Annotated in this window: 207 protein-coding genes and 10 pseudogenes (2 of these 217 running past the window's edge); 76 read left to right on the top strand and 141 right to left on the bottom strand. The window is 62.2% G+C overall.

The window, feature by feature from the left end:
• The 3 genes in view from QA640_RS19480 to QA640_RS19470 are tightly spaced (at most 4 nt apart) and all read right to left on the bottom strand, a layout consistent with a single transcriptional unit that may run on beyond the window.
• Positions 1 to 404, bottom strand: partial view of an NAD+ synthase gene (locus QA640_RS19480; RefSeq protein ID WP_283042200.1) — the 5' end (the start) only. The gene continues 1,354 nt to the left of window position 1, outside the view; the window shows 404 of its 1,758 coding nt (coding positions 1-404); the start codon lies at positions 402 to 404; the stop codon falls past the left edge of the window.
• A 4-nt stretch (positions 405 to 408) separates the two neighbouring features.
• Positions 409 to 762, bottom strand: coding sequence for a diacylglycerol kinase (locus tag QA640_RS19475; protein ID WP_283042199.1), 354 nt, complete (start codon positions 760 to 762; stop codon positions 409 to 411).
• 4 nt (positions 763 to 766) lie between these two features.
• The gene (locus QA640_RS19470) at positions 767 to 2,155 is read right to left on the bottom strand and encodes a 3-deoxy-7-phosphoheptulonate synthase class II (RefSeq protein ID WP_283042198.1); all 1,389 of its coding nucleotides are present in this window, start codon (positions 2,153 to 2,155) and stop codon (positions 767 to 769) included.
• A 216-nt stretch (positions 2,156 to 2,371) separates the two neighbouring features.
• Here QA640_RS19470 and QA640_RS19465 point away from each other — a divergent pair.
• Positions 2,372 to 2,512, top strand: a pseudogene (locus tag QA640_RS19465) (alpha/beta hydrolase); the annotation flags it as partial.
• Between the two features lie 93 nt (positions 2,513 to 2,605).
• Here QA640_RS19465 and QA640_RS19460 read toward each other — a convergent pair.
• The 5 genes from QA640_RS19460 to QA640_RS19440 all read right to left on the bottom strand — a co-directional run bounded on the left by QA640_RS19460 (position 2,606) and on the right by QA640_RS19440 (position 5,205).
• On the bottom strand, positions 2,606 to 2,869 hold the full coding sequence (locus QA640_RS19460; protein ID WP_283042197.1) for a hypothetical protein: 264 nt from the start codon (positions 2,867 to 2,869) through the stop codon (positions 2,606 to 2,608).
• A 218-nt stretch (positions 2,870 to 3,087) separates the two neighbouring features.
• Positions 3,088 to 3,684, bottom strand: coding sequence for a TIGR00645 family protein (locus QA640_RS19455; protein ID WP_283042196.1), 597 nt, complete (start codon positions 3,682 to 3,684; stop codon positions 3,088 to 3,090).
• A gap of 41 nt (positions 3,685 to 3,725) precedes the next feature.
• Positions 3,726 to 4,370: a TerC family protein gene (locus QA640_RS19450; RefSeq protein WP_283042195.1), complete on the bottom strand. Its 645-nt coding sequence runs from the start codon at positions 4,368 to 4,370 to the stop codon at positions 3,726 to 3,728.
• Entirely contained in the window at positions 4,367 to 4,729 is a 363-nt protein-coding gene (locus QA640_RS19445) for a hypothetical protein (RefSeq protein ID WP_283042194.1), read from the bottom strand. The genes QA640_RS19450 and QA640_RS19445 overlap by 4 nt, the downstream gene beginning before the upstream one ends.
• Positions 4,730 to 4,731: 2 nt before the next feature.
• Positions 4,732 to 5,205: a TerB family tellurite resistance protein gene (locus tag QA640_RS19440; RefSeq protein WP_283042193.1), complete on the bottom strand. Its 474-nt coding sequence runs from the start codon at positions 5,203 to 5,205 to the stop codon at positions 4,732 to 4,734.
• Between the two features lie 361 nt (positions 5,206 to 5,566).
• On the opposite strand from QA640_RS19440, the gene QA640_RS19435 reads away from it, so the two are divergent.
• Positions 5,567 to 5,941: a winged helix-turn-helix domain-containing protein gene (locus QA640_RS19435; protein WP_283042192.1), complete on the top strand. Its 375-nt coding sequence runs from the start codon at positions 5,567 to 5,569 to the stop codon at positions 5,939 to 5,941.
• A 337-nt stretch (positions 5,942 to 6,278) separates the two neighbouring features.
• Positions 6,279 to 6,827, top strand: a complete 549-nt coding sequence (locus QA640_RS19430; protein ID WP_283042191.1) for an NUDIX hydrolase — start codon at positions 6,279 to 6,281, stop codon at positions 6,825 to 6,827.
• 137 nt (positions 6,828 to 6,964) lie between these two features.
• Here QA640_RS19430 and QA640_RS19425 read toward each other — a convergent pair whose 3' ends face one another.
• On the bottom strand, positions 6,965 to 7,324 hold the full coding sequence (locus QA640_RS19425) for a hypothetical protein (protein ID WP_283042836.1): 360 nt from the start codon (positions 7,322 to 7,324) through the stop codon (positions 6,965 to 6,967).
• On the opposite strand from QA640_RS19425, the gene QA640_RS19420 reads away from it, so the two are divergent.
• Positions 7,247 to 7,447: a hypothetical protein gene (locus QA640_RS19420; RefSeq protein ID WP_283042190.1), complete on the top strand. Its 201-nt coding sequence runs from the start codon at positions 7,247 to 7,249 to the stop codon at positions 7,445 to 7,447. The genes QA640_RS19425 and QA640_RS19420 overlap by 78 nt on opposite strands.
• Positions 7,356 to 7,556 carry a hypothetical protein gene (locus QA640_RS19415; RefSeq protein WP_283042189.1) on the top strand — a complete coding sequence of 67 codons (201 nt, stop codon included), beginning with the start codon at positions 7,356 to 7,358 and terminating at the stop codon, positions 7,554 to 7,556. The genes QA640_RS19420 and QA640_RS19415 overlap by 92 nt, the downstream gene beginning before the upstream one ends.
• Positions 7,557 to 7,562: 6 nt before the next feature.
• Here QA640_RS19415 and gor read toward each other — a convergent pair whose 3' ends face one another.
• From gor to rpiA, 3 genes are read right to left on the bottom strand one after another with little or no spacing between them, the layout of a single operon-like run.
• Positions 7,563 to 8,951 (bottom strand): glutathione-disulfide reductase, encoded by a 1,389-nt coding sequence (gene gor, locus QA640_RS19410; protein WP_283042188.1) that lies wholly within the window; start codon positions 8,949 to 8,951, stop codon positions 7,563 to 7,565.
• Positions 8,952 to 8,984: 33 nt separating this feature from the next.
• Positions 8,985 to 9,530 carry a DUF2059 domain-containing protein gene (locus QA640_RS19405; protein ID WP_283042187.1) on the bottom strand — a complete coding sequence of 182 codons (546 nt, stop codon included), beginning with the start codon at positions 9,528 to 9,530 and terminating at the stop codon, positions 8,985 to 8,987.
• Between the two features lie 2 nt (positions 9,531 to 9,532).
• Positions 9,533 to 10,246, bottom strand: coding sequence for a ribose-5-phosphate isomerase RpiA (gene rpiA / locus QA640_RS19400; protein WP_283042835.1), 714 nt, complete (start codon positions 10,244 to 10,246; stop codon positions 9,533 to 9,535).
• Between the two features lie 182 nt (positions 10,247 to 10,428).
• Here rpiA and gph point away from each other — a divergent pair, with 182 nt between their 5' ends.
• From gph to QA640_RS19375, 5 genes are all read left to right on the top strand, one after another.
• The gene (gene gph, locus QA640_RS19395; protein ID WP_283042834.1) at positions 10,429 to 11,124 is read left to right on the top strand and encodes a phosphoglycolate phosphatase; all 696 of its coding nucleotides are present in this window, start codon (positions 10,429 to 10,431) and stop codon (positions 11,122 to 11,124) included.
• 130 nt (positions 11,125 to 11,254) lie between these two features.
• Positions 11,255 to 11,749, top strand: coding sequence for a hypothetical protein (locus QA640_RS19390; RefSeq protein ID WP_283042186.1), 495 nt, complete (start codon positions 11,255 to 11,257; stop codon positions 11,747 to 11,749).
• Positions 11,750 to 11,857: 108 nt separating this feature from the next.
• On the top strand, positions 11,858 to 12,892 hold the full coding sequence (moaA, locus tag QA640_RS19385) for a GTP 3',8-cyclase MoaA (protein WP_283042185.1): 1,035 nt from the start codon (positions 11,858 to 11,860) through the stop codon (positions 12,890 to 12,892).
• A 284-nt stretch (positions 12,893 to 13,176) separates the two neighbouring features.
• Entirely contained in the window at positions 13,177 to 13,716 is a 540-nt protein-coding gene (locus QA640_RS19380) for a TRAP transporter small permease subunit (RefSeq protein ID WP_283042184.1), read from the top strand.
• Positions 13,713 to 15,317, top strand: a complete 1,605-nt coding sequence (locus QA640_RS19375) for a TRAP transporter large permease subunit (RefSeq protein WP_283042183.1) — start codon at positions 13,713 to 13,715, stop codon at positions 15,315 to 15,317. Before QA640_RS19380 ends, QA640_RS19375 begins: the two co-directional genes overlap by 4 nt.
• A 58-nt stretch (positions 15,318 to 15,375) precedes the next feature.
• On the opposite strand, the gene QA640_RS19370 is transcribed toward QA640_RS19375, so the two are convergent.
• The 6 genes from QA640_RS19370 to QA640_RS19345 form a co-directional block, all read right to left on the bottom strand.
• Positions 15,376 to 16,830 carry an ATP-binding protein gene (locus QA640_RS19370; RefSeq protein WP_283042182.1) on the bottom strand — a complete coding sequence of 485 codons (1,455 nt, stop codon included), beginning with the start codon at positions 16,828 to 16,830 and terminating at the stop codon, positions 15,376 to 15,378.
• Between the two features lies 1 nt (position 16,831).
• Positions 16,832 to 17,506 (bottom strand): response regulator transcription factor, encoded by a 675-nt coding sequence (locus QA640_RS19365; RefSeq protein WP_283042181.1) that lies wholly within the window; start codon positions 17,504 to 17,506, stop codon positions 16,832 to 16,834.
• A gap of 888 nt (positions 17,507 to 18,394) precedes the next feature.
• Positions 18,395 to 19,483: a TRAP transporter substrate-binding protein gene (locus QA640_RS19360; protein ID WP_283042180.1), complete on the bottom strand. Its 1,089-nt coding sequence runs from the start codon at positions 19,481 to 19,483 to the stop codon at positions 18,395 to 18,397.
• A 167-nt stretch (positions 19,484 to 19,650) separates the two neighbouring features.
• Positions 19,651 to 20,739 carry a TRAP transporter substrate-binding protein gene (locus QA640_RS19355; RefSeq protein WP_283042179.1) on the bottom strand — a complete coding sequence of 363 codons (1,089 nt, stop codon included), beginning with the start codon at positions 20,737 to 20,739 and terminating at the stop codon, positions 19,651 to 19,653.
• Between the two features lie 191 nt (positions 20,740 to 20,930).
• Positions 20,931 to 22,061 (bottom strand): Mrp/NBP35 family ATP-binding protein, encoded by a 1,131-nt coding sequence (locus QA640_RS19350; RefSeq protein WP_283042178.1) that lies wholly within the window; start codon positions 22,059 to 22,061, stop codon positions 20,931 to 20,933.
• 143 nt (positions 22,062 to 22,204) lie between these two features.
• Positions 22,205 to 22,642, bottom strand: coding sequence for a VOC family protein (locus QA640_RS19345; protein ID WP_283042177.1), 438 nt, complete (start codon positions 22,640 to 22,642; stop codon positions 22,205 to 22,207).
• A 213-nt stretch (positions 22,643 to 22,855) separates the two neighbouring features.
• Here QA640_RS19345 and QA640_RS19340 point away from each other — a divergent pair, with 213 nt between their 5' ends.
• The 5 genes from QA640_RS19340 to QA640_RS19320 all read left to right on the top strand — a co-directional run bounded on the left by QA640_RS19340 (position 22,856) and on the right by QA640_RS19320 (position 27,556).
• Positions 22,856 to 23,725 carry an NAD(P)-dependent oxidoreductase gene (locus tag QA640_RS19340; RefSeq protein ID WP_283042176.1) on the top strand — a complete coding sequence of 290 codons (870 nt, stop codon included), beginning with the start codon at positions 22,856 to 22,858 and terminating at the stop codon, positions 23,723 to 23,725.
• A 24-nt stretch (positions 23,726 to 23,749) separates the two neighbouring features.
• Positions 23,750 to 25,027, top strand: a complete 1,278-nt coding sequence (nhaD, locus tag QA640_RS19335; protein ID WP_283042175.1) for a sodium:proton antiporter NhaD — start codon at positions 23,750 to 23,752, stop codon at positions 25,025 to 25,027.
• Positions 25,028 to 25,178: 151 nt separating this feature from the next.
• Complete coding sequence (locus QA640_RS19330; RefSeq protein ID WP_283042174.1) at positions 25,179 to 26,774, top strand: HAMP domain-containing sensor histidine kinase; 1,596 nt, start codon at positions 25,179 to 25,181, stop codon at positions 26,772 to 26,774.
• Positions 26,775 to 26,817: 43 nt separating this feature from the next.
• Positions 26,818 to 27,021, top strand: coding sequence for a DUF1289 domain-containing protein (locus tag QA640_RS19325; protein WP_283042173.1), 204 nt, complete (start codon positions 26,818 to 26,820; stop codon positions 27,019 to 27,021).
• 22 nt (positions 27,022 to 27,043) lie between these two features.
• Positions 27,044 to 27,556: a TIGR02281 family clan AA aspartic protease gene (locus QA640_RS19320; RefSeq protein ID WP_283042172.1), complete on the top strand. Its 513-nt coding sequence runs from the start codon at positions 27,044 to 27,046 to the stop codon at positions 27,554 to 27,556.
• Positions 27,557 to 27,678: 122 nt separating this feature from the next.
• On the opposite strand, the gene dusA is transcribed toward QA640_RS19320, so the two are convergent.
• Positions 27,679 to 28,638, bottom strand: coding sequence for a tRNA dihydrouridine(20/20a) synthase DusA (dusA, locus tag QA640_RS19315; RefSeq protein ID WP_283042171.1), 960 nt, complete (start codon positions 28,636 to 28,638; stop codon positions 27,679 to 27,681).
• 841 nt (positions 28,639 to 29,479) lie between these two features.
• Entirely contained in the window at positions 29,480 to 30,727 is a 1,248-nt protein-coding gene (gene dinB, locus QA640_RS19310; protein WP_283042170.1) for a DNA polymerase IV, read from the bottom strand.
• A 322-nt stretch (positions 30,728 to 31,049) separates the two neighbouring features.
• Between dinB and QA640_RS19305 the strand changes: the two genes are divergently transcribed.
• From QA640_RS19305 to QA640_RS19295, 3 genes are all read left to right on the top strand, one after another.
• Positions 31,050 to 31,376: an AraC family transcriptional regulator gene (locus tag QA640_RS19305; RefSeq protein WP_349253737.1), complete on the top strand. Its 327-nt coding sequence runs from the start codon at positions 31,050 to 31,052 to the stop codon at positions 31,374 to 31,376.
• A gap of 134 nt (positions 31,377 to 31,510) precedes the next feature.
• Positions 31,511 to 32,245 (top strand): TetR/AcrR family transcriptional regulator, encoded by a 735-nt coding sequence (locus QA640_RS19300; protein WP_283042169.1) that lies wholly within the window; start codon positions 31,511 to 31,513, stop codon positions 32,243 to 32,245.
• 404 nt (positions 32,246 to 32,649) lie between these two features.
• A complete protein-coding gene (locus QA640_RS19295) occupies positions 32,650 to 34,131 on the top strand; it encodes an NCS1 family nucleobase:cation symporter-1 (RefSeq protein WP_283042168.1) in 1,482 nt (493 codons plus the stop codon).
• An 80-nt stretch (positions 34,132 to 34,211) separates the two neighbouring features.
• Here QA640_RS19295 and QA640_RS19290 read toward each other — a convergent pair whose 3' ends face one another.
• Positions 34,212 to 34,586 carry an acyl-homoserine-lactone synthase gene (locus tag QA640_RS19290; protein WP_283042167.1) on the bottom strand — a complete coding sequence of 125 codons (375 nt, stop codon included), beginning with the start codon at positions 34,584 to 34,586 and terminating at the stop codon, positions 34,212 to 34,214.
• On the opposite strand from QA640_RS19290, the pseudogene QA640_RS19285 reads away from it, so the two are divergent.
• Positions 34,482 to 35,133, top strand: a pseudogene (locus QA640_RS19285) (ATP-binding cassette domain-containing protein); the annotation flags it as partial. The gene QA640_RS19290 and the pseudogene QA640_RS19285 sit on opposite strands and share 105 nt — an antisense overlap.
• A gap of 22 nt (positions 35,134 to 35,155) precedes the next feature.
• Here the strand turns inward: QA640_RS19285 and QA640_RS19280 are convergent.
• Positions 35,156 to 35,655 (bottom strand): annotated as a pseudogene (locus QA640_RS19280) (Lrp/AsnC family transcriptional regulator).
• Between the two features lie 42 nt (positions 35,656 to 35,697).
• Here QA640_RS19280 and QA640_RS19275 point away from each other — a divergent pair.
• Both QA640_RS19275 and QA640_RS19270 read left to right on the top strand, forming a co-directional pair.
• Entirely contained in the window at positions 35,698 to 36,918 is a 1,221-nt protein-coding gene (locus QA640_RS19275) for an IS701 family transposase (RefSeq protein WP_283042818.1), read from the top strand.
• A 367-nt stretch (positions 36,919 to 37,285) separates the two neighbouring features.
• Positions 37,286 to 38,611, top strand: coding sequence for an FAD-binding oxidoreductase (locus QA640_RS19270; RefSeq protein ID WP_283042166.1), 1,326 nt, complete (start codon positions 37,286 to 37,288; stop codon positions 38,609 to 38,611).
• A gap of 177 nt (positions 38,612 to 38,788) precedes the next feature.
• On the opposite strand, the gene QA640_RS19265 is transcribed toward QA640_RS19270, so the two are convergent.
• From QA640_RS19265 to QA640_RS19240, 6 genes are all read right to left on the bottom strand, one after another.
• Entirely contained in the window at positions 38,789 to 39,520 is a 732-nt protein-coding gene (locus QA640_RS19265; protein ID WP_283042165.1) for an aspartate/glutamate racemase family protein, read from the bottom strand.
• Positions 39,521 to 39,538: 18 nt separating this feature from the next.
• Positions 39,539 to 40,261, bottom strand: a complete 723-nt coding sequence (locus QA640_RS19260; RefSeq protein ID WP_283042163.1) for an ABC transporter ATP-binding protein — start codon at positions 40,259 to 40,261, stop codon at positions 39,539 to 39,541.
• 2 nt (positions 40,262 to 40,263) lie between these two features.
• Positions 40,264 to 41,043: an ABC transporter ATP-binding protein gene (locus QA640_RS19255; protein WP_283042162.1), complete on the bottom strand. Its 780-nt coding sequence runs from the start codon at positions 41,041 to 41,043 to the stop codon at positions 40,264 to 40,266.
• Positions 41,040 to 42,026 carry a branched-chain amino acid ABC transporter permease gene (locus QA640_RS19250; RefSeq protein WP_283042161.1) on the bottom strand — a complete coding sequence of 329 codons (987 nt, stop codon included), beginning with the start codon at positions 42,024 to 42,026 and terminating at the stop codon, positions 41,040 to 41,042. The genes QA640_RS19255 and QA640_RS19250 overlap by 4 nt, the downstream gene beginning before the upstream one ends.
• 4 nt (positions 42,027 to 42,030) lie before the next feature.
• On the bottom strand, positions 42,031 to 42,897 hold the full coding sequence (locus tag QA640_RS19245; protein WP_283042160.1) for a branched-chain amino acid ABC transporter permease: 867 nt from the start codon (positions 42,895 to 42,897) through the stop codon (positions 42,031 to 42,033).
• A 161-nt stretch (positions 42,898 to 43,058) separates the two neighbouring features.
• Positions 43,059 to 44,261 carry an ABC transporter substrate-binding protein gene (locus QA640_RS19240; protein WP_283042159.1) on the bottom strand — a complete coding sequence of 401 codons (1,203 nt, stop codon included), beginning with the start codon at positions 44,259 to 44,261 and terminating at the stop codon, positions 43,059 to 43,061.
• Between the two features lie 272 nt (positions 44,262 to 44,533).
• Between QA640_RS19240 and QA640_RS19235 the strand changes: the two genes are divergently transcribed.
• Both QA640_RS19235 and QA640_RS19230 read left to right on the top strand, forming a co-directional pair.
• Entirely contained in the window at positions 44,534 to 45,229 is a 696-nt protein-coding gene (locus QA640_RS19235; RefSeq protein ID WP_283042158.1) for a GntR family transcriptional regulator, read from the top strand.
• Between the two features lie 217 nt (positions 45,230 to 45,446).
• Positions 45,447 to 45,782, top strand: a complete 336-nt coding sequence (locus tag QA640_RS19230) for a GYD domain-containing protein (protein WP_283042157.1) — start codon at positions 45,447 to 45,449, stop codon at positions 45,780 to 45,782.
• Between the two features lie 595 nt (positions 45,783 to 46,377).
• Here QA640_RS19230 and QA640_RS48340 read toward each other — a convergent pair.
• Entirely contained in the window at positions 46,378 to 46,527 is a 150-nt protein-coding gene (locus tag QA640_RS48340) for a hypothetical protein (RefSeq protein ID WP_349253736.1), read from the bottom strand.
• Here QA640_RS48340 and QA640_RS19225 point away from each other — a divergent pair.
• Positions 46,526 to 46,825, top strand: coding sequence for a hypothetical protein (locus QA640_RS19225; RefSeq protein WP_349253735.1), 300 nt, complete (start codon positions 46,526 to 46,528; stop codon positions 46,823 to 46,825). The genes QA640_RS48340 and QA640_RS19225 overlap by 2 nt on opposite strands.
• A 404-nt stretch (positions 46,826 to 47,229) precedes the next feature.
• On the opposite strand, the gene QA640_RS19220 is transcribed toward QA640_RS19225, so the two are convergent.
• The 3 genes and pseudogenes from QA640_RS19220 to QA640_RS19210 form a co-directional block, all read right to left on the bottom strand.
• On the bottom strand, positions 47,230 to 47,421 hold the full coding sequence (locus QA640_RS19220) for a hypothetical protein (protein WP_283042155.1): 192 nt from the start codon (positions 47,419 to 47,421) through the stop codon (positions 47,230 to 47,232).
• Positions 47,422 to 47,594: 173 nt separating this feature from the next.
• Entirely contained in the window at positions 47,595 to 47,756 is a 162-nt protein-coding gene (locus QA640_RS19215) for a Flp family type IVb pilin (RefSeq protein ID WP_283042154.1), read from the bottom strand.
• A 541-nt stretch (positions 47,757 to 48,297) separates the two neighbouring features.
• A pseudogene (locus tag QA640_RS19210) lies at positions 48,298 to 48,905 on the bottom strand (winged helix-turn-helix domain-containing protein); the annotation flags it as partial.
• Between the two features lie 125 nt (positions 48,906 to 49,030).
• Here QA640_RS19210 and QA640_RS48335 point away from each other — a divergent pair.
• The 3 genes from QA640_RS48335 (at position 49,031) to QA640_RS19200 (ending at position 51,692) form a co-directional block, all read left to right on the top strand.
• Positions 49,031 to 49,327, top strand: coding sequence for a DUF1127 domain-containing protein (locus QA640_RS48335; protein ID WP_349253734.1), 297 nt, complete (start codon positions 49,031 to 49,033; stop codon positions 49,325 to 49,327).
• Between the two features lie 679 nt (positions 49,328 to 50,006).
• Complete coding sequence (locus QA640_RS19205; protein ID WP_283042153.1) at positions 50,007 to 50,249, top strand: hypothetical protein; 243 nt, start codon at positions 50,007 to 50,009, stop codon at positions 50,247 to 50,249.
• 813 nt (positions 50,250 to 51,062) lie between these two features.
• The gene (locus QA640_RS19200) at positions 51,063 to 51,692 is read left to right on the top strand and encodes a phytochelatin synthase family protein (protein WP_283042832.1); all 630 of its coding nucleotides are present in this window, start codon (positions 51,063 to 51,065) and stop codon (positions 51,690 to 51,692) included.
• Positions 51,693 to 51,844: 152 nt separating this feature from the next.
• Here the strand turns inward: QA640_RS19200 and QA640_RS19195 are convergent, their stop codons facing one another.
• The 11 genes from QA640_RS19195 to QA640_RS19145 form a co-directional block, all read right to left on the bottom strand.
• Positions 51,845 to 51,985, bottom strand: a complete 141-nt coding sequence (locus QA640_RS19195; protein WP_283042152.1) for a hypothetical protein — start codon at positions 51,983 to 51,985, stop codon at positions 51,845 to 51,847.
• A gap of 42 nt (positions 51,986 to 52,027) precedes the next feature.
• Positions 52,028 to 52,294, bottom strand: coding sequence for a lysozyme inhibitor LprI family protein (locus QA640_RS19190; RefSeq protein WP_283042151.1), 267 nt, complete (start codon positions 52,292 to 52,294; stop codon positions 52,028 to 52,030).
• Positions 52,295 to 52,349: 55 nt separating this feature from the next.
• On the bottom strand, positions 52,350 to 52,520 hold the full coding sequence (locus tag QA640_RS19185) for a hypothetical protein (RefSeq protein WP_283042150.1): 171 nt from the start codon (positions 52,518 to 52,520) through the stop codon (positions 52,350 to 52,352).
• A gap of 134 nt (positions 52,521 to 52,654) precedes the next feature.
• On the bottom strand, positions 52,655 to 53,830 hold the full coding sequence (locus tag QA640_RS19180) for a Gfo/Idh/MocA family oxidoreductase (protein ID WP_283042148.1): 1,176 nt from the start codon (positions 53,828 to 53,830) through the stop codon (positions 52,655 to 52,657).
• A gap of 14 nt (positions 53,831 to 53,844) precedes the next feature.
• Entirely contained in the window at positions 53,845 to 54,900 is a 1,056-nt protein-coding gene (locus QA640_RS19175; RefSeq protein WP_283042147.1) for a sugar phosphate isomerase/epimerase, read from the bottom strand.
• A 156-nt stretch (positions 54,901 to 55,056) separates the two neighbouring features.
• A complete protein-coding gene (locus QA640_RS19170) occupies positions 55,057 to 56,217 on the bottom strand; it encodes a Gfo/Idh/MocA family oxidoreductase (protein ID WP_283042146.1) in 1,161 nt (386 codons plus the stop codon).
• 12 nt (positions 56,218 to 56,229) lie between these two features.
• Positions 56,230 to 56,991 (bottom strand): sugar phosphate isomerase/epimerase, encoded by a 762-nt coding sequence (locus QA640_RS19165; protein WP_283042145.1) that lies wholly within the window; start codon positions 56,989 to 56,991, stop codon positions 56,230 to 56,232.
• Between the two features lie 26 nt (positions 56,992 to 57,017).
• Positions 57,018 to 58,103, bottom strand: a complete 1,086-nt coding sequence (ugpC, locus tag QA640_RS19160) for a sn-glycerol-3-phosphate ABC transporter ATP-binding protein UgpC (RefSeq protein ID WP_283042144.1) — start codon at positions 58,101 to 58,103, stop codon at positions 57,018 to 57,020.
• Between the two features lie 6 nt (positions 58,104 to 58,109).
• On the bottom strand, positions 58,110 to 59,003 hold the full coding sequence (locus tag QA640_RS19155) for a carbohydrate ABC transporter permease (protein ID WP_283042143.1): 894 nt from the start codon (positions 59,001 to 59,003) through the stop codon (positions 58,110 to 58,112).
• Entirely contained in the window at positions 59,000 to 59,878 is an 879-nt protein-coding gene (locus tag QA640_RS19150) for a sugar ABC transporter permease (protein ID WP_283042142.1), read from the bottom strand. The genes QA640_RS19155 and QA640_RS19150 overlap by 4 nt, the downstream gene beginning before the upstream one ends.
• A gap of 76 nt (positions 59,879 to 59,954) precedes the next feature.
• Entirely contained in the window at positions 59,955 to 61,190 is a 1,236-nt protein-coding gene (locus tag QA640_RS19145) for an ABC transporter substrate-binding protein (protein WP_283042141.1), read from the bottom strand.
• 164 nt (positions 61,191 to 61,354) lie between these two features.
• Here QA640_RS19145 and QA640_RS19140 point away from each other — a divergent pair, with 164 nt between their 5' ends.
• Positions 61,355 to 62,437 carry a LacI family DNA-binding transcriptional regulator gene (locus tag QA640_RS19140; protein ID WP_283042140.1) on the top strand — a complete coding sequence of 361 codons (1,083 nt, stop codon included), beginning with the start codon at positions 61,355 to 61,357 and terminating at the stop codon, positions 62,435 to 62,437.
• Positions 62,438 to 62,526: 89 nt separating this feature from the next.
• Positions 62,527 to 63,466, top strand: a protein-coding gene (locus QA640_RS19135) for an IS630 family transposase (RefSeq protein ID WP_283038893.1) whose coding sequence is annotated in 2 segments (ribosomal slippage) — positions 62,527 to 62,873 and positions 62,872 to 63,466 — 942 coding nt in all. Because the reading frame shifts where the segments join, the coding sequence is not laid out codon by codon here.
• A 202-nt stretch (positions 63,467 to 63,668) separates the two neighbouring features.
• On the opposite strand, the gene QA640_RS19130 is transcribed toward QA640_RS19135, so the two are convergent.
• The 4 genes from QA640_RS19130 to QA640_RS19115 all read right to left on the bottom strand — a co-directional run bounded on the left by QA640_RS19130 (position 63,669) and on the right by QA640_RS19115 (position 67,874).
• Positions 63,669 to 63,992 carry an antibiotic biosynthesis monooxygenase family protein gene (locus QA640_RS19130; RefSeq protein ID WP_283042139.1) on the bottom strand — a complete coding sequence of 108 codons (324 nt, stop codon included), beginning with the start codon at positions 63,990 to 63,992 and terminating at the stop codon, positions 63,669 to 63,671.
• Between the two features lie 353 nt (positions 63,993 to 64,345).
• Positions 64,346 to 65,842: an FGGY family carbohydrate kinase gene (locus QA640_RS19125; protein WP_283042138.1), complete on the bottom strand. Its 1,497-nt coding sequence runs from the start codon at positions 65,840 to 65,842 to the stop codon at positions 64,346 to 64,348.
• Positions 65,827 to 67,032 carry a M20/M25/M40 family metallo-hydrolase gene (locus tag QA640_RS19120; RefSeq protein WP_283042137.1) on the bottom strand — a complete coding sequence of 402 codons (1,206 nt, stop codon included), beginning with the start codon at positions 67,030 to 67,032 and terminating at the stop codon, positions 65,827 to 65,829. Before QA640_RS19120 ends, QA640_RS19125 begins: the two co-directional genes overlap by 16 nt.
• Positions 67,033 to 67,052: 20 nt before the next feature.
• Positions 67,053 to 67,874 (bottom strand): BtpA/SgcQ family protein, encoded by an 822-nt coding sequence (locus QA640_RS19115; RefSeq protein ID WP_283042136.1) that lies wholly within the window; start codon positions 67,872 to 67,874, stop codon positions 67,053 to 67,055.
• A 471-nt stretch (positions 67,875 to 68,345) separates the two neighbouring features.
• Here QA640_RS19115 and QA640_RS19110 point away from each other — a divergent pair, with 471 nt between their 5' ends.
• Positions 68,346 to 68,555, top strand: a complete 210-nt coding sequence (locus tag QA640_RS19110; RefSeq protein ID WP_283042135.1) for a hypothetical protein — start codon at positions 68,346 to 68,348, stop codon at positions 68,553 to 68,555.
• Positions 68,556 to 69,409: 854 nt separating this feature from the next.
• Entirely contained in the window at positions 69,410 to 69,532 is a 123-nt protein-coding gene (locus QA640_RS19105; RefSeq protein WP_283042134.1) for a hypothetical protein, read from the top strand.
• A 26-nt stretch (positions 69,533 to 69,558) separates the two neighbouring features.
• On the opposite strand, the gene QA640_RS19100 is transcribed toward QA640_RS19105, so the two are convergent.
• The 10 genes from QA640_RS19100 to QA640_RS19055 all read right to left on the bottom strand — a co-directional run bounded on the left by QA640_RS19100 (position 69,559) and on the right by QA640_RS19055 (position 78,757).
• Positions 69,559 to 70,572, bottom strand: coding sequence for a formate dehydrogenase subunit gamma (locus tag QA640_RS19100; protein WP_283042133.1), 1,014 nt, complete (start codon positions 70,570 to 70,572; stop codon positions 69,559 to 69,561).
• A 43-nt stretch (positions 70,573 to 70,615) separates the two neighbouring features.
• Positions 70,616 to 71,212 (bottom strand): formate dehydrogenase FDH3 subunit beta, encoded by a 597-nt coding sequence (fdh3B, locus tag QA640_RS19095; protein WP_225704254.1) that lies wholly within the window; start codon positions 71,210 to 71,212, stop codon positions 70,616 to 70,618.
• Positions 71,213 to 71,224: 12 nt separating this feature from the next.
• Positions 71,225 to 74,167 (bottom strand): formate dehydrogenase subunit alpha, encoded by a 2,943-nt coding sequence (locus QA640_RS19090; protein WP_283042132.1) that lies wholly within the window; start codon positions 74,165 to 74,167, stop codon positions 71,225 to 71,227.
• Positions 74,168 to 74,169: 2 nt separating this feature from the next.
• Positions 74,170 to 74,388 carry a twin-arginine translocation signal domain-containing protein gene (locus tag QA640_RS19085; protein WP_283042131.1) on the bottom strand — a complete coding sequence of 73 codons (219 nt, stop codon included), beginning with the start codon at positions 74,386 to 74,388 and terminating at the stop codon, positions 74,170 to 74,172.
• Between the two features lie 29 nt (positions 74,389 to 74,417).
• On the bottom strand, positions 74,418 to 75,197 hold the full coding sequence (locus tag QA640_RS19080) for a Cro/CI family transcriptional regulator (protein ID WP_283042130.1): 780 nt from the start codon (positions 75,195 to 75,197) through the stop codon (positions 74,418 to 74,420).
• Positions 75,198 to 75,344: 147 nt separating this feature from the next.
• Complete coding sequence (locus QA640_RS19075; protein WP_283042831.1) at positions 75,345 to 75,941, bottom strand: DUF3306 domain-containing protein; 597 nt, start codon at positions 75,939 to 75,941, stop codon at positions 75,345 to 75,347.
• 11 nt (positions 75,942 to 75,952) lie between these two features.
• Positions 75,953 to 76,468: a DUF3305 domain-containing protein gene (locus QA640_RS19070; RefSeq protein WP_283042129.1), complete on the bottom strand. Its 516-nt coding sequence runs from the start codon at positions 76,466 to 76,468 to the stop codon at positions 75,953 to 75,955.
• A complete protein-coding gene (locus tag QA640_RS19065) occupies positions 76,465 to 77,472 on the bottom strand; it encodes a DUF6352 family protein (protein WP_283042128.1) in 1,008 nt (335 codons plus the stop codon). The genes QA640_RS19070 and QA640_RS19065 overlap by 4 nt, the downstream gene beginning before the upstream one ends.
• Entirely contained in the window at positions 77,469 to 78,005 is a 537-nt protein-coding gene (locus QA640_RS19060; RefSeq protein ID WP_283042127.1) for a DUF6505 family protein, read from the bottom strand. Before QA640_RS19060 ends, QA640_RS19065 begins: the two co-directional genes overlap by 4 nt.
• Entirely contained in the window at positions 78,002 to 78,757 is a 756-nt protein-coding gene (locus QA640_RS19055) for a biotin/lipoate--protein ligase family protein (RefSeq protein ID WP_283042126.1), read from the bottom strand. Before QA640_RS19055 ends, QA640_RS19060 begins: the two co-directional genes overlap by 4 nt.
• 149 nt (positions 78,758 to 78,906) lie before the next feature.
• Here QA640_RS19055 and QA640_RS19050 point away from each other — a divergent pair, with 149 nt between their 5' ends.
• Positions 78,907 to 80,877 (top strand): 4Fe-4S binding protein, encoded by a 1,971-nt coding sequence (locus tag QA640_RS19050; RefSeq protein ID WP_283042125.1) that lies wholly within the window; start codon positions 78,907 to 78,909, stop codon positions 80,875 to 80,877.
• 23 nt (positions 80,878 to 80,900) lie between these two features.
• Here the strand turns inward: QA640_RS19050 and QA640_RS19045 are convergent, their stop codons facing one another.
• Positions 80,901 to 82,154: a c-type cytochrome gene (locus QA640_RS19045; RefSeq protein ID WP_349253733.1), complete on the bottom strand. Its 1,254-nt coding sequence runs from the start codon at positions 82,152 to 82,154 to the stop codon at positions 80,901 to 80,903.
• Positions 82,155 to 82,392: 238 nt separating this feature from the next.
• Between QA640_RS19045 and QA640_RS19040 the strand changes: the two genes are divergently transcribed.
• Positions 82,393 to 82,605: a hypothetical protein gene (locus QA640_RS19040; protein WP_283042830.1), complete on the top strand. Its 213-nt coding sequence runs from the start codon at positions 82,393 to 82,395 to the stop codon at positions 82,603 to 82,605.
• A 69-nt stretch (positions 82,606 to 82,674) separates the two neighbouring features.
• On the opposite strand, the gene QA640_RS19035 is transcribed toward QA640_RS19040, so the two are convergent.
• Positions 82,675 to 82,884: a hypothetical protein gene (locus QA640_RS19035; RefSeq protein ID WP_283042122.1), complete on the bottom strand. Its 210-nt coding sequence runs from the start codon at positions 82,882 to 82,884 to the stop codon at positions 82,675 to 82,677.
• Positions 82,885 to 83,613: 729 nt separating this feature from the next.
• Between QA640_RS19035 and QA640_RS19030 the strand changes: the two genes are divergently transcribed.
• The 3 genes from QA640_RS19030 to QA640_RS19020 all read left to right on the top strand — a co-directional run bounded on the left by QA640_RS19030 (position 83,614) and on the right by QA640_RS19020 (position 87,830).
• A complete protein-coding gene (locus QA640_RS19030; protein WP_283042121.1) occupies positions 83,614 to 85,479 on the top strand; it encodes a caspase family protein in 1,866 nt (621 codons plus the stop codon).
• Positions 85,480 to 85,648: 169 nt separating this feature from the next.
• The gene (locus QA640_RS19025; RefSeq protein WP_283042120.1) at positions 85,649 to 86,560 is read left to right on the top strand and encodes a hypothetical protein; all 912 of its coding nucleotides are present in this window, start codon (positions 85,649 to 85,651) and stop codon (positions 86,558 to 86,560) included.
• A gap of 94 nt (positions 86,561 to 86,654) precedes the next feature.
• Entirely contained in the window at positions 86,655 to 87,830 is a 1,176-nt protein-coding gene (locus tag QA640_RS19020) for a hypothetical protein (RefSeq protein ID WP_283042119.1), read from the top strand.
• Between the two features lie 76 nt (positions 87,831 to 87,906).
• Here the strand turns inward: QA640_RS19020 and QA640_RS19015 are convergent, their stop codons facing one another.
• The 3 genes from QA640_RS19015 to QA640_RS19005 all read right to left on the bottom strand — a co-directional run bounded on the left by QA640_RS19015 (position 87,907) and on the right by QA640_RS19005 (position 92,177).
• Positions 87,907 to 88,554: a DUF4384 domain-containing protein gene (locus QA640_RS19015; RefSeq protein WP_283042118.1), complete on the bottom strand. Its 648-nt coding sequence runs from the start codon at positions 88,552 to 88,554 to the stop codon at positions 87,907 to 87,909.
• Between the two features lie 18 nt (positions 88,555 to 88,572).
• Positions 88,573 to 90,168, bottom strand: a complete 1,596-nt coding sequence (locus QA640_RS19010; RefSeq protein ID WP_283042117.1) for a caspase family protein — start codon at positions 90,166 to 90,168, stop codon at positions 88,573 to 88,575.
• A 284-nt stretch (positions 90,169 to 90,452) separates the two neighbouring features.
• Positions 90,453 to 92,177 (bottom strand): hypothetical protein, encoded by a 1,725-nt coding sequence (locus QA640_RS19005; RefSeq protein ID WP_283042116.1) that lies wholly within the window; start codon positions 92,175 to 92,177, stop codon positions 90,453 to 90,455.
• Between the two features lie 158 nt (positions 92,178 to 92,335).
• On the opposite strand from QA640_RS19005, the gene QA640_RS19000 reads away from it, so the two are divergent.
• Both QA640_RS19000 and QA640_RS18995 read left to right on the top strand, forming a co-directional pair.
• The gene (locus QA640_RS19000) at positions 92,336 to 92,617 is read left to right on the top strand and encodes a hypothetical protein (protein WP_283042115.1); all 282 of its coding nucleotides are present in this window, start codon (positions 92,336 to 92,338) and stop codon (positions 92,615 to 92,617) included.
• Positions 92,618 to 92,654: 37 nt separating this feature from the next.
• Entirely contained in the window at positions 92,655 to 93,683 is a 1,029-nt protein-coding gene (locus tag QA640_RS18995) for a DUF4424 domain-containing protein (protein WP_283042114.1), read from the top strand.
• Between the two features lie 9 nt (positions 93,684 to 93,692).
• Here QA640_RS18995 and QA640_RS18990 read toward each other — a convergent pair whose 3' ends face one another.
• Genes QA640_RS18990 through tssI form a run of 9 tightly spaced genes read right to left on the bottom strand, consistent with a single transcriptional unit; the run spans position 93,693 to position 107,281 of the window.
• Entirely contained in the window at positions 93,693 to 95,507 is a 1,815-nt protein-coding gene (locus QA640_RS18990) for a serine/threonine-protein kinase (RefSeq protein WP_283042112.1), read from the bottom strand.
• The gene (locus QA640_RS18985; RefSeq protein ID WP_283042111.1) at positions 95,504 to 96,280 is read right to left on the bottom strand and encodes a protein phosphatase 2C domain-containing protein; all 777 of its coding nucleotides are present in this window, start codon (positions 96,278 to 96,280) and stop codon (positions 95,504 to 95,506) included. The genes QA640_RS18990 and QA640_RS18985 overlap by 4 nt, the downstream gene beginning before the upstream one ends.
• 5 nt (positions 96,281 to 96,285) lie before the next feature.
• Positions 96,286 to 96,987 (bottom strand): type VI secretion system-associated protein TagF, encoded by a 702-nt coding sequence (gene tagF / locus QA640_RS18980; protein WP_283042110.1) that lies wholly within the window; start codon positions 96,985 to 96,987, stop codon positions 96,286 to 96,288.
• On the bottom strand, positions 96,984 to 100,526 hold the full coding sequence (tssM, locus tag QA640_RS18975; RefSeq protein WP_283042109.1) for a type VI secretion system membrane subunit TssM: 3,543 nt from the start codon (positions 100,524 to 100,526) through the stop codon (positions 96,984 to 96,986). Before tssM ends, tagF begins: the two co-directional genes overlap by 4 nt.
• 31 nt (positions 100,527 to 100,557) lie before the next feature.
• Positions 100,558 to 102,072, bottom strand: coding sequence for a type VI secretion system protein TssL, long form (gene tssL / locus QA640_RS18970; protein WP_283042108.1), 1,515 nt, complete (start codon positions 102,070 to 102,072; stop codon positions 100,558 to 100,560).
• Positions 102,069 to 103,406 carry a type VI secretion system baseplate subunit TssK gene (gene tssK, locus QA640_RS18965; RefSeq protein ID WP_283042107.1) on the bottom strand — a complete coding sequence of 446 codons (1,338 nt, stop codon included), beginning with the start codon at positions 103,404 to 103,406 and terminating at the stop codon, positions 102,069 to 102,071. Before tssK ends, tssL begins: the two co-directional genes overlap by 4 nt.
• A 48-nt stretch (positions 103,407 to 103,454) precedes the next feature.
• Positions 103,455 to 104,831 (bottom strand): type VI secretion system-associated FHA domain protein TagH, encoded by a 1,377-nt coding sequence (gene tagH, locus QA640_RS18960; protein WP_283042105.1) that lies wholly within the window; start codon positions 104,829 to 104,831, stop codon positions 103,455 to 103,457.
• Positions 104,832 to 104,843: 12 nt separating this feature from the next.
• A complete protein-coding gene (locus QA640_RS18955; RefSeq protein WP_283042104.1) occupies positions 104,844 to 105,356 on the bottom strand; it encodes a hypothetical protein in 513 nt (170 codons plus the stop codon).
• A 56-nt stretch (positions 105,357 to 105,412) separates the two neighbouring features.
• Positions 105,413 to 107,281, bottom strand: a complete 1,869-nt coding sequence (gene tssI, locus QA640_RS18950; protein WP_283042103.1) for a type VI secretion system tip protein TssI/VgrG — start codon at positions 107,279 to 107,281, stop codon at positions 105,413 to 105,415.
• Positions 107,282 to 107,624: 343 nt separating this feature from the next.
• Between tssI and QA640_RS18945 the strand changes: the two genes are divergently transcribed.
• The 9 genes from QA640_RS18945 to QA640_RS18905 all read left to right on the top strand — a co-directional run bounded on the left by QA640_RS18945 (position 107,625) and on the right by QA640_RS18905 (position 119,657).
• A complete protein-coding gene (locus tag QA640_RS18945) occupies positions 107,625 to 108,938 on the top strand; it encodes a type VI secretion system ImpA family N-terminal domain-containing protein (RefSeq protein ID WP_283042102.1) in 1,314 nt (437 codons plus the stop codon).
• Between the two features lie 121 nt (positions 108,939 to 109,059).
• A complete protein-coding gene (tssB, locus tag QA640_RS18940) occupies positions 109,060 to 109,587 on the top strand; it encodes a type VI secretion system contractile sheath small subunit (RefSeq protein ID WP_283042829.1) in 528 nt (175 codons plus the stop codon).
• A 17-nt stretch (positions 109,588 to 109,604) separates the two neighbouring features.
• Positions 109,605 to 111,107, top strand: coding sequence for a type VI secretion system contractile sheath large subunit (gene tssC, locus QA640_RS18935; protein ID WP_283042828.1), 1,503 nt, complete (start codon positions 109,605 to 109,607; stop codon positions 111,105 to 111,107).
• A gap of 50 nt (positions 111,108 to 111,157) precedes the next feature.
• Entirely contained in the window at positions 111,158 to 111,643 is a 486-nt protein-coding gene (locus tag QA640_RS18930) for a type VI secretion system tube protein Hcp (protein ID WP_283042101.1), read from the top strand.
• 138 nt (positions 111,644 to 111,781) lie between these two features.
• Positions 111,782 to 112,330 carry a type VI secretion system baseplate subunit TssE gene (tssE, locus tag QA640_RS18925; RefSeq protein WP_283042100.1) on the top strand — a complete coding sequence of 183 codons (549 nt, stop codon included), beginning with the start codon at positions 111,782 to 111,784 and terminating at the stop codon, positions 112,328 to 112,330.
• Position 112,331: 1 nt separating this feature from the next.
• A complete protein-coding gene (gene tssF / locus QA640_RS18920) occupies positions 112,332 to 114,299 on the top strand; it encodes a type VI secretion system baseplate subunit TssF (RefSeq protein WP_283042099.1) in 1,968 nt (655 codons plus the stop codon).
• Positions 114,263 to 115,327 carry a type VI secretion system baseplate subunit TssG gene (gene tssG, locus QA640_RS18915; RefSeq protein ID WP_283042827.1) on the top strand — a complete coding sequence of 355 codons (1,065 nt, stop codon included), beginning with the start codon at positions 114,263 to 114,265 and terminating at the stop codon, positions 115,325 to 115,327. Before tssF ends, tssG begins: the two co-directional genes overlap by 37 nt.
• Before the next feature lie 98 nt (positions 115,328 to 115,425).
• Positions 115,426 to 118,065 (top strand): type VI secretion system ATPase TssH, encoded by a 2,640-nt coding sequence (gene tssH / locus QA640_RS18910; RefSeq protein ID WP_283042098.1) that lies wholly within the window; start codon positions 115,426 to 115,428, stop codon positions 118,063 to 118,065.
• A gap of 5 nt (positions 118,066 to 118,070) precedes the next feature.
• Positions 118,071 to 119,657 carry a class I SAM-dependent methyltransferase gene (locus QA640_RS18905; protein ID WP_283042097.1) on the top strand — a complete coding sequence of 529 codons (1,587 nt, stop codon included), beginning with the start codon at positions 118,071 to 118,073 and terminating at the stop codon, positions 119,655 to 119,657.
• A gap of 93 nt (positions 119,658 to 119,750) precedes the next feature.
• Here the strand turns inward: QA640_RS18905 and QA640_RS18900 are convergent, their stop codons facing one another.
• Together QA640_RS18900 and QA640_RS18895 are read right to left on the bottom strand one after the other, a co-directional pair.
• Positions 119,751 to 120,293: a hypothetical protein gene (locus tag QA640_RS18900; RefSeq protein ID WP_283042096.1), complete on the bottom strand. Its 543-nt coding sequence runs from the start codon at positions 120,291 to 120,293 to the stop codon at positions 119,751 to 119,753.
• Between the two features lie 244 nt (positions 120,294 to 120,537).
• Positions 120,538 to 121,095 (bottom strand): hypothetical protein, encoded by a 558-nt coding sequence (locus QA640_RS18895; RefSeq protein ID WP_283042095.1) that lies wholly within the window; start codon positions 121,093 to 121,095, stop codon positions 120,538 to 120,540.
• A gap of 358 nt (positions 121,096 to 121,453) precedes the next feature.
• On the opposite strand from QA640_RS18895, the gene QA640_RS18890 reads away from it, so the two are divergent.
• On the top strand, positions 121,454 to 122,737 hold the full coding sequence (locus QA640_RS18890) for a hypothetical protein (protein WP_283042094.1): 1,284 nt from the start codon (positions 121,454 to 121,456) through the stop codon (positions 122,735 to 122,737).
• A 164-nt stretch (positions 122,738 to 122,901) separates the two neighbouring features.
• On the opposite strand, the gene QA640_RS18885 is transcribed toward QA640_RS18890, so the two are convergent.
• The 4 genes and pseudogenes from QA640_RS18885 to iolC form a co-directional block, all read right to left on the bottom strand.
• Positions 122,902 to 124,176 (bottom strand): IS256 family transposase, encoded by a 1,275-nt coding sequence (locus QA640_RS18885; RefSeq protein ID WP_283037679.1) that lies wholly within the window; start codon positions 124,174 to 124,176, stop codon positions 122,902 to 122,904.
• A gap of 124 nt (positions 124,177 to 124,300) precedes the next feature.
• Positions 124,301 to 125,098, bottom strand: a complete 798-nt coding sequence (gene iolB, locus QA640_RS18880) for a 5-deoxy-glucuronate isomerase (protein ID WP_283042093.1) — start codon at positions 125,096 to 125,098, stop codon at positions 124,301 to 124,303.
• Positions 125,099 to 125,175: 77 nt separating this feature from the next.
• Positions 125,176 to 125,355: pseudogene (locus QA640_RS18875) on the bottom strand (hypothetical protein); the annotation flags it as partial.
• Positions 125,352 to 127,274 carry a 5-dehydro-2-deoxygluconokinase gene (iolC, locus tag QA640_RS18870; protein ID WP_283042092.1) on the bottom strand — a complete coding sequence of 641 codons (1,923 nt, stop codon included), beginning with the start codon at positions 127,272 to 127,274 and terminating at the stop codon, positions 125,352 to 125,354. The gene iolC and the pseudogene QA640_RS18875, both read right to left, overlap by 4 nt.
• Positions 127,275 to 127,900: 626 nt before the next feature.
• Between iolC and QA640_RS18865 the strand changes: the two genes are divergently transcribed.
• Positions 127,901 to 128,404: a MarR family transcriptional regulator gene (locus tag QA640_RS18865; RefSeq protein ID WP_283042091.1), complete on the top strand. Its 504-nt coding sequence runs from the start codon at positions 127,901 to 127,903 to the stop codon at positions 128,402 to 128,404.
• Positions 128,405 to 128,446: 42 nt separating this feature from the next.
• Here the strand turns inward: QA640_RS18865 and QA640_RS18860 are convergent, their stop codons facing one another.
• From QA640_RS18860 to QA640_RS18830, 7 genes and pseudogenes are all read right to left on the bottom strand, one after another.
• Entirely contained in the window at positions 128,447 to 130,081 is a 1,635-nt protein-coding gene (locus QA640_RS18860) for an ATP-dependent acyl-CoA ligase (protein ID WP_283042089.1), read from the bottom strand.
• 26 nt (positions 130,082 to 130,107) lie between these two features.
• The gene (locus QA640_RS18855; protein ID WP_283042088.1) at positions 130,108 to 131,265 is read right to left on the bottom strand and encodes an ABC transporter substrate-binding protein; all 1,158 of its coding nucleotides are present in this window, start codon (positions 131,263 to 131,265) and stop codon (positions 130,108 to 130,110) included.
• Between the two features lie 57 nt (positions 131,266 to 131,322).
• Positions 131,323 to 132,105, bottom strand: coding sequence for a cyclase family protein (locus tag QA640_RS18850; protein ID WP_283042086.1), 783 nt, complete (start codon positions 132,103 to 132,105; stop codon positions 131,323 to 131,325).
• Positions 132,106 to 132,139: 34 nt separating this feature from the next.
• Positions 132,140 to 133,381 carry an SDR family NAD(P)-dependent oxidoreductase gene (locus tag QA640_RS18845; RefSeq protein ID WP_283042085.1) on the bottom strand — a complete coding sequence of 414 codons (1,242 nt, stop codon included), beginning with the start codon at positions 133,379 to 133,381 and terminating at the stop codon, positions 132,140 to 132,142.
• The gene (locus QA640_RS18840; RefSeq protein ID WP_283042083.1) at positions 133,378 to 134,556 is read right to left on the bottom strand and encodes a thiolase family protein; all 1,179 of its coding nucleotides are present in this window, start codon (positions 134,554 to 134,556) and stop codon (positions 133,378 to 133,380) included. Before QA640_RS18840 ends, QA640_RS18845 begins: the two co-directional genes overlap by 4 nt.
• A 24-nt stretch (positions 134,557 to 134,580) precedes the next feature.
• A complete protein-coding gene (locus tag QA640_RS18835; RefSeq protein ID WP_283042826.1) occupies positions 134,581 to 135,006 on the bottom strand; it encodes an organic hydroperoxide resistance protein in 426 nt (141 codons plus the stop codon).
• A gap of 303 nt (positions 135,007 to 135,309) precedes the next feature.
• Positions 135,310 to 135,777: pseudogene (locus QA640_RS18830) on the bottom strand (aspartate/glutamate racemase family protein); the annotation flags it as partial.
• A gap of 678 nt (positions 135,778 to 136,455) precedes the next feature.
• Between QA640_RS18830 and QA640_RS18825 the strand changes: the two are divergent.
• Genes QA640_RS18825 through QA640_RS18810 form a run of 4 tightly spaced genes read left to right on the top strand, consistent with a single transcriptional unit; the run spans position 136,456 to position 141,168 of the window.
• Complete coding sequence (locus tag QA640_RS18825) at positions 136,456 to 137,607, top strand: ABC transporter substrate-binding protein (RefSeq protein ID WP_283042082.1); 1,152 nt, start codon at positions 136,456 to 136,458, stop codon at positions 137,605 to 137,607.
• A 41-nt stretch (positions 137,608 to 137,648) separates the two neighbouring features.
• Entirely contained in the window at positions 137,649 to 138,692 is a 1,044-nt protein-coding gene (locus tag QA640_RS18820; protein WP_283042081.1) for a branched-chain amino acid ABC transporter permease, read from the top strand.
• Positions 138,689 to 140,458 (top strand): branched-chain amino acid ABC transporter ATP-binding protein/permease, encoded by a 1,770-nt coding sequence (locus QA640_RS18815; RefSeq protein WP_283042080.1) that lies wholly within the window; start codon positions 138,689 to 138,691, stop codon positions 140,456 to 140,458. The genes QA640_RS18820 and QA640_RS18815 overlap by 4 nt, the downstream gene beginning before the upstream one ends.
• Positions 140,455 to 141,168, top strand: coding sequence for an ABC transporter ATP-binding protein (locus tag QA640_RS18810; RefSeq protein WP_283042078.1), 714 nt, complete (start codon positions 140,455 to 140,457; stop codon positions 141,166 to 141,168). Before QA640_RS18815 ends, QA640_RS18810 begins: the two co-directional genes overlap by 4 nt.
• 262 nt (positions 141,169 to 141,430) lie before the next feature.
• On the opposite strand, the gene QA640_RS18805 is transcribed toward QA640_RS18810, so the two are convergent.
• The gene (locus tag QA640_RS18805; RefSeq protein ID WP_283042076.1) at positions 141,431 to 142,096 is read right to left on the bottom strand and encodes an SGNH/GDSL hydrolase family protein; all 666 of its coding nucleotides are present in this window, start codon (positions 142,094 to 142,096) and stop codon (positions 141,431 to 141,433) included.
• A 622-nt stretch (positions 142,097 to 142,718) separates the two neighbouring features.
• Entirely contained in the window at positions 142,719 to 143,333 is a 615-nt protein-coding gene (locus QA640_RS18800; RefSeq protein WP_283042074.1) for a hypothetical protein, read from the bottom strand.
• Between the two features lie 626 nt (positions 143,334 to 143,959).
• Between QA640_RS18800 and QA640_RS18795 the strand changes: the two are divergent.
• Both QA640_RS18795 and QA640_RS18790 read left to right on the top strand, forming a co-directional pair.
• Positions 143,960 to 144,241: pseudogene (locus QA640_RS18795) on the top strand (septal ring lytic transglycosylase RlpA family protein); the annotation flags it as partial.
• Positions 144,242 to 144,592: 351 nt separating this feature from the next.
• Positions 144,593 to 144,916 carry a hypothetical protein gene (locus tag QA640_RS18790; RefSeq protein ID WP_283042073.1) on the top strand — a complete coding sequence of 108 codons (324 nt, stop codon included), beginning with the start codon at positions 144,593 to 144,595 and terminating at the stop codon, positions 144,914 to 144,916.
• 140 nt (positions 144,917 to 145,056) lie between these two features.
• On the opposite strand, the gene QA640_RS18785 is transcribed toward QA640_RS18790, so the two are convergent.
• Positions 145,057 to 145,374, bottom strand: coding sequence for a cytochrome c (locus QA640_RS18785; protein ID WP_283042072.1), 318 nt, complete (start codon positions 145,372 to 145,374; stop codon positions 145,057 to 145,059).
• Positions 145,375 to 145,533: 159 nt separating this feature from the next.
• Entirely contained in the window at positions 145,534 to 146,127 is a 594-nt protein-coding gene (locus QA640_RS18780) for a hypothetical protein (RefSeq protein WP_283042071.1), read from the bottom strand.
• Between the two features lie 55 nt (positions 146,128 to 146,182).
• Here QA640_RS18780 and QA640_RS18775 point away from each other — a divergent pair, with 55 nt between their 5' ends.
• From QA640_RS18775 to QA640_RS18755, 5 genes are all read left to right on the top strand, one after another.
• Positions 146,183 to 147,175 carry a hypothetical protein gene (locus QA640_RS18775; RefSeq protein ID WP_283042069.1) on the top strand — a complete coding sequence of 331 codons (993 nt, stop codon included), beginning with the start codon at positions 146,183 to 146,185 and terminating at the stop codon, positions 147,173 to 147,175.
• A 43-nt stretch (positions 147,176 to 147,218) separates the two neighbouring features.
• Positions 147,219 to 147,416, top strand: coding sequence for a hypothetical protein (locus QA640_RS18770; RefSeq protein WP_283042068.1), 198 nt, complete (start codon positions 147,219 to 147,221; stop codon positions 147,414 to 147,416).
• 591 nt (positions 147,417 to 148,007) lie between these two features.
• A complete protein-coding gene (locus QA640_RS18765; RefSeq protein WP_283042066.1) occupies positions 148,008 to 149,153 on the top strand; it encodes a fructose-1,6-bisphosphatase in 1,146 nt (381 codons plus the stop codon).
• A 65-nt stretch (positions 149,154 to 149,218) separates the two neighbouring features.
• Positions 149,219 to 150,406 (top strand): 6-phosphofructokinase, encoded by a 1,188-nt coding sequence (locus QA640_RS18760; protein WP_283042064.1) that lies wholly within the window; start codon positions 149,219 to 149,221, stop codon positions 150,404 to 150,406.
• Between the two features lie 279 nt (positions 150,407 to 150,685).
• Positions 150,686 to 151,105, top strand: coding sequence for a hypothetical protein (locus QA640_RS18755; RefSeq protein ID WP_283042063.1), 420 nt, complete (start codon positions 150,686 to 150,688; stop codon positions 151,103 to 151,105).
• A gap of 159 nt (positions 151,106 to 151,264) precedes the next feature.
• On the opposite strand, the gene QA640_RS18750 is transcribed toward QA640_RS18755, so the two are convergent.
• The 5 genes and pseudogenes from QA640_RS18750 to QA640_RS18730 form a co-directional block, all read right to left on the bottom strand.
• Positions 151,265 to 151,987, bottom strand: a complete 723-nt coding sequence (locus QA640_RS18750) for a hypothetical protein (protein ID WP_283042062.1) — start codon at positions 151,985 to 151,987, stop codon at positions 151,265 to 151,267.
• A pseudogene (locus QA640_RS18745) lies at positions 151,987 to 152,419 on the bottom strand (thioesterase family protein). The gene QA640_RS18750 and the pseudogene QA640_RS18745 overlap by 1 nt, the downstream one beginning before the upstream one ends.
• Positions 152,419 to 153,327, bottom strand: a complete 909-nt coding sequence (locus QA640_RS18740) for a fumarylacetoacetate hydrolase family protein (protein ID WP_283042061.1) — start codon at positions 153,325 to 153,327, stop codon at positions 152,419 to 152,421. The pseudogene QA640_RS18745 and the gene QA640_RS18740 overlap by 1 nt, the downstream one beginning before the upstream one ends.
• Positions 153,328 to 153,375: 48 nt before the next feature.
• Positions 153,376 to 154,482 carry a cupin domain-containing protein gene (locus tag QA640_RS18735; RefSeq protein ID WP_283042060.1) on the bottom strand — a complete coding sequence of 369 codons (1,107 nt, stop codon included), beginning with the start codon at positions 154,480 to 154,482 and terminating at the stop codon, positions 153,376 to 153,378.
• Between the two features lie 111 nt (positions 154,483 to 154,593).
• Positions 154,594 to 155,616 carry a carbon-nitrogen hydrolase family protein gene (locus QA640_RS18730; RefSeq protein WP_283042059.1) on the bottom strand — a complete coding sequence of 341 codons (1,023 nt, stop codon included), beginning with the start codon at positions 155,614 to 155,616 and terminating at the stop codon, positions 154,594 to 154,596.
• A gap of 127 nt (positions 155,617 to 155,743) precedes the next feature.
• On the opposite strand from QA640_RS18730, the gene QA640_RS18725 reads away from it, so the two are divergent.
• The 4 genes from QA640_RS18725 (at position 155,744) to QA640_RS18710 (ending at position 160,595) form a co-directional block, all read left to right on the top strand.
• A complete protein-coding gene (locus QA640_RS18725; protein WP_283042058.1) occupies positions 155,744 to 157,903 on the top strand; it encodes an indolepyruvate ferredoxin oxidoreductase subunit alpha in 2,160 nt (719 codons plus the stop codon).
• Positions 157,900 to 159,465, top strand: coding sequence for an indolepyruvate oxidoreductase subunit beta family protein (locus QA640_RS18720; protein WP_283042057.1), 1,566 nt, complete (start codon positions 157,900 to 157,902; stop codon positions 159,463 to 159,465). Before QA640_RS18725 ends, QA640_RS18720 begins: the two co-directional genes overlap by 4 nt.
• A gap of 153 nt (positions 159,466 to 159,618) precedes the next feature.
• The gene (locus QA640_RS18715) at positions 159,619 to 160,113 is read left to right on the top strand and encodes a MarR family transcriptional regulator (protein ID WP_283042056.1); all 495 of its coding nucleotides are present in this window, start codon (positions 159,619 to 159,621) and stop codon (positions 160,111 to 160,113) included.
• A complete protein-coding gene (locus QA640_RS18710) occupies positions 160,113 to 160,595 on the top strand; it encodes a MarR family winged helix-turn-helix transcriptional regulator (protein WP_283042055.1) in 483 nt (160 codons plus the stop codon). Before QA640_RS18715 ends, QA640_RS18710 begins: the two co-directional genes overlap by 1 nt.
• A gap of 6 nt (positions 160,596 to 160,601) precedes the next feature.
• On the opposite strand, the gene QA640_RS18705 is transcribed toward QA640_RS18710, so the two are convergent.
• The 10 genes from QA640_RS18705 to QA640_RS18660 all read right to left on the bottom strand — a co-directional run bounded on the left by QA640_RS18705 (position 160,602) and on the right by QA640_RS18660 (position 172,072).
• On the bottom strand, positions 160,602 to 161,330 hold the full coding sequence (locus tag QA640_RS18705; protein ID WP_283042053.1) for an SDR family oxidoreductase: 729 nt from the start codon (positions 161,328 to 161,330) through the stop codon (positions 160,602 to 160,604).
• Between the two features lie 2 nt (positions 161,331 to 161,332).
• Positions 161,333 to 162,949 (bottom strand): ATP-dependent acyl-CoA ligase, encoded by a 1,617-nt coding sequence (locus QA640_RS18700; RefSeq protein ID WP_283042052.1) that lies wholly within the window; start codon positions 162,947 to 162,949, stop codon positions 161,333 to 161,335.
• A 7-nt stretch (positions 162,950 to 162,956) separates the two neighbouring features.
• A complete protein-coding gene (locus QA640_RS18695) occupies positions 162,957 to 163,433 on the bottom strand; it encodes an aromatic-ring-hydroxylating dioxygenase subunit beta (RefSeq protein ID WP_283042051.1) in 477 nt (158 codons plus the stop codon).
• Positions 163,430 to 164,770 carry a Rieske 2Fe-2S domain-containing protein gene (locus QA640_RS18690; RefSeq protein WP_283042050.1) on the bottom strand — a complete coding sequence of 447 codons (1,341 nt, stop codon included), beginning with the start codon at positions 164,768 to 164,770 and terminating at the stop codon, positions 163,430 to 163,432. The genes QA640_RS18695 and QA640_RS18690 overlap by 4 nt, the downstream gene beginning before the upstream one ends.
• Before the next feature lie 16 nt (positions 164,771 to 164,786).
• On the bottom strand, positions 164,787 to 165,737 hold the full coding sequence (locus QA640_RS18685) for a PDR/VanB family oxidoreductase (protein WP_283042049.1): 951 nt from the start codon (positions 165,735 to 165,737) through the stop codon (positions 164,787 to 164,789).
• 304 nt (positions 165,738 to 166,041) lie between these two features.
• Positions 166,042 to 166,749: a fumarylacetoacetate hydrolase family protein gene (locus tag QA640_RS18680; protein ID WP_283042048.1), complete on the bottom strand. Its 708-nt coding sequence runs from the start codon at positions 166,747 to 166,749 to the stop codon at positions 166,042 to 166,044.
• Positions 166,742 to 167,818, bottom strand: a complete 1,077-nt coding sequence (gtdA, locus tag QA640_RS18675) for a gentisate 1,2-dioxygenase (RefSeq protein ID WP_283042047.1) — start codon at positions 167,816 to 167,818, stop codon at positions 166,742 to 166,744. The genes QA640_RS18680 and gtdA overlap by 8 nt, the downstream gene beginning before the upstream one ends.
• Positions 167,819 to 167,832: 14 nt before the next feature.
• Positions 167,833 to 169,188: an MFS transporter gene (locus tag QA640_RS18670; RefSeq protein ID WP_283042046.1), complete on the bottom strand. Its 1,356-nt coding sequence runs from the start codon at positions 169,186 to 169,188 to the stop codon at positions 167,833 to 167,835.
• 62 nt (positions 169,189 to 169,250) lie between these two features.
• Positions 169,251 to 170,876, bottom strand: coding sequence for a benzoate-CoA ligase family protein (locus QA640_RS18665; protein WP_283042825.1), 1,626 nt, complete (start codon positions 170,874 to 170,876; stop codon positions 169,251 to 169,253).
• Between the two features lie 41 nt (positions 170,877 to 170,917).
• On the bottom strand, positions 170,918 to 172,072 hold the full coding sequence (locus QA640_RS18660; RefSeq protein WP_283042045.1) for an FAD-dependent monooxygenase: 1,155 nt from the start codon (positions 172,070 to 172,072) through the stop codon (positions 170,918 to 170,920).
• 168 nt (positions 172,073 to 172,240) lie between these two features.
• On the opposite strand from QA640_RS18660, the gene QA640_RS18655 reads away from it, so the two are divergent.
• Positions 172,241 to 172,639 carry an acyl-CoA thioesterase gene (locus tag QA640_RS18655; RefSeq protein WP_283042043.1) on the top strand — a complete coding sequence of 133 codons (399 nt, stop codon included), beginning with the start codon at positions 172,241 to 172,243 and terminating at the stop codon, positions 172,637 to 172,639.
• Complete coding sequence (locus QA640_RS18650; protein WP_283042042.1) at positions 172,636 to 173,481, top strand: IclR family transcriptional regulator; 846 nt, start codon at positions 172,636 to 172,638, stop codon at positions 173,479 to 173,481. The genes QA640_RS18655 and QA640_RS18650 overlap by 4 nt, the downstream gene beginning before the upstream one ends.
• Positions 173,482 to 173,552: 71 nt before the next feature.
• On the opposite strand, the gene QA640_RS18645 is transcribed toward QA640_RS18650, so the two are convergent.
• From QA640_RS18645 to iolG, 5 genes are all read right to left on the bottom strand, one after another.
• Complete coding sequence (locus QA640_RS18645; RefSeq protein WP_283042040.1) at positions 173,553 to 174,557, bottom strand: substrate-binding domain-containing protein; 1,005 nt, start codon at positions 174,555 to 174,557, stop codon at positions 173,553 to 173,555.
• Between the two features lie 55 nt (positions 174,558 to 174,612).
• Positions 174,613 to 175,716, bottom strand: coding sequence for an ABC transporter permease (locus QA640_RS18640; RefSeq protein WP_283042039.1), 1,104 nt, complete (start codon positions 175,714 to 175,716; stop codon positions 174,613 to 174,615).
• Positions 175,706 to 176,446: an ATP-binding cassette domain-containing protein gene (locus QA640_RS18635; RefSeq protein WP_283042038.1), complete on the bottom strand. Its 741-nt coding sequence runs from the start codon at positions 176,444 to 176,446 to the stop codon at positions 175,706 to 175,708. The genes QA640_RS18640 and QA640_RS18635 overlap by 11 nt, the downstream gene beginning before the upstream one ends.
• Positions 176,447 to 176,798: 352 nt before the next feature.
• Positions 176,799 to 177,608, bottom strand: coding sequence for an SDR family oxidoreductase (locus QA640_RS18630; protein ID WP_283042037.1), 810 nt, complete (start codon positions 177,606 to 177,608; stop codon positions 176,799 to 176,801).
• Positions 177,609 to 177,686: 78 nt separating this feature from the next.
• Positions 177,687 to 178,691 (bottom strand): inositol 2-dehydrogenase, encoded by a 1,005-nt coding sequence (gene iolG, locus QA640_RS18625; protein ID WP_283042036.1) that lies wholly within the window; start codon positions 178,689 to 178,691, stop codon positions 177,687 to 177,689.
• Positions 178,692 to 178,990: 299 nt separating this feature from the next.
• Between iolG and QA640_RS18620 the strand changes: the two genes are divergently transcribed.
• A complete protein-coding gene (locus tag QA640_RS18620; protein ID WP_283042035.1) occupies positions 178,991 to 179,863 on the top strand; it encodes a MurR/RpiR family transcriptional regulator in 873 nt (290 codons plus the stop codon).
• A gap of 4 nt (positions 179,864 to 179,867) precedes the next feature.
• Here the strand turns inward: QA640_RS18620 and QA640_RS18615 are convergent, their stop codons facing one another.
• The 4 genes from QA640_RS18615 to iolD form a co-directional block, all read right to left on the bottom strand.
• Positions 179,868 to 180,938: a Gfo/Idh/MocA family oxidoreductase gene (locus tag QA640_RS18615; protein WP_283042034.1), complete on the bottom strand. Its 1,071-nt coding sequence runs from the start codon at positions 180,936 to 180,938 to the stop codon at positions 179,868 to 179,870.
• 49 nt (positions 180,939 to 180,987) lie between these two features.
• On the bottom strand, positions 180,988 to 181,926 hold the full coding sequence (locus QA640_RS18610) for a Gfo/Idh/MocA family oxidoreductase (RefSeq protein ID WP_349253732.1): 939 nt from the start codon (positions 181,924 to 181,926) through the stop codon (positions 180,988 to 180,990).
• Positions 181,927 to 182,044: 118 nt separating this feature from the next.
• Positions 182,045 to 182,944: a myo-inosose-2 dehydratase gene (iolE, locus tag QA640_RS18605; protein WP_283042032.1), complete on the bottom strand. Its 900-nt coding sequence runs from the start codon at positions 182,942 to 182,944 to the stop codon at positions 182,045 to 182,047.
• Positions 182,945 to 182,950: 6 nt separating this feature from the next.
• On the bottom strand, positions 182,951 to 184,822 hold the full coding sequence (gene iolD / locus QA640_RS18600; RefSeq protein WP_283042030.1) for a 3D-(3,5/4)-trihydroxycyclohexane-1,2-dione acylhydrolase (decyclizing): 1,872 nt from the start codon (positions 184,820 to 184,822) through the stop codon (positions 182,951 to 182,953).
• A 168-nt stretch (positions 184,823 to 184,990) separates the two neighbouring features.
• On the opposite strand from iolD, the gene QA640_RS18595 reads away from it, so the two are divergent.
• Positions 184,991 to 186,121, top strand: a complete 1,131-nt coding sequence (locus tag QA640_RS18595; RefSeq protein WP_283042029.1) for a Gfo/Idh/MocA family oxidoreductase — start codon at positions 184,991 to 184,993, stop codon at positions 186,119 to 186,121.
• Between the two features lie 364 nt (positions 186,122 to 186,485).
• Here the strand turns inward: QA640_RS18595 and QA640_RS18590 are convergent, their stop codons facing one another.
• From QA640_RS18590 to QA640_RS18480, 22 genes and pseudogenes are all read right to left on the bottom strand, one after another.
• Positions 186,486 to 186,629 carry a hypothetical protein gene (locus QA640_RS18590; RefSeq protein WP_283042028.1) on the bottom strand — a complete coding sequence of 48 codons (144 nt, stop codon included), beginning with the start codon at positions 186,627 to 186,629 and terminating at the stop codon, positions 186,486 to 186,488.
• A 156-nt stretch (positions 186,630 to 186,785) separates the two neighbouring features.
• Positions 186,786 to 187,181, bottom strand: a complete 396-nt coding sequence (locus tag QA640_RS18585; protein WP_283042026.1) for a nuclear transport factor 2 family protein — start codon at positions 187,179 to 187,181, stop codon at positions 186,786 to 186,788.
• A gap of 106 nt (positions 187,182 to 187,287) precedes the next feature.
• Positions 187,288 to 187,581 (bottom strand): DUF1330 domain-containing protein, encoded by a 294-nt coding sequence (locus tag QA640_RS18580; RefSeq protein WP_283042024.1) that lies wholly within the window; start codon positions 187,579 to 187,581, stop codon positions 187,288 to 187,290.
• Between the two features lie 63 nt (positions 187,582 to 187,644).
• Positions 187,645 to 187,806, bottom strand: coding sequence for a hypothetical protein (locus QA640_RS18575; RefSeq protein WP_283042023.1), 162 nt, complete (start codon positions 187,804 to 187,806; stop codon positions 187,645 to 187,647).
• 217 nt (positions 187,807 to 188,023) lie between these two features.
• Positions 188,024 to 188,446: an OsmC family protein gene (locus tag QA640_RS18570; RefSeq protein ID WP_283042022.1), complete on the bottom strand. Its 423-nt coding sequence runs from the start codon at positions 188,444 to 188,446 to the stop codon at positions 188,024 to 188,026.
• Between the two features lie 595 nt (positions 188,447 to 189,041).
• A complete protein-coding gene (phaC, locus tag QA640_RS18565; protein ID WP_283042021.1) occupies positions 189,042 to 190,757 on the bottom strand; it encodes a class I poly(R)-hydroxyalkanoic acid synthase in 1,716 nt (571 codons plus the stop codon).
• 125 nt (positions 190,758 to 190,882) lie between these two features.
• Positions 190,883 to 192,259, bottom strand: a complete 1,377-nt coding sequence (locus tag QA640_RS18560) for a sigma-54 dependent transcriptional regulator (protein ID WP_283042020.1) — start codon at positions 192,257 to 192,259, stop codon at positions 190,883 to 190,885.
• The gene (locus QA640_RS18555) at positions 192,249 to 194,075 is read right to left on the bottom strand and encodes an ATP-binding protein (RefSeq protein ID WP_283042019.1); all 1,827 of its coding nucleotides are present in this window, start codon (positions 194,073 to 194,075) and stop codon (positions 192,249 to 192,251) included. Before QA640_RS18555 ends, QA640_RS18560 begins: the two co-directional genes overlap by 11 nt.
• Positions 194,072 to 194,425, bottom strand: coding sequence for a cytochrome d ubiquinol oxidase subunit II (locus QA640_RS18550; protein WP_283042018.1), 354 nt, complete (start codon positions 194,423 to 194,425; stop codon positions 194,072 to 194,074). The genes QA640_RS18555 and QA640_RS18550 overlap by 4 nt, the downstream gene beginning before the upstream one ends.
• Before the next feature lie 158 nt (positions 194,426 to 194,583).
• The gene (locus QA640_RS18545) at positions 194,584 to 195,906 is read right to left on the bottom strand and encodes an NAD(P)/FAD-dependent oxidoreductase (RefSeq protein WP_283042017.1); all 1,323 of its coding nucleotides are present in this window, start codon (positions 195,904 to 195,906) and stop codon (positions 194,584 to 194,586) included.
• Positions 195,907 to 195,954: 48 nt separating this feature from the next.
• Entirely contained in the window at positions 195,955 to 198,231 is a 2,277-nt protein-coding gene (locus QA640_RS18540) for an NADP-dependent malic enzyme (protein ID WP_283042016.1), read from the bottom strand.
• A gap of 76 nt (positions 198,232 to 198,307) precedes the next feature.
• Positions 198,308 to 198,648, bottom strand: a pseudogene (locus QA640_RS18535) (SDR family oxidoreductase).
• Positions 198,649 to 198,853: 205 nt separating this feature from the next.
• On the bottom strand, positions 198,854 to 200,173 hold the full coding sequence (locus QA640_RS18525; protein WP_283042014.1) for a dicarboxylate/amino acid:cation symporter: 1,320 nt from the start codon (positions 200,171 to 200,173) through the stop codon (positions 198,854 to 198,856).
• A gap of 46 nt (positions 200,174 to 200,219) precedes the next feature.
• The gene (gene lpdA / locus QA640_RS18520) at positions 200,220 to 201,971 is read right to left on the bottom strand and encodes a dihydrolipoyl dehydrogenase (protein ID WP_283042013.1); all 1,752 of its coding nucleotides are present in this window, start codon (positions 201,969 to 201,971) and stop codon (positions 200,220 to 200,222) included.
• Positions 201,972 to 201,989: 18 nt separating this feature from the next.
• The gene (locus QA640_RS18515) at positions 201,990 to 203,552 is read right to left on the bottom strand and encodes a dihydrolipoyllysine-residue acetyltransferase (RefSeq protein WP_283042012.1); all 1,563 of its coding nucleotides are present in this window, start codon (positions 203,550 to 203,552) and stop codon (positions 201,990 to 201,992) included.
• 23 nt (positions 203,553 to 203,575) lie between these two features.
• Complete coding sequence (gene aceE, locus QA640_RS18510) at positions 203,576 to 206,263, bottom strand: pyruvate dehydrogenase (acetyl-transferring), homodimeric type (RefSeq protein ID WP_349253731.1); 2,688 nt, start codon at positions 206,261 to 206,263, stop codon at positions 203,576 to 203,578.
• A gap of 491 nt (positions 206,264 to 206,754) precedes the next feature.
• On the bottom strand, positions 206,755 to 207,333 hold the full coding sequence (locus QA640_RS18505) for a histidine phosphatase family protein (protein ID WP_283042009.1): 579 nt from the start codon (positions 207,331 to 207,333) through the stop codon (positions 206,755 to 206,757).
• 3 nt (positions 207,334 to 207,336) lie between these two features.
• Entirely contained in the window at positions 207,337 to 208,428 is a 1,092-nt protein-coding gene (gene ugpC, locus QA640_RS18500; protein ID WP_283042007.1) for a sn-glycerol-3-phosphate ABC transporter ATP-binding protein UgpC, read from the bottom strand.
• 9 nt (positions 208,429 to 208,437) lie between these two features.
• On the bottom strand, positions 208,438 to 209,271 hold the full coding sequence (locus QA640_RS18495; RefSeq protein WP_283042005.1) for a carbohydrate ABC transporter permease: 834 nt from the start codon (positions 209,269 to 209,271) through the stop codon (positions 208,438 to 208,440).
• Positions 209,272 to 209,280: 9 nt separating this feature from the next.
• Positions 209,281 to 210,198 (bottom strand): sugar ABC transporter permease, encoded by a 918-nt coding sequence (locus tag QA640_RS18490; RefSeq protein ID WP_283042824.1) that lies wholly within the window; start codon positions 210,196 to 210,198, stop codon positions 209,281 to 209,283.
• A gap of 177 nt (positions 210,199 to 210,375) precedes the next feature.
• Positions 210,376 to 211,638: an ABC transporter substrate-binding protein gene (locus QA640_RS18485; protein ID WP_283042004.1), complete on the bottom strand. Its 1,263-nt coding sequence runs from the start codon at positions 211,636 to 211,638 to the stop codon at positions 210,376 to 210,378.
• Position 211,639: 1 nt separating this feature from the next.
• Positions 211,640 to 212,566: an N-acetylmuramic acid 6-phosphate etherase gene (locus QA640_RS18480; RefSeq protein ID WP_283042002.1), complete on the bottom strand. Its 927-nt coding sequence runs from the start codon at positions 212,564 to 212,566 to the stop codon at positions 211,640 to 211,642.
• A gap of 111 nt (positions 212,567 to 212,677) precedes the next feature.
• Here QA640_RS18480 and QA640_RS18475 point away from each other — a divergent pair, with 111 nt between their 5' ends.
• From QA640_RS18475 to QA640_RS18455, 5 genes are read left to right on the top strand one after another with little or no spacing between them, the layout of a single operon-like run.
• Positions 212,678 to 213,556 carry a BadF/BadG/BcrA/BcrD ATPase family protein gene (locus QA640_RS18475; protein WP_283042001.1) on the top strand — a complete coding sequence of 293 codons (879 nt, stop codon included), beginning with the start codon at positions 212,678 to 212,680 and terminating at the stop codon, positions 213,554 to 213,556.
• Complete coding sequence (locus QA640_RS18470; protein ID WP_283041999.1) at positions 213,547 to 214,302, top strand: GntR family transcriptional regulator; 756 nt, start codon at positions 213,547 to 213,549, stop codon at positions 214,300 to 214,302. The genes QA640_RS18475 and QA640_RS18470 overlap by 10 nt, the downstream gene beginning before the upstream one ends.
• Positions 214,299 to 215,324: an SIS domain-containing protein gene (locus tag QA640_RS18465; RefSeq protein ID WP_283041997.1), complete on the top strand. Its 1,026-nt coding sequence runs from the start codon at positions 214,299 to 214,301 to the stop codon at positions 215,322 to 215,324. Before QA640_RS18470 ends, QA640_RS18465 begins: the two co-directional genes overlap by 4 nt.
• A complete protein-coding gene (nagA, locus tag QA640_RS18460; protein ID WP_283041996.1) occupies positions 215,324 to 216,463 on the top strand; it encodes an N-acetylglucosamine-6-phosphate deacetylase in 1,140 nt (379 codons plus the stop codon). Before QA640_RS18465 ends, nagA begins: the two co-directional genes overlap by 1 nt.
• Before the next feature lie 48 nt (positions 216,464 to 216,511).
• Positions 216,512 to 217,609, top strand: a complete 1,098-nt coding sequence (locus QA640_RS18455) for a Gfo/Idh/MocA family oxidoreductase (protein WP_283041995.1) — start codon at positions 216,512 to 216,514, stop codon at positions 217,607 to 217,609.
• Between the two features lie 33 nt (positions 217,610 to 217,642).
• Here QA640_RS18455 and QA640_RS18450 read toward each other — a convergent pair whose 3' ends face one another.
• From QA640_RS18450 to QA640_RS18430, 5 genes are all read right to left on the bottom strand, one after another.
• Positions 217,643 to 220,000 carry a TIM-barrel domain-containing protein gene (locus QA640_RS18450; RefSeq protein ID WP_283041994.1) on the bottom strand — a complete coding sequence of 786 codons (2,358 nt, stop codon included), beginning with the start codon at positions 219,998 to 220,000 and terminating at the stop codon, positions 217,643 to 217,645.
• Between the two features lie 51 nt (positions 220,001 to 220,051).
• Positions 220,052 to 221,125, bottom strand: coding sequence for a sn-glycerol-3-phosphate ABC transporter ATP-binding protein UgpC (ugpC, locus tag QA640_RS18445; RefSeq protein ID WP_283041993.1), 1,074 nt, complete (start codon positions 221,123 to 221,125; stop codon positions 220,052 to 220,054).
• Between the two features lie 16 nt (positions 221,126 to 221,141).
• Complete coding sequence (locus QA640_RS18440; RefSeq protein ID WP_283041992.1) at positions 221,142 to 222,191, bottom strand: carbohydrate ABC transporter permease; 1,050 nt, start codon at positions 222,189 to 222,191, stop codon at positions 221,142 to 221,144.
• Positions 222,188 to 223,105: a sugar ABC transporter permease gene (locus tag QA640_RS18435; RefSeq protein WP_283042823.1), complete on the bottom strand. Its 918-nt coding sequence runs from the start codon at positions 223,103 to 223,105 to the stop codon at positions 222,188 to 222,190. The genes QA640_RS18440 and QA640_RS18435 overlap by 4 nt, the downstream gene beginning before the upstream one ends.
• 147 nt (positions 223,106 to 223,252) lie before the next feature.
• Positions 223,253 to 224,557 carry an extracellular solute-binding protein gene (locus QA640_RS18430; protein ID WP_283041991.1) on the bottom strand — a complete coding sequence of 435 codons (1,305 nt, stop codon included), beginning with the start codon at positions 224,555 to 224,557 and terminating at the stop codon, positions 223,253 to 223,255.
• 110 nt (positions 224,558 to 224,667) lie between these two features.
• Between QA640_RS18430 and QA640_RS18425 the strand changes: the two genes are divergently transcribed.
• Both QA640_RS18425 and QA640_RS18420 read left to right on the top strand, forming a co-directional pair.
• Positions 224,668 to 225,660 carry a LacI family DNA-binding transcriptional regulator gene (locus QA640_RS18425; protein ID WP_283041990.1) on the top strand — a complete coding sequence of 331 codons (993 nt, stop codon included), beginning with the start codon at positions 224,668 to 224,670 and terminating at the stop codon, positions 225,658 to 225,660.
• Between the two features lie 401 nt (positions 225,661 to 226,061).
• A pseudogene (locus QA640_RS18420) lies at positions 226,062 to 227,561 on the top strand (AAA family ATPase); the annotation flags it as partial.
• A 21-nt stretch (positions 227,562 to 227,582) separates the two neighbouring features.
• Here the strand turns inward: QA640_RS18420 and QA640_RS18415 are convergent.
• Both QA640_RS18415 and QA640_RS18410 read right to left on the bottom strand, forming a co-directional pair.
• The gene (locus QA640_RS18415; protein ID WP_283043156.1) at positions 227,583 to 227,813 is read right to left on the bottom strand and encodes a hypothetical protein; all 231 of its coding nucleotides are present in this window, start codon (positions 227,811 to 227,813) and stop codon (positions 227,583 to 227,585) included.
• Between the two features lie 45 nt (positions 227,814 to 227,858).
• Positions 227,859 to 228,422, bottom strand: coding sequence for a hypothetical protein (locus QA640_RS18410; protein WP_283043155.1), 564 nt, complete (start codon positions 228,420 to 228,422; stop codon positions 227,859 to 227,861).
• Here QA640_RS18410 and QA640_RS18405 point away from each other — a divergent pair.
• On the top strand, positions 228,408 to 230,686 hold the 5' portion of the coding sequence (locus QA640_RS18405; RefSeq protein ID WP_283042822.1) for an ATP-binding protein. It continues 949 nt past the right edge of the window; only the first 2,279 of its 3,228 coding nucleotides appear in the window; the start codon lies at positions 228,408 to 228,410; its stop codon lies beyond the right edge, outside the window. The two genes, QA640_RS18410 and QA640_RS18405, sit on opposite strands and share 15 nt — an antisense overlap.

Raw genomic sequence — 230,686 nt, 5'->3', positions numbered from 1 at the left:
CCGTGCGCAAACAGCCGCTTCTCGTCGAACACGCCGTAGTTCGGCAGGTTGGCCTTGAAGCGCAGGCCCGCGATGCGGCCGCCATCGAGCAGCGCGCAGGCATTGCAGAGCCTGCCGTCTTCGACCCAGGGCGTGCCGACCAGCATGGCGGGGCCGCCATCGGCGGTCTCGCGCGCGAGCTTTTCGATCGCGGAGCGGCAGGCGGCCTGGAAGGCTGGCTTCTGCACGAGATCTTCGGGCGGATAGCCGGCGATGAACAGTTCCGGAAACAGCACGAGATCGGCGCCGGCGCCCGCGGCGTGCGCCCGCGCCGCGCGCGCCTTCGCTGCATTGCCGTCGATATCGCCCACCGTCGGATTGAGCTGGGCGAGCGTCACGGCAAACTGGTTGACGCGTTCGGTCATCTGGCTAGATCAGCCCTACCCGCTCAACAATGGCGAAGATCCAGAACGCGCCCGCCATCAACAGCGCGACACCAACGGCGGCCGAGCCCATGTCCTTGACCTGACCGATCTGTTTGTCGTGATCGAGCGTCAGGCGATCGGCGAGCTTCTCGACCGCCGTGTTGAGCAGTTCGACGACCAGCACGAAGGCGACCGCACAGACCAGCTCGACCGAACGCATCGCGGTCGCGCCGATGAACCAGGCGAGCGGCAGCGACAGCAGGAGTGCAAAAATCTCCTCGCGGACGGCCTGCTCCGAGCGAATGGCGAAGGCCAGACCGTTGCGCGAATTGATCGTGGCCTTCCAGAGCCGCAGCAAGGTTTTAAAGGCCCGCTGCGGCCGGCATCGGCCTGGCCTTGCCGGCGCGATCCTGCTTGAGCAGCTCCGCGATCAGGAACGCCATGTCGATCGATTGCTCGGCATTGAGGCGCGGATCGCAGACCGTGTGGTAGCGGTCGTTGAGATCCTCGTCCGTGATCGCACGCGCGCCGCCGAGACATTCGGTGACGTCCTTGCCGGTCATCTCCAGGTGCACGCCGCCGGCATGGGTGCCTTCGGCCGCGTGGATCGCGAAAAACGACTTCACCTCCGACAGGATGCGATCGAACGGCCGCGTCTTGTAGCCGGTGGTGGAGGTAATGGTGTTGCCGTGCATGGGATCGCAGGACCAGACCACCACCCTGCCCTCGCGCTGCACCGCGCGGATCATGTTCGGCAGATGCTCGCCGACCTTGTCGGAGCCGAAGCGGCCGATCAGCGTCAGGCGGCCGGGCTCGTTGTCGGGATTGAGTACGTCGATCAGCTTCAACAGCTCGTCGGCCTTGAGTGACGGGCCGCACTTCAGCCCGATCGGGTTCTTGATCCCGCGGAAATACTCGACATGGCCGTGATCGAGCTGGCGGGTGCGGTCGCCGATCCAGATCATGTGGCCTGATGTCGCGTACCAGTCGCCGGTGGTGGAATCGACGCGAGTCATGGCCTGCTCGTAGCCGAGCAGCAGCGCCTCGTGGCTGGTGTAGAAATCGGTGGCACGCAGTTCGGGATGGCTCTCAAGATCGAGGCCGCAGGCGCGCATGAAGTTCAGCGCGTCCGAGATGCGGTCGGCCAGCTCCTTGTAACGGCGGGACTGCGGCGAATCCTTGAGGAAGCCGAGCATCCACTGATGCACGCTGCCGAGATTGGCGAAGCCGCCGGTCGCGAAGGCGCGGAGCAGGTTCAGCGTCGCCGCCGACTGGCGGTACGCCATCAGCTGCCGCTGCGGATCCGGCACGCGCGCTTCCTTGGTGAAGGCGATGTCGTTGACGATGTCGCCGCGATAGCTCGGCAGCTCGACGCCACCCACCTTCTCGGTCGGCGAGGAGCGCGGTTTTGCGAACTGCCCGGCGATGCGGCCGACCTTCACCACGGGGACGGCGCCCGCATAGGTGAGCACGACCGCCATCTGGAGCAGCACGCGGAAGAAATCGCGGATGTTGTTGGCGCCGTGCTCGGCGAAACTCTCGGCGCAGTCGCCGCCCTGGAGCAGGAATGCCTCGCCGGCCGCGACGCGTGCCAGCGCCTTCTTCAGATTGCGCGCTTCGCCCGCGAACACCAGCGGCGGAAAGCTCGCAAGCTGCGCCTCGACGTCGGCGAGCGCCTTGGCGTCGGGATAATCCGGGACCTGCAGCACGGGCTTGCTGCGCCAGCTCTCGGGTGTCCACCGCTCGGACATCGCAAATCCTCTTTCTAAAAGCAAAAACCGCAACCTGATCTGTGCGCGAGCCGCCTTATACACAGGCTAGCATCGCCTCGCCAGTTGTAAATCCATTTCCGCATGCAAGCGCTTGCGGGCAAAGCCGAATTCGCATTTGCTGGGGACCGTGGGAGAAATCTTGGGGCGTGCGCTGCTCATGGACGCGGCACGCGCGACGACGTCTTTACCGACGACATCAGCTTTCCGGCGGTCGACGGCTATTCGCTGACCGGCACCCTGTTCCTGCCGCGCGGGGCCAAGCGCCACGCCGTCCTGATCAATTCCGCAACCGCCGTTCCCCGCAAAGTCTATCGGGGCTTTGCCTCGTACCTCGCCAACCTCAAGGGTATCGGCCATTTCGGCTTCTTCCCCGACCACCGCGACACGCTCTGGCGCGGCATGGCGGAGTGGATCCAGGGGGAATGACGGCTAGCGCACCATGGTCGTCAAAGACGAGTAACGCTTGCCCGGCCGTGCTTCACCCGGCAAGAACTGCGCGAAGGCGTCGCTCACGCGGACCGCCGGCGGCGTATCGCTTGCGAAGCGAAACTCCTTCGGCCGCGGCGCGTAGAAGTCGCGGCTATAATAGGCGTCGTCGAAACGCGTCTCGTTGATGCCGAACAATGCGTCGCAGACGAACAGGAGTGCGTAGACTCCCGCAATCGCAACGACGATCTCTTTGAGAACAGACATGATGCCCCACCCTTTTCCGGGAAGAGTGCCCGCGGGTTCCAAAGGCCAGGTTTAAGGAAGCGCAGCACTTGTCGGGAGGGTTGCCCGCGGGTCGGCAAATTGCAGACAATTTGAACGAATGCGTACCATTGGGGTGCCGCGCCGGGGCTGCTCGGGCGCTGGGTTAGCTAGCTGCGTAGCCTCGCGCGCGCCACCTCTGAGCGAGGCCCAACGCCGGCTCAATGGCCCGCGGCTTTCGCGCGATCCGCCGCCTTGCGAGGTGCGGCCTCGCTGAGGCGATCGACCCAGGCGATCCCGATCGCGGAGACGATGAAGGTGATGTGGATGATGACCTGCCACATCACACCGCTCTCCGTGAAATTGCTGCGCGTGGTGCCGAGATTGCCGGCCTCGATGAAGGTCCTGAGCAGGGAGATCGAGGAGATGCCGACAATTGCCATCGCAAGCTTGATCTTGAGCACGCTGGCATTGACGTGGCTCAGCCATTCCGGCTCGTCTGGATGGCCGCGCAGGTTGAGGCGCGAGACGAAGGTCTCGTAGCCGCCGACGATCACCATCACGAGCAGGTTGGAGATCATGACGACGTCGATTAGTCCGAGCACGGTGAGCATGATCTGCTGCTCGTTGACGTCGGACCAGTGCGCGGCGAGATGCCAGAGCTCCTTCAGGAACAGGAGGACATAGACGGCCTGCGCGACGATGAGGCCCACATAGAGCGGCAATTGCAGCCAGCGCGAGCCGAAGATCAGGCGCGGGAACAGGCCGAGCTGCGGCGAGGCCGCGCGGCTCAAAGTTGCTTGAGATTCAGGCGTCATGGATCACTCCGGATGGCAGGCGAAGTCAGAAAGGCTTGGGATCAGAGGCTGGCGATGACCGGCGCGAGTTCGAGCGAGCCGCGCCAGATCATCTCGAAGGCGACGTAGACGATGATGGCGAGACCGACATAGGCGATCCAGCGCTGCTTCTGGAGCACGCGGCCGAGCAGATCGGCGGCAACGCCCATCAGCGCCACCGACAGCAACAGGCCGAAGGCCAGGATGAAGGGATGCTCGCGTGCAGCGCCGGCAACCGCCAGCACGTTGTCGAGCGACATCGAGACGTCGGCGGCGACGATCTGGAGCGCCGCCTGCCGAAACGTCTTGCGCGGCGCCAGCGTGCCGGCCGAACTGCCCGTTCCCGAGTGACCGAAGGCCAGCTCGCCGCGGCTCGCAGCCTGCTCACGCAGCTCGCGCCACATCTTCCAGCAGACCCACAGCAGCAGCACGCCGCCGGCAAGCAGAAGGCCAAGCAGCTGGAGAAGCTGGGTCGCTACCCCGGCGAAGATGATGCGCAGCACGGTCGCAGCCGCGATGCCGACGATGATGGCGCGGCGGCGCTGGCCAGTAGGCAAGCCCGCCGCGGCAAGGCCGATGACGACGGCATTGTCACCGGCGAGCACGAGGTCGATCAGCACGACCTGAAACAGCGCAGTCAGTGCCTCGGGGGTGATGAATTCGGTCATGTCTTGTCATTCGGGCGCGAGCCGGCGTCGAGCCAGTGCGGCTTGCGGCGCTCGATCCAGCCCAAAACTTTCGAGCGCTGCGAGCGCAAGCCGGGTACGTCCTCGGCGAGCAATGCGAGGCCGAGCGGCAGCATCCAGATGCCGAGCACTGGCAGGAACGACAGCACGCCGCCGACGACGAGCAGCACGCCGGCGGGCATCCTCACCCAGCGGTTTGAAGGCTGCAGCAGATAGGTGACCGTGCCGCCGACGCGCGGCGGCAGGCGGCCGATCAGCGCGTCAAGGCGCGGATCGCCGCCGGCGGCCTCACCGGCGGCGCGCTCGCGCGATCTCGCGTGATCGTCGGACGCCACGCTCATTCTCACGCTCCGGAGACGACGCGGCCTTCGCTGCGCGCTGCGACCGACGCGACCTGCTTCGATCGCGGCAGCACCAGCGTCAGCAGGCGCAACAGCTTGATCGCCTGCACCTCATGCGGATGCACGTCTTCGTCCGCCGCGGCGACACGTTCGGAAATGTCGACCAGATGCGCGGCCAGCGGCAGGTCCGACACCGGGCGCAGCGTGTCGATCACGACGCTGGCGAAATCAGGCTGCTCCAGCCGCTCGGCCAGCTCGTCGAACATCTCGGCCAGCCGCGCTTCGCTGACATGCGGGGCGAGCCCGCGTTCCCGGATGAAGCGGATCACCTCCTCGCGCTCGACTGCGGCGACGCGGCGGTCGGCGACGGCGACCAGCGCGCCGGCAATCACGAGCGCGGCGGCGGCCTGCTCGTGCAGGCTGGACGGTTCGGTGATCTCGCCCTGGATCGGGCTCAAAGGTTCTGCGTCAGTCATCATAGCTCCTCAAGCTTACGGTTGTGACCGCACGCGGGGGGCGATGAGGATGGCTGGTCGATGAGAGCAGGTGCGCTGGGCCCAACGATCGTCCAATCCAAACGCATTCGCGCGCGGGACAGGTCATCCGACATCACGAGGTTGGCCGAGGGATCGGCGGCCTCGTCAGAGGGGCCCGGATTCTGTTGAAGACAGAGATAAAGTTCGCTCCGACCAAATCAAGCCGGCCGAGCTGCGACCAGCAGCCGCGGGAACGGGCGTGCCGTTCATAAAATCGCCATAAGGGATATACCGCCCGTTTACCTTGTTCGCCGGCCTGCCCGGTGGCAATCTCGCAAACCGAGACCGAAGAGAGCCAGTCATGTCGCGCGCGGGCGCCAAATCGCTTCCCCAATTGAGCGTCCGTATCGATCTGGATGCCGAGGACCGGATCGGGCCAGGCAAGATCCAGCTCCTGGAGAACATCAGGGAGCACGGCTCGATCTCGGCGGCGGGACGCGCGATGGACATGTCCTACAAGCGTGCCTGGGATCTCGTCGACGAGATCAACCGCATCTGCGGGCACGCCGCGGTCGAGCCCCAGACCGGCGGCAAGAACGGCGGCGGCGCGATGCTGACCCCGTTCGGCACCGCCCTCGTCGCGCGCTACCGCAAGATCGAGCGCGACGCCGCGCGCGCCGTGCGCAAGGAGCTGATGGCCCTGAAGACGGACATCAAGCGCTCGCGAAAGGCGTGAGCGGTTCGAACGCGCATGGATAGCCCCCTCATCGTCCGCCCCGCCTTTCCCATCGATCTCCCACAACTCCTCGCGCTTTATCCGCACCTCGATCCCACCGATCGCATTCCCTTCGCTCAAGGCGCCTTATCGCTCAATTCATTGCCGCACAGGATGGAGCCAAAAATGGACGTGATCGCCGGAGCTCCACGCAAGCTCGTTAAATGCTGCTTCATGGACCGACGCTCTTGCTCAGGCGTTTGAATTTGTTATGGGCCGCGCGCGACGAACTGGAGTTGCCCGTGCGGGAACTGGCCAGTTAACCCAAACAACCATCTCACCAAGTGAGGAGGGTTTCTTGATTCAGCCCTGGACACTGTTGTCGAGCGAAATGGCCTTCGACCACCGTTGGTATAAGCTCCGGCGAGACACCGTCAAATTGCCTGATGGGCGCGTTGTTGACGACTACTTTGTCTCGGAGCGGCCCGGTGTGGCTATTGCGGTCCCGCTCACAACAGAAAACAATGTCATCCTCGTTCGGCAATATAAGCATGGCGTTCAGGCAATTACGTTGGAATTTCCGGCCGGCACCTTTCGGTCGGAATCACCGGCGACGGCAGCAGCGCGGGAACTTGAAGAAGAGACCGGCTATTCGCCGAACAGCATGATCGACTTAGGAACTTGCTTTGACGATTCAAGCAAGAATTCGAATCTCGTGCATATTTTCCTTGCAAGCGGATGTGTGCTGACAGGGAGGCAACGGCTTGACGAATTGGAAGCGGCGTCAGGAATCGAAGTTGTATTAATGTCGCTGCAGGAAGTAACTCAAGCGCTGGAAGACGGAGAAATAAAATCCATGTCTTCGGTTGCCGCGGGCTATAAGGCGCTCCGCGCAATCGGCGCATAAGGACGCGAACGATCAGGCTTTGGGCCGGCCCATCGATTTCAACTTGGTTTAAGAACGCATAAAACCTGCTATCGCACGAGGGGCACAGCGGGCCTCATCGATACTCTGATCTGCGGTGGGAATACGAGTACACGTCCCTAGTTCGGCCGTACTGTGATCTCGGGAGCCGGCTGAATCAGCGCCTCACCAAGCAGGCTTTGCTCGGCCTTCGGAATCGAGAAGCGGACCTTGAAGCCGTCCTCCGTCTCCAGCGTGATGATGCGCTGGGTCGCGTCGGTCGATTGCTCGACCACCCAGCCCGCCAGCGGATAGGCATAGCGCAGGCTCTGGTCGCCATAGCGGGCCTTCAGCGCGGCTTCGAGCAGGCCCGGCAGCGTCATGATCAGCGCGCGAACGCCGGCCAGCGGATCGCCGAGGCGATGGCACGCGGTGCTGACCTCGTCATCATCAACCGTTTCGGCATATGGGAGCGCGACGGAAGGGCTCGCGCACCTGATCGCGCGGGCGCTCGAGGCCGACATTCCCGTGATGATCGCGGTTTCCGGCGACCACTTCGCCGACTGGATCAAGTTCGCGGGTGGCAGGAGCGTCAAGCTCCGCTGCGACCGCCACGCGCTTGACACGTGGTCGGATCGTCTCGCGACGCGCGCCATGCCCGGTCGGGGCCGAGCATTCCACGGTCTGCGCCGTGCTGAAATGAACCTTGATCGCGGCAAGGTCGGCGCGTAAGGCGCCCTACTCCGCCGCCTGCCGCACGTGGCGCGCGGTCGGCGTGCGCATGGTGACGAGCTCTTCGGCCGCCGTCGGATGCAGCGCCATCGTGGTGTCGAAATCGGCCTTGGTCGCCTTCATCTTCACCGCGATGGCCACCGCCTGAATGATCTCGGCGGCGGCATCGCCGACGATGTGGCAGCCGAGCACGCGGTCGGAGGTGCCGTCGACGACGAGCTTCATCAGCACGCGGGTGTCGCGGCCGGACATCGTCGCCTTGATCGGGCGGAACGTCGTCTTGTAAATGTCGACGTGGCTGAATTGCGCGCGCGCTTCGGTCTCGGTCAGGCCGACGGTGCCGACCTCCGGCTGCGAGAACACGGCGGTCGGGATGTTGGCGTGGTCGACCCGCACCTCGCGCTTGCCGAATACGGTGTCGGCGAAGGCGTGGCCCTCGCGGATCGCAACCGGCGTCAGGTTGAAGCGATGGGTGACGTCGCCGATGGCGTAGATGCTGTCGACCGAGCTTTTCGAGAAACCATCGACCGCGATGCCGCCGTTCTTCGGATTGATGGCAACGCCGGCCTTCTCGAGGCCCAGATTGGCGACGGCGGGATGGCGACCGATCGCGAACATCACCTGGTCGGAGGCGACGCTCGATCCGTTCGACAGGTGGGTGGTGAACTCGTCACCGTGACGATCGACCTTGCTCACCGTACAGCCGGTAAGGATGGTGATGCCCTGCTTCTCCATCTCGCCGCGGACGTGGGCACGGACGTCGTCGTCGAAGCCGCGCAAAATGTTGTCGCCGCGATAGATCACGGTGACATCGGAGCCGAAGCCGGCAAAAATCCCGGCGAATTCCAGTGCGATATAGCCGCCGCCCTGGATCACGATCCGCTTCGGCAGCTTTTTCAGATGAAACGCCTCGTTGGAGGAGATCACATGCTCGATGCCGGGGATCGGCGCACCATGATTGGGCGCGCCGCCGGTGGCGATCAGAATGTACTTAGCCGTGAGCGTATTGTCGTTCTCGAGCAGGCGGATGGTGTGGGCATCCTCGATCACCGCGCGGCTCTTGACGATGCGCGCGCCCGACTTCTCGACGTTGGTGGTGTAGGCCGCCTCGAGCCGCGCGATCTCCTTGTCCTTGTTGGCGATCAGCGTCGGCCAGTCGAAGCTCGCGGGAGGAACGGTCCAGCCGAAGCCCGCGGCATCCTCGATCTCCTGGCGCACATGCGATCCGATCACGAACAGCTTCTTCGGCACGCAGCCGCGAATCACGCAGGTACCGCCCATGCGATACTCTTCCGCGACCATCACGCGCGCACCATGACCGGCCGCGATGCGAGCGGCGCGCACGCCACCCGAACCGCCACCGATGACAAAGAGGTCGACGTCGAATTCAGCCATTGTCCACTCCGACCTCCTTGCCTCTCGCCCGCGTCACATGTCCTTGCCGCGCTTCTTCATCTCGGCGCGGAACGCGGCCGCGACGATCTCGGAGAAACTCTGCGCCCATGAATTCGTGAAGGCCATGCCCTGTTCGATCGCGCGCGGCTCGGCGTTGATCAGCTTCTGTCCCAGCGGAGACTTGTAGAACGCCACGAGATCCTTGAGCTCCTGCTCGGTGAACTGGGCAGCATAGGCCTGCGCCATGCCCTCGCCGATTTCCTTCTCGCGGCCGGCGAGCTGCTGCGCCACCACCGGTGCCAGCTCGTTGAGGTCCTTCTGGTAGTTGAGGTTCTGCCCGATCAACGCGCCTTTGACCTTCTCCACCATGCCGGGAACGGCGTTGGCATACAGCGCATTGGCGTTCTTCATGGTCAGGATTTCCTTGGCCGCCGCCATCGCCGCGGGCGACGCCTTGGGCGCTGCCGCCTGCTGCGCAGCCGCGGGAACGGCGCCAAAAGCCGATCCCAGGCCAGCCAGTCCCAAGGCCAGTCCCAAGCCGAGTCCGGCCACGGGCACCATCTTCAAAACGCACTTCATTCCTAGTCTCCTTTCGGCTTTCGCCGTTCAATCACGCGGATTCCCTCGCTGCCCGCCAGAACGGCCGAGCCGGCCAAGCCGATGAACAGTCCATGCTCCACCACGCCGGGGATCGCACTCAACGCGACCGCGAGCCGCGCGGGGTCCTCGATCCGTCCGAGATGGGCATCGAGGATCCAGTGGCCACCATCGGTGACGAAAACGTGGCCGTCCTTGGCCTTGCGGAGCGCCATTTGCCCGGAAACGCCGGATTGCGCAAATGCCTTCTCGATCGCCCGCCGTGTCGCGCCAAGCCCGAACGGAATGACCTCCACGGGCAGCGGGAAACGGCCGAGCGTCGTGACCCATTTGCTGTCGTCGGCGATGACGATCATGCGATCTGAGGCCGCGGCGACGATCTTCTCGCGGAGCAGCGCGCCGCCGCCGCCCTTGATCAGGTTGAGCTCGGGATCGATTTCGTCAGCGCCGTCGACGGTGATATCGAGGTGGTCGATCTCGTCCAGCGTGGTCAGCGGCACGCCGCAACGGACCGCGTCGGCACGCGTGGCTTCCGAGGTCGGCACGCCGATCACCTTGAGGCCGGCGCGCACGCGCTCGCCGAGCAGCTCGACGAAATGCTTGGCCGTCGATCCGGTGCCGAGACCGAGCTGCATGCCATTGCGCACCTCCTCGAGGGCGCGTGCAGCCGCCTGTCGCTTCAACTCGTCCATGTCCACGTTCGGGCCTGCCCTTTTTGTCACTCTCGAAGGTCTCAACTGGAGGGACCGCCGGAAATAGGTCGTTTTCGGCGGCCTATCTAGCCTTGTTTTGGCCCGGAGAACAGGCCTGCGGAACGAGGTTATAAACTGATCTTATGGCTGCTCCGCTTGCAGAAGCTCCACCTTGTCGGTAGCGCATGATCATGATCGCTCACACCATCGTCTTCGATCTCGACGGCACGCTCGTGGATACGGCGCCCGACCTGATCACCGCGCTGAACCATGTGCTCGACCGCGAGGGCCTGCCGCCCGTGCCGCTGCAAACGGCCCGCAACATGATCGGCGCCGGCGCCCGCAAGCTGATCGAGCGGGGCTTGGAGGCCGAAGGCCGGATCGTCGGCGTCGAGGACATCAACCGGTTGACGGCGGATTTCATCGCCTATTACGCGGACCATATCGCCGATGAATCGCGCCCGTTCGAGGGGCTGGAGGCCGCGCTCGACCACCTCGCGGAGCGTGGCCACCGGCTCGCGGTGTGCACCAACAAGCTCGAATGGCTCTCCAGGCGGCTGCTCGACGCGCTGGGCCTCAGTCCGCGCTTCGCCGCCATCTGCGGCGCCGATACCTTTGGGGTGCAGAAGCCCGACCCGACCATCCTGCGCGAGACTGTGGCCCGGGCCGGCGGCCAGCTCGCTGCCAGCATCATGGTCGGGGACGCCGGAACCGACATCGGGGTGGCCCGGCGCGCGGGGGTTCCCGTGATCGGCGTCAGTTTCGGCTACACCGACGTGCCGATCGAGGAACTCAAGCCGGACCGCCTGATCCATCATATGCGCGACCTGCCGGCGGCGGCAACGAGCCTGATGGAGCGCCTGAGCGCTAAAGCAAGCGCCTGAGATCGTTGCGAAAAAAGACCGCATTAACCATCTATTAACTATGCGTGCCCGGCCCATTGCCTGGGCAAACCGGCGTCACTAAGGTTCGCCCGGAGATTGTGGCTGTTCGTCGCAGTGAGTTGTGATTGTCATGCGTCGTGTGATTGCGATTGCGTTTGCGGGGGCGAGCCTGGCCGGCTGTTCCCCCATCTCGTGGGACATGTTCAAGTCGACGCCGCCCGCCGTCCAGGTCCGGCTCGAATCGAACCCGCCCGGCGCCGAGGCCGTCACCTCGCTCGGGCCGGGCTGCAAGACCCCCTGCGCGGTGTGGGTTCCCGCGCCGGATGCGCCCTTCACCGTCAGCTACACGCTGAACAAGTACCTGCCGGCCTCATTGCCGGTGAACGTCATCAAGCTGCCTGGCGATTTCTCCACACCTGCGTCTGCGACGACCGATCCCAATCCGGTCTTTGTCGAGTTGCAAGCAGCCTTGCCGCCGAAACCGGCGAAGAAGCCGCGTCGGCCGAAGAAGCCGAAGGCGCCGAAGGTAACGGCGCCCGCCGCGGCAGGCTCTCCGTTCCCCGACCCGAACTCGGGCCCGCCTCCCGCCACGCCGCCGCCCACAGCCCCCGCGCCTACGCGCTAATTGGGTGCAGCGCACGATTGTCGGCAATGGCAGGGATGCTTAGATTGCATCCAATGTATTTACCAGCGCGCAAAGCGCGGTGATGGCGATCGTGATAAGGCTTGTTGAATGAACGGACCCGCTGTGAGTCCCCTGTCCCCGCTGGCCAGCCCGATGACCGACCCGTTCGGCCGGACCATCACCTATTTGCGGGCCTCCGTCACCGATCGCTGCGACCTGCGCTGCTTCTACTGCATGTCTGAGGACATGACCTTCCTGCCCAAGGCGGACCTGCTGACGCTGGAGGAGCTCGACCGGCTCTGCTCGGCCTTCATCGCCAAGGGCGTGAAGAAACTGCGGCTAACCGGCGGCGAGCCCCTGGTCCGCCGCAACGTGATGTCGCTGGTGCGCTCGTTGTCGCGTCACCTCGCGAGCGGGAGCTTGCGCGAATTGACGCTGACCACCAACGGAACGCAGCTGGCGAAACACGCCGCGGAACTCGCCGATTGCGGCGTCCGTCGCATCAACGTCTCGCTCGATACGCTCGATCCGCAGAAATTTCGCGAGATCACCCGCTGGGGCGAGATCGACAAGGTCCTGGAGGGCATCGAGGCGGCACGCGCGGCCGGGCTCGCGGTGAAGATCAACGCGGTGGCGCTGAAGAACCTCAACGAGGACGAGCTCCCCTCGCTGATGCGGTGGGCGCACGGCAAGGGCATGGGCCTGACGCTGATCGAGGTGATGCCGATGGGCGAAATCGGCTCGGGCCGAATCGACCAGTATCTGCCGCTCTCGCTGGTGCGCGCGCGGCTCGCCCAGCAATTCACGCTGACGGACTTGAACGAGACGACTGGCGGTCCGGCGCGCTATGTCAGCATCGCCGAAACCGGCGGCAAGCTCGGCTTCATCACGCCGATGACGCACAACTTCTGCGAATCGTGCAACCGGGTGCGCATCACCTGCACAGGCACGCTGCACACCTGCCTCGGTCACGAGGATGCCTCCGATTTGCGCAAGCCGCTGCGGGAGTCCGCCGGCGATGCGCTGCTTGCGGCCGCGATCGACCGTGCCATCGGCCTCAAGCCCAAAGGGCACGATTTCATCATCGACCGCCGGCACAACCGCCCGAGCGTCAGCCGGCACATGAGCGTCACCGGCGGCTAATGGAATGCCGGTAACCTAACCCCCTGACCGTACGTCAATTTGCCCATTTTCCGATTGACGGCGCGCCAAGCCGCTGAAATGGTGCCTCCGCCTTGGCTTGCCCGGCAGCATAAACCGGCGCGACCCTCGATGGTCGCGGTCAAGACGGCAAGGCATCAGGGGGAGGACTATCGCTGCAATCGCTACGGACGATGAGCCGTCAAGTCGCGTGCATCCGCACGCCGGCTGAGCGATGCACGTGAAATGCACCCCAATGAGTAAGGGCCGCGGCGGAGAAAAGTAAGATGCGTCCATTGTTGGCGGTGAGCAACGCCATCGACCTCCTCAATGAAAAGATCGGCAACATCTGTAACCTGCTGGTGCTGCTGGCGTGCCTGGTCAGCGCCGCCAACGCGATGATCCGCTACGCCTTCAGCTACTCGTCGAACGGCTGGCTCGAACTGCAATGGTACATGTTCGCCGTGCTCGTGATGTTCGGCGCGTCCTATACCTTCAAGCGCAACGAGCACGTCCGCGTCGAGATCTTCTATCTGATGCTGTCCGAGCGCGGCCAGCTCTGGCTCGACCTGATCGGCACGCTCTTCTTCCTGATCCCCTCCTGCCTCCTGCTCGCAAAACTCTCCTGGCCGTTCTTCATGCAGGCCTATGACGTCGGCGAGATGTCCGGCAATGCCGGCGGCCTGATCCGCTGGCCGATCAAGTTCGTGATCCCCGCAGGCTTCGTGATGCTGGCGCTGCAGGGCGTTTCCGAAGTCATCAAGCGTATCGCGGCTCTCAAGGGCTATGTGACGATCGACGCCAAGTACGAGAGGCCGACCCAATGACGATTACGCTGGAGATGATGCCGCCGATGATGTTCGGCGGCCTGGTTCTGGCGATGCTGATCGGTTACCCCGTCGCCTTCACCTTGGCGGCGCTCGGCCTCTCGTTCGGTTTTCTCGCGATCCATCTCGGCTTCTTCGACCTGAATTTCCTTCAGGCGATTCCGGGCCGCGTGTTCGGCAGCGTGCTCGCCAACGAGCTGCTGCTCGCGATCCCCTTCTTCACCTTCATGGGCTCCGTGCTGGAGCGATGCGGGCTGGCCGAGGACATGCTGGATTCCATGGGCCAGCTGTTCGGTCCGATCCGGGGCGGCCTCGGTTACTCCGTCATCATCGTCGGCTTCATCCTCGGGGCCATCACCGGCACGGTAGCGGCGCAGGTCATCGCCATGGCGCTGATCTCGATGCCGGTGATGATCCGCTACGGCTACAATATCCGCTACATCACCGGCGTGCTGGCGGCCTCGGGCACCATCACGCAGCTCGTGCCGCCCTCGCTGGTGCTGATCGTGCTGGCCGACCAGCTCGGCAAGTCGGTCGGTGACATGTATCTCGGCGCCTGGGGCCCATCGATCTTCCAGATCATCCTGTTCGCCGGCTACACATTTGCGCTCGGCATCATCAAGCCGAGCCATGTTCCGGCGGTGCCGAAAGAGGCGCGCACGCTGACCGGCTGGGCGCTGTGGAGGAAGTGCCTGCTCGGCATCATCCCCTCCGCGGTCCTGATCTTCGTCGTGCTCGGCACCATGATGCTGGGCCTTGCGACGCCGACCGAGGCCGGCGCGATGGGCGCGGTCGGCGCCATCGTCCTCGCCGCGATCCACCACAAGGACTTCTCCTCCACGGGACGCAAGATCCTGATCATCGGCGTCATCACCGCCGGCATCGGCACGATCGTCGCGATGCTGTTCAGCGAGAATATCGTCTTCAAGATCGCCTATGCGATCACCTACCTCGCGGTCGCCTGGATCTGCATCGAGGCGGCGCGCATCCCCGACCTGCGCGACCTGATCAAGCAGGGCTACGAGACCACCATGCGCATCACCTGCATGGTCACCTTCATCCTGATCGGCTCGACCTGCTTCTCGATCGTGTTTCTCGGCTGCAACGGCGGCGTCTGGCTCGAGCATCTGCTCACCTCGCTGCCCGGCGGCGTCTGGGGCTTCCTGGTCTTCATCAACCTCTTCATCTTCTTCGTTGCGTTCTTCCTCGACTTCTTCGAGATCGCCTTCATCATCCTGCCGATGATCGCGCCGATCGCGCAGAAGGTGCTGGCGCCGGTGGTTGGTCCCGACGCCGCGCTGATCTGGTTCGGCGTCATGCTCTGCGTCAACATGCAGACCTCGTTCCTGCATCCGCCGTTCGGATTCGCGCTGTTCTACCTGCGCGGCGTTGCGCCGCGCTCGGTGAAGAGCTCGGACATCTACTGGGGCGCGGTGCCCTGGATCGGATTGCAGATGATCATGGTGCTGCTCGTGATCGTCTTCCCGTCCGTGGTGACGGGCCTGCTCGACAAGCCGGTCAATGTCGACCTGGACAAGGTGAAGATCGAGGTGCCGCAGATCGACCTGCCCCCGCTCGACCTCGGCCCGCCGCAGAAGTAGTCCGGGCGGGCCGACACGGACCACATTGACCAGCGGACGTTCATGACGATGGGCCTCGTCATGAACGCGGTTGTGGTTGGCCGGTGCCATCGCTGTACCAGTCGCGGCCTTTGCGATGCGCTTGCCGGAGATCGCTGACGCGGCGATCTCGTCCCTCCTCGGACGAAGGAAGATGCCGCCGGTCGGCCTCGCTATCTTTTGCCAGCTTGAAGCACAATGTGAACTGCGCGCCGCCGCCAGGGAGGTTTTCGACGGCGATGCTGGCCGCATGATCCTCCGCGACGCCGCGCACGATCGACAGCCCAAGGCCCGCGCCGTCGCTGCGCTGGCGGTCGGCGCGCCAGAAGCGCTGGAAGATCAGCTCGCGCTCGGCCTCCGCGATGCCCGGGCCGCAGTCGCGTACCCGCACCACACCATCGCCGCTGACCTCGACGTCGACGGCGGTATTTTTCGCCGTAAACTTGATGGCGTTTTCGGCGAGGTTGAAAATCGCCCGTTGCAGCATCTCGGAATTGCCGTGGATCAGGACCGGCGCATCGGTGCCCCGCAGCGCGATATCCTTGTTCTGGGCGAGCGCCAACGGCGCGATCGAGCCGATCACCTCGGCGCAGACGGCGCGCAGGTCCGCGGTCTCGCCGGGATCGAGCACCAGCGTATCGAGCTCGGCGATCTCCAGCAGCTGCGCGACGATCCGGCTCATGCCCTCGATATCGGCATGCAGCGCCTCTCTGGCCACGCCATCGCCCAACGTCTCGATCCGTGTGCGCAGGATCGCAAGCGGTGTGCGCAGCTGATGCGCGGCGTCCGCGGTGAACTGGCGTTGCACGCGAAAGCCGTCCTCGAGCCGGTCGAGCGCCTGGTTGACGGCGGTGACCAGCGGCAGGATCTCGCGCGGGATCTGCTCCGTCGGAAGGCGGATATCCGTGCGCGCCGGGCCGATATTGCTCGCCTCCTGCGATGCCTTCAGCAGCGGCGAGATGGCGCGGCGGAAGATGATGATGTCGGTGGCGAGCAGGACCAGGAGGATCGGAATCGTGATCCAACCGACGCGGCGGAAGAAATTGGCAACGATGTCGTCGATGATGACGTCGCGATGGGCAAGATCCTCGGCGACCTGGATGCGCACGGTCTTGCCGTCGACCTCGCGGGTGACGCCTGCGCCGGATATGGTCTCCGAGGCCGCGGCGCCGGTCTTCTTGTGCGAAGAGAACAGCACGCGGCCATCGGCGTCGCTGATGTCGTATTGATAGCGGCCATAGGCCTCCGAATAGAGGCCCCGCAGGCTGTCAGGCAGGTTGAACGTGATCCTGCCGTCCGGTTGAACCGCGATGCGCTCGCCCAGTACCTCGGCCTGCGCGCGCATGGCGGCGCGATGCAACTGCCCGATCTCCGAGTTCAGCAGCCAGAACAGCACCAGCGGCAGGAAGATCGCGACCACGGCGATCGCGACGATGTGCAGGAAGACGATGCGCCAGATCAGCGATTTGAACGTCGGCGATCGCAGGCGCGCCACGCTATTTCTCCTCGGCAATCAGATAGCCGACACCGCGGATGGTGTGGATCACCACCCTCGCGCCATGCTCGGCGAGCTGCTTGCGCAACCGCGATACGTAGACCTCGACCGCATTGGAGGCGACCTCGCCCTCGAGCCCAAAAATGTGGTCCTCGACGTTCTTCTTCGGCACCACCCGCCCCTGGCGCCGCAGCAGGATCTCCAGCACCGAGGTCTCGCGCGACGAGATGATCCGCGGCTGGTCGTCGACGAAGATCTGCCGGCTCTCGGTGTCGTAGACGAGATTGGCAAGGCGCAGCGAGCGGCCGAGCAACTGGCCGGGACGCCGCAGGATCGCCTCCAGCCGCGCCACCAGCTCCTCCAGCGCGAACGGTTTTGCGAGGTAATCGTCGGCGCCGCTGCGCAGGCCGTTGACGCGATCCTGCAAACCGCCCCGCGCGGTCAGCACCAGCACCGGCAGCGGGTCCATATGGCGGCGCAGCTCACGCAGCACCGCAAGGCCGTCGCCATCGGGCAGGCCGAGATCGAGGATCATCGCGGCGTAGCTGACGTTGCGGACCGCCTCGCGCGCTTCAGTCGCGGTGCTGACGATGTCGCTCTCATAGCCAGCCGCCGTCAGGCCGTTCGCGACGAGCCGCGACAGCTCGACATTGTCCTCGACGATCAGAAGGCGCATTCGTCCAATCCGCGATTGCGAGAGGCGCAGCCGAGTGGTCCACGCCACGTGGCCGATGTCTCTCATCATTCGCTGGCTTCGGCCAGCAAAAAAGCGTGAGCCGGCCATCGACCGGCCTGCGGCTACCCGTAAGGTAAGCGTCAGCCAAGGCTGATAACAGGGTTCCGCCTTTTGCCACGACGATTGCCTCGCTGTGCCCCTGCCGCACGGTGAGCGGTGGGTTGTGCGCAAATGCATCCGAAACCAGGGTGAAGAGGTCATGCATTTCGCATCAAGCATGCGGGCTTTGCGGCGAGCGTTGCTGCCGTAGCCGTCCTCGTCGCCAGCGCCTGGCTGCACACGCGCACGAACGAGGTGCGCTCGGCCAAGGCGGCCCAGTCGGCCGCCGAGGCCGCTCGTCCTCCTGTCAGGCTCGTGTAAGGGGGCGCAACCGGAAATCCGCGATAGGTCGAACATCACCGCTCTGCCTCGAAGCGAACGTCAACGTCCGGCGAGAAGACTTGCGCGCCGTCCACAGCCTTTGACGCGCCTCTCAGCGGCCCCGCTATCGGCCCAATTCGGATGACGAACGATCTCCCTCTTGCGCGGCTGTCGGGGCGATAGCGGGTACCGGAAGCGGGGATCTGTGGATTTGTGAGGGACGCCCCGTCGGGGTGTCACCACGGGACGATCTCTCGATGATTGCATTTTGCCACTGATTTGCCCGACGTGTCAACCAATTTCGGGAAATGCGCAGCTCGCGTCGCGGCAACGCCCCTCCTCCTTTGCATGGGGTTGTTTTTCAGATTTTGGTCGGCGCCCCGCCAGGGAACGCAAAAGCCCGGCCTCGCATCGCAAGACCGGGCTTTCGTGCTCGACGGGAGATCGTGCCGCGGCGCGCGGGTCACGTCAGCTCTGCGAGTGACGCGCCATGAAGATGTCGTAGCCGACCTCGGCGACCTGAAACCAGGCGTAGCTGTCGTTGGAGAACTTGGTCAGGGACTCGTAGACCTTCTTGAAGTTGGCGTTGCCCGCGCTGACCTCGCTATGCAGTTCCTTGGCCGCCTTGTAACTGGCATCCATGATCGGCGGCGGGAAGGCATGCAGCTTGGCGCCATTTGCGAGCAGCTTGCGCAAGGCCAGCGGGTTGGCGTGATCATAGCGCGCCATCATCCAGTTGTTGGCGTAATGGCCAGCCTGCTCCAACACGCTCTGATAGAATTTCGGCAGCGCGTTCCATTTGTCGAGGTTGACGAAGGCGAGCAGCATCGGACCACCTTCCCACCAGCCAGGATAGTAATAGTGCGGCGCGATCTTGTAGAAGCCGAGCTTCTCGTCATCATAAGGACCGACCCACTCGGCACCGTCGATGGTGCCCTTCTCCAGCGCCGGATAGATGTCGCCGCCGGCAAGCTGCTGCGGCACCACACCGAGTTTTTGCAGGACGCGGCCAGCGAATCCGCCAATGCGGAATTTCATGCCCTTGAGATCGTCGGGCGTGGTGACCTCTTTCCTGAACCAGCCGCCCATCTGGCAGCCGGTGTTGCCCGCAAGCAGCGAGATCACGTTGTAGCTCTTGTAGAACTCGTTGAGCACCTCGCGGCCGCCGCCCAGCATGTACCAGGCCTGGTTGATGCGCATGTTGGGGCCGAACGGCACGGCAGAGCCGAAGGTGAAAGTCGGATCCTTGCCGAAGTAATAGTAGGACGCGGTGTGGCCGATCTCGCAGGTCGCGTTCTGTACGGCGTCCAAAACCTGCAGGCCCGGCACGATCTCGCCGGCCGCGAAGATCTGGATCTGGAATTTGTTGTCGGTCGCCTCCGCAACCATCTTGCACATCATCTCGGCGCCGCCATAGAGCGTGTCGAGCGATTTCGGCCAGCTCGTCGGCATGCGCCATTTGATCTCCGGCATCGATTGCGCGATGGCGGGAGCGGCGAGTGTGGCGGCGCCGGCAGCGCCAAGTCCGGTAACTTTGATGAAGTCTCTTCTTTTCATGTTTCCCGCCCTGATGGTTGCGATTGCGAGCCTTCTTGCCGAGGCTTGCGGGCAGCATGGAACATCCTGGTACCGATTTCCATCCCGGTAATCGCGGGGAAACGCAAAAAGCCCGGTCTCGCGAGGAGATCGGGCTCATGCAGTCTTACGACCTTTGGCTTAGGTGATCAGCCGCGGGTACGCGAGCGGATCATGAAGCTGTCGTAGGTGTATTCGGCGACCTGCCACCACAGATATTCATCCGAGCGGTAGGCCTGCATGGCGTCGATCGACTTCTTGAAGTCGGGGTTCTTGGCCGAGATCTCGGCCCACAGCTCATTGGTCGCCTTGAGGCAGGCTTCGAGCACCTCGTTGGTGAACGGACGAAGCTGGGTGCCGCCGGCCACCAGGCGCTTCAGCGCCGCCGGGTTCTGCATGTCGTAACGCGCCGCCATCCAGGTGTTCGCGTTCGCGGTCGCGTTGGTCAGGATCGCCTGATAGTTCTTCGGCAGCGCATTCCACTTGTCCAGGTTGGCGAAGGCATGCACCATCGGACCGCCCTCCCAGAAGCCCGGATAGTAGTAGTACTTGGCGACCTTGGCGAAGCCGAGCTTCTCGTCGTCATAGGGACCGACCCACTCGGCCGCGTCAATGGTGCCCTTCTCCAGCGCCGGATAGATGTCGCCGCCGGCGAGCTGCTGCGGCACCACGCCGACCTTCTGGAGCACCTGACCGGCGATGCCGCCGATGCGGAATTTCAGGCCGGAGAGATCGGCGACCGTCTTGATCTCCTTGCGGAACCAGCCGCCCATCTGGGTGCCGGTGTTGCCGCAGGGGAAGCCGATCACGTTCGACTTCTTGAAGAACTCGTTGCCGAGCTCGGCACCGCCGCCCTGGTACCACCAGGAGTTCTGCTGGCGCGCGTTGAGGCCGAACGGCACCGAGGCGTAGATCGCAAACGTCGGGTCCTTGCCGACGTAATAGTAGGACACGGTGTGGCTCATCTCGACCGTGCCGTTGGAGGTCGCATCCAGCGCCTGCAGGCCCGGAACGACTTCGCCGGCCGCGAACACCTGGATCTGGAACTTGTTGTCGGTCATCTCGGCGACGTACTTCGCCACCTGCTCGGCGCCACCATAGATGGTATCGAGCGATTTCGGAAAGCTCGACGTCAGGCGCCACTTCACCTCGGGCGAGGACTGCGCAATCGCCGGCGAGGCCACCGCGGTCGCCGCCGCGCCTGCTGCCGACACTTTCAAGAAATCACGACGCTTCATCTTCAGGTCTCTCCTTGCTGGGGCGTTTTCCCCGACGTGTCTTTTGCCGCCGCTTGTCTCGGCGATCCGTGATGGCCTCTTCGAACCAAAGGCGCTTGACTGCCGGGGCCTTTAGCACGGAAGCCCGGCTTTCGGAACGCGACAATGGCATGACGGGAGTGTACGAAAGTCGCATTCCTCGGCAGGAAGGCTCAGCCTGTGGAAATTACGGGTTTGAGCTGGTCCCGGATCTGGCCCGCGATGGCGCGATAGATCGCCGCATGGGGCCCATCCGGCTCGCTGTCGACCACCGGTTTTCCGGCGTCCGACGTCTCGCGAATCGCCATGTGCAGCGGAATTTCGCCCAGGAACGGGACGGCGAGTTTCTCGGCCTCGTGTCGCGCCCCGCCATGGCCGAAAATGTCCGATTTCGTGCCGCAATGCGGGCACTGGAAATAGCTCATGTTCTCGACGATGCCGAGCACGGTGACATTCACCTTCTTGAACATGGCAAGGCCCCGCCGCGCGTCGATCAGCGACAGGTCCTGCGGGGTCGAAACGATGACGGCGCCCTTCAGGGGTACGTTTTGCGCGAGCGTGAGCTGCGCATCGCCCGTCCCCGGCGGCATGTCGACGACCAGGATGTCGAGCTTGCCCCACTCGACGTCGCGCAGCATCTGCGTCACCGCCGACATCACCATCGGACCACGCCAGATCATCGCGGTCTCTTCCTCCACGAGGAAGCCGATCGACATGATCGAGAGGCCGAAGCGCTTCAGCGGAATCATCTTCCGCTCCGCGTTCAGCGCTGGCTTGTCGCGCAGGCCCGTCAGCCGCGGCACCGAGGGACCGTAGATGTCGGCGTCGAGCAGCCCGACCTTCAGCCCGAGGTCGCGCAGGCCGAGCGCCAGATTGAGCGCGGTGGTCGACTTGCCGACCCCGCCCTTGCCGGAGGCGACTGCGATGACGGCGGAGACGCCGGGAATCTCGGCCTGGCGCGACATCGGGGAGGTGCCGCCCTGCGGCGGCCGGTGGGCATGGGCCGGCTGCACCCCCGGCGCGCCGCGGCTCGGCGGCTGCGGCGGTACGGTGCCCGGCTTGCGCTCGGCAGTTAGCGCCACCATGGCCGTGGTAACGCCCGGAATGGCGCGCACGGCGGCCTCGGCCTCGGCACGGACCTGCTCCCAGGCCCGCGCCTCGGCGGCATCGACATTGATCGAGAAGAACACCTTGCCGTCACTTGCGCTGATCGCGCTCAACACATTGGCATTGGTGAGCGCGACCCCGCGCGGCGATTTGATCCGGCTGAGGCTGTCGAGAACCTGCTGCTGCGTCACGCTCAAAGCGCATCTCCTGAACGACGCATGATCCGGAAAAGTGTGTAGCGGTTTTCCGGGAAGATCATGCTCAACTATGAGGCCCGAAAGCGCGATCCTGATCACGCTTTCGGGCGATGCGCCCCATTAGAGCGGAAACGCCCAAAAGGCTACTGCCTGCCAATGTCGCCGGCTGTCTCGACCGGGGCCGCCGCCCCCTGCTCCTTGGCCGCCTCGTAGTTCAACTCGATCATGACCCCATTGGGGTCATGCACGAAGATCTGCCAGAGGTCGCCACCCGGCACCTGCCGGGAGTCGAATTTCATGCCCTTGCCGCTCAGGCGCTGCCTCATGCCGTCGAAACCGCGGCTGACGAAAGCGACGTGATGGACAACGCCTGAATCGGGCTTTTGAGCCTCATCCGTCACGGAAATATCAACGAGGTGCACCACCGGCTTGCCCTCGCTGTACATCCACGCACCCGGGAAAGCGAAATCGGGCCGCGGGCCCTTTTCGAGACCCAACACGTCCTCGTAGAAGCGGACGGTCTCGGCCAGTTTCCGGGTCCGGATGTTGAAATGATCGAGCACGCCAACGCTCACAGCCATGCCTTGCACTCCCTTTTTTTATGTCCTTATTCGTTCATCCTAGCACAGGAGACCATCAAACGAAGCCGTTGCCCTCCGGCCTCAAGGGTTTATGGTGCGCCTCCGATCCGCCCCCTCCGGGGGGAACCGCCAAAACCTCTTGAGACTATGGCCCGGCCGGCTCAAGGCCGGTCAAGCCCGCAAGAACACCCAAGCACAGGCAAGGTCACCCATATGGCTAAAGTCGCTTTCCTCGGTCTCGGCGTCATGGGCTTCCCCATGGCCGGCCACCTCGTCAACAAGGGGGGCCATGAGGTCACCGTCTACAACCGCACCGCGGCCAAGGCGAAGGAATGGGCGGATAAGTTCGGCGGCAAGACCGCAGCGACACCGAAGGCGGCCGCCGAGGGCCAGGATTTCGTGATGTGCTGCGTCGGCAACGACAATGATCTGCGCGCGGTGACGATCGGCCCCGACGGCGCGTTTGCCGGCATGAAGAAGGGCGCGACCTTCGTCGACCACACCACCGCCTCTGCCGAAGTCGCGCGCGAGCTTGATGCGGCCGCCACCAAGGCCGGCTTCAAATTCGTCGATGCCCCCGTCTCCGGCGGACAGGCTGGCGCCGAGAACGGGGTGCTCACCGTGATGTGCGGCGGCGCCGCGGACGCCTATGCCGGTGTCGAGCCCGTCATCGCGGCCTATGCGCGGATGTGCAAACTGCTGGGACCTGCGGGCTCCGGACAGCTCACCAAGATGGTCAACCAGATCTGCATCGCGGGTCTCGTGCAGGGACTCTCCGAAGGCATTCACTTCGCCAAGAAGTCGGGCCTCGACGTTGCGGCCGTGATCGACACCATCTCCAAGGGCGCGGCGCAGTCCTGGCAAATGGAGAACCGCTACAAGACCATGAATGACGGGAAGTACGATTTCGGCTTCGCCGTCGAATGGATGCGCAAGGACCTCTCGATCTGCATAGCGGAAGCCCGCCGCAACGGTGCCAACCTGCCGGTGACCGCGCTGGTCGATCAGTTCTATGCCGAAGTCGAGAAGATGGGCGGCAAGCGCTGGGATACGTCGAGCCTGCTCGCGCGGTTGCAACGCTGATGGCCGCTTGAGCCCGGACCCGTCTTGCTGATCGCGATCGCCGCCATCTTCGTCGTTGCCTACGCGGCGATCGCGCTCGAACACCCGCTCGGCATCAACAAGAGCGCGACCGCGCTCGTCGGCGCCGGCCTGCTCTGGACCGCCTACGCGGCCATGACCGGCGATCACGCGCTGATCAGCCGTCAACTCGACGAATCCGTCTCCTCCACCGCGCAGATCGTGTTCTTCCTGATCGGCGCCATGACTATCGTCGAGGTGATCGACGCCCATGACGGTTTCGAGATCATCACCTCGCTGATCCGCACAACGAGCCAGGCAGCCCTGATGTGGCTGGTCGGCTTCGTAACGTTCTTCTTAAGCTCGATCCTGGATAATCTGACGACCACCATCGTTATGATCTCGCTGATCCAGAAGCTGATCGGCAAACGCGCCGACCGGCTGCTGTTCGCTTCCCTCATCGTCATTGCGGCCAATGCGGGCGGCGCCTGGACCGTGATCGGCGACGTCACCACGACGATGCTCTGGATCGGTGGGCAGATCTCGCCGCTGAGCGTCATGGGGGCGGTCTTTCCGGCGTCCCTCGTCAACCTTCTCGTTCCTCTTCTCGTCATCAGCATTTCAGTGCGCGGCAAGGTCATCGCACCGCCCCCCAGGGAAGACCGGTTGCAAGGGGTCGAACTGTTTGAGCGCAATCTGATGTTCTATCTCGGGCTCGGCACGCTGATCGCGGTGCCCGCCTTCAACGCGGTCACGCATCTTGCGCCCTTCATGGGCGTCCTGTTTGGGCTCGGCATCCTCTGGATGGTCGGCGAGATCATCCATCGCCACAAGGACGAGCACGTGCGACGTCCCCTTACCCTGGTGCATGCGCTGACCCGGATCGACTTGAGCTCGATCGTGTTCTTCGTCGGCATCCTGCTCGCCGTCGCCTGCCTCGAACATGCCGGCCTGCTGGCGAGGCTCGCAAGGTGGCTGGATACGACCATCGGCCGGCAGGACATCATCGTCATCCTGCTCGGCCTCCTCAGCGCCATCATCGACAACGTGCCGCTCGTCGCCGCGACCATGGGCATGTACGACCTCGCGCGCTACCCGCCCGACAGCTTCATCTGGGAGTTCATCGCCTATTGCGCCGGCACCGGCGGCTCGATCCTGATCATCGGCTCGGCCGCGGGCGTCGCCGCCATGGGACTCGAGAAGATCGAGTTCTTCTGGTACGCGCGCCGCATCGCAGGACCCGCGCTTGCCGGGTATCTGGCCGGGGCGGTGGTCTATATCGCGCAGCACGCGGCGATGCACTGAGCCAGCCACTCGCGCCGCGGTTCCCGCGACCGAATTAACTCCCCGTTAACGTAATTCTTTAGCTCCTTAAGTCAGCTCTTAAGGATTTGTTGCCAGAGATAGAGAATGCAGAAGGCCCGCGTACGGCGTGGGCAGGAATTCGTGTTGCTTGATGAGTAACCCCGCTGAAAAGCCCGAGGTCGTGCAGCTTCCGGCCGAGCCGGCCAGCGTGCCATCGGCGAGCAATCGCCGGGCTGCGGCGCAACGGGTGCGCGAAGCGCGCGACAAGTTAACGTCGACCAGCGGAACACGGCCCGCCTTTGACAGCGAAATGCTGCGCCAATATGCGCAGACGCGGCTCTCGGCATCCTACGTCGTGATGCTGCTGGTGGTCGCGACCGGCTTGCTGTTCGGGCTCTGGATGCAGCCGGTTCCAGCGGCGCTCTGGACGATCGGCATGCTCTGCATCCACGCCGCCATGATCCGGAGCTGTCGCCGCTATCTCGCCGAGCCGGCCTTGCCCGCCGTCACGCGCAAATGGCGCACGCGATTCGTCGTGCTCGACCTGCTCTATGGCCTGTGCTGGATGGCGATACTGATCCACCCCGTGCTCGACGTCGTCACGGAAACGCTGATGATGTTCCTGATGCTGCTGGTGATCGCAGTATCGAGCATGCTGGCGGCCAATCTGCCGATCGCAGCGCTTGCGGCCACCGCGCCCGTTGCGGTCGCGATGGCGCTGAGCTTTGCGATGAGCGGCTCGCTGGACAATTACATCCTGGCGGCGCTGTCGCTCGCCGCCGAAGGCTATTTCGTGCTTTTGGCGCACCGGCTGCACTCCTCGACTTTTGCAACGCTGGAAGCGCGCGCGGAGAAGGACGCTCTGATCGGCGAACTGGAACAGGCCAAGGCGATCTCGGACGAGGCGCGGCACCGCGCCGAATCCGCCAACGTCGCCAAGTCGCGCTTCCTGGCGCAGATGAGCCACGAGCTACGCACGCCGCTGAACGCGATCCTCGGTTTCTCCGAGGTCATGAAGAGCGAGATCTTTGGCCCGCATCAGGTCGCCGTCTACAAGGAATATTCCGCCGACATCCATAATTCCGGCGTACATCTGCTGAATCTCATCAACGAGATCCTCGACCTGTCACGGATCGAGGCCGGCCGCTACGAGCTCAACGAGGAAGCGGTGTCGCTGGTGGGCATCGTCGCCGACTGTCATCATCTGATGAAGTTGCGCGCCTCGAGCCGCGGGATCACCATCCACGAGGTCTATGAGCAGGCGATGCCGCGGCTGTGGGCCGACGAGCGCGCGATCCGCCAAGTCGTGCTCAATTTGTTGTCCAACTCCATCAAGTTCACGCCACAGGGCGGCGAGATCTGGCTGAAGGTCGGCTGGACCGCTTCAGGCGGGCAATATCTCTCGGTGAAGGATACCGGTTCCGGCATCCCCGAGGATGAAATCCCGGTCGTGCTCGCCTCCTTCGGCCAGGGCTCGAACTCGATCAAATCGGCCGAACAGGGCGCCGGACTTGGCCTTCCCATCGCCAAGAATCTCGTCGACCTGCACGGCGGTACGTTCACGCTGAAATCGAAGCTGCGCATCGGCACCGAGGTGATCGTCACCTTCCCGCCGGAGCGCGTGATGAGCGCGCTTGCGCCGATGGCGGAGGAAGCTCCACCGTTGCAGCCCGACGGTTCCGGTGTCGCGGACGAGAAACGCCGGCCGCGCCACAAGCCGATCATGAGCGCAGGCACGGGTTCGTAAGAGATGCTTGCAGAACTGCCCAGCGATCCTTCACGATGCGGGAATGAGCAAAGATACGCCGTGCATAGCCGTCTGCATGATCGACCCCAAGACAAAACTGTGCTTCGGCTGCGGTCGCACGCTGCCGGAAATCGCGCGCTGGCACGCCATGGAGCGTGCGGAACGGCTCGCCCTCATGGCGCAGCTTCCCGCACGCATGGCGGATGCAGGATTGATCCCGATCAGTTCGGCGTCGAAATCCGCCTGACGCTGCCGAACGGAGGCGTGCGATGAGCCGCCTCTTCCTGGTGCTGCTCCTGTTGACCGCGACCGCGGGCGCCGTGGTCGCCTACAGGGATCCCGAGCAGGTCGCGCGCGCCAGCGACACCGTCTCCGATCTCATGCGCCACCGCACCAGCCTGAAGACGCGCGCCGTGGAGGTCCAGCGCGGCCGCGGCGGCGAATTCGCGCTCCAGGCGCGGATCAACGGCGTGCCTGCACCGATGGTGGTCGACACCGGCGCGACCTCCGTCGTGCTCACCTACGAGACAGCGAAGGCGGCGGGCCTGCCGCTGGAGCTGCTCGACTACGACGTCGACGTCGAAACCGCCGGCGGCCGCACTAAGGCGGCGCGCCTGACGCTGGATCGGCTCGCGATCGGCAAGCTCGTCGAGCGCTCGGTGCCAGCGCTGGTGGTGCCGCACGGCACGATGAAGACCAACCTACTCGGCATGACCTTCCTCGACCGCCTCGAGCGCTGGGAAGTCCGCGCCGACCGCCTGATGCTGCACGGCTACCCCTAAACATAAGTGAGCCCGGCGCCTCGAAAGATCGCGGACGCCCTGGTTCATGACGGGTCGTGCCCGCGCCGGCATCGCGACGATGGATTCGCGACTGCTGTTCTTCGGGACTGCGGAGCGTGTCGCTATTCCGCGGCTTCCGCCATTGAGCGATCGCTAACGCGTGCAATCGCATCGCGAAGAACGTCGAGACCGGCGCCCGGCCTCACGCCATGCTCAGCCAGATGCCGGCGGAAGGCACGCGCGCCGGGCACGGCATGGAACGCGCCGACGAAATGCCTGGTGACGGCGTGCAGCCGCGTGCCAAGCGCAAGCTGCTCGGCAATGTAGGGCATCATGGCCTCGAGCGCGGCCTGCAACGTCGCATGCGGTGCAGCCTCACCGAAGAACTCCGGATCGACCGCGAGCAGCCGCCACGGATCATGATAGGCGGCGCGCCCCAGCATCACGCCATCGACATAGGCGAGATGGGCTTTCGCCTCGCCGATGCCGGGAATCCCGCCATTGATGATGATGGGCACCTCGGGCATCGCTCGCTTGAGGCGATAGACGCGATCGTAGTCGAGCGGCGGGATGTCGCGGTTCTCTTTCGGCGACAGGCCGTTGAGCCAGGCTTTTCGGGCATGCACGATCAGCGCATCAGAGCCCGCGGCGACCACCGCGCGCGCCAGCCGATCGAGCGCGACTTCCGGATCCTGGTCGTCGATGCCGATGCGGCATTTCACCGTCACGGGCACGCGGACCGCTCGCTTCATCGCATCCACGCACGAGGCCACCAGTTCGGGCTCGGCCATCAGGCACGCGCCGAAGCGGCCGTCTTTAACCCGGTCGGACGGACAGCCGACATTGAGGTTGATCTCGTCGTAGCCGAAATCGGCACCGATCTGCGCCGCGAGCGCAAGCTCGCGAGGATCCGACCCGCCGAGCTGGAGCGCCACCGGATGCTCGCACGCATCGAAGCCAAGCAGCCGCGCCCGGTCGCCATGGATGACGGCGCCCGTCGTCAGCATCTCCGTATAAAGCAGCGCCCGACGCGTCAGGTGACGGTGGAACACTCGGCAATGCCGATCGGTCCAATCCATCATGGGCGCCACAGAGAACGTCCAAGTCTTTGAACTTGAATACTTTTCTTCCATTTCAGCGGCTTATGTGTTGCACTTTAACCACCGATTTTGACCGATTTTTCTAACTAAGTACGACAATGTTGCACCGACATGTTGTGCCCGCGGTGGACGGCTTTTAGACTAGGGGCAAGTAATGAGAACCATCGTCGCCCGCAAGCGCAAAGACGGCACCACAGCAAATCTGGCGCAGCTCCCCGTAAAGCGCGCTGGCGCAATTGTTCATCGCGAGGACGTTTGATCGGAAACAAGCGGCCGCAGCCTGGCTCGAAAAAAGAGAGCGAGAGCTCGCCGTGCCAGGCGCGTTGGAGCGAGAAGGAATCTCCGATCCTCCACTCGCAGACGTCATCGATCGCTACATCGCCGAGTCTAATAAGGAGATCGGCCGCACCATGGCGCAAGTGCTCGCTGCGGCAAAAGCTACGACATCGCCGAACGTCAGTGCTCAACCATTACAAGCACCGAGATCGTGGCTTTCGCGAACCAGCTCGTGGCGAAGATGCAGCCACAAACTGTAAGCAATTATCTCTCTCATTTGGCGGCCGTCTTTGCAATCGCTCCTCCAGCGTGGGGATTCAATCAGACGGCCGTGAAAGACGCCGAGCGCGTGCAGGTTCAAGTAGCTTTCGACGCCAAGGGACAAGTATGGATCCTCACACGACGGAATTTGCTTCCGGAACGAGTCTCGGCCGGCGGTCGGGATAGCCCATCGCGGTCTGGTACCGCTCCAAAGATGCGGTGTGCTCTGCTGAACGGCGGACGCTTCGTCCCTGGTTGCACCACGCATCTCGGACGCACAAAGCGGTCACAGGTTCTTTTCGGCGAGCTCCCGAAACTCGTCGGGAACGGAACGAGAAATGCCCAGTGCCACCGAGCCGTAGCCAATCGCATTCCATCCGAAGCGATGTCGGATCTTGTCGACGGCGCAGTCGGCCGCCCATCGTGCCATGCCGATTTTTGTGCCGGGGCGGCGACGTTCATCTCGAAGTCCAAGCGGAAGTTCAAGCTCCAGATCCCAATGCTCTTCGAGATGCGACACAGAGATCGCAAGCAGCGAGATGATCTTCTCATCAGGGTGTTCTTCGAGGACCGCGCGCACGAGATTCTCAGCAGTCTCGGCGAGGATCACGGTCGCGGAAATCGGTGCGTCGAGCGTCACCGAGCGCGTCGCCGAATTCAGATTGGCGAACCGAACGCGGACCGTCACGGTTCGGCCAGGCCTGGATTTCGCGCGGAGCCGCGTGCCGATGCGGTCAGCGAGGTGACGCAGTGTTGGTCGAAAAACATCTTCTTCGGCGGGCTTCCGGCCAATCGCCGATTGCGCTCCTGCCGATCCGGCCCTGCGGTGAGTCCTGATTTCCCGTGGATCGCGATTCCACGCCAGCGCCGCAAGTCTCTCTCCGGCCGCCGGACCGAGCAGCTGCTCAACCGACCATCCCGGCGTCTTTGCCAGCTGCCCAATTGTTAGCACGCCTATCTCGGCGAGCCGCGCCTTCGTGACCTGCCCCACCCCCCACATCAGCTCGACAGGCAAGCGGTGAAGAAATTCCAGCTCGGAGTCGGGATCGACGACCACCAGCCCGTCGGGCTTGGCCACTTGCGAGGCAATTTTTGCCAGATGCTTGGTGCGCGCCACTCCGACCGAGATCGGAAGACCAAGCTCTGCCCTCACACGCTGGCGGATTGCCCCCGCGATTTCGGCCGGCGGACCGAAAAGATGAGTGCAGCCCGCGACGTCGGCAAAGGCCTCGTCAATGGAAATCCGTTCCACCAGTGGAGTGAAGTCGCCGATCACCTTGATGGCGGCATCGCCCAACCGCTGGTATTCCCTGAAGTGCCCGCCGACAAAAGTGATTTGCGGACAGAGCTCGCGCGCTTGTCGTCCTGGCATGCCCCCGCGCACTCCGAACGCCTTCGCCTCGTAAGAAGCGGCAAGCACGACCCCACCGCCGACGGCGATTGGCTTGCCGCGCAACGAAGGATCAAGCAGTTGCTCTACTGAGGCATAGAAGGCGTCCAAGTCCGCATGCAGGATAGTGGCAGTCGTTGCCATCCCGATCGTTCGCCCGTGACGTTTCGAGGACGTTCCAGCGTCAAGAACATAATGAGAACGTTTGCGGTGGGTGTCAAGCAGAGAGTGCCGCCACACGAAACAATCCACGCGGACCGCTGCCTCGGCGTCTCGAGTGGAAGGCATGGACGACATTGCTCGCCGCACTATTCCCGATGATCGAGCAGCCCCTCACGGGGCCGGCGCTCGAGAGGCCGAATGAGGCAAACGAGCTGTTTGTCGGCTATGTTGCGCTGGCCCTCACACCCACTTCCTTCGCACGTATACCAGCATCCTGCCACCCGATCGCCTGCGCCGCAGCGGATTGACAGCCTGGCAACTTCGGACCGCGAAAGACATCATACGCGCCAATCTCGATGGTGAGGTTTCCCTCGCGCGCGTCGCTGGCGAATGCGGCTTGTCGGCAGCGCATTTTGCCCGCGCTTTCAAGGCTAGTACGGGGACGCCGCCACATCGCCGGCTGATGGATCAGCGCATTGAGGAAAGCAAAAGCCTGCTCATTGGATCTTCATTTTCGCTCTCGGAGATCGCGATCAAGTACGGTTTTTCCGATCAAAGCCACTTCACGAGAGCGTTCTCCGCGAGGGTGGGGACGACTCCAGGACGCTGGCGCCTGGCTCGAGGAGGCTGACCTTGGCGTATGCACAGCTTTAACCGCTTGAAAATGCTGGATAGGACGGGCACTTTGCGTTTCTGACTCGCCAATCGCGCTCCGAACCTCTCCTTCGGCCCTCCTTGCGGAGGCGAAGTTTCCCATGAGGCCCTATGGCTGCCACGTCCGCCGACAAGCTCAAGCTTTTTCGTATCCGCCGCGCACCAAAAGGCGGCCGCAAGGCTGCTGCGCCCGGGCCCGACGTCGAAGAGAAGATCCTCGATGCGGCGGAGTTCGTATTCGGGCATTTCGGCTTCCGGGGAGCGACGACGGCTCTGATCGCCAAGAAGGCATCGATCGCGAAACCCCACATCTACTACTATTTTGAGGACAAGGAGGATCTGTACCGCGCAGTGCTGGAACGCGCGATGAACATGTGGGCGCGAGACATGGATAATCTGGACATGACGTCCGACGTCCAGACTATCCTCATTCGATATATCCACAAGAAGATCGATTTCTCGCGAGACCACCCTCATCTATCGCGCATCTATGCGAACGAAATCATCAGCGGCGCACAATTCATCGGCAGCTTCATCGAGAAGGTCTCAACTCCATTGCTGCTCGACAAGGTCGCGACGTTGGAGCAATGGACGGCGAGCGGGTCCATTCGCGCGATCAGCGCAGTGGATCTCTTCTTCTGCATCTGGGCAATGACGCAGGCTTATGCCGATTTCTCGAGCCAAATGATTATCATGAAGGGCAAGAGGCAGCTGGAGGATGCGGACTTCGATTCCGCAAAAGCGACCATCGTCCAGCTCGTTCTTGGCGGCCTCGGGCTTGAAGGGAGCGACAAGCCGACGAACCGGCTCCCCGCCAAGCGGGGCACGGCAAAGCCGGGCGCCTAGGCACGATGAGATCTGGATGAATCGTCATCGCGCTTTGGGTTGTTTTCTGCGCACGACGTCCGAGCAAGCGCATTCCGCGTTTATCGCGAAGGAAGATTGCTTCGCACCTTTCGGGATCATGCTTTAGGCCCTTGTTCGGCCGCGCGTATCCCGGCCCCTCAAGACTTTCCCCCGACAAATCAACGTCACTTTCCGGCGCTCGCGGCCGGCCGGATGGCTCTACCTTTAGTTGTTCGTGCGACTTGCGTCAAGGACAGGACGCGGGTGCGAAAACGTCATTGTAAAATAATTTTATCGAACGTAAAACTATTTTATCGATCGTTACAAAGATGGCATGTCGCTTGCTTCAGTCCGATCGCCTCGCATGGTGCGGGCCTTCGCCAAACAAACATTGGAGAGAGGACATGTCATCCAAGAGCGGCGACGTTCCCGCGCTGGTCATTGTCGGTGCCCATCCCAAGCTCTATAATCACGACCTTGCTCCGACTGCGCCCGAGGGACGAACCTGGGGAGTATTCAGCCTCTTTGCGATGTGGATGTCGGATGTCCACTCGGTCGGCGGCTATACGTTCGCCGCAAGCCTGTTCTTCCTCGGCTTGACCGGATGGCAGGTTCTGATCTCCATGACCGTCGGCATCACGGCAGTCTATTTCCTGATGAACCTCATTGGCCGCCCCTCTCAACGCTACGGCATCCCCTTCCCGGTCATGGCGCGCGTGTCGTTTGGCGTGATGGGAGCCAATCTCGCCGCCATCGTGCGAGGCGTCGTCGGCATCGTCTGGTACGGCGTACAGACCTACTTCGCGTCGAGGGCGGTTCAGGTCCTCATCATCACCTTGGCACCTTCGGCAATCGATCTTACCCACAACAGCATTATCGGCCTATCCACCCTCGCCTGGCTCAGCTTCCTGTTCATGTGGCTGTTCCAGCTGATTATCTTCCTGAGCGGCATGGAGCGCATCCGGCGCTTCATCGACTTCTGCGGACCGGTGGTCTACGTCGTCATGCTGGCCCTTGCGGCCTGGATGTTGTGGCAGACCGGCCTTTCGAGCCTGTCGCTTCAGCTCAGTCCGCCCGCCGCATCCAACGCGGCAACTATCGGCGTGATGGCCAATGCCGCAATGCTGATCGTCGCCTACTTCTCGGCCCTCCTGCTCAATTTCGGTGACTTCGCCCGCTTCGCCAAGAGCGAGGACGCCATGAAGGCGGGAAATCTGCTCGGCTTGCCCGTCAATTTCCTGGTGTTTTCGATCATCACCGTGATCGTCACGGCCGGCACCCTCAACGTGTTCGGCGAGGCGATCATGGATCCGGTGCTGATCGTCGAGAAGATAGGCAATCCGATCGTCGTCATCGTCGGTTCGATCACGTTCATCGTTGCGACCATGGGCATCAACATCGTCGCCAACTTCGTTTCACCCGCCTACGACATCTCCAATCTCAATCCGGAGCGCATAAACTTCAAAATGGGCGGTCTGATCACGTCGATCCTGTCGGTGCTCGTTTGTCCCTGGCTGTTCGTGGCGAGCCCATCGGCGATCACGCTTTTCGTGAGCGTCTTCGGCTCCACTCTCGGGCCGATGTTCGGCATCATGATCGCCGACTACTACCTCGTCAGAAAGCAGATCGTGCCGATTGACGACCTCTATACGATGTCGCCCAGCGGCGCGTTCGCTTACGACGGCGGCTGGAATCACAAGGCGCTGATCGCGCTCGCACTATCCGGCGTTCTGTCGATTGGATTGTCGCTGCTAGGTGCCTATGGGCTGATCTTCAACGTCGGCGACTGGGGCTGGCTCATCGGAGCGTGTGCCGGAGGAACGATCTACCGGGTGCTGTCGAAAGAGCAGAGCTCGGTTTCCATCGTCGTCGGGGCAGGTGAATGACGGTCGTCTGCGCGGGTCCGCCGCCATGCCGGCGGCCTTCGCGCACCAGTCTCAGAATGCGCGTTCGACTGAGCGCGCATTCAAGATTGAGACGAGCTCGCGATCACCTCAGCGGCTACTGCCGATTGTCTGCCCGTTCTGCGGTCTAGAGGGGATGCAAATCGTTGACCGCTTCTTCCAATGTGGTTGCGCCCCCCAGCGTTGGCTGGCATGGCAGCTTCGGACCGCGAAGTCCTGTTGCCCATAAGATTGGCAAAGGTGTCGGCGAGCATGTTTGGACCGGTCGTTGGCAGAAGCCTGGCGCAGCCCAGAACCTCGTTCTCATCTGAGACGAAAGGAAGATAGGTCGGCCGGCCCGTGCCGGAGAGATCATGTTCAACGGTCGCGAATTGGGGAAAGCCGGCCGCAGCCGCACGCGCGACGAGCTGCGCCAGATTCAGATCGTGTTTCAGCATGCCGACACAGCACTTAATCCAGCGAAGTCCGTGGAAGACATCCTGGGGCGTCCCCTCACCTTCTACCACGGCATGAAGGGGCAAGATACGTGATGCGCGCGTCAGCGAGCTCCTTGATCTTGTCCATCTACCCAAATCGGTACGCCATCGGCGGCCAGGAGAGCTTTCAGGCGGGCAGAAGCAACGCGTGAACTTTGCTCGCGCGCTCGCTGCCGAACCTACCTTTATCCTGTGCGATGAGATCACGTCGGCACTTGATACTGTGGTGGCGGCCGCGGTGATCCAGCTCTTGAAGGACTTGCAGCGAGAGCTCGGGCATTCCTACGTCTTTATCAGCCATGATCTTTCCGTCGTTCAGGCGATCTGCGACGAGATTATCGTCATGTATCGCGGTCAAATGGTCGAGGAGATCGCGCCGGCGCTGTCGAAAGCACCAGAGCACCCCTATAGTCGGCTTCTCTTCTCTTCGGTACCCAAGCTAGACCCGCGATGGCTCGACAGATTGCATCAGGACTCGGAGCAGGTGCGGACCTATTGCCACCACTAAAGACGACCCGTGAAGGTAGCAATCAAGGCGGAAAGAGGCTCGTCAGCGGCATGTGGAAGCGTACGATGGGTGACTTCAGCACGACGAAACTGAAATACTTGTCGATGCCAATATCCATGTCCGTCAGGCGCTCCATGATCGTCTGGTACTCGCCGATATCAGCGGTGACGAATTTAAGCATGTAGTCGTAACCTCCCGAGACCAGATGGCATTCGATGAGCTGGTCGACCTTCTCGACCGCACTCAGGAAGCGCGCAAAGTCCATCTGTCGGTGGTTCTTCAACGTTACTTCCGTGAATACGGTAATCGTCTGCCCTAGCTTGCGCATGTTGATCTGGGCGGAATAGCCCTCGATATACCCCTCGGTCTGCAGCGGCCTTACACGCATAAGACAGGGGCTGGGCGACAGGTTGACCAGTTCGGCAAGCTCGACATTGGTGACGCCCCGTTCTTCTGGAGCTCGTGCAGGATCTTGATGTCCGATCCAGCTTCATTGATCCCTCCATTGACCCCTCCTAGCATTACAGTTGCTATTTTCGGTGAGTTCTGAATCCATGGGTGACCATGATTCGGGATCTGATGATTGGTGGTGCGTCGGTTGAAGATACGCTGACGCTATGGGCTTCCTCGGTGCGAGATGCCAAGCAACGCATCCGTCCGCTGTTTACGCAGGAGCGGGTCGCGGCCTCGGCGTGGCAGTTTCTCGACGGACTGTTGGGCAACGAACCGCGCAAGACGGGTTGGATGCGGGCGGAGGCGGCTGGCGATCCAGGCCCGTGGCGCCAGCAGGCGATTCTGGGCCGAGGGCATTGGGACGCCGACGCGCTGCGCGACATTGTGCGCGAGTACGCGCTGGAATCGCTTGGCGATGAGGACGCGGTCCTGGTCATCGATGAGACCGGCTTTTTGAAACAGGGCAAGGCCTCGTGCGGGGTCGCGCGCCAGTACACTGGCTCGGCGGGCAAGATCACCAATTGCCAGATCGGAGTGTTCGCCTCCTATGTGTCGCGGCATGGCCATGCCTTCGTCGACCGGGCGCTCTACCTGCCAAAGGAATGGACGGACGACCCCGCTCGCCTGAAGGCAGCGCATGTCCCGAGCGGTGTGGGCTTTGCGACGAAGCCCAAGATCGCGCGTCGAATGATCGCTCGCGCGACCGCCGCAAAGGTGCCGTTCTCGTTCGTGGCGGCGGATTGCGTGTATGGCACGGGCGAGATCGAAACCCTGCTGCGCAAGGCGGGCAAAGGCTATGTTCTGGGTGTTGCGTCCAATCATGTGTTCCGTTCCTGGGGCAAGCAGCAGCCTGTCGCCGGCACCGCCGCCGCGATCGCGCAGAGTCTTCCCAAGAAGGCCTGGCACCACCTGTCGTCCGGCGAAGGGACCAAAGGTCCGCGCTGGCACGACTGGGCCTATCTCGAGTTGGCCGATCTCGAAGCCAGTGAATACAACGACGACCTTGCCGGGGAATGGACGCGGGGTCTTCTGATCCGCCGCAACATTGCCGACGGCAGCTTGGCCTTCTTCTCCACATGGTGCCCCAAGGGCACCTCCATCCAGAAGCTGGTGTCGGTGGAAGGCCATCGCTGGGCCATCGAGGACAGCTTCGAAACTGCCAAGAACGAGTTCGGTCTTGATCACAACGAAACTCGCTCCTGGCATGGCTGGCATCGCCATGTCTCACTCGTCATGCTTGCCTTTGCCATGATGGCCGTCATCCGTCATCGGGCCAACGCTGAGCCAGCACTCAAAAAAACACGACGCCGGCGCACCAAACATCGTTCCTGATCCGCTGGTCGATCCAGGAAATCCGTCGCATCGCTATCAAGCTCGCTCAACGGCGCATCTCGATCGACCGTGTTCTCGCATGGTCGCTTTGGCGGCGAGCTCACCAGGCCGACGCTCGCCGCGCTCACCTCAGACGAAAAATGCAACTGTCATGCTAGTGCAACGCACAGCAGAAAATTTGGTAACGTGAGCTAAAAGCTTATCTCTGCTTCGGCCCCTATCCATCACTGAGGAGTATCGTTCGGGCAGAACGCCATTTTGCAGCACACAGAGGATACAGCATAAAATGCTGGACCACTATCGAATCCAGGTGCCGTCCGCGCCGACGCGCGGCTTAGGATGCAGCTACCGAAATCAGGAACGCAGGATGCCCGCACCACTCAGCCACATTGAGACATCGCCGGATCTCCCCGACAGCGCCGACGCGGTGATCATCGGAGGCGGGATCGTCGGGGTCTTCGCCGCCTACTATCTCGCCATGCGGGGCCTCAGGGTCGCTCTCGTGGAGAAGGGTCGGATCGGAGCCGAGCAATCCAGCCGAAACTGGGGCTGGTGCCGGCAGCAAAACCGCGATGCCCGAGAGCTGCCGATGGCGACCAAAAGCCTGGACCTGTGGGAGAGGTTTGGCGCTGAAAGCGGTGAGAACACCGGTTTCTCTCGCTGCGGCCTCCTCTACCTCAGCAACGACCAGACCGAACTTGAGGGCTGGGCGCACTGGCGCGACTTCGCTCGGGGCGTCGGCGTCAGCACTCGCATGCTCGATGCGACCGAAGCGACTTCCCGTGGGGCAGCTACCGGGCGGGCCTGGAAGGGCGGTGTCTTCTCGGCGAGCGACGGCATCGCCGATCCCGCCAATGCGGCACCTGCGGTCGCGCGGGCCATTCTCAAAACTGGAAGCATAGTGCACCAGATGTGCGCGGCACGTGGACTGGAGACCCAAGGCGGTCGCGTGAGTGCGGTCGTGACCGAGCGCGGCACGATTCGCACGAAGGTCGCCATACTGGCAGGCGGGGCGTGGTCCTCCTCCTTCTGCCACCAGTCCGGCATCCGCCTTCCACTCGCGTCGATCCGCTCATCCATCCTTTCGGTATCGCAGGGTGTGAAGGGCTTACCTGATGCAATGCATACTTTCAGCGTTTCGGTGACGAAACGCGGCGATGGCGGATATACGCTCGCCATCAGTGGTCGAGGGCGCGTCGATCCGACTGCGCAGCAACTCCGCTTCGCCCCGCAATTCCTCCCAATGTTCCTGCGGCGCTGGCGCAGCCTGCTCCCCGGCGGCCTCGAGGGCGTAAGATCGGGACATGAAACGCTCCGCCATTGGCGGCTCGACGGCCCGACGCCGATGGAGCGTGTTCGCATCCTGGATCCGGCTCCCGATCGAAGCACGATTCAACTCACGCATCGGCGCGCCCTCGAACTTTTGCCGGCACTGAGGGACACGAAAATCACGGCTGCATGGGCCGGCTACATCGACTCGACGCCCGACGGCGTGCCGGCCATCGGAGAGGCCTCGAGCCTGCCCGGCTTGATAGTAGCCGCGGGCTTCAGCGGCCACGGCTTCGGTATCGGCCCAGGCTCCGGGCACCTGGTCGCGGATATCGTGACCGGAGCGGCGCCGATCGTCGATCCGAAGCCCTACAGGCCAGATCGCTTCGCCGGCTTTGCGGTTGGTAGGGTTTCGGATTTTTAGGCGCGATCGGCTGATCCAAAAGAAGACGCTCACAAGCTTGAATTCCAGCGCTACAGCCCGGCACGACGGAAGGGACGGCTCGCCGCCGCGATCCTGTCGAGGTTGGCAACCCGGCTCGCTGGCCTATCACAGCGACCGCGCTTGCTACCGGGCACCGCAAACCTCGGCGGCTTCACTTCACCCGCGTGGCGAGAAGGGTGCGAAGGAACCCGAATAGTTCTTCGCGAGCGGCGGGGCATAGGTGTTGCGCTTGGAGGTGCGCAGCCCCAAGCGCGCAACGCCTTCGGCAAGCGCCACAGCGCAGGCCACGCCGTCGAGAACCGGGACACCAACCGCCCGCTCCAGATCACGCGCGAGATCCGTCATACCGGCGCAACCAAGCACGATCGCTTCGGCGCTATCCTCGGCGAGCGCGCGTTCGATCTCGTCCTGTATGGTGCGGCGCGCCTGCGAGCCCGGCTCTTCGAGCGCGAGCACCGGCACGTTGGAGGCCCGCACCCGCGCGCAACGCGCCGCGAGTCCGTATTTGACGAGGTTGTGCTCGATCGGCGCGAGCGAGCGGGCAAGTGTGGTGACGACGCTGAACTTGTGGGCTATGAGGCTCGCAACGTGGAACGCAGCCTCACCAATGCCGATGACCGGCACATCCGCGACACAGCGCGCGGCTTCGAGGCCCGTATCGTCGAAACAGGCGATGATGAAGGCGTCGGCGTCGCGGCACTTGCCGATCTCTTCAAGAAGGCCCGGCAGCGAAAACGCCTCGTCGAAATAGCCCTCGATACTGGGCGGGCCATAGGTTGGGTTAGCGGCCAGGATATCAACGCCAGGCGAAGCTGCCGTGCGAGCCGCGGCCTCAATCTTCCGGGTCATCGAAACGGTGGTGTTGGGATTGATGATGTGGATGCGCATGGGATGAAGATCGCTTTCTCAGAGGTCGCCACCAAGATAGAGGTGTTTGACGCGCTCATCCGCGATGAGGTCGGCTGAGGCGCCGGAGAGCGCCACCTTCCCGGTCGTCAAGGCATAGGCGCGGTTGGAAACACGCAGCGCCATGCGCGAGTTCTGCTCGACGAGAAGCACGCTCACCTTTTCGTCTCGATTAATGGTCACGATCGAGCGGGCGATGTCCTGTACGATTTTCGGTGCGACGCCCAGCGAAGGCTCGTCGAGCAGTAGCAGCTTCGGCTTGGCCATCAGGGCGCGAGCTATCACCAGCATCTGCTGCTCGCCGCCGCTCATCGTGCCCGCCGGCTGGGACAAGCGCTCCTTCAACCGCGGGAACCGTTCCAGTGCGCGTTCCAGCGAGTTGCGCACCTCGGCGCGGTCGCTGCGCGAAAATGCGCCCATCATCAGATTGTCGCGCACGCTCATGAGCGGGAAGACCCGCCGTCCCTCTGGAACCATGACGATACCCAGCTTGACGATCGCCTCCGGCCCCAGGGCGTCGATACGTCGTCCCTCGAATTCGATCTTGCCCTTCGCTATCTTCCGCAGGCCGGTAATGGCGCGCAGGATCGAAGACTTACCTGCGCCGTTGGCGCCGATGAGCGCGACGGTTTCGCCCTCCTGCACCTCCACCGACACGGTCTTAAGCGCATAGACATGGTCGTAATAAAGCTCGACCTCGCTCACGGACAGCAGCGCGCGCATGCTCAGAGCCCTATGCTTTCGTCTTCGATGCCGAGATACGCCTCAATCACCCTATCGTTCTGCTGAATCTGCGCAGGAGTGCCTTCGGCGATCTTCGAGCCGAAATTGATCACGACAATACGGTCGGAGATCTTCATCACCGCAGCCATGTCGTGCTCAACCAAAAGCACGGTGACGCCGCGCTGGCGCACGGCGCGCACAAGCTCGACGGCGTGGCGCGTCTCCTCGTGGTTCATGCCGGCGAAGGGTTCGTCGAGCAGCAGCACCTGCGGGCTGGCAGCGAGGCCGATTGCTATGCCGAGGGCACGCAAATGCCCGTGAGGCAGGTTGCTGGCAATCTCGCTTTTCACCTCACCGAGGCCGAGGAAGTCGAGAATTTCGTCGCTGGAGCGGCCGAACGCCTCCTCGTCGCGACGCGCGAGGCTGGTCTCGAAATAATAGCCGATGAGGCTGGCACGTGAACGCAGATGGTGGGCGACGATGACGCTATCACGAGCCGTCAGTCCCTTGAAGATCGTCGTCTCCTGGAAGGTACGGACCACGCCCTTTCGCGCCACGATGTGCGGGGCAAGACCGGATATGCGCTCGCCCTTGAAGAGGACTTCACCGCGCGTCGGCTTCAGGAAGGATGAGATCAGTTTGAAGATCGTCGACTTGCCGGCGCCGTTCGGACCGATGACCGAGAGGATTTCGTTCGGCTGGACGTCGAAGCTGACATCGTTGACGGCAACGAGGCCGCCGAACTGCTTGGTCAGGCCTTTGACCTGGAGGATCGGCGTCATGTCTTGTGCCAGCTCCGCCGCCGCGAGTGAAAACGGATGCTTAGAAGCCCGTTCGGCAACACCAGCATCAAGACGACCATCACGCCCGAATAGATCAGAAGCTGATATTGGCCGATCGCGAAGAGAAGATCCCATCCGAAATACAGAACCAGCGTACCGAGCATCGGCCCAAAGACATAGCCGAGGCCGCCGACGAAGCAGTTGAGCATGAAATTGATACTGTCGTTGACAGTGAAGCTCGAGGGGTAGATCGATTGCGCAATGGCGATGAAGATCGCACCGGCCACGCCGCCGAGAAACGAAGAGATAGCGTAGGCAAGAATGCGCATCGCCGGCACGTTGATGCCCATCGAGGAGGCCAGCTCCTCATTCTGCTGCATGGCGACGAAGATCCTGCCAATGCGTGAATGTACGAGACGGTAGAGCGCCGCAAAGCACAGGGTCATCATGATCGTCGACAAATAGTAGAAAGCGATGTTGCGTTCGGCGAAGGCATCGAAGGCCGGAACGAGCGTGACGCCGAAGGCGGCGATCCCGCCGGGAGCGGGAATGCTGGTGATACCCTTGGCGCCATTGGTGATCGGCAGCGCCAAAGCGAGGAGCCGCGCGACTTCGGTGAGCACCAGCGTCACCATGGCGAAATAGACGCCGCGCAGTCTTAGGATCGGCAGGCCGACAAGGACGCTAACGGCGGCGCAGAACAGGCCGGCAAGCGGCAGGCTGAGCCAGAAGGAGATGCCTGCAGAGGCGACCAGGATGGCAGAAACATAACCGCCCATCAGTGCAAAGGCGCCCTGGCCGATGTTGATGCGGCCGATATAGAACATCAACCAGACCCCGCTGCTGGCGATTGCCAGAAGGGCGACGGAGCTCAGGGTGTAGTAGAAATCGGTGCGGCCTGCCGCCTTGATCGCCAAGGGAACGGCGAGGAAGACCACCAGCATGAAGACCGCAATGGCGACCAGGCGCAACGGGCGAAACATCGGCTCAGCCCCAAGGCTTGCCCATCAGGCCATTCGGCCGGATGGCGAGGAAGATCAGCAGAGCCGCGAAGATGACGAGATAGGTGATGTCGCCATAGGCGTGCAGGACGGTCAAGCCGACCGACTCCAGCATGCCAAGGATGAAGCCGCCGGCGATGGCTCCGCCAACGACGCCGGCGCCGCCGATCATCACCATCAGGAATGCCTTGAGCGATATCGGCCCTCCGATGCCGGAATTGACGCCTGTGATCGTCACCAGAAGCCCGCCAACAAGACCGGCAAGCATGGCTCCGAGCGCGAAGCCAAGAAATGAGTAGAACTCGACCGGCACGCCCATGAGTTGCGCGGCGATGCGATCCTGGGCAAGCGCGCGCATCGCCCGCCCCGGCTTGGTGTATTGCATCATCAGGATGAAGCCGACGATGAAGAGAACGGCCAAGCCCCCAACGACGATGCGGTCATAGGGCATGATGATATCGCCAGCCCGCAGCACGCCATTGACGATCTTCGGGACGCCACGCTGCTTCTCGCCGAACAGCAGGAGGATGACGGCATCGAGGAAATAGGCGATGCCGGCCGCCAGCAGCATCGTACTCTCCTCCCGGACGCTGCGTCTGATGACGGTTCGAAACAGGAACCGCTCGATCAGCCCGCCGAGAACTGCCAACGTAATCGCCGAAGCAAACAGCGCAACGACGAAGGGCAAACGCAGTTGGCCGTAGATTTCATAGGTGACGAAGCCACCGAGCACATACATCTGCCCGTGCGCAAAATTGAGCACGTTCATCAAGGCGAAGATCAGTGTCAGACCCAGCGCAATCAGCGCATATTGTGCGCCGAGATAAAGCCCGTTGGCGACGACTTGCTCCACGACCGCTCTCCGCAGGAGGGACTTCGTTCAGACGCTCGTGCCGTCGCCGCCGACCACCCGGGGCAAGTCGCATTCAGATCAGACGCAACTCGCCCCGGCTTGTTGTTCAGGCGCATGCCCTCGGGCGTCGACGGACCGGATGAAGACGCCAGCAGGCGTGTTCAGTCGACATTCGCAACAAACAGGGTCTCGAACTTGCCATCCTTGTATTGGTTCACGACCAGCGGCACCGCGAGCTGGCGCTTCTGCCCGAAGGACGTCGTTCCGACATAGTGCAGGGTCGCCGAACTGTCCTTAAGATAGGGATTGGGCGCTGAAAACGTGTCCATTTCCTTCTTGAACTCATCGACGTTGTCGATTGCCTTCGGATCTGCCTTCAGCGTGTCGACAATATACTGCAGCGCATAAACCTTGGTGTTCGACTCGTCGTTATACTCGCCGAATTTCTTGGTATAGCGGTCGATGAATTCTTCCATCGTTTTCGAGCGGATTTCCGGCGTCGAGGCGCCACCCACCGAGATGAAGCCGTTGGCCAGCTCGCCCGCGCCTTCCTCAAGCACCTTGGCATCCTGCGCAGTTTCGGTCGAGATAATCCCTTCAAAGCCGAGCTCGCGAGCCGAGCGGATCAACAGCGGCGCGTTCGCCGGTGCCACACCCGACAACACCAGGAGATCCGGCTTCAGTTTCACGATCGGCGTCAGCACCGGCGTGAAGTCGCGTGTGTCGTTCTCATAGGTGTCCTTGTCGGCTACCACATTCAGGCCCAGCGCCTTGGCCGCGAGGACGCCGCCGTCGCGCTGACTGATGGGATCGGATTCGTTCGCGCAGACGAACGCTACCGTCTTCACGCCCTTGTTTTCTTTCAGATACTTGTAAATGGAGGGAGCCGACTGGTAGTTCGCCACCATGCCCAGGACTGCATTCGAAGCGGGTTTAGTGTAGAGCGCCTTCGGGAAGGCATAGGGAAAATAGATGATGCCAGCCTTTTCGGCCACTGGCCGGACCGCTGCGGCGCCGTCATCGACGTTCGGCCCGACGACATAGTGGATGCCTTCCTGCGCCATTTTCTCCATGCCGGCGATGGCGCGCTTGGGATCCTTCTGGTCGTCGAAGGTAACGACGTTGATATCGTACGTCTCGTTACCGATCTTGACCCCGCCCTGCTCGTTCCACCAAGCGGCAAGCGTCTGCATCGAACGAACATTCGAGGTGCCCCACGCGGCAGCGGGACCGCTGGTCACACCGACAAAGCCGACCTTGAGAACCTTGTTCGCAGCTTCAGCGGTTGTGACCGCCGTAGCAACGCCGAGCGCAGAAACTAGACCCAATAGGGCGGCACGAGACAAGGATGCGCTATGTTTCATGGTCTTTCCCTCCCTCTGGTGGCCGACGGGCGCGCCGGTGCCGGCGCGCGAGCGGAGTTTTGCTTGGCGACGACGATGCATGAAGGCAGTGGGATTATCAACATGAAAAAGGTTGATTGTTGACAATCTTGGATACTTCGTACACACAATGGAGAGATGATCATCACTTTTCGGTCTCGCCCCCAAGAGCGGGCGCGGACTCTCGTCCCCAGACCGAGCGCCGAACGATGCGCGACGGTGCGCGAGCAAGTATGGGAAGGCATAGCGGACGAATGACGGTCCAGCTCACTCACCTTCCCCGGCCCCTTGCCGACAGCGCGATTGTCGAACGCGTCTTTGCTGCGGTGATGGAGCACAAGCTTCCCCCTGGTGCGAAGCTTGCCGAAAATGCGCTTTGCGAGGCGTTCGAGGCCAGCCGTGCGCAGATCCGGCGCGTCCTGGTGGTGCTGGCGGGTCGGGGCGTAGTGACGCTACATCCCAATCGTGGAGCCTATGTCAGCAGCCCTAGCGCAACCGAAGCGCGCGAGGTCTTCGAAGCACGTCGCTCAATCGAGCGCTCGGTGGTGCTGTCCGCAGCGAACCGGATTGACGTGCGCGCCCTTGACGAATTAAGGGCGAACTCCCGCGCCGGAGCCGCAGCGGAGGCCCGCGGCGACCGGCGCGAGTCCATACGGCTATCCGGGCAATTCCACATTCGGCTCGCAGAAATCGCCGGCAATTCGGTGTTGACCAAATACCTCGAGGAACTGGTAGCACGCACTTCGCTGATTATTGGCCTCTACGGATCGAGCCGTGCGCGCACTTGCTCGGAAGCCGAGCACGACACCCTGCTCGACGCGCTCGCTGTCGACGACAAACTACGTGCTGCTGACCTGATGGAAGAGCACCTGCACCACATCGAAGAGGCGCTCGACGTGCGCGACGGCCCTGCGGAACCAGTCGACATACGGCAAATCCTGCAGACCTGAACGTCGAATTGGCTCAGAAGGTACCCTGACATCGGGGAGCTCTCCTCTTCAGGAGCTCTGGGCGTGGAATCGAGGCCCCGTGCGCTGTTCGACGGATGGGATTTCCCCTGTTGGATTGATCCATCTCAATAAACCTCCCGAGGCGAGACTAAAATCTCTGGGTCGATGAGATGAATTGTATCGGTTGCAATAAGCTCAAAATCAATGGAGGAGCGTTATGATCAGGCTGGTCACGCGTGGTTGCTTCACCGAGAGTTATGCCAAGGGATTGGTTAGCGCACCCGAGGACAGAGAGCCGGCTGTACGCAAGCTGATTGAGGGTGCTGGTGGCGAGCTCATCAGCTTTTACTTCACGACCGGCGACAGCGACTTCATGGTCATTTCTGAGGCGAACGAGTCCGAATCCATCATCGCCGCAATGTTGGCAGCGGTGGCGGCAGGCACAATATCTAACGTGAAAACTGCAAGAGCTTGGACCGGCGCTGAATTCAAAAATGTGGCCGAAAGGGCTTCCAAAGCAGCGAGCCACTATCGAGCCCCCGGCAAGAGCTAAGCGCGATCGCTGGCCTGACTCGGGCATCGAGCCCGTGCAGGACGGCCGCATCCATATCGACAAGATCAACGCGCCGTTCCTCTACTCGCTCAAGGCCAGCGGCCCAAAATGAGCGGGCCCGGCGCCTAGGAGGCCGGGCCCATAACCTCAACAGCGGCTACACCGTCGCTCGGCTACGAGTGACCAAAGTGCTAGGTGGCCACTAGTTCCAGTGAGCCTGTCAACTGAGGCGGCCTTGCTTCATTTGGCACTAGGCGGCTGTAGTTCGCTGTGCATTAGGTTTTGGATATCCGCGCGCCCTATCGGGTCCTGTTCTGGAAACGGCTCCTGAGTCTTCCGACCCAAGAACGTGTCCGCCGTAGCTGTCCTAAGAACTTCACGGGATCGCGCTGACATCTCGCGCGCTTGCTTGGCAAGCTCCTCAAACCAAATGTGGATTGAAGGTTGGTCCATGACCGGCTCCCCCTTTTCTATGCAGGCGGGAGCGCAATCGGTCTCTCAGCCACCGACGCCTACGGAACAGAGCCTCGGCCGGTGATGTATGACAATACCTCTTTCGCGAATGGGCTACTATCGAAAAATGCCCGAGGAGTGCCTAAGCTTCGGCTAATGGGACGCGCTGAACTTCCGGCAAAAGCATGAGGCCGTGGTGCTCGGCGTCGACGGCATCTCCGATTTCAACGCGTTGCACTGCCGCAAGCACGATCACGAGGTCCAGCTCTACGCCTTCGACATTTTTGGCCATGGGTGGCGACGACCTGCGCGCCCTGCCCTTGCACATGCGCAAGACCAACTTGGAGCAGCTTCCAGCGAGCCGGCCGGCCGGTATCACCGTGGCGCCCTTCGAGCGCGGCGAGATTGGCCCAGATCTATTCCGGGCCGCGTACCGGATGGGCCTCGAGGGTCTGGTCTCGAAACATCGCGATCGGCCTTACCGCGGCGGCCGGCAAAAGTTCGGGATCAAGGTCAAGAACGCAACCGTCCAACGATGGACCGCGAACTATGATGGAGGCCCGGTGACGACACCCGTGCCGGCAAATTAGGACCGGCATTTGGCAATTAAGTGTAGGTGAGAGGCTGCCATGCTCGACTGCCGGTTTTTCCCGATACAGTGAATACGCCGCGAGGGAACGAAAAGACCCCCGCCCGGGGCTGACCGGCTGAGGCCTTCTGCTGCCCGCTCCGGAAGCGTGAAATCAGATGCGCTTCGACCAGACGAAGTCCGCCGGCTCGGCCACTGCCCTTCAGCGCCCAGTTTGAGACAAGGCGCTGCCGGGGGGATTGGCATTTCGAGCCCGGCAGCGTCCCGTTTCGAGAATATCGAGACAGTCGCCGACGATGCGTCGCCACCACTGGCGGTTGCGCTCCCTGTGCGATTTGCTTTTCCACTGGCAGTAGCTCGTGCGCGGTCCGGCGTCTACACACGGCGCCTTTGCCGCGCGATGGCTCAGTGTCCACGTCCCAAGTCGTGCTCAAGGAGAGTAATCGCCGCCTTGATGCGCCGGATTTCGGTCGCCTGCTCCTCGGCGCTATATGGGTCGGCATGGTTGCTGCCCCAGACTTCGCCTCGTTCGATGCGAACAAGACGGTCCTTGAAGGTCGCGAGAAGCTGCTCTTGGTATTCACGGACGCTGATCATCGACGCGCCCTTAAGTTCCGACCATCCTGTTAACGCAGGGGCGGCTGAGATCCACTTGATGCGCTTCCTTTACTGGCTGCGCCGCAATAGACGGCATCGTCCAGCAGCGCAAAGGGCGAACGGCGTATGACCGTTCACCGGCGCGCAGGTGCTATTCCGGGCGGCTAGGCCGATTATTTCAGCGAGCTACTGATCGAGCCAAACTTGTCGTTTAGGCTCGTGCCAAGACCGTTGACCACCGTGATGATCGCCAGCGCGATACCGGCTGCAATCAGCCCATATTCAATCGCCGTGGCACCGTTTTCATCTGCAATGAAGCGCTTTACCAAAATCATTTTCTACCCCTGTGGGTTGTAATCCCAGGAGCCTTTGTAGCGGACCGCGCTTTCGATGAGGTAAATCGACTAGCGCGAATGCGGTTAACGGCTGTTAGCCAACCTTCTCTCGCCTACGCTGGCGCTCCCCATGCCTCATTTGGAACCGAATCGCAGACTTCTGTAGGTCGATTGAAAATGAGGTAGCTTCCGTAGCCGATGTCGCGCGATCTCTCGAGCCCAAGCCACTGGCTGCAACGCGCAGCCCAGACGCGCGCCAAAGCGGAACGCACCAGAGCCTCGGCTACCAGAGCCCGGCTGATCAAGATGGCCGAGGAATACGATCTTCTTGCCGAACAGGCCGAGCGGCAACTGGAAGATCAAATCAGGGATCGAGACCAATTAGAACCTGAGTTGGCCGGGCATCGACCACACGATCCAGCTTCAGGGCGCTATGAGTGAGCCTTATCGCCTCGGCTAACCCTTCGCGGGTCGACGCATAATAATTCGGCAAAGCCCGAAGGTAGAAATCATAGGCCGTCAGGTTCTCCGGCCGCCCCGACGACTTGCGCACAGACCCCTCAAGGCCATAGCGGACGCCAAGGCTGCGCCCGACCTCCTTGATATCGACCGCCCTGCCCTTGAATGTGAAGCTCGAGTTTCGGACAATGACAAACAACCATTTGAACCGTGAAAGAGCCGTGATGATCTCTTCGACCATGCCGTCAGCAAAGTACTGCTGCTCGGCATCGCCGCTCATATTCTCGAACGGCAATACGGCGATCGAGGGCTTGTTGGGAGGCGCAAGTGCGGGCTCTGATGAAGCCGTAGGTGCGGCCGTCCCGACAGTAGGCGAGCGATCCTCCTCGTGGACGACGCCGACGAAACGAAAGCCCTTTCGTGGCAACGTCTTGATGAGGCGCTGTTCCTCGCCGGAATCGCCGATCGCGCTTCGGCCGCATTGAGACGGGTCGTCAGCGCCATGTCGGAAACGATACGTCCATTCCAGACGGCATTCACGAGGTCGTCCTTGCTGACGACCCGCTCCCGGTTTCGGATCAGATAGTCGAGCAGATCGAAGACCTGCGGCGCGGTCGGGACGACATTAGAACCGCGATGGAGCTCGCGCCGATCGGTGTCGAGGGCGTAGTCCTCGAAGAAATAGCGCACGATACCGCTCCTTGAGCCACCTCACAGATCGCCTGACGTAATTCAGCACCGTTGGAAGCCGAAAGAATAAGCGGCCGGTAAGGAAAACGTAAGCGGGATATCAAGCGCATCCTGCTGGGCCTGGCATGCTTGCCTTTTCGGAGGCCGATACCGGGAAGATTCAGATGGCTACAACCTACGACTTGTCCGCGTCGAGAACGACCTTCGCGCCGGTTCGACTTGTGCTGAGCCTGCTCGCCAGTTGCCGCGCTGCCCTTCGCGAATCGCACGAACGCCGACGGATTCGGGCCGGGCTGTCAGACCTGAGCGACATGGCGCTCCAAGATATCGGTATCTCGCGCGGCGAGATCGACTACGTCGCCGCGAACCGAGATGTCGATCCACGAGGCGTCCGATCCGCGGGATGCCCAACGATCCAATAGTCTTCGACGAAAAACGCCTGCCGGGTGGGCTAATGGCCCAACTGCCGATCAAGGCTCCAAGCCTTGCTCATGAAATGCAGCCGTACTGACCTTTATCGAGTGCGCGATCGGATGAACCTTTTGCCGAATTTTCAGGACCCATAGTGAACAGCTTCACATGGTGCGTCGGGGGCCCCGGGCTAACGTGAGCTTGGAATTCGCAGTGGGAATACCTCCAATTCAAGAGGGTGAGTCCCATGAAAACCCTGTTCTTAATGATGACTGCCATTGCCGCCGTCTGTGGCGTTGCGACCACTCACGCCGACGCGTGCGCATTACGCCTCCCAACTTTTGAACTTACGGGCTTCCCGATCTCGCGGCATCAAGTAGCACTGCTGGGCTCGGCCCACGTGGAGGAGAGCACGGTTGCGCCGACGCTAACGTTAGACGGAATGCCGGCTTCTCCCCATCAGATCGCGGTTCTAACTCCACGTGCGAAAACACTGAAAATTGCTGAGGCTTCGCTGGATCCAAGTCAACTCACCGTCGGCTTGACAAGGCCTAGCTCGCAGAGAAGCACTTGGCAGGCCTTGTGTGCCTCTGAGTGATGTGCGCGGTGTGAAGAAGTGATGCCGCGGCGAACTACTTTCCGAGTTGTCGGAAAGTAAGGGCTTTCGAACTAACTCCAGCGGGCTTCCCTATGGACTATTTTAGTGAGGATTCCGCACACGTTACCCATGGCTTTTCGCTGAACGACCCTTCTGCGAGCACTTGCGAAGACGGGATCACTCGCAAGCGTTGGGCGAAAGCCGTGCTGGCCTTCTACATCTGCTTATTCTTCCTGGGTGGCGCGACCTCCATTGGTGTCTACCAGAGCATGACCATGTCAGGCGGCATAGAACAACACGCCACCTTGCGCACCGACATTCGATCTACCCACTAACATCCGACACATCTCACAGTCGAGAGTGCCATTCGCCGTCATCTCAATACGCCGAATCTCGGAGGATTCAGGTCATGGCAACGACAGCATATACCCACACCACCTCATGAGTGCAGGCGACGCGAAACTAGGAGGGATGGATCACCGCTGGTTATGGCGTCTTGGCAGCAATCGCACTTGCTGCGTTCTATTTTGCGTCAGGCGGTCCGGGAAACGGCGAGACTGCCCTTGCCGTCATGGTGGCTATGCCCTGATTTGACGGCGCGCGATGCGAAAACTTCTGATTCTCTTTGTCGCTTTTGCGCTCATGTTGGCCGCACGAGGCCAGCACCAAACCGATTTCGTGCCGCGCCCGACCGCACCTATGCCACCAGTCAACGTGCCCTAGGTCGGTTCTCCGCTGCGCCGGCCCGTCGAGGCATGGCGGCCGGCCTGGATCGGGACGGAACAAGTTCGCTTCTTCAAAATAGAAGGCGAAATCCTGTCTGCCGTGTCATCGTTCCGAGAAGATCCGAAATATCCGGGACGGCGCATCCGTGGTGTGGCGATTTGGCGGAAGGACCAGACTTGGCCGAGCCCTTCACCAGCGCTGCACGCCCCATTGAGCTGACCTCAGTGAGGGGCGTCGCCACTTCGCTGATGGGCCACGAGCCGCTATATCCTGTCGCCGCGTCGCGCAACTGATGTACCCTATACACCAGCTGCCTATCAGGACATTAAGGCCAATTGTTTTAGGCCGGAAACGATCCGGTATTAGGGGCTCGCGCCGCAATGAGGTTAGAAACCAAGGTTACAGCCGCATTCGCCGCCGCGATGATCTCGATCGTCCTCGCCCTGGGCTGTGTGGGAATTGTCGTAAGCCGGACAAAGGTCAGCCCAGAGGCAATTGAGTTATCGGTGATCCACACAGAGAATGCTGTCGAACGGGCATGGAGGTTGCCGGCTGCCGCATCATTTGGGCATGAGATTTCTTGGCAGGCCAACGCTTCTCTTTGCGGCCCGTCCAGTCTAGCCAACGTATTTCGTTCGTTCGGCGAGGATGCCACAAGCGAAAGGTCCGTTTTGGCCGGAACAGGACTTTGCTGGACTGGTTTCTGCATCATGGGCTTGACGTTAGATGAGCTTGCTGGTCTCGCGCGCGCTAAGACACGTCGCAGCGTGACCGTACTTCGGGACATGAGTGCAGAAGAATTCCGAGAACATCTGAAGCGCTCCAATGATCCAGCCCGCCGTTACATAGTTAATTTCGATCGGAAGGTGATCTTTGGAGCGGGGGCCGGCCATCACTCTCCGATAGGCGGATATCTAGAAAAGGAGGATCTGGTTTTCGTTCTGGACGTCAATCGCGATTACCGTCCATGGCTTGTGAAGCGCACGCGCTTGTTCGATGCAATGAATACTTTGGATGGGCATAACAAGCGTGGCATGTTGCTGATCGAGTAACGCTCAGCAGACTCGACTTCGGTTTCGGGTCAATCCCGACATTCTTGCAGTTGGCCAGCCATGTCCCTCTGCCCCCAGCATTAGACCTACTCCTGCACTGTGCCAATTGAAGCGATGGGCCACTGCCGGACTCATGCGCTGCAATAGGTGACCTATTCGATCACCTCGTCAGCTTGGGCAACGAGAAAGGCCGGCATTTCAATACCGAGCGCTCTTGCGGTTTTGAGGTTCACAGCAAGTGAGAACAGCGTTGGTCTTTCGAACGGGAGATCGCCCGCCTTTGCCCCATGCAAAATCTTGTCGAGTAGCGAGGCTTGACGGTCAGACGGTGGGTCTCACTCAAATGATGTTTGAGCCAGGTCCTCCTCTTGCTGCAGTTGCGCTCGCATCTTGTCCGCGGACCCATGCAGAAGGGTCTGATAGGCGGCATTCAGCCTCACATCCCACTTACCGATTTCGGCTTTGCCGCACTCCAACATTTTTGAGGAAACGCCGTCGGCTTGGGCCATGCACGCGTCGAACTCCGCGCTCTGCTGCGCGCTTGAGAAAATGCGGCGATATAGATGGCGGCTCCCAAAACGAGGGACGATTTTCCAGAACATCGTAGCGGTCCCATGCGTCTTTCTGACTGAGGCAGACCTAGCCCGCCTGTTGTGGCTATTTCGCGATGACTTTGAAAGGCAACGACACTATTTGGACATCCCCGTGCGTCTCCTTGACCGTGCCTTTCAACAAGCCATAGCAGAAGACGTTGGATCCACGTTTGCGGATCGCCAGGCCGTCGCGGACGCCCACGTCTGTGACAAAGCCGACGATGCCCTTCGCCATGCAGGCCGTCGTCAACAAAGGAGCGGACTGTGCTAGACGAAGGGTCTGGTTCGCGTCCTCCGCATCAGATCCAGCGCGTCATCGCTATTGGTACGATCGCCCTGACCGACTGCTCGTGGCCGACGCGTCGGCAGTTACGTCATCCGGACCCAGGCGTTTTTGCATGTCGCGGACTTCACAGCGGCGTCGATGAACTTCACGCCTGCTAGGCCATCCTCTACCGTGGGGAAGATCACCTCAGGATCCGGCTTTTGGCCGGCCTCTGCCGCGCGGATGGCGCGCGCCGCCTCGGCATAGATTGTCGCGAAACCTTCAAGGTAACCCTCGGGGTGGCCAGAGGGGGCACGGGTTGCCCGACTCGCCTCGCCCAAAACGCCGGCGCCGCCCCTGGTCAGGAGCTGCTTCGGCCGGCCGTAGGGCGTGAACCAGAGCTGGTTCGGATTCTCCTGCGCCCATTCGAGGCCGCCTTTGGTGCCGTAGACGCGCAACGTGAGGCCGTTCTCATTGCCGACGGCGACCTGACTCGCCCAAAGCATGCCCTTGGCGCCGCCTTTCCACCTGAGGAGTATCTGAACATCGTCATCGAGGCGCCGCCCCTCAACGAAGGTCGACAGTTGTGCGAGCAATTCGTCGAGCTCGAGCCCGGTGACGAAGCAGGCAAGATTGTAGGCGTGTGTGCCGATGTCGCCGATGCACCCACCGGCGCCGGACCGGGCCGGGTCCGTACGCCACGCCGCCTGTTTGTGGCTGCTTGCCTCCAACCGCTCGGTCAGCCAATCCTGGAGATATTCGGCATGGACCAGCCGGATCTCGCCAAGGTCGCCATTCGCGACCATGGCGCGTGCCTGCCGGACCATGGGATATCCCGTGTAGTTGTGCGTCACCACGAACACTTTGCCGTTCTTCCTCACGAGCGCCACCAGTTCCTCGGCCTCCGCGACGGTCGTCGTCAGCGGCTTGTCGCAGATGACGTGGATTCCGGCTTCAAGGAAGACTTTCGCGACCGGGCTGTGCATGTGGTTTGGAGTTACGATCGAGACCGCCTTGATGCCGTCCGCTCGCGCGGCTTCAGCCTTCGCCATCTCTTCGAAGGAGCCATAGGCGCGATCGTCGGCAATGCCGAGCTCCTTCGCCGAGGCCTTGGCCCGAACCGGATCGGATGCGAGCGCGCCGGCAACGAGTTCAAACTGGTCGTCGATACGGGCCGCGATGCGGTGTAAGGCACCGATAAAGGCTCCTTGGCCGCCACCGACCATGCCGAGCCGGATACGACGATGACCGCCAGCTTCATTGCTTGCTTCGATAGCCATATTGTCCCCCTCGCTCAGGAGATGCCGAGCATCTTGCGGTTCGCTGAGTCGTCGGTGCCGGCGCTTGCGTAATCGTCGAAGGCTTTCTCTGTGACTCGGATAATATGGCTCTTGATAAACTCGGCACCCTCGCGTGCGCCCTGCTCGGGATGCTTCAGCGCACATTCCCACTCAAGCACCGCCCAGCTGTCGTAATCGTATTGCGTGAGCTTCGAGAAGATGGCACCGAAGTCGACCTGGCCATCGCCGGGCGAGCGGAAGCGGCCGGCACGCTCGACCCAGCCCTGGAACCCGCCATAGACGCCCTGGCGGCCAGTCGGATTGAACTCGGCGTCCTTGACGTGGAATGCCTTGATGCGCTCGTGGTAGACGTCGATGTAATCGAGATAGTCGAGCTGCTGCAGCACCAAGTGCGACGGGTCGTAGAGGAGGTTCGCGCTCTTGTGGCCATTGACCCGCTCAAGAAACATCTCATAGGAGACGCCGTCGTGAAGGTCCTCACCGGGATGGATCTCATAAGCGAGATCGACACCGTGTTCGTCGGCATAGTCGAGGATCGGCCGCCAGCGCCTGGCGAGCTCATCGAATGCTGTCTCGATGAGACCGGCCGGGCGCTGCGGCCAGGGATAGACATAGGGCCAGGCAAGTGCACCGGAGAAGGTCGCAAGTGCAGTGAGCCCGAGACGCCTGGAGGCCAAGATCGCGCGCTTGACCTGGTCGACGGCCCACTCCGTGCGGGCCTTGGGATTCCCGCGCACTTCCGGCGCGGCGAAGCCGTCGAAAGCGGCGTCATAGGCCGGGTGAACGGCAACGAGCTGGCCCTGGAGATGGGTCGAGAGCTCGGTGATCGCAAGCCCGTGGTGGGTCGCGATCCCCTTCACCTCGTCGGCGTAGTCCTGCGACTCCGAAGCTTTCCTAAGGTCGAAGAGCCGCCCATCCCCGCTCGGAATCTGAACCCCCTCGTAGCCGAGTGAGGCGGCCCATCCGCAGATCGAGTCGAAGGAATTGAACGGCGCCGCGTCGGCAGCGAACTGAGCGAGGAATATCGCCGGTCCCTTGATCATCTTCATCGAATACTTCCTTCTACCCTGGACGCTCCAGCAGCACGCGCCCGCTAAGTTCGATACCACACCAAAACCCGCCTCCCCTTGCCGGTTCCAGGAGACAGAGCGGGCATTTCAGCCCTGCCCAGACCGGGCAATCATATTTGGTCGGACAGTCCCGCTTCAGAACGTCTCGCCGGCCCACAACGCCATCGCATCGACGTCGGACAGCGGCGCCGGTCGCTCGACGCGCGAGCGCACTGCGATCTCACCGCCTTCGACGCTGGCCTTGAGGATCGCGTGCTTCACCTCCAGCGCGTGGCTCGCCAGCGCTCCGGAGGAGCGGTGTGGCGTGCCGCGCAGCACCGCACTTGCGAGTTCGGCGACGCCCAGGCAACGATAGTTGGCTTGGTTCGGCATGTGATCGGCCCAATTTGGCGAGCGCCAGTTGGGCTTGCCGAAGGGCCGGTCGTCGGCAGGGACCGAGATCCAGTCGCCACCCTTCTCGGTGTATTGCACCGCGCCGCCGAAGAAGTTGGGGTCCGGCACACGCAGCGAGCCCTCGGTGCCGTAAAGCTCGATCGGCGGATGTCCGTGTTTCCAGACGTCCCAGCTCATCGCAAAGATGATGTCGGCGCCTGATTCGAAATGCAGCAGCGACATGACAGTCGTCGGGGTTTCAACCGCGACCGTCTTGCCGTTCATCGGCCCCTTCGAGGTGACGAGCCGCGTGGCGAAGCCGGCGCTCGCACGCCCCTGCACCAGCGCAACGGGACCCAACAGATTGATGAGGGCCGCAAGGTAATAGGGCCCCATGTCGAGGATCGGCCCGCCGCCCGGCTTGAAGAAGAAGGTCGGATCGGGATGCCAGTGCTCCATGCCATGCGACATCAGGAAGCAGGTGCCATAGAGCACTTTGCCGATCCGCCCCGTATCAACGAACTCGCGCGCCGTCCGTCCGCCGCCGCCAAGAAACGTATCCGGTGCGCAGCCGAGCTTCAGGCCGCGACGCGCCGCCTCCGCGACCAAGGTCGCGGCGTCGTTGGCTTCCACCGTGATCGGCTTTTCGCCAAACACGTGCTTGCCGGCGTTAAACGCCGCGTGGCTCACGCCGTAATGCGCGTTCGGCGTGGTGAGATTGACGACGATCTGGATATCGGGGCGCGCCAGCAGCTCCTCGATCGACAATGCCTCGATGCAGAACTGCGCCGCCTGGGCTTGCGCGGCCTCAGGCCGCAGGTCAGCGCAGGCGATTAGCTTGAGATCGCGGAATTTGGGCATGTTGTGCATGTAGATCGTCGAGATGTTGCCGCATCCGACGACGCCGACTCCGAGCTTGCTCATGATCGCTCCCCGTTACGCCCAGGCGGCCACCGTCTCGCGCGCCCGGCGCGCGAAGCGGGCGACGTCGTTCGGCTTGTCGTGTTCGGCGACGAACAGGGAGACCCCGGCCTCCCTCATCGCCGCGCGCAGCGCCGACCAGTCCATGATGCCGTGCCCGGGATCGGCCCAGCCGTCCTCGTCGGCGCACTGTCCCGAGGGCGCGAGATCCTTGATGTGGCAGGCGACCAGGCGCTGCGCATGCTTCTTGATCTCGGCGACCGGATCGCCGCCACCGCGCACAATCCAGGCGAGATCGGCCTCCCAGACGAGATCGGGGGCCTCCTCGAACAGGCATTCGAGATAGGTCCTGCCGCTCTCGCTGCGGCCATATTCCCAATGATGGTTGTGCCAGCCGAATTTGAGACCCTCGCCGGTCACTGCTCTTCCGAGGTCAGAAAGCTCGCGCCCGATGGCGCGCCATTCCTTTTCTCCGCCCTCGCGCTCGCCCAAGGGTGGGGCCGGCGCAAAGATGGTCTCGATGCCGAGCCCTTTGCACATCTTCGCCGTGCCGACCGCGTCCTCGCGCAGCCGGTCGAGGCCGACATGAGCGCTCGGCGCAGTCATGCCGTGGAGTTCGAGCAGACGCCTCAGCGTTTCGGGATCGCTGAACAGCGCGCCCCAAGGTTCGACCATCGTGTAGCCGAGACTGGACAGCAGGGCGAACTGCGCCTCGATCGGGGTGATGGAGCGGGCAGAATAGAGCTGGATGGAGAACCGGTCGATGGGCTTGGTCATGTCTTGCTTTCGGCTGCATGGAGGATCTAGAGGCGCTGTCCGCTCGTCTCATCAAACAGCGACAGGGCATCGGCGGGGAATCGGACGGTGACTGTGTCCCCGACACGCACCTGCGCGTCGGCGTCATAGCGGAAGGAGAAGGCGGTGCTGTCGGCAAGGCGACACCAGATCAACGTGTCCGCGCCCATCGGCTCGATCATCTCGACGCGCGCGGAAACGGAGGATGGATCGTCGGACGCGGTCACCTCGATATGCTCCGGCCGGATGCCGAGAACGGCCGGTGCGTCGGTCGGCTGGGTGCGAAAGACGTAGCCGTTCAGGCCAAGCCGGTTTACGCCGGCGATGAATCCGACCTCGCTGCCACGCGCGATCCGGCCGGAAATGAAATTCATCGCGGGCGAACCGACGAAGGAGGCGACGAACCGGTTGACCGGCTCGCGATAGATCTTCTTCGGCGTGTCGAGCTGCTGGATCACGCCGCCCTGCATCACCGCGATCCGGTCCGCGAGCGTCAGCGCCTCGATCTGGTCGTGCGTCACGTAGATCATGGTGGCGCCGAGCCGTGCATGCAGCCGCTTGATCTCGACCCTGAGCTCGGCGCGCAGTTGGGCGTCCAGATTGGAGAGTGGCTCGTCGAACAGATAGACGCCGGCATGCCGCACCAGCGCTCGGCCAATCGCGACACGCTGGCGCTGGCCACCGGACAGCTCGCTGGGACGGCGGTCAAGGAGGCTGGTGAGCCGCAGCATCTGCGCGGCCTCGCCGACGCGGCGCTCAATCTCGTCCTGCGGCGTGCCCGCGACCTTCAGCCCGAACGACATATTCCGCCGTACGCTCATGCGCGGATAGAGCGCGTAGCTCTGGAACACCATCGCGATGCCGCGATCCTTTGGTTCCGCCCAGGTGACATCGCGGCCACCGATATGGATCTCGCCACCCCTGACGTCGATCAGCCCTGCGATCGCGTTGAGCAATGTCGACTTGCCACATCCGGAGGGCCCAAGCAGCACGAGGAACTCGGACGCCCCGACGTGGAGATTGAGATTCTCCAGTACCTTCAGGCCGCCAAAGCCGATCTGAAGGCTCCTGATGTCGACATTCGATTTCTGCATGCTGCGTCAGCCCTTCACTGCGCCGGCGGCGATGCCGCGCACGAACCAGCGGCCGGAGCCGAAATAGACGGCAAGCGGCAACAGCGCGGTCAGCAGCGTCGCCGCCATGTCGACGTTGTAGGCGCGCTCGCCTTGCGTCGAATTGACGATGTTGTTGAGCTGCACCGTCATCGGTAGATTGTCGCGGCCGGCGAAGACGAGGCCCAGGATGAAATCGTTCCAGATGCCGGTGGTCTGCAAGATCACCGCGACCACGATCATGGGAGTGGCCATCGGCATCATGATCCGCGCATAGATCTGGTAGAAGCCTGCGCCGTCGACGCGGGCGGCCTTGAACAACTCGACCGGCAGCGATGCGAAATAGTTGCGGAACAGCAGCGTCATGGTGGGAAGACCGAAGATGGTGTGGACGGTCACGATGGTGATGAGCGACTGTCCGAGGCCGGTGAAGGAAAACACACGCACCAAGGGATAGAGGAACACCTGATAGGGAATGAACGCGACCACCATCATCGCGCCGAACAGGATGTTGGCGCCGCGTACACGCCATAGCGACAGCGCATAGCCGGTGAGCGAGCCGATCAGGATGGAGATGGCGACCGACGGCACCAGGATGCGCAGCGAGTTGAGAAAGCCGATCTTGATGCCCTGGCAGGTCAGACCGGTGCAGGCCGAGGTCCAGGCCTTGACCCACGCGTCGATGCTAGGAGCTGCCGGCAATGCCAACAGATTGCCCTGCCGAATCTCTGCCATCGGCTTCAGCGAGGTGACGACCATCACGTAGAGCGGCAGCAGGAAGTAGAGCGCGGTTATGAAGATGAAGGCATAGAGGCCCCAGCGCGCTGGGCTCCTGCGCTTCGTCCGTCTTGCGGCATGCAACGCCTGCGCCTCCGCGGTCATCGCATCTCTCCTTTGCGCGCGCGCCAGTAGAGATAGGGCGCGACCACCGCGATCACTGTGATCAGCATGGTGGTGGCCGCCGCTGTCGCAAGGCCGATATTGGCGCGTTCAAAAAGATGATCCATGACAAACTTGGCAGGCACCTCAGAGGCGATGCCGGGCCCGCCATTGGTCATCGCTACCGAAAGGTCGTAGAGACGCACCACACCCGTCGACAGCAGCACTGCGGCAGTCGCAAAGCTCGCACCCATCATCGGAATGATGATCCACACATAGACCCGCCATTTCGGCAGGCCGTCGACCCGCGCCGCCTTCCAGATCTCCTCGTCGACGCCGCGCAGGCCTGCAAGCATGATCGCCATCACCAGCCCGGAAGCCTGCCAGACGCCGGCGATGACCAGGCAATAGATGGCGGTCTCCGGCCGCACGATCCAATCGAAGGCTGCGCCTTCGAAGCCCCAGCTGCGCAGCACATGCTGGATGCCGAGCGCAGGGTTGAGCAGCCATTGCCAGACCAGGCCCGTAACGACGAAGGACATCGAATAGGGATAGAGATAGATCGAGCGGATCGTGTCCTCGGCCCGTACTCGCTGATCGATCGCAACCGCCAGCAGGAAGCCGATCAGAAGCGCGAGCGAAACGAACAGCACGCCGTAGACAAGGATATTGTGGACCGAGGTGATCCAGCGATCGTTGCCGAGCAGCATCTGATATTGCCGGAGCCCGACGAAATTGTTGTTCGGCAGCATGCGCGAGTTGGTCAGCGACATCCAGACGGTCCAGCTGGTGGCGCCGATATAGACGACGAACATCACCAGCAGCGCCGGCAAGAGCGCGGAGACCGCGGAGAGTCGTGAAGCCAGCGAAAGACGCATCGTGTCACGGGAACAAGGGCGGATCTGATGATGGTCCGGGGCGGCCGACAAGTCAGCGGCCCCTTGGTCGGGCGCGTCAGTACTGTGCCTTCAGCACGCCACCAACCTTGGCGGAGAATTCGTCCGCGTTCATGTTGGTGTTCCAGTATTGCGAGATCGCATCCTCCAGCGCACCAATGAGCGCAGGAGGGGCCAGCATGTCGGCCGACGGCAATTGCTGCGCGGCATTGGAGACGTAACGCATACCCTTCTGGGCGCAGGCGTCGAGTTGGGAGGCATCGACGTCACTGCGCACCGGGATCGATCCCTTCCTCAGCGAAAACTGGATCTGAGTCTCTGGCGTCAGCATCAGCCGGGCGAGCGTCATCTGCGCCGTGGTCGTCAAGCTGTCCTTCGCCTTCGGGAACACGAACACGTCCCCACCCATCATGTATCCGCCGCCATGGTTGGACAGCACGGTGCAGCCATAGTCCTTTTCGGGGATCTTGCCGGCGGCGACGAATTCGCCCTTGGCCCAATCGCCCATGATCTGCATGCCGGCCTTACCCTGGATGATCAGGTTGGTGGCATCGTTCCAGTTGCGCCCGGGCGCACCGGCGTCGACGTAGTCCTTGAGCTTCTTGTAGGCGACCGCGACGGCCTTGAACTCGGCACTTTGCGCCAGTGCCGCGTCGCGCTTGCCCATGATCCCAACCCACATCGGTCCGCCACCGACGCCGATGAGCACCGCGCTGAACAGGTTTCGTTCCCATATCTTCTGACCCGAGAAGGCCAGCGGGATCACCTTACCGTCGACTTTCAGCTTGTCGAGAACAGCAAAGGCATCGTCCCAGGTCTTCGGCTCGGCGGCGCCGACCGAGGCGAGCACAGCCTTGTTGTACCAGAGCCAGTTCTGGCCATGGATGTTGATCGGCACCGCGAACATCTTGCCGTTGCGAGTTGCAGCCGCAACGAACGCCGCTGGCATCACGCCCTTCCAATTGCCCTCGGTGGCGACCGCATCGACATCGGCGAGCAGATCGCCTTCCACCAGTTCGTCGAATTGCTTGCCGGTGTTGAGCTGCATCGCGGTCGGAGGATTGCCGGCGACGGTGCGGCTGATCGCAGCATTTCGCGCGTTGGCGGCACCCGCCACGGCGCTGTCGATCCATGTCCCACCCGCCTTGGCGAACTGATCGGCAAACACCTTCACCGCGGCGGCCTCGCCGCCTGAGGTCCACCAATGGATGACCTCGGCCTTCATCTCTTCTGCGGAGACAGGCACCGAGGCTAAGGTGGCAATCGCCACTGATGCGAACAGCGCACGCTTCATCATTCCCTCCCATATCCGCCTTTGCAGGCTTGTATTTCGGCTTCCGGCCCTTAACGGGCTCGTTATGGCTTTACTTGCCGCATGTAATCGATTACATTTTTTACCTTAGCAGAACTTCATGATTTTGCAAGTCCCGATATGACGCCGAGATGGCGAGCCTCAACATGGCCAAGCGAACCAGAGTGACACGCCAAAAGGCGACCAAGATCGCCGACGTCGCGCGGCTGGCGGGAGTCTCGGTTGCGACCGTCAGCCGGACGCTGGCGCGCCCCGAGGTCGTAATTGAGGAAACCCGCACACGTGTGCTCGCTGCCGTGCGCGACACCGGCTACACGCCGAACATTTCCGCAAGGAACCTGCGCGTCCGGAAGACCATGATCGTGCTGGTGGCCGTGCCGGACATCGCCAACCCGTTCTTCGCTGAGGTTCTCCAAGGCATCGACGACACGCTGTCGGCCGCCGGCTACGGACTCATCATTGCCAATCTGGCCGGCTCACCGGAGAAGGAAGCACGCTACGTCGATCTGGTCTGCGCCGGACAGGCCGACGGCGTGCTGCTCTTGTGCGGTCATGTGATACGCAGCCCCCACCGCGACTTGCGCGACGCGCGCGTGCCGCTGGTTGCCGCCTGCGAGTACATCCCGCGAGAACGCTTCCCGCAGGTCACAATCGATAATGTCGAGACTGCGCGCGAGGCGGTGCGACACCTGATCGAACTGGGCCACACAAGCATCGCTTATCTGTCCGGGCCGCCCCCCAACATCCTCGAGCAGCAGCGTCTCGAAGGTTATCGGCAGGCCCTGCGCGAGGCGGGAATTGCGGCCGATGCGGGATTGATTCTATCCGGCGATTTCACCTTCCGCACCGGTGTCGAGGCCGGCCAGGCGCTGCTTGCACTCGAGCCGGCGGCGCGCCCGACCGCGCTGTTTGCGGCCAATGATGAAATGGCGATCGGCCTAATCAAGACCGTGCACGCGGCCGGACTCCAGATCCCGGACGATCTCTCCGTCGTCGGGTTCGACGGCATCGCCTACGCCGACTATTGCGAGCCCACCCTGACGACCATCGTCCAGCCCCGCCGCGACCTCGGGGCCATCGCCGCGGCCGAACTGATCGCGCTGATGACGACCGGCAAGGCGGGGCTGCGGAAGGACATTAAGCTTCCCGCCACGCTAACCCTGCGCGACAGCACGCGCTCGCCGCGCAAGAGTCCCGGCCATTTATCCGGGGGCGCGAGGTCCGGCTAAAGCGGGATGGGGTTAAGTTGAATCGATTTGGGATTCCCAAATCAGCTTGTTTCTGATTCATCATGCTGGCTGGACGGAGGCCAGCATGGATGGGCAAGCCGTATTCTCTGGATCTTCGCAAGCGTGTCGTGGCTGCGATCGAGGGCGGGATGTCCCGCAATCAGGCGGCCAAACAGTTTGGAGTAGCGATCAGCACGGCTATCGGCTGGATGCAGCGGGTCGAGCAGACCGGCAGCGTTGAACCCGGCCAGATGGGCGGTCACAAGCCGAAGGCTGTTTCGGGAGACCACGCCGTCTGGCTGTCGCAGCGGATCAAGGACGGCGATTTCACCATACGTGGTCTCGTTACCGAGCTTGCCGGTCGCGGTCTGAAGGTCGACTACCACTCGGTCTGGGACTTCGTACATGCCGAGAAGCTCAGCTTCAAAAAAAAGCGTGGCGGCTGGCGAACGGGATCGACCCGAGGTGGCGCGGCGACGAGCCCAGTGGGCAAAGTATCAAAATCGCGTCGAAGCTGAGCGCCTGGTCTTCATCGACGAGACCTGGACCAGGACCGATATGGCACCCTTGCGGGGATGGGCGCCGCGCGGGTGTAGACTTCACGCCAAGGTTCCCCACGGCCGCTGGAAGACTATGACCTTCCTGGCGGCCCTGCGCCACGACCGGATCGATGCTCCATGGTTCATCGAGGGGCCGATCGACGGCGTGAGCTTTCGCGCCTATGTCGAGAAGGTTCTTCTGCCCGTCCTTCGACCCGGCGATATCGTCATCTTGGACAACCTCGGCAGCCACAGGAGCAAAGCAGTTCGCCAGCTCATCCGTTCGGTCGGGGCCAAGCTCTTCTTCCTGCCAAAATACTCGCCCGACCTGAACCCGATCGAGCAGGTCTTTGCCAAGCTCAAGCACCTGCTTCGCAAAGCTGCCGCGCGAACTGTCGACGCAGTCTGCACCGCAATCGGCAACGCACTCGATGCCTTTACCTCAGAGGAATGCGCCAACTACCTCAAAAATTCAGGCTATCGAACTTAATGCCATCACGCATAGGAAGGCACAATTCTCCTAGATCCAGCCAGAAACTTATCGGAAGCGGCGGTCGCTACGCGACCCTGCACTACGCCCAATTTTTGGTCCTCTAATCTCTCGCCCCAATCCATCATGGGGGCCACAGAAAAGCGATAGGAAGCAATCGTCAGAGCTTCCGTGCAGGATCTCAATGCAAATGCGAAAATGCCTAGCCTGCGTCCAGAACCTGGACAACTTCGTAGAGATGTGGATCGATTTGATCCGTCAAGTCGTCAAACTTGCCCCACTCCTTACGAAAGTCCGGCGATTGGTGGGCAGACTGCAGCAGTTCGCGGCTTTGCCATTGGACGTAGTTGACGATGCGTCGGCCGTCGACGCTTCGATGCAAGCTGATCGAGACAAAGCCAGGCTGGCGAGCCATAAATCGTGCTCGATCGGCCATCAGCGCGAGCGCTTCATTCTGTTTATCCGGCTCGGCTTCGATTACGGTGATCTGCGTCACTATTCGACCACCTATTTGAATGTGGGTCATGGAGCCACTCCTTTTCAAGTGCGCTCAGGTTCCCTCTTAGAGCTCCCTCGGCTTCCAATAATGCTCTTCCGACGGATTGAACTCCCAAGCGTGATAACGGTTCAAATCGGGCACCATTTCACTTCGTGCTCGGATCTCGCATCCCGGTATAAGCGTTTTTGAGGAGCGACAACACGAAGCAAGACCTCCTCGAGGAATTTTCTACCAGGTCGATTGGCTGGATTCTGCTCGAGACGCACAACGCGAGTGCCGCCCCGCTGAGCGACCAGCAGCATGACGGCACGCTTCGGCATTGTCGTGCCTGTTGAACCGAGCAAGCGCAATACCGTGGTGTCGCACTTCGATGCCGAGCACTAGCTCACCGTGGACCGTCGCATCGCGGCTCTGTTGTTGGCGTAAAGCGCTTTGAAGGCCGCGTGATCGGCGTCGTAGCGATTGCGGTTGGCCTCGTTCGGCGCGATTTTGGACTCGATCGGGTTAATGCGGTCGATGTCTTCCGGTGCGAAGATCCCGCAGCCTATGCCTGCGAGAAAAGCAGATCCGAGCGCAGCACCCAGCGTCTGCCGACGCACATTCTGACGGATGCCCGCAATGTCGCTGACGCATTGTGTCCAGAATGGATTCTGCACGCCGCCTCCAGCCGCATAAATGCTGCGGGCCGGCTGTATTTCGGCAAAGCCATCGAGATTATGCCGGGTCGCGTGTCCGATCCCTTCGATCAGCGCACGATAGATATCGCCGCGCCGGTGCGCGAGCGTCAGCCCGAAGATCAGGCCCTTGGCTTGCGGATCATTAATTGGCGTTCGCTCACCACTGAAATAGGGCAGCATCAGAATGCCGTTTGCGCCGGGCGGGCTTTTGAGTGCCTCTTCCATCAGCGCCTGGAAGGATGAATCATCGTCGGAAAGTCCCGTCATTTCCTTGCGAAACCACTGGGTGAGGCCGCCTCCGGTCGCAAGCCCGCCCATGACGCTCCAGGTGTTCTCGAACAGAAACGGCGCAGCCCAGAACCGGGGGTCGACGACGAGATCGGCATTGACCTGGATGAAAAAGGCCGTGGTACCATACATGATCATCAAGTCACCCGGCTTTTGCACCCCGACGCTCATCGCTTCGCTCGCCGCATCGATGGTGCCAGCGATCACGGGCGTGCCCGCGGCAAGTCCGGTTTCTGCTGCGGCCTCCCTGCTCACATGGCCGATAATCTCCGTTGTCCAGGCGATTTCGGGTAGCCAGTCGACAGGGCAGATCCGTTCGATCGTCTCGCGATGCCAGTCTTTGGCGGCAAGGTCATAAAATGGCGTGTAGCAGGACGCGCCGTAATGATCGACGACCCACCGTCCCGTCAATCGGTGCACGATAAAGCTAGGGCACCCGACGATCCGCGCAGTTTTGCGGAAAGTGTCAGGCTCGTGCTTGGCCAGCCATCGCACCTTCGGGCCGACAGATTGTGTCGTCAACGGATTGCCGGTGCGGGCCAACACGGCCGCTGCGCCGAGTTCGACGTTGAGCTCTGCGATTTCAGCTTCGGCACGTGTATCCACGCCATATAAAATAGCCGGGCGCAGGGGCTCGCCCACTTCCGTCACAGGCAGCGCACAGGGGCCAATCCCGCTGCATCCAACTGCCGCGATCGCAGCCGGGTTGATCCCATTCTCCCGGATCAGCTGCTGGCTCAGCGTGCGAAAGCCTTCCCACCAATCCTGCAGGGCATCATGTTCGGCGAGTCCTGGCCCTGGCACGCGCATATCGTGCTTGCGCCGCGCGGTTGCCCGAAGAGTACCGGACTCCTCGAGCAGGACGCCTTTGCTGGAATAACTGCCGATATCGATGCCTAGGAGATAGCGCATCTATATCTCCTCCGTTCGAAGGAGAAACCCGCTTTCATATCACGCAGAGCCAAGGCCAGCAGCGCCGCTATCTGTTCCAGATCGGCCAGATCGCAGGTTTCGATCGGCGCATGCGTGTAACGCGTCGGATAACCGATATCGATGGAGGGAATTCCTTCGCCCACGAGCTGCACGTAGGAGGAATCCGTGAGGCAGCCGGTATGAGCGCTGCGCTGGATCGGTATGCCGACACGGCTTGCCGTCTCCACAAGATGGTTGAGCAGCGCGGGATGAGCAAGCGTGCCATTGAGCGTGCCGCGCCCGTGGAAGCTGTAAAGGCCAAGCGCCGGCCCGCTGCCAAGCTGCAATTCGCCGCGCTCCGCGAGATCAGGCGTATCGGAGGCGACCATGATGTCGATCGAAATGGCGGCATCCGGCCTCAGACGCTGGGCCGCAAGCATGGCGCCGCGCAGGTTGAACTCCTCCTGGACCGAAAAGACCGCATGCAGCGTCGCCGGAACGGGTTCATCCAAAACTCGCTGCACGAGGTCCATTAGTGCGGCGCAGCCGGCGCGGTCGTCGATCGCCGTTCCGGACACACGCGTGCCGGCCAGCCGTTCGAAACAGGGGCGGTAGGTGACGGGCGCCCCGATTTCGACGCCGAGGGCGCGCACCTCTTCCGCCGATTGGGCGCCGAGATCGAGGAAGAGCTTGTCACAGCCGAGCACCTGGCTCTTTTCGTCCTGCGGCGTGGCGTGGTGCGCCTTGATGCCGACGACGCAGGGAACCTGCTTGCCCTCTTTGTTCGTGATGACCACGCGCAGGCCCGGCAGCACACGTTCTGGCACCCCCCCAAGCCGCTCCACCCGAACGAAGCCGTTCGCTTCAATCCGCCGTACCAAAAGGCCAAGCTGATCGGTATGGGCGAAGACCATCACTGATGGAGCTGCGGGGTCCGTCCCCTTCACCGTCAGGGTCAGATTCCCGAACGCATCGCCGTGACTCTCGACGCGGCGGTCGGAATAGACGGCCCGGATATAGTCGCTCACCGGATCTTCGTAGCCGGAAAGACCGGATATCAGGCAGAGTTCTTTGGTCCATGTCTCGATGCGGGCGAGGCTGCGTTGGTCAATCGTCACTTGGATCCAATCCGGTCCGCCAAAGGACCTTTGCTGTTCATCAATCTGGATCGAGCCGGCGCCGTGGACCACCGGATCGGGCTGAGCGTTTCTCAAACGACCGCGCGCGCGGCAGAGCGGATCGCCCTAACCTTTTCCATGAAGACCCTAACACGCGCCGGATCGACCGGATTTTCGAAGACGCCGTCGACCTTGAATGTCGATCCCACGACTGCCCCGTCCGAAACAGCGAGCTGGCGTTCGATATTGTCGAGCCGGCAACCCGTATTGCAAAGCACGGCCGTACCCGGCACGGCCTTCTTGACCGTGGAAACGACGTGGGTATCCGTTTCGGCACCAGCAGTGAGGCCCGATACGCAGATGGCGTCAGGCCGGTTGTTGAACGCAGTCGAGCGGGCGATATCTGCAATCGAGCGATCGCCCAGATAGGCGGCGGCTTCGGGCACGATGTTGAATAGAAGCCTGAGCTTAGGGGCGAGCCTTGCCTTGTGACGCGCCGTTTCACCGACATTGGTGTTCCAGAGCCCGAAATCGCTGGCGTATACCCCGCTCATGATCTCGCGGATGAAGCTTGCGCCGGTGGCGGCCGCGAGATCGATCGAAGCAATGGGATCCCACAAGACGTTGACGCCAAATGGCACTTTGATGAAGCGCCCGAGCTCACCGATGACGCGTGCCATGGCCACTGTGGTTTCGGGGCGTACCTTGGTCAGGTAAGGCAGACTGAATTCGTTGGAAAACATTACTGCGTCGACACCACCGTTCTGAAGATGGTCGAGATCGGCAAGGGCCATTTCGATCACTTTCCTCATGCCGCCGGCCGCATCGTATCCGGGATCGCCCGGCAATGCCTGCAAGTGGCACATGGCGATGATCGGCTTGTCGACATGAAAGGTTTCCTCGAGCCACTGCATGAGCGCGTCCTCTTTTGAATTTTGTTCGGCTAAGACATCTCGTCGCGAGATAACAGGGCGAAAGATGGCCCCTCACCATAATCTGCTGTAGATGAACGTCGGCCACGACCACCCTACCATATACGTCCGGCTCTCAGCGCTCCCTCGTTCGCCGGGCCGAAGACAACGGAATGCGTTCCTCTTTGCCCCATTTTAATCGATAACGGCAACGAAATCGTCGAGAGGCGGAGATCCGCCCCACTGTTTGACCCTGTCCCTACTTAGCTGCGCCCCAACGACAGGTCGTTCGCGACGCACGATCGGTGACGCAACCGTGCCCAACACTCTGGTTCAATTGGTCGGCTTTGCGAAGGCCGCCGATCCGCGTGCGCTCATTGCAAAGGCTCGCATGTCGACCTTTGCTGCGCTTCAGAGCTAGAGCCATCTCCTCGGGAAAAGTCGCCGATTGCCCATCGCAACAAGGCCGGTGACGTGCTTTGGCTTGCCAACCTGTCAGGCGAGCCTCAGCGCCTGAAGGTCAAGGGCTTCGATGGCCCTGCCAGACTAGATGTTCTCGACGAAAAAAGCTTTGAAGCCGCCGTGCACGATCCCGCTTGGCTCGACAGCGACAGCACGTTCATCCGCAAGGTCGGAACCTTTGAGCTTCCGTCCTACGGGATAGTCCGAATCAAGAGCGCCTGATCTCCCATTGGTACTATCTGCGCGCCAATCATCTCAGAAAGGTTGCGCGATAGCTATGATACAGCACCCGTTGCAATGTAGTTTAGCTGAAGGTGCTTAAAGCGCTCAAGATTTCCCTCGAGCCTGTAAACTTTAAGGACATGACCCGAGAGAGAATGATCGAGTTCGTGCGGAAGCGAGCCGAACGTGCAACCGACGGGCCAATAAGCAGTCATTGCGATCCGGGGCCGCAGCAGGCATGCTGCAAATTGCGCTGCAATACCGCACCGGCGATGAGATCATTTCGATAGGCACAATGTAGGATATGCAATGCAGCGCGGGGTTTTGTTCGACCTCGATGATACTCTTCACGATCGTGCCGCCACCATTCCAATGTTCGTATCGTCTCGGGCCCGCAGGCTTCTGGCGATGCAAGCACCCGATGCCGTGCGGTTCGCAGAACGCTTTGTCCAACTCGAAAAGCGCTGGCGGATCTGGAAGGATCGGTCAATGCAGTCGAAAAAGAGCTTGAGAAACCGAGCGAACAGTAATTCCTGCTTAAGAGGCGGCAGGAGGGTCGACGATGATGGGGGCGGGATCGCGCTGTCCTGTGGCGGCAATCTGGACCCATCGCTCACGCGCAACACAACGCACCGGCGGGTCGACCGACTAACGTCGATTTCGTTCCAGCCATGGTTCCGGTACAGCGTCTTGTTATTTTTCGACTTACCGACCGAGCCTTTCGAGGATATCCTTCCACCGATCAGAAGAGGTGGTCGGGCCGCTATGACCACCCGTGGACTGGACTGCCACCTCGATTCGTCTGCGAGACTTTCGGGCGATGATCGCACCATCCCGGATTGTGGAGGATTCGGATGAAAGCCTTCTTGCTCGCCTGCGTGGCGGCTGTCGTAATCGCGGCAGCCTCGGCTGTGGTGCTAAGCAGCATCCAAGAGCCCGTCGCACAGGCCTTTGCGACCACTGGCGTACGCCTCTAGGGATCGGCAAAGGCCGCTCTCTGCTGCTACTCCGCCGCGGAGGCTGCGTGGCGCGGCTGTCTTTGACTGCCGTTCGGACCCGTGCGCGCCAGTTCCTCGTCCGCCCACAGGCTGTGATGCTCGCGTGCCCAATTGACGTCTACCTCGCCCGATCCCATCGCCTCGAAGGCACCTTCCATGCCGAGGGTGCCGATATAGATGTGCGCCAGCATCGCGGCGATAAACAGAACGGCAATGACGGCGTGAACGATCTGAGCCATCTGCATGCCCTCAATCCCCGTGGTGTAGAACGGGAACATGAGGACATAGCCGCTCGCGGCGACCAGACCGCCGCCTATCACCACGATCCAGTAGATTGCCTTCTGGCCGGCGTTGAACCGATAGGCCGGCGGATGATCATGCCCGACGATGCCGCCACCTCGTTTCATCCACTCGACGTCCACCTTGTTCGGGATGTTGCCGCCGATCCACATCAGAAAGATCAGCACGACTCCGATGGTGAACGGGAAGCTCAGGTAATTGTGGGCATACTTCGCCCATTGCGACCATTCGGAGAAGCCTTCGAGACCGATCAGCGGCAAGAGCAGTGGTCGCCCGAAAGTGACGTTCAGGCCTGAGATCGCCAGAATGATGAAGCAGGTGGCGGTCATCCAATGCACGAAACGCTCAAAGGCGTTGAAGCGCACGATGGAGCGGCCCGACCGGCCGCTTTCGAGACGAACCATGCCGCGCGTGAGATAGAAGATCACGAGCACGGCGAGCATGCCGATGATCGCAACGCCGCCGATCCAGCGCAGTATCACGGTGCGGAATTCGCGCCATTCGCGCCCCTGCGGCTGCACGAGCACGCTTGACCGCTGGTCCGGGATGCTGACCCGGCCCTGGATGCGGTCGAATTCCTGCAACAGCTGCTGCTCCTTCACCGAGCTCGCGGTCGGATTGATCTGCTGGGCGCTCACCGGGACAGGCGCCGCCATGACGAGCAGGAGCAGAGCCCAGGCGCCGAAGGCCGGCCGAATGAACTTTCCAAATGACGCCATGAACTCCTCCTGGATGTTCCTCCGCCCTAGCTCGCGACCCGCATCAGGACTCGATCGTCTCACGATAGGCCGTCTTCCAGCCCCATGCGCCCGATCCGTAGCCGCGCTTCATCACGCGCTCCTTGTAGATCTGCGCTATGATCTCGCCATCGCCGGCGAGCAGCGATTTCGTGGAGCACATCTCGGCACACAGCGGCAGCTTGCCTTCGGCGAGCCGGTTGGCGCCGTACTTCTCGTACTCCTCCTTGCTGCCGTCGGCCTCGGGGCCTCCGGCGCAATAGGTGCATTTGTCCATCTTGCCGCGCGAGCCGAAGTTGCCGACCTTGGGATATTGCGGCGCGCCGAACGGACAGGCGTAGAAGCAATAACCGCAGCCGATGCAGAGGTCCTTGGAGTGCAGCACCACGCCATCGGCGGTGGTGTAGAAGCAGTTCACCGGGCAGACCGCCGCACAGGGGGCATCGGTGCAGTGCATGCAGGCCATCGAGACCGATCGTTCGCCAGGTTTGCCGTCATTGATGGTGACGACACGGCGTCGGTTGATGCCCCAGGGCACCTCGTGCTCGTTCTTGCAAGCGGTGACGCAGGCATTGCATTCGATGCAACGGTCGGCGTCGCAGAGAAATTTCATACGTGCCATGGCCGTTGCTCCTTATGCCGCCGCGATCTGGCAGAGAGTGACCTTGGGCTCCTGCATGCCCGTCGCGGGATCGTAGCCGTAGGTGGTGATCGTGTTGGCGCTTTCGCCGAGCACAATCGGGTCGGTGCCCTTCGGGTAGTTGCTGCGCAGATCCTTGCCCGCGAACCAACCGCCGAAGTGGAAAGGCATCCAGGCCACGCCCTTGCCGACCCGCTCGGTGACGAGCGCCTTCATTCGCGCCCTGGAATTGTTCTCAGCGCCGGTGACCCAAACCCAGCCGCCGTCCTTGATGCCGCGATCGGCGGCATCGCCAGGATTGATCTCGATGAACATGTCCTGCTGCAATTCGGCGAGCCACGGGTTGGTGCGTGTCTCCTCGCCGCCGCCCTCATATTCGACCAGACGGCCGGACGACAGGATGAGCGGAAATTGCTTGGCGATACCCTTTTCCACCGCCGCCTTCTGCACGGAGAAACCGATATTGGGCATGCGGAACTGCTTGGCGTCCGGCAGCGTCGGATATTTGGCAACGAGGTCGACGCGCGGCGTGTAGATTGGCTCGCGGTGAACCGGAATCGGATCGGGCAAGCCGAACGCATTCATGCGCGCCTTGCCGTTGCCATAGGGAACGCAGCCATGCGCCAGCGCGACGCGCTGGATGCCGCCCGACAGGTCGAGCGACCACGACACCGTGTCCGGATTGGCCGGACTGATCTTGTTGATCACGGCCACTTCAGCTTCGGTGAGCTCGGTGTCCCAGCCGAGCTTCTTCAGAACCGCCAGCGTAAATTCCGGGTAGCCATCCTGGATTCCCGACCCTAGCGAGTATGAGCCATCCGCGAGCAGGCTCACTTTCCGCGTCGTGCCGTCCGGCAGCTTTTCCTCGCGCTCGAGACCGAAGCGTGGCCGGAACGTGCCGCCACCGTCCATCACATGCAAATTGGTATTGTACAGCAATGGCGTGCCGGGATGCTTGACCTCGGGTGCTCCCCAGCACGGCCACGGCAGACCGTAATAATCGCCGCCGACCTCGGGATCGTCCTTCGGCGCCCGCATGGTCAGCATGTCGAACTTGGCCTGGTTCTTCATGTGAGCCTTGAGGCGCTCGGGCGATTGCCCGCAATAGCCGGTCGACCAGCTGCCGCGGTTCATCTCGCGTAGGACATCCTCTGCTTCAGGAAGATTGTTCTCGACCTTGATTTTCTTGAACATTTGGTCGGCGAAGCCGAGCTTCTTCGCCATCAGATAGATGACCTCGAGATCGTCCTTCGATTCGAAGACCGGCTTCACGATCTGCTCGCCCCATTGCAGCGAGCGGTTTGAGGCCACGCGCGATCCCTTGCACTCGAATTGAGTGGCAACCGGAAGAATGTAGACGCCGTCCTTGCGTCCGGCTTCGACCGCGAGCGAGGCCCAGGTCGTCGGATGCGGGTCCGCGATCACGAGCAACTCAAGCGCCTTCAGGCCATTGAGGGATTCAGGAATGCGGGTGATGCTGTTGGAGGCGTGTCCCTGCACGAACACCGCCTTCACATTGTCCTTCTGCGCGACCTGATCCTTCGGCAGCGTCACCGCCTCAAACCAGCGCGTCAGCGGGATGCCGGGGGTTTCCATGATCTGCTTGGAATCGAAGCGCGACTTCAGGAATTCGTAGTCGACCTCCCAAACCCGCGACCAATGCTTCCAGGCGCCTTCGGCGAGGCCGTAGTAGAACGGCAACGTGACGATATCGAGCCCGACATCAGTCGCGCCCTGCACGTTGTCGTGGCCACGGAAGATGTTGGCGCCCTTGCCCGCACCGCCGACATTTCCGGTCATCAGCAGTGCGATGCAGCTCGCCCGAACGTTGGCGGTACCAACGGTCTTCTGGGTCTGGCCCATGGCCCAGATCAGCGTAGCCGGCTTCTCCGTGGCAAACATCTTGGCGACGCGCTTGAGCTGCTCGCCGGGAATGCCTGTCACACGCTCGACTTCTTCCGGAGGCCACTTCTCAACCTCTTTCTTCAGGTCGTCGAAACCGTAGACGCGCTGCCGGATGAATTCCTTGTCCTCCCAGCCGTTCTGGAGGATGTGCCACATCATGCCGTAGAGCACTGGGATGTCGGTGCCAGGCCGCATTCGCACATATTCCGTCGCGTGTGCAGCCGTGCGCGTCAGGCGCGGGTCAATGACGATGAGGTTGGCCTTTTGCAGCTCCTTGCCCTCGAGCAGATGCTGTAGCGAGACCGGATGCGCCTCGGCCGGATTGCCGCCCAGGATGACTTGCGTCTTCGCATTGCGTATGTCGTTGTAGCTGTTGGTCATAGCACCGTAGCCCCAGGTGTTGGCCACGCCGGTGACGGTGGTTGAATGACAGATGCGCGCCTGGTGATCGGTGTTGTTGGTTCCCCAGAACGCACCGAGCTTGCGGAACAAATAGGCGCCTTCGTTGGTCATTTTGGCCGAGCCGAGCCAATAGACGGAATCGGGGCCCGACTTCTCACGCACAGCTTGAAGCTTGTCGCCGATCTCGTTGATCGCGGTCTCCCAAGATACCCGCGTCCACTGCCCGTCCACGAGCTTCATCGGGTAGCGCAGCCGCCGCTCGCTGTGCACGAGCTCGCGCACGGAGGCTCCCTTGGCGCAATGCGAGCCACGGTTGATCGGGGAATCCCAGCTCGGCTCCTGGCCGATCCACACCCCGTTCGAGACTTCCGCCGTCACCGTGCATCCGACCGCACAATGCGTGCAAATGCTCTTGCGGACGGTTGCACCCGCGGTGAGCGGACCGGCCATCGCCGCCTCCGCCTTGCGGACGCTGCCGAGCGGCAGGGTGCCAAGTGCTGCGAGCGCGCCGCCCGCAAGTCCGGATTTGCGCAGGAAACTACGGCGGTCGAGGCCGCCGGCCTGAGTTGCAAGGGAGACGGCAACCGAGCCGTGGCGCAGGGAATGCTGGTGTGTTCGCTTGATCAGCACGGTCAGCCTCCCTTAGCCGGATAGCGATTGACGCGGTAAAAGGCCTTGACGTGATCGGATTCCTTGTAGCGTGCCTTGCGCTTCTCATCGTTGGTCTCGCTGTCGGCCTGCGCGGACCCGACCAGCGGTGTCGCGAGCGTCGCGCCGGCGCCCACCGTGCCGACGCCCACCTTGCGCAGGAAGCCGCGGCGCCCGACTAAGGTTTTCCTGTCTTCACTCATCGCATCTCTCCTGGACCTGCGCGTGCAAGTCAGTTGGCGAATGTGAATGCTTCGGTCTCAATCTCGACAAAGGCGCGACCGAGTGCGCCGACCGCACGATAGAAGTTGGCGCTCTCCGCGCTCTCGATATCGGCGAACAGCCGCCCCATCCAGGGCGCGACGTGTTTCTCGAAAAAGGCGCGCTGCGCTTCGGACGACGCCTCGAAGCGGCCCCCGGCAAGACCTGCCATGATCTCGCAAAGGATGGCCGCGTGATCCTCCGGCTCCGAACCGTTCGCAACACGCTGGATTCCGAGCGCGGTGAGGTCGGCACGCAGGCGCGACAGCGGCCGCTCGTTGAGAAAGCCGGTCAGATAGTAGGAGGCATAAGGTAAGAGCTCGCCGCGGCCGAGACCAACGAACAGATCGAAATATTCGCGTTCGACCTTCGCTGCGACCGCCCCGGCAGCGGCCACGGCCAGTGCAGCATGCGCCCGCCCAAGCTGCGTCGCGTCGCCGGTCAACGCAGCCAGTTGATCAAGCAGCTTTTCTGACGGCGCCGCGGATAAGAGCGTGGCCAGCAGCAAATATTCGCGCGAGCGCGCCGCGTCGACGGGATCAATCAGCTCTTCGGACACGAGCGGCTCGCTGTATAGATCCGGCCGCAAGTCATTGCGCGAGACGCCGGTAGCGGCTTCGACCGCAATCACCCGTTGTGCAGGAACCTTGCTCCAGTTCGAGACGGAGGGTTGGCTGATGCCGATTTTGCGCGCGAGCTTGGCCACGCCGCCGGCGGCGTCAATGGCGCGATCGAGACCATCATCTCGCACGTGGACCTCCCATCAAGTCCGCGTCTGCAAAGTCCCCGGCCGCCTGATTATTGCTTTTGTTACAAAGAACTAGCGAATCCTAGTCTTGGCTCCGCGGGTGGTCAACGCCTGTCCATAGCCTGACGCTATAGCCTTTGGTCTGAGCATCTAGATTGGCAGCGCACCGCCATGCGTGCGACGCCGCACGGGCGCGGCTTCATGCTCCCTCTCCTCGGTCACCGCCGGTTGCGCTGCAACAGGAGCGGACTCAATCACAGCAGGCTCGGCCGCATTGGCAACGGGTTCGGCTGAAGAATCCTCGGGTTCGACCGATCTCTCCGGCAACGTTTGAGCCGCCTCGCGCACGACGCCAACGATCCGGTCAATGAGTGCCGCCAGTTGCTCGTTGGAACAGTCAAGCGGTCCAAAACCCGGCATCGCGTTCGGGTCGTTGAAGTCCCACGCGTTCTCCGCAAGTCCGACGAACTCTCGGATGGCAGGATCTGCGCTCCAGGCGCGACGAAGCGCCGCACGTGTCAGCTCCGGCGGAATCCCCCTGCGCAGGAATGCCTTGATGTCGGTTGCTGATGTGATCGTGTCGATCGATGGCAGGCTCGATAGGTCGAATTCGGCCTGGTCGTCGCTGGTGGCCGGCGGCGGTGCAGATTGCACGTCCTCGTGAATTGCCGTGGCCGGCGGCGCGGCATTCGCCTTCGCCGCCTGCTTGCGGCGAGACCAGCGCGCCAGGAATTTGTCCTCGTCCAGCTTGTCTTCGCTCATTCGTGTCCGCCTTGATGTTGGCGGCGCGCCAGCGCCTCCGGATCGGCCTGGCGCCGCTTGCGCTTGAAGAACTCCCGTTCCACGTGGTGCTCGGCAACAAAACTTTCAATCGCCTCGCGCAGCACCTCGGGCATCGGCACCGCCTCGACGAGATTGGCGCCGGCCTCGGTGAACGCCTCGCCCTCCGCAGGATCGGCCGTGGCAGCCGCCAGCGAATAAGGCCACGCACCTTCAGCCGGCGACAAGACGGTCCAGATGCTCGGAGCGCCCGAGGCGAGATTGTCACGATAGCGCGCCGTCTCGGACGTGTAGAGATCGACTGTGGCGCTACCGGCATAGAGCAGGGTTTTGCTGTCCTCTTCGCGGAGCACCGTCCAGGGTTTTGTCTCGGGCTCATCGGGCAGCACGGCGACAGCGCGCCAGACGAAGTCGGTCCAAGGCGAGTCCGCCTTGCGCCGCTCGACGACGATGCCGATGGGAATGCGCAGGAGTGGGAGCGCGGCGGGGCTCACGTCACCATCTCCAGGCGCTTGATCGGCAGCCCCGTCAACAGATTCTGCGGCTTCATCCCGAGCTTCCGATCGGACGTCATCGCCAGGATCAAATAGATCGACTCGCCCCGCATATCCTCGGTGGCCGCGCTCGCGTCGGCAAACGTCAGGCGAAACAACGACAACACTCGTCCGGCACTGGGTTCATCGAGCTGCTCGCCATGCCAGAGACGGTCGCCGAGACTGGTGGCGTCGGCGTCGAGCCCGACATACCAGCTGAGCCGCGCTTCATGCAGCTCCCGCAGCGGCTCGATCGCGACGTCGATCGCGAGCAGATGGGAGATCCAGCGCGCCATCGCCTGCGCCAGCGCAGCCGGTCCGCGGCCGCCTGAGGTGAGGTCGAAAGCCATGTCGAAATGGTCGCTACGCCGCCAATATTCCTCGGCATTTCCGTCGCTCAATACGTCCAGCTGGGCGTCGGTCACAGCTCCCAGCATCGACATCAGCGAAAGCACGGGAGCTGGGTTGCGTCCGCCGACGACCTCCTCATCCCCCAGCAGCAGGGCCTGATCATGCGGCAGGATGCGCTGGGGACGGAAGAACAGTTCCGCAGCGCGCAGCACGTACGCGTCGTCGCAGTCATCGAGAGCGTTGCGCAGGATCACCTGCACGAGCTGATTGACGAACAGCGGCGGCAGGTTGCTGGCCCGCGAATGGACGGTTGCGAGATAGGCAGCCTCAAGTGTCGAATGCCGGAGGAGGAGATCGCGAAAGGCGAGCACGAAGTTCCAGTTTTCTCGGGCGTCCGCATCTGCGATCACAGCGATCTCGCCTGCGCTGACGGGCTGGCGCGGATCGGCGAGCAACTCACGATGCAACCGCCGCTCGACCGGGCATGCGTCGTCCGGCGGCATCAGCTCGGGACGGGCAAAATAGGCTTTCAGGAACTCGTCGGTGACGCAAAGCCCGCCGCTCTCGTCGCGATCGAGCAGATGGTGACCGCACGCGATCCAGAAATCTTTCATCGCCGCCGCTCCTCGCCCATATCGGCAAGGTGGAGATCAAGGTCAGGCTCGACATCATCCTCCATTTCCATGAACGAGAATGCCTTGCCATGGCCCTGCGCTTTCCGCAGTTGCAGCCTGCGGAACGCCTCCCGGACTTCGCCATCGCTCGCCGATCGGTGGACGGCAATGAGCGAGCTGATCGGATGGGTGCAGAGCGATTGCACAAAAGCGACTTCCTCCTCCGCAGCCGTCCGCGCGGTTGCCAGATCCGGCGCGCCGAAGCGATCGACGAGCTGCCTGGCAAGGAGTTCGATCAGCGCCCGGCAATCATCCTCCGTCGCCGGAACGATCTGCGCTAGCGTCGACCAGCCCCAGGATTGCGCGCCGAGAAAGCCGCTGCGAAAGGCCGCGCGCGCCTTGCCCCTGAGCTTGGCAGGGTCCTGATCGCAGAAGCGGAAGGCGCCGGAGACGGCCCACTCGCCTGATCCGGCGGCAAAGTCGAACACGAAGGTGTCTGAGGGATCGAGCGCGATGGTCCGTAGCAGCTTCACAAGCGCGGCCCTCCAAGCTTCGGATCAAGCCAGGATGGCGTGGCGAGCGCCTTAGCGAGCTCACTCCGCCCAGCCCGATCAGTGTTGATGCGGCGCGTGAGGAGATCGCCGCAATCGTCGATCCGCAGAATGGTTTCCCGTTCGCGGGCCAAGCGACTGAGATAATCGCGCGCGATGCCGTCAAAGCCATCAACCTGCCAACTGTCGATCGCCCGCATAAGGTGCCGCGCAAAGCTTTCCGTTACTTGCGCTGCGCCCGCCTCGCCAAACCCCTCCTCATCCAGCGCGGACGCCAGCGGGTGAACACCGGCCCCCTGCTCGGTCATTGTGACGGTCCGGATCATGGCACCGAACACGAGCCATGCCGGCGGCTTGTGCTCGCGCGCGGACGATGGCCATCCCATCCGCCCGCCGCCGACAAGGCCGCCGTCAATCCGGACCGCATCTGGCCAGTCGATCGCAACCGTCTTGCTCGGCGGCGCATAGGCACGAAGAGCGTCGGTGAGCGCGACCATGCCGGCGTAGAAGGCGCGCCTAGCCGTGCTCAAGGCTTCGCCCGGCTCGAGCACCACGGCGAATTCGGCGAGATCGAACCGCCCGACATAGGCCAGCGTGCCGGCACCCCTCTCGGGTGCAATGCGGCAAGCGTGGGCAAAGGCATCTCCGCTCTCGCGCAACCGGACGAGTGTGAACGGCGGCGGCAGATGGATGGGTTCCGCCAGGGAAACGTGGCTGGCGGGCGTCGACGGCAAGTCGGCCTCCACATTCCTTTTCTTCCCGATTGGAAATATCTATACGAGGCAATAGGTCGGCGCGAGTCCGTCCTCCGCGCCGCACTGACGGAGGGCTCAACCTGGAGCAACCAGCAAAGACCGTCCTGATCTGCTCGTGCGAAGACACGATGCGCCTCGACACGGCCGCGATCCGACGTGGATGCCCCAACTGTGACATCAAAACCTTTCGTCATCTCTGCGGTGCGGAACTCGACGATTTCCGCAGTGCCGCAAAGGCGGACGGCGCGCTGACGGTCGCCTGCACGCAGCAGGCGGCGCAGTTTACCGACGAGGCCGGCGAACGCCCGGCTGGGATCAGCTTCGTCAACGTCCGCGAAACCGCGGGCTGGTCGCGCGAGGGCGCTAATGCGGGCGCGAAGATGGCCGCGCTGCTTGCGGCCGCTACGATCTCCGCACCGGACTATCCGCTGGTCACGCTGTCGAGCGACGGCATCATCCTGATCTATGGGCGCGATGAGGCGGCGATCGAAGCAGGCAGGCTCCTGGCAGGCCACCTCGATGTAACGGTGATGCTCAAGCAGCCGACCGACATCACGCCGCCTGCGACGACAGTCTTCCCGATCGTGAAGGGCACTATCCGCAACACGCGGGGACATTTTGGTGCCTTTGAGCTCACGATCGACGACTACGCGCAGCCCCGCCCGTCGTCGCGCGATCGCTTCGTGTTCGAAGCCCCGCGCAACGGAGCGACCTCGCGCTGCGATGTCGTGCTCGACCTCTCCGGCGAGGCGCCGCTGTTTGCCGCGCACGAGCTGCGGGACGGCTATCTCCGCGCGGATCCGAGAGATCCCGCAGCCGTGCTGCGTGCGGTACTCGCCGCTCGCGATCTCGTCGGAAGTTTCGACAAGCCGAGATATGTCGATTTCACGCCCAGCCTGTGCGCACATTCGCGCTCGAAGTTGACCGGATGCCATCGCTGCCTCGATCTCTGCCCGACCGGTGCGATCACGCCAGACGGCGACCATGTGGCCGTCAACGCAGAAGTCTGCGCAGGGTGCGGTCAATGCGCGGCTGCTTGCCCCACAGGAGCTGCATCCTACGCGCTGCCGCCAGCCGATACTCAGCTGCAGATCCTTCGCGCCATGTTGCTCGCCTATCGAGCGGCCGGCGGCGCTCATGCAGTGCTGTTGCTGCATGACAGCCCGCACGGCACGCCACTGATCCATGCGCTCGCCCGTCATGGCGGCGGATTACCGGCTAACGTACTTCCCCTCGCCGTCAACGAGCTGACGCAGGTCGGGCTCGAAGCGGTCATCGGCGCATTCGCCCATGGCGCATCCGCCGTACGGTTCCTGCTGCGTGAAAAACCACGGCACGAGGTGACCGGGCTATCGCAGACGATTGCCATGGCCGAAGCCATTCTTATCGGCCTTGGATTTGACGGATGCCGCGTCGCGACGATCGAAACCGACGATCCCGACGCGCTCGGTGCGCAACTGGGGGGGATCGAGATGCTTGCGGCGGTCGAGACGCCCGCAACCTTCAAGACCGTCGGCAAGCGGCGCGACCTGCTTCGATTTGCCTTGAGCGAATTACACCGCCTGGCGCCAACGCCGGTCGACGTGGTTGCTCTGCCGCAAGGCGCGCCCGTCGGCGCGATCAGCGTCAACACGGATGGATGCACCTTGTGCCTGTCCTGCGTCTCGGTGTGCCCGACCGGCGCGCTCCGCGACGATCCCGAACGGCCCGTGCTCAAGTTCGCCGAAGACGCCTGTGTGCAATGCGGCCTGTGCCAGAGCACGTGTCCCGAAAAGGTCATCAGTCTCAGGCCGCAGATCGATTTCCGCGCGGCCCGCGCACCCGCGGTCGTGATCAAGGAGGAAGAGCCCGCGCTGTGCGTCCGCTGCGGCACGCCGTTCGGCGTCAAGAGCACGATCGACCGGATCGCGGCAAAGCTCGAGGGCCGGCATTGGATGTACCCGGTTGGCGACAAGCGCCTCGACGCCTTGCGGATGTGCGCCGACTGCCGCGTCATCGTCATGAGCGAACAGCAATTCGATCCGTCCGCCGGTGTGCCCGAGAGGGCCCCGCCGCGGACGACCGATGACTATTTGCGCCAACGTGACCACAAGAACTAAGAGCATAGCATTCGCGCAAATGGCTACTTCGCGGTAACGCGCGCCAGAAACGCCGTGAGTGCGTGGCGATCTTCCGGCGAACCGATACGCTGCTCCGGCATCTTGGTGCCGGGTGTATAGGCAGTCGGACCAATCTCGAACAGTCTTGCAACCGTCTCGGGCGTCCAGACGATATCCATGGTCTTGAGTGCATCGGAAAAGCGATAGCCCGGCAACGACGCGATCTTCCGACCGTATAATCCCGCCAACGTCGGGCCCGCGCGCTGCGTTTCCTTGTCGGACAACGTGTGACAGGCGACGCAGGCCCTGAAGATTTCGGCGCCGTGATCGCCGGCATAGGCGGCGAGCGGGTCGGCTGGCGTGCCCGACAGCTTCGAGCCGACGGCGTCGCCTGTCAGCGCATTCCAGCGACTGATCTTGCCGTCGGCGCCGCCGGTCAGAAGCGTCGCGCCGCCATCGGGCAGGAACGCCACGGACCAGACCGGCCTGCCGGGTCCGACGAGCGTGCGCAACACGCTGCGCGCCTTACGATCGATGATCGCCACGTTGCCGCCAATGCCGGCCGCGGCAATCAACGCGCCGTCATGCGAGATCGCAAGGGCAACGATTGGCGTGGCGTCGGCCACGACGTTGCCGCTTTCCTTGCCATCGGCGGCCATCATGCGCAACTTTCCGTCCGCCGCGCCCGTGACGATCTCGCCATCCGGCGCAATCGCCACTGCGTTCAATGGCGCAGGGAACGTGGCAATCTCGGACGTGCCGTCCGCCAAACGCCAGATCCGCGCCGTTAGGTCGTAGCCCACGCTCACGAGCGATTGTCCGTCCGGCATGAACGCCACGCCGTTGACGTTTTGCGAATGCCCTTCCAGCACGCGCGACGTGCCGTCCGATAGGGACCACAGCCGCACGGTGCGGTCCCACGAGGCCGACGCGAGTGTCGACGCATCCGGCGAGACAGCGAGCGCGACGATAGGCCCCGTATGACCTTCGAAGACTCGGTCAGGTTGCTGTCGGCCAGCGGTCCAGATCGCGATGCGTCCGTCCGCGCCGGCCGTTGCCATTCTTGTCTCGCCCAGGAACACGACCGCATTCACCGCATCCGCATGCAAGCGCAACACCTGCTCGGCGGATTCAGTTGCCAGCGACCATCGGATCGCCGCGGTGTCGAAGCTTCCCGACAGCACCGTCTTACCGTCCACCGAGACGGCGACCGCCCGCACGGGGCCACCATGCCCGATCAATTGCGCATGCACGGGCCCGGCTAGCGGCGCAGCCATGAGGAGCACAACGGAGAGACGCAAACCTAGGTTCATTCACCGTCCAGGCGATTATGAGGCGGGATCGACCATCCCATTCTGCTTGAATTTTGCTGCGCAGCCAAAACGATGGCCCTGTATGTTCCGTTCCACAGTGCGACGAGCAGCGTCTTGAGCACCGCAGCACGGGGGCCTAAGCTCCACTTAGGACCTCAAAGCTGGGGCCAGCCATTACATACGACCGAAAGCGTATTTGCAGGTGTTATCGCGACGGCTTCACACCTGGCTATCGCATCTTCCTAGTCGGACCAACCAGGAAGCGTCTCCCCTGCTCATCTTCATCGCGGTCGTGCTGGCCCTGCTGCTGGCGATTCTGGAAGTCGACCGGCTCGGTGCAACGCTCCAGTTCCTGGGACTATCCGGCAGCCTAACCGGCATGCAACCCGGTCTCACCAATTTCATGGGCCCTTGACGGTTCAAGGATGCCGTTGTTGGCGCGCCCGGTGCCTGACGGCGGCCTATTGCCCCGCGTGTGGGGCCCTCATTTTTCGCGGGGAAACACCAACGATCGATCATCGAAGTCTTGAACCGGAAGTTTGTCCGCCTGCGATCCGGTTTGGTGCTCTTGCACGCCGGCGAAACGGGCCGCTCCGGTTGTCCAGACAACTGGCCACGTGTGTGATCGCAAGATAGTCGTTGCGGCAACGAGCGACGCAACGGCAATCAGTCCACAAATTGTCAGGCGCTTCATGAGACTCTCGGTTGATTTTCGGGAGCGGAAGGCCTGAATAGCGCCTCATCCGAGTTCCTGATGTGTGCTGCATCACATCTCTCGCAACGGTGATCGGTGAGAGCGATTACTTCGCCGGTACCGTGGACATTGGCACCGTCGACCACTCGAGTCAGTTGACACCTTGTTTGGACAAATTCCAAAGGTGCTTGGAAGATTCCAAATCAGTGCTGTAGACAATTGGCAGGAAAGATAGATGGGAGTCTCTCGACAGCCGCCATGCCTTTCCTTCACGCGGCAACGCACTAGCCACGCGTTTTCAGGAACGCACCAGAATTCGTCACCGACCGACTGTTGTGCGTGTCAGGCGGGCGGCGCACAGCAAATGACGATGGACAGCAATTCCCCGAACTAAGCTTCTGAAATCACGATACTATTTCGCCATGCCCCGTCGATCGCTCAGCGGAATCGCGCGCACACCGCTTCAGCGGCACCGACGAGCAAGGACCATCTCGCATCGCAACAAACCGCCAATAGACGCGGTTATCCTCATGCGAACCGAGCAACGCTTTTGGCCTCTACAATCTTCCGTGCTTTCTTGAACGTCTTCACTTCACAGAACGACAACATCAGGAATGGATCGGGGTTACTGTACGGAGATAAGCGGCCGCCAGTAGCGTGCGGTGGGATTTTGCGCGGCCATCTTCGTTGACGCTATCCCTCTTCGGGGCAGATGCTGGACGTTGCGCCATGAGCTTGTACACGCACCTCAGATTTTTTGTTCTTCTTGCTGCTTCGCTATTCCTCGTTTCTCAGCCAGCCTGGGCGACGAAACGCGTGGCTCTGGTGCTCGGCAATTCCAGTTATCAAAACGCACCGCTGCTTCCAAACCCGGCCAACGACGCTGCGGCCATCGCTGCGACGTTAAAAGGCGCAGGATTCGATGTGGTTGACTCAAGGCTCAACCTTTCCTTCACCGACATGCGGCGGGCACTGAGAGATTTCGCCGATCAGGCCCGCGATGCCGACATCGCCCTGGTTTACTATGCAGGTCATGGGATCGAGATCGATGGCACAAACTATCTGATCCCGACAGACGCCAGACTTGAACGCGACACAGATATCTATGACGAGGCGTTCTCGCTCGACCGTGTCTTGCTGGCAATCGAGCCGGCGAGGCAGCTACGGGTCGTGATCGTCGACGCCTGCCGTAACAATCCTTTTGCCGACTCGATGAAACGAACGATCGCCTCGAGATCGATCAGCCGCGGGTTGGCCCGGGTCGAACCCACAGTATCCAATACGCTGATCGCATTTGCCGCTAAGGCTGGATTGACAGCGCTCGACGGCAACAGCAAGAACAGTCCATACGCGACGGCCTTGATCAAGTACATTGCAAAGCCTGGGCTCGACTTGCGCAGGGCCTTCGGCTTTGTCCGCGACGATGTTTTGCAGGCCACGGGCAATCGACAGGAGCCTTACGTCTACGGCTCGCTTGGCGGCGAAGATTTTGCGCTGGTGCCTGCCCCCAAAGCGGCGGAAACAGCGCCGCCAGCTAACCCGCAGTCGGAGGTCCGTCGTGACTACGAGCTAGCGTTGCAGCTCGGCAACAAGGCCGCCTTGAGCGCTTTCCTCGCCCAGCATCCGGATGGATTCTACGCTAGCCTGGCCAAGCTTCAGCTTGCCCAAATCGACGCGGAGGACGCACGCGTTGCAGCGACCGAGAAGGCACGGCAGGCCGAACAGCAGCGAGCTCGGCTTGCCTCGGATGGGGCGCAGCGCGCCGACCAGGAGAAGGCGGCTGCGGATTTGAAGGCTGCGGAAGAGGCCCGCATTGCTGCCGAAAGGACAAAACAGGCGGCGCAGGAGCAAGCAGTCGAGGCGGAGAGGAAGCGCAGGGAATCCGAAAGCTCGGCAGCCGGCATCGCATCGGGGAATAAGCTTGCCGCTCAGAATGCAGCCTCAAACAATCCTGCAGGCGCTACGCCCGCTGAGGACGAGAAGGGCGCGAAGATCGCCGCCCTGAGCACCGAGCCACCCCAGACCGATCTCGTCAAGTCGGTACAGAACGAATTGAGTCGCGTTGGCTGTTTCACCGGGGCCGTCGATGGCAAATGGAATGCGGCTTCGCAGCGCTCACTGGCACTCTTCAACCGGCACGCGGGAACCAAATTGGACGCCAAGCTCGCAAGTCTCGATGCGCTTGACGCGATCAAGCTCAGGCCGTCGCGAGTTTGCCCGCTGATCTGTGACCACGGCTACCGGCCCGACGGCGACCAGTGCAGCAAAATCACCTGTGCCGAGGGCTCGTTCCTCAACGACGACAATGAATGCGAGAAGCGGCGCGGGAAGAAGCCGGTTGCAAAGCGCAATATGGACGACCGCCCGTCGCGTGCAGATCGTGCTGCCCGTGAGCCGGAGCCCACAGCGGACGTTCCGCGACGACCGGCGAGCCCGAAGCCGCAGGCGGATAATTCGAGGCGCAGCGCCTCGGGCGCAGCAGGGCAGATCTACTGCAACGACCTGACATGCCGTCCCGTGAAGCGCGGCTGCCATCTCGAATACCGCGGCGGAGGCGGTTACGGCGCCGATCCCAATGCCGAGGTCTGCAACTAGCGCGGCGGGACCTGGACAGCGTCGTCGCAGGCCGTTGATTTGGTATCATGAGCGTGTCGAGCGAGCCCCTGGCCGAAGCGGAGCGACCTGCGTGCCATGTGAGCTGGAGCAGAAGGATATTGGCACCTTCCCAGGGGTGACATTGTTCACGAAGCGAACCGCGCCTTGCATGAAGCCAACCGCGGTCTACCTTCCGCCGAAGCACATAACTTCGGCCACCAAGCTCGACCTCGTGATCTGGCTGCACGGATTCTATGTCAAAGATCATGAATTCCTATTCCACAACGATCCTGCGCGATTGCGTGAACAAGTTCGGGATTCGGGTAAGGACGTGGTGCTGATCGCGCCATTCCTCGGTTACGAATATGCCGTTGGCGAAAGCTTTGCCGGAAATTACAGCGTGAAGGACCTGGCGACCCCAAACTGGGGCGAACGCTACCTCGAGGAGGTTCTTGCGGGACTTGCAAAGTTCCTGGGTTCTGTCTCGAGCTCTCCTCCTCTGCTCCAAATCGGCAAGCTGATCATCGCATGCCATTCTGGCGGCGGGAACGCCATGCGCAATCTTGTCGGCAGCTTGGGAAAATATCAGTCGAACCTCAGGGCATGTTGGGGCTTTGACTGCCTTTACGGGGCGAAAGCGCAGCCTGACGACGCTACATTCTGGTATCAATGGTTGTCGGGACAGAACGGATGTTCGCTGGAGATTATCTATGGTCCGTCAACACTCCCGCAGTCGGTGAAGTTGGACCTGATGGGACGTGGGCTGGCGACGACCGAGGGCGACAGAACTCAGTCCCAGCGCCCTGCGCTCAAGAATCTCAACGTGAGCTTGGGTCACTACGACGTATTTCCAGCTTTTGGCCAGTTGGTCAGGGTCAACGATCTGGACCCGGCTTTCGTGGATCAATTCATGATTCCGCAGGTCGCCGACAATGCTCCATTGACGCACAAACCGAAGCCTCAGCACGGAGAATTCCTCCGACAGGCAATTTCCAACGTTCGAGATGCGTTTCCCTTTCCGAAGGACATTCATTACATGATCGCTCGGGGCGGCTTCTTCAGTCGGCTGAGCAAGCTGTAGCATTGCCTGGATGCACTCAGTGGCGGGCGCCAACTAGCCGATCACCCGATCGGATGCTAGTCTTGCTTGCGGGTGCGAGGAGGACTTCGCGGACATGACGGAAGGACCTTTCAACCCAAACACCGCGCCGAGGGCCGGAAGTACGGCCCAAGACCGCTCCGCGATGCGTGCGGACATGAACAAGGTTGCGCTGGAACTCCGCGAGGCCGGAATTCAGCTCTACGGCTTCTACAAGATCCACGACCTCGTGCCGTACTGGAATCCACTCGGCTTTGATTTCATGTGCGATAACTGGCGGCAGTTGCTGGACGCCGCCGGAAAGGCCCCGCGGCTGGGATCCGATCAGATCGACATGCCGGGCTATGATCCGTGGCTCAAAGCCGGCGTCAAGAGCGTCGGATTCACGCAGACCGGCAAACCTCCGCACGTGCACCTCGACATTGCGATCGATCGGCCCGGCTTGTGCCGTATCTACATTCTGGAAGAAGACAACGCGCGACGTCTCGATGTCCTGCGGCGCGCCCGAATCGTCACCGCGAAAGACTCCGATGTCTTCAAGACGATCTACCGGCGAATGGAGGGCCTTGGCGTCGATCTCAATAACCACATCGGCCCGCATCTGGAAGCGGGGCGGCTCGTACTCGACGGCATCAATTTCGTCGCCCAGGACCACAAGCGCCTGCTGGATGTACTCACCAACCTGAAATATCCCGGCGGCAACAATGTCTTCTTTCGCGGAGAGAAATCTGGCCGAGGCCATTTCTTTGGGATGGCCTCATTCCTGGCCACCGATGGCATCGGCTTTCGGCAAATCTGGCAGACCTTTGCGGCGGAAAGACCCAGTGCAACCGGCGACTCGCGGACCCCAGCGATGGATCCCAAGGCTTCCGCGCGGTTCGGTGATTCCCAGAACCTGCCTGATCTCACCTCGGTGCATTGCGCCGTATCAAAGCGGATTTGCAACTTCCACATCGACGAGATGGGATTCGTGGTCACGGATGCCAAGGGCACCATCATCGTCGATCCCGATGCCCTGCGACATATCTTCGTTGAATTGCTCTGGAAGACCGACTTGCAGGGTAAGCTGCCGTTCTGGGCGCTCGATAACGTCAATTTTGTCATCCCGAGTTCGCCGAACGATTTCTCTCGCGTCGGAGTCAGTGTCGACGTCGCGCGGTTCGGACGCGTGAAGATTGCGCTTAACGGGAGTTGTTCGGCTGACGGCAAGATGGAATCATCTGGCACTCTCACGCTCGGGTTCAGGTTCTGAGGCAACCGGCCGCCGGCCGTGATGGTGGTGTTTCGAAACAGGTTCGCGTACGTGACCTGGCTCTAACGGGCCTTGATCACCTGATGGAATACGATTTGGCGTCGAACGACCAGCTGTTCGACATCAGCCTTCCACTGCCGACGTCCGGCACGCGTAACTCACTGGTCCAAGCCGATAGGTAACTCAACGCGTCGGACTGGCTTTGCGGCTTGCGCGCCAAGTCGGGTAAATCGAGCAATTGCACGCGCCGCTCGCTCAGGATCGCAACAATCACAGCGGACCCGCTCGGCGGAGCAACAACATACTCAAAGCCACGTTGCCGTGCCGCCGGGGTTGGAACAACGAACTCGACACCGGGCTTGACGAAATTGATGTCGCGTTCGCCCGACTGTGCCAACAGTTCGGGAGTCGGAAAGATCTGGGACATCCGTCCTTCGGCATCAACATCCACTAGAATGAGGTATCCCGCCTTTCTGGTCGTCACACCAAACGACACCTTGCTGCCGACGGCAACGGTCTCGCCTGGCAATATCTGCAAGGACAGGCTTGCGCCGTTGGTCTGCCCAGGGGCGGTCTGTACGCGCCGAAGCCACGGCGCATTCATCGTGCTTGGATCTGGCGATGCCGATGGCAGCGGTGCTGCCAGGGCGGTCCCGCTTCCCGCCAGCAACAGCACGAATGTTCGCCATGGTCGCTCGCGGCGGATGGGCTCCGGTGGCGGCATGGCCGGCTTCCCAAAACGTCAGGGAACGCTAAAGAAACTGATGGACGCGATGCGCGCGTCCGCAGGCAAATAATGCTCAAGGCCCTTGATCAGCTGACCTGAGGCGCGACGCCGGTTGAGCTGCGTCAGGACCGTCTCTAAATCCACCATGCGTTGCTGTGAGGTTACCGCAACGATCTGCTCCGCACCGAACGGCTCCTGCACTTTCAGCGGCAGTCGCAGATTCGTCGATCGGGCGAGCGACGCATCGGAGCCCACCGGATACAGCATCTGGATCGTACCATCGCCGGACACATTGAACAGCAGCACCGCCCTTGAGGCTACGTCCGACAGGTCAACTTCGACGGTCTGTCCGCTGCGCTGCTGTCGATCGTCCGGCCACATTCGCATGATCTGCGGCGACCGTGTCGCCATGCGCTTGAGTTCACGAATTGCTGCGGCCCGATCAACGACCGTCGGCAAGTTGGCGACGTCCACCCCATAGGCGACCACATCACCCCAGGCGATGACGTCGTGGGACACAGGATCCCAGATCAGGTCGGGATTGTCCGTCGGCTGAACGGCCTGCACCGTAACATCCTGCGGCTTCACGCTCGCGAAATAGCTCATCTTGCCGTCAAGCGCTGCCAGACGGATCGGCGCCGCGAGGCGGAGCGCCGTCGGCGCGGCGCTGGCCGGAGCGGTCGGCGCCGTCGCCGTGACAGGCGGCGCAGGTGCCTGTCCCTCGGCAGGCGCCGCTGCTCCGGACTGACCTGAGGCTGCTCTCGCGGTCGGCCCCTGGATCAGCACCACACCGCGCGTCAATTCAAAGGCGACGTCGGTCTCCGGTGTTTGCGCCGGCGATGATATCGTCACGACATTCTGCCGCTGGTCTGACAGCTGATAGACCACCTGCCGAACATTGCTGAAGAGTTCCTTGAGCGTCACCTTCCCATCATGGTTGATGTCCGCGCTGCCTTCCACTGCCCGTGCGATTGCATAGCTTAGAGCCCCGCGCAGGCCATCGATCCCGGGGATTCGCACTTCCGGCGCCTTGGTGTAACGATCAACCGCAGCGATGAACGCAGTGTGATCGAGGTCGAGTTCGGACTTCGGATCATCGCTGTCTGATACCGGCTTCAGTTCATCGACCAGGAGCGTATAGCGCGGCACCTGACGAAAGCTCATCTCCGCGGCACGTGGATCGATATCGCGCACCATGCCGCCACCATGGCAGGTATCCACTACGAAAATCACCTTCGCCCCACGCAGCTCAAACTGCCGGATGAAATGATTGAATTCGCCACCCAGAATTCTCTGAACAGACCCGGCCGGCGTGGTTTCGAAGCCAGGAAGCAGGAACACATTCTCCATCCCGTCCGGTTCCGAACCCTTGACGCGCTCCGGCTCTTGCGTGCCATGACCGGCGATTGACAGGAAAATCAGGTCATTGTTCTTTGTCCGCTGCACCAGTGCGCTGATCTCACGCAAGATGGTTTCCCTGTCGGCCTGGGCGTTGGTGAGTTCGGTGACATCACCGACTCCCATCGTCCTCAAGCTCGACACAACGTCATCGGCGTCGGCTACCGCGCCCTTCAGCTTGCGCACATGCTGATAATCGTCGATCCCGATCACGAGTGCACGCACGGCCCCCCCGTCTGGATTGCTGATCGAGAGTCCTCTTGCAGCATGCGCGCGCGGAAGTGGCAGTCCGATCAATGTCGCGAGCAAAATAGCGGCGCAGAACCGCCCGATCTTGTGCTCAAGTCCTCTGGGCCTTCGCATCGTGATCCACCTTCAGCTCATCAAGGTCTACCCCCAAAACACGCCGGTGGCGCCGGCGGCATGCCATCCACGTGCCTGGAGCAGCCTGCGAGCAGTATTCCATACCCATCTGTAACGCCAACAAGACGCGCGGTTCATCGCCTCTTATTTGCGGAGCTGCGGCCCGTCCGCGCATCGGTTTCCTGATAGGCATTTGCTGAAACGGTCGTCTGATCATCTGCGAAAGCGCGAAAGCGGACTGGAGCGTAGCCGCGCGCGAGCAGGCTCGCCAACGGATAGACGTTGCGGCAGACACGCCCGTTGCAGCCACCAGTCGAGGATTCCATCACCTCCGCTTTGCGATCGGGAGTGAACCGCAGGAACAACATGACGTGGGAGCCTGGCTTGTTCAGCGCGTCGCCCGGCTTCAGGTCCCAAGGGTTTGCCACAGGCCCCGCGATCGAGGGGATCGCGGCCGTCGTGTAGTGTACGGAGAGGCCCCATGCGGCGCTGACGAATGCAGAACAATCAACACCGGCCACGTCCGGCCGCGGCGCATTGCGGGTGCAGACATTGCCAGCCAGCGCTCCGCTCTCAATCCGCTGCCTGAAGTTCGCGAGCGAGCCGTGGCAGCCCCAGCAATAGGGCACACCACGCACTTCCTGATTTACCTTGCCTTGGAGATACCAAGGCCGGCGAACGCGCTCGAAGCCACTGCATTGAGTGTCGGGATCGCTGCCATAGTTCGCGGGGGTCAGCTTCCACTGGATGCCCTCGAATGCAAACGCTGTCTCGATCGCCTGCTGGCGATTGGACGGACGCACGGCGGTTATCGCGTCGAACTTGGTGTCGGGCTGCCGCGCCGGCGCGCCGGCCGCGTTCGGCGACGGTCGCGCGTCGATCACCGATACCTTGCCCAAGGGGCGGAAGCCGACACCCACCACATCGACGCCGTCCGTCTTGGTACGCAGAAAATAGACCTCGCCATCGCCGGAAACCGTGACGAACCGCCTGGTGAGCGGCGTATTCTCCAGAGGTAGCTCGTAGATTCCTTCGAGGCGCCCGTTCGCGGCATAGCGTGCGACGAATGTGGAAGCGTTCTTCGCCGACGTCGGAATGTCCTCGGCCAACACATAGAAGCGGTCGCTGTTGTCGATCTCGAGAAACTCCACTGTGCCAAGCTGGTTGCGCACGCGCAGGCTGAGCTGGCCAATGGTCTCGTTGGTGACCATGGTTTGGATCTCAATCCGTACGCTGGCATTGCTCTTATCTGGAATGATATCGGCGATGATCGATCCCTTACCGCGGGAAGCAATGTACTGCCGGTCGGGCTGCCGCGTCGTCCGGATGATGGCCGCGCGGGTGTTCTTGTCGAGCAGGTCGGTTGCGCTGCTGGGCAGCTGCGACCCCATCTGGGCGAAGGCCGAGGCGGCGACCTGGTCGTCAGTGCCACGGGTCGAGACCTCCTCGAGCTGGATCACGTCTCCACCGAGACCGCGCGTAGACTGACCCGGCGCCGCCCTCAACGTGCGCACGCCGCCGTCCCAAACCATGATGTCGTCATTGCGCACAACGAGGTCGGTCGGCTGGACGTCGTTCGGCATCTTGAGGATGTCAGGATCGACACTCGATTGTTTGGGATCGAACTGGAGAATGCGTCCGTTGACTTGATCGAGCATGAACAGGTTGCCCCGCCCGTCGGTGCCGAGCGCCTGCGGGCCTGCCAGCTCGACGTCCTCGCTGGCGGGAACGATCCCAACCATGGAGGCAGCTGAACCGCCGGCAAAGCTTCGCACAACTGTATCGTCGGCATACGCCCCGGTGGCGAGACTGGCTACGCCGAAAACGAATATCCAGATCCACCTAGTTCGACGAAGCATCTTCGCCTCAATGTCCCCGAACCGTTTGCCGCGTCGGATCGACCAATCCAAGACTGCGTCAGTGCGGCGCATCAATTAGTGGCAAGCCATCTCAATCGCGTTCAATTCTATCACTGGACGGTGATTGTTCGAACCTCCTCATCTTGCGATGCAAAATCATGGCTAGAAACAGATTTGAGCAGGTCAACGAAATTCAGCCTGACGCGATCACTCTGATCCTGAAGCGCGACAATGGTGGCAATTCCGGATCGATCGTGTTCCCAGCCACGGCCAGTGGGGGTCGGCTGACCACGGACCAGGTCAGCGGTCAGTTGCCCGCCCAGGACGCCTTTCGCGGCGCCGTCCGGCTTGCCAACGACATGAAGGTCGCGATTGTGGTCTGCGACCCAGACGGTATCTGGAAGTCTGAGTGGGGCGATCTTTATCGGGCGATCGACTGACCTTCGCCGGAGCCGGCGACGTTGAATGGAGGATATCATGGTGATGGGACCGTCAACCCTGCCACGGTTCCGGTCGGGGGCTTTGATGGTCGCGCTGTTGGCTGCGACCGGTTGGCCGGCGCAGGCCAACGACTCAGCTGCAGAATTGTCGATCGGCGGGCTCCAGTTCGTTCGTACCAATGACGTGGCGATGCAGAGCGAGGACCTTCATATCGCGCTCGACAGGATCAGCGTTCGCTACCAATTCGCCAATACCACCACCAAACCGGTCACGCTCACTGTTGCCTTTCCGCTGCCCGATATCGACCTGTCGGAGGCTGAGAACGTTGCACTGCCATCGAGCGACCCGCTCAACTTCGTCGACTTCGAGACCAAGATCGACGGCAGCCCGGTGCAGCTGACCATTCATCAGCGCGCCATGGTTGGCAGCAAGGACGTCACGGCCCTGCTCAATCAGCTCAAGCTGCCGCTGCTGCCGATCGGTGGCCGCGAGATGCGGATGACCGACCTTCCGGCGGCGACCGGAACGCGGCTCGTGGACGACGGTCTTCTGATGCCTGCTGGTATGAGCGACAACGGTCGCCAGCAATATGCTCCAGGCTGGGTAACCAAGACGTCGGCGGTGCGCCAGCAGGTGTTTCCGCCGACGCGCACAGTCGTTGTCGAACATCAGTATCGCCCGAGCGTCGGGTCCAGCCCCGACACCATCCTGCGCTCGAGTCTGCGCCACAGTAGCGCACTCGCTCCGGAGGTCGAGCGCTACCGGAAGGAGTATTGCATCACGGATGCATTCCTCGCCGAGCTGGACAAGCGCGCTGGCAAGAGCGAGACCAACGACGCGAAGCTGCAGGAGCGGCGTATCTCGTACATACTCAAGACCGGCGCGAATTGGGCCGGGCCGATCCGGTCATTTAGGCTGGCCATCGATCCAGGCAACAGCGATCATCTGGTCAGCTTCTGTCCGGGACGGCTCAGCGCGTCCTCCACCGGCAATTCGCTTGAATATAAGGCAAGCGACTTCAAGCCGGATGCCGACCTGAAGATCCTGATGATCGGTAGGTTCTGAGCAAACAGCTCAGTTCGTGAGCAACACATAGCGTGCAGCCGCGGTAATCGTCGTGTTGCCGCGCTGAGCCTCGCTCAGCGCCTGCAGGAAGAACGTGTCGGCAGCCATAGGTCTCGGCTGGCGCAACGAGTCAAGAACTCGCGGGGCCGCCACGACCAACAACAGTTGCGGGCCGGTCGCGCGCGCCGTCGGGAGAGTAAACGAAAGCGAGTCAGTGCCCGGCTTTAGAAGATAGGACAGGCTCTGGACCTCGCCGCGATCCGATACCATGAGCAGTTCCACCACGCGGTTGGCGAAGTTCTCAATGGTGCCGGTCAGGGTTTCGCCGGCTTTCAGCTCTGTCGCTGACAGGTTGATGCGCGGCGCTCGCGCCTGATCGCTCCCGACCTGACTCAAAAACTTGACGGCCGGACATTGCGCTTGGGTCACCTGCCTCACGCCGACGGAAGCCTCGAATCCCTGCTCCCGCCGAAACGCCTTGTCGAAGGTGTCGAACGGGGCGGTCGAGGCGCCGAAGCCCTCGATCACGGCGGCGCTTGGGCTCACTGCAACCGGCAGGATGAAGAAGCAGTCGCCACCGGCATATTGGGCCACATATCTGCGGATGCGCTCCGCTCGCCCTGGCGCATCGAGTGCCGGAGACGGCGTCACCGTCGGCTGTGACGGCAGCTTTGGCGGCTCCTGGCTGCCGGGCTGTGGCGGAGCGGGCTCGATCCTCTGTGGTGTCATTGTCCCGGCGAGCTTCGGAGGTGGCGGCAAAGCCGCCACACCCGGCGCCGACCAGACCAATTTGTAGAAGGCATATCCACCGCCCAGCAGGAGCAGCAGCCCCGCCACGCCTGCTCCCAGCCAGAGGCTGTGTGGCCGCTGCGCGGTTGATGGTGTCCTGTCTGTCCTGTCCCGCAGCGCCGACGGCCCGGTTTCCGGCCGCGCCAGCGGATCGAAGCCGTACAAGGGCGTGGCGGACGCCTGAACCGGAGCGGTCGGCGTCCAGTTGGCAACCTCCGCCATGGTCGGACGCAAGGCCGGATCAGGTTGCAGCATCCGCTCCAGCAGAGGCCGGATCCGCAGGTCCACCGCACCGAGATCGGGCACACGCCGGCGTTTCTCCACCAATTGAAACTGGCTGCCGCCCATGTCGAGCTTCTGTCCGGTCAACGCATGGAACAGCACGAGGCCCAGGCTGTAGACGTCGGACTTCGCGGTGACATCGTTGCCGTACAACCCTACCTGCTCCGGCGACGCGTAGTTGTCCTTGCCGGCGAAGCCCGAGCCGATGATGGTCTTGTCACCCAACTGGGTCGACCGGGCGATGCCGAAGTCGATGATCTTCGCCCGCCTCACATCGTCGAGCGGCACGATGATGTTGTCCGGAGAGACGTCGCGGTGGATGATGCCATGCTCGTGGGCGGCTTGCAGTCCCGATCCGACCCGATGCATCAGCTTAAGCAGTGCCTCGAAACTCAGTGGCCCTTCGTCGAGCATGTTCGAGAGCGAGCGGCCGTTCACGAACTCCATCGCGAGATACGGCCGCTGCAGCACCGGCTCCACAGTGAACAGGAAGTAGCGAACGATCGCGTCATGCGGAAGATTGTGGAGCGCCGCGGCCTCTCGACGGAACAGCCCGAGCGCCGCCTCGTTGTCGACCATGTCAGGCAGCAGCATTTTCACCGCAACCGGCGCTCCGGTCTGGATCTCGCGGCACTTGTAGACCTCGCCCATGCCGCCTGCCCCGATCATCGCTTCGATCTCATAGATACCATTTAACCGCGTGCCGGGCGGCACACCGCGGTAGGACGATCGGATGGGATCATTCGGAGTCATGGTTGCGGCTCCGGATCGAGCGGCGATCTCGTCGGCTCCGAGGACCGCAGCGTCAGCAGCCGCACGATCACGATCGTCACATTGTCGAACCCTCCGCGATCGAGGGCCAGTGCGAGCATGTCATCGCAGGCCGCCTGGGCACGGCGCGTGGCCACGTGCTGCAAGATCTCTTCGTCCTGCAGGTGCCTGGTCAGACCGTCACTGCAGATCACGAAGATGTCTTCCGGCTCAACCGGACCGGTCACCACCTCGAACTCCGGATCAGCAGCAACGCCGACGGCCCGGGTGATGGCGCTGTTCGGCCAATCCTTGACTTCCTCGCGCGATATCGAGCCGCCTGCGATCAATTCCTCCAACTCGCTATGATCGTGCGACACCTGGCTAATGCTGCCATGGTTGATCCGGTAGACGCGGCTGTCGCCCGCCCATATGCAGGCATAGTAGCCGTCGCGCACGAGCAGAACTGCCGCCGTGGTGCCGACGGTGGCTCCATCCAACGCACGGCTGAGAGCCAAGATCTGCTGGTTCGCACTGAACAGCCGTTCCTCGCACTGCGCCAGCAGGTCAACGGCGGAGGCTGGCGCACCGATCGCGTCGAGCGACTCGACTACAATGCGACTGGCAAGATCGCCAGCCTCATGGCCGCCCATACCGTCGGCGACCGCCCACAGGCCGACGTCGGTCCGCACCAGGCACGAATCCTCGTTCCGCGTCCGCACCCGCCCGATATGCGTGACGCTGCCAACATCGAACAGAGACGGGATGTGGACCATCGCGATCACCCCGTGCCGGACGCCGCCCGGCCCAGATCGCCGGTCAGCAGGGTGGAATAGTGAAAAGGATCCGGTAATCCGCGGCAGCAGAGCGCTATTGATGGGAAGCCTTCGCCTCCGGCGGTCCACCAGAAACTTGCCGCGGCATAGACCTGTGGATTCGCAGTGCAAAGTGCACCAAAAGACTCAGCGAACGTATCGGCCGCTGAAACCATTCCCAACGTCGCCGTGCCCGACGACACGATTGGCGGCCCCTCAGCGCCGGGCGCCTGCAGCTGCGGCACCGCGAGCCGATCCAGCGCATCGGAGATCTGCTCATAGGTCGCAGCTCGATCCAGGGTCGAGAGCAGGAACGTCTCGGCTTGTCCAAACCATGCGTCCTGCGGGTCGATGCTTGGCGGCGGCAGCAAAGCGCCGGCATCCATCACCGCGTGAAGCGTCAATGGATAATACCGCCCCACCCCGTCGAGCGAGGGCATCATTGCACCCATGACAGTGCTGCCGCAGATTGCGTCGCCGAGCCAGAACCGCCAAACTGGCGCGGTCAGGAAGGCCCGCTGCCAGTTCGAGCCGAGCTGATGCCGGCTTGCCGACAGCGCGGCCTGCACCCATGGCTCCCAGATTTCCAGGAAACTGCGCGGCGTCGCGATCGCGATGAAATCGCGCTTCGCGCCGATCTTGCCGAACAGCCCGCAACGCATGGTCATATTCCACTTGGGCAACGAAACTCGCGGAGCACCGTCAGGTTCAGCGGATTGCGCATCGAGCCCGTCGAAATCTGATAGTTGAGCTCGCGCCCGGCGACGATGAAGGTCGCGCTGGCGGTTTCCGCCTTCGCAACCAGCGAACCGGCCTCCAGCATCCGGAACAGCGACCATGGGCCGTTGCGCTCAAGCACGGATGGCGGGCCGGAGTCGTTGCTGACTGAAATCGCGGTGCGCGGCGATGGGCCCGGCCAGAGCACGGTGGTCGGTGCATTGCTTTGTGGCGGTGATGGCGGAGGTTGAGGCGCGCCGAACATGGAAGAAGTGGCCGGCCCGGGAGTGGTCGGACTCGTAATCGTGGTGCCACCGATCTCCGTCTTGATGGTAACGCCGGGGCCGGCTGCGCCGGGCGGCCGGATCGCAAGCGATACCGCCGGCACACCGCCGCCTGTCTGGAAGAAGGCATCGCGGATATAGGCCGCATTCTGGAACTGTTTCAGCGTGTCGGGTGAAAACGACCGGCCAACGGGGCTCTCCTTTCGCCAGACCCACTCGGGTCGCGACGTGTCGGCGTACGGCGAAAGGAACTGAGCGAAGAACTTGTCCATAATGCCGTTTGGACTGAAAAGTTTGGCGAAGTCCGCGAGCGGCACCTCCTGATTGCTGCCGCGCACAAACGGGTAGCGGTTGGTCACTGCCTGCTGGCAGACCGGCGTGACCTGATCGCGCAACGACTGCAGGATCTGTCCGGCGGTCGAAGCGGCGATACTCCCTTCGAACTCAGCAGCGGCCGCTCGCAGCATGTCGGAAAACGGCGGTGGCATGCGCGAGGCATTGTTGCGCAGGGCTGCCACCTGGGTCTGAAGCGCGGTTGTCGCCTGCGCGGTCAGTTGCGGATTCTCGACAATCAGCGTCAGGTTCTGTGCAATGTCGTTCAGGTTGGCGATGGTCGAGTCGATCGGGCGGTGGGTGCTCTCGCCTTCCAGCACCGCATGGTAGGGTTTGAATTGCGCCTCGATCGCCGCTCCGGGCGGGCCATCCTGGACATTCGTGAATAGTGCCGGCGCGGACGCCGCGGGCGCCACAGCAGGAGCCGTAGCATTCGCCGGCTTCGGGCGTTCCTTGGTCAGCATCGTCTCGTCGCGCACCGATTCGAGAATTTGCCGCATCGGTGAGGTCGGTGCCGAAAGAGCCCTCAGCACCTCGTATTTCGGCTTATCGGCTAGCAGCTTCTTCAGCCGCAGGCTGCCGAGTGCAGTGCGCCAAGTCGTCACAAACTCGTTCGAATAGACGTTGAGCAGATCGCCGGCCAAGCTATCATACTGCTGATCGATGGCTGACTGCTGGCCGGCATCGCCCAGGACCCACCGCTCCCGCTTCATGCGCTCCGACAGCCCGGGCAGTCGAGCGATGAACTTTTGATGGAAGCCATTATACGTGAAGAACTCGGGGACCCGCACGGTGTCCAAGGGTTGTCCCGTCGTAGTTTCGAACACGATGGCTACGTCCGGACCGCCGCGGCGGCTGACGATCCAGTCGCCCGCGGTCGATGCGCGCGCCTCCGATTTCAGAAACTCGTAGGCGCGCTGCGACACGCTCAGGCGCGCCAACGAGTTCTGGGCCTGCTTGATCAGCCGGCCATCGAGTCCGACCAGCGGTGGCTGCTCGGTCTCGAGGTCGAACATCGCCATAAGGTTCTCATCGAGCAGACGCCGCCCTTCGGCGTTGGTCGCGCCAGGATAGAGATTGTCCGCCCAGTCGCGTTGCATCCAAGAGCGGATCAGCTCGCGGTCTGGTGACTGCAGGCCGCCGAGCATCAGGTAGACCTTCAGCGCCTCGTAGACGAAGGCAGGCTCCTCGATGCGCGCATTGAGCTGCTCCTCAAGCCGATACAGCAGGCGCGGCCGGAACATCCGTTCAAGCGCCGTATGATAGGCGGCCTTCGAGGGCGATAGCAGCCGGGTGTGTTGGCTGAGCCCGTAGCGGGCCGACAATGGTACGGGCTCAACGCGCGATCCATAGCCAGCCGGCGCGTTGCGAAGCCGATAGAGCAGCGGCAGCACCTTGTCGAGATCATGGTCAGCGATCAGCGTCTGTTTGATCAGGGGCGAGCCAGCCGCTGCATATTCGGCATCCGCCTGCAGACTCTGCTCGATCAAATCAGAATTGCGCTTGTAGCTGGTCACCCAGACCGCGATGAGCCCAATCGAAACCAGGCCGATGAAGGACAGCGCTGCGGTTTTCAGAATCAGCGCGCGGCGCACGGCGGCACGGTCGGTGGAGACCCAATCGGCCTCGCCGATAATGACTTTGGAAATCAGATCGGCGAGAAAGTAGCTCTTGCCCGTCCCCGAATAGGATCCGGCACTCACCTCCTCTGCGCCGAACGTGCGCGCCAGCGAGCCGATCAATTGGTCGATCGGCGTACCTTGCTGAGTACCCGAAGTGAAGTAGAACCCACGCAGGTTGGCATTCACATGATAGCGCGTCGGCTCGAATATCTGGTTGAGAAAATTGTGGATCTGAGGCTTGAGCCGCGCCATCTGCGCCGGGAAGCCGAACAATTGCACGCGGTGCTGCGCCGTCGGCTCGTCCTGCAGACGGTCAAGCGTCTCCTCGCTCAGGCGCTCCAGCAGACGGTCGAACTCCACCGGTATCTGCCCCACCAGATTCTGGGTCTTGTCGGCAGTTTGGAATGTGGCGCCCCAGACCTGACGGCGGCCGGCCTCGCCGAGATAGGCGAAATATTCGGTGAAGCCGGCAACGAGATCTGCCTTGGTGAATAGCGCGTAGACCGGGAAGCTGACCTTGAGTCTTTGATGCAGCTCGAGCAGGCGCATCCTGATGGCATCGGCGTGCAGTGCGAGCTCCTGCTTCGGCAGCGTCAGCACGTCTTCGATACTGATGGCGACGAGGACGCCGTTGATCGGTTGGCGCGATCGGCTTTTCTTCAGGATGTCCAGAAAGGCCAGCCAGCTGTCCTTGTCGACCTTGCTATTGGAATCCTGGGTGGTGTAGCGGCCAGCCGTATCGATCAGCACCGCTTCCTCGGTAAACCACCAATCGCAGTAGCGGGTACCGCCGACTCCGGCAATCGCTGCCGGCGTCGCGCCACGCGCGAGCGGAAATTTGAGCCCGGAATTGACCAGCGCCGTGGTTTTGCCAGCACCTGGCGGACCGATGATGACGTACCAGGGTAGATCGTAGAGATAGCCCGACTTGTTGCCGCTCGCGGTTTTCAGCGTCGCGAGCGCGTCCTTCATGCGTTCCTTGAGCACCGGCTCGTCGCTGACAGGCTGGTCCACACCGCTGATGCCGTCCGCGATCTCTTTGGCATTCTTACGCCGCTTGAACAGGTGAAGGCCAGCGACGCTTGCCACGGCTGCGCCGAGCAGCAGAATTGCGATCTGGCGGACGATATGGTTCTCCAGCGGCCGCCAGTCGCCGAATGCGACGAAGGGACCCGCGAAGTAGATCACCGCCCCGAGCGAGCTGAGCCCTACTCCATAGAGAATGATGCGGAGAATGTCCTTGGCAAGCATTTACCCGTATCCGTGAGCTGGCGGTGTCTGCTCATTCGCTGCGTTCGATAAAGATCTCGACCCGCCTGTTCTTGGCGCGTCCCTCAGGTGTGGAATTGCCGGCGATGGGCGCATCCGACCCCTTGCCCTCGACATCGATGCGCGAACCATCGGTCAGGCCAGGCTTCAGCGCGGCGGCGACCGCCCTGGCGCGCTCGACCGACAACTCGAAGTTCGAAGGGAAGCGGACGGTGCGGATCGGCGAACTATCGGTATGGCCGACGACCCGGATTCGACCGGGCTCCTTGTCGAGGGTTGCCGCGACGCGGGCCGCAACCGGCTTGAAGCCATCAAGGATGGTGGCTTGGCCCGACGCGAACAACGCCAGGTCACAGACCCTGATCACTATGAAGCTAGCGGTCTGGTCCGCCGTCATGGCACAGACGGTGTTCTCCTTCGCTAGCGCGTTGCGGATGCGCTGCAACTGGGTGATGCGGTCCGGTGGTGGCGGCGGTGGCGGCGGTGGCGGCGGCGCAATGATCTGACGTTTGAGCTCGATCGGGTCACTGGGATGGAGCGCCAGCGCCACCTCCGCAGCATTCTCTGCCCGGCCAGCGAGCAGCGTGCGCAGGACGAAATAGGATCCCGTCAGCAACGCGGCGACCACGGCCGCCACCAACCAAATGGGAATCGGGAGACTCTTCCGGCGACCAGCCAGCGCCTGCCCACGCCAGTTCGGCGAAAGATCGTTGGTCGGCTTGGGCCGGACCCGGCGCAGCGTTTCATAGAGATTGCGCTGGATCACCTGCAGGTTGGCAAGTCCGCCCGCCGATGTACGGTGAATGCCCTGGAACCCGAGCGCAAGGCAGGCGTGCTGCAGTTCGAGCACCGGATAGTTGACCAGCGGATCAGCCTTCAAATGGTCGAGCACCTCGAAGAAACGAACACCCCCGACCCGCTCGCCGAAGAACCGGCTGAGCATCGAGTATTGGGCCCAGACGTGGCGATCCTCGGTCGGGATGTGTTGCACGATATCGTCGGCGGTGGCGCAGAGGATGTATTTCGCTGTGTTGGCCTGATGCTCTGAAATACCTGCCGACCGGATGTCCTTCTCGAAGAACTTGATGGCGTCGGCGACCTGCTCCATCAGGCTCGCGAACGACGCACGCATGAGCGCCACCCGCAAACGGCCAAGCAATTGCAGCAATGGACCGGCGGCGCGCATCACCGGATTGGCGTTTGGCGCGACCAGATCATCGACCCGCAGCGGTGGCCCCGGCGGGAGGATCGGTTGCGGCGACTGGGCCTGCGCGGGCGTAGAGATCCACTCCTCGGACGGGTGACTGGTCGGCGCGGCGGCGTAATTGGCGTTCGACGGGACGCTGGAAAAGGACGGCGGCGAAGGGGCGGCCCGCGAAGGCGATGGCGGGGCGCCTGAATGTCCTGCAGGTAGTTCGCCCGCTGGAGGCTGGGGCGGAGCCGGCGACAATTTCCCGCCCGGGTTCGGACGGATGATCGTCCGTTCGCCCCGACCGAAAGGATTGACCGGCTTGTCCCTGTCGCTCATGGCCGATCTTCCAGGATAGCCCAAAGGTACAGCTCAAGCTCCGGCCAGTCACCGGAGAAATGCATCCCGATCGAAGCCGCCGTGCTGAACTCGGGCCATAGCGGTGACTTGCGGTCGAGATAGAAATAGACGTGATCTGTGATGGCCCGGATGTGCGGCGGCGGCGTCGGCAAATGCACCAGCGTCAGCCCCGGCAGGTTGGCGTGCACGATCTCGTTCATCCTGGTGTTCGGCCCGACCTTGAACAGGTGCGGGAATTCGTTCTGAATCTCCACGAGGGGTCGCCGCGCGGTGACCTCCAGGACCAAGGTTGCGTTGCGGAACAGCGCCCGATCGCGGATCGGCGATATGAACGCGTTCTGGGCGCGCTCGATGATCTCCAGACGGATTGCCCGCCGGCCCAGCCGCGCGCTCAGGAAGTCCTGGATGTCGCGCACCAAGGGTGTGAAGACGTTCTCGAGATTGTCGTGATCGTAGGCCGGATAGTTACGCGCGCGCCGTTCCGCCGTGGCAAACGTCGCAAGTTCACCCGCAAACCTCAGCAACTCCTCGTACAGCCGTTCGGGGTGCACGCTGCCGGAACGTTGGAAATGGGTCAGCACAGGAATAGTGCGGTTCAGCACTTGCAGCACCAGGTAGTCGACGCTCTGCAACCCTCCCCCGGACGACGGATCGACCGCGTAACGCGCCAGTTCGTCGAGCTTTGTCTCTACCCAGCCGATGATGCGGTTGAGCCAGCCGTCGATGATCGGATGTGCGGCGCAGATCAGCATCGGCGGCACGAACTTGTCGTCGAACAGGATGTTCTTGTCACGCACCTCAAGAACGCGCGCGATGCCGAGGCCCATGTATCCGGGCTTGCTGGTCTTACGCAATTCGAATGACAACCGCGGATAAGCGATGTCGATCTCTTCCTCGATGCGTAGCGCGGAGGTCGAGTCGATGAAGGTTTCTGAAGTACGAACATAACGACTGGCGCTGTCGGTGCGGTCCTCATCCACCTCGCGGGTGTTTGGCGCCGCGACCGGCATCATCAGCCATACGATCTGGCCTGCGGCCGAATCCGGTACTTCGATCGCTTCCGGAATCGGGCTGTCCGCAGGAATATCGAACGGCGTTCCGTCCGGCATGACGCCGGACGCGCTGCGCACCGCGAATTTGCTCTGTTCGGTAAGATCCTTATCGATCTCGAGCTGTGCGAATCCCCAAGGGTATGGCGTTGTGTAGCGAACGCGCTTTTCCAGCAAATGTTCGATGTAGCGGTCGTTCTGCTGCAGATGATGCGGTCGCAGAAACAGACCTTCTGACCAGAAAACCTTGCTGTACCAAGACATTCCTGCATCCACTACGCAATTGTCGGCGACCGCGTGGTCGCCGAAAGCTTACTTTGACCCGGCCTTGTCGGTGCGGTCGTAATAGTCCGAGAAATGCAACATGAAAGTATCGATCGGCGCGCTGTTGTCGCGGCCGAGATGCGCCTTCCAGCGCGTCAGGAATTCGTCCCAGAGCTTGCTCTTGTTCGAGCCGAGCCAGGATCTCGCACCGCGCTGAAGCTCGAGCTCACGCGCCATCAGCGTCGGATCGATACCGGCGACCAGCTCATGGACAGCATGCTGCATCGCCATGTACGTCTTCAATTGATGTGATTTGAGGTCATCGAAGCCCTGTGCGAAGGCGCGTGGCGCGTCGAGGTAACTACGCGTCGGCGGTCCGAACAGAATGCGCATCGCCTCTTCCGAGGTCGGCGAGAATTTCAGCGGATTGTTCTCGATGGCCTGGACGGTGGTCTGACTCATGCTGCGAGTCAGCCGCTTGGCTTGAGTTCGCGCCTGCAGCAGCGCCATCAGATTATCCACGGTCACGCGCAAGATGATGCCAAGCTGTTCAGCAAGCTCGGCATCGGTCTTGTTGGCAAAGAAATTGTCCGGCAATCCGGCAGCGTGTGCCACCAGCCGCGCGAACTCGGTACCGCCGGCCGGCATGGCGGTGACAGGTTCCTCCTCCGCCGCCCGCGACGGGCGCGGCGTCTCATCCTCCGGCCGCTGTGGCGATGGCAGCGGCTGGGCGGCCCCAGGTTCATCATCGGTCCACACCGATGGCCGGCGCGGGGTCGGCATGGCGGGTGGGCGCTCGCCTTGCGGTCTAGGCGCGGCAACCGGGCCGGCTGCCCAGCTCATGTCATCCTGTACGGACGGCTGGAATGGAGGCATTGGTGACGAACGTCGAACGGGATCGACACCCGGCGCCGGGACGCTCGCCGCCCAATCCAGAAATTCCGGATTGACGGGCCGCGCGGTCTCGCGTGGCTTCTTCAACTGTTGCGGGTCGATCGGCGGCGGCACGTCACGATCGGATGCCCACAGCTCCTCGTAATTCGCATGCTGCTGGAGGAGAGCCGCATGCGGTTGTGCCTCATGGTCAGGGGCGCGCCCGCCGGCCTCATCCTCCAGCGAAACTCCAATGATGTAATGGCCGATGGTGAGCCGGTCACCGTCGCGCAGGCGATGCGGCCCCCGCATGCGCTGATCGGCGCCGTTGAGAAAGGTGCCGTTGGTCGAGACGTCGTGCAGCCAGTAGCCGCCGTCGCGAAAGTGCACCTCGCAATGTTTTCCCGAAATCATCCGCGCCGGATCCGGGAGCGTCCAATCGAGGTGACGATCCCGGCCAATATCTATCGAACGCCTGCCGGTGACCGAAAATGATACAGGTCCTCCGTCAGGAAGGTTGGTTTCGTTCTCGATATTAAAGCGAAGCACCATCACATCGTCTCGTTAGCGTGGAGGGCGCGGTTCGCCGCGTGCTAATTGAATACCATCCTCCAGGCATGCCGTCATTATCCGGTCCCGGGAGTCCCGGGGCAGCCGGCAAAGTCCGATCAGCAGGGCTGCACGCACCGCCCGCGCCGCCTGATCGGGCTTGGCTTCGATCGGCTTAAATTCCGCGGGAACCACGCTTCCGCCGGACCAGCCGGCCGCCAGCGCCAGCCACGTCGCTGGCTGCTCGGGATCGTTGGCATTGCCGACGGCCAGCGCCTTGTTCCGGGATTGCTCATCCGACTGGCGGACCCAGGTCTCCGCGAAATTCAGCGACCTGCTGTCGTTGGCGTCGAAATGGTCGAACATCCGTCGCAATGAGCGACACCCCCAGGCAACGGCCACGCGCCTGGGGAGCAGATAGGCGCAGAACGACACGGCCTGGTGCCAGTTGCGCGCATCGGCGGCCTCCTGAAGGAAATCCAGCGAAGGTTTGTCGGCTTCGGCCTTGCCGACATCATAGCGCGCCATGGGATAAGCTCGAAGCAGATCCTGAACCGTGCTGAACCGAACCTGGCCCATAACCGTCAGCCGACAAGGGTTGGTGTGCCGTGGGCGACCAGCGGACCACCGGCCGAAAGCGCCATGGCAGCCTGCGCCGTCATGGCGATCGTCGGCGCGTTGATGACGATACCCGCCGGAGACAGGATGATCTGGCTGGGACCAACCTGCAGGGTGATGTTGGCATTGGCCGTCAGCGTGATGCTGATGCCCGCGTTGACAGACTGATCCATGGCCAGCGTGACGTGCTGACCGCCCAACTCGATATCGAGCTTGTCATTGCCATTCTTGAGCGTGGTCTTGCGGGTGTCCCCGCCGAATGCAACCTCGCCGATGGTTCGAGTCTCGCTGTCACGGACCGTTACGTCGTAATCCTTCTCGGCATGCAGCGTGATCTTCTCGGATCCCTTCTTGTCCTCGAAATTCCATTCGTTGTAGCCGCCGCTCCCCTTGGTGGAGTCCGACTTCAATCCCGCGATCGTCTTCTTGGACGGTAGATCGTAGGGCAGTTTGTATTCGTCGTTGTACACGGTGCCGATCACCAGAGGTCGGTCCGGGTCCCCTTCCAGAAATTCGACAACCACTTCCTGTCCGACACGCGGGATGATCTGACCGCCCCAGCGCTTGCCGGACCAAACCTGGGCCACGCGCAACCGGCACGACCGCTTCTTCTTCCGATCCCAGAAAAAGCGGACATAGATTTCGCCCAACGACTCGACGTCGATTTCCTCGCTCGAATTGTCGTCTTTGGTCACCACCTTGGCCGTCTGGATGCCGTTGATCCTTGGCTTCGGCGTCATCATCGGCGCTCGAAAGGCTCGATCGCTCGGCAGAAACTCGTAGCTGCCGAAATAGACGTGCTGCCCGGCGTCGCTGGGACCACCAGTGCGATAGGACTCGATCGAGAACGAGTGGGTGGCTCGGACCACGAGATATTCAACATTCTGCGAGTCCTTGGAGTGCTTTTCGAGCTTGGTCAGTCCCCCCGGAAACAGATTGACGGCGTCGCCGTTGCCGCGACGTCGCCGATCCATCGCCTGCTCGGCCTGGAGCTGGATCTTCGCGTATCGCTCGCCGTCGGATTTTTCCTTGAACTTGCCTGGATAGTCGTAGAACTCCATCTCCGAGCGGGTGTAGTGCTCGGAGCCCTTGGCGTCGCTGATCATCTGCGCGTTGGGTTTCTGGTAGTTGTAGTCATTGAGCTCGATCTTTCCGGTGCGAAATCGGCGTTCCGAAACCCATTCGTAGATGTGCTGCTCGCCTCGACGGTCCGCGCCGGTCAGAGGGATGTAGGGGATCGTGGCGAGACCGCTGATCGGGCTGTGCGACGACTTGGAGTCCGCCAGCACCAGCGTGTGCTTGCCGCCCTCATGCTTGAAGAAGTAGTAGATGCCGTGCTGCTCCATCAACCGGCTCACGAAATTCAGGTCGGTCTCGCGATACTGCACGCAGTACTCGAGCTTCGGGCAGGAGCCCTCTTCGGTGAGCCTGGATTCAAAATCAGTGAAACCGCGTTCGTTGAACACTTCCTTGATAATGTCGGGCGCTTTCTTGTCCTGAAAGATCCGGCAATCGGTGGTGCGCGACAGCAGCCACAGCCAGGGCTTCAGCACTATCCGGTAGCTGAAATAGTCGTTCTTCACTCCGAGCCACTGGGCTTCCGTCAGAATCCCGCTGAACTCGCGCTCCTTTTCGTGCAATTTTATGGTGAGCGTGCATTGCTGGCCAATCGCACGGTCGAAGTCGAGGTCGGCATCTTCACTGAGACACTCGATACGATACTCGAACAGTTCGCTGAGACCTTCCGAGGCCTCGAACCCGGCAAACACCAGAACGTCCTTGCCGAGAGGTGTCTTGAGTTCGCAGAGGCGGGTATCCTGGGTAAGCTGGCCCATGTGGGCGTTAAACTCCCTGGCTAACCACATGATCGGCTGCAAAGAGCAGATCAGGCGTCTTGCAAGAACCACGGAAATCCTGCCCGCGACTGGCAGCCCGGGCAAGTCCGCCCGAGCTGGCCCTCCTGACGCGCCACAGCAGCCGTCGAAAGAACCACCCCGGGCCTCAAGTAGTCGGCTCCAAGAGCTTGCCGGTTCACGCGAAAATGTCATGATCGCGGGAATGAACCGGCACCAGCGAGCATCTTACCCATAAGAAATCGGATCATGATCCCCCTGCGTGATCCGCCAGATGTCACTGGTTCGGGAGAGGGGCCATGGCCGAGCAGAGGACGGTCCTCGCATGCTTGATGTCGCCTCCCTGACGCAGCCGATAGCCGCCGACGATCCCTGCGGGCCGGATCTCGATGCCCTCGGTGACGTGCAATATCTCAATTTCTTCGCAGCTGCGGAATCGTTGTTGCCGATGTCGTACTTCGAGGTCGTCAACGCCAGCGGAGAGCGCGGACGCTTCGATCCGAAGGCGGTCGATTTTGCCGGCCAGTTTGCCGCCGCACGACCGCTTCTGGCGCGCACCCGCGATCTGCGTCTGAACTTGCTGCTGGCCAAGTTTTCCATCCTCAACCGCGATCTCGACGGCTTTCTCAGCTGCCTGAAGGCGACCAACTTGCTGCTGCGCGAGCAGTGGGAGGCGGTGCATCCGAGGGGCGAGGACGGCGACTACGCGCTTCGCGCCGTAACGGTCGAAGCGATCGACGTGTTTCCGACCGTGATCAACCCGCTCCAATTCCTTCCGCTGATCGAAAGCCGCAGGTACGGCAGCCTCAACTACCGTGCCTATCAGGTTGCCAAGGGCGAAATTCCCGCGGCCGACGCCGACGTCGACATGCCTGATCTCGCGACCATCGAGCGCATCGTCAGCGAGACCGACCTCGACACTCTCAAAGCCGCCAGCGCGCGGTGCTCCGCAGTTGCAGCCGAAATCGCCGACACCAAGGCGATCTGGCACGAAAAGTTGAACTCCGGACAACCCATCAGCCTCGACAGGCTCTCCGGTTTGGTAAACGGCATGGCCGCCTGGCTTGCGGGTCTCGTCACGGCGCGTGATCCAGCCGCGATCGCCGCGCCTTCGGAAGACGGGGCTCGCGTCGACGCGCAAGTGCCGCCGGACACGATTGGCGCGCTGGCTTCGTCGGCGCAGGCCTCCGCAGCGCTTGCCGCGGCCGCCGACTATTTTTCCCGAATGGAACCATCCAACCCGGCGCTGTTGCTGGTGCGCCAGGCACAGGAGATGGTCGGCAAATCGTTCATCGAGGTGATGCGAATGCTGGTGCCCTCCCACGTGGAGAGCGCTGCAATCAACATCGGGCGCAACAAGGTCTTCGACCTGCCGATCGAACGGATGGCGGAGCTCGCCACCTCGCATTCATCCACGACTGAGAACGATGCTCAAGATATTGTTTTTTCAGTAGAAACCAGAGCGCAGGCCTTGGGTCTGCTGGCGAACGTGGCGTCGTTTTTCCGAGCCGCGGAACCTTCCAGCCCGATCCCGTTCTTGGTCGATCGCGCGCGCGATCTGGCACAACGAGACTTCCTCAGCTTGCTGGATGACGTCCTGCCCGAAGGCGCCCTGAAGACAATCCATAAATCGAATTGAACCCGCTTTTCGCTCGATGGGACTAACACGACATAAGGAAGCTTTGCCGACCATAGGCTGAGACGCCTTGTGCACCTGCGTCGCGCAATCGGCTTCCAAAGCGATTTCGAGAGAGGGAACCATGGCTACGGACAGCGGTCAAAAATTCATTCGGCGAAACCGCGCACCGCGCGTGCATATTACATACGAAGATCCCTATGACGCCGAGCGGCTGATCGAACTGCCGTTCGTCATGGGCGTCCTCTCTGATCTTTCCGGCAACAACCCCGGTGTCGAAAAGGCGAAGGTCGAGGAACGCAAGTTTCTCGAGTTCGACATGGATAATTTCGACAACCGCATGGCGGCAATCCAGCCCGGCGTGACCGCGCGCGTCGCCAATCGTCTCAGCGATGGCGCCGACGAAAAACTCTCCGTCAACCTGCGCTTCAACAAGATGGCCGACTTCACGCCGGTGGCGGTTGCCCGGCAAGTGCCAGCGACGGCCAAACTGCTCGAAGCACGCGAACAGCTCGCCAACCTGCTGCGCTACATGGATGGCAAGGTGGCTGCAGAGGATCAATTGAAAAAACTTCTCAGCGATCCGCAACTGATGGCCGCGCTGCGGGAGCGCGCGACGACCCCGTCAATTGAGCCCGACGCTGAGACCTAAAGGAAGGAATGGGGACCATGGCAAAAGAAGCAAGTCGTAAAGAGACCACCACCCAGGTCGGGACAGTCGAGGCCGACGAGTTTGCCGCCCTGCTCAAGCAAAGCTTCAAGCCGCGCACTGAACGTGCGGCGACCGAAGTTGAAAACGCGGTATCCACGCTTGTTCGCGAAGCGTTGAAAGACACGAGCGTTATCAAATCGGACGTGCTTGACACGATCGAGGAGATGATCGCGCGGATCGACCAGAAGTTGACCGCGCAGATGAATGAGATCCTTCACGCACCCGAATTCCAGGCGATCGAAAGTGCCTGGCGCGGCCTTCACTACCTGGTGTTCAATTCCGAGACTGACGCCACGCTCAAGATCCGTGTAATGAACGTCTCCAAGAACGAACTGTATCGTAACCTGCGGCTATACCCCGATGCGCGCTGGGATCAGAGTCCGCTGTTCAAGCAGGTCTACGAATACGAATTCGGCCAGTTGGGCGGCGAACCGTTCGGCTGCCTGATCGGCGATTACTACTTCAGCCACGTCCCGACCGACGTGCAGTTGCTGCGCGACCTCAGCAAGATCGCCGGCGCCGCACACGCGCCCTTCTTCACCGGAGCCGACCCCACACTGATGGGAATGGATTCCTGGACCGAATTGTCCAACCCTCGCGACATCGGCAAGGTATTCGACACGCCGGAATATGCCGCCTGGAAGGGGCTGCGTGACCAGGATGACTCGCGCTATCTCGGCCTGTGTATGCCGCGTGCGCTAGGTCGCCTTCCCTACGGCGCGAAATCGGAGCCCGTAGAAGAGTTCGCCTTCGAAGAGGAGACCGACGGGCACACCGGCGACAAATACGGTTGGATCAACGCAGCCTATGCGATGGCGGCCAACATCAATCGCGCCTTCAAGGAGTTCGGCTGGTGCACTCGCATCCGCGGTGTGCAGTCCGGCGGCGAAGTCATCAACCTGCCGACACATACCTTCCCGACTGACGACGGCGGCGTCGATTTGAAATGTCCGACCGAGATTGCCATCAGCGATCGGCGCGAGCACGAACTTGCAAAGGCGGGCCTCATCCCGCTGATCCATCGCAAGAACACCGACAAAGCCGCCTTCATCGGTGCCCAGTCGCTCTATAAGCCGAAGAAATATTTCGGCGAGAAGGGTGTGGACGCAACCGCATCCGACAACCTGTCGTCACGTCTACCCTACATGTTCGCAGTTTCCCGCTTTGCGCACTATCTGAAATGCATGGTTCGCGACAAGATCGGATCCATGAAGGAGAAGGATGAGCTGACGGTCTGGCTGCAGACCTGGATCAACGAGTACGTTGATGCCAACCCAGCCCTGTCGTCAGAAGCTCAGAAAGCGCGCAAGCCGCTGGCCGCTGCGAAGGTAGAGGTCATAGCAAACGAGGAGAACCCGGGATATTACAACGCACGCTTCTTTCTCCGTCCACACTTTCAATTGGAGGCGATGGACGTCGGCCTCAGTCTGGTTTCGCGCCTGCCGGGCCCCAGCTCCTGACGCCGCATCATCGCAACCGTAAACATGCAGAATTTTGAGAGGACTATGCTATGGCTGTCGACATCTTCTTGAAACTCGATCCGATCAAGGGCGAGTCGCTGGACGACAAGCACAAGGACGAAATCGATATCTTGAGCTGGTCGTTCGGCGAGAGCCAGACCGGCACTTTCCACAGCGGCTCGGGCGGCGGCGCCGGCAAGGTCAGCGTTCAGGATCTCCATTTCACTCATTTCGTTGACAAGGCCACGCCCGAACTTTTCAAAGTTTGTGCGAACGGCAAGCACATCGATAGCGCGATCCTCACCGTCCGCAAGGCCGGTGAACATCCGCTCGAATATCTCAAGATCGAGATGAAGAACGTTTTGGTTACCAGCGTATCGACCGGCGGATCGCACGGCGAGGATCGTCTCACCGAAAACGTGAGCCTGAACTTCCAGAAGGTGAAAATGATGTACAAGACCCAGACGGAAAAAGGCGGCGCCGGCGCGTCACCGACCTTCGGCTGGGACGTTGCGGCCAACAAGGAATGGGCCTGATCTTCGGCCTCTCGCCTGGCGCCGGTTGCTGATAGCAGAACCGGCGCCTACGCGCCGGACCTGCTACGCGAAGTTCCGTCAGACGCAAACTGCCGCCCCGCGAAGCTGCATGCGCGCCGACCGACATGGGGACCGCAAATGACCGTTACGCCAAAGAGGGAGCGGCTTTCTCCACCGTTGATGCTGGCCTTTCGCGCGGCTCATGACGCCCGTGATGCTCGCAAGAAGCTCAATTTGCGCGATCAGTTCGGCGAGCGGGTCATTGCGGGACGGCGCAGCTCAGGCCGCTTTCCGATCTCCGAAACATTGCTCCGGCGCGAGGTCGCCCATGACCTCGAAACGTTGCTCAATACGATTGCTCTGGAATCGACCCTGAACCTGACCGGCCGGGATTGTGTCCGAACGTCGATCCTGAACTACGGCTTTCCCGACATCGCCCACCGTTCGATCGACGAGGTCACCGACGAAGAGCTCAGCGATGCGCTGCGCACGGCGCTGACGACGTTTGAACCAAGGCTCGACCGTAAGTCCATCCGGGTCCGCCGCGACAGCTCGGTCGGCCCTGAACAGCTCAAGTTGCGCTTCATCGTCCATACCGACCTGAAGTGCGAGCCGCTCAACGTGCCCGTGGAATTCGTCGCCGACGTCGACCTCGACAGTGGTGACGTCCAGATCAACCGACTTTAGCATGAATCGCGAATTCCTCGACTTCTACAATCGTGAACTGTCACTGCTGTACGAGCAGGCGGGAGATTTCGCCGAGGAGTATCCTGGCATCGCAGAGCGCCTCGGCGGCCTGATCCGCGACCGCTCAGATCCGATGATCGCAGGCCTGCTGGAAGGCGCCGCGTTTCTCGCCGCCCGCGTTCAGCTCAAACTGAAGCACGAATTTCCCGAGTTCACCGCGAACCTGCTCGAGCAATTGGTTCCGAACTATCTCGCCCCCACTCCGTCTGCCATGCTGGTCAAGGCGCAGCCAACCTATGCCGACCCGGCATTGCGCGATGGCAAGAAGATCGCGCGCGGCGCGTATTTCGACGCCACTTATCGCGAGCGGGAACGAAGTCTTGCCTGCCGATTTCGACTTTGCCGCGACATCGTGCTCTGGCCGTTTGACGTCACCGGCGCCGAATACTTCACGACGGCGGGCGCGCTGCAGGCGCTTGGGATTCCGGTCGGCGGCGACGTCATCGCCGGGCTCAAACTTTCGCTGACCCATCGCACCGCGATCCGGCTCGATGAGGAACTGTCGGACGCAGAGGCCCGGACCAAGCCGGAAACCTGGTTCGCAGGCTGCCGCGCGAGCGAACTGCCCATCTACCTGACCGGCGCCGAATCCGACGCCATCGCGCTCTACGAGCAATTGACCTCGAACTGCGTAGGCGTCTACTTCCGCCATCTCGACGATTTCGGCGATCCTGTTGTGATGCGTGCGCCCAAAGACAGTGTGCAGCAAGTCGGCTTCGACGAGAACGAATCACTGTTTCCGAACGATAACCGGATCTTTCGCGGCTCGGAGCTGCTGCGCGAATATTTCGCGTTTCCACGCAAGTTCCTTGGCATCAACCTGACGGGACTTCGTGCTGTGATGCCGCGGCTGCGCAGCAAATCGATCGATGTCGTCTTCGCGTTTGATGAACACAATTCGCGGCTTGCCGCTTCGGTGCGTCCCGAGACCTTCAGCCTCTATACTGCGCCGGCAATCAACCTGTTCGAGAAGACGAGCGATCGCATCCCCGTCAAGTCGAATACCTACGAGTACCACGTGGTGCCTGACCGCAGCCGTTATCTCGAATACGAGCCGCACCAGGTGCTCGAAGTCTACGCGCACTTTCCCGCAGAGAAGGACAAGCGGCCGGTGCGCCCGCTATATTCGGCCGCCGTCGACCAGACCAGCGGATCAGTCGAGGGGCTTTATTTCACCATCCGTCGGCTGCCCCGGCGCCGCACGGTGGAGGAGAAGACGTACGGCGCAGCCTCTGACTACACCGGGACGGACATGTTCCTGTCGCTGCTCGAGCCCGGCGAACTGAACGGCGACAGATCTGCCACCGAACTCAGCGTCCGGGCGCTGTGCTCCAACCGGCATCTCACCGAGCACCTGCCGGTCGGCCAGGGCGGCGCCGACTTCCGACTGCTGGACGACACCTCGCTCGAGCTGGTTTGCGTCGCCGGTCCTACCCCGCCACGCGAACCGGTGGTGGCCCAGCTGCGCAGCCGCAGCGAAATCGCCAACAACGGAGTCGTCAGTTGGCGGCTGATCAACATGCTGAGCCTGAACTATCTTGGCCTGGTCGAGCGGGGTGGCGGCAAGAACGCCGGAGCGCTGCGCGAGATGCTGTCATTGTTTGCCGACCAGTTCGACGACGCTACGGAACGCAAGATTCGCGGCGTGCGCAGCATCGAAAGCCGACCTGCCGTTCGGCGGGTACGCGAACGCACCGGTAGTGGCGCAGCACGCGGCCTGGAGATCACGGTCACGCTCGACGAGAAAGCATTCGAGGGCAGCGGTGTGTTCTTGCTCGGGGCCGTGCTGGAGCGCTTCTTCGCGGACTATTCGGGCTTCAACACCTTCACCCAGACGGTCATCTCGACGTCGGAACGCGGCGAGATCATGCGCTGGCCGGCGCGCATGGGCACCCGGAGACCGCTGTGACGCTGATCGACCAGATGAAGGCCGAACCCTGGCGGTTCGATTTCTTCCAGACGCTGCGCCAGCTTGAGCGTGCCAATCCGGATCGACCGCGCATCGGTGACAGTGCCGCGCGTCGCGAGGAATTTGTTGACCTCGGCCAGACCCCCTATCTGGAGTTCCCCGCTTCCAACCTCAGCTCGGTCGACGACCGCGATGGCCGGCTCAGGATCATGGTCAAATTCCTGGGTCTCCTCGGGCCGCAGGGCGCACTGCCGCTTGCCACGACCGATGAAAGCGTCGGCTGGCAGTTGATGCGAGATGACGCCTTCCCCCGCTTTCTCGACCTCCTCAATGGACGTTTCCTGCAATTGTTCTTTCGCGCCTGGGCCGACGCGCGGCCGATCGCCCAGCATGATCGGCCGACCGAGGACCGCTTCATCGCCTATGTCGGATCCTTCGCCGGCCTGGGCTCCGACGTTTTCGCCAGACGAGACACCGTACCGGATATGGCGAAGCTCAGCTTCGCCGGACTCATTGCACCCAGGGCGAAGTGCGCGTCGCGGCTGACGCGGTTCCTGCAGGGCCTGTTCGACGTCAAGGTCGAGATCGACGAGTTTGTTGGCACCTGGCTCTCGTTCGAACCAAGCCACTGCAGCCGGCTCGGCGGGGCGCACGCCAAGCTCGGCCACGACGCTCTTCTGGGCTCACGGGTGTTCAGCGTCGAGGACAAGATCAGGGTTCGAGTTTTCGTCAAGGATTTTGCCCAATACGAGCAGTTCCTGCCGACCGAAGCTCGTAACTTGTCGGAGCCGCTGGCGGACGCGGTTTTCTTCTATATCGGCGACGAACTCGAGTGGGAGGTGGAACTCGCCATTCCGGCGGGAGCGGTTGTCCCAGTGAGGCTCGGACAGAGCGGACGACTTGGATGGACCACCTGGGTCTCACCAAACTGGACCTCGACCGAGGAATATCGGCGCGACGCCCGGTTTCACCTCGGCGAGCGATTGAGGGCCCGGCGGAGCGACGCAGCCGATGCTCCAGCGATTTGAACCTATGCACTGCTCCCATTGTCCTAACACCATGGGATTCGAGCCAATTCCCGCAAGGAGCCAGGCATTCGCCGAGGAATTGAGCAGGAGTGGCCGCCGTGACCGACATTAGCCTCGAGACCGTAACGGGCAAACTGAACCGGGCTGGCTACGATGCCTTCATACAAGCCCTGCGTCACGCCAAGAGCGCCGGCAACCGCAATGTCGAGCTCGCGCACTGGCTGTTTCATATCCTACAGCAGGAACGCACGGACCTCAGCCTGTCGGTGGATCACTACAAGCTCGACCGTGCACGGCTGTTGTCGGACCTTGCTGACGTCATCAACGGCTTTCGCAAGAACGAAACTGACATGCCGGGTGTCGCCAATCCGGTCATCGATATCCTCGATCGCGGCTGGCACTATGCCACGCTGTTCTTCGGCGAGACTCAGATCCGCACCGGCCATCTGCTGGTGGCCGGGCTGAAATCGAACGAAATCCGCCGTGCGCTGAACAACATCTCGCAGGAATTCGCCAAGGTAAACGTCGACGCATTGGCCGCGGAGCGCCGTGCCGTCTGGGCCGGCTCCGAGGAGGAGACCATGCGGCCGTTGGACGGCTCGGGATTGGTCGGGGCCGGTACAGAGGGCGCGGCCCCGGCGGGTTCCAAGGGCACGACGCCGCTCGATCGGTTCTCCCAGGATCTCACCGCCAAGGCAAGGTCGGGCCAGATGGATCCGATCCTCGGTCGGGACGACGAAATCCGCCAGCTGATCGACGTGTTGATGCGCCGGCGGCAGAACAATCCAATCCTCACCGGCGAAGCCGGTGTCGGCAAGACCGCCGTGGTAGAGGGCTTCGCCCAGCGTATCGCCGCTGGCGACGTGCCGCCGCCGCTGCGCAATGTAAGGCTCTGCGCCCTTGACATCGGCCTGATGCAGGCCGGTGCCTCCATGAAGGGCGAGTTCGAGCAGCGCTTGCGCTCGGTGATCGACGAGGTACAGAGCTCACCTACCCCCATCATCCTGTTCATCGACGAAGCCCACACGCTGATCGGCGCTGGTGGTTCGGCCGGCACCGGTGATGCGGCCAATCTCCTGAAACCTCCCCTCGCCCGTGGCACGCTGCGTACGATCGCCGCCACTACCTGGGCAGAGTATCGCCAATACATCGAGAAGGATCCCGCGCTCACGCGACGCTTCCAGCCGATCCAGATCGATGAACCCGATGTCGAGACCTGCTGCATCATGCTGCGGGGCCTTCTCGGTCCGATGGAAAAGCACCACGGTGTTCGCATCTCGGATGCTGCGATTGTTGCAGCAGTCAATTTGTCGCACCGCTACATTCCCTCACGACAGTTGCCCGACAAGGCGGTCAGCCTGCTTGACACCGCCTCGGCACGCGTGGCCATCAGCCAGAGCGCGACGCCCGCCCTGATCGAGGACACCCGCGTTGCGATTACCGCTCGCGAGGCTGAGAGATCGGCGCTGGTCAGCGACGGAGATTTGGGGATCGAGGACAGCGAGCGCATTGTCGCGATCGACAGCGATATCGCAACGCTGAAGGAAAAGCTGACTGCCCTCGAGGCCGATTGGGCCGCGGAGCAGGAGCTCGTCAAGGACATCCGCAGCATTCGTGAGATCCTGTCCGAGCCCAAGGAAGGCGAGGATCCGGCTGCCAAGCGCGCGGAACTGCGCGGCAAGTTCGAGACGCTGGAGAACATCAATCCGGAAAAGCGAATGGTCTATGCCCATGTGGACCAGCAATCGGTAGCGTCCGTCGTGTCCGACTGGACCGGCATCCCGGTCGGCCGGATGATGCGGGACGAGATCGAAACCGTGCTGAAGCTGCCTGAGATTCTCAACCGCCGCGTTGTCGGCCAGTCCCATGGGCTGACGATGATCGCCAAACGAATTGAGACCAGCCGCGCCAAATTGGACAATCCGTCAAAGCCGATCGGCGTGTTCATGTTGGCCGGACCGTCCGGGGTGGGCAAAACCGAAACCGCCCTGGCGCTTGCCGAGACTCTCTATGGCGGCGAGCAGAACATGATCACGATCAATATGTCGGAGTTCCAGGAGGCGCACACCGTTTCGACCCTGAAGGGTGCGCCACCCGGCTATGTCGGCTATGGCGAAGGCGGTCGTCTCACCGAGGCGGTTCGTCGCAAGCCCTACAGCGTCATCCTGCTCGACGAGGTGGAAAAGGCCCATCCCGACGTACATGAAATCTTCTTCCAGGTGTTCGACAAGGGGATGATGGAGGACGGCAACGGGCGGCGGATCGACTTCAAGAACACCCTGATCATTTTGACCACCAACGTCGGTACTGATCTGATCATGGGCCTGTCGCGGGATCCAAAGTATCGCAACGAGCCGGAAGAGCTCGCCAAGATGCTGAGGCCGGAATTGCTGAAGGTGTTTCCAGCCGCGCTCCTCGGACGCATTGTCTTGATCCCGTACTTCCCGCTATCGGACGAGATGCTCGCCGGGATCGTGCGGTTGCAGCTCGACCGGATCGGACGGCGCCTCCGCGACAATCACAACGCGGCCTTCAGCTACGACGATGCGGTCGTGGAGCACATTGTGTCACGTTGCAACGACCCGGATTCCGGCGGACGCATGATTGACAACATTATCACCAACACGTTGCTGCCGGAGCTGTCACGCCAGTTCCTCAGCAAATCGCTGGCCAAAGAGGAAGTCAAGCAGACGCGAGTCTCGATCGTGAACGACAAGTTCGCATATTCGTGGAACTAAGGACGATGAACGTACAAACCGAGCATCGCCACCCGAGCACCGGCCCCACACCATACGACGAGGTCTTCTACCCCGGCCACGTCTACGGGCTCACCCACCCCAATCATCTCGCAACGATTGCTACCGTTTACGGCATGCAACCGGCTCCGGTCGAGCGCTGCCGGGTGCTGGAGCTCGGCTGCGGCGTTGGCGGCAATCTATTGCCGATGGCCTTTCAATATCCGGACAGCGAATTCATCGGTGTCGACCTGAGCGGCGTCACGATCGAGCGCGGCCAGCGTAATATCGCCACATTGGGCCTGAGCAACATCAAGCTCCTGCATTGCGACATCATGAATGTCGACGCTGATTTCGGGCAGTTCGACTACATCATCGCCCACGGCGTGTATTCATGGGTCCCGCCGGAGGTGCGCGAGAAGATGATGACAATCTTCAAACAGAACCTCGCGCCGCAGGGGGTTTGCTACGTCAGCTACAACGCACACCCGTTTTCGCATCTCCGCGATATGGTGCGCGACATGATGCAATATCACACCCGCCGCATCGCCAGCATGAAGGAGAAAGTGGGACAAGCTCGCGCGATCATGAAGTTCCTGAGCGACGGCTCGAAGGCCAACTCGGTGCACGGTGCGGTCATGCGCGATCAGTGCAACCGCGTTCTCAAGGTCCCCGACGAACTGTTGTTTCACGACGATCTCGACCAGGGCGCTACTGCCTTCTTGTTGCACGTGGTCGCCGAGGACGCCGGTCGCCATGGCCTGCAGTATCTGGGCGACGCCGATTTCTCACGACGCTATCTTGCCGGCTACGCCGAGGAGGTCCGAGCCACGCTGCAGCGCTTCCCAGAGAGCGAGTTCATGGCACGCGACCAGTATCAGGACTTTATCGATGGTAACGGCTTCCGACGTACTTTGCTCTGTCACGACCGCATTTCGCTGTGCCGCCGGGTCGACCTCGATTTCATCACCCGGTTCCATCTGTTAAGCACCGCAAGTCCACTTCAGCCCGATGTCTGCTTGACCGACAATTCCGCCATGGAATTTGAGAACCAGGACGGCAGCAGGATCACGGTGACCAATCCGCTCTTGAAGGCGGCTCACCTGTGCCTCGGACGGGCCTGGCCGCGAGCGCTGTCCTTCGGCGAACTGCTCGATGGTGCCCGAGCGCTGCTGGGGGGCCGGCAGGCAGATGATGATCAACAGACGCTGACGGAGGCGATGTACATCCTGGCTTCCAGCGGCGAGGTGTCTTTCCTGGTCTCACCGCCCTTTCTCGTGAAAGAAGTTTCCGACCGCCCGCAGGCGAGCCTGCTCGCCCGGAGACAGGCGCAAACAAGCTCGTTGGTCACCAACCTGCTCCACCAGACAGTGCAGTTGGAGGACGACAGGACCCGACATTTCCTGCAGTTGCTCGACGGCACCCGGACCATCGAACAGATCATTGCCGAAATGACCGAAACTTTCGGTTCGACCACCAGGGTCGAACCAACCGATCATACTGAGCAGCTTGCCGATCCGCTGCTGCTGTCGACTCGAGGTAGCGTCGAACGTTCGCTCGCGGTTGTCAGCAAGCTGGGCTTATTGGTCGCCTGACACTCAGATCGGTCGACCTGACTCGACTTATTCGGACCGGGATTTGAAGTGAGGTCGGAGCCTTCGCCGCCGAACCGGCGCGGAATCCGCCAATCAGCCATCATGGGTGTATTGCTGGCCGAGGACCCATCCGGTGAAAATGCCGGCAGGCCCGCTGGTATAGACTGGATGAAGGCCTACACCGGCACGCAGCATCCGCCATTCGTGCTCGCCGACCCAGGGAATTCCGGGATCGCCCTTTTGATATTGCGACAGCAGCGTTCGGGCGGCCAGTTCGGCATTGGCGTAAATCTGTCCATTGGCCCAACGAGGTCGAGGCAGGCCCGTCATGCGGCAATAAAGCGCCGTGCAGACATAGGCGGACGCCTCTTCCGCGTTGGCATCAAGATCGGTGCGCAACAGATCGTAGGCTGCATGCAGGCTCTCATGGACGATATAGGCCTCGTCCATCCTTCCCGCCGCCGACGCGACTTCCAGCGTGTTCGCCGCGACCACTGTACCGTCCGCCCGAGTGCGCGCGACGTCGTTGTATTGGGCGGCCACGCCTGCCGCGAGATCTGTCGGTGGTCTGACGTGGACCTGGCCCAACCGGATCGCGCGCGCGACGTGATGGAACGTTTGTGGCGCAATCGTCACGTGGCTCCCTCGGATCGGAAACCGGAAGCGAATTCGAGCGACTGCCGGGCCATTGAGCACCTGCAGCACCCTGCTCTGAAGTGACATCGGATTGCCCTCACCTCTGACACCGCCTCAGCATGGTTGTCGGCGCTTCTAACAGGCAGGTTCAAACGGCATTTCAGGGAGGCCGGAACTCATGCGAACATCGCGATCCTGCGAATGCAGGCTTTCACTTGCGGATTTGCCTTGCGCGACCTGACGGTCAGCCGCCAAATCGCTTGACCAGTTTTGAACCTTTGGCTGTGGCAATCTGCTGGTCGGTCAAGTCGCTACCCACGCTCAATCCTTTCGTCATGAGGTTGCTGCGCAGTGCCGCCTGCTTCTCGTCGGCGTAGTCTATCTCGACGTGATCAAGACTCATCAGATGGCCGAGTTCATGGGCCCAGGCGCGTCCACTGGCGAAGTCATTGCCATACCACTGGACGAAGCTGGCCGGCTCGGGATCGCTATGGAGGTATGAGCTTCCACCAGCGGCGAGATTTTCAATCGGATTGACCAGGTAGATGTGGACCGCATTGTCCGGATCATGCCGGGAGCTGAGAACATCGAGCAAGCGCTGGTCATTGTTGCGTGCGCTCTTTGCCATATCGAGCGGCTTATCGATCAGTGAATTATTGATCACGAAGGTAATCTTGGCCTTTGACCAAATGGTGTTGACCACATTCAGAGCCTTCTTGGCCGCGTCGGAACTCCATTTTTCTGGCTCCCGGACACCCTTCTCGGCAAATGGAGTGATGTAGATTTTCAGCGGAATGGACATGAGTTTCTCCGAAGTTAGAAATTTCGACCGAATCTCCCATGTGCGCCTGCGAAATCGGCGACTCACTTTCCCGGCGACGCTGGTTGATCCCTTACCTTGGTCGCACAACTCAGCCGCAACCTCATCGGATAAGCGCTTCAACTGTCATTTCATTAGTCGCGCTTCGCGCTCCAATGGAAGGGCTTTCGCGACCGCCGCAACCGCCTGGGCGACCAGCTTGAACCTTGCGATCTGCCAGGACGACCAATGACGCATTACTCCTCAAGCTCAGGGGCTCCCGGTGCTGCTGCGAGGACGGGTCGGTCGACACGCCAAGACCGGAGCTCAGTGCCAGAATTGGGCGGATGACCAGCAAACCGTGATCTCTTTGTTGAACGTCATCCCGACAGCCGACGGTGGCGCGAACGGCGGCCTCGGTGGTCGCGTCGTCGCTGGGATCGCGAGCGAGGATCTCTTCAAGGCAATTCTGCGCTTCCAGGGGCAATATTTTCCGACGCAGCAATCGGGCTTCGTCGATCCCGGTGGCGCCGTCCTCACCCGAATGGAGCAACTCGCCGCCCGGCCTGCGGCAGTCCCGAAGGCGGCGGGACCATGGGGCGAATTCAAGAGCGGATCGGTTCATCGGGCTCTCTACAAGGCCGTGGTGGGCGACCATTCCCTCGACCACACGGAGGTCGTGGAGATTCTCCGCGCCACGCTCGCGAACGGCTTCGTGAGCACGAGCGAATTGGACGACCTCCAGATGGTGGCCGAGAAATCCAACACCATTGCGGACCGACCGAAGGCGATGCTGAAGTTGTTCGTCAGCCAGGCGAGGGAAAAGATCACCAAAGATGGTCCTTACAAGCTGGCATCAGCCATGCATGTCTTCGCCTCAAATATGGCCTGCGATTTCCTCAGGCGGCGCGGAAACGGGTACTGGCCACACCTTGATCGGGACGCAGTCGGTGTCGGGCTGCTGTTGCGGCTCGCGAAACCGAGCCTGCTGCGCCAAGGGAATGCAAACCTGTGCGGACCGGCCGCATTCCTGTTTAACCTTCTGTCGGACCAGCCGGGGGAATATACCCGCTATGCCATCGATATGTACGAGAAAGGAGCTGCGAAAATCCAACGTTTCTTGATTAAGCCGAGCGGCGATCTACGCTCCTATGACCTTCCAGCCGGAGCCGTTGACGCGATCGACTGGTTGACGATGGCGAGCCTTCGAAACTCGGAGGATTGGTTCATTCATTTCGACTCGACTGACGGAACACTTTCCGGTGCCACGACCCAGATGGAGATGGCGTGGTGGTTCAATCGAGCCGGCTATTCCGACATCAGGGAGGATGCCAATCTTCTGCGCCATCAGCGGAGCACCAACAACATGGATGAGGCCAGCCGACTATTTTCCGCAGGCTACCGTGTGTGCCTGCTGATCGATGACCTGATGCTCTACTCGGCGCAGCAGACAAAGTCGGGCTCGATGGTGCTCAAGGATCGTCATTGGGTCGTCCTGCGGTCGAAGATCGACCGCTCCGGCGGAAACGTGAAGATGACGATCTTCACCTGGGGACAGGGGGACTACAAGGTGCCACAGGGCGCCCCTCTCGCGGTGGATCAGTTCCTGGAGAACTATTACGGTTACGTGGCTGCCAAGCCGTAGTTCGGCGACGTCGGTGCCGCGTTAGTACGATGGGCCACCGGCCTCGAAGCCGGACCGCCAAATCATCTCGGCGCAAGCAGCGAGGATAAACGGCTGGCTCATCAGGGGTGGGGATGTCCCGATCGCTGTTGAACTACGTCGGGCCGACGTTGCCGGAATGAATGTTACGCGGCCCTCGTGACGTGGGCAACGGGGTTGATCGTCATGCGATTGTGGCGAGCTTGAAGGGCCGCACGCAAAACCGACAATTGCTTATGCGCCTTCAATCGTCGGAAGCCCTTGTTGGCCTCGATCATGCCGGCCGCGACCCATCGCAAGGCCATGCCGGCATCCCGCCAGCGTTTGACGTTGCGCGTGACGCGGCGAATGGTGCCCATCATGTTCTCGGCGATGTTGGTACAAGCGAGCGATCGACGAAGCTCCTTCGGCAGCTTCAACCGGACGACAGTCAGGATTTCGTCGAGGCCTTCGAGGATGCTGGCCGCTACGCCGGGCCATTGCTGGTCGAGTCGACGCGCGAGATTGCGGATCAATTTTTCAGCCTTGTCGGCGTCATCGAGCTCCCAGGCCTGGCGCAGCACCCGACGGGTGGCCGCATGATGCTCTTTCGGCAGGCGTTCCATGATGTTGCGCGCCTTGTGGATCTGGCAGCGCTGGATCGCAGCGGCCGAACCGAAGGTGCGGCGGATCGCCTTCGACAACGCCTTCGCGCCGTCGGCGATGAACAGTCTTGGCACCGTCGGGTCGAGCCCGCGCGAGACCAGGTTGTCCAGCAGGGCCTGAACCGTTGCGGCGTTCTCGGTCGCCCCTTCCACCAGCGCCAGCGGATGCTTGTTGCCTTCGCCGTCAACCCCGATCGCGGCCACCAGCACGAGATCGTCGCCGAGATGCAGCCCGTCGATTTGGACCACCAGAAGGTCGAGCGCGGACAGATCGGCAGCCATGAAGTCGGCCAGCCGCGCCGCCGACAGCGCTACGAACCTCCGCGAGGCCGCCGACTTCGAAACCCCCGATCCGGGCGGTGCCGGCACGTCACCCTCGGGCAGCCGGACAGCGCGGCCGAACCGGCGCGTCGACACATTGATCAGCATCAGGTTCATCGCCCAGCGACCGAGCCAGTCCTCCTCCGCCGCCGTTTCCCAGCTCGGGATCGTGACCTCGCGGCCGTCCACGCCCCGGACCCGCGGGCGCTCGACCTCGATCTTGCCGCCGTGGAAGCCGATCCGTCCCCGCGTTCGGCCCCAACGGTGCGCCCGCCGCGCCGCGTCGCGACCGTGGCGCGGCCCGCAGGCCGCCGTGACATCCGCCTCCATCATCGTGCCGAGCGCCTCGATCCCTGCCGCAAGGCAGAACCGATCGAAGCTCGCCCGCACTTCTGCAAACGCTTCGTCCACAGCCCCGGTCGCCGGCCAACCAGCCGGTGTGATATCTCTCGTCATGGCGTTGCTCTCCTTTGTGGAATCAGCACCCCGAGCCTACCGGCTCAAGGTGGGCAACGCCGACCTCTTCAGAAATTCAACAGAACCCGGGACATCCCCTCAGGGGTTCTCTTGATCGGTTTGTTCAGCGCGTCAAATGTTGGACATGGGGTGCGGTCATAAAGCGCCACTTGCGCAAGGGGCCGGCCATGACATTGAGGTAATACATCTCGAAGCCGTAAGGTGCGCCGCAGGGATGATGACCGCGCGGCACGCAGACTACGTCGCCATCATGGACGGCCATGGTCTCGTTCAGTTGCATGTCGTCGGTATAGACCCTCTGGACCCCAAAACCATCGGCTGGGTTCAGCCGGTGATAATATGTTTCTTCCAAATAGGTAATACGAGGGAAATCATCCTCGTCGTGACGGTGGCTCGGATAACTGGACCAGTGTCCGGCCGGCGTGAACACTTCCGTCACGAGGAGAGAGTCGCAATAGTCCTCGTTTTCCATGGCGATGTTATTGATATAGCGGGTGTTGGTGCCCTCCCCACGCTGGGTTAACGTGATCCCGTTCGGCCCGATGCGCCGGGGCGCATGCCCGCCCTTGGCGGGCGCCGAACAGACGGCGATTACGCAATCCGTCTCGGCCGTCGCCTCCCAATCATTGCCGTTCGGCAGGTAAACGCAGTGCGGCGGCGATTTCTCGAAGACGCTCAAACGATCGCCCAGGACGCCCCAGTCCTGCCCTGCTCCATGGAGCCTCGCCTTACCCTCGACCATGACGAGAATGACCTCGCGGTCGCCGGTCGCCTCAGCCGCTCTATCGCCGCCCCGAAGGCGGTAGAGAGAAAATCCGACAAAGCGCCAGCCGGCCAAGGCCGGCGTGATGTCGTGTACCTTGCCGTGTATTCCAAACGGACGGTGAAGCAGAGTGGGCATGGTTTTCTCCTATTCGCCCGTTAGGATGGTGTGGCGGGTAGCGAAATCGGCAAGTTCTTTCTCCGCATCGCCGTAAATTGCCCCGCCTCACTACGTAGGCTATTGCCCGCCTTCTGAAGCGCCTCGCCAAGACCGGCGACATATCCGTGGCCAAAAATCGCCCACACACCATCGACGAAACGCTCGCCATCTTCCGTCATCTGCGAGGGGAGCCATTTCACCATGGCCCGCCCCGCTGTCAGCCGAATCGCACTCATGCAGCCCGCCCCCGCACCTTTTTGCACGATGCATCCCACACTCGGCAGAGCCGGGCATAACGCGTCGCCATATCGTCGACTGCCACCTGATCCGGCACGCTTCCGATGAACCAGCGCCGCGCAGCCTCACCAAAGATTGTGCGCCCCACGGCAAAGCCCTTGACCAGATCGAAGCCTGCCGCGATCTCAAAACTCGCTGAAAGCTCTGCTTCAGTCGCATCCAGTCCAAGGACGACGATGCCGCGCGTATGCGTGTCATGCGCCTCGATTGCGGCAATCGCGTTGGCCCATCCGGTCTGCGTCTTCATCGGCTCGAGCTTCCACCAGTCTGGATAAATGCCGGCTACGTAGAACTGATGGATCAGCGTTGCTGTCGTCATGTCGTCAGTAGCACCGACTTTGCTTGGAATGATCTCCAGCAAGAATTCCAGCTTGTTTCGCCGTGCCGCCGCAAACAGCCGGCTAACGGTAGCCTCCTGGGCAGCACGGGTTTGGGCATCATCGTTCGGGTGGCAGAAGCAGAGCACCTTCACAACATCCTCGCGAGCCCATTCGACCAACGCGCCGCAGTCGGTCCCGAGTTCCGGCTCAAGCGTCAGTGGGCGGGACCCTGGCCATTCCGCCGGACGCCCGATCCACAGGCCGGTGCCGGAGGCGCGATGGAGCGCCGAACGGCCGATGCGGTTGTCGCAGAGAATGCCGTAGCCGCTTTCGCCGTTCTGGACGCGAAGTGCAGCATCAAGGCACAGTTCCTTGAACGCTGCTCCCTTCTCGGGTGTATAGCCGTCCATCTGCTCCAGTTGCATGCGGTGGTCGAAGGCGAAAACCCGCATGGTGGACCAGTCGCCGTTCACCCGGGTGTGCCGCGTGGTCGACCAGTGGATCTGCTCCAGTTCTGGATCGTTGCGCAGGTCCGGCCGAACAACGCCGCGCTTCAGGAAGAATTGCAGTTCCTCCCAACTCGGATAGGCTGGCGTACAGCCGTGGCGGCTCACCGCGAAGGCACCGCAGGCATTGGCGTATTTCAGCGAAGTCGACCAATCCTGATCCGTCATCCAGCCGCGCAGCAGGCCGGAGAAGAAACCGTCGCCGGCTCCCAACACGTTGAACACCTCAATCGGAAAGCCCTGCCCGCTCTGGCCCTTGTCGAGACTCTCGGGGATCTCGCCCTCGAACGCGACGGCGCCGAGCGGCCCGCGCTTGCAGACTAGCGTCGCGGCGCTTACGGCCCGTACTGCACCGAGAGCCGCAAGCGTATCGATCGATCCGCCAGCTATGTGAAACTCCTCCTCCGTGCCGACGATCAGGTCGAAATAGTGCAGCGAGGATTGCAGCTTGGCAGTGACGTTGGCGCTTTCGACGAAACGGCTTTCGCCGTCGCCATGGCCCGCGACACCCCAGAGGTTGGGGCGATAGTCGATGTCCAGCGCCGTGCGCAGGCCGTGCCTGCGCGCCAGTGTCAGCGCTTTGATGACGGCCGCTTCCGTGCGCGGATGGCTAAGATGTGTGCCGGTAACGACAACGGCGCGTGCCGAGGCAATGAAGGCCTCGTCGATGTCGTCCTCGCAAAGCGCCATGTCGGCGCAGTTCTCGCGGTAGAAGATCAGTGGAAACTGGGTATCGTCGCGAATGCCAAGGATCACAAGCGCGGTAAGACGCTCAGAATCGATCTTGACGCCATCAGTCGCAACACCTTCGCGAGCAAGCTGCTCCAGGATGAAGCGACCCATATGCTCGTTGCCGACGCGGCTGATGAGCGCCGTCTTCAGTCCCAGGCGCGCGCTGCCGCAGGCTATATTTGTAGGTGAGCCGCCAATGTATTTTTCGAACGATCCCATGTCCTCCAGGCGGCCACCGACCTGGGAGCCGTAAATATCCACGCTTGCACGGCCGATGGTGATGACATCGAGTGCTTTCATTGATTCGCCCATTGTCCAAACCCAAATTGGAACTGTCCACGCAAGACCCTTGACGCGATCCGCAATCCTCCGGCTCTCGAAGAGCCGACATACGATTCCGCATCCGAGGCTCGGCCAGCGCAGGATAACCAACCTTACGGCGCCCCAAAAGGCCGCCATCCGTAGCAACTGCGCAGCCGGCGAGATTTGGGGCGCGGCAAAGGTCCGAAACCTGCTGCTGCGACTAATCTTCAACCCACCTATTCAGAGGGGCACCGGAGCTCCGGTCTTGAGCGATGTCGTTGAGCGCGGCGAACATGGCCAGCACTCGATGGCGGCAACGGCTCCTTCCGCACGAACCTTAGTGATTACGTTCGGGCCTAGTTGGTCAACGTGGGCCGTTCGACCACTGCTTTAATTTCAAATATAAAATATTCGGACCCTGCCGGGGATCGCCTAGGCGCTTGTCAGCAAGCCGCCGAGATTGCCTTTCGATGCCTGGTCGCTCCAGGTAACGCAAATTCTGTAGGCGGCAGAGCCGATTCTGCGCGTCCTGAACGAGTCTTGAATTTACTTTTGGCACATACTATCTTGCGACGAGATCAAGGCCGTCCCCGTTCGAGCTTAGATGCCCCAGGAGATTTGATTTGCCACTCGCAAACGAGTCCTCACCCGTTTCGAAGAACGGGATTGATCAGGAAGCCGAGTACAGGGCTCAGACACGGCTTTGGCTCCGGCTCCTTGCCTGCACGACCATGATCGAGGGCGAGCTGCGGCGGCGATTCCGCGAGGAATTCGATTTCACCATGCCCCGCTTCGATGTTCTGGCGCAACTCGATCGCGAGCCAAGCGGATTGGTATTGGGAGAACTGCCCAAACGCCTGATGGTCTCCGCCGGAAACCTCACCCCCATCGTCGATCGCCTGGTTGAGGACGGTTACATCACCCGCACGCCTTCGAACCTCGATCGGCGCGTGCAGATCGTTTGCATGACCATGGAAGGTCGGAAGGCCTTCAGGCGCATGGCCAAGAGCCATGGCTCATGGCTCGCCGAGCTGCTGGCAGGATTCCCGGCTGCTCGGCTCGATGGGTTGACCAGCGAGCTCGACGAGCTCAAGGGCGCCGTCAGGGATGCGATGCAGAAGCCGTGAGCCGACGCTCAGAAAACCGCTGCACATTTTTCCGGATCATGCCTAACGCCGCACCCGAATGCCGGCCGCCTCGCGGTCCCACGTATCCGCTGTCACGCCCGCATCACGCAGCGCGCCCTTCTTGATCTTGCCGTTCTCCGTCAGCGGCAACTGGCTTACGATGCGCACATAGCGGGGAATGGCAAAATAGGCGATCTGCCCTTCGCAATGCCTGACGATATCAACGGGCTCCAAGGCTTGTCCGGGCTCGAGCAGGATCGCGGCGGCGACCTCGTCCTCTCCCAGTTCAGACGGCAATGGGTAAATGGCGCAAACCGCAACAGCGGGATGCGACTGGATGGTCTGCTCGACCTCCCAGGAGGACACATTCTCGCCGCGCCGGCGGATCGAGTCCTTCATGCGGTCGATGAAGCGATAATGTCCGTCGGAATCGCGAACGACGCGATCGCCGGAGTGGAACCAGAGGTTTCGCCAGGCTTCGACCGTTTTCTCCGGCATGCCGAAATAGCCGGTGGCGAACGCAAACGGCTCCCTGGCGCGAAGGAGGAGCTCGCCCGCCTGCCCATCAGGCAACTCTGAATCATTTTCATCGACGATGCGGGCTTCAACGCCGTCGGCCAGATAGCCCATCGTCCCGGGGCGATCGGACGGGATCGATCCCGAGAACACGAAATTGGTCTCCGTCGATCCATAGCCGTCGACCAGCGGCACCCCGAACCGTTCGAGGAATGGCCGATGGATTTGGGGCGGCACGCCGCCACCGAGCGCGACGCGAAGGTGATGTGCCGTATCATTCTCCGTCCTGGGTTGCGCCAAAAGCATCGAAGCCATGGCGCCGAGCAGATAACCGACGGTCGCATCGTATGCTCGCGCAGCCGCCCAAAAGCCTGACGCCGAGAATTTCGGCTCCAGGACGTATGTGCATCCATTGAGAAGAGCCTGATAGAACGCGTTCAGGGCGTTGGTGTGAAACAGCGGCAGCGTCGTGAACAGCACGTCGCCCTCGCGGATGCCCAGCGCCCGCGCTGAATAAATGCCCCACCAGAACAGTTGCGCCTGCGGACAGCACACGCCCTTGGAGGGGCCCGTGGTGCCGGACGTGTAGAGGATGGCAACGATATCGCCTGGACGAACCGCGCCTGCGGGAGTGCCTGATCGAAGGGCGGGCAGCGGCACCGACGACATCTTCGTCTCGGTGGCAGACCCGATCGTCCATGTCTGGAAAGGCAGCTCGACGTTGGCGTCGACAGTTTCGATGGCGGCAAGAAATGGTGCCTCGGCGACAAGCAGCGCGGGCCGCGAGTTGCGAAAAATATGGGAAAGCTGGAAGCCTCTTAGCGCGGTGTTGATCGGCACCACAATCGCGCCGAGCCACGCGCACCCCAGGTAGACCTGAAGAAATTCTGGGCGGTTCGAGCACATCAGCGCGACCCGGTCGCCGGGCTTGATCCCGGCGTCGATGAGTGTTTGAGCTGATGCGGCCGCGATCGTTGCGGCCTGTGAATAGGTCCAGCGCGTCTCCCCGGCGACCAGCAGGACGCGATCGCCGTAGCGCTCGGCCTGCCGCGTCAGGATGGTGGAGAGAATCCTGTCCACGGGTGGAAACAGCGCGATCGCGCGCGCCCAGGCCGGTATCGCACTGCCCTGCTCCACCGTCTTGCCGACATTTGACCGCACATTGCTCTCCGTCACAATCACGCCGATCAAGGCAACAGCTTGTATTTTCCGTCCTCGATCTGAACCAGGATGCGCGAGCGATCATCGACGCCGTGTCGATCCGCCGGCGTGTAGGTGTAGACGCCTTGCGTACCGACCACCTCCTTAGTGGTGAACAGCGCCTCGCGAAGCGCGGTGCGGAATTCCGGCGAGCCCGGCTTGGCGCCAGTCGCCGTCGCGCGCTTGGCTGCATCTGTGAATACCAGCCAGCCGTCGAAGGAATAGGACGAGAACGAGTCGGTCGGCGCCTCGCCATTCGCCTTCTCGAAGGCCGTACGGAAAGCCAGGGCAACCTTCTGGATTGGATTGCTGGCTGGAAGCTGCTCGGCCGCGGTCACCGGCCCGGTCGGGCAGATGATGCCGTTGGCAGCCTTGCCTGCGAGACGCAGGAAATCGGCGCTGATCAGCCCGTGATTGCCGTAGAGCGGCCCCTTATATCCGCGCTCGGACAAAGCGATCACCGGCAGCGCACCCGGCGTTCCCGTGCCGCCGAGCATGATGGCGTCGGGCCGCGCCGCCAGCGCGCGCAGCACCTGGGCAGTCACCGATGAATCCGATCTGGCGTAGCGCTCGTTGGCGATGACCTTGATATCGGCCGCCTTGGCGCTTAGCGACAGTGAATCGTACATCAGGTCGCCAAAGGCATCCGAGAAGCCGATGAACGCGACGGTCTTCAATCCTCGCGCCTTCATGTGGTCAACGATGCCCTGGACGAGAAGCGGCGTCGGTTGCGGCGTCTGCACGACCCAGGGCCCGCCATCGCCGGGCGGCACCGGCGCGATCGGTGACACCGCGATCATCGGAATCTTCATCTCGACGGCGGCCGTGGCCATCGCGAGAGTCTGCGGCGCTCCGGACGTTCCAATCAGAATATCAACCTTCTCCTGCTCGACGGGCTTGCGCGCGTTGCGCGCCGACGCCGTCGGGTCGGATCCATCGTCAAGTTGAATGACGCGGAGCTTCTCGCCGCCGACCTCGCCGACATAGGCCTCACCTGCCGCGATCCCCTTCGCGTTCGGGATCCCGATCGACGACACCGGACCGCTGAGGCCGGTGACGAATCCGACGAGGATGTCCGCCTGCCCGACTTGCGGAACGGCGAGGAGCAACGCGGCCGAGGCCAGCAGAGTCTTCATCGAGATCATGGCACCTGTCTCTCTTGGTTTGCGTTTCTTCTGTCTGACTAGCGCCATCCGCTCGCCTCAGTTCGCCGAAACCAAGGCGATCACGCGCAGCGGGCTGCCGGAGCCGTTCTGGATCTTCAGTGGCGAAGCCACGATGACGGCGCCGGTGGCGGGAAGGTGATCGAGGTTGCAGAGGCACTGAAGGCCGTACCGGCCGGCACCGTGCAGGAAATGATGCGCCGGATAAGGCGGTTCGAAATGGCCGGCCTGCCCCGCGTCCGTGCCTATGGTCTCGGTGCCGAAGCCGATGATGCCGCGCTCCTCCACCAGCCATTTCATGACTGTCGGATTCGGGCCTGGCGTGTGCGCGCCGTCATCCCTGAGGTTGGCGTAGTCGCGCCAGCCTTTTTTCGACCAGTCGGTGCGGAGCAGAAGCCAGTGCCGCTCGGGAATCCGTCCGTGCTTCGCCTCCCAGGCTTCGACAAGCGGTACCGTCAGCAGGAAGTCCGGATCCTGCGCCGCCTGCGCCGAGCAGTCGATGACACAAGCCGGAGCGACCATGTCCTTGGGGGGCATCGTGTCGACGGCATTGTTCGGTAGATCCTTGCCTGTGAACCAGTGAATCGGCGCGTCGAAATGCGTGCCAGTGTGCTCGCCGAACGTCACGTTGTTCCAGTACCAGGCCGGACCGCGATCGTCATAGCGCGAAATCTCCTGGATGCGGACGGGAGCTGCCTGGCCGAACTCCGGCGGCAGCACGATGACCGGGAAATCGGGACTGAGCGTGAAGGTCAGATCGACGACGCGCACCGCGCCGGAAGAAATCGCGCCCGCCAGTTCCAGGAGATTCTTGCTTTGCATTGTCACGTCCTCCGGCTTGGTTGAAATCCTGATTTCACCTGTCGAGCTCGCGCTCGAGCGCTTTCGGATTAGCGGCGAGACGCTGCCTGATTTCTTCGGCGACGTCCCCGACATACATCTCTTCAAGTCCGCCTCTGAGTCCGGATACGATTGCCTGCGCGACGGCACGTGGCGCGATCTTGGGCGGCGGCACGGTCTGGAACCACTCCGTGTCGACTGGGCCCGTGAACAGGTTCATCATCTTGACGCCGCCGGGCCGCAACTCCGCGCGAAGGCACAGCGACAGCGACAGGCAGGCCGCTTGCGACGCCGAGTAGGCGCCGAAAGTAGGCCAGTTCGCCAGTGCATAAACCGACAGGATGTTGACCCAGGCAACGCTGTTGTTGATGCCATCGGCGCCCCGCATCCGCATCGCGGGCCCGAAGCCCTGCGCGAGATTGATGAAGCCGAGATAGGCCTGGTCGATCTCGTCCCGCGCGATGCTCGTCCCCCTGCGGTCCAGCAGGCCGCCCGGCCGCACATATTCCGTCGTGTTGACGAGGATATCGACCTTGCCGCCGATGTCGGCCGCGAGATCAGCCACAGATTTTTCATCGGCCGCGTCGAGCGTAACGACTTCGATCCCCCCTTGCCCGCGCAACAGCTTCTCGCCGGCAAACGGCCGCCACGGTTCGGCAACGCCGACGAACACCGTCTTCGCGCCTGCAGCCTTCAGCGCAGCGACTGCCTCCTGGCCGATCGCGCTGCGCCCGTTGGTCACCAGCACCCGCCGGAATTTCGGATCGGCCGTCATTTCGCGCCACTGCCTATCGTCTGCCATGTTGGGCGTCTCCCCCTCGGGTCGGGCGAAGGCCACCGCCTGACCGCTCTTGTCGAGCTGAAACGACATGCCGACGGGCGCGCCCTCGGCACAGTCGGCATGCAGATGCGCCACCATCGTTGGACCGCAGTCCAGCTTGACGAGGCCTATGCGCCAGGGCGCCCGCTCGCGGAAATAGAGGTCGCTCGGCACGCGCGCCGTCGTTTCCGCCAGCAAAGTACCGCGGCGCGGAGCATCGACGAACGCAAGAGCGGCCGACAGGCAGGCGGGGCACGCCTCACGTGCCGGATAGGCGAAGGCGCCGCAGGCCTGGCAACGCTGGAGCATGAAGCGTCCTTCGGCAGCGGCGCGCGTGAACCCGTGCGACGTCCTGCTGCGCGGCCGCGGCGGCGACGTGGGTAGCCGCGTCCGCAGCAGCGGGTTCTTGCGCCGTGGCGGCTCAATCGGATCGATCATCGCGAAGGCCCTGCAAAGATCGCGGCACCGGAGGCCAGGCCGCGATCATAATTGATCATACCGAAGCCCGAGGCCAAACCGAGATTTGCATTCTTCACCTGCGTGGGACCTGCGGTTCCCAGGACCTGCCGCAGTCCCTCGACGAGACCGAGATAGGCGCCTGCGGCGCCGGCCTGCCCGACCGAGAGTTGTCCGCCCGAGGTATTGTGCGGGAAGTCGCCGTCGACGGTGAGATCGTGCTGTCGCACGAATTCTGCGCCCTCACCCTTGTTGCAGAAGCCGAGGTCCTCGAACTGCATCATCGTGATGATCGGATAGTCGTCATAGGTCTGGACGATATCGAGATCGTCAGGCTTCACGCCGGCCATGGCGTAGAGCTCACCGATGTCCATCGCCCAGCCGCCCCGCACCTGCATCGGGTCGTCGGCGAAGGCATTGTGCCGCTCGATCGTCGACAGCAATCGTGCGGCCGGTAATCCAAGCGAGGCGGCAATCTCGTCCCGCATCACGAGGAACGCCTCGGCGCCGGCGCAGGGCATGACGCAATCGAAGAGATGAATGGGATCAGAAATGGGGCGGGCCGCCAGATATTGCTCGATCGTCAGCGGCGTCTTCATCAGCGCGTGCGGGTTGCGCAATGCATTGGCGCGCTGGGCGACCGCGATCCTACCGACGTCCTCGCGCGTGACGCCGAACGTCCGCATATAGTTGCGCGCGATCAGCGCAAAGCTCGCATTGGCGCCGCCCGCGCCATAGGGATAGACCGCGTCCTGGTTGAAGCGCGAGAAATTCTCGAGCGTCAGGCGGAAGGAATCGACGTGATTGGTGTCGCCGGCCACGCAAGCCACGATGTCGGCATCGTGCGCCTGCACCGCGCGCGCGGCCTTCCGCAACGCCGCGATGGCGCTGGCGCCGCCGAGCGGGATCGTGTCCAGCCATCTCACGCAGAGTCCGAAATGCTGCGTCAGCCCGATCCCGCTGTCAGTCCCCATGGTGAAGCTGGAGACGCAGAGGCCGTCGATGTCGGAGGCCTTGATGCCGGCCTGCGCGACGAGCGCACTTAGCGCTCGGCCGATCCACCATTGCGCGCTCTCGATGGAATAGCGCACATAGGGGATCGTGACGGGGGCCGCCATCACGATTCCGTCGTACGGTGCGCGCAGCGAATTTTTCAACGGCCGCCTGCCTTGCTTGCTCGCTCAGATCACGGTCAGCTTCACGTCAATATTGCCGCGAGTCGCGTTGGAATAGGGGCAACGCTCGTGCGCGCCTGCGACGATCTCCTCCGCCACCGGTTTCTCGACGCCGGGCAGGCTGATCTTCAGTTCAACCACCAGCGCGTAGCCGACGGGGACCGGTCCCATGGCAACCTTCGCAGTGACAGAGGGGTCAGCCGACGGCGCGATCTTTCTCGTGCGCGCCACGAGCTTGACAGCGCCAAGAAAGCACGCGGCATAGCCGGCCGCAAAGAGCTGCTCCGGATTGGTCCCCTCGCCGCCGGGTCCGCCCAGCGACTTCGGCACGGACAGCGACACCGCCAGCAGGCCGTCGGCGCTCGCGGCCTTGCCGTCGCGGCCTCCCGTCGCCGTCACCTCGGTCTCGTAAAGGATCTTCTCGGGTCTCATCATATCTGCTCTCCAGAACTGGGAGGTTCTTCCGGCGCTAACGCTTGTTTTGCGCGCGAGCAGCGCACGGAAATCGTCGCGGGCGAGTGCGCTGGCACGCATGAAGCTCGGCCCGCGACTCGGCTCGGTTCCGTTGAGCTGCCTGAGCTGCACCCACATCTCGGCACTCTTCAACGCCACCGCGGCGCAGTTCACCACAGGCGCGTGCCCGACCTTCAGGCCGTGCTCGCGCCCAATCAGCAGACCCGGCAGCACACCGGCGGGAATCACCACATCGGCGCCGCGCTCCACCAGCGGAAGGGCGCAGGCCATGAAATCCTCGATCATCCGGGCTTGGGCCGCCTGATCGCCTGCGAATGCACTTGCGAAATCTTCCGGCTTGCAGCCGAGGCCCGTCACGTGGACGACGCGATCACCGAGACCGTAACGTTCGGCCTGCTCGTAGTGCCAGACCTCGAAGACGGGATCGAGTGTCACGAGGCCGAGGCGCCGGCCGAGTTGCGAGGCTGCAAGCAACGTCGCCTCGCCGGTCCCGATCACGGGAATGTCGAGCGCCGAGCGGAGCTCGTAAAGTCCGGGATCCTGGAAGTGGCCCATCACGAAGGCGTCGAACCCGCCCTCCTCGGCCGCAATGCCGTTGTCGATCGCTTGAACTGCACAGCGCAGTTCGGCGAGCCGGCCGAACTCCCGATCCGGCGGCGAAATGCCTTCGACATGAACCGTCGTGCCCGGCGCGGCAATGTTGTTGAGATACTCCGACAGCCGCGCCATGTAGGGCGCGTTCACGCTCGCATCGACAAAACTTTGCCAGAAGATGCGCATCGCCCTTCTCCTCAAACGGTGACGGGAGCATCGGCCGTCGGGCGCCGACGGAGATATTTCAACCATAAACTAATTGGTACGTCAAATGCGCGCGGCGAAGCCAGCCAAGGATGGCCCGCTATCGCGACGAGGGGCGCGTTTCGTGTGACAAAGAGCTGAAAGAAATGGCGCACTCTGACGGAATTGTATGCAGCAACATTTTTTTCTGACAGCCCCGTGCCACGTGTTGACGGCGCCCCGGATAATACTTTAGGCTTTAAGTAATCCGCCGCCGGCAGATGGCCGATGGCCACGACAATGATGTTGCAGGGCACCGATTTTGAGAAACTCAATCGCGTGGACTATCGTCGGGCCCGAATGGCCGGCAGCAGCATCGCAGGTCGCGCAACGCGGCTGCGGCAATCGCCTTCCCCTGCCTAGACAGCTGCCCGCCGGTTTCCGCTGGCCCGCCCGCGATTTGAGCGGCACGCCTCGCCATGGCCGCTGACGCCCGACCGAGCGAAACTTTCTTCTCGCCGCGCCCGGCGTCTGGCGCTGCAGCAATGCCCTCAATCGGTTCGTTCGCGGCTCCGGATTCCTGCGCGGCATCCAGGCAATCGTACCCAGCATCAATGGAGGACAACGCAAATGCGGCAGACGACTCTGAGCCTAATCGCACTTGTCGCCGGCGTCTTCGCAGCCCCAGCTGCGCAGGCCGACATCACCATCGGCTTTGTCACCTCGCTGAGCGGCAACGGCTCGTCGATCGGCATCCCTTATGGGCGCGGCATCAACGCCGCCTATGAATACAAGAAGACGATCAACGGCGAGACCGTCCGCCTGATCCAGCTCGACGACGGCTCCGATCCGTCGGCCGCGACGCGCAACGCGCGCAAGCTCGTCGAAGAAGAGAAGGTCGACCTCCTGATCGGCACCGCGACGGCGCCCTCGACCATCGCCATGGCGGCCGTCGCTAGCGAATTGAAGGTGCCGATGATCGCGGTCTCGCCGATCGGCAAGCTTCCGGAATCGCCGGAACAATGGGTGGTCTCGGTGCCACAGCCGGCTTCGCTCCTCGTCAAGATCGTCGCCGATCGCATGAAGCGCGACGGCATGAAGAACATCGGCTATATCGGCTTCTCCGATGCGTGGGGCGACCTTGTCTATAACGGGGCCAAGGCCGCCGAGCCCCTTGACGACATCAAGGTCCAGACCAACGAGCGCTATGCCCGCACTGATACCTCGGTGACCGCGCAGATCCTCAAAGTCATGGCTGCACGGCCCGACGCTGTGCTGATCGGCGGCTCCGGCACGCAAGGCGCGCTGCCCCTACTCACGCTCTCCGAGCGCGGCTTCAAGGGCAAAACCTACGGCACAGTGGCGCTGGTCAATCCGGACTTCGTCAATGTGGGGGGCAAGGCCGCCGAGGGCATTCAGGTCTCCGCCGGTCCCGTAATCGTCGCCGAGCAGCTTCCGGACGAACACTTTGCCAAGAAGATCGCGCTCGATTTCCGCGCGGTCTACCAGAAGACCCACAATATTCCGACCACCGACGGGTTCTCCGCCTACTCCTTCGACGCCTGGCTGATCTTTGCCAACGCCGCCGAGCTGGCGCTGAAGACCGCGAAGCCCGGCACAGCGGAATTCCGTACCGCGCTCCGGGACGCCATCCTCAGCACCAAGGAGCTGCCAGGCGTGCATGCCGTCTACAACTTCAAGCCCGGTGCAGTGACAGGCGTCGACGAGCGCGCGCTGGTCGTGGTCCGCCTGACCGGGAGCGCCTGGAAGTACGCGCCCTAAACGGAAAACGGCAGGCGGTCAGAAACGGGAACGGCGCCTCAATGACGAGCGACATCGCAGCCATTCTTGCGATCGACGGGATCGCCACCGGCGCAGTCTACGCGCTGGTGGCAATCGGAACCGTCCTCATCTTCACGGTGACGCGGGTCATCTTCATTCCCTTTGGCGACATCGCTGCGTTCACCGCGCTGACACTTGCCGCCCTTGATGCCAAGCGCTTTCCGGGGACCGGCGCGCTGGTCGTGATCCTGGCCTGTCTTGCGACCCTGATCGAAATCATCTCCCTCCTTCGCGCCCGCGAGCTGCGCCTTCTGCCGCACGCGCTTCTCTTCTATCTGGTCCTGCCCTTGGCGGTGGTCGGCGCCGCCTGGCTCGTCATGCGGACGGACCCGCCGCTGGCGATCCGGCTCGTGCTCGCCTTGATGCTGATCACGCCGATCTCCCCTCTCCTCGACCGGATCGTCTTCCGCCCGATCGCCGACGGCTCGGTGCTCCTGCTGCTGACGGTCTCCGTGGCGCTGCACTTCGCGCTGGTGGGCCTTGGCCTCCTGTTCTTCGGCCCCGAAGGAGTCCGGACCGAACCGCTGACGTCGTTCTCGACGGAGTTCGCCGGCGTCCTGATTTCCGGCCAGACCATGCTGATCGTGATCGCCGCGCTCGTCTTCAGCGGCCTGCTCTATCTCTTCTTCGACTTCAGCCTGGTCGGCAAATCCCTGCGCGCCACGGCCGTGAACCGGACCGGCTCCCGGCTGATGGGAATACGCCCGGCGCAGGCCGGCACCATCGCCTATCTCCTGGGCTCGCTGATGGCCGGCGTATCGGGCATCCTGATCGCGCCGGTGAATACGGTGTTCTACGATTCCGGTTTCCTGATCGGCCTCAAGGCGTTCGTCGGCGCCATCGTCGGCGGCATGACCAGCTATCCCGGTGCCGCGATCGGCGCGGTGGGGGTCGGTATCCTCGAAAGCTTCGCATCCTTCCAGAGCAGCGCGCTGAAGGACGTCATCGTATTCTCGCTGCTGATCCCGATCCTGATCTGGCGGTCCCTTGCCTCGCTGCATTCCGAGGAGGAGATCGAGGAATGACGCGCTTTCATGTTCAGCTTGCAGCAGCGGCGGCGGTGGTGTGCCTCGCACTCGCGCCCCTCGTCCTCAGTCCGTTCAGCATCACGCTGATGAACTATATCGGCATCTATTCGCTCGTCGCTATTGGCCTTGCGCTCCTGACCGGGGTCGGCGGCATCGTGTCGTTCGGACAGGCGGCCTTCGTCGGCATCGCGGCCTATGCGACCGCCTGGGTCTCCGCGCTGAACGGGCAATCGCCCTGGCTCGGCCTCCTGTTTGGCGTGGTGCTGACTTGCAGCGTCGCGGCCGTCCTCGGCGTCGTCACCTTGCGGCTTCAGGGCCATTTCCTCTCGCTCTCGACCGTCGCATGGGGCCTGGCGATCGGCTTTCTGTTTGGCAACGTCGAAGGACTCGGCCGCTTCAACGGCATCTCGTCGATTCCACTGATAAGACTTGGTTCGCTCGCGCTGGTCTCCAGCGCACAGATCTATTTTCTGATCTGGGGCATCGTCGCCGTGATCCTCTTGCTCGGCTACAACCTCCTGGACTCCCGGCTCGGCCGCGCCATGCGGGCACTGCGCGGCGGCAACACGCTGGTCGAGAGTCTCGGCATCAATGCCTTCCAGATCAAGCTCGTAACCTTCGTGATCGCGGCTTTCCTGGCCTCGCTGTCCGGATGGCTCTACGCGCATATGAGCCGTTTCATCAGCCCGGGTCCGTTCGATGCCGGCATGGGCATCGAATATCTGATGATGACGATGGTCGGCGGCGCGGGCAGCCTGCTCGGCGGCGTCGTCGGCGCCGCCATCGTCACCCTGCTCAAGAACAGCGTGCAGGATTATCTGCCACTAATCGCCAAGGGCGCGTCCGGCCAGCTCGAGATCGTCGCCTTCTCCGCGCTCTTCATCCTGTTCCTGCAATGGGCGCGGCAGGGCATCGTGCCCTTCGTTGCGCGCTATTTGCCGAAGACCAAACGCGAGCGGCCGCAGCCGGCGCCGCCACTGCCCCGCCGCCCCCAGCCGACGCCGGGCGAGCTTCTTCTGAAGGTTGACGGCGCCGAGCGGCGGTTCGGCGGTCTCGTCGCGGTCAACAATGTCAGCTTCGAGGTTCGATCCGGCGAAATTCTTGCCGTTATCGGACCGAACGGCGCCGGCAAGAGCACGATGTTCAACTGCCTGACCGGCGCGCTCCGAGTCAACAAGGGCGAGATTGTCTTTGCGGGACGCCCCATCACGCGTGATGCTCAATCCCGCATCGCCAAGGCCGGCGTCGCCAGGACCTTCCAGCATGTGAAGCTGAGGCCGCGCATGAGCCTGCTCGAAAACGTCATGCTCGGAACCTACGGCCGCACCAGCACCGGCCTGTTCGCCGGCGCCTTCCGGCTTAATCAGCGTGAGGAAGCCAGCGCCCGGCACGAGGCGCTGATGCAGCTCGAGCGCGTCGGGCTTGGCGACAAGCCGTTCGAGCTCGCGGGCAATCTTCCCCTCGGCAATCAGCGCATCCTGGAGATCGCGCGCGCGCTCGCCGCAGACCCCGCGCTGCTGGTGCTGGACGAGCCGGCGGCGGGCCTGCGCCGCCAGGAAAAGCTAAGGCTTGCGGAACTCCTGCGCTCGCTGCGCGCCGATCACCTCACCATCCTCATCGTCGAGCACGACATGGAATTCGTGATGTCGCTGGTCGATCGCATCGTGGTGCTCGATTTCGGGTCCAAGCTTTGCGAGGGCGCACCGAGTGCGATCCGCAACGACGAGCGGGTTCAAGAGGCCTATCTGGGAGGCGTCGCGTGAGCGAGATGTTTTCCATGACCGACGTGACCGTCTGCTACGACAACGTCGAAGCCGTCCGCAACGTCTCGCTTGCGGTCGAGGAAGGGAAGATCGTCACTGTCATCGGCCCGAATGGTGCCGGCAAGACCACGCTCCTGATGGCAGCCATCGGGCTGCTCGCATCGCGCGGTCGCATGGTCTTCGGGGGCTGCGACATCGGCAGGATGTCCGTCGAAGACCGCGTCGAGCTCAGGCTCTGCCTCGTTCCAGAGAAGCGCGAGTTGTTCTCCGACATGTCGGTCGCCGACAACCTTCTGCTCGGCTCGTACAGCCTGCGCGACCGCTCGGGCGTCCAAAAGACCCTCGACGAGGTCTATGACCGTTTCCCCCGCCTGAAGGAGCGGCAGCGCCAGGCCGCCGGCACGCTCTCGGGCGGCGAGCGCCAGATGCTCGCGCTCGGGCGCGCACTGATGGCCAAACCAAAACTCTTGATGCTGGACGAGCCCAGCCTTGGTCTCGCACCGCTGATCGTGCGCGAGATCTTCCGCACCATCGCGTCCCTGCGTGACCTCGGCGTGTCGATCCTTCTGGTCGAGCAGAACGCCCGCGCTGCGCTCGAGACAGCCGACTACGGCTATGTGCTCGAAACCGGCGAGATCGTGCAGTCCGGTCCGGCCAAGGACCTCATCCACGACCCCAGGCTGATCACGGCCTATCTCGGCGGGCACTAGGATGAAACCAGTTCGACCGAAGGCTTTTGTGACCCGGCCATCAAAATATCGAAAACAACCCCATGCAAAGGAGGCGATGCTGCCGCCGCGATGCTCTTCGTATTTTACGAAATCATTTGACACGTCGGGCAAATCAGGGGCATAATGCCATCATCGCAAGCCGAACCTCATCTTGCCCGCTCGAGGCTCTCGCTTCATCTGCGTAAAGCGCTGGATCGAGTGCAGTCCAGCGAGCATTACATCACCGATTTGCCTGGCCACCTTAGCGAGCCGTGCGCGAAAATATTTCCAGAACTTTGTCGGCCAGGGCGTTGCCGAGATCGACATTGTTTCTTGCGGAGAAATGGATCCCATCAAGACCGTCTGTTGAGATCACACGTCCTGCGTCGAAGAAGTCAACCTTCATGAAGTCGGCCAGAGACTTGTAGTGTGTTGCAAGCTCTATGGTCTTTTCGCGTCCACCCTCAAACATTCCCTGGAGCCAAGGATCCGGTACGGGCGCAAGTGGAGGCGGTGCGACCACGAGCACATGAGGTGCTCCGTAAACAGTCCCCACGCCACCGGCCGAAGTGAGCACCTGGCCGACGAGTTTCGACATTCCGACCGCAATATCGTACGGCGTGCGCCGATAGTAACTCTTCGCATCGTTTGTGCCGAGCATGATGATGACGAGGTCCAGCGGAAGGTGACTTGCCAGAGCGGTTGGCAGATAGGCCGACCCGTTCAGGCGCGGATCAACTGGATCATCGATCGTCGTAGTACGTGCACTCAGGCCCTCTTCCACGATTTCGTAATCGGACCCAAGTTTGGCGGCCATGATTCCCGTCCACCGCTCTGGATAATAGAATCTTGTCGTTGGCGCTCCTTCGTTAACAGCAATCCATCCCCAGGTCAGAGAATCACCAAAACACAGGATTCGCCTAGTCATGAGAAGCTCGCTCGGTTGGACTTGGAACGGCTGCGGCGGACAATTGCGGCGCGGGTTCGACACCCGGACCATGTCCGAAACAATGGTCTCCCGCGAAACATAGCAGGTTGACGCCAGGCTGGAGTAGATTTCCGGTTTCGGTTATTCGCGCTGGTTTGGCCCTGCTACGATGACTTCCGGTCCGCCCTGGTGACCGGACATCTTAAGCGTCGACCGGAAAGTCTCAAACGGCACAATACCGGAAGTTCGACCTTCAAAAAGCCGCGCCAGCAACGATCTATTAATCGTGACGGCTCACCTCACGTTTCTTACGAGTAACGTTTAAGTTGTGCGCGGCGTACTCTGGACACTTCGGGCAAAATGAAGAGATCCCTCCAATTGAGTCAGCCTTGCACAACGCGCGCTCCTGAGCTTATGAGGCGACAGAACCTTGGCGCGCTGTGAGAGCCGCGCGCCGGGCCCTTTGCTGTTCTCAAAACTCCCGCTCCATTGCTGGGTTCGGTTCTTCATCTTGATCCAGTGTCGATGTCGCTCGCTGCGATAGATGCTTTCGCGCCGCTTTGAGACCAGTCCCTCGAGAATGGGTCGACACGTGACATTCGCCGAATCGCCGGCCGGCGCCCTACTTTCGGACTATGCGGCTTTGTTCGCGCACGACCGCATTGTATCGGTCGATCTGGCCCGCAAGTCTCGACCAGCTTTGAGCAATATTCTTCAGAATCATAGCCTGGTCTTCGCTCCTCGACTCTTTGGTCATGCGAAGGCATTCCGCCGCCTGATCTTGGCAGTGCTGTGCGCTATCCATGGCCATTTCTCGCGCCGGACTCTGCCTTTGGTTCAGTACCTCTGAGTTGCCGGCCAGTTCCAGCAAATGTTGTACAGAGGCGGGGATATCCTCCCCTTCGTCTCTGCACCGCTTCAACTCGGCAGCGATTTCGGTCGTGATATTGCGCGACCACCCCCCGGCGGTGTTGAAGGCGACGATGCGCACCGGATGGTTGTACACGCCGTACAAGAGGTCGCGGACGAGCATCTCGCGATACGTATCCTCGCCGTCATCGCTCTCGCGCCAGGCGCGGCCTACCCATATCCCGAAGGTGTCCAGCAGTACGAGATACATGTCATGGTCCGCATCTTGCGGCACTGTCGATGGTGGCGAGCGCTGCGGCGACGCCGCTTCGAAACGCGCTTTCTCCGCATTCGGATCAAATGTATGGGGCTGTGAACGTCGTCTCATGGCGCTCCTTCAATGCTAGAATGAGGGGGGAGCGCGATGGGCGATCTCATCCCCGATATTGCCCGGGGTCCCCGCGGTGATCGTCCTTAACGTCTGTCCGGATTTCAGGTTGCTATTCGATCGAGGACATTGGCCAAACTGCCTAGCGCGTCCCGAGAAGGTCGGCTGAGCAATGGTGTGTTCTCGGTAAACGACGTGGCAAGCCAATCTCTGATTTTCCTGTGACAGATTGTCTGCTCTACATCTCCGAACTGACATTCGCAAAGGTGCGGCAATTTGTCTGTTATGGAAAGGCACTCTCAGAGTCATGTCTCGCAACATGAAAGCTCTGTTCGATCACTAAAGTAGGCACGCGCGAGGTGCTTCGGCACTTGATGTCAGCCGCAAACTCCGATCATGCCTTTCTTGGACTGCTAGGAACTTCTCTTGTTTGAGATCATTGGCCGTCTCGTCGCGGGCCGTTGGTGCAGCCCCGGTCGTGATAGCTGACCTGACCGACTGAACGATCGGCCAGCTTTGACGTCCTTAACTTGCGCTTCGTTCCAAGCCCGCGAGGCGATTTATGAGAACGCCGTTAGCGGCGATGGCGCTGCTATGCCTGTTTGTCAGCCGGCGCAGTGTGCGAGCGCTCCTTTTCCGGCTTGGCATCCTACTACTCCAACGAAAGCGGCAGTCGCACGGCCTCCGGCGTGCGCTTCGACGACCGACTGCCAACTGCGGCGCATCGTTGCCTGCCGTTCGGTACAAAATTGCGGGTGTCGCGCGGCGCCCGATCGGTCGTGGTCTCTGTCAATGATCGCGGCCCTTTCGTCCGTGGGCGCGTCCTCGACCTGGCACTGGCTCCCGCACGCGAGCTCGGCTTGGTCGGACGTGGCATCGCGCACGTCGACGTGGAGGTCGTCGAATAGAAAAATCCGCGGATTTCGCCCCTGAGCTCAGCTAGTCTGTCACCGACAAAGCGAGTGGGACTTACTTCCTGTCGCCACTTTGCTGACGGGCCACAAGGCGACATTCCATCCTTGAAAATCAGCCGAGCGCCAAGGACACTCCAAACTCATTGTCATTCATAGGCGCAAATTCATAGCGGGGGTACACGTCCTTTGCCCGGCCGAAGAAAAACTCGTCGAACGCTTTCGTAGCACCGGAAGCAGTGAATTGTTGACGCGGGCCAAAGCGATCTGGGTGGAGAACGGCTCAGCGCCCGGAACGGCAACAAAATCAAAGTGATTTGGGAATATCCGCGCCCAGTACGAAACAAGATGATACCACGTGAAGGCTACGTCCGCGTAGCCGCGGGCGACCATCTCAGGAAGGTCGCGATGCATGATACCAAGGCGACCTGGAAAATTCGCCTCAGCGGCGACGAGAGCATCGGCAGCTGGCTTTCCAAGCAGCGACTCTGCGGCAGCAAGACATTTCGCACGAACATCGCCCGCATCCGGCAGCGCAACGCTGGTACCCGCATGGATCACGTCAGCCAGGCTACGAATGCCGAGCGGATTGCCTTTGCTGACATGCGAGGAAGCGCATTTCCGTCGCGATGGCCACTAGCCGACATCATCGCCTCGCGAGCAAAGCCTTAACAACCTCGGCCTGCGCATGCCGTGACTACCACTGCATGCAAATTGAAAGTGACGCAGGCGATCTTACCGGGCTTCGTTCTCGTCGGGGGATAGAGCCAAGCGGCAAAGAGCCGAAGTGTGCATAAGCCGACCGATTCAGCCTAGTCGCCGGGAATCTTCACGATCTTGATCTCGATCGCCGAAAAATAAGCAGCGAGGTCTTCCACATCGTTATCCGATAGCGATGGCGCGACAGGCGACATCGCGTCGTTCTTCCGCGCTCCAGATTTGAAGGCCTGGAGTTGTGTGACGAGGTAAGACTCGGTCTGACCGGCGATGTTTGGCGCATCTGGAACCTTGGAAAGCCCGTCAAGACCATGACATGCCTGGCACATCAGCGCCTTTGCGCGACCGGCCTTCACGTCGGCGGCGCTACCTACGCCGTTGCCGGCAACGAAAAGCGCAACCGGGACAACCAACCTTACGAGCCGAAGAAGGCGGATAGGGGCTTTGTCCGCCTTGGGTCATGAGCGCCGCTCGGACGGTCGGCCAAACCGCTTCCGGTCTACCCTAGTCAACCGACATTTTAGAGCTCCGCCCGGACTTGGTGTTCGCCAGAAGCTGACCTCGCGATTGGCTTATGGCCCCGGCACCATCATGGTCGGCTCTTCCAGCAGGGAAAAGTCGTAGCCCTCGCAGCTAACATTCGGGTTGGTGGGTGCAAACATTCCGAGCGGGTTGTCCTTGAACAACCAGGCATGCAGATCGTAGTGCACGTACTCCTTTGGAATGAGCGGCCAGTGTCCTTCCATCGGGCCCATGAAGGGTTGGTCGAACAGAGAGGGGCGCTGCTTGGTATCTGCCGTTAGAGGCACCAGCCACTCAACAGCCACGAGCTTCAATTCCTTGCCCACGGGTTCGTAGATCAAGACGTTGGGCTTCATCGGATCGGGAGCGCCCCGCACTGTGAGATTGGCAAAGTGCACTCCCATAGCGCCTTTGGCATACTCCATGTGGTGCGGTATTTTTTCGCCGGAATAATGCACGCAGCCCACCGTCGACAGGTAGCGGTCGCGCACGGCCACCTTGTAGTCCTGGTATTTCTCCAGCGATTTGCGCAACGTGTCGAGTTGAGCCTTGTAAGGCTCTTCTGCCGCAATTGGTCCGAGTGCTGCACCGATAAAGGCAAGACCCAGCGCGGCGACGAAGGTACCACGGACGGATTTGCGCATGTTCCCTCCTAGCTTTTCATCAATGCGGTGTCGGAATGCACTGGCCTAACCAAGGGTGAGCGTTTTTGCCATTTCCAACAAGACGGTAACAACCTCGTGGCCGCCAATCGCGATGGAAAAATGGTGGTACTACCTTGGGCCTTTGATCGCTCAGCCGACGGACGCGTTCTTCATCGCTCGACTTGCGGCGTCGCCAGGAGCTGCGCTGGCACCGCGCGAGACTCCGCCTACGAATCGACTAACGATCGCTGAACCGTCACCAACCGGGCGGGCACTAACCTTTCAGCGCGGCTGGTCTGACCGCAAGTGGGAAAAGGCCGCGAAGCCGCCGCAGCCGAAGACCCTATTATGGAAAGTCGCCATGGCCGACACCCATACCCGCGACCCTTCGTGGAAAACCGATCTAATCTGGCACTATTTCCACACCGTCACGACGGCGGCCAAGGCGCCCGCCTATCGCAAGTTCTACAGCAACCAAGACCCCGGCGACGAATTGGACAACCGCCATCGCGTCTATGAAATGCTGGTTGATGAGCCGCTGCACACCCATCCCACCCTGTCGACGACTTCGACGGACGAGTCGATGGAAAACTACAAGAAGAGCAAGCTGCCATGGAACCAGAACAACGGCGGTTTCCTCAAGGCGGTTAACAATGAATATTGGTGCGGTTCGATCCTCAAGATCGTGTTCGTCCGCTACATGGGCTGGAAAATGGCCGAACCGACGGCGCGCGATCAGGTGAGCGTTGGCCGCGATCCCAGCAAAGCGGTGGCTTGGACAATCAAGAATCTCGAAAACAAGGTGCCGGTGCGGGCCTCCCTCGGCGGCGCCCATTACGTCGGCATCGTCGGCCACCGCACTACGGGAGCCGACAACAAGGTTACCGAGTTTCTGTGCCTCGACCCATGGGCCTATGGCATCGACGGCGGCAATCAGGCGATGACATATGCCGGTACGCCGACCGCCTTTCTCGGGATCAGCAGACGCGACGGCGCGACATGGACCTATAGCAACAAAGCCCTCGCCTTCGTCGAACGACCGTCCTAGTAAATAATTCCAGCAGCGAGTTGCCATCGGGCGCGTACTGAACTTGCGTGGTCAGCTTGATCAGATCGCGCGCACCGGCTCCGCCAAAGACGGCACGTCAAAGGGCGAATACTCGATCCTTTCGGGCACAGGTACCTATGCGAACGCCACGGGCACGGGAACCATCGAAAGCGCGCCGAACCCGTTCAAGGGCGTCAGCCTGTTAAACATAAAGCTCGTCATTAAAACTGCCGGCTCATGACACCGCAAGTCCACAGGCCCAGCAGTCCCTCGCGTGGGCATTGGCCCGGCCGGTGGCGGATTGCCGGCCGGTCAACCTCCTGAAGAGCCGGCTCGAGTCGTGAGGCCGATCATGCCTATCGGCCAAGGGACGGGATCGCGTTTGAGATCTGCTCCGGATCAATACGCGAAGAACTCAACGTAAGCAAAATCCATTCGGCCACGCCCCGTTGACTGGACCTCAATGAGGCGTGTTGCCCACTTCGCTGATGGATCCACTTCGGATTTTTGCGTTACGCAGCTATTCGATCACCTCTGCGGTGGCCGCGAGCAGCGCCGGAGGGATGTCGACACGTGCACCGCAGCAAATTGACAGTTACTCATTCCATCGCTTCATCGGCGATGGACAGCAGCGTCGGCGGTGGGACAGGCCGCGTCCAACGAAAGCTTTGCAACCCCGGCAGCAGGACCAGCCCGCGCCTTTAATGCAAATAGCGGGATCTACGGAACTCGTCGCACTGACGAACGTTTTTGTTTGCGAATGAGCAGCGCCGTCGCCCCGGCGCAGTAGGCGCCGAGGCGAGGCGCTGAGCTTGCACGGGGGAGAATGCTCATGAGACTCACCCTTTCGGTCATCAAGGCTGACATTGGCTCCATCGGCGGGCACACGAAGCCGTCCACCCGCATGATAGCGACTGTCGAGAGCGAGGTTGCCAAGGCGATCTGTAATGGCCTCTTGATCGACGGTTTCGTCTGCCACACCGGCGACGACATTGCGATCATCATGACGCACACGCGGGGCGACGGAAGCTCCGAGGTCCATCAACTTGCCTGGAATGCGTTTCTCGCGGCGACCTCGGTCGCGAAAGTCTCCGGACTCTATGGCGCTGGCCAGGATCTTCTCGCCGACGCGCCTTCCGGTAACATTCGCGGCGCCGGGCCGGGCGTCGCCGAGCTCAGCTTCGACCACAGCCTTTCCGGCGTGCGCCCCGCGGAGTCTTTCATGGTGTTCGCGGCCGACAAATGCGGCCCCGGCGCCTACAACCTGCCGCTCTATCTCGCCTTCGCCGACCCCATGTACTGCGCCGGGCTGATGCTGCCTCCGATGATCAAGGGATTCCGTTTCCATGTCATCGACATGGACAACACGGCCGGCGACAGCCTGCTCGAGCTCGACGCGCCCGCCGACAGCTACCACATTGCCGCTCTGCTTCGCGACAATGAGCGCTTCGGTATCGATCGCATCATTTCTCGAACCCATGGAGAGGTCGTCGTCGCCGTTTCGGCACAGCGCCTCCACGCGATCGCCGGCAAGTACACCGGCAAGGATGATCCAGTCGCGATCGTCAGGAACCAGGGGATTTTTCCTGCTCCTGAGGAAATTGTCTCACCGTTCGCCAAGGCACACTTCGTTGGCGGCGATGCACGCGGCTCGCATGTGATGCCGCTCATGCCGGTGCCACTCAACACGCCCGTTACCGGCATGTACTGCCTGCCGATCGTTTCTTGCGTCGGCTTCTCGATCGACAAGGAAGGCCGCTTTGCCGAGTCCTACACCGATTTCTTCGACAACCCGGCGTGGGATGAAGTCCGCCGGCGCGCCCAGCGCAAAGCCATCGAGATGCGCAGCCAAGGCTGGTCTGGCGCCGCTATGCTACCCTATTCCGAACTGGAATATGGCGGCTTCCGCGACACCGTGTCCGGACTGCTGAAGCGTTTTCGACTGCGCGACGACCGAAAGCCGGAAGCGGCCGAGTAGCGACCGCCGAAGGCTGGAGCGACAGTCACGGGCACGACTGCGATATCCCGATCCGGGAGGTGGGTATGGCAAAAAAGCGCATCGGCATTCTCACCGGCGGCGGCGACGTCGCCGGCCTCAATGCAGTCATCAAGAGCGTGACTTATCGGGGCAGCGAGGACGACATCGAGGTTGTCGGTCTGCGCCGTGGTTGGGAGGCCCTCACGCACCTGAACCTCGACGACCCAAACAGCAGGTCCCATTACGTCATCCCGCTGAATCGTGAAAACACGCGCACCATCGACCGGCGCGGCGGCACCGTGCTGCACTCGAGCCGCGTCAATCCCTCCAAGATAAAAAAGCTGCCCGAACATGTCAGCGGCAATGATGTTCCGGTCTCGCTGAGCACCAAGGGCGGCATCGCGACAAAGACATGGGACCTCACCAGCCGGGTGCTGGCGAACCTTTCGGGACTTGGCCTCGAACACCTGATCGCCATCGGCGGCGACGACACGCTCAGCTATGCCGCCAAGCTCAACGAACTCGGCGTCAAGATCATCGCCATCCCGAAGACGATGGACAACGACGTCCGCAACACCGAGTACTGCATCGGCTTCTCGACCGCGATCACCCGCGCCAGCGATGCCATCCAGCGGCAGCGCACCACCGTCGGCTCGCATGAGCGAATTGGCATTTTCCGCGTCTTTGGCCGCGATGCCGGATTCACCGCACTCTACACCGCGTATGCAACCTCGATACGATGCGTCATACCGGAGTATAAGGTCGACCTCGACAAGCTGATCCGTTTGCTCATCGAGGACAAGCGCGCCAATCCGAGCAATTACGCGCTGATCGTGCTCAGCGAGGGGGCTCAGTGGGAAGGTTACAAGCTGCAGGAATACGGCGAGGCTGACCCCTACGGTCACCGCAAGAAGGCCAACGTGGCGGAATCGCTCGCCGACGAGATTAAGCGGCGCACCGGCGAGGAGACGATCACCTCCGATCTCACCTACGACCTGCGATCGGGCGATCCGGACTTCATCGACAAGCTTGTGGCCCTGACTTTCGGCAACATGGCCTACGATGCCATGTTGCAAGGCAAGACCGGCCTCATGTCGGCGCTGGTCGAGGGCCGCTACGACCTGGTGCCCATCCCTGACGCCAAGCTCGGCCCGCGCAAATTGGACGTCGCAAGCACCTACAACACGGAGCGCTACCGGCCCATTTACGCCAACAAGCGGGGGCTGCCGATCTTCCTCAACCGCTCGTCATAGTGCGCCGGGCAAATGGGGATAGCGCGACCGAATTCTCTCGCAAGCCCGACGCCAGCGATGGTCCGCGGCATGCAGGGTCGGGGTCGGGCCCACTACCGACGACGCGATTGACGCATTGCGACCTCGAACCCGACCCCGCTTCCTTGCGTCGACTTTCGGCGCGCGATTTTAGCCGGGGAACTCGGCCACTCGTCATCCTTGGCGCTGCTCTCACGCGCTCGGAACGAAAGGCCGCGGACTTTTGTTCAACCATCCGGACTCCAGCTAAGGAGAAGGACTATGATTGCTTACGCACTTATGATCTTGGGCGCCTTGCTCGTGTTCAGCACCAGCTCGGTGTACGCCGGTCCCTGCAACACGGCGAGCCGCGATGCAGGATCGGGAAATGTGCCCGGCTATACCGGACAAACCACTGGCTCCACAGCAACCGATACCCAGCAGCATCCGCCGACGTCTTCGATGAACAAAGCCTCGGAGCATACCGCAACGTCGTCGGAAGACGCCCAGCGCCAGATGCAGAGCCAGCCTACCGCTGCCGAGCAATCGACGACGACCCGGCCCGCACCCTCCGAGCAGTCACCGGATAAAACGGCAGGCACGGTCGAGCAGACCCGCCCCGAGCCCACTGAACAATCAAAGAAGGCGACAGCCGGTGCTGCCGAGCCCGCACCGTCCCAGAAAAAGGCGACGGACTGCTAGAACCGCGGGAACAATCGATTCAAAGGGGAGCGTATCGAGGGCAGGCCGACACTGAGACTGTAACCCCTCACCCGGATCGCATCTGTCGATGCGATCCGACCTCTCCCTCCGGGAGAGGTGAATCCTCGGCATCGCACTGATTCACCCAAAACTCATCCTTTAATTCTTGGGCCGAACCGTCCTCGTCAGCATCGGAAAATGCTTGTTGCCGCCTGAGAATGGCGGGAAATGGACGAAGTCCTGACGCATGCGCTTGATCACATCGGAGCCGAGCGCGTGCGAGAGGGCTTCCGGGCTGTCGAACACCAGCTTGTTGCGCTGCATGTGCTCGACCCGTCGCGACGGCAACCGGTCGACCCAATCGATGCGCGTATAGATCTCGATCTGCCGCACGTTCGGAAAGGTCCGCATGATCGATGGATGGTGCTCCAGATAGTGCAGGTTCCAGGCATTCATGTCCTCGGCCGGGCCGGGATAGTGCACGAGGTAGCTGCACGGGATTGCCGTGCCCTTGGGGTCTTCGCCCTTGGGGTGCTCGGCGAGATCGACGGGAAAGGAGCGCGTCAGCATTACCTGATGCGTGACGTCCAATCCGGACAGGCTCGATAGCCCCTCGCCCGCAGCGAGGTTGGCAGGAACTCCGCATCGATCCAGAACGGCCTCGCACGCGAATAGATCCCGAAACCGCAATTGAAGCGCCAACAGGGGGCCGGCCCCATCAGCCTTGTAGGGATGGTCGACCGATTGATCGAGCGGCGTGAACAGGAGGCCCTCGGTCATCTCCGGGATCGATCCGACCATTGCTGCGGCGGCCGCAAGATCCTCGGATTGGATGCGCCGTTTGCCGGCGGGATCAGAGAATGTCATGAAGAACGAGATCATCACGGCGTCGCCTCGGCTTCCTCGTCGGCATGCAAATGCGCCGCGAGCGCTGTGCGAATATCATCGGGCCATGGAAGTGCACGATGATCCACAAGCGAGGTTGCGGCAAGGATCTGCCGGGCTCGCCAGCGTATGCCGTCCGCGCCTGAGACGGTATGGGCCAAATGCAGCGATGAGCCGCCGACCTTGCGAATGCAGGGCGAACGTCAGGTGGTCACCGAAGCTCGATGGACGGGAAAAATCGCAGGTCAGATGCACCGTGGGCGTCCCGATCTTGCGGACCTTGATCAGTTCGGGCCAGGGAAAACCGATGGTCGCCCAGAATTCCTCGACGACCCCGTTGAGGATGTTGAGGTAGGACGGGAAGTAGGCGATGCCTGAGGGATCGCAATCCCCGAACCTCAGCTCGCGCCCCAACGAGAACGTCGTCATCAGATCGCAACGACGGGATGCCTGATGACACCGACGCCATCGACGCCTGCTTCCACAACGTCGCCCGGCCATAGCCATTCCTGGGGGCTCATGCCGGCGCCGACGCCTTCAGGCGTGCCGCTCGCGATGATGTCGCCGGGCTCGAGCGTCATGCCCGACGAGATGTCCGCGATCAGCACCGGGATATCGAAGATCATGTATTTCGTGTTGGAATCCTGCTTCATGACGCCATTCTTCGTCAGCCAGAGCCGCAGATCATGCGGGTTTGGAATCTCGTCCGCAGTGACGATGCAGGGGCCGAACGGCGCATAGGTGTCCATGCCTTTTGAGAATATCCACTGGCCGGCGCGGCGATTGTCGCGCGCGGAGATGTCGATCATCACCGAATAACCGAAGACGTGCTCCATCGCCTTTTCGACTGCGATGCGCGTAGCGGTCTTGCCGATGATGACCGCGAGCTCGACCTCCCAGTCGAGCTGCTGTGTCATCTTGGCGTTGTGCTGAATCGCGGCCCCCGGACCGATCACAGAGGTCGGCGGCTTGGAGAAGACGACCGGCTGCTTCGGCAGGTCCTTGTCGGTATCCAGGCTCTTGGCGGACTCCGCCACGTGCGCGCGATAGTTCAGCCCGATGCCGAAAATGTTCTTTCGCGGGCGCGGGATCGGAGCCTGCAGCTTCACATCCTCGACCGCAACCGCAGAGCCGGCCGGGAAGCGGCCATTTGCACTCTCCAGAGCGTCCCTCAGCGCCGGCAGCAGAGTCACGCTGTTGTCGATGAGCGACAGCATGTCGCTCGGCCATGCGAGATCGCGCGACGCGCCAAAGCGCCCGACGTCGACAACCAATCCGTTGACGAGGACGCCGAGACAGGCACCGCTGGAGCCCAAGGTGTAAGTGACGAGGCGCATGCTTGATCCGACTCTTTCGGTTGAGCTCTGAAAACGAGCGATGACGTGTCAGGCAGCGGCCGGCTGGTGCCCGGCGTTGTCGCCATAGGCCTCTTCCCGGTAGAGACCGAGGCCCTCAATGACGGGCAGATCGTTGAAGCAGAACAGGCAGGCGTCCTCGCTTTCGGACGCGTTGCCGTGCTCGTGCCAGGCCCAGGAGGGAACGCAGAAGATGTCGCGCTCCTCCCATTCGAAGCGCTTGCCGCCGATCACCGAATAGCCGCGGCCCTTGGCGACCTGGTAGATGAAGCTACCGGTGTGCCGATGCGACTTCGTGTTCTCGCCCGGCCGCAGCAACTGCATGCTCGCGCCGATCGTCTGCATCACGTGCCCGCCCGTGATCGGATTGACATAGTTCATGAGAATGCCGTCGTAGGGCGACCCATCGGTCGCAGCGCCATATTTGCGCAAGGAATCGTAAGTCGGCTCCCACTCATATTTGAACATGGGTGAATAGCCCTTCGACCAGCGCGAGTCGGCCGGCCGAAGACCGGGATTTCCCCAGGTCTTGGTCATGTCGTCCACGGGATAGCCGGACTCCTCCTGCTGGATCTTCGGATGCACGACGAAGAAATTGGCTTCCAGCGCATTGACGAGCGGGATGTCCAAGCCATCCTGCCAAATGCACACCGAGCCATTGCCTTCCACCCCGTGCTCATGCCAGGTGCCGTTCGGCGTCAGCACGAAATCCCGTGCGCCGAGCGTCATCTTGTGGCCGTCGACAATGGTGTAGGCGCCAGCCCCTTCCATGATGAAGCGGAGGGCCGAAGCCGAGTGCGCGTGTGCGGTAGCGACTTCGCCGGGATGCATTACCTGCAGTCCCGAATAGAGCCAGCCGACCGCGGCCGACACATCGCGGCGGCCTGGATTGTTCAGGTAGATCACCCGCCGCCCCGCCTTCTCCGGCGAAACCAGCTCGACCGAGCGCAGCACGTGCTCGCGCAAATCGTTGTAGCGCCAGAGAACGGGAACGGAGGCGGATTGCGGCTGCCATGGCTCGATCTTGTTGGCGACCGTCCAGAGCGCGCCGGCTTCGTACTTTTCGAGATCCTTGTAGTAGGCCTTCAGCTCGGGCGTGTCTTCGACATTGGACCGGCCGATCACGTTCTCGCGCATCCTATCCTCCAAGTCTTGTCCTGAAGCGTCTTGTCCTGAAGCGTCTTGTCCTGAAGCGTCTTGTCCTGAAGTCTGTCTCACGACGTCGCCTGTTCGACGCGTCCCGAACCGTCATTCCGATTTGCCGGGAATTGACGAGAAGCCCACCTGCTCTTCCCCTGCGACACGCTCTGTTTCTGCCAGGCCGAGCGGCGCCAGCGGACGACGGTTGACCCGCAAATCGAAAATATCGAACCGGTTGTAGTGCCCGACGATGTCATGCATCTGCTTCGGCTGGATGCAGCGGCCGAGATCGATGTCGGCATAGACGATGCCTTCGTCGTCGATCAGGGGCTCGCCGACCACGCGGCCATCCGGGCCGATGATGCCGGAGAATGCGCTGGACTTGCGCTGCAATCGTGCCCGCGCATCGGGAACGACTTTCTCCATGGCCGAGATGATCTCCTCCGAGACGGTCGAGCAGGAGACGATCGTAAAGATCTTGCCTTCGAAGGAGTGGGCAATCCCGCGCAACTTGATCGCCTCCGCCATGTCGTAGTCGGGTGGCGCAACGGGCAGGGAGATATAGCTTGCGACGTGCACGAGTTCGCCCTGCCCCAGCAGCGCGAAGCGCGCGAGCGTGTTGGTGTTCTCGCCGCACGCAAGCGCTCCGAGCGGCCCGATCTCGGTATCATAGACCTTGAGGCTCGACCCGTCACCGCCGGTCCAGGTCAGCTTTTCCGCCCAGGTCGGCACCAGCTTGCGGTGCTTGCCGAGCAGCGCGCCATCCGGGCCGATGAAGACCAGCGTGTTGTAGATGGCGCCGAGCGACACCGGGCTGCGCTCGTTCACACCCAGCACGACGCAGCATTCGGCATCGCGCGCGGCCTTCCGGACGACGTCGATCTCCGGCCCCGGCACGAGCACGGATTCCCTGACGAGCTTTTCGAACCATGCGCTGCCGGTGACGGGATCGGTGATCCAGTTCCAATAGGGATAGCCGGGAACGAACACTTCGGGGAACGCGACGAGCCGCGCGCCATTGGCCGCTGCCTCACGCACCAGTGAGGCCGCCTTGTCGACGGTGGCGCCCTCGTTGAGATATACAGGTGAAGCCTGGACGGCGGCAGCTTTAAAGCGCGGCAGCTTCAGCATCGGCCCTACCCTGTCGCTGGCTCATGATCGCCTTGTCGGAGCAGAGGTCCGCAAGCGTGACCGCATGGCGCAGCGTTGACTTACTTCACATGTAAACGTATGCTATAGCATATTTCTGGAGGGTGCAATGGCTGAACGATCTTTTGCTCGCGAAGTCGAGGATCTCCGGCTCGGCGACGGCGACACCTTCCGCGGCGAAGGCATCCTCGCCATCACCAAGGCACTCCTGCAATCGGGTGTCGCCTATGTCGGCGGCTATCAGGGCTCGCCGATCTCGCACCTGATGGACGTGCTCGCCGACGCCAAGGATGTGCTCGACGATCTCGGCGTCGTCTTCCAGAGCTCCGCCAACGAAGCCGCCGCTGCGGCGATGCTGTCGGCTTCGGTCATGTATCCGCTCCGTGGCGCGGTGGCATGGAAGTCGACCGTCGGCACCAACGTGGCCTCCGACGCGCTCGCCAATTTGGCATCGGGCGGCGTCACCGGCGGCACGATGGTCATCGTCGGCGAGGACTACGGCGAGGGCTCGTCCATCATGCAGGAGCGGACCCATGCCTTCGCAATGAAGTCGCAGATGTGGCTGCTGGATCCGCGTCCCGATCATGAATGCATCGTCAACCTGATCGAGAAGGGCTTTGAGCTCTCGGAAGTCTCGAGCACGCCCGTGATGCTCGAGGTTCGCGTCCGCGCCTGCCACATGCATGGAAGCTTTGTCTGCAAGGACAATGTCCGGCCGGCGCATACCATCAAGGATGCGCTGAACAATCCCAGGCGCGACGTCGGCCGCATCGTGCTGCCGCCGGCGGCCTACGAGCACGAGCAGGAGAAGATCAGGACGCGGATGCCCGCGGCCATCAACTTCATCCGGGAGAACAAGCTGAACGAACGGATGGGGCCGAAGCAGGGCAAGGTCGGCATCATCATGCAGGGCGGGATGTACAACAATGTCATCCGCGCACTTCAATATCTCGGTCTGTCGGACGCCTACGGCAACACCCAGGTTCCGCTCTACGTCATGAACGTCACCTACCCCGTCATCGATACGGAGGTTGCGGAGTTTTGCGTCGGCAAGGACGTCATTCTCATTGTCGAGGAAGGCCAGCCCGAATATCTGGAGCAGGCGATCAACACGGTCCTGCGCCGCAAGGACATCAACGCGCGCGTCCACGGCAAGGACGTGCTGCCGATGGGCGGAGACTATACCGCGCAGGTCCTGCTCGACGGCGTCCGTGAATTCCTGGAGAAGACCGATCCGAGACTGCTAGGCAACCGGCCGCCGGCGCCGGACGCAACACCCGTGCTTCGTCACCCTGCCGTCGAGAAGTTGAGGCAGGTGGTGCCGGCACGTCCGCCCGGCCTTTGCACCGGCTGCCCGGAGCGGCCGATCTTCGCCGCCATGAAGCTCGTCGAGGAGGAGCTTGGCCAGCATCACGTCTCGGCCGATATCGGCTGCCATCTGTTCTCGATCCTTCCGCCCTTCAATATCGGCGCGACGACCATGGGCTTTGGCCTCGGGCCGGCCTCGACTTCGGCCTTCAACGTCAAGGCGGACAAGCGCTCGATCGCCGTGATGGGCGACGGCGGTTTCTGGCACAACGGACTGACCAGCGGCATCGGCAATGCCGTCTTCAACAAGCACGACGGCGTGTTCGTCATCGTCGACAACTACTACACCTCGGCGACCGGTGGTCAGGACATCCTGTCGTCGCGCGCGATCAACAAGCGGCGCAATACCAATAATTCGATCGTGCAGGCCGTGAAGGGTATCGGCGGGCAATGGGTCCGGCAGATCGACCGCACCTACGACGTCGGCCGGATGCGCGACACACTGAAGGAAGCGCTGACGACGAGGGAGGAAGGCCCCAAGGTCATCGTCGCCTCCTCCGAATGCATGCTGAACAAGCAGCGCCGCGTGAAGCCGCAGATGAACAAGGCAATCAAGGACGGCGTGCGTATCGTCAAGGAACGTTTCGGCGTCGATGAGGACGTCTGCACCGGGGACCATGCCTGCATCCGCCTGTCGGGCTGCCCGTCGCTCTCGGTGAAGCAACTGGACGATCCCTTGCGCGACGATCCCGTTGCGGCAATCGACAATTCCTGCGTCGGCTGCGGCAATTGCGGCGAAGTCGCCGAAGCGGCCGTGCTCTGCCCCTCCTTCTATCGCGCCGACGTCATTCACAATCCGACCGGCTGGGACAGGTTCAAGTCCAAGGTCGCCATGGCCGTGATCGGCTGGCTGCAACGGCGACGCGACCGCCGGCGTCCGGCGCTCGAGGCGCTGGCATGAGAGACGAAACTGTCAGGCTGGCACTGCCCGCCGCAGGTGATGCAACCGAGCGGCCGGTCTCCATCGCCATCGTCGCGATGGGCGGCCAGGGCGGCGGCGTCCTGACCGACTGGATCGTCCAGCTTGCCGAGAACCACGGCTGGGTCGCGCAGTCGACGTCGGTGCCCGGTGTCGCCCAGCGCACCGGCGCCACCATCTACTACATCGAGGCGATGCCGCCACTCGATGGCCGCAAGCCGATCCTGTCGCTGATGCCGACGCCCGGCGACGTCGACGTGGTGATGGCGGCGGAATTCATGGAAGCCGGACGCTCGATCCTGCGCGGCCTTGTGACGCCGGATCGCACCACGCTGATCGCGTCCAATCACCGCTCGTTTGCGATCGGCGAGAAGATCGCGCCGGGCAACGGCATCGCCGACAAGGGCGCGGTGACCGGCGCCATCGGCGTCGCCGCCAAGAACGAGATCATCTTCGACATGAACGCGCTGGCGCTCGCCAATGGCAGCGTCATCTCGGCCGCGATGTTCGGCGCCCTTGCAGGCGCCGGCGTGCTGCCCTTCAGCCGCGAGAGCTATCTCGACGTGATCCGCGCCGGCGAGAAAGGCGCCAACGCCAGCCTGCGCACGTTCGAAGCCGCCTTTGACCGGGTGCAGTCGAAATCCCCGGAGCCGGCGACGCCCTTGCCAGCCAAGGCAGCCGACAACGCTCCTGCTCCCACTGCCGCGGATCCACGTCTTGCCGGCCTCGTCGCCCGGCTGACGCAGGAGTTGCCCGCGGCCGTCCAGACAATAGGCCGCGCCGGCCTGAAGAAGGTCGTCGATTTCCAGGACGTCGCCTACGGCGCCGAATATCTCGACATCCTCGGTAAGCTCCACGCTGCCGATCGAAGCTCCGGCGGCACCGCTGCTAGCTTTGCTTTCACCCAAACCGCGGCAAAATATCTTGCCAACGCCATGGCTTATGACGACGTCATTCGCGTGGCCGACCTGAAAACACGCGCCGGCCGCCGCGCGCGCATCGAGGGCGAACTCGAGCTGTCGCAGGACCAGGTGCTCCAGACCACCGAATTCATGCATCCCCGCATGGAGGAGGTCATGGGCATGCTGCCGGCTGGCTTTGGCCGCTGGCTTGGCGGGAAGCCGCGTCTCCTCGGTTGGCTCGACCGTCATGTCAACAAGGGACGCCGGGTGCGGACCTACTCGCTGCCCTGGTTTCTCGCGCTCTATGTCGTCGGCGGACTTCACGGCATGCGCCGCCGCTCCCTGCGTCACGCGATCGAGACGGCTCATCGGGACGAATGGCTCAGGGCCGCAACGGAGGCTGTCCGGACCAACTACCAGCTGGGCATCGAGATTCTGCAATGCCGTCGGCTGGTCAAAGGCTATTCCGATACCCACAGCCGCGGCCTGTCGAAGTTCGACAGGACGTTGGCTGCGATCAAGCTGATCGAGCGGCGCGAGGATGCCGCCGACTGGGCGCGCCGGTTGCGGGAAGCCGCACTGAAGGACAGCGCGGGCAAGGAGCTCGACGGCGTGATCCAGACCATCAAGACCTTCGCCTGATGTCGTCAGCGACGGCAGAGGATTGGATTGCCGTTCGCCGCGAGGGACGTCAGGATCTGACATCTTGACTACGATTCTCAGGTTGTTAATCGGAGGAAAAGACCAGCGGTAGTTTTCCCCTCAACGAGACACTCTGTACGCGATGGTTATGCGATGCCGGCAGCACTCAAAGAGAGCATTGGTCCCGTGTTCGGGCAGATTGAAACCCGGCTCTGGCTTCAACTGCTGGCCCTGCATGGCGAGTTCTTTGCGTCTCTGAATTCCATGCTGCACTCGGAGTTTGGCTTGTCGTTGGCAAAGTTCGACGTGCTGGCCCAACTCGATCGCTATGGCGACGGAATGGCGCTCGGACAGTTGTCGCAGAACTTGAAAGTGTCCGGAGGCAACGTTTCGGGGCTGGTGCAGCGCCTTCTGGCCGACGATCTCATCAGCAAGAAAATGTCGAGTGAGGACCGCCGGTCGTTCATCGTGCGCTTGACGCCGAAGGGCGAAGCGCTGTTCCGGAAGGCGGCCGACGTGCACAAGAAGCATCTCAGCAAACGGCTCGAGAGTATCCCCGCCCAGGAGCTGGAGGCTGCGCTTTCGGTGTTGCGGTCCCTCTCCTCAAAACTTCGCACCGAGAGCAAGAAGCAGAGTCGCAGAAAATAATGGCCAAAGAATCCAGGAGCAGATGGAAATCCGGTCCACCGCGGACCCGGGAGCAGCTACAGAGCTATATTCCCTATCTGTTCAACCGCCTCGCCAATCGCTGGAACCTGGATCAGAACCGCGATCTGAGCGAGCACAACATCAACAACGTCGTATTCCGGACGCTGTCGGTACTGTTCATCTACAAGACCCTGACCGTGAACGAGGTTGCCGTTCTCGCAGTTACCGAGCAATCGACGGCGAGCCGCATGGTCGAGTCGATGGTGTCATCGGGCCTCGTCAGGCGCGAGATCGCCGAGGAGGACCAGCGTCGTCGCGTCGTTGGATTGACGGCGGATGGTGAAGCTCTCCTGCGAAAGATCTGGCCGATCATGGAGAAGAACTATGACCGGCTCACCGCGGGCATCGACCCCGATGACATCGAGGTGTGCGCGCGCGTGTTGGCCAAGATGGTCGAGAACATCCGCCAGAACCAAATCTGATCGGTATCAAGGGCCGAGGCCGACGAGGCTGGTGCCGCCGCAGACATAGAGCACTTGTCCGGTCACGAAGTCCGAGCGCTCGTCGAGGAAGAAACCGATCGCATGCGCCACGTCCTCGCGGGAGCCGAGCCGCCCGACCGGAACGTTGCCCGCCATTCGGTCCTGCTGCTCGGAGCCCTTCGGGATGATGCTCCAGAAATTGTCGGTCAGGATCGGGCCCGGCGCGACGACGTTCACCGTGATCCCGCTCGACGCCAGCTCCAGCGCCCAGGTCCGCGCCATGCCATGCACGCCGGCCTTCGTCGCGGAATAGGCCGAGCGCGTGACCGCGCCCATCGCGGCTCGCGAGCTGACGAAGACGATGCGGCCGAAGCGGCGCGAACGCATGCCCTCCAGCGCAGCCTGGGTCAGCAGCATCGGCGCGCCCAGATGCAATTGCGCAAGCGTCAAGACGTCTTCCGGCTTCGCATCGGGCAGCAGGTTCGGCAGGATCACGCCGGCATTGTGCACGAGACTGTCGATGACGTGATCCCGGCAGATTTCTTGCGCAATCGCACGCGTTTCGTCGATGCTGGTCAGGTCCGCGCGATAGGCCGTGAGCAGATCATGCGTCCAGTCAGGCTTCTCGAGCCCGACCGAGACGACGCGCTGCCCCTTCTCCACGAGCGTTTTGGCGAGCGCTTCGCCGATCCCGGAATTGCCCCCGGTGATGAGTGTGGTGCGGATCTCGCTCATGGTCAGACCTGCCGCTTCTTGAGGTCACGGAGATCGTGGAACGCGCCTTCGCGCATCCGAGTCGCGACGAAGTCCTTTAACCCGCCGCGCTGGATCTTCTCCGTTGCGGTCAGCGGGAGTTGATCGACGAAGCAGATCCAGCCCGGCGCCTTGTAATAGGCCATCTGCTCGAGACTCCATCGCACGATGTCCTCGGCAAGCGCGCGGCCCGCGCCGGGCAGCTTGGCGATGACCACCGCCGCGACCTCGTCGCCGCGAACCTGATCGGGCGTCGCCGCGACCGCGGCCTGCCGGATCGCGGGATGGCGGTTCAGAACGGATTCGACCTCGACCGCGGCGATGTTCTCGCCGGAGCGGCGGATCACGTTCTTCTTGCGATCGACGAAATGGAGGTCACCATCCGCATCGCGCGCCACGATGTCCCCGGTATGGAGCCATCCGTCCTTCCAGGCCTCGGCGGTAGCTTCCGGATTCTTCAGATACTCCCTGAAGAAGCCGTAGCGGGGGTCGGCACCCGCCCGCCGCACCAACAGCTCACCCGGCGTTCCCACGGACGCATCGTTGCCGCCATCATCGACGATCCGAACATCGACTTCGGGCGCCGGACGGCCGAAACAGCTTGTGCCGACCTTGCGCGGCTCGACATTGGCGGCGATCACGCCGCCACTCCCGGTCTCCGTCATCGCCCAGGCCTCAAGCAGCGGAAAGCCGAAGCGCTGCTCGAATGGCGCGTGCAGGAGCTTGTCTACGCCGGCGCCGAAGCCGAACCGCACGGTGTGCGTGCGATCCTGCGCCGACGGCGGCGCGCTCATCAGCATCGAGGGCATGACGCCGAGATAATGCAGGCAGGTCGCCCGGCTGTCCCGCACCGACGCCCACCAGGTGCGTGGATGGAACCGGTCGAGCATGGTCAGGCTGCCGCCGACCGACAGCATCGCCATCAGCGACACCGCCATCGCGTTCATGTGGAACAGCGGCAGCGGCGTGATCATCCGCTCGCCCTCGCTTCTGAGATCGATCAGCCCGCCGACATCGCGATACCAGTTTCCGGAATGCAGGAAATAGGTGTTGGTGAGCACGCAGCCCTTGGGCTGGCCGGTCGTCCCCGACGTATAAAGCAGCGCGCATTCGGTCGAGCCGTCGCCTGCATTTGTCGGCCGCGCGCCGCCGAACGGTGCTGGAATCTCGCCGCTGTCGGTCACCACGGGAATCGGCCGCCCGGCCTGGTGCGCTGCCGTCTCGACCTCGTCGCGCCGCTCGGCGAGGACGAAGGCCGCATTCATTTCGGAATGCGCGATGATGTATTCGAGCTCGCTGATCCGCAAATCCGGATTGATCGGCACCACGGAAACACCCAGCGCATTCAGCGCGAACCACAGCTCGACGAAGACCGGCCTGTTCTGGAGCAGCAGCCCGACCCGATGGCCTTCGCCATAGCCGCGGCCGGCAAACGCCGTTCGCCGACGCTCCACCCGTTCGAGCATGGTGCGATACGAGATCTCGCCGGCCGCGATGCCGTAGATGTCGGCCGTCTCGGGCAACACGTTGAGAAAGCCGGCCTCCCCCCGGCGGAGCGCGATCTCGCGGAAGCGGGCATGGACTGTGGTCGCAGCGGTCAAGGCGTACTCACATGAAGAGCTGGATGTTGCCGAACGGTGCGTCGAAATTGACGAGATCGACGCGCTTGAGCTTAATCTTGAGGCCATCGCCGGACCGCACAAGCTCGTGCGACGCCCACCCCGAATAACGCTCCAGCATATCGCCGCGCGTCTCGGTGTAGATGTAAGAGGTCCGCGTCTTGAACACGCCGGCAGCCTCGTCGCATGCGACGATCCGCGGCGCCTGGAGCAGGTGGTGGCAGCGGCTCTTCGGCTTCTGGCTGAAGGTGCGTTCGCCGGCCAGCCGCTCGACGCGCACCTTGAGCAGGAGCAGATCCTCGTACATCAATGACGGCTGGAGCACCGGATCCTGCTGTTGCCATTCCAGGGGCATCCAGTAGCGCCCCTCCTGGTGAAACAGATCAAGCCACGCCTGCCACTGCATGGTGTCGAGCAGCTCAGCCTCCCGATAGATGAAGTCCGCGATGGTTTTCTCGTCGATCATTCCGCGGCCTCGACGCGCTGATCCATGTCCATGGTTATGAATTTGGCCCAGGCATGAAACTGGTTCCGCATCTGGCGCTCCGACGTGCCATTGATGACTGCAGTAACATCCTGCTCTTCATTGCTCTCGTAGAGCCGGCGCAGATTGACCCATTGATTGCCGTTGGACTTCAGCCCCTCCTGGGCCCGCTCATACATCTCGAGATCGTCATGCCCGACGATCGAGGTCGGCGCGTTGATGAAGCGGTTGTACATGAGCGCACGTTCATAGAGCTTGTCGGGCGCACCGACTAGGCGATAGACCCAGCTCTCGACCAGCGTCTTGTCCACCGCGATAGGAATGAAGTTGCGCAGGATCTGGACGGCGCCCTTGACCATGATGTTCGGGAAGTAGACGGTGTTGTGCCGGACCTCTCCCAGGATCTCGTGCGCCCGCTTCTCGCCATAGGCTGCAACCATCCGGGCGAGATAACCTTCGATGTCCGAATAGTTGGAATGGATGGAATTGGCGACACCGGTGTGGCCATGGCCGTTGGGCCAGATCCGGATGCCGCTCTGCTCGTAGAACTCATACGGGCTCATGAAGGGCCCATAGAGCTGCACTGCCATCGGCGTCTCCGTGGAGTCGCCGTGCTCAAGCCTCCAGACCTTGACGGCGGTGCCGGCCGAGCTCTCATGCGCCACCATGGGATGGCAGGTATCGGTCTGGTTCTCGACCAGCATCTTCCAATTGCAGGTGTGCATGTAACGGATCGGCGCGGCCTCGACCGCCAGCTTCCCCTCCGGCGACCGGTCGACCATGTTGTCGATCGTCGAAAGGCTCTCGCCAAAATAGTCCTCGAAGGAGACACCGCTTTCGCTCAGGCGCGCGAAGATGAAATCGCGATAGATGACGACGTTCTTGATCTTCGACAGCCCCTCGTTCGCCTGGGTCTCGGCGAAGCCGGTGTTCTCATAACCCTTCTTCAGGGGGATCGCGAGCAGCGATCCGTCGGTCCTGAATGACCAGGCATGATAGGGACAGCGGAAAAATTTACCGGTATTGCCGCAGGGTTCGGAGGCAATCTTCACGCCCTTGTGCGGACAACGATTGTAGAAAAGGTGGATGGAGCCGTCGCCATGGCGGCTCGCCATCACCGGCTGCCGGCCAATATTGGCGGTGATGAAATCGCCGGGCTTCGACAACTGGCTGGCATGCCCGACATAGATCCAGCTATTCGGGAACAGATGCTCCATCTCGAGCTCGAAGATTTCAGGATCGACATAGACGTCGCGGTGCACCTCGGCCTCGCGCACCAGCGCCTCGATCGCGCGAGAATTGTTTCCGTATTTCGCCATGGCGTCCCTTGCCCCCTCAGAGATCCAATACGAGCCGTTCCGATTTCGCACGCGACACGCAGATCTGCATGACCTTGTTGGACGCCTTCTCGTCGTCGCTGAGAATGACGTCGCGATGATCGGGCACGCCTGCGATCACGCCGCACTGACAGATGCCGCAATCGCCCCGCTGGCAGTCGTAGAGAACATCGAGCCCCGCCGCTTCCAGCGCCTGGATGATGCTCTGATCGGTCGCAACCGTGATGATCTGCCCTGTCGACTTGAGCTCCACCTCGAATGGCCTGTTGGGAGAGCCGGGTTGCTCGGTCTTGAACAGCTCGAAATGGATACGATCTGCCGGGATGCCAATGGCGAGGGCGCCCGCCTTCACCGCGTCGATCATGCCGGCAGGGCCGCAGACATAGACGTGGGCGTCTGCGGGCGCATCGCCAAGCGCCGCCGCGATGTCCAGGCGCGACTCGTCGCTGTCGTAATGAACGGACAAGCCCTTTGGACAGATCGCCCGCAACTGCGGCAGGAAGCCCAGCCGCCCCGGCGTTCGTCCGGCGTAGTGCAGGCGGTATGGAACTTCCCGCGCGTTCAGCTCCGCGGCCATGGACAGAATCGGCGTGACGCCGATGCCGCCGGCCAGCAGCAGCGCCGGCGAGGCTCCCTCTTGCAGACGGAAATTGTTGACCGGCGCGGTCGCTCTCACGATGTCGCCGGTCTTCAGCGCATGCATGAACTGCGAGCCGCCGGTCGACATCTCCTCGCGCAACACCCCGAGCGCGACGGTGTCTCCAGGCAGGCCCGGCAAAGCCATCAGAGAATACGGCCGGTCTTGCCCGTTCGGCAGCAACACGCGGATGTGCGCGCCCGCTTGCCATTGTGGGACAGCACCGCCCTCCACGCCGAACACAAGGCTGCGAATGACCGACGTCTCCGCAACGACCGACTGCACCTTGAGCTTGAGCGGATGCGTGTCCATTCAGGCATCTCAAATTATATGAATTTGCATATTTTTAGACATGTAATAATTGATTGTCAATCGTCGTTGCGCAGGGTTGGAATGCGGGGCGACGGCAAGCAATTCGCGGCGATCGTCACGCGCGCATTTCATTCGGCGGGCAACACGCCTCCGATCACTGCCGTGCGAAACCGCAAGGCGGCGCGACCGCTTCTAATTCATTGAAAAACTTGAAGAGATAGTAGCGAAGTCACAGCTGGTGCACCGCGCCGAAAGCTACATTCGGCGCAGTGCTTCTTTTGCTGGCTGGCCAACACCAACCGATCTATTCGACCGATATCCTGATTTCGCCGAGCCCTTCGATCCCGCCAGTCATGACTTCCCCGCGCTGCACCGGCCCGACGCCCTCTGGTGTACCCGTCATGATGATGTCGCCGGATTTGAGTGCCATCGACTGCGAGCAGATCGAGATGATGTCGGGCACGGGCCAGATCAGCTTCGAGATGTCGGAGTCCTGTTTGATGACGTCGTCGACGGCAAGCCAGATGCGCCCGGCATTTGGATGGCCGACTGCCGAGACCGGTCGCAGCGGGGCGATCGGCGCCGAGAGGTCAAAACCCTTGCCCCAGTCCCAGGGACGGCCCTGCTCACGGGCCTGGAGCTGAAGATCGCGACGGGTCAGATCGATGCCGACGCCGTAGCCCCAGACGTGATCGAGCGCACGTTGGAGCGGGATATCGGCCCCGCCCTGCCCGATCGCGACGATCAACTCGATCTCATAGTGGAAGTTCTTCGTCTGCGGCGGATAGGGAACGGTCGTGCCGTCATCCACAACGGTATCCGCGGGCTTCATGAAGAAGAACGGCGGCTCGCGGTCAGGATCGCGTCCCATCTCGCGCGCATGAGCCGCGTAGTTGCGGCCGACGCAGATGATGCGGCGTACCGGAAAGCGCGCCGTCGAGTTGTGGACCGCGACCGAGGCATGCGGCGGCGGGGGCAGAACAAAATCAGGGCTGGTCATGTCGTCACGCATTGCCGCGATCCTCCCGGAACAAATGTAGCGCTTCCTGAATGGGCCGATCCGAATAAGAGAAAATCACTGCGTCGCCGTCGAGCGCTTCATGACGCACGCGATGCCAGGAGGGGACCACGAAGACATCCCGCTTGCTCCACTCGATCACAATGTCCTCGCCGGATCGTGGCGAGACGACGCTGCGGCCCTTGCCCTCGATCGGCACGAAAACCGTCGCGTCGGTCGAACGGTAAGTCGCGGTTGCGAAATTTTTCGGCAGGAGCTGGATGAAGGTCGCCATGGTGGCCATGGCATGATTGCCCGTGATCGGGTTGGTGTAGCGCATCTTGAGGCCGTGGCATGGGTCCCAGGCAGCGGCGCGGCGCAAGCGTTCGAGCGCCTCGCGCGTTCGCGCATAGGGATAATTGAACACCGGCGACGTGCCACCGCCTCCCCTGTGATCGACGGGAAGGAGGTTATGACCATAGCGGGCGTCACTGTCGCCAACCGGCCGGGTGATCGGTTGTTCGTCTACATCGAGATGTTCTGCAAATGATGCATCCAGCATCTGAATGACCGGGATGTCGAGACCGTCCAGCCAGAAGACCGGATCGGGACTGGGATTGCCGTGGTCGTGCCAGGCCCATGGCGGCGTAATGATGAAATCCCCCTCGTGCATGATCGTACGCTCGCCGTTCACGGCCGTGTAGGCGCCTTCGCCCTCCAGGATGAAGCGTAGCGCCGATTGGGTATGGCGGTGGGCCGGCGCGACCTCACCCGGCATGACGAGTTGCACACCGGCATAGAGATCGGTGGTGATCTTGGACTGTCCGCGGAGGCCCGGGTTTTCCAGCACCAGAACGCGCCGCTCGGCCTCCTTTGCCGTAATGAGACCACCGGCCTCAAGCATGTACGCGCGGATGTCCTGGAAGCGCCACGAGGCTGCTCGACAGGCGCTCCTCGGCTCGGCAGTCACGAGATCGGCCAGCGACAGCCACAGGGCCGTCAAGTTCTTCTTGTCGATCTTGTCGTAGAAGGCACGCCGCTCCGGCGTGTCGGCCGTGGGCGCCATGATTGCTTGTTGGGACATTGTCTGCCTCGCTGTCAATGATGAAGCGTCGCGGTTGACGGCACGAGCTTGAGCGATGGCTCTCGTCTGCGCAGCCCGATCACCGCCAGTCCCGCCAGCAGCGCCGGGACCGCCGCCGTCAGCACGACGGACTGCGCAGTCCACCCGAAGCCGAGCAGAATGCCTCCCGCGACCGGGCCGATGATCGACCCGATGCGGCCCACGCCCAGCGCCCAGCCCACGCCGGTGGATCGGATCTCGGTCGGATAGAGGCTGGCTGCAAGCGCGTTCATGCCGATCTGCGCACCCACCACGCCGAATCCCGCGAGGAAGGTGGAGATCATCAGGGTCCAGACATTGGCCGATCCGAATGCGATGCCGGCGATGAAGAGCGCGGAGGCGGAATAGGCGCCGCCGAGCACCAGATACGGGTCGAGCCGATCGACGAAGCGGCCGAGAACGATCGCGCCCACGACGCCTCCGGCGTTCAACACCGCCGTCGAGAGGATCGCGATGTTGAGCGGCAGGCCACTCGCCTTGAGCAGCGAGGGCATCCAGTTCACGAGAAAGTACATGACGAGCAGGTTCATGAAGAATGCGACCCAGAGCAGCAGCGTCATGGATGCGCGGCCTTCGGCAAGAAGCTTCGCCACCGGAAAGCCTGACGCTTGCGCGGGAGGCATGACATAGCGGCTTGCCGCCGCCTGGGAGGCGGCCGGGTCGAGCCTTGCGAGCAGGTTTGCGATCCGCTCGCCGGAGACGCCGCGCGTCACCAGAAAGCGGATCGATTCGGGCAGCCAGATGGACAGAGCGATCAAAGTCACCAGCGGAAGCATGCCTCCCAAGACGAAGACCGAGTGCCAACCAAGCGCGCCGATGAGAGGCGCGCTGATCACGCCGCCGATCGTCGAGCCCAGCGGAAAGCCGCAGAACATGATGGCGATGAGCAGCGCGCGCATCCGCTTCGGCGCATATTCGCTGGTCAGCGCGATGATATTGGGCATGGCGCCGCCGAGGCCGATGCCCGTCAGGAAGCGATAGACCAGGAGTTCGCTCAGCGTGGTGGCGCGCGCAGTGACGAGCGCGAAAATGCCGAACAGCAGCACGGAGAGCAGAATCACGTTCTTTCGGCCGAACCGATCGGCCGCGGGGCTCAGGACAAAGGCGCCGACCGTGAGGCCGGCAAGGCCCGCACCGAAGATCGGACCGAAGCCGGCCATCGCGATCCCCCATTGCTCGGCGGTGACGGGCGCGACATAGGCGATCGCCTGCGTGTCGAAGCCGTCGAGCATGGCAATCCACCCGCAGAGAACGAGAATCAGGAACTGGAGGCGTCCGAACCGCGCCTGTTCGATGATTTCGGTCACGTCGATGGTCTTCGCAGTGGACATCACGAACTCCAGTGAGCTTGGGTTTCTAGGCCGGTGACAATGCGGTTGGAGAGCAGGCGCGCTCATGCGTCCAATGGCGCATTGCGCAGTTGCTGACGATCGATCTTGCCCGTTCCGGTCTTCGGCAATTCGGACCGGTATTCGATCAGGCGCGGATATTTGTAGGGGAGCAGTTTCGACTTGACGTAATCCTGCAGCTCACGCGTGAGCGTTTCACTGGCCGCATGACCGTCCCGAAGGATGACGAACGCCTTCGTCGTCATGCGACGATCGGGCAGCTCCAGTCCGAGGACCGCGCATTCCCGGATTGCCGAATGCTGCAACAGGCAGAGCTCGATCTCGAGCGGGTAGATCCATTGGCCGCTCACCTTGATGAGGTCGTCGACGCGACCGACGAACGTGAAGAATCCGTCGGCGTCCTCGACGAGCCTGTCGCCGGTCCAGATCCACCCCTCCTCGCGCATAGTCTGCGCGGTCTTGTCCGGCCTGTTCCAGTAGCAAGGTGCGTTGGAGTGACCGCGTATCCACATGACGCCTTCTTGGCCTTGGACGACGGGCTCGCCTTCGGGCGTGGTCAGCCGGATCTCGTATCCGGGAACGCGCTTGCCTGCGGTTCCGGTCTTCTTCTGCGCGTGCGTATTCGAAAGATAGATGTGCAGGACCTCGGTCGATCCGAGCCCTTCGACGATCTCGAGTCCGAAACGTCGCTTCCAGTCGGTGAAAATGTCCTGCGACAACACCTCTGCTGCTGACAGGCACAGACGCACGCTCGACAGGTCGGCAGACTCGATACGCGGATGGTGGAGCAGCGCGTTGTAGAGCGTCGGCAGGCCGAAGAAGAGCGTCGGCTTGAACCGCTCGATCAGGTCGAGAACGGCACCCGGCTCGGGCCGACCGGCGAGAAGGACCGTGCTTGCGCCGACCGAGAACGGAAACGTGATCGAATTCCCGAAGCCATAGGCGAAAAAGATCTTCGGTACGGAGAAGCAGATGTCGTTCTCTTCGATTGCCAGGATATGACGGCCGAAGCTCTCGGCCGTGTAGGCCATGTCGTGCTGCAGATGCACGATGCCCTTCGGCCGGCCGGTGCTGCCCGAGCTGTACATCCAGAACGCCATGTCGTCGCGGCGCGTGGGTGCGGCCTCCAACTCGGATGGAAACCGGTCGAACCAATGATCGCCATTCAGCACATTGATCGAGGACGGCTCACACGCGGCGTCGCCGTTGAGAACGATGAGCGTGCGCAACCGCGTTCCCGCGGTGGTTTCCTGGTCGAACAGGGAAGCGTACTCGGCGTCGACGATCGCGACCGGCGCAGCCGAATCCCGAAGGTAGAAGCCGATGAGGTCCCTCGGCGAAAGAGTGTTGATCAACATCGGCACGAAGCCGGCGCGGATCGCCCCAAAGAACACCGCGGGATAGGCTGCGGTATCGTTGAGCAGAAGTAGCACACGATCGCCCGCGGCAAGTCCGAGCGAGCTGAGGCCGTTTCCGGCCCTGGCGGCGCTGACGCACAGCTCGCCATAGCTGGTGTTGCCGGCAGCGGCGTAGACGGCAACCTTGTCGGCACGCCCCGCCTTCAGGTTGTCGAACAGGATTTCGCTGGCGTTGTAGCACTCGGGAATTTCGAAACCGATCTCCTGCGCCCCGGGAGCATCGTCGGAGACGTGATCCACGATCGATTCCATAAGAATCAGATCCATTCCGTCCGTCATGAGAGAGTTCCTCGCTATCGCGAATTGATGGAGGTCAATGAATTCGCGTCGTGACGCGCCATGAAGCGCGGCGACATTGCGCGGAGCTGACTGTCGTCGATCCGGCCAGAGCGGGTGATGTAGCTATAGCCAAGATCCAGTGGCGCCAGCTTCATGTGCGCTGCAAAGCGCTCGTACCAGGCCGCACTCGTTCTTGCGGCCTTGACCAGCTTTTCCACTACGGGGCGGCGTGCGGTCTCGTAAGCCTCCAGCGCACGGCGGAGATCACGTGGTTCATTGTCCAGGGCATTGACGAGGGCGATGACGTCCTCGAGCGCGAGGCGCGTGCCCGATCCGATCGAGAAGTGCGCGGTGTGGAGCGCGTCGCCGACGAGCACCATGTTGCGGTGGGACCAGCGATCGTTCCACAACCAGGGGAAATTCCGCCAGATCGACTTATTGTTGACGAGTGGATGCCCCTCGAGCGTGTCGGCGAACACCTTCTCGCAAATCGCCCTGCCCTCTTCCTCAGTCTTCTCCGCAAAGCCGGCGCGCAGCCAGGTCGCGCGATCGCACTCGACGATGAACGTGCTCATCGTCGGAGAGTACCGGTAATGATGGGCGTTGAAGCTGCCGAGCTCGGTTTCGACGAAAGTCTGCGTCAGCGTCTCGAAGCGTTTCGTGGTTCCGTACCAGGCGAACTTGTTGTCGTCGTAGGAAAGGGAGGTCTTGAAGTCGCCCTCGTAGGCCCTTCGGACCAGCGAGTTCACGCCATCGGCAGCCACGATCAGATCGTATCCTGCCAGCTCGTCGACGGAGCGCACGGGCGAGCCGAACCGGAGATTGGCGCCAGCGGATCGTGCGCGCTCGGTCAGCTGCGTGATGAAGTCGAGCCGCCCGACCGCGGAGAAGCCGACGCCGTCGAGTACGATGCGCTCGCCGCGATGAACGAGCGTGATATCGCGCCATGTCTCCATGCCGGCCGAGACGGCGTCCGCTGTTTCTGGATCATCGGCGCGCAGGAAGTCGAGCGCCTTGTCAGAGAAGACGACTCCGAATCCCCAGGTGGCCCCTTCGGGATTCTGCTCGAAGACGTCGACCTGATCCTCGGGATGCCGGCGTTTCCATAGGTAGCCGAAGTATAGCCCCGCAGGACCTCCCCCCAGCACAGCGATGCGACTGAGCCGCATGACCTTCCTTCCCTGTTACTTTTGCTTGCCGCCCGTATTTGCGTATTATGCAAATCATTTCTGGAAATGCAATATTGTCTTACATGTTGTGGAATGATTTTTATTATATGCAAACCTAGCGGCATGGCTAAGGTGCGGGCCTGGTGCCAAACGACGGGAGGATTTCGGATGTTCGAAACAGCTTTTACGATCGAGTGGGGCGATTGCGACGAGGCTGGAATCGTCTTTTATCCCAACTACTTCTATTGGCTTGACTGCACCTATCAGCGCTGGCTGCGCAGGCATGGATTGAGCCAACGCGAGCTGCGGCGGCGCTTCAACAGCGTCACGCCGCTCGTCAATGTCGCTGCCCAGTTTATCGGGCCTGCCCGCTACGACGATGAGCTGGTGGTGCGCGCGGAAGTGGCGGAGTGGCGGGAGCGGCGGTTTCGAATCGACTACAAGCTGTCGGTGGGAAACGTGCAGGTCGCCGGCGGCTTCGAACAGCGCGCCTGGGCCTCGCTCACGGATACGGGTGAACTTCGCGGCGCGAACGTGCCGCCCGAGTTCAGGGAACTGTTGAAATGAAGCGCAAGCCTGCGAAAGACACTGGCGAAGAGGGCGGCGGGACGGCTCCCGGTGGCATCCAGGCTCTCGACGCCGCGCTTTCGGTTCTCCGAGTCCTGCGCTCCTTCGATGGGCCGGCGGCGCTATCGGATATCGCGCGCGAAGCGGGAATGCCTCCAAGCAAAGTCCACCGCTATCTCGCGAGCTTCATTCATGCGGGCCTTGCCGTACAGAAGGAGCGTTCCGGCCGCTATGACCTGGGACGCGAAGCGGCAGAGCTGGGCGTTGCGGCAATCAGCCGGAACAACTTCGTCGTCCGAGCGTCCGACGAGCTCGAGGAATTGGCCGCGGCGACGGGTCAGGCCGCGTTGCTTGCGGTCTGGAGCCACAATGGCCCGACGGTCGTCAGGCTGGAGAGAGGTCCCAATCTGACGACGACGTCGATCGGTCTTGGCAGCACCTTTCCGTTATTGGACTCCGCGACCGGACGCATCTTCCTCGCGTACCTGCCCTACCCGCAACTGGCGGCTCGGATGCACCACGAACTCGAGCGAGCGGCGACCACTGGCGTGAGCTGGCCGGATCTCAATCCCGACGCGACAAGTGTCGAAGCATTGACGACGAAAATCCGCCGCGAGCGTGTCGCCTATGTTGACGGACGTTTCATTCCGGGCTTGAGCGCGATTTCGTCCGCAATCACGAACTGGCAGGGAGAGATCGAGGTCGCGGTGACCCTGTTCGGCACGCACAAGGAATTGCTGGAGCCGGGTAGCGCCACGCGAACCGCTTTGGTCGATTTTGCCTCGCGTCACTCGATCGCCCCACCGGCCCAACTCGGCAATTCGAGTCATCGAGCGCGATAGACGGCGCGCCGCCGCATCGTTGTGGAAGGTCAGCGGGCCAGGCTCTCTAGCCCGCTGCCGTCACGAACGGACTACTTGGCGATGCAGGTATCGACATTCTTGGATGTGCAGACGTCGAGGCCGGTATAGGTCGGATCTTTAGGCGCAGCCTTGCCTTCCTTGACGTCCTTCAAAGCGAACATGGTCTTGTAGCCCATCTCGAACGGACGCTGTCCGACCTGGCCGAGCGACAGCCCCTCCTTCATCTGATCGATCTGAACCGGCAGCGTGTCGGCAACAACCAATGCCAAGTCCTTCTTGGCTATCTTGTCCTTGAAGGGCGCGACCGCAGCGCGGTTAGCGTCCGGCACGAATTGCGGGAAGCCGCCCGTCGGCGTGAACGCGTCCAGGGACGGATTCTTTGCCATGATGTCCTGGAATTGCTGCACCGACAGAGGGAAATCGTCGTTGGTGTAGAGCGGGCAGCCGTCGATCTCCTTCCAGCCATTCTGTCCGGTCAGCCGTTCCCCGGGCGATTGGGCAGACTCCTTGCCGGCCAGCGTGTCACGGATGCCCTTCATGCGCTCGTTGTGGTTGGCTGCCGCGGCGCCGCCGGACTGGATGCAGATCGTGCCGCCCTTCGGCTTGATGGTCTGCACGATCTTGGCGATGTTGACGCCGATCTCGTAGTTGTGCGTGCCAATATAGGCGAGGCGCAGATCCTTGTTCTCGGGGAGAACGTCGGAGTCCCAGGTCAACACGGGGATGCCCGCGCCCTTGGCGGCCTGCAGCGCAACGGCCATCGCTGCCGCGTTGGCCGGTGCCACGGCAATGCCGTCCACCTTCTTGGCCACGAGGTCCTGCACGATCTGCACCTGCTCCTCGCCGCCGCCATGCTCTCCGGGGCCGATATACATGCACTGGAAGGCGCCCTTGGACTCGGCTTCCGCCTTCTTGCAGCCGTCCCGCGCCTGATCGAAGAACGGATTGTTCATGTTCTTGGGAACGAGCGCAAAGGTAAACTTCTGCTGCGCGCAGGCCTGTCCACCCATCAGCGCTGAAAACGCCACGGCGGCCATCAATAGATGCTTATGCACGTTTCTCCTCCCTTTTTGTTGATTCCAAGTCTCCGATCCTACTTCCATCGGATTCCTAACTACGCTTCCAGACAACCCACTCGCGGATCGTAGCAAGAAGCGACGTTCCACTCGTCTGCATGCCGACAAGCACGGCAATGACGATGAACATACCAACGAAGGCGCCCTGCCAATTCGAATCGATGCCGGCCATCAGAAGCGCATTACGGATCACCTCGAGGAACGCCGAGCCGATGACGGCGCCGAAGGCGGTTCCATAGCCGCCCATGAGGTTGGCGCCGCCGATGACCGTGCCGGCGATCACACGGAGCTCGTAGCCCGTCCCCATCGCGTTGATTGCTGAGCCGCTGTAGCCGAGGAGCAGCAGCGAGGCGACGGAGGCCGTGAAAGACGAAAACACGTAGGCTTGAAACTTGATCCAGTCGACCGGCACGCCGGTCAGGCGCGCGGCGCTCTCGTTGGAGCCGATCGCATAGAGGTGTCGCGCCCAGGCCGTGAACATGAAGACGGCGCCGAGAATGAGGGCGAGGATCAGCATCACCCAGAAATGGGACGAGAGCTCCGCAATCCAACGTGGCGCCCAGCCAGCTGGCGCATGGAGCGGCCATTTCGCCTGGCCGATCGCCCTGACGATCGGCGCATCCGGACCAAACTGGTACAGCATCTGGTTGCCGGACAGCACGACGGCCAGCGAGCGCGCGATCGACAGCATCCCGAGCGTCACGACGAAGGACGGCATGCCAACATAGGCAACGAAGAAGCCGTTGAAGGCCCCACACGCCAGTCCCGCGAGGAGTCCGGCTGCGAAGGCGACGTACCAGGAATAATGCCAGGTCAGCAGCAACCCGGTGACGATGGCAACGAGTCCCATCACCGAGCCGACGGACAGATCGATGCCCCCGGTGATGATGACCACAGTCATGCCGAGGCTCATGATCGCCAGCGGAGCGAAGTTGCGCGTGATGTTCGTTACGTTGTCGGCTGTGCCGAAGCTCGGCTCCAGCCAGGTCATGAAGATCACCAGAACCAGAAGTGCGGCTGCGACCCAGAATGCCTGATTGGTCACCAGGCGCTGGAAGGTCGTCTGCTCGCGAATGCTGACGACGTCACTGATTGCGGCGTGTGTTTCTTCTATCACTTTGGCAGAACTAGGCTTCACGGATCGCCCCCGTAATCAGGCCGGTGATCTGCTCCGGCGAGGTCGTCGCGGTTTCCTTGTCGGCCACTTTTGAGCCACGCCGGAGCACGATGATACGATCGCAGACGGAAAACACGTCAGGCATGCGGTGGCTGATCAGCATCACCGATACTCCCCGAGACTTCAGCCGACGGATGAGCTCGAGCACTTCGGCGACCTGTCGCACCGAAATGGCCGCGGTCGGCTCGTCCATCAGGACCAGCTTGGCATTAGACAGCCGGGCCCGGGCAATCGCAACAGCCTGGCGCTGTCCCCCCGACATCTTCTTCACGAGGTCCCGGGGACGCGTTTCGGATTTGAGTTCGGCGAAGAGCTCGCCGGCGCGCCCGATCATCGACTGCTTGTCGAGGATGCGGAACGGCCAGAAACCCATCTTGACTTCGCGCCCCAGGAAGACGTTCTCCGCGGCGGTCAGGTTGTCGGCGAGCGCGAGCTCCTGATAGACAACTTCGATGCCCTCGGCCCGCGCTTCGATCGGCCGGTGGAAATGGCACGACTTGCCGTCGACGACGATGGCGCCCTCGGTCGGCGGGAAGTTTCCGGCAATCAGCTTCACCATGGTCGATTTGCCGGCGCCGTTGTCGCCCATCAGCCCGACCACTTCCCCCGCATCGACCGAAAAGCTGACGTCGTGCAGCGCCCGAATGGCGCCAAAGCTCTTCGAGATGCTCCGCACATCGAGCAAAGCCACGCGCGTTCCCTCCCTGCGGTGGCGGCACTATCCGGCCGCTTCACATCGCCCTTTTCTGCAACCAATATTGCATCAACTGTAATCCCGCAACACCTATTTCACATGCTGGCGGCGGTCCCTGCAGGGCCGTTCATTGCGGCTTGGCCAGGACGCGTGGACATCGGGAGTGTAGGAGACCACGTCCAGCTCGCCTGGCGCGATGCCGTCCCGTCTTTCAGTCCTGGCATTGAAGATCGTCGAAAAGTGGCCGGCATTGCGATGCGATTTGCGAAAGCAGCGATGCAATGAACCAAGCCAGGCAGTAGACCGCCGCCCGCTCGTCACAGAGAAAGGGCTTTGGCCTCGGAACGACTCAGAGCGGCGCGTCCGGGTGCGGTGACGTATCGTAGGCGCCCCAGATACTTTGATCGAAGTTGATCGTGGCTCCCGTCATCATTCCGGACTCATCGCAGGACAGGAACGCGACGGCACGCGCGACCTCGACGGGATCGAGCAATCGGCCGAAGGGCTGCCGCGCCGCGACTCCTTCGAGCCAGTTGGCAGACCGGCCATGGTAGACCTGCTGCGTGTTGAACTCGCCTTCCGTGGCCATCCAGCCGATGTTGAGGCCGTTCACACGGATGCGGTTGCGCAGCAGCGCATGAGCCGTATTTCGCGTCAGCGTGTCGAGCGCCCCTTTCGATGCGCAATAAGCAGCAATGAAGGACTGGCCCCCCATCGCCGACATTGAAGAGACGTTGACGATCGTACCCTGGACCCCGTCGCGGCGCATGAGCTTGATCGTATCCTGCATCAGAAAAAACGGGGCACGCGTGTTGACAGCGAAGATCCGGTCGAAAAGTTCGGGGCTCGTATCGATGATGGTGCCGCGGCTGGTGTCGCCCGCGGCGTTCACCAAGGCGTCGACGCGCCCGAAGGCCCGGTCCGCCTCAGCCACGACTCTGGCGCAATCCTCCGTCTTTGTCAGGTCAGCGCGCACAAATACCACTGCTGCGCCCGTGGCAGCGGCGATTGCATCGGCCTTTGCCCGTCCCTTCGTCTCGTCACGGCCACACGTGACGATGCCCTTCGCGCCGCGCTCGGCGAAGAGTTTGGCGATCGCGGCCCCGAGCCCCTGCGTACCGCCCGTGACAATCGCGATCTTCCCGTTCATCGAAGTCATTTCGGTTCTCCAAGAGTCGGTTGGAGCGCTGCTTGGCGTGCCGCTACCGCCTCTCGACGCTCGAAGGCACGTTCAACATCACGCGAGATTGCGGACATCGACCTTCCTGCCGGTCCTGGCGGACTCGACTGCCGCCTCCGCAAGCGCGAGCGCGCGGTAACCGTCGTCGAAAGTCGCCTGGGTCGGCCGACCATCGCGAACGGCGGCAATGAATGCGCCGATCTCCGCTTCGTAGGCCTCTGCGTAGCGTTCGATAAAGAAGTTGAGGTAAGGCTCGGCCGCATCGCTGGTGGTCGAGCCATAAAATCTCAGCTCGTGCGCCTTCTTGTTGTCCGAGATGACCATGCCCTCGCTGCCAAACAGCTCGATCCGCTGATCGTAGCCAAAGGCAGCACGGCGGGAGTTGTTGATGTGGCACAGCTTTCCGTCAGCAGTGCGCATGATCACCATGATGGAGTCGAAGTCGCCGAAATCCGTTCCAATGGTGGGATCAACAAGCGCACTGCCGGTCGCGAAGACCTCGGCCGGCTCGTCGTTCAACATGAAACGCGCCACGTCAAAATCGTGGATCGTCATGTCACGGAAGATACCGCCCGAGACCGCGGTGTAACCTCGCGGTGGCATCCCCGGATCGCGTGATGTGATGACGACTTGCTCAAGTTTCCCGATCTTGCCCGCGGCACAGGCGTCGCGCGCGGCGCGGTGCCCGGGGTCGAAGCGGCGATTGAAGCCAATCTGAATTGGTACGTTGCAGCCTTCAATCGCCTTGCGGCATGCCCGCACCCGATCGAGACTGAGATCGATCGGCTTCTCACACAAGATCGCCTTGCCGGCCTTTGCCGCAAGTTCGATCAGATCGGCATGCGTGGCAGTCGATGTCGCAATCAGAACCGCGTCGGCCTTGCCAATCGCATCTTCCACGCTTGCGGATACCCCGCAGCCATGCGCTCTGGCGACCGCTTCGGCTGCGATCGTGTTCAGATCGAATACCGTCTCCAGGTGCGCCCCCTCCGCCTTGGCAAGATTCCGGGCGTGCAAGACGCCAATGCGCCCGCACCCGAGCAATGCGAATTTGATCGCCACCGTATCCTCCCGCCGACGAATGTTCGATTTACTTGCAAGAGTTATTGCGAATATGCAAAAGTGTCAATAATTGTTCGCCGACGCTATCGATGATTTCTGCTCCGCCGCCAGAGATGGCGATGCGAGGGTGCGTGAGTCTCTTCGGGTCTTTAGCCCGTCCGGTAATTGTCAGCGGGATTGCTGGATAGTTGACCTACAGATGCCTGGCAGTGCCGACTTATTACGGACGACGGCCTTCCGAACGAGAGTGAACTTGTCAGCATCTGCACACGATGAAACCAATGATGAGAGCACCTTAAATGCAGGACGTGAGGACACCGGAAGACTATGAGGAATTGATCCGTGTCATCCACGATCGCTACGATGACATGAGCAAGTCCTATCAAAAGATAGCCACTTATCTGACCCAGAACCCGAATGATGTCGCGGTTCTGTCGGTAAACGCCATCGCCGATCGCTGCGGCATCCATGCTTCAAGCTTCGTGCGCTTCGCCCAGTCACTTGGCTATGAAGGTTTCAAGGAGCTTCAGGCGTTATTTCAACGGCGCTTGTCAACCGCCGCCCCGGGTTTCGAGGCGCGCATCAAGGCTCTGGAAATCGAGCTCGGCGCGCGCGCGGATCGTAGCGAAGTTGGTTTTCTGCGCGACCTGGTCGTCCGTGACATTGCTTCTCTTCAGGACATGCTCTCGGACATTCCGCCGAAAGCTCTGTCGGAATCGGTGAGCCTGCTTGAGAAGGCAGACTCGGTCTTTCTGATCGGGCAACTGCGTTCAGCGCCCGTCGTTGAATTCCTTCGCTACATCCTGACCATGCTGGGCAAACGTTGCGTGTTGCTCGACGCGGGCGGCGGTCTTGCTACGCACATCGCGCGTACGATCCGCAAGAAGGACGTACTCGTTGCGGTGTCGTTCCGATTCTACGCAAACGAGGTCGTCAACGTTGTCGAGGAAGCCGGGCGCAATGGCGTTCCCATCATTGCGATATCGGACAGCACGTTGTCACCGCTGGCTAAGAGCGCCCGCGTTCTGTTCGCTGTTCCAGAGCATGAATATACATTTTCGCGTTCACTTGCCGCTCCGATGTGCCTTGCACAGGCTTTGACGGTAGCGCTGGCAGCCAGACTACAGAAAAATGACATCAATCCGCGGATTCCAACGGTTACCGGCAAGTAACGCCTCAGAAAACCAGTCGCCGATCGGTTACGGGCGCAAATCGCACCATGTCGGGCGTTGGATGGCGGGCACGCGGGCGGGATGCGATGGCCTGCGGTTGTCCCGTCTGGGCAGACTTTTCAATTGCGAGCAGTGCGCGCAAGTCCGCCAACCCCTCCTCGCCATCAGCTTCGGGCGGCGTTCCAGTTTTGATGCAATCTGAAAAGTATTCCACCTGCGCGCCAAAATGGTCGATTTGCGGAAACTGCGTTTCCTGGACCGCACCGTCGCGGCGCAGACGTAGTCTTGTTGCAGTCTCGAACCTGAAGCCGGGGTCGAGTTCGAGATCGCCCGCCGTCCCGACGACCCGATAATTGTCGACGGCGGCTGCCCCGAAGCTGGCGACGAATTGTGCCAAACCGCCTGAAGGGAAACGCAGCAAGGCTGTGACGGACGCTTCCACCTCGCGAAAGCGCGGGTCATCGTTCGGTCGCTGCACCATCGCCATTGCCTCGACAGGCTCTTCTGCAAAGATGTGACGAGCCGCGTTGACGCAATAAACCCCGACGTCTTGGAGCGGTCCACCCCAACTCGCAGCTTTCAGTCTGTGGTTCCCTGGCGGCGCCTGAAAACTGAACACCGATTGAAAGAAGAGCGGACGGCCGATCGCGTCGTTGCGGATATGTTCGAGTACCGCAACGGTTCCCGGTTCGTTGTGGAGCCTGTACGCAGTCATCAGAAACACGCCGGCGTCGCGGGCAGCGGCGATCATCGCGAGAGCATCCTGTTCGCTCGTGGCTAGCGGCTTCTCGACCAAGACGTGCTTGCCGGCTCGAGCCGCTCGAACGGTGAAGTCGGCATGCAAGTGGTTGGGAAGAGCAATGTACACCGCGTCGATGTCAGAGCTTCTCAAAAGGGCATCGTATCCGTCATAGCCGACAATCTGCCCAATACCATGGAAATCCGCCAACCGCGCAGCCTTGTCCGGATCGCCCGTCACAATCGCGGTAACCTTTGAATTTGTGGACTGTCCGACTCCCGGCAAGAAGGCTTGTTGCGAAATCCAGCCTGCACCGACGACTGCATACTTGATCATCGCTTCCTCTCCCATCACTCGCGTTGCAGCCGCGCCCGCCTGCCGCCAATCAGTCATACAGCGAGGGCCGTGGCCCATATCTCAGGGCGGCCACACCATTTCCGGCGAGAGCCTCGGCGACTTGCTCTGCGATGGCCGAGGCGACATAGCCGTCCCATGCGCTCGCGCCGACCACCGCTCCGCTCTTCACCGTGCTGACCCAATCAGCCATTTGCCTGCGATACGCCTCTTCGAACCTCGGCACCCAATTGTCCGGATACGAATGACCGCCAGCTCTGTCTCTGTTCAAGAGCGTCAGCGATGCCGGAGCCAGCGATACAGTGCCTTGCCGTCCGACCAGTTCGACATGGACGTGATAGCCGTAGCTGGCGTTCACGAAAACCTCGGTCGAAACAATCTCGTTCTTGTCGGTTTTCATCGTGATCATGAGGGGCTCGCCGCCGGGGCCCGCCTCCACGTGCGCAGAAACCATCTCCGACCCCAAAAGCCAACGGCTGATGTCGATCTCGTGGACGAACGAATTCGTGATGGCCATCGAACCGTTGAACCAATCCGGCGCGCGAACGTTTCGGTGCACGTTGTGCAACAATACGGGGCCGCCCAATTCACCGGTATCCTTGACGCGCTTGATCTCGCGATAGCCAGGGTCAAACCGTCGCATATATCCGACCTGAATGAGCCTGCGACCCAAAGCGACTTCCGCCTGCACCACATCCAGGGCATCTGCTGCCGATGACGCCAAAGGCTTTTCGCAGAGAACAGGCTTCCCCGCCTCGATGCAGGCGAGCGTTAGCGCCGCATGTGTGGCGTCGGGCGACGCAATCACGATCGCGTCGATCCGATTCGACGCGATCAACGATTGAGGATCCGAAAAGACGGTTGCTCCAGATGCAACTGCCTGCGCCCGAGCTGCGTCGGCATCAAAAATCCCCGCAAGATGAGCACCGGGAGTCTCGTGTCGGAGTATCCGAGCATGCTCGGCGCCCATTACACCTGTCCCGATGACTCCTATCCCGATGCTCATTTCAGCTCCCCTCCCGACTTCGCACCAAGATGAATCCGCCGGGACAGGGCGAGAGCTGAGCGCGGCATCCGATCGGTCGGGTTCATTGCACGACCTCGTATCCAGCAGACGCCATCAAGCGCATCAGCTCCGCGTGGCCTTTCTTGGCCATTTCGAGCGGAGGGCTGACCTTCGGGTCCTGCTCCGCCTCGACGACGAACCACCCCTCGTAACCGTAGGACGCGAGGCGGGCGATGATCGCGGCGAAGTCGAGCGAGCCGTCGCCCGGCACGGTGAACGCCCCCTTCACCACCGCATCGAGGAAGCTCTCCCGCTTCCGGTCGAGCTTGTCGATGACGCTGCTGCGGACGTCCTTGGTATGCACATGGCTGATGCGGGAATGATGTTTGTCGATGACACGCAAGACGTTGCCGCCGGCAAAAGCCATGTGGCCAGCATCGAACAACAGCGGTAGCGCCTCACCGGAATTGGCCATGAGCAGGTCGAGTTCAGCTTCGGTCTCGATCGCCGCAGCCATGTGATGATGGTAAGCGATCGGCATTCCCTGCCCGGCACACCACTCGGCGAAGTCAGTCATCTTGCGTCCATAGGTCTTCATCTCCTCGTCCGAAAGTCTGGGTTTGGTATCGAGCGGCGCGGAGCGATTGCCCTGGATCGAGCGCGCAGTTTCGCCATAGACGATGCAGGGCGCCTTCGCCGCAATGAAGAAGTCCATCTGGGCGCGAACGCGGTCCTTTTCCCGTTCGATGTCACCGTCGAGCAGAAGGCCAGAGAACCAGCCGCCGCATACGGAAATGCCAAACCGGGCGAGTACCGGCCCGAGTTCCTTCATGTTCATAGGGAAGCGCCGTCCGGTCTCCATTCCCGTAAAACCGGCAACGCTCGCCTGCCGCAAGCACTCCTCCAGGCTCACGTCGTCGGACAGCTCGGCGAGATCGTCGTTCCACCAGGCAATGGGGGCAATTCCAAGTTTCGCTTTCATGACTCATCACACTCCGATGCGCTGCTTCGCGCGGATCTCGTCTTGCTGCTTGCGCGCGCTTCGCACCGTCTCGCGCGAAGATACCTCGGGCACACCGACATCCCAGTCGGCATCGCCGGGAACCCACGAATAAGCGTCCGATGCGATCGAAAGCACGGTGGTGCGGTCGTTGCCTTTGGCCCATTCGAGCGCGGCAACAAGCTCGGCAAGGCTCTCGCAACGCCGTGCAGCCGCCCCCATGGATTCGGCGTGCTTGGCAAAGTCAACGTGAAGAGGATTGTCGCGGTTCTGAACGCGACAATCGGTCAACAGATTATTGAAGCCTGGCACGCCCTTGAATTGTTGCAACCGGTTGATCACCGCGAACCCGCCGTTGTCGCAGACCACAACAATCATCTTGTGACCGCTCAGAACCGTCGAGTAGATGTCCGAGTTCATCATCAAATAGGTGCCGTCGCCGACCATCACGATCGGCGTACCGCCGAGCCCGCCGGGCCCGGAATTGGCCATCGCATGGCCCCAACCGGCCGCGACCTCGTAGCCCATGCAAGAGAAGCCGAATTCGAGGTCAAAGGTGTTAGGCGCCTTGACGCGCCAGCCCTTTGCGACTTCGCCCGGCAGCCCGCCTGCGGCCGAAATTAAGGTATCTCTCTCGCCTGCGGATGCATTCACCGCCTGGACGATCTGCGCATAGGTCGGCACCGGGGCGTTGCTGGGGGCCTGCAGCGACTCGAGCAGCGCGTCCCATTCCCTGAAGAGCATCTGAGCACGCGCCATGTGGGCGGGGTCGACGCGCCAGGCGCCGAGCGCCGCATCGAGCTCTTCAATGGTTTCCCGCGCGTCGCCCACCACCGCCAGCGCACGATGCTTCACTGCATCGAACCTGGCCGCATTGATCGAGATGAAGCGCGCGTCCGGGCTGAAGGCGGTCCATGATCCCGTCGTGAAATCCTGAAGGCGCGTACCCACCGCAAGAATGACATCGGCTTCGGCTGCTAGCGCATTCGCTGAGGTTGAGCCGATAATTCCGATCGGCCCCGCATGGGCCGGGTGATAGTGGGTCACCGCGCCCTTGCCGGCGACCGTCTCCACGACAGGAATTCCGCGCTTGACCGCGAAATCCGCGACGACATGTCCCGCCAGCGAGTAGCGCACGCCGCCGCCTGAGATGAGAAGCGGCTTCTTCGCAGTCCTGAGCAACGCGGCTGCTTCCGCGAGTTTCTGACGGTCGGGACGCGGACGCGGGATGGTCCAGTTCCGAGACTCGAAAAAGACCTCGGGGTAGTCGAAGGCTACCTCCTGGGTATCCTGTGGTAGCGCCAGAAAGGCCGGGCCGCAGTCGGCCGGATCGAGCATGGCGGCCACTGCCTGCGGGAGAGAAGAGATGATCTGCGCGGGATGCGTGATCCGATCCCAGTAACGCGTGACCGCCTTGAACGCGTCGTTCACGGTGACGGTCGGGTCGCCAAAATGCTCGACCTGCTGAAGAACCGGATCCGGCAACCGGTTGGTGAACGTATCGCCAGCGATGAGAAGGACAGGCAAGCGGTCTGCATGAGCTGTCCCCGCCGCGGTCACCATGTTCAGAGCACCGGGGCCAATGGACGACGTCGCCACCATGATTTGCCGCCGAAGCTTGGCCTTGGCGAATCCGACAGCCGCCAGCGCCATCGACTGCTCGTTCTGTCCGCGCCAGGTCGGCAGACGATCCTGCACCGCCTCCAGGGCCTCGGACAGGCAGGTCACGTTCCCATGACCAAAAATGCCGAAGACGCCGGCGAACAGGGGCACGCGCACGCCGTCGATTTCGGTGTACTGTTGAGTCAGCCATCGCACCACGGCCTGCGCCATGGTGAGTCGGATTGTCGCGCCGGTCATGTGGTCTCCTCCCTCGACGGTTTGCGAGGAACATAACCATTTGCATTGAATATTGACAATAACATTTTTCCGCAACAATTATTGCCGACAACGTCTTCCATTCGGAACGTGCTCGTTTTTCTCTTAGGTCGCCTCAACTGCGAGCTCATCGTGAACAGGACTTCCGGCATGACCAAACCGAAGCTTCGCATCGGCCTCATCGGTAGCGGATTCATGGGGAAGACCCACGCTTTCGGCTACTCCATCGCCGCGCGTGTCTTCGACCTCCCTTTCGAGCTGGAACTTCATACGATCGCGGATATCAGCGACGAGGCCGCCGCAAAAGCAGCCTCGGCCCTCGGCTTCGCGCGCGCGACCTCGGACTGGCGATCTCTCGTGGCGGACCCAAGTATCGACGTCGTGAACATCACCACGCCCAACGCACTCCACAAGGAAATGGCCTTGGCTGCGATTGCCAGGGGCAAACATGTGTATTGCGAAAAGCCGCTGGCGCCGCTTGCGACAGACTCCCGCGAAATGGCCGAGGCCGCCGAAGCGGCCGGAGTCAAGACGCAAGTCGGGTTCAACTACCTTTGCAACCCCATGCTGGGCCTCGCACGCGATATGATCGCGGCGGGAGAACTCGGCGAGATACGCGGCTACCGCGGTATCCACGCCGAAGACTACATGGCCGACAACACTGGGCCGTTCACATTCCGGCATGATCCGGTGGGCGGCGGCGCGCTGGCCGACATTGGCAGCCACGCACTAGCCACCGCCGAATTCCTGTTGGGTCCAAGCGCCGGACCGATCACTCGCGTCATGGGCGATTGCGTCACGATGATCAGGGAACGTCCGGATGGCAAAGACGGCCGAAGGCGCGTCGAAGTCGATGATGTCGGCCGAGCTTTCCTCCGTTTCGCCAACGGCGCCTCCGGCTCGATCGAGGCGAATTGGATTGCGACGGGGCGGAAGATGCAACACGACTTCGAGGTCTATGGAAGCAGAGGCGCCCTCGCCTTCAGCCAGGAACGCTTCAACGAGTTGCACTTCTTCTCGACCGATGACCACCTTGGCCGTCAGGGATTCCGGCGGATCGAGGCAGGCCCGGCGCATCCCCCATACGGCCTGTTCTGCGTTGCGCCAGGCCACCAGCTTGGTTTCAACGACCTGAAGGCGATCGAAGCAGCAGCCTACCTGGATGCCATCGCCGGACGTCGATCGGAGCCATTCAACTTCCGCGCCGGCCTGCGCATTCAAACGCTGGTCGAGACCATTCACGCATCGAATCGCGCTGGAACGTGGAAGGACGTTCCCTGAGAAATTCTCAAATCTCCTTCCTGACGCGACCGGCAATATGCGCGCGGTTGGGGCTGGTCGTCTCGTCCGGGTGACCGTGCCTAAAGTGGACGCGGGTCTGAGGGGACGAAGGCATTGCGATTGCACCAGCAGTTGGCGCGACGCCCGGGCAATCGGATCGTCGCTTCCGGCGGCACGTTTCGCGACGAAGCGCGGCTGATCGTCGCCGGCCATAGCTACCATTTGCTCGCTCCGGATCAAATCGACGCACGGACCCTCGAGAGTCTCATTGAGCTCCGCCGACGCACGCGGTGCGATGCCGAGGATTCACCTCTCCAGGAGGGAGAGGTCGGATCGCATCGCCAGATGCGATCCGGGTGAGGGGTTACAGTCTCAGTAAGTGCTGCGGCCCCTCATCCGCGCCGACGGAACTGATGCCGGCGCTTTCGAGCAGCATCGCGAGCTGTCTGCGAACATGAAACATTCGTGTTTTCACGGTCCCGCGTGGGATGTCGAGAATCTCGGCCACTTCGGCAACCGATCGTTCATGATAAGATCAGATCTATGACGAGCCGATGCTTCAGGCGCAGCTTGCCAATACAGGAAGAGGCAGTCGATTCCGTCGCCATGTCCGCCGGCAACAGTGTCCGGCATCACAATTCCGCCGGCGTCCCGTACTGGCCGCTCAGGGCGGCGAATCTCCGCGAATTCGCTCGACGAGATCTGCGCGCGAGGGTGCTGGCTCAAATCGGTCGGCGAAATATTGCGTTTCGTGCGCCACCAGTCCGTCGCGGAATTCCATGATGCTCACCGCATAGGATGGCATGTCGTCATAGCTGAGCGTGAATTCGGTAACCCATAGATCGCCGCTTCCAACAATTCGCCGGACCGTGAAGCGCTTTTTGTTCGGCTGGACGAACCGGCTCTGTTGGATGTTCTGCCGACCGCGGATCCGCTCGCCTGATTGCGGATAGTCGAGCACGGCATCCTCACGGTAGATGTCATGCTCCACCGTGAAATCGCCGACATCCGATGCATGCCAGTGACGCTCCAACGCAAGGCGCGCATTTCGATCATCCATCTCGGTCCTCCCATGCGTGCTCTCGGCAAACATTGCCATTGTTACTGAGACTGTTGGTTCCATCGCATGTCCCAGCGCTACCCCCGGGCGAGAGGCCTTGTGGCTTTCAGTCCAATCCCTCGACGATGCGGACGTCCCGCTCGCAGGCGTTGCCAAGCGCCTTGAGCGCTTCTTGATAAGCGGGGCTGTCGTGAGCCGCGATGGCCTGTTCGACGCTGTCGAACTCCGTCACCGTGGCGCGCTGAGCGGTGCCCTGCTCATAGGCCCTCGCGGCACCGCCGCGCGCCAGGAAGCGGCCGCCATTGGAGGTGATGGCCGGTCCGGCCAGCTTTGCATACGCGGCGAGCGCCACCGGGTCGGAGATCGAGCGATAGAAGGTGATCCAGTATCCCTTGGCCATGACTATCCTCCCGGCTTCCAGATCCTCCCACGTGATCCGCGCCCAATCGCTGGAGCAACGGCCTTATGCGTGCTGATGGCGCGGATCGTCGTGCATGTCGTGATATTCGAGGCCGAGCGGGCCGACCGCGGAAACCTGCGTGACGTATTCGCCGGACTTCGCCCAGTGAAAATGCCAGGTGTCACCGGGCAACACGATGACGCTTCCGGGCGGGTTGGCCTTCACCTTGTCGCCCTGGAAGGTCTAGCCCAGCCCGATGTAGAAGACACCCGACATGATCGTGTAGATGCGGTCCTCCGGATGCTTGTGCGGCATCAGCTTCTTATCTCCGGGCACTTTGACCCGGACCACGTAGGGCCCGGGTTCGGCGGGATGGCCCTGAACTCGGCCTGGTCGGGCCGATGATTGCGGGCCATCGCTCTGTCTCCTTGCTCACAGTCAGCTAGACCAGCTTCGCATCCAGCGTGATGGTGGCGTTGAGCACCCTAGACACCGGACAATTCTTCTCGGCCTCCCCGGCGATGCGGGCGAAACCGGCATCGTCAAGGTTCGGCACTTTGCCGCGCAAGGTGAGCGCAGACTTGCTGATCTTGAATCCCTTGCCTTCCGGCTCGAGCGTCACCGCAGCCTCCGTCGAGAGCTCCGCTGGTGTAAAGCCCGCGAGCTGCAGGCCGAAAGCCAGTGCCATCGTGAAGCAGCCGGCGTGAGCGGCGGCGATAAGCTCCTCTGGATTGGTCCCCTTCTCGTTCTCGAAGCGTGTCTTGAAGGAATAGGGTGTCTCGGCAAGCACGCCGGATTCGCTGGATAGATGGCCGCTGCCGTCACGGCCGGTGCCCTGCCACACTGCTCTTGCCTTGCGGATCATCTTGTTTCTCCTTGCTGGTCGCTCCTCTTCTCACACCTTCAGTAGAAGATCTTTACGGCGCTGCTTGCAATCGTTTTCTGGTCGTACTCATCCAGTTTGTTCCGCCTTTTCTCTTCGGATGAGGCTGCATCAAGGTGGTGCGAGCGCTGTCCGGAGCAATCCATCTTGATCTCAGATCGGGCCTCTTTCAGCGAAATCCATTAGAGTCACGGAACGGAACATTCATGACAGGTTCAAAGGGCGCCGGCCGCCACCTAAAACGCGATCTCTCGCGCCACATACGGCCAGACGACCATCCGCATCGATCAGGTCGCGCCTGGACATTCGGACGGCTGCCGACGATATACAGAATTCGAGGAATGGCCATCAGGCTAAATGTGGTCGAGAGAGCGTCTGCTTCGGTTGCGCGCGCGCTTCGTCACGCGGAGCAATTGTCTTCGAACTATCTGCGATCTATCTGGATGAAGCCGACAAGCCGTCGACCAGTCCCTGCTGGAACTGGCCCAGCAGCTCGCGGCCCGCTCCATCGCTCGGCTGGCAGACCTTCGGACCATCGCATCCCTAACTGGTTGATAGACAACGAATGGTCGCGCCATCAGCTTGCTTTCTCTTTCACGTACCGTCCCGGCGCGGCTTCACCCGGAGGATAGAGGTTGCTGCCGAGCTGCGTGCGTGCTGCCAGCTTGTCTTCCGTCCATGGCTCAAGCCAGGCGATCCAGTCGTTCCACCAACTGCCGGGCTTCTCCTCCGCGCCGGCGAGCCACGCCGCTGGATCTTCATCCCGATTGGCGGATACCCAATAGCTTCGCTTGTTCTTCGATGCGGGATTGATCACACCGGCAATATGCCCGCTCGCGCCGAGGACAAAACGAATGTCTCCGCTGAGCAGGCCTGTTGTTCGATATGCCGATCGCCAAGGCACGATGTGATCTTCCATCGTCGCGAGGACGTAGGCAGGCAGATCGACCCGGCCGAGATCGACGGGCGTGTCGCACATCGTCAGCCTGTTCGGCTCCCGGAGGTTGTTCTCCAGGTACATATTCCTGATGTACCAGCAGTACATCGGGCCGGGCAGATTGGTGACGTCCGCGTTCCAGAACAGGAGATCGAAGCGTTCGGGCGGTTTTCCCTTGAGATAGTGATTGACCACGTTCGGCCAGATGAGCTCCTTCGAACGCAGCGTCTGGAACACGAACCCGAGCTCGGCGCCCCGGTAGATTCCATCCTTCCCGATCGTCTGCTCACGCAGACGCACGCTCTCCTCGTCGACGAATACCCCGAGGTCGCCGGGCTCGCGAAAGTCGAGCATCGTCGTCAGCAATGTCACGCTCGCGACCGATTCGTCGCCGCGCGTGCGCAGAATCGCGAGGGCTGAGGACAGGATCGTGCCTCCGACACACCAGCCGACGACGTTGATCTTGTCGGCGCCCGAGATCGATCGGGCGACCTCGATCGCACGCATTGCGCCGCTCGCGACGTAGTCGTCCCACCCAAGATGCCCATATGACGCATCGGGATTGCGCCAGGACACCATAAAGACGGTCAAGCCGCGCTCGATCGCAAAGCGGACGAACGAATTCGCCGGCTGAAGATCGAGGATGTAGAACTTGTTGATGCAGGGCGGGACGATCAGCAACGGGCGAGCAGCCACCTGCTCGGTCGCCGGTTCATACTGGATGAGCTGAAACAGATCATTCTCGAACACCACCGCGCCTCTCGATGTCGCGACGTCCTTTCCCACTTCGAACGCGCGTTCGTCCGTGATGGTAAGGTTTCCCTTGCCGAGATCCGCCATCAAATTGTCCAGGCCGGCCTTCAGGCTTTGACCTTCCGTTTCCGCCGCGATCTTGATGGCGTCGGGATTGGTGGCGGCAAAATTGGTCGGGCTCATTGCCTCGACGAGCTGGCGCGTGAAGAACCGCAGGCGGTGCTTCTCCTTCTCGTCGAGATCGAGAGCTTCCACGAAGTCGACGCAATAGCGCGCGTTCAGCAGATAGCATTGCTTCAGCAGGCTATAGAGCGCATTGTCGCGCCATTCCGCGCCGTTGAACCTCCGGTCCCCCCGCACCGGCTCGACCGCTGCTTCGGCCTGCATGCCCGCGCTCGTCTTGAGGACATGTTCCGCGAGCGCATAGAGGCGCCTCAGATGGTCAGCCTGGAGTTCGACGAGACGTCCTGTCGATTCCATCACCGAACCGGTCTCCGTGCGGTCGCCAGCCGTCGACGCAGACGCTAGAGATCGCCACAGGCTCGCGCCAGCCTTCACGAAGGCATCGACGAACTCGTCAGGCATGTTGAACGGCCGATTCATGTCACCCTCACTCGGACGAAGTCGAATGTGTTGTTCGTTTCCTGCTCCGGACCCGCTTCTCTCTGGCTGCCTTCGCGGTCATCGCGTAACATCAAAGGATGCCGTGCCGGCTCCCTCTCCGATCGTCATGATCCCGCGCGGACAATCGAGCCTTCCCTGATCCCGTCAACGTTCACCGAGAGACGCTTGATCTTGTCGTACAAGGTTTGCTTCGGAAGCCCCAAAAGCGCGGCGGTTCCCTGGACGTCGCCCTGCCTGCGGCGCAATGCGTCCTCGATGATCGATCGCTCGATGTTTTCGAGTTGGCGAGGCAATGACACGTCCGAGCTTCCGAGGCCTGATTTGTTGATCATCTTGCCATCGAGAACCCCAAGCACGAAGCGGTCCGCGACGTTGCGAAGCTCCCGCACATTTCCCGGCCACGAATAAGCCAGGAGGGCGGACGTCGTCTGATCATCGAGGATCGGGGCATCGCGCTCGAACCGTCTGGCAGCTTCCAGCGCGAAATGCTCGAACAGCAGCGGAATATCTTCGCGCCGCTCGCGCAGTGGCGGCAGCTCGATGAAGGCGACGCCGAGACGATAGTAGAGATCCGCGCGAAATACTCGCTTCTCGCTCAACTCCAACAGGTTCGTCTTGCTCGCCGCCACGACGCGGCAGTCCACCGAGATCGGCTTGTTCGAGCCGACGCGCTCGATCGACCGATCCTGAAGCGACCTCAGCAACTTCACCTGCACGCTGAGCGGCATGCTCTCGATTTCGTCAAGGAAAAGCGTTCCTCCATTCGCATATTCGATCTTGCCTATGCGCTGACGCGTGGCACCTGTGAATGCGCCGATCTCGTGCCCGAACAATTCGCTTTCGACCAGCGATTCCGGAAGCCCGCCACAGTTCACCGGGACATAATTGCCGCGGCGCCGTCCGCTGTGATTGTGAAGGCAGCGCGCGACGACGTCCTTGCCGGTGCCGGTTTCGCCGTAGATCGTCACATCGACATTCGTTGCGGCCAATGTGGATACGAGCCTGCGCACCTCCTGGATCTGCGGCGATCGGCCGAGCAGACTCGCCTCGATGCCCTGGCGATCCGCCAAGGCCGATCGCAACGAGCGTACCTCCAGTGTCAGCCGTCTCTTCTCGACCGCTCTGCGCACCACGGAAACGAGTTGCTCCGACGAGCATGGCTTCTCGATGAAGTCGTAGGCACCATTTCGCATCGCCTGAACGGCCATCGAAATATCGCCATGCCCGGTAATCAGGATCACCGGCAAATCCTGATCCAGCCGGCGCAGATCAGTCAGCCAATCAAGACCGCTTTTGCCGCGCAGGCGTACGTCGCAGACGACAATAAACGGCTTGTCGGATCGGACCGTCGCATCAGCCGCTTCGACGGATGCGAAACCGGAGACGGCAAAGCCGGCAAGTTCCAGCGCCTGAGCGCCGCCGATCCGGACATCGTCGTCGTCTTCGACATAGATCACGCCAATCGATTGGTCATCGCTCATGCGAAGCCCCTGCTGTGTCAGCCAGTGGAAGGAGCACGACAAATTCGGCGCCACGTGGCACGAGATTTCGTGCATGCAGTTCGCCACCAAAGGAGCGCGCAATGTGATTAGACAGCATCAGGCCAAGACCGAGGCCTTTGCCGGCAGGCTTGGTCGTCACGAAGGGCTCGAACATGCGCTGGAGGACGTCGGGTGCAATTGGGGGACCGCTATTGCTGATGGCGATGCGGGCACGGGCAGTCTGCCCCTCCTCTCTGCTCGCCCGGATCGAGATCGATTTTGGTTCGACCCCTTCAAGGGCATCCAGCGCATTTGCCAGGATGTTGCAGAGGAGCTGTTCGAGCCGGATCTGATCAGCGAGGACGCGGAGACCCGCCTCGACGTCCATTGAGACTTCGGCTCCGCTTTCCTTGACACGTGCAGCGACGATCTTGAGCGATTCGGTCAGCGCATGCGCGACTGAGACCGCATCAAGTGGGCTATTCGACTTGTAAGCGAAGACCCGAAGCTGACTGGTCAGGCGGCCGAGCCTGCGCACCAGTTCACCAATTCGGATGAGATTCCCGCGGGCATCGCCAATCGCGCCGCGATCGACGAGCAGGATCGCGTTGTCGGCAGCGGTCTGCAGAGCCGCCAGGGGCTGGTTCAACTCATGGACGATGCCGGCCGACATCTGGCCGAGAGCAGCAAGCTTGCCGGCATGAACGAGATCGTCCTGCGCCGCGCGCAGTTCAGCGGTTCGCTCCTGTACCCTGATCTCGAGTGTGTCGTTCGCCGCCTGCAACGCGACCTGGCTGGCGAGCCGCTGCCTGATTTCCCTCCTGCGCTGTTCGAGCAGACCAAATGCCAGCAATGCCACGATACCGGCGAGCCCCGAGAAGCTCCCGATGGCGAGGGCCGTCTGTCTCATCGGCCTCTCGTCCCCGAGAAGCAGGAGCCTCCACTGGTTTCCGTTCAACCAGCGTTCGTCGATGCTGTAAGTCGAGCCGTCCTCAGCCGAAACACGCCCGCCTCCCTCCAGATACGTCCAGCCGAGCGGCTTGAGCTCAGAAATTCCGTAGGGCTTCGAGCGGGAGATGTTCTCGAGAACTTCAGGCGACAATGGCACAATCGGACGAAAGCGCCATTCATCGCGCGAGGCGAGGATCGTGACCTGACGTCCATCGACCAGGGCAATGTCGCTTGCCCTATCGCGCCATTCGCGCTCAAGCGACTCGAGATTGACCTTGACGACGGCGACGCCCTTCGTCAGGCCGCCTTCCTTGAGAGCATAGGAAAGATAGTAGCCGGCCCGCGCGCTCGTAATACCGACACCGAAGAACGCACCGCGGCCAGTCGCAAGAGCTTCGCTCATATACGGCCGATACGAGAGGTTCCTGCCAACCGGCGTACCCGGCTGATCGAAATCGGCAGCAGCCAGTGCCTCGCCGGTGACAGCCAGGACGTAGAGGTTGTCCGCTCCCGCAAGCAGGTTGATCGATTTCAAGTACATGCTGACCGCGTGCTGCAGTGCGGCATCAGCGGGGTCGCCGAGCAAGCGAAAAACATCAGGCGATGTCTCCAGCAGCGACGGCAGGTACTCAAATCGAGAGAGGTAGCCATCCAGCCGTGCCGCCTCGACGGCCAGCCGTTGCTGCGCTACGGCGTGCAGATCGCCCAGTCCCCGATAGAACGCACCGGCATATCCAAGCCACGAAGCGGCCATGACCAGCACGATTGCCATCGCGCCGCGAACAAGCCAGCGCGGCGAATGGGGAGCCGCCGAGCCGACTTGGGGACTCCCCTTGATGTTCACCAGGGATGGCAGGTCCGTCATCTCATGAACCAAACAAATCCGAGGCGTGTCGGCCGTCCCCTCACGCATAATGCAACTCTATGGTCTTGCCCCGGAATACGCGATAGGAAAATCACCGACAGGATCAAACCGGGCGCCTTGGGGAAGACAACCAGAAGAAGGCCGACACCAAGAGCAAGCCAGGCTTCATTCGCATCCCCCAACGGACCTATTGACGCAACCATGGTGTCGCGCTCCACGGGCGTTGCCCTATGCATCAGCATGCCGACCCCAAGGTCGTATCCCTCGCTCACGACGCAGACGAGCAGCGATATTCCCATCGACCCGATGAAAACGAGCGGCAGCACTTCATCGAAGGACATCGAGATCATGCGTATTCTCCCCTGCCCTGATACTGCTGCGGGTCGTTCGCCAGGTTTGCGGCGAACTGCACGCGCGCAAGGACCACAGCGTCCATCAGCATCCCTCCCCGTACGTTACCGTCGTCAAGCAGTTGCGCAACGGAAGGGCTCCCTGCCGTTGCACGCGATCAATGAAGCTTCACGTGCGGCTCCGTACGCCGCGTAATCAGGCGGGCAAGCGTGTCGAGCGCGACCTTCACCGGTCCGTGCAGCGCGTATTCGTGCATCTTGTAGAGGGACAGGTACATCATCCGAGCGAAGATGCCCTCGAAGACGAGGTTTCCACCGACGAGCGCTCCCATCATCGATCCGACCGTGCTGAACTCGCCGAGCGACACCAGGGAACCGAAGTCCCGGTAGCGGTACGGTTTGAGCGTCTCGCCTTGCAGAAATCGGGGAATTTGCGAATAGAGGTGAGAGGCCTGCTGATGAGCCGCCTGTGCGCGCGGCGGGACGTTGCCGTGCTCGCCCCAGAAGCAGGCCGAGCAGTCGCCTATCGCGAAAATGTTGTCGTCACGGGTCGTTTGCAGCGTCGGACGCACGACCAGCTGGTTGATGCGGTTGGTCTCAAGGCCAGCGATATCGTTCAGGACGTCGGGCGCCTTGACACCGGCGGCCCAGACAATCAGCTCGGCGGGGATCGTCCGGCCGTCCGCCAGGCTGACGTGGTCCGCCCCGACCTCCGAGACCTTGGCGCCGACCAGCACGTCGACGCCCAGCTTGACCAGGAGCTTTTCAGTCTCCCTCGAAACTCGCTCGGGCAGCGCCGGCAGAACCCGTGCGGCAGCCTCGATCAGCGTAATCCTGATGTCCTTCTGGGGATCGACCTGGTCGAGCCCGTAGGCCACCACTTCACGCGTCGTCCTGTGGAGCTCAGCAGCAAGCTCAACGCCGGTGGCGCCGGCCCCGATGATCGCGACCTTCAACTGGTGAGCGCCCAAGGGCGAGGATTGAGCATGCGCGCGGATGCACGCATTCACCATGCGTTCGTGGAACCGCTTCGCATCGGCCTGCGACTCGAGCTTGATCGCATGGTCGAGGACACCGGGCGTTCCAAAGTCGTTGTTCTGGCTCCCGATGGAGACCACAAGCACGTCGTAATCGAATGCCCGCTTGGGCGTGACCTCCCGGCCTTCGGCATCGACGTAAGGCGCCACCTGCACCTGGCGCCGCTCCCGATCGATCCCGATCATGTCCCCGATGCGGTAGCGGAAGCCGTGCCAGTAGGACTGCGCGAGATAGTCGACCTCGTGAGCAGCGATATCCATGCTCCCGGCTGCAATCTCATGCAGCTTCGGCTTCCACACATGTGTGCGGTTTCGATCTATCAGGGTGGCGTCGAGCTTCCCTCTCCGTCCATACTTGTCGCCAAGTCGGGTCGCGAGCTCCAATCCTCCGGCTCCGCCTCCGACGATCACGACCCGGGGTTTGCCCGGCTGAGGATTACTCATGGTGGCCTCGACCGATCAGGTTCACAGCTTGCCAACCGCCTTTGTAGATCAAGCTCTGTCTGAAACCGTATCCGCAATGGCGACGGCAGCCATGTTCACGATGCGGCGTACCGTTGATGATGGCGTGAGAATGTGGGCCGGCTTGGCGGCGCCAAGCAAAATGCCGCCTACGGTCAGTCCCTGGCCCGCAGCCATCCGCAGCAGATTGTAGGAGATGTTGGCGGCATCGAGATTCGGCATCACAAGGACATTTGCCGGCCCCTCGAACCCGGAGTCGGGAAACTCGTGGTCGAGTACGGACTGCGACAGCGCAGCGTCGCCGCGCATCTCGCCCTCCACGATCAGATCAGGCGAGCGTTCACGAATGATCGCCCGCGCCGTCCGCATCTTCTGGGCCTCGGGAAACGCCGAGCTGCCAAAGCTTGAATGCGACAGCAGCGCCACCCTCGGCGTGATGCCAAATCGCCTGACTTCCGCCGCCGCCAGCAGGGCGATCTCGGCGACCTGCTCGGCGGTCGGATTGAGATTGCAGTGCGTATCGCAGATGAAAAGCTGATGCTGCTGGAGAATGAGCATCTGCATGACGGCAAGCGCCCGCACGTCGGCCCGGGTCCCGATCACGTTGCGGATGGCCGCCAGGTGGTCCGCCGTCCTTCCGATGACACCGCACAGCATCGCCTCGCCCACGCCCCGCTCGAGCAGGAGCGAGGCAAGCACCGTTGCGTTGCTTCGTGCCTCCGACAGCGCCAGCGCTGCCGATACGCCGTCCCGCTTCCTGCGCGCATGATAGATGTCCGCGCAGGCGGAATAGACCGCTGCATCATGCGGATCAATGATCTCGGAGTCGCTGCCGGGCCTCAGTCGAAGACCGAAGGCCTTGATCTGCGCCTCGATCGTTGCGGGTCGACCGAGGAGCAGCGGCCTGGCGATCCTTTCGTCGGCAATGACCTGAGCGGCCCGGAGCACGCGCTCATCCTCGCCCTCCGCCAGAATGAGCGACTTGCCGCTTCCCTTCGCCACCGTGAAGACCGGCTGCATCGCGTTGCCGGAGTGATAAACGAACCGGCTCAGCTTCTGACGATAGGCTTCCATGTCGGCGATCGGACGCCTGGCAACGCCTGTTTCGGCCGCGGCCTTGGCCACCGCCGGCGCGATCATCTCGATGAGGCGCGGATCGAACGGCTTGGGAATGAGATAGTCGCGACCAAAACGAAGCCCCTCGCCCTTGTAGGCGGCAGCAACCACCTCGGGCACCTCCGCCATCGCCAGATCGGCGAGCGCGCGGACCGTCGCAAGCTTCATCTCCTCATTGATTGTTGTCGCTCCGCAGTCGAGCGCGCCGCGGAAGATGAACGGAAAGCACAGGACATTGTTGATCTGGTTGGGGTAGTCGGAGCGTCCGGTGCCGATGATCGCATCGGGGCGGACCGCCAGTGCATCTTCCGGCATGATTTCGGGGATCGGATTGGCCATGGCGAAGATCAAGGGATCGCGCGCCATCTTCCTGACCATGTCCGAGGTGAGCACCTTGCCGGCCGACAAGCCGAGAAAAATGTCCGCGTCCTGAATAATCTCGTCGAGCTTTCGCGCATCCGTCTTGACGGCATAGCGCGTCTTGTTGTCGTCCATGCTCTCGGTACGACCGGCGTAGACCACGCCCTTCGCATCGGTCACGATGATGCGGTCGCGTCGTAGTCCCAGACTGACGATGAGATCGAGGCACGCGAGCGCCGCCGCCCCTGCACCGGAGCAGACGAGCTTGACCTCCGAAATCTCCTTCTTGACCAGCTTCAGCCCATTGAGGATCGCCGCGGCCGCGATGATCGCGGTGCCATGCTGATCGTCATGGAAGACCGGGATCTTCATGCGCTCACGGAGCTTCCGTTCGATGTAGAAACATTCCGGCGCCTTGATGTCCTCCAGATTGATGCCGCCGAAGGTCGGCTCCATTCTGGCGATCGTCTCGATCAGGGCGTCGGGATTCTCCTCGGCGAGTTCGATGTCGAACACGTCGATCCCGGCAAACTTCTTGAACAGGCACGCCTTGCCTTCCATGACCGGCTTGCCGGCCAGCGCACCGATGTTGCCAAGACCGAGCACGGCGGTGCCGTTGGTGACGACGGCGACGAGGTTGCTGCGCGCTGTGAGATCATCCGCCTGCGAGGGATCTTTCGCGATGACGAGACAAGGTTCCGCGACGCCAGGCGAATATGCCAGCGCGAGATCGCGCTGCGTGGCCATGGCCGTCGTCGGCACGATGGAAATCTTTCCCGGCCGCGGCAGGCGGTGATATTCGAGTGCGGCTTCCCTCAGATCCTGGTCCATCGTGATCCCCGACTTGATTCCCTCGTTCGAGAGGCCGGCCCAACCGGCGGCCCCTCTCCTCCTCTGCGCCCTTGGCTCAGATCATGTTTTGGCCGCCGTTCGCGGAAATCGTCGCCCCCGTAATGAAACCTGCATCGTCGGATGCAAGGAACGAGACCACCCGCGCGATCTCATGCGGCTCGCCCAGACGGCCGACCGGGATCTGCGGCAGGATGTTCTTGGCGACGATCTCCGGTTTGATCGCCTTCACCATGTCGGTGGCGATATAACCGGGACAGATCGCGTTGACGGTGATGCCCGCCCGCGCCCGTTGCCGGCATAGCTCGCCGCGACCTTATAGCCGGCCGCTTTGAGCGCGATCGAGATCGCCTCTCCGATGCCGCGCGTTCCTCCGGTCACCACTGCAACCCTCGACATAGATTCCTCCTGATCTTGATCGGTTTGTCTTGCGGCTCCCGGAGAGCCATCGTCTTTCGCGGACCGCTTGGTGCCTTCCGCTTGATGCTCCGTAGGAACGACCGGAAACCGGCGTCCGCGCTGCGGAGACAATAACCACGTCCGTCGTGAATCAACTCCCTTTTTTCCGATTTGAACGAACAACAGTCCGCAACGCACACCGTGTTCAGAGGCTTTGCGGCTCGCTCACGGCCATTTCGAAGTCCGCGGGATCGACGTCCCGATCGAGCGCCACGCGCAGCTTCTCGCGGTCAAGCTCACCTTCCCACCACGCGACCACGACGCATGCCACGCCGTTGCCGCAGAGGTTCGTCAAGGCTCGGCATTCGCTCATGAACTTGTCGATACCGAGCACGATCGCCATGCCAGGCAGCAGTTCCGGCCGGACCGCAGCGAGCGTACCTGCGAGCGTGATGAAACCCGCGCCGGTGATTCCCGAGGCTCCTTTCGATGTCAGCATGGCAACGATCAGAATCGTCATCTGTTCGCCGAAGCTCAGATCGACGTTCATCGCCTGGGCAATGAAGAGAGTCGCCAGCGTCATGTAGATGTTGGTGCCATCCAGGTTGAACGAGTAACCTGTCGGGACGACCAGCCCGACCACCGACTTGGAGCAACCGAGGATCTCGAGCTTCTCCATCAGTTGCGGAAGCGCGCTCTCCGAGGACGACGTACCGAGCACGATCAGCAGCTCGTCCTTGATGTATTTGAGAAACTTGAAGATCGAGAAACCGGCAATACGGGCGATCAGGCCGAGCCCGACGACCACGAACAGCAGCGACGTCAGGTAGAAAGTCCCGATCAGCCCCGCGAGATTTCCGAGCGCCTGAGGTCCGTAGCGGCCGATCGTGAACGCCATTGCACCAAAGGCACCAATCGGCGCGACCTTCACGACGATCGCAATGACACCGAACATCGCGTGAGCGACATCGTCGATGAATGCGCGGATGTGAGCCCGCTCGCCGAGGCCCATCAACGCGAAGCCGAACAAGATGGCAAATAGCAGAACCTGGAGAATTTCACCTTGCGCGAATGCCCCGACGACCGTGTCGGGGATGATGTGCAGGACGAAATCGACCGACTTCATTTCGCTCGCCTGCTTGGCATAACCGGCGACCGCCGCAGCATTCGATTGGCCCTGGAATCCTGCGCCCGGCCGCAGCACGTTGGCGACGATCAGGCCCAGCGCCAGGGCAAGGGTCGAAACCACCTCGAAATAGACGAGCGATTTGACCGCCACGCGGCCGACCTTCTTCACCTCCGAGATGTGGGCAATTCCGGAAACCACCGTGCAGAAGATGATCGGCGCAATCGCCATCTTGATGAGCTTGACGAAGCCGTCGCCCATCGCCTTGATCCAGTCGTTCTTCGCAAGCTCTGGCCAGAGCCAGCCGACGATGACGCCAAGCACGATTGCCACGAGCACCTGCACATAGAGAATCCGGTAAAACGGTTTCTTCTGCGGCGCGGTCGTCGTTGCAGGCATATGTCTTCTCCCTGGTCTCGCTTTGACGGCGTGGCGGCAAGCGATGCTATTTCTTCTTCTGCGGCGGCAGATCGGTGCAATGCCCCTCAAAAACCTCAGCCGCCATGCCGATGGACTCGCCGAGGGTCGGGTGCGGGTGAATGGTCTTGCCGATATCTGCCGGCTCGCACCCCATCTCGATCGCCAGGCATATCTCGCTGATGAGATCGCCTGCGTGCGTCCCGACGATCCCGCCGCCGATCACGCGATGGGTGGATGCATCGAACAGCAGCTTGGTGAACCCCTCGTCGCGACCATTGGCGATTGCGCGGCCGGAGGCCGCCCAGGGAAAGACCGCCTTGCCGACCTTGATGCCCTCGGCCCTGCACTCATCTTCGGTCTTGCCGGCCCAGGCGACCTCGGGATCGGTGTAGGCAACGGACGGAATCTGCCGCGCGTCGAAGTAGGATTTTTCGCCATGGGCGACCTCCGCCGCGACATGGCCTTCATGAACGGCCTTGTGCGCAAGCATCGGCTGCCCCACGACATCGCCGATCGCGAAGATGTGCGCCACATTGGTGCGCATCTGCTTGTCGACCTCGATGAAACCGCGCTCGGTCACGGTTACGCCGGCCTTGTCGGCGCCGATCTTCTTGCCATTCGGGCTTCTGCCGACCGCCACCAGAACGAGGTCATAGACCTGCGGCTCCGCAGGCGCCTGTTCGCATTCGAACTTCACCTCGATCCCGGCTTCGGTCGCCTTGGCGCCCACCGTTTTGGTCTTCAACATGACCTTGTCGAAACGGCGTGCGTTCATCTTGTCCCAGACCTTGACCAGGTCACGGTCAGCTCCCTGCATCAGGCCGTCGAGCATTTCGACGACGTCGATGCGGGTGCCGAGCGTTGAATAGACAGTCGCCATTTCAAGCCCGATGATACCGCCGCCAATCACCAACATGCGTTTGGGGATCGACTTGAGCTGAAGCGCCCCGGTCGAATCGACGATGCGGGGATCCTCAGGCAGGAACGGCAGTTTCACGGCCTGGCTGCCTGCGGCAATGATTGCCTTGGCGAACCTGATCGTTTTCTTGGCGCCGGCCCCGACGACGTCGAGATGATGCGGGTCGACGAAGGTGCCGACGCCCGTCACGACCTCGACCTTGCGGGCCTTCGCCATGCCGGCGAGGCCGCCGGTCAGCTTCTTGATGACGCCATCCTTGAAGCCGCGCAACTTGCCGAGGTCGATCTGCGGTGAACCGAAGGAGATTCCATGATCGGGGAGATGCTTGACCTCATCGATCACCGAAGCCGTATGCAGCAGCGCCTTGCTCGGAATGCAGCCGACATTGAGACAGACACCGCCGAGCGTGTCGTAACGCTCGACCAGCACGGTCTTCATGCCGAGATCTGCGGCACGGAAAGCCGCCGAGTAGCCGCCGGGACCGGCGCCCAGCACCAGCATGTCGCATTCGATATCCGCCTTGCCGGAATAGGAGGCTGCAAAAGGCGCAGCCGGCGGCGGGCTGGCGGTCGCCGCCGGCTGCGATGCTGGCGCGGGCTTCGGCGCGGCCGCCGCACTCTCTGCCTCTAGCACCAGGATCATCGAACCTTCGCTCACCTTGTCGCCGGTCTTGACCTTCACGTCCTTGACGACGCCGGCATGCGAGGACGGAATCTCCATCGACGCCTTGTCGGACTCGACCATGATGAGGCTGGTGTCGACAGCGACGGTCTCGCCCGCCTTCACCAAGACCTCGATCACCGCAACGTCCTTGAAGTCGCCGATATCCGGGACTTTCACTTCGATCTGCTGAGCCATGCTGCCTCTCCCCCGGTCTCAGAACAGCACGCGCCGTAAATCGGCGAGCACGTTGGCGAAGTAGACGTTGAAGCGCGCCGCCGCCGCGCCGTCGATGACGCGATGATCCCAGGACAACGACAGCGGCAGGGTCAGACGGGAGGTCCAGGTCTTGCCGTCAGCCGAATGCTGCTTCCAGTAGCCCTTGCACACGCCCATGATCGCCACTTCCGGTGCGTTGATGATCGGCGTGAAGTAGTGGCCGCCGATTCCCCCGAGCGAGGAGATCGAGAAAGTCCCACCCTGCATCTGGTCGGGCTTGATCTTGCCCTCGCGCGCGAGCTTGGCGAGGTCATTCATCTCCTTGGCGATATCCGGCACCGACTTCTTGTCGGCGTCGCGGATCACCGGCACCATCAAGCCGTTCGGCGTGTCCGCGGCAAAACCAATGTGCCAGTAATTCTTGTAGACCAGCGTGTCGCCGTCGAGGCTTGCATTGAACTCCGGAAACTTCTGCAGTGTCGCGACAGCAGCCTTCACCATGAATGGCAGGAGCGAGAGCTTCACGCCGCTCTTCTCAAGCTCCTTGTTCATCTTCACCCGGAATTGTTCGAGGTCGGTGATATCGGCCTCGTCGTGGGTCGTGACGTGCGGGATGACGACCCAGTTGCGGTGCAGGTTGGCCGCCGAAATCTTCTTGATGCGTCCAAGCTCCTTGCGCTCGACGGGCCCGAACTTCGCGAAATCCACCTTGGGCCAGGGCAGAAGATCGATCCCGCCGACGCCGCCTCCGCTTGCGGCCGCGGCCTGTGGCTTGGCGGGCGCGGCTCCGACTTTCGCGAAAGCCTCGAGGTCTTCGCGCAGGATCCGGCCGTGATTGCCGGAGCCTTTCACCTTGCCGAGGTCGACGCCGAGCTCGCGCGCGAGCTTGCGCACTGCCGGACCCGCATAGGCGAGCGCGAAAGCCTTTTCGTCGACTGCGCCGGCTTGTGCCGCCGGAGCAGCTGCGGCTACGGGCGATGTAGGAGCCGGTGACGGCGAGCCGGCGGCGGCAGGCGCACCGCTGGTCGCAAGGACGAGGATAACGGAGCCCTCGCTCACCTTGTCGCCGGTCCTGACCTTGATCTCGCGGACCGTGCCCGCAAGCGGTGCCGGCACCTCCATCGTCGCCTTGTCCGACTCGAGCGCGATCAGAGGATCCTCTGCCTTCACGCTATCGCCCGGTTTGACGAAGATCTCGATGACCGGAACGTCCTTGAAGTCGCCGATATCGGGCACCCGCACCTCGGCGACGCCAACCGGCGCGCTGACGGGCGACGGCGGGGCGCTGACGACCGGCCGAGTGTCGCCCTGTTCCGCGCCGGCGCCATCGAACTGTACGATCACCGCACCTTCGCTCACCTTGTCTCCGACCTTCACGACCACCGATTTCACCACGCCGTTACGCGGCGACGGCACCTCCATGGTCGCCTTGTCGGACTCCAGCGAGATCAGCGGATCCTCCGCCTTGACCTTGTCGCCCGGTTTGACGAAGACCTCGATCACCGGGACGTCCTTGAAGTCGCCGATATCGGGAACCTTGATGTCGATCACTCCGCTCATTGTTCTGCCTCGGCTCCGCTGCGTCACACGGTCCAGGGCGCAGAGCGCCCAGCGTCGATTTGATATTTGGCGATAGCCTCGGCCACGACCGCCGGCTTGATGGCTCCATCGTCGGCGAGTGCCTTGAGCGCAGCGACGGCGACGTAATGCCGGTCGACCTCGAAGAACTTACGAAGCTTCACGCGGTAGTCGCTACGACCGAAGCCGTCCGTGCCGAGCACGACGTAGCGGCGCCCGGCCGCCTGGACGTATTCCCGGATCTGATCCGGGTAGTTGCGCATGTAATCCGTGGAGGCCACGACCGGCCCGGGATGTCCTTCCAGCTGCGCCTCCACCCAGCTCTTGCGCCGCGGCTCGGTCGGATGCAGCAGATTCCAGCGCTCCGCGGCCATGCCGTCGCGACGCAACTCGTTGAAGCTCGTCGCGCTCCACACATCGGCGGTCACGCCGAAATCGGCCTTGAGCAGATCGGCGGCCGCCATCACCTCGCGCAGGATCGTGCCGGAGCCGACAAGCTGGACGCGAAGCTCCTTCTTCGCCGTCTCGCCTCCGCCGTTCAGCAGATAGAGTCCCTTGAGTATTCCCTCCTCCGCGCCCTTGCCTGCGTCGGCGAGCGCGGGATGCGGGTAATTCTCGTTCATCAGGGTGATGTAGTAGTAGACGTCCTCCTGCGCCTCGTACATCCGGCGCATGCCTTCGCGCACGATCGTCACGACCTCATAGGCAAAGGTCGGATCGTAGGACACGCAGTTCGGAATGGTGCCGGCAAGAATGTGGCTATGCCCGTCCTCGTGTTGCAACCCTTCGCCATTCAGCGTGGTGCGGCCGGCGGTGCCGCCGAGAAGGAACCCCCTCGCACGCATGTCCCCTGCGAGCCAGGCGAGATCGCCGACGCGCTGAAGACCGAACATCGAGTAGTAGATATAGAATGGAATCATAGGCACGTTGTTCGTGCTGTAGGAGGTCGCCGCGACGATCCAGCTCGACATGGCACCGCCTTCGTTGATGCCCTCCTGGAAGACCTGCCCGCTCTTGTCCTCGCGGTAGTACATGAGCTGATCGGCGTCCTGCGGACGGTAGAGCTGACCAACCGAAGAGTAGATGCCGAGCTGGCGGAACATGCCTTCCATGCCGAAGGTTCGGGACTCGTCCGGCACGATCGGCACGATATGCTTGCCAATCGCTTTGTCGCGCACGAGTGCGCCGAGCATCTGCACGAAGGCCATCGTGGTCGAAATTTCGCGGTCGCCCGTGCTTTCGAGCAGCCGCTGGAAGGCCGAGAGCGGTGGAATTTGCAGGGATACGGACTTGCGTCTGCGCTGCGGCAGGCAGCCGCCGAGCTTCTCACGCTGCGCCCGGAAGTATTTCATCTCCGGGCTGTCTTCCGGCAGGCGGAGGAAGGGGACTTTCGCCAGGTCCTCGTCGGCGACCGGCACCTGGAAGCGATCGCGGAAGCCGCGCAGAGCGTCCTGCGTCATCTTCTTGGCCTGGTGCGCGATCATCTGGCCTTCGCCCGACTCACCCATGCCGAAGCCTTTGACGGTCTTGGGCAGGATGACCGTGGGCTGACCCTTGTGATTGACCGCGGCGGCGTAGGCCGCAAAAACCTTCTCCGGATCGTGACCACCGCGAGCCAGCTTCCAGATATCGTCGTCGCTCATGTCGGCGACGAGTTGCTTCAGCTCATCGTACCTGCCAAAGAAATGCTCGCGGATGTAGGCACCGCTCTTGCTCTTGAAGTCCTGGTACTCGCCATCGACGCACTCCTCCATGCGCTTGAGCAGCAAGCCGCTTTTATCTTTCTCCAGCAGGCGATCCCATCCCGATCCCCACAGCACCTTGATGACGTTCCAGCCTGCTCCGCGGAAGACACTCTCGAGCTCCTGAACGATCTTGCCGTTGCCACGAACAGGCCCGTCGAGTCGCTGAAGGTTGCAGTTGATGACGAAGATGAGATTGTCGAGCTTCTCGCGACCGGCGAGCGAGATCGCGCCGAGCGATTCCGGCTCGTCCGTCTCGCCGTCGCCCATGAAGGCCCAGACCTTGCGGTTCGATGTCTCGGCCAAATTGCGATTCTGGAGATACTTCAGGAATCGCGCCTGATAGATCGCAATCAGGGGCCCCAATCCCATCGACACTGTGGGGAATTGCCAGAAGTCGGGCATGAGCCAGGGATGCGGATAGCTCGACAGGCCCTTGCCAGCGGCCTCCTGCCTGAAGCTGAGAAGCTGTTCCTCGCTCAGCCGCCCCTCGAGGAAGGCGCGCGCGTAGATGCCGGGCGAACTGTGCCCTTGGACGAGAATCAGATCGCCCCCGTGCGTCTCCGTCGGCGCATGCCAGAAATGACCGAAGCCGATGTCGTAGAGCGTCGCGGCCGACTGGAAGCTTGCAATGTGACCGCCGAGCTCCGAGCTCTCCTTGTTGGCACGGAGCACGATCGCAAGGGCATTCCACCGGATGATCGAGCGCAGCTTGTGCTCGATCGCGCGATCGCCCGGCAATGCCGGCTGCTGACTCAGAGGAATTGTGTTGCAATAGGGTGTCGTCAGCGTCTGCTGAATGCCGAGCCCACCCTTGCGGGCGGCATCAATCATCGTATTGACGACGAACTCGGCTCGCTCGTTGCCACGATGGCCCTGTATTGCTGACAGCGCATCCAACCACTCCTGGGTTTCCTGCGGATCCAGGTCGTGCGCGTCTGCAACTGTCATCATGTCCTCCATTGCGTGCTAAACCGGCATCAAGCGTCGACGCGCGCCCGCCCCCTGCGCTCCGGCTTCCGGCGGCGCGCGATGCTAGGCAGGCGGCATCGCCTGTCGCTCTAGGTGATGATTTGAATACGGGCTGGCATCTGAGCGTTCCCCTCGCCTTGCTTGGTCTGGAGCTCGTGCTCCTTTTGCCGACGACCCAAGCAGCATCCGTGCCAGCCCTTAAAAGGCTGAGCCATTCGTCGCATCCTATTCATTTTGCGAGGTTCCCCGCAAGCCCTTCGGCCTGACCAGGGACGATCTGCCCGAAGCTCCGGAAAACGACCCGGAGACCTCATCCGAAATATCGGACCGTCTTGCCAACAGTTCCCAAGACGACCGATATCGACCGCCGGTCTCGTGCTCCGATTGGACTACGATGCGAAGCCGCTCGCGGTCTACTCGGCAGACGACCGCTCGCAATTTGAGATCTGACCCACATGCCTCGGGCAAGATCAGAGGTCTTCGAGGCGACGCCAAGAATGTTGCACGCGGCGATCGTCTCTGCTGAACGCAAAATAGTAACCGCCGCTGCCGGGCTGATCATGTCTACGATCAATCGCAACGCCCGAATAATGGCAATACAGCAGAGTGCCGACGCCACCGTGGCCGACAAAGAGCACATCGCCCGGTTTATTCCGAGCCAGGACGTGTTCGACCTCGCGGACGATACGCGACTGGGCGTCAACCGCCCGCTCCCAGCCCCGAACGCTGATTTGGGGCTCGGCAAAAAACCGATCGGCCACCGCCTGAAACTCGTCCGGCATCAGGAAGCCGGTTGCGGACCGGTCATTCTCATGCATCGCCTCCCGCACCTCTACCTCGAGGTTCAGCTTCGTGGCGATGATCTCGGCTGTCTCGATCGCCTTCCGCTCGCCACTGGAGATGATCTGCGTGGTGCGCGCGAGCTGCCGCGTGCTCGCGACTGCCTCCGTGCGAGCCCTCCCGATCTCACTCAGCCCCCATGATGGGACGGCGATCGCCGGATCAATGTTCACCTGAGGATGGGTGAGATAGCGCACGAGGCTCGTCATGAGCTAAGCATCGTGCCGCGTCGAGACCCGCAGGCCCGCGGCGTCGAAGACGTGTACGTCCTGGGCTGCGGCAAAGAACGTAACTCGTTCGCCCGGCATCGGGGTCCGCCTGCCGCGCACCTCGGCAACGAACAGCCTGTCATCGGCGCGGCGCACATAGGCGAAGGAGGCTTCGCCGAGCCGTTCGACCAGTTCGACGACGCCTTCCACGGCGAAGGGACCGTCTTCCCCTCGGCCAAGATGCTCCGGACGGACACCGACCGTCAGCGTGTCGCCCACCTTCAATGAGGTCGTCGGCACATCGAAGCTGCGAAAGCCGGGTCCGGCCACCCGTACACATCCGCCCTCGATACTGCCAACTTTGGCCTCGAAAAGATTCATCGCGGGCGAGCCGATGAAGCCGGCGACGAACAGGTTGGCCGGCGCATAGTAGAGATCGAGCGGTCTGCCGACCTGCTCGATGCAGCCCTTGTTCATCACGACGATCCGGTCGGCGAGCGTCATCGCCTCGACCTGGTCGTGCGTGACATAGACGATCGTCGATTTCAGCAGCCTGTGCAAATTCGCGATCTCGACGCGTGTCGAGACGCGCAAGGCCGCATCGAGATTGGAGAGCGGCTCGTCGAACAGGAAAACAGCGGGCTCGCGCACGATCGCGCGGCCGATCGCAACACGCTGGCGCTGGCCGCCGGAAAGATCGCGCGGATAGCGCTCGAGCAGCTCGTCGAGCCGCAGCATGCGGGCCGCCTCCGTGACGCGCCGCTCGCGTTCGGCCGGAGGCACGCCGGTAAACTTCAACCCAAAGGTCATATTCTTGCGCACATTCATGTGCGGATAGAGCGCGTAGGACTGGAACACCATCGCGATGCCGCGCTCGGCAGGCGCGAGCGTGTTGACAAGCTTGCCAGCGATATGGATGTCGCCGCCCGATGCGCCGTCGAGCCCGGCAATCATACGCAGAAGCGTCGACTTGCCACAGCCTGAAGGGCCGACGAGAACGACGAATTCACCGTCCTGGATGTTCAGGTTGACGTCGTTGAGCACTGTCGTCGCGCCATAGCGCTTGTTGAGGTGCTCGATGCGCAGATTGGCCATTCTGACAACCTATTTGACCGCGCCGGAGGTGAGGCCTGCGATGAGTTGGCGCGAGAGGATCACGTAGATGACCACGACCGGCAGGATCGCCATCGACAGCGCGGCGAGCACGGAATTCCAGTCGGTGATGTACTGGCCAAGAAACTGCTGAACGCCGAGCGTGACCGTATGCGTCGAGTCGCTCGACGTCAGGATCAGCGGAAACCAGAGGTCGTTCCAGATCGGCACTATGGTGAACACAGCGACGGTCGCGATCGCCGGCCGCAGCAGTGGTGCGACCACTTCGAAGAAGATACGGGTTTCCGGCACGCCGTCGCAGCGAGCAGCGTCGCGCAGGTCCTTGGGGATCTGCTGGATGAACTCGCTCAATATGAAGATCGACATCGGCAGGCCCTGCGCGACGTAGACGAGGATCAGGGCCGTCAGCGTGTCGTTGAGGCCAGCAGACCGCATCATGTTGAGGATCGCAACGGAGCCAAGCCGGATCGGCACCATGATGCCGATCGACAGAAACAGTGCGAGCGCCGTCGAACCGCGAAAGCGGTACTCGGTCAGCGCCCAGGCCGCCATCGCACCAAACAGCAGCACGAGCGCCATGCTGACGAGGGTCACGATCAGCGAATTCGAATAGTAGGTCAGGATATGGGAGGAGCGGAACACCTTCTCATAGCCGACGAGACTGAAGGTTGTGGCGTCCGGCGGAGCGAGCGGGCTACCGAAGATGGCGTTGCGCACCTTGAACGAATTCATCACGACCAGCAGGATCGGACCGACCGCCAGCAGGCTGTAGGCGATCAGGACGAGATGGACGCCGAGGCTCCTTGCGCGCTGCTCCGCCGTCATGCCGCCTCCTCAGAAAGCGTAACGGCGGATGCGCCGCTGGACGAGGAAGAGATAGAGGCAGAGGCCGACGAGGATGATGAAGAACATCACGGTCGCGACCGCGGAACCCATCGTCGGATTGCCGAGCTGGAGCTGATTGCCGAAGAAGGTGCGATAGAAGAAAGTGCCGAGAATGTCGGTCGCGAAATTCGGCCCCGCAAGCGCGCCCTTGACCGAATAGATCAGATCGAAAGCGTTGAAGTTGGCAACGAAGGTCAAGACCGATACCAGGCTGATCGTCGGCAGGACGAGCGGAAGCTTGATGTGGAAGAAGATGCGGAAATGTCCGAGCCCGTCGACGCGAGCCGCGTCGATCAACTCTTCGGGGATGTTGAGCAGCGCGGCATAGATGAGCATCATCGGGATGCCGACGAATTGCCAGACGGAGATGAGGGACAGGGTTACGAGCGCGCTCGATTCAAGGCCGAGCCAGGGAGCGAATAGTGAGCCCAGCCCCACGGCCTTCAAGGCGCCGGCAGCTACGCCCCAGAGGGGGGAAAGGATCAGATTCCAGGAGAAACCGACGATGACAACCGAAAGCATCGTCGGCAGAAACATGACGGTGCGATAAAAGCCCTTGAGCCTCAGGCCCGGCAGGCTCAGCAATCCTGCGAGCGCGATGCCGATCGGATTCTGCACGCACATGTGCACGGCGAAGAATATCAGATTGTTGCTGAAGGCATTCCAGAACGGCTTTGACCACAGCGCGTCGCCGAGCAGCGTTTCGAAGTTGGCGAGCCCGACGAAAGACCGGGCCCCAGACGGATCGCTCGTGTAGGTGGAGAGCGCCATCGTCGCGACGAGCGGATAGATCGAGAACAGGGTGTAGATCGCGACCGCCGGCCCGAGAAAGAATAGCAGAAGGCCCGCGAGTTTTGCGCGAGGCATCTGGGCGGTGATGTTCGAGACCGATTCGGGCATGACGGGAAAGAGATTGAACCTACCGTGCGTTATCGTCCCTATCCGCGTTCGAGGCTCGCGCCATGTGTTAGCGGAGTGTGCAGCAACTATCGAATAGGACAAGGAAGGTCCCTCTCCCCGCTTTCGCGGGGAGAGGGACTGGCGTCACTTAGCGGGCTTGTACCACTTGTCGAGGCCGTCCTGCAGTTGCTTGCCGGCGGCATCAGGCGTCAGCTTGCCGTTGACGACCTGCGCCGACACGTTCCAAAGCTCGTTTTCCAGATTCGGCGTACCGCGCGACAGGATCTGATACGAGTTGCGGATGGTCGACTTGCAGGTCTGTCGCCATCCAACCATCGTCGCTGCGACGTCGTCCTCGACCTTCACCGGACTCTTGGCGAGGGAGAAGAAGCCGGGAAGCGCATTGGCGTAGATCGTTGCGAATTCCGGCGTCGTCAGCCATTCCAGGAACTTCTTCGCGTCTTCCTTGTTCTTCGACGCTGCATTGACGCCCATCGCGATATCGGTGTGATCGGAGATATAACAATCCGTCGTGCCGGCCGGCTGCGGCGGCGGGAATGCACCCATGGCGAACTTCGCCTGGCCGCGGAACGTCGAGATATCCCACGAGCCAGCCGCATAGATCGCACCCTTGCCGAGCGAGAACAGGTTCTGACTGTCGGCGTAGGTCTGCGCCTGGAAGCCCGATCCCAGATATGGCGCCCAGCTTGCGATCTCCTTGAACACTGCGACGTATTGCGGGTCGGTAAGCTTCTCCTTGCCCGCAATCAGATTGGCGCGACCAGTCTCGCCCTTCCAATAGTCGGGACCGATGTTCTGGAATCCCATGGTCGCAGCCTCCCACTGGTCAGCCGTGCCCATCACCAGCGGGACATAGGTCCCGTCCTTCTTCAGCTTCTCGAGGACAGCGTGGAATTCCTCAAGCGTCTTCGGCTCGGATACGCCGACCTTGGCGAAAGCTTCCTTGTTGTAGATGAACCCGGCGATGACGGAGGCGATCGGAACACAGAAGGTGGTTTTGCCGTCGTCCGTTTGCCATGCGGCCTTTGCGACATCGGAGAAATTGTCCATGCCCTTGAGGCCGTCGACCGCGTCGAGCTGATGCTTCTGATAGAGCGCGAGCGAGGCGTCGAACGGACGGCACGTGATGAGATCGCCGGCGGTGCCGCCATCGAGCCGCGCGTTGAGCGCGGCGTTGTATTCCTTGGGCGCTGAGGGCGCGAATTCGATCTTGATGTCGGGATAATGCTTGTTGAAGGCTGGGATGATCTTCGAGTTCCAGATGTCGGCGTCGTCGTTGCGCCAACTCTCTATCTTCAGCGAGCCTGCCTGGGCCGACGCGAGCCCCGCAAGCAACGCCAACGTGGCAACCTCGGCTCCTATTGCAGCTTTGAACGTCCGTCTCATGCTACGCTCCCTTGTTCGGGCCTTCGCCCGTGATCCCGTTGACGCTTGCGCGGCGCAACGCGTCGTCTATCCGGCCTTCCGCAGCAGCGAGCCACGTGACCGCTTCGCTCATGCTGACGATCCCGCTGGCGATCAGGATCGCCGGCTTGACCTCGCCGCCGGCCTCGCGCAGCGCCGCTTCCGCTTCCGCATCACCGACGCCGGCGATTGTTGCGACGATCCCGCGCGCCCGCTCGCGCAATTTTGCATTGTCGGCCTTCAGATTGACCATCAGGCCCCGATGGATGTGGCCAAGCTCGAATCCCATCAAGGATGAGAGCATGCCGAGCGCGGCCTTTTGCGCAGCTCCGGCCGCGAGCCGTGTCGAGCCGCGCAGCGCCTCCTCCCCGCTTTCAAGCAGGATCGACGAGTCGGCACCGACGAGCAGGGGTACCCCCGGGCGATGTGCGATGCCGATCACGAAAGCGCCGCGACGGCGTGCCTCGGCGGCGGCCGCGACGGTGAAGGGCGTCGAGCCGCTCGCCGATACGGCGATCACGGCGTCGCGGGAGAGGTCACCGAGCCCGGCCATAGCCCGCTCACCGGCTGCGGCATCGTCCTCGGCGGCCCCATCGATGCGGAACGGCTCGGCGGTCCCGCCGGCCAGGACAATTGCTATGCGGCTCGGCTCAAGGCCGAACGTGCCGGGAAGCTCGGCTGCATCTTCGGCCGCCGCAAGACCGGAGGAGCCTGCACCCGCATAGACCAGACGCCCGCCTGCTCGCCAGATCGCGGCGAGGCGAAGCGCAGCGGCGCGGATGTCTCCGGAAGCAGCCGCGACCGAAGCAATCGCCTGGCGGTAGGACGCGAGCATCGCCTCCGCGAACATCGCCTCATCGATCATCAGGACACCGCCAGTGTCGCGCCACCCCTCTCCGTCGGTCCCCATGCTCGGCAGTATCGACATCGTGAATACCAGTGGTAGATACCTCTTGTATTTCTTTTAGCCACGTGACATACCACTTGTCTAGAGGCGTTAAGAAATTTTTTAGGAGGCTCCTTGGCGACGGCCCAGTTCTTCCTCGGTGTGGACGGCGGCGCGACCCGTTGCCGCGCGAGACTGCGTGATTCGTCGGGCCGCGAGCTCGGGCGCGGCGTCGGGCCGGCTTCGAACATCTATCTCGATTTCGATGAGGCCATGCGGGTCGTCCGTGAAACGATCGCGTCCGCGATCGCCGCCGGCGCGCCAAGGCAGGAGATCGCAGTCGGCCTTAGCCTTGCCGGACTTTCGGACGACAATGAAGCAGAGCGCGTCTCCGCGGCCCTGCCCGGCTTTGCCCGCATCGTCGCCGTCAATGATGCTGTCGCCGCCTGCGTCGGTGCCAATGGCCTCGGCGACGGCGGCTTGATCATCGCGGGCACGGGCTCGGCGGGCATCGCTCGCGTGGGAGCTCGAACGACCATCATCGGCGGACGCGGTTTCTGGCTCGGCGACGACGGATCTGCCGCGCGCCTCGGCGAATCGGCCTTGCGCGCGACGCTGCGTGCGATCGATGGCCTCGAGCCGATGAGCGGACTCGCGCAAGCGCTCGGGCGCCATTTCGATGACGATCCATTGCGGATGAGCCGCTGGGCAGCGGACGCGAGGCCCAGAGACTACGGCGCCTTCGCGCCCCAGATCCTGGACGTCGCCAGGTCCGGAGACACACGCGCACGCGAAATTGTCGGCGAAGCGGCCAGCGCGATAGCGGCGCTTGCGAACGCGCTGAACGCGCTTGGCGCCGAACGCATTGCGCTCGTCGGCGGCTTCGGTGAGCCCTTGCGCCCCTTTTTGCCGCCTGATGTGGCCAAGCGCCTCGCCCGGCCGCGGCGCGACGCAGTCGACGGCGCAATCCTGCTCGCTGGCGGAACGCTCGCGGAGGACGCGGCATGTCCATGACGGTCGAAACCGCGCCGGGCCAGAAGCTCTATCGTGCCGTGGTCGACGCGCTTCGGCGCGAGATCGAGACCGGACGCTTCGCGGAGACGCAATTGCTGCCGGCCGAGCGCGTATTGTGCGAGCTGCTCGACGTATCGCGCACCACGCTGCGCAAGGCGATTGCCGATCTGATCGCCGAAGGAGTGCTGTTTCACCGCCATGGCGCCGGCACCTTCATCCATCGCGCAACGCCGCGGGTCGAACAGCCCTCGTCGCGCCTGACGAGTTTCACGGAAGACATGCGACTGCGCGGATTGGAGGCGAGCTCGCGCGAGCTCGAGCGCGGCGTGTTCCTGCCGACGCCGGAAGAGGCCATGATGCTTGGCGTACGGCCGAACGAACGCGTGTTCCGGCTCGGCCGCCTGCGCCTAGCCGACGGTTCGCCCATGGCGATCGAGCGCGCCGCTGTGCCGATACGCTATCTGCCTGAACAGGATTCGGTCGGCGGCTCGCTTTACGAAGCGCTCTCCGCGAAAGGCTTCAAGCCAACCCGGGGCCTGCAGCGCTTGCGTGCGACCCTGGTCGATCATGCGGATGCGGAACTGCTCGGGGTGCCGTCCGACAGCCCGGCGCTCTATATCCAGCGCATCGCTTACCTCGCCGACGGATCCTGCGTCGAGTTCACGAAATCCTGGTACCGCGCCGACGCCTATGATTTCGTCTCCGAACTCACGCTGTCGCCGCCGGCCCGAAAGGCGCACCGATGACGACCCACATGTTTCAGGAGATCGGCGAGGCAGGCGATGCGGTTGCGCTCCAGCTCAGCCAGAATGCGGAGCGGCTCGCTGAATTCGGGACGCGTCTGCGCGCCCTCGATCCACCGCTCGTCGCGACCATCGCCCGCGGCTCGTCGGATTGCTGCGCGCTCTATCTGAAATACCTCGTCGAGATCGTTTCGGGGGTGCCATGTGCCTCCATCGGCCCCTCCATCGCGACGCTTTATCGTACGCCGATGCGCCTCGAAGGCGGCGTTTCCGTCGCGATCTCGCAATCGGGACGCAGCCCGGACATCGTCGAAATGCAGCGCGCTGCACGACGCGGCGGTGCGCTGGCCGTCGCACTCGTCAACGACGTGTCCTCACCGCTCGCGCAAGAGGCCGAAGTGCTGCTGCCCTTGTGCGCCGGCACGGAACGTTCCGTCGCCGCGACCAAATCGATGGTTGCAGGTCTCGTTGCGGGCGCGAGCCTCGTCGCGGCCTGGCGCGAGGATCGGCAGCTCGCAGGCGCCCTCACCGGCCTGCCGGACATCCTGCGCGGGCAAGCAGCGCCGCCGCCCGCGGCGATGCTCGAGAGGCTCGCAAATGCCCGCAGCGCTTTCGTACTCGGCCGCGGCGCGACGCTTGCGATCGCCGCGGAGGCAGCGCTGAAGCTCAAGGAAACCTGCGCGATTCACGCCGAGGCCTACTCCGCAGCCGAGGTCCTGCATGGGCCGGCCGAACTTGTGGCCTCGGGCTTTCCCGTCATCGCCTTCCTGCCGTCCGACGCGGCGCGAGAAGGCATGCTGCCGGCACTCACGGCGCTGGCCAGTGCCGGCGCGACGGTGATTACTATCGAAGCGGGCGGCGCTGATGAGGCGGATCATCTCGCGACGGCAAAAGTCGGGGCGACGCTGCTGGAGCCCATCGTCATGATCCACCGCTTCTACCGCCTTGCCGAGGCTCTTGCGCTCCGGCTCGGGCGCGATCCCGACCGCCCGCGCAACCTGCGCAAGGTGACGGAGACTGTTTGATGATCGTTCTGTCCGGCGCGCGGATTTTTGATGGCGAGCGTTTTCTCGACGACCACGCAGTCGTGGTCGAAGGCGGACGCATCGCGGCAATCGTCCCTCACTCCGAGAGACCTCACGGCGCCGTACACGATCTCGGCGGCGGCCTGCTCGCGCCCGGCTATATCGATGTGCAGGTCAATGGCGGCGGCGGCGTTCTGTTCAACGAGGACCCGACACCCGAAGGCATTGCCCGTATCGCCGCGGCACATCGCAAACACGGCACCGTGGGGCTGCTGCCGACGCTGGTGACCGACACGCCTGAGGTGATGAGCGCCGCGATTGCCGCAACCCGTCAGGCGCGGCACCTGACTCCGGCGGCACTCGGCATCCATCTGGAAGGGCCCTTCCTGGATCCGCATCGCAAGGGAGCACATGTGCTCCGGTACATCCGCAACCTCGCGCCCGGCGACGTCGCCACCATCGTCAACGCAAATTGCGGCGCGGTCATGCTGACGCTCGCGCCCAATCGGGTCGACGCGGAGAGCATCGCCGAACTCGCGCGGCAGGGCGTGCTCGTCTCGCTCGGCCACTCCGACGCAAGTTACGAGGAGGCGTGCGCCGCGGTCAAAGCAGGGGCGCGCGCGTTCACTCACCTGTTCAATGCAATGAGCGCGCCGGCCGGACGCACGCCGGGCATGGTCGGCGCCGCGCTCGATCTCGCCGAGGCGTTCGTTGGAATCATCGCGGACGGTCATCACGTACACGAGGCGAACCTGCGTATCGCCTTCGCCGCCAAGCGGCACGATCGCTTCATGCTGATTACGGATGCAATGCCACCAGCGGCCGGCGGGCCCGATCAGTTCGATCTACAGGGCCGCCGCGTGACTCGTGCAGACGGCTGCCTGCGGCTCGAGGATGGGACGCTCGCAGGCTCGGTTCTGACCATGGACGAAGCCGTACGTTATGCTGTCAACGTCGTGCGACTCGATCTCACCGATGCCCTCGCGATGGCGTCGCGCGTTCCCGCGACATTTCTGCGGCGCGAAACGGAACTCGGCCGCATTGCCCCCGGATATCTGGCGGGCCTCGTGCATCTCGATGACGATTTGCGCGTGCTCGAAACCTGGATCGAGGGCCGCCCGGTCGCCGACGGCTCCTGACGCACGGATCTGCCGGGCGTTGTTTCGATTGAAGGACGCGATTGAGCCATGTCTTCTTCAACCTCATCGACAGCGAAGCCCATCCGCGTTCTCGTGGTTGGGCTCGGCACCATGGGAACCAGCCACGCCCGCGCCTATAGCGCGATCGACGGGTTCGAACTCGTAGGCCTCTGCACCCCTCGCGCGGCCGATCGCCATGACCTTGAAACCGAGTTTCCCAGTCTGCCGCGTTTCGAACGATACGACGAGGCACTCGCGTCGTTGCGTCCGGACGCCGTCGCGATTTGCACCTACACCGAACACCACGCCGCCATGGCTCTTCAGGCTTTCGCGGCAGGTGCGCACGTTTTCTGCGAAAAGCCACTGGCCGAGACGCTGGAGGCCGCCCGGAGTGTGATCGACGCCGCACGTGCAAGCGGAAAGGCGCTGCTGATCGGCTATATCCTGCGCGTCCATCCATCATGGTCGCGCTTCGTCGAAATAGGCCGCACGCTCGGAAAGCCGCTCGTGATGCGCATGAATCTCAACCAGCAATCGGCCGGCTCTTTCTGGGAGGTTCACAAGAAGCTCATGCTGTCGACCTCGCCCATCGTCGATTGCGGCGTGCATTATGTCGACATCATGTGCCAGGTGACGCGCTCGCGACCGATCGCGGTGCACGCCGTCGGGGCGAGGCTCACGGACGAGATCGCACCCAGCATGTACAATTACGGTCATCTTCACATCGCGTTCGAAGACGGATCGGTTGGTTGGTACGAAGTTGGCTGGGGACCGATGATGAGCGAGACCGCTCATTTCGTGAAGGACATTATCGGACCGAACGGCAGCGTGTCGATGGTTGCCAGGGAGAGCACTGAGGCGACTGCGAGCTCGGCGGACCATGACTCGCATACGCGCACCAACGCGCTCCGTATCCATCACGCAGCCCGCAACCCGGAGGGCCGCTTCGCAAGGCCTGACGAAATCCTCTCGACCGAAGACGAACCAGGCCATCAGGAGCTCTGCGAGCGCGAACAGCGGCTATTTCTCAGTGCCATCCATGGCGATATCGATTTGTCAGAGCATCACGAGGCCGCGATCAACTCGCTGAGCATCGTCTTTGCCGCCGACGCCAGCGTCCGCAGCGGCGAAGTTGTGCGTCTGTAACGGCAGCATAAAAGCTTTCGCGTCAGCGGCATGCTATCCAGTCACCCCGAACTTAGGTGTTACAGGTCCTTCGATCGTACCGACGGTCAGGGGCTCCGCCACTCCGACAGTCCTCACATGCAAACGTTCGAACGCCGGGCGGAAACTGCCTTGTGCCCTTCCCGTCAGTTCCAGGCCGGTCGCTTGCCGGCACAAGCGGAAGGATAGAAGCAGAGCATCGGTGCGCCAAGCTGCCGTGTCGCCGTCATCCTCGTAGAGATCGGCGGTGGAATGCGACGCCGGCGCGCCGAAGACCATGAGGGACCGCTCGCCTGGATTGCCGGCGGAATCGATGTCAACGACCGGAATCATGGCTCCGGCACGCGCGAACACGGGCAAGCGTCCCAAGGGCGCGGCGACTTGCACGGTCTGACCACCAGGGAAGTGTCGCCCATCGTGCCAGTCGTACCAGCCACCTTCGTGCACAGGTAGCTGGACGCGGCGATCGGAAGCGCCCTCCTCGAGCACGGGAGCGACGAGCAGATCGGGGCCGAGCATGAAGGCGTCCTCGACGTCCCTCACCGCCGCATCGTCCGGGAAATCCCAGAACAGCGGACGGACCGCCGGCTCATGGTCCCGGCTGGCGCGCCACATCTGCGTATAAAGGTAGGGCAGCAGCCGGTGCCGCAGGCCGATCACCGCGCGCACCTGAGGCAGCACGGATGCGTGCATCCAGGGCAGAGTGACCGAGCCGTCGTCGTTCCACGAGTTCATGATCATGCGCGGCCAGAGCGCGCAGAACTCGACGAAGCGGCAGAGCAGCTCGGGGCCCGGTCTTGGGCCGTGAAAGCCACCGACATCGTGGCCGATGTTGAAGAGCCCCGACAGGCTCATGTTGAGGCCCTGGGTGAGATTGAAACGCAGCGTCTTCCAGGCCGTCTCGTTGTCGCCGGACCAGGTCTGGCCATAGCGCGCCAGCCCTGCTGGTCCGCCCCGAGTGATGACATAGGGCCTCCGCGAGGGGGATCGGTCGGCCTGCGCCTCGAAGGAGAGCTTCGTCATCAGCAACGCCTGCGCCGGGCGCGCCAGCGCCTGGGCGAAGGGACGACCATCACCGGCACAGACCGCGTCCTCATCCCAGATCTCGAACTCATTGTTGTCGTTCCACATGGAAACGACGCCATGGTCGAGCAGCGCATGCTCGATACCCGCGCGCCACCACCGGCGCCCGTCTGGATTGGTGAAGTCGACGTGAAAGCCCACGCCGTCCCAGAACTGCGCGACTGCCGGAGTGCCCGTCACGCTATCTTTCACCAGGATCCCGGAATCGACGGCCTCAGTAAGCCGCGGATGATCGTCGAGCAGACACGGCTTGATGTTGGTCACCGGCTGCATGCCGGCTTCGGCGAGCCGTGTCATTGTCGCCGAGGGATCGGGAAACTTGTCGTGGTTCCAGTTGAACACATAGCGACGCCCGCCGATCGAGGTATAGCCGGAGCCGAAATGGAAGCTGTCGCAACGGATGGCGTGGCGGCGGCAGTCGGCGATGAACTCCGTGACGCGCCGGTCGGCGTCGGGCGCATCCGCGATCGCCATCGACGTGACACCGAAGCCGAGCGACCAGCGCGGCACGAAGGCCTGTCCCCCCATAAGCCAGGAGAAACGGCGCACGACCTCGCGCACGCTGGGCCCCGCAAGCACGTAGAAGTCGAGGTCGCCATCGTCGGCGCGATAAGACCGGAACGTGCCATGGTAGTTGTCGATCGTGCAGCCGAGATCGACCGATCCGGTGGCGAGATTGTCGTAGAAAATGCCGTGAGCGCCTTGCGGCCCGTCGACGATGACGAACGGCAGCATCTTGTAGAGCGGATCGCTCAACTCGGCGTCGAACCCGCAGGGGTCTACGGCGTCGATGGCAAAGCGCCGTCCCGTGCGATCCAGCGGGCCCGCTTTGTCGCCGAGGCCATAATGGCGCTCGTCCGGATGGCGCGCCATCATGTGCACAATGGCCGGGGTTTTGTTGGAGACAAAATAGGCCTGGGTCGGCCGGTCACGCAGGAACGGCTCGATCTCACCATCACGACGCCAGGCAATGCCGAACGGACGAAGCCTGACCTCGGCCGTCAGCCCCTCTGCCGCGACGCTGACGGTACCCTTACCCACTGTGACCGTCACCGCGGGATTGGCGAATCCCGACACATCATCGCGGTCGCGTCCCCCATACGGAGGCTCGTCGCCGCCAGGCGCCAGCGACCAGCCTCGATCAAGTCGAAAGCCGTCCGCGCGGCGCAGCGTCACCCGGCCGATATCACGCTCGAGGATGCGCACCGCAATGGTGGCTCCGTGCCCGACGTCGAACATTGCGGCACCGCCCTCGCAACCGCGATAGCGGCCCTCAACCAGGGCTTTCATGTCTCAGCACTCCGTCATTGATCTTGTTCTATCGTCGCCTGCCCTTGCGTTTCAGCGGCCGGGCCGCACCGCAGCCCCTTCGGCGTCGAACAGGTGAAGGTGGGTCGGCTCGAAACGAACCGGGAGAGTCTCACCGCGCCCCAGCAGCGCCTGACCGTTCTGCCGCACCGTGATCTGCGGCAAGCCGGGCGCGCTGCCATAGAAATACGTGTCGCCGCCGAGTTGTTCGACGAGGTCGATGGTGAGTGTCAGATCGGCGGCGCCGTCAGCGAGCGCGATATGCTCTGGGCGCACACCGAGCGTGGCCGATGCGCCCGCAGTGAGCGAGCCCGTCGTTACCTTGATCGGTTCACCGGCCTCGCCGACGCGTACCAGCCCCGGCGACACCACCTGCACGGGCAGCAGGTTCATGCGCGGCGAGCCGATGAAGCCCGCAACAAAGAGATTGTCGGGCCGATTGTACAGTTCGAGTGGCGTGCCAACCTGCTCGATGCGCCCGCTGCGCAGCACGACGATGCGGTGCGCCATGGTCATCGCCTCGACCTGATCGTGAGTGACGTAGATCATGGTGCCGCCGATCTCGGCATGCAGCGCAGCGAGTTCCTTGCGGGTGGCAACGCGCAGTTCGGCATCAAGGTTGGACAACGGCTCGTCGAGCAGGAAGATCTTGGGATCGCGGACGATCGCGCGACCGATCGCCACGCGCTGCCGCTGGCCGCCCGACAGCGCCTTCGGCTTGCGCTCGAGATATTCGGTGAGGCGCAGCATCTTGGCCGCGCGCCGAACCCGGCCGTCGATCTCCGTACGCGCAAGACCCATGTTCTCGAGCGCAAAGGCCATGTTCTTGTAGACGGTCATGTGCGGATAGAGCGCGTAGGACTGAAACACCATGGCGAGTCCCCGGTCCGACGCCGGCACGCGCGTGACGTCGAGGCCATCGATGGCAATCTCCCCTTCAGTGACATCCTCGAGCCCGGCAATGATGCGGAGCAGGGTCGACTTGCCACAGCCGGACGGACCGACGAAGACGATGAATTCGCCGTCCGCAATCGCAAGATCGACCCCGTGGATCACTGCGATCGTCCCGTAGGCCTTGCGGACGCTCTTGAGAGTCAGGCCAGCCATGAAGATACCCCCGCCGTCATTTCATCCCCGTATTGGCTATGCCGGTGGCGATGAAGCGCTGCAGAAAGACGAAGACAAGAGCCACCGGGATCAGCGACACCACCGTCATCGCCAGGAGATAATTCCACTGGGTCTGCAGCTCCCCCTGGAAGGCGTTGAGACCGATCTGCAGCGTGAAGGACTCGGACTTGGTGAGCACCGCAAGCGGCCACAGAAACTCATTCCACCGCCACATGATGGAGAAGATAGCCAACACGGCCAGAGCCGGTGCCGCCAACGGCATGACGATCCGCCAGTAGATTTGCCACTCGCTTGCCTTGTCCATGCGTGCCGCCTCGATGAGGTCTCGCGGCAGTGTCAGCATGTACTGTCGTAACAGGAACACGCCCGTGGGCGTCGCGGCGCCCGGAAGGATGACCGCCCAGAGCGAATTGACGAGGCCGAGTTTCGTGACGACGAGATAGACCGGCACGAGAATGATGGTGATCGGGATCATGAGCGTGCCGATCACCATCAGCATGGCTATGGTCTTGCCTCTGAATTCGTAGATGGAGAGAGCATAGGCAGCCATCGAATTGATGAGCAGCGTGATCAGTGTTGCGATCGTTGTGACGAACACCGAGTTCCACAAATAGCGCGTGAAGGCGAATTTCTGGAGCGGCTCGGTGTAGTTCGAGGTCACGAAACTCAGGTGACGAACTGGCGCGAGCTTGGCGGTTGGCACGCGATATTGCTGCTTGGGATCGGCCGGATCGATCATCTGGGCGATCAACCCGACGCGACGAACTTGCGCAAGCTCGCGACGCTCGCCGTTGTCGAGGGTGGCTGCAAAAAGCGGCAGCGGCTGCGGAAAGCCCGGAATCCTGATCTCCTGCTGGGACAGCGGCAGCAGCGAGGGCGGAAATTCCAGGAGGCTCGCCTGGGTCTTGAACGAGGACAGGACCAGCCACACGACAGGCCCGAACATCAGGATGACGCCGAGCCCGAGATAGGCATAGGCGGCGATATCGGTCCAATGCCAGTGCCCACTCCGACGGCGGGCGCGCAGCAGCTGAATTGGCTTCATGAGGCGCTCCGGGTGCGAGACAACTGCGCCAGCGTGAGCAGGAACAGCACGACGCCAAGCACGATCGACGCCGCCGCGGCGAGGCCGAAATTCTGTACCTGGCCCGCAAACGCCGTCTCGTAGATGTACTGCACGATCATCAGGGTTGCGGTGCCTGGTCCGCCGCCGGTCAGTACGAACACCTCGTCGAAAGTCTGCACGCCGCGGATCAACGCCAGCACGATCACCACGATGAGGTTCGGCCAGAGCAGCGGCAGCGTGATCCGCCAGAACACACGCCAGCGCGGCGTCGCGTCCATCTGCGCCGCTTCGTAGAGATCGGCTGGAATGGCCTGCAACCCCGCGAGCAGGATGAGCGTGTAGAAGCCCATATGTGCCCAGACCGAGACGAACACTGACCAGAACATCGCCCAGCCGGGATCCACGAAGAACAGGACCTTCTGCCCACCGAGCGTGGTGAGCCCGGCGTTCAGCAGCCCGTCGCGCTGCAGGATCCATTTCCAGACCAGCGCAACAACGACCGGTGACAGCAGCACGGGAAAGAAATAGACCGCGCGAAAAAAGCCGCGGCCGCGGATCCGCATGTTCAGGACCAGCGCGGTGACGAGCGAAAACGTCACCATGGATACGAGCTGGAAGATGGTGAAACGCAGCGTGTTCGCAACGCCGCGCCAGAAATGATCGACCCGGCACGAGGCGGGATCGAAGAAGGAGCCGCAATCGAACAGATAGGCGTACTGATCGGTCCCGACATAGGGGCGCTGCGAAGGAAACAGCGACTCCCCACCGGTGAACGAAAACACCAGATCGATCGCAAGCGGGACGAACACGAACAACGAGAAGAAAACGAGGTTCGGCAGCAGAAACACATAGGCCATTCGCCGCTCGCCGATGAGCTGCTGCAACAGGCGCATCGGACGATCGACGAGGCGCAGCAGGGTGCCGAGCACCGTGCTGAGCGCCGACCCGCCCGCACGGCGCAAGCGCGCGAGCAGCGAGGCCGTCGCCGCAGCCTGCGGTTCAATGCCAGTTGGCAAATCGGTCAGCACCACGCACCCGGCCTACTTCTTGTTGCGTTCGGCGAGCTGCTGCTCGATGTCGCCCGAGATGCGTTTATAGGCCTCGTCGAGAGTGACCTCGCCGGAAACGGCCTGGCCGAGCCGGCTGATCACCGCATTGAGGATGACGCGGCTCGCCGGATAGCCCTGCAACTGGTTGGCCGCTGGCGCGAGCTGGCTGACGCCGGCGCTAAAGACCTTGAGCGCGGCATTCGCAACCGGCGACGCATCCTTGTAGTCGAGGCCTTTGCGGGCGAGACCGAGATGGCCCGGCACGAACAGGGAGCGGGCATAGAACTCGGCGACGACCTCCTCGCTCGCGAGGTAATCGAGCACGCGCGCCACCTCCTGGGGGTGCTTGGTCGACTTGATGCCGACCAGCGCGGCACCGCCTGGCATGCCGGAGCAATTCGCGGGCCCGCACGGTGTCGGCACCGCCACCCAGTCAAACGCCGTGCCGATCGTCTTGTCGAACTGGCTGATCTGCCATGAGCCCGATTCATACATAACGACCTGGGCGTTCTTGAATTCCTCGTTGGCGCCGCGGTAGGTCGCCCCCGCCACCGAGCCCCACAGCTCCTTCGACATCACGCCGCTGTTGTGCCAGTCATAGATCAGCTTGGCCGCGCGCTTGAACCCGTCGTCGATGACCGCCGGCTGCCCCTGGCCGTCGAAGACAGCGGCGCCTTCTGAAATCGCCATGCCGAAAAAGCGATGACCGGAACGGTCGAACGCGATCGGAAACGGCGCCTGGACCTTGTCCGCCACCTCTTTTGCCGCCTTGGCCCAATCCTCCCAGGACGCTTTCGGACCCGGCATTGCGACGCCCGCCTGCTCGAACAGAGTCTTGTTGACGAAAGGACCGGTCACCGTCAGCTGGGTCATGAAGCCCGGGATCGAAGACGTATCGCCCGGCACCCGCATCCACTGCAGGAAGGGACCGTAATTCGCTTCCCAGTAGTCGGCGTTCTTCAAGTAGGGGCGCAGATCCAGCATATAGCGGGCAAGGCCGCCCATATCGCCGACGCGAGCAATGTCGGGCCCCTGCCCCGAAGCCAGTTGCACGGGCAGATTCTCGTTGATGGCCTTGAACGGCACCTGGTCCAGAACGACGTGGATGTCCCGGTTCTTGCTCTCGAAGCGGCGGAGGAGATCGGCCATCACCTCGCCTTCGTTGCCATCCGAGTACCAGGTCATCCGTAGCGTCGTCTGCGCCGCGGCGGCGCGAATGCCAAGGCTGCCCGGCAGCGCCAAGAAGCAGGCCAGCAGCACGGACGCGCCAATACCCCCTCGGATGATCGTCCTCATTGCGCCCTCCCTGTGATCTTTCACGTCTTGGATTCTAGCTTGGCAAACGTTTGCCTAAGCTGTCAATCACTATATTGTCGGTCCCTAGTGGAACAGAGCCGAGCCGAACCATGTCGAGCAAGCATCACTCCGCGCCCGCCTCGTTAGCGACCGTCGCTGCGGCCGCCGGGGTTTCGATCGCCACCGTCTCGCGCATCGTCAACGGCGAGACGCGGCGGGCCTCTGCCGAGACCATCGAGCGCGTCCGCAAAGCCATCGACGTCGTGGGCTATTACCCCAACCACGCCGGCCGGACGTTACGCCGTCGCGAAAGCCGCCTCGTCGCGATGCTCGCCCCCAACCTGGACAATCCCGTGATGGCCGCTATCGCCGCCTCAACTGAAGCCGCGCTGCGCGCCGCCGGTTATGTAATGATCCTCTGCGACACTCACGATCGGCCCGATCTGCAGGACGAGTATCTCAATGCCATGCGCTCGCAGGTGGTACGGGGCTACATCATGGTCGCCAGCGTGCCGAGCGCAGTGCTGAAGGATTTCGTCGCTGACGGCGCGCCGATGGTCTTCGTCAACCGTCGTCCACCGTTCGGGCGCGGCGCCTTCGTTGGTATCGACAACATCAAGGCGGGCGCCGACGCAGCCGACATGCTGTGGTCCGCGGAACTAAAGCGCTGCGGCGTGCTGGCGCCCGCCCAGGGATCCTCCGTCACGCGGGATCGGCTCAAGGGATTCTGCAGCCGCATGCGCGCGCTCGGCGCCACAGAAATCCAGAAGGCTGAGGCGGCCGGCCGTTCCCACCTCGAGATCGGCTACGAGGCCGCCCGGCGGCTCGCTGCGCGCAATGGCTGGTTCGAGGGGCTGATGTGTGTCAGCGACCAGATCGCCTACGGCGCCTATCGCTTTGCTCGCGAGAGCGGTATCCAGGTTCCGGAACGCTGCCGGCTCGTCGGCATCGATGGCAACCCACTCAACCGTTGGATTGCACCATGGCTGCGATCGATCGAGGTGAAATACGAGGATTTTGGCGAACCAATCGTCGAGTTGCTCGACCAGGTCTGGCGCGCCAGAGGCCACGCTGAGCGCATCATGCCGCATTGCATGTCATGACAAGGTCTGATCTTCGAGTCCATTTGTCGCGCACATCGCCGTCACTACAGATCTCGTGCAAGCGGTCGCGCGCAAAGTCCTCGACATCCAGCGCCCGCCTGTGCTCCTGCATGCCCTCATGCAACAATCCGTCGTCCTTCTGCGCGAATGCGCTTCGTCTTGCCTTGCGCTTCGTCTTGCCTTGCGAAAGCGGCACGTTGACGAGATTGAGGCAAATGATACGATTTGAAAGCGCCGCGCCTAGCCAATCCAATCGAACCAGGCGCGCCGGAATGAAGGCGTAAGGGGCCCACCCCGTCGAGTCACGCGTCGTACGTGCGTCCTACCCCTCGTACCTCGCACGCGGGCAAACGGAGAACGGAGATCGGTAACGGCGTGCCTTGCCGCATCGGGGCAGCTTTATGGGGGATGATGCGGTATACCGGGCGAACACACCATCAGGCGCGGCACTCCGCTCGGCCGCGGCATGGTTTACCGATATGAACCTTTCATCGTTTATGGTCGCTGGCTGGACCCACGGTCCGCAGGTTCTTTGCGACGAGGAAGGGATTCTCCTGTGCCGAACCTGCCGCGAAGGCCTCGACGACGAACGACAGGTTGTGCTCGCCGTCGTTCCGGCGGCGGAACATCCAACCCCGCAAAGCCTTGATCGCCTCACACACGAATTCGCACTGAAGGACGATCTGGATAGCGCCTGGGCGGCGAAGCCGCTGGAACTCGTGCAGGATCGCAACCGCACTATTCTCGTCCTCGAAGATCTCGGTGGCGAGCCGCTCACCTGGCTGATGGATACTCCCATGGAGACAGGGAGTTTCCTGCGCCTGGCGATCCAGATCGCAGCAGCCCTGAGCAAGGTCCACCAGCGCGGCCTGGTGCACAAGGATATCAAGCCAGCAAATGTCCTGGTGAACCGCAGCAACGGAAGCGTGCGCCTCACCGGCTTTTGCTTTGCTTCCCGCAGAGCGCGCGAACGGCAGGCCCCGGCCACGCCCGAATCGATCGCCGGCACATTCGCTTACATGTCACCCGAACAGACCGGGCGCATGAACCGCTCGATCGATTCCCGAAGCGACCTGTACTCACTCGGCGTCACGCTTTACCAGATGGTCACCGGTTCGCTTCCATTCATCGCGTCCGATCCGATGGAGTGGGTGCACTGCCATGTCGCAAGAGAGCCGGAGCCGCCGAACAAGCGATCCGGGAACGTCCCCGCCGCGGTTTCTCGGCTCATCATGAAGCTGCTCGCCAAGATGGCGGAGGAGCGCTACCAGACTGCAGCCGGCGCCGAGAGGGATCTGCAGCACTGTCTTGCAGAATGGGAGCTGCGGCGCCGCATCGACGACTTCCCGCTGGGCCGGCACGACACGCCAGACCGGCTGCTCGTTCCCGAAAACTTGTACGGAAGAACGCGCGAGCGCGAGATGTTGCTCGCCTCGTTCGAGCGCACCGTCAAAACCGGCGCGCCTGAGTTGGCGCTGGTCTCGGGATATTCCGGGATCGGCAAATCCTCTGTCGTCAACGAACTCCATAAAGTGCTGGTGCCCTCGCGCGGGCTGTTTGCATCGGGCAAGTTCGACCAGCACAAACGTGACGTCCCGTATGCGACGCTCGCCAAGGCATTCCAGAGCCTCGTTCGGCCCCTCCTGGGCAAGAGCGAGACCGAGCTGGGCGAGTGGCGCCATGACATCCAGAGCGCGCTCGGTCCAAACGGACAGCTCGTCGTGGACCTGATCCCGGACCTGAAGGCGATCATCGGTGAACAACCGCCTGTCCCCGAACTGCCGCTCCAGCACGCGCAGAGCCGCTTTCACCGCGTGTTCGAGCAATTCATCGGTGTGTTTGCCCGATCCGAACATCCGCTGGTGCTGTTTCTCGATGATCTGCAATGGCTCGATATGGCGACGTTCGAGCTGCTCGAGGATCTATTGACCCGGTCGAATCTGAAGCACCTGATGTTGATCGGCGCCTATCGGGATAATGAGGTGGATTCCGCCCATCCAGTGGTGCGCATGCGCGAGGCGATCAGGACACGGGGCGGCCGGATCGTGGAGATTACGCTCGCGCCGCTCGGCCGCAGGCATCTCGGCCAGTTGCTTGCGGACGCCCTTCGTTGCGAGCCGAACCGCGTCGCGCCGCTGGTGCAGCTCGTGCATGAGAAAACTGGTGGCAATCCGTTCTTTGCCATCCAGTTCATGTTTTCACTGGTCGAAGAAGGGCTGCTCGCGTTCGACCATGATGCGGCACGCTGGTCTTGGGATCTCGATCGCATCCACGCCAAGCGATACACTGACAACGTCATCGACCTCATGCTCGGAAAGTTCACCCGGCTGCCGGTTGCAACGCGCACCGCCTTGCAGCAGATGGCCTGTCTCGGAAATACTGCCGAGGTCGCGGTGCTTTCGATCGTCCTCGGGAGGTCGGATGAGCAGGTCCATGCAGACCTGTGGCCCGCTGTTCGACACGAATTCATAGAGCCCCAAGCCGACGCCTATCGGTTCGCACACGATCGATTCCAGGAGGCGGCCTACGCGCTGATCCCGGAGGGAGAACGCGCCGCCGCCCATCTGCATATTGGCCGGCTGTTCGCTGCGCGAACCACGCCGGAAGCAGTCGAGGAAAACGTCTTCGAGATCGTGAGCCACCTCAACCACGGCGCGGAGCTGATCAGCACGGTTGAGGAGCGCGTGAAGGTGGCGGAGCTGAACTTGTTGGCGGGCCGGCGCGCCAAGGCGGCGCCCGCCTTTGCCATGGCGCTCGCTCACTTCGCCGCCGGTGAGGCCATGCTTCCGGAAGATCGCTGGGAGCAGCACTACGCGCTCAGCTTCGCCCTGGCGCTACAGCGGGCCGAATGCGAGTTCGTTTGTGGCGGGCAGGAAACGGCGAACCGCCGCCTTGCCGAGCTGGCGAGCCGCGCGGCCACCCTGCCCGACCTCGCGGCCGTCACCCGGCTTCGCATGGAGCCAAGCGATCGTGACGTCGAAATTGCTCTCGACTATTTGCGGCGCGTCGGCATCGACTGGTCGGCGCATCCCACATCGGACGAGGTCCGGCGGGAATATGCGCGGATGTGGCAACAGATCGGTGATCGCCCGATCGAGACCCTGCTCGACCTGCCCCAGATGGCCGATCCGGTCGCGCGGGGAACCATGGACGTTCTCACGGTCCTTGTGTCGCCCGCCTGGTACATCGACGAGAGCTTGCGCCGTCTCATCATCGGACGCATGGCCAATCTCAGCATGGAATACGGCAACTCCGACGCCTCATGTCTCGCATACATCGTGCTTGGCACTGTGCTTGGCCCCGACTTTGGCGACTATGCTGCCGGCTACCGCTTCGCCCAGCTCGGCCTCGACCTGGTCGAACGACGTGGGCTGGATCGGTTCAAGGCTCGCGTCTATCTCGGCTTCGGAAGCTGGACGCGGCATGTGAGGACAGCCCGCCCCTGGCTCCGGCGGGCCTTCGACGCCGCACAGCAGGTCGGCGACCTCAACTACGCCAGCTTTACCCGTCATCACCTCCTGACGCATCTTCTCGCCTGCGGCGATCCACTCGCCGACGTGCAGCGGGAGGCCGAGGTCGGACTCGATTTCGCACGCCGCGCGTGCGTTGACCTGGCGGCCAATCGAATTGCCGGGCAGCTCCAGCTGATCCGGACGCTGCGCGGACTGACCACGAAGTTTGGCTGTTTCGATGAGGCCGAGTTCAACGAGGCGCAGTTTGAACGTCGCCTTGACGAGGACCCACGTCTAGAACAGGCCGGCTTCTGGTACTGGGTCCGCAAGCTGCAGGCTCGCGTCCTCGCCGACGACCCCGGTGCGACCGCCGCGGCGACGAAGGCCGACCAGCTGCTGTCGACGTCGAAGGCCCTTTTCGACCGGGTCGAGTTTCACTTCTATGCTGCCCTGGCGCAGGCCGCCTCGGGCGAGGCGGTGTCAGACCGCGGGCGAGCGCCGCATCTTGACGCCCTGGCCGTCCATCATCGCCAACTTCAGCAATGGGCCGAGATCTGCCCTGAAGACTTCGCCGACCGCGCCGCTCTCGTCGCCGCTGAGATAGCGCGGATCGAAGGTCGCGACCTCGATGCGATGCGCCTTTACGACCGGGCCATCGCCTCCGCGCACGCAAACGGCTTTGCTCAGAACGAGGCGATCGCGAACGAACTCGCCGGGCGCTTCTACGCGACGCGCGGGTTCGAAAAGATCGCCTACGCCTATCTGCGCGATGCCTACTACGGATATCTTCGCTGGGGAGCTGATGCCAAAGTAAGACAGCTTGAACGCCTCCATCCTCGCCTCCACGTCGCAGAGGACACCAGCTCCGCCGGCAGGCCAACCGTCCAGCAAATGGATGTCACCACCGTGGTGAAAGCGTCTCAGGCGGTCTCGAGTGAAATTGAGCTGCCGAAGCTCATCGAGACGCTGATGAAGATCGCGCTAGAGAACGCGGGCGCGGATCGCGGCTTGCTCATCCTGTCGCGGCATGATGACTTCTGGATCGAGGCGGAGGGCCAGTCCAACGGCGATGGGTTTGCGGTTGTGATGCATCAGACTCCCCTCTCGGCGCCTGACTATCCGGAGGCATTGGTGCGCTACGTCGTTCGCTCGCAAAAACCGCTTATCGTCGATGATGCGACGCGGCCCGATCCGCTTTACGGCGAAGGGTACGCGCCTCGCCGACATCCCAGATCGATCCTCTGCCTGCCGCTCATGAAGCAGGCCAAGCTCACCGGATTACTCTATCTCGAGAACACACTGACGACGCACGCGTTCACGCCCGATCGTGTTGCGGTGCTGGATCTGCTGGCAGCTCAGGCTGCGATTTCTCTGGAGAACACCCTGCTTTATCGTGATCTTCAGGAACGCGAAGCCCGCATCCGGCGGCTCGTCGATTCCAACATCATCGGAATATTGTTCTGGGATGCGCACGGCGATATCAGCTACGCCAACGATGCGTTCTTGAACATGACCGGTTATTCCAGACAGGAGCTGGTCTCCGGGACAGTCCGCTGGAAGGATATGACGCCTGC

This window comes from Bradyrhizobium sp. CB82, assembly GCF_029714405.1.
Classification (GTDB): domain Bacteria; phylum Pseudomonadota; class Alphaproteobacteria; order Rhizobiales; family Xanthobacteraceae; genus Bradyrhizobium.
Note: the sequence above shows the minus strand (reverse complement) of the source record. Positions and strands in the feature narration are given on the sequence as shown.

Bases quoted from the DNA above. Each gene is read 5' to 3' on its own strand.
- QA640_RS19470 (WP_283042198.1), bottom strand. From the start codon at position 2,155: ATGTCCGAGCGGTGGACACCCGAGAGCTGGCGCAGCAAGCCCGTGCTG.
- QA640_RS19460 (WP_283042197.1), bottom strand. From the start codon at position 2,869: ATGTCTGTTCTCAAAGAGATCGTCGTTGCGATTGCGGGAGTCTACGCA.
- QA640_RS19455 (WP_283042196.1), bottom strand. From the start codon at position 3,684: ATGACGCCTGAATCTCAAGCAACTTTGAGCCGCGCGGCCTCGCCGCAG.
- QA640_RS19450 (WP_283042195.1), bottom strand. From the start codon at position 4,370: ATGACCGAATTCATCACCCCCGAGGCACTGACTGCGCTGTTTCAGGTC.
- QA640_RS19445 (WP_283042194.1), bottom strand. From the start codon at position 4,729: ATGAGCGTGGCGTCCGACGATCACGCGAGATCGCGCGAGCGCGCCGCC.
- QA640_RS19440 (WP_283042193.1), bottom strand. From the start codon at position 5,205: ATGACTGACGCAGAACCTTTGAGCCCGATCCAGGGCGAGATCACCGAA.
- QA640_RS19435 (WP_283042192.1), top strand. From the start codon at position 5,567: ATGTCGCGCGCGGGCGCCAAATCGCTTCCCCAATTGAGCGTCCGTATC.
- QA640_RS19420 (WP_283042190.1), top strand. From the start codon at position 7,247: ATGGCACGCGGTGCTGACCTCGTCATCATCAACCGTTTCGGCATATGG.
- QA640_RS19415 (WP_283042189.1), top strand. From the start codon at position 7,356: ATGATCGCGGTTTCCGGCGACCACTTCGCCGACTGGATCAAGTTCGCG.
- gor (WP_283042188.1), bottom strand. From the start codon at position 8,951: ATGGCTGAATTCGACGTCGACCTCTTTGTCATCGGTGGCGGTTCGGGT.
- QA640_RS19405 (WP_283042187.1), bottom strand. From the start codon at position 9,530: ATGAAGTGCGTTTTGAAGATGGTGCCCGTGGCCGGACTCGGCTTGGGA.
- QA640_RS19390 (WP_283042186.1), top strand. From the start codon at position 11,255: ATGCGTCGTGTGATTGCGATTGCGTTTGCGGGGGCGAGCCTGGCCGGC.
- moaA (WP_283042185.1), top strand. From the start codon at position 11,858: ATGAACGGACCCGCTGTGAGTCCCCTGTCCCCGCTGGCCAGCCCGATG.
- QA640_RS19380 (WP_283042184.1), top strand. From the start codon at position 13,177: ATGCGTCCATTGTTGGCGGTGAGCAACGCCATCGACCTCCTCAATGAA.
- QA640_RS19375 (WP_283042183.1), top strand. From the start codon at position 13,713: ATGACGATTACGCTGGAGATGATGCCGCCGATGATGTTCGGCGGCCTG.
- QA640_RS19365 (WP_283042181.1), bottom strand. From the start codon at position 17,506: ATGCGCCTTCTGATCGTCGAGGACAATGTCGAGCTGTCGCGGCTCGTC.
- QA640_RS19360 (WP_283042180.1), bottom strand. From the start codon at position 19,483: ATGAAAAGAAGAGACTTCATCAAAGTTACCGGACTTGGCGCTGCCGGC.
- QA640_RS19355 (WP_283042179.1), bottom strand. From the start codon at position 20,739: ATGAAGCGTCGTGATTTCTTGAAAGTGTCGGCAGCAGGCGCGGCGGCG.
- QA640_RS19345 (WP_283042177.1), bottom strand. From the start codon at position 22,642: ATGGCTGTGAGCGTTGGCGTGCTCGATCATTTCAACATCCGGACCCGG.
- QA640_RS19340 (WP_283042176.1), top strand. From the start codon at position 22,856: ATGGCTAAAGTCGCTTTCCTCGGTCTCGGCGTCATGGGCTTCCCCATG.
- QA640_RS19330 (WP_283042174.1), top strand. From the start codon at position 25,179: ATGAGTAACCCCGCTGAAAAGCCCGAGGTCGTGCAGCTTCCGGCCGAG.
- QA640_RS19325 (WP_283042173.1), top strand. From the start codon at position 26,818: ATGAGCAAAGATACGCCGTGCATAGCCGTCTGCATGATCGACCCCAAG.
- QA640_RS19320 (WP_283042172.1), top strand. From the start codon at position 27,044: ATGAGCCGCCTCTTCCTGGTGCTGCTCCTGTTGACCGCGACCGCGGGC.
- dusA (WP_283042171.1), bottom strand. From the start codon at position 28,638: ATGATGGATTGGACCGATCGGCATTGCCGAGTGTTCCACCGTCACCTG.
- dinB (WP_283042170.1), bottom strand. From the start codon at position 30,727: ATGGCAACGACTGCCACTATCCTGCATGCGGACTTGGACGCCTTCTAT.
- QA640_RS19300 (WP_283042169.1), top strand. From the start codon at position 31,511: ATGGCTGCCACGTCCGCCGACAAGCTCAAGCTTTTTCGTATCCGCCGC.
- QA640_RS19295 (WP_283042168.1), top strand. From the start codon at position 32,650: ATGTCATCCAAGAGCGGCGACGTTCCCGCGCTGGTCATTGTCGGTGCC.
- QA640_RS19290 (WP_283042167.1), bottom strand. From the start codon at position 34,586: ATGCTGAAACACGATCTGAATCTGGCGCAGCTCGTCGCGCGTGCGGCT.
- QA640_RS19275 (WP_283042818.1), top strand. From the start codon at position 35,698: ATGATTCGGGATCTGATGATTGGTGGTGCGTCGGTTGAAGATACGCTG.
- QA640_RS19270 (WP_283042166.1), top strand. From the start codon at position 37,286: ATGCCCGCACCACTCAGCCACATTGAGACATCGCCGGATCTCCCCGAC.
- QA640_RS19265 (WP_283042165.1), bottom strand. From the start codon at position 39,520: ATGCGCATCCACATCATCAATCCCAACACCACCGTTTCGATGACCCGG.
- QA640_RS19260 (WP_283042163.1), bottom strand. From the start codon at position 40,261: ATGCGCGCGCTGCTGTCCGTGAGCGAGGTCGAGCTTTATTACGACCAT.
- QA640_RS19255 (WP_283042162.1), bottom strand. From the start codon at position 41,043: ATGACGCCGATCCTCCAGGTCAAAGGCCTGACCAAGCAGTTCGGCGGC.
- QA640_RS19250 (WP_283042161.1), bottom strand. From the start codon at position 42,026: ATGTTTCGCCCGTTGCGCCTGGTCGCCATTGCGGTCTTCATGCTGGTG.
- QA640_RS19240 (WP_283042159.1), bottom strand. From the start codon at position 44,261: ATGAAACATAGCGCATCCTTGTCTCGTGCCGCCCTATTGGGTCTAGTT.
- QA640_RS19235 (WP_283042158.1), top strand. From the start codon at position 44,534: ATGACGGTCCAGCTCACTCACCTTCCCCGGCCCCTTGCCGACAGCGCG.
- QA640_RS19230 (WP_283042157.1), top strand. From the start codon at position 45,447: ATGATCAGGCTGGTCACGCGTGGTTGCTTCACCGAGAGTTATGCCAAG.
- QA640_RS19225 (WP_349253735.1), top strand. From the start codon at position 46,526: ATGGGTGGCGACGACCTGCGCGCCCTGCCCTTGCACATGCGCAAGACC.
- QA640_RS48340 (WP_349253736.1), bottom strand. From the start codon at position 46,527: ATGGCCAAAAATGTCGAAGGCGTAGAGCTGGACCTCGTGATCGTGCTT.
- QA640_RS19220 (WP_283042155.1), bottom strand. From the start codon at position 47,421: ATGATCAGCGTCCGTGAATACCAAGAGCAGCTTCTCGCGACCTTCAAG.
- QA640_RS19215 (WP_283042154.1), bottom strand. From the start codon at position 47,756: ATGATTTTGGTAAAGCGCTTCATTGCAGATGAAAACGGTGCCACGGCG.
- QA640_RS48335 (WP_349253734.1), top strand. From the start codon at position 49,031: ATGCTTGCCTTTTCGGAGGCCGATACCGGGAAGATTCAGATGGCTACA.
- QA640_RS19205 (WP_283042153.1), top strand. From the start codon at position 50,007: ATGGACTATTTTAGTGAGGATTCCGCACACGTTACCCATGGCTTTTCG.
- QA640_RS19200 (WP_283042832.1), top strand. From the start codon at position 51,063: ATGATCTCGATCGTCCTCGCCCTGGGCTGTGTGGGAATTGTCGTAAGC.
- QA640_RS19190 (WP_283042151.1), bottom strand. From the start codon at position 52,294: ATGTTCTGGAAAATCGTCCCTCGTTTTGGGAGCCGCCATCTATATCGC.
- QA640_RS19185 (WP_283042150.1), bottom strand. From the start codon at position 52,520: ATGGCGAAGGGCATCGTCGGCTTTGTCACAGACGTGGGCGTCCGCGAC.
- QA640_RS19180 (WP_283042148.1), bottom strand. From the start codon at position 53,830: ATGGCTATCGAAGCAAGCAATGAAGCTGGCGGTCATCGTCGTATCCGG.
- QA640_RS19175 (WP_283042147.1), bottom strand. From the start codon at position 54,900: ATGAAGATGATCAAGGGACCGGCGATATTCCTCGCTCAGTTCGCTGCC.
- QA640_RS19170 (WP_283042146.1), bottom strand. From the start codon at position 56,217: ATGAGCAAGCTCGGAGTCGGCGTCGTCGGATGCGGCAACATCTCGACG.
- QA640_RS19165 (WP_283042145.1), bottom strand. From the start codon at position 56,991: ATGACCAAGCCCATCGACCGGTTCTCCATCCAGCTCTATTCTGCCCGC.
- ugpC (WP_283042144.1), bottom strand. From the start codon at position 58,103: ATGCAGAAATCGAATGTCGACATCAGGAGCCTTCAGATCGGCTTTGGC.
- QA640_RS19155 (WP_283042143.1), bottom strand. From the start codon at position 59,003: ATGACCGCGGAGGCGCAGGCGTTGCATGCCGCAAGACGGACGAAGCGC.
- QA640_RS19150 (WP_283042142.1), bottom strand. From the start codon at position 59,878: ATGCGTCTTTCGCTGGCTTCACGACTCTCCGCGGTCTCCGCGCTCTTG.
- QA640_RS19145 (WP_283042141.1), bottom strand. From the start codon at position 61,190: ATGAAGCGTGCGCTGTTCGCATCAGTGGCGATTGCCACCTTAGCCTCG.
- QA640_RS19140 (WP_283042140.1), top strand. From the start codon at position 61,355: ATGGCCAAGCGAACCAGAGTGACACGCCAAAAGGCGACCAAGATCGCC.
- QA640_RS19130 (WP_283042139.1), bottom strand. From the start codon at position 63,992: ATGACCCACATTCAAATAGGTGGTCGAATAGTGACGCAGATCACCGTA.
- QA640_RS19125 (WP_283042138.1), bottom strand. From the start codon at position 65,842: ATGCGCTATCTCCTAGGCATCGATATCGGCAGTTATTCCAGCAAAGGC.
- QA640_RS19115 (WP_283042136.1), bottom strand. From the start codon at position 67,874: ATGCAGTGGCTCGAGGAAACCTTTCATGTCGACAAGCCGATCATCGCC.
- QA640_RS19105 (WP_283042134.1), top strand. From the start codon at position 69,410: ATGAAAGCCTTCTTGCTCGCCTGCGTGGCGGCTGTCGTAATCGCGGCA.
- QA640_RS19100 (WP_283042133.1), bottom strand. From the start codon at position 70,572: ATGGCGTCATTTGGAAAGTTCATTCGGCCGGCCTTCGGCGCCTGGGCT.
- fdh3B (WP_225704254.1), bottom strand. From the start codon at position 71,212: ATGGCACGTATGAAATTTCTCTGCGACGCCGACCGTTGCATCGAATGC.
- QA640_RS19085 (WP_283042131.1), bottom strand. From the start codon at position 74,388: ATGAGTGAAGACAGGAAAACCTTAGTCGGGCGCCGCGGCTTCCTGCGC.
- QA640_RS19065 (WP_283042128.1), bottom strand. From the start codon at position 77,472: ATGAAAGATTTCTGGATCGCGTGCGGTCACCATCTGCTCGATCGCGAC.
- QA640_RS19050 (WP_283042125.1), top strand. From the start codon at position 78,907: ATGCGCCTCGACACGGCCGCGATCCGACGTGGATGCCCCAACTGTGAC.
- QA640_RS19045 (WP_349253733.1), bottom strand. From the start codon at position 82,154: ATGGCTGCGCCGCTAGCCGGGCCCGTGCATGCGCAATTGATCGGGCAT.
- QA640_RS19035 (WP_283042122.1), bottom strand. From the start codon at position 82,884: ATGAAGCGCCTGACAATTTGTGGACTGATTGCCGTTGCGTCGCTCGTT.
- QA640_RS19030 (WP_283042121.1), top strand. From the start codon at position 83,614: ATGAGCTTGTACACGCACCTCAGATTTTTTGTTCTTCTTGCTGCTTCG.
- QA640_RS19025 (WP_283042120.1), top strand. From the start codon at position 85,649: ATGAAGCCAACCGCGGTCTACCTTCCGCCGAAGCACATAACTTCGGCC.
- QA640_RS19020 (WP_283042119.1), top strand. From the start codon at position 86,655: ATGACGGAAGGACCTTTCAACCCAAACACCGCGCCGAGGGCCGGAAGT.
- QA640_RS19015 (WP_283042118.1), bottom strand. From the start codon at position 88,554: ATGCCGCCACCGGAGCCCATCCGCCGCGAGCGACCATGGCGAACATTC.
- QA640_RS19005 (WP_283042116.1), bottom strand. From the start codon at position 92,177: ATGCTTCGTCGAACTAGGTGGATCTGGATATTCGTTTTCGGCGTAGCC.
- QA640_RS19000 (WP_283042115.1), top strand. From the start codon at position 92,336: ATGGCTAGAAACAGATTTGAGCAGGTCAACGAAATTCAGCCTGACGCG.
- QA640_RS18995 (WP_283042114.1), top strand. From the start codon at position 92,655: ATGGTGATGGGACCGTCAACCCTGCCACGGTTCCGGTCGGGGGCTTTG.
- QA640_RS18990 (WP_283042112.1), bottom strand. From the start codon at position 95,507: ATGACTCCGAATGATCCCATCCGATCGTCCTACCGCGGTGTGCCGCCC.
- QA640_RS18985 (WP_283042111.1), bottom strand. From the start codon at position 96,280: ATGGTCCACATCCCGTCTCTGTTCGATGTTGGCAGCGTCACGCATATC.
- tagF (WP_283042110.1), bottom strand. From the start codon at position 96,987: ATGACCATGCGTTGCGGGCTGTTCGGCAAGATCGGCGCGAAGCGCGAT.
- tssM (WP_283042109.1), bottom strand. From the start codon at position 100,526: ATGCTTGCCAAGGACATTCTCCGCATCATTCTCTATGGAGTAGGGCTC.
- tssL (WP_283042108.1), bottom strand. From the start codon at position 102,072: ATGAGCGACAGGGACAAGCCGGTCAATCCTTTCGGTCGGGGCGAACGG.
- tssK (WP_283042107.1), bottom strand. From the start codon at position 103,406: ATGTCTTGGTACAGCAAGGTTTTCTGGTCAGAAGGTCTGTTTCTGCGA.
- tagH (WP_283042105.1), bottom strand. From the start codon at position 104,831: ATGGTGCTTCGCTTTAATATCGAGAACGAAACCAACCTTCCTGACGGA.
- QA640_RS18955 (WP_283042104.1), bottom strand. From the start codon at position 105,356: ATGGCGCGCTATGATGTCGGCAAGGCCGAAGCCGACAAACCTTCGCTG.
- tssI (WP_283042103.1), bottom strand. From the start codon at position 107,281: ATGGGCCAGCTTACCCAGGATACCCGCCTCTGCGAACTCAAGACACCT.
- QA640_RS18945 (WP_283042102.1), top strand. From the start codon at position 107,625: ATGCTTGATGTCGCCTCCCTGACGCAGCCGATAGCCGCCGACGATCCC.
- tssB (WP_283042829.1), top strand. From the start codon at position 109,060: ATGGCTACGGACAGCGGTCAAAAATTCATTCGGCGAAACCGCGCACCG.
- tssC (WP_283042828.1), top strand. From the start codon at position 109,605: ATGGCAAAAGAAGCAAGTCGTAAAGAGACCACCACCCAGGTCGGGACA.
- QA640_RS18930 (WP_283042101.1), top strand. From the start codon at position 111,158: ATGGCTGTCGACATCTTCTTGAAACTCGATCCGATCAAGGGCGAGTCG.
- tssE (WP_283042100.1), top strand. From the start codon at position 111,782: ATGACCGTTACGCCAAAGAGGGAGCGGCTTTCTCCACCGTTGATGCTG.
- tssF (WP_283042099.1), top strand. From the start codon at position 112,332: ATGAATCGCGAATTCCTCGACTTCTACAATCGTGAACTGTCACTGCTG.
- QA640_RS18905 (WP_283042097.1), top strand. From the start codon at position 118,071: ATGAACGTACAAACCGAGCATCGCCACCCGAGCACCGGCCCCACACCA.
- QA640_RS18895 (WP_283042095.1), bottom strand. From the start codon at position 121,095: ATGTCCATTCCGCTGAAAATCTACATCACTCCATTTGCCGAGAAGGGT.
- QA640_RS18885 (WP_283037679.1), bottom strand. From the start codon at position 124,176: ATGACGAGAGATATCACACCGGCTGGTTGGCCGGCGACCGGGGCTGTG.
- iolB (WP_283042093.1), bottom strand. From the start codon at position 125,098: ATGCCCACTCTGCTTCACCGTCCGTTTGGAATACACGGCAAGGTACAC.
- iolC (WP_283042092.1), bottom strand. From the start codon at position 127,274: ATGAAAGCACTCGATGTCATCACCATCGGCCGTGCAAGCGTGGATATT.
- QA640_RS18855 (WP_283042088.1), bottom strand. From the start codon at position 131,265: ATGATCTCGATGAAGACTCTGCTGGCCTCGGCCGCGTTGCTCCTCGCC.
- QA640_RS18850 (WP_283042086.1), bottom strand. From the start codon at position 132,105: ATGCAAAGCAAGAATCTCCTGGAACTGGCGGGCGCGATTTCTTCCGGC.
- QA640_RS18845 (WP_283042085.1), bottom strand. From the start codon at position 133,381: ATGATCGATCCGATTGAGCCGCCACGGCGCAAGAACCCGCTGCTGCGG.
- QA640_RS18835 (WP_283042826.1), bottom strand. From the start codon at position 135,006: ATGAGACCCGAGAAGATCCTTTACGAGACCGAGGTGACGGCGACGGGA.
- QA640_RS18825 (WP_283042082.1), top strand. From the start codon at position 136,456: ATGCGGCAGACGACTCTGAGCCTAATCGCACTTGTCGCCGGCGTCTTC.
- QA640_RS18820 (WP_283042081.1), top strand. From the start codon at position 137,649: ATGACGAGCGACATCGCAGCCATTCTTGCGATCGACGGGATCGCCACC.
- QA640_RS18815 (WP_283042080.1), top strand. From the start codon at position 138,689: ATGACGCGCTTTCATGTTCAGCTTGCAGCAGCGGCGGCGGTGGTGTGC.
- QA640_RS18805 (WP_283042076.1), bottom strand. From the start codon at position 142,096: ATGACTAGGCGAATCCTGTGTTTTGGTGATTCTCTGACCTGGGGATGG.
- QA640_RS18800 (WP_283042074.1), bottom strand. From the start codon at position 143,333: ATGAGACGACGTTCACAGCCCCATACATTTGATCCGAATGCGGAGAAA.
- QA640_RS18790 (WP_283042073.1), top strand. From the start codon at position 144,593: ATGATACCACGTGAAGGCTACGTCCGCGTAGCCGCGGGCGACCATCTC.
- QA640_RS18780 (WP_283042071.1), bottom strand. From the start codon at position 146,127: ATGCGCAAATCCGTCCGTGGTACCTTCGTCGCCGCGCTGGGTCTTGCC.
- QA640_RS18765 (WP_283042066.1), top strand. From the start codon at position 148,008: ATGAGACTCACCCTTTCGGTCATCAAGGCTGACATTGGCTCCATCGGC.
- QA640_RS18760 (WP_283042064.1), top strand. From the start codon at position 149,219: ATGGCAAAAAAGCGCATCGGCATTCTCACCGGCGGCGGCGACGTCGCC.
- QA640_RS18755 (WP_283042063.1), top strand. From the start codon at position 150,686: ATGATTGCTTACGCACTTATGATCTTGGGCGCCTTGCTCGTGTTCAGC.
- QA640_RS18750 (WP_283042062.1), bottom strand. From the start codon at position 151,987: ATGATCTCGTTCTTCATGACATTCTCTGATCCCGCCGGCAAACGGCGC.
- QA640_RS18740 (WP_283042061.1), bottom strand. From the start codon at position 153,327: ATGCGCCTCGTCACTTACACCTTGGGCTCCAGCGGTGCCTGTCTCGGC.
- QA640_RS18735 (WP_283042060.1), bottom strand. From the start codon at position 154,482: ATGCGCGAGAACGTGATCGGCCGGTCCAATGTCGAAGACACGCCCGAG.
- QA640_RS18730 (WP_283042059.1), bottom strand. From the start codon at position 155,616: ATGCTGAAGCTGCCGCGCTTTAAAGCTGCCGCCGTCCAGGCTTCACCT.
- QA640_RS18725 (WP_283042058.1), top strand. From the start codon at position 155,744: ATGGCTGAACGATCTTTTGCTCGCGAAGTCGAGGATCTCCGGCTCGGC.
- QA640_RS18720 (WP_283042057.1), top strand. From the start codon at position 157,900: ATGAGAGACGAAACTGTCAGGCTGGCACTGCCCGCCGCAGGTGATGCA.
- QA640_RS18715 (WP_283042056.1), top strand. From the start codon at position 159,619: ATGCCGGCAGCACTCAAAGAGAGCATTGGTCCCGTGTTCGGGCAGATT.
- QA640_RS18710 (WP_283042055.1), top strand. From the start codon at position 160,113: ATGGCCAAAGAATCCAGGAGCAGATGGAAATCCGGTCCACCGCGGACC.
- QA640_RS18705 (WP_283042053.1), bottom strand. From the start codon at position 161,330: ATGAGCGAGATCCGCACCACACTCATCACCGGGGGCAATTCCGGGATC.
- QA640_RS18695 (WP_283042051.1), bottom strand. From the start codon at position 163,433: ATGATCGACGAGAAAACCATCGCGGACTTCATCTATCGGGAGGCTGAG.
- QA640_RS18690 (WP_283042050.1), bottom strand. From the start codon at position 164,770: ATGGCGAAATACGGAAACAATTCTCGCGCGATCGAGGCGCTGGTGCGC.
- QA640_RS18685 (WP_283042049.1), bottom strand. From the start codon at position 165,737: ATGGACACGCATCCGCTCAAGCTCAAGGTGCAGTCGGTCGTTGCGGAG.
- QA640_RS18680 (WP_283042048.1), bottom strand. From the start codon at position 166,749: ATGCGTGACGACATGACCAGCCCTGATTTTGTTCTGCCCCCGCCGCCG.
- gtdA (WP_283042047.1), bottom strand. From the start codon at position 167,818: ATGTCCCAACAAGCAATCATGGCGCCCACGGCCGACACGCCGGAGCGG.
- QA640_RS18670 (WP_283042046.1), bottom strand. From the start codon at position 169,188: ATGTCCACTGCGAAGACCATCGACGTGACCGAAATCATCGAACAGGCG.
- QA640_RS18665 (WP_283042825.1), bottom strand. From the start codon at position 170,876: ATGGAATCGATCGTGGATCACGTCTCCGACGATGCTCCCGGGGCGCAG.
- QA640_RS18660 (WP_283042045.1), bottom strand. From the start codon at position 172,072: ATGCGGCTCAGTCGCATCGCTGTGCTGGGGGGAGGTCCTGCGGGGCTA.
- QA640_RS18655 (WP_283042043.1), top strand. From the start codon at position 172,241: ATGTTCGAAACAGCTTTTACGATCGAGTGGGGCGATTGCGACGAGGCT.
- QA640_RS18650 (WP_283042042.1), top strand. From the start codon at position 172,636: ATGAAGCGCAAGCCTGCGAAAGACACTGGCGAAGAGGGCGGCGGGACG.
- QA640_RS18630 (WP_283042037.1), bottom strand. From the start codon at position 177,608: ATGACTTCGATGAACGGGAAGATCGCGATTGTCACGGGCGGTACGCAG.
- QA640_RS18620 (WP_283042035.1), top strand. From the start codon at position 178,991: ATGCAGGACGTGAGGACACCGGAAGACTATGAGGAATTGATCCGTGTC.
- QA640_RS18615 (WP_283042034.1), bottom strand. From the start codon at position 180,938: ATGATCAAGTATGCAGTCGTCGGTGCAGGCTGGATTTCGCAACAAGCC.
- QA640_RS18610 (WP_349253732.1), bottom strand. From the start codon at position 181,926: ATGGGCGCCGAGCATGCTCGGATACTCCGACACGAGACTCCCGGTGCT.
- iolE (WP_283042032.1), bottom strand. From the start codon at position 182,944: ATGAAAGCGAAACTTGGAATTGCCCCCATTGCCTGGTGGAACGACGAT.
- iolD (WP_283042030.1), bottom strand. From the start codon at position 184,822: ATGACCGGCGCGACAATCCGACTCACCATGGCGCAGGCCGTGGTGCGA.
- QA640_RS18595 (WP_283042029.1), top strand. From the start codon at position 184,991: ATGACCAAACCGAAGCTTCGCATCGGCCTCATCGGTAGCGGATTCATG.
- QA640_RS18585 (WP_283042026.1), bottom strand. From the start codon at position 187,181: ATGGATGATCGAAATGCGCGCCTTGCGTTGGAGCGTCACTGGCATGCA.
- QA640_RS18580 (WP_283042024.1), bottom strand. From the start codon at position 187,581: ATGGCCAAGGGATACTGGATCACCTTCTATCGCTCGATCTCCGACCCG.
- QA640_RS18570 (WP_283042022.1), bottom strand. From the start codon at position 188,446: ATGATCCGCAAGGCAAGAGCAGTGTGGCAGGGCACCGGCCGTGACGGC.
- phaC (WP_283042021.1), bottom strand. From the start codon at position 190,757: ATGAATCGGCCGTTCAACATGCCTGACGAGTTCGTCGATGCCTTCGTG.
- QA640_RS18560 (WP_283042020.1), bottom strand. From the start codon at position 192,259: ATGAGCGATGACCAATCGATTGGCGTGATCTATGTCGAAGACGACGAC.
- QA640_RS18555 (WP_283042019.1), bottom strand. From the start codon at position 194,075: ATGACGGACCTGCCATCCCTGGTGAACATCAAGGGGAGTCCCCAAGTC.
- QA640_RS18550 (WP_283042018.1), bottom strand. From the start codon at position 194,425: ATGATCTCGATGTCCTTCGATGAAGTGCTGCCGCTCGTTTTCATCGGG.
- QA640_RS18545 (WP_283042017.1), bottom strand. From the start codon at position 195,906: ATGAGTAATCCTCAGCCGGGCAAACCCCGGGTCGTGATCGTCGGAGGC.
- QA640_RS18540 (WP_283042016.1), bottom strand. From the start codon at position 198,231: ATGGACCAGGATCTGAGGGAAGCCGCACTCGAATATCACCGCCTGCCG.
- QA640_RS18525 (WP_283042014.1), bottom strand. From the start codon at position 200,173: ATGCCTGCAACGACGACCGCGCCGCAGAAGAAACCGTTTTACCGGATT.
- lpdA (WP_283042013.1), bottom strand. From the start codon at position 201,971: ATGGCTCAGCAGATCGAAGTGAAAGTCCCGGATATCGGCGACTTCAAG.
- QA640_RS18515 (WP_283042012.1), bottom strand. From the start codon at position 203,552: ATGAGCGGAGTGATCGACATCAAGGTTCCCGATATCGGCGACTTCAAG.
- aceE (WP_349253731.1), bottom strand. From the start codon at position 206,263: ATGACAGTTGCAGACGCGCACGACCTGGATCCGCAGGAAACCCAGGAG.
- QA640_RS18505 (WP_283042009.1), bottom strand. From the start codon at position 207,333: ATGACGAGCCTCGTGCGCTATCTCACCCATCCTCAGGTGAACATTGAT.
- ugpC (WP_283042007.1), bottom strand. From the start codon at position 208,428: ATGGCCAATCTGCGCATCGAGCACCTCAACAAGCGCTATGGCGCGACG.
- QA640_RS18495 (WP_283042005.1), bottom strand. From the start codon at position 209,271: ATGACGGCGGAGCAGCGCGCAAGGAGCCTCGGCGTCCATCTCGTCCTG.
- QA640_RS18490 (WP_283042824.1), bottom strand. From the start codon at position 210,198: ATGCCTCGCGCAAAACTCGCGGGCCTTCTGCTATTCTTTCTCGGGCCG.
- QA640_RS18485 (WP_283042004.1), bottom strand. From the start codon at position 211,638: ATGAGACGGACGTTCAAAGCTGCAATAGGAGCCGAGGTTGCCACGTTG.
- QA640_RS18480 (WP_283042002.1), bottom strand. From the start codon at position 212,566: ATGGGGACCGACGGAGAGGGGTGGCGCGACACTGGCGGTGTCCTGATG.
- QA640_RS18470 (WP_283041999.1), top strand. From the start codon at position 213,547: ATGTCCATGACGGTCGAAACCGCGCCGGGCCAGAAGCTCTATCGTGCC.
- QA640_RS18465 (WP_283041997.1), top strand. From the start codon at position 214,299: ATGACGACCCACATGTTTCAGGAGATCGGCGAGGCAGGCGATGCGGTT.
- nagA (WP_283041996.1), top strand. From the start codon at position 215,324: ATGATCGTTCTGTCCGGCGCGCGGATTTTTGATGGCGAGCGTTTTCTC.
- QA640_RS18455 (WP_283041995.1), top strand. From the start codon at position 216,512: ATGTCTTCTTCAACCTCATCGACAGCGAAGCCCATCCGCGTTCTCGTG.
- QA640_RS18450 (WP_283041994.1), bottom strand. From the start codon at position 220,000: ATGAAAGCCCTGGTTGAGGGCCGCTATCGCGGTTGCGAGGGCGGTGCC.
- ugpC (WP_283041993.1), bottom strand. From the start codon at position 221,125: ATGGCTGGCCTGACTCTCAAGAGCGTCCGCAAGGCCTACGGGACGATC.
- QA640_RS18440 (WP_283041992.1), bottom strand. From the start codon at position 222,191: ATGAAGCCAATTCAGCTGCTGCGCGCCCGCCGTCGGAGTGGGCACTGG.
- QA640_RS18435 (WP_283042823.1), bottom strand. From the start codon at position 223,105: ATGCGCCTGTTGCAGCAGCTCATCGGCGAGCGGCGAATGGCCTATGTG.
- QA640_RS18430 (WP_283041991.1), bottom strand. From the start codon at position 224,557: ATGAGGACGATCATCCGAGGGGGTATTGGCGCGTCCGTGCTGCTGGCC.
- QA640_RS18425 (WP_283041990.1), top strand. From the start codon at position 224,668: ATGTCGAGCAAGCATCACTCCGCGCCCGCCTCGTTAGCGACCGTCGCT.
- QA640_RS18415 (WP_283043156.1), bottom strand. From the start codon at position 227,813: ATGCACGAGCTGCACCAGCGGCGCGACGCGGTTCGGCTCGCAACGAAG.